The following is a 178,661-nucleotide window of genomic DNA, read 5'->3' as shown; positions in this document are numbered from 1 at the left end:
CCTAAACAGGCTGGCATACAGCCGCCTAAAACACAAAATTAAAGTAAAAATCTCTTGACTTTTAACACAGAATCTCTGTAGATTGGGGTGGAATTAGGTGTATATCAAATATGATCCGATGGGTCACGGTATGTGCTAATGATGAGCAAGAAAATTACCTGGGATTGCTAATTTTCTTGTTAGATGTATAAGACATATCAATATTGACAATTTCCCAATGGCCGCCGGGTTCAAAAGTAAGGTTAATGATTCCATTGACATCTTTCCCCACCTTCACGCCTTTTCCTGTTATCAATTTCCATTTTTTAAAAGGAAGTTTCAGTCCTGTTTTACCACCCTTTTCTGATACAACTTTTACTTTAACGACCTTACCTCCTACTTTTTCTGCACTTACCAGGAAAGCTCCTTCTGCACGCAGCTGATTAAAGCTGATATTTTGCCAGGATGCAGGTACAGCAGGCATGATCTCAATAAAGCCGGCATAGCTTTGCAACAGCATTTCCTGGAGGCCAGCAGCAAAAGCAAAATTACCTTCAAGAGTAAAGGGTCTGTAGGTACGTTTTGAATAACCAGATTTCGTCTGGTCACCGTTTATGTGGAAGCTATTGACTGAACAAAATGCTTTTGCAAATATTTCTAAAGCTTTGGCGGCCCCTTCTCCATCTTTAGCCCTGGCCTTTATATTCGATAGCCAAGAATACGAATAACCATTCCAGTTGTCGGGTCCCAGTTTATCTATTAAGCTAAGCGTATTTTTAATAATTGCTTGTGACTTTTCGCCGTCCTCCCACTTGATCAGACCTAATGGATGAATGGCCATGGCATGAGAAAAGTGACGGTGAGATTCAGCGTATGGATAGCCAGGAGCATACATCAATTCATTATTGCCCGATAAGGCGAAATCGTCGAATTGGGAAAGCATTTTATTCCAGTGAGCTGCATCACTTTTCAGATTCAACTCGTTGGCCAATTCAGCAGCAGCCTTAAAAACAAACTTCATTAATGCAAGGTCGTAATTGGTATTTTGAAGAAACCAGGCATCAATCCTATTATTATTGATTTCCGGACTGGAACTGATTGGAAGTTGCAGGAACCCTTTTTCGTTTTTGTAAGTAATACCTTCCAGGTGTGCAGCTACTTCCTTGAACCAAGGATAGGCGCGATCCTTTAAAAATGCTTTGTCTTTGCTGTATTTCCATTGAAGATAATAGTGATGAGCCAACCATGCAGAAACCGTTGGAGAAAGAGCATATTGGATCCACCCTCCCATTTCAGTTCCATCCATTGTGGTTACACCCGGAACAGCAATGCCATTACTACCAAAATAGAGTTTGGTATAGCGCTTATAATTTTTCTTGTTTTCATCCAGATGATCCAAGTAAGCAAGCGCCTCATCAAGGTGGTTTCCACTGTATGCCGGCCAGTAGCTCAATTGCGTGTTCAGGTCGTGGTGGTAATCTCCTTTCCATGGTGGTATTCTACCATTGTCTGCCGTCCATACACCCTGTAGTAAAATAGGCGGAGCTCCCCGGCGTGTAGACGCACCAAACTTGTATTGATCGCGGTACCATTGATTCTCTAAAAGGGTATCGGGCACATGTAAAGAAGACTTATTCCAAAAGTTCTTCCACCATGCTGCATGCGATTGATAATCAAATATAAACGATCTTAGCAAAGCATTCTTAACGATGCTGGACGAAGTGACATTTTCTTTTTTAATGGGAAACTGCGATGAAATACTCCAAACACCTTCTATTGTATTCTTATTTACCCGCTTCCAGCTCACACTGATGTTATAGGCAAAACCTCCCCAACCTTCCTGGTGGTAAGTGATGTTATTGCCATTCCGCTTAATAACTCCCTGCTTGTATCCAAGCCTTGACAGGTCGTTACTTTTAACAGAATCAGGATTCACAGTTTTATCCAGTTGGTACTTCGGTGCAATAAGTTCAGGCACAAAATCAGTTGTTACATTTTCAAACCTGAACCAGCCAAGGGGCTTTGTCGCGTGGACAAATGTTTTAAGGACAACACCGTTGCTCCATCTTACTTCAGACAAGGCTTTGTCCAAATAAAGATACACATAGTTAGCTTCGCCCCAATTACCAGTATTAAACTCCAAGGCTCCGCCAGGTATCTTGGTAGGTGCTGCTTCACGGTCGTATGGTGCATCGAAGTAATCCTGAACTATTTTATAGTCATTTTTCTTTACCTGTTCGTACACCCATTGATAGCTAAATTCCTTTCGGTGCAACCCCTTCATTGGTCGCTGATCCCATAGGTCGGAACGGTCAAGGGAAAAGCGCAGCTTATCGCCTTTTTGCCAAACCAACGCTCCCACCATGCCATTACCAAGCGGTATCGCTTCATCCCATGCACTTGCGAGCCTGGTAAAATGCAAATCGTGGCGAAGCTGTGGCTGCGCCCATGTTATGATGGAAAGAAAGAGATAGATTGAGGTAGTCAATATTTTCATGAACAGGCTGGCGTGTGATTAGATGATTAGATGCCTTACAGCAAACCTACTTAAAAATTCAAGTTACTCTTGCCTAAGTCCTTTGAAGTGGCCACTGCAATGCCGCGTTGATCCTTTTTATTAGTAGCACAATAAAAATGGTAAACGACGCCATTGTGTTTAATCACATAAGATTTATGCGCAAAGCGGTCGTCGTAGTTTTCTGATGAATTGATCAAGTCCTCCCCTTTCCAGTCTGTCCAATGAACCAAGTCGTAAGAACAGGCGAAACGGTTAAAGGCATCCTTACGGCCTTGCCAAAAAGCACCGAAGTAAAACATCACCCACACATCACCCATCTTCTGCACAACCGCATCACCAGTGATACCAACGGGATGGTGCATTACAGGCTCTTGCTCAAAGCGTTTCCAATTGATCATGTCATTGGATACAGCCATGCCAATTCTCTCAAACCATCTTGTTTTTACATTGTTAGCGGCAGAGTCACCATTAGCATTGTAGAACATGACAAATGGATAACCAGTTATTTTTTCTTTATCCCAAATAACAGAGCTCTTAAATATCTTCCTGTTTTCCCACCAGCGCACATCACTATCTTTTGATGTAAAAACGGGCCTGGATAAACGTTTCCATTCGTGAGGCCTGGAAGGGTTATTCTTCGTATATGCGATACTTATTGCCAGATCGCCTGCTTCATATCCCCTGGTACTGCCTCCAAAATAAGACATCCAATATTTGCCATTATATTTCTGCAACTGGTAACTTCCTCCCCAGTTATAATCCTGAAGTGCAATGTAACCAGCCTTCTGGTTGTTATCCCAATCGGAAGTATCAGAGAATGACATAGCACGTCCTAAAGTTTCCCAATGAAGCAAATCATTGCTTTTAGAAAGCCAGGTTTCATAACCCCGACCATTGAAAATCACGTAGGTCATATACCATTGGTCGCCTTTGCGAAAAACACTTGGACAGTCCACCTTTTTAGAATCATCTCCAGGAACTACTACCAAACCATATTTATAAGGAGTTTTCACTTCTTCATATACTTTTTGCATGATTTCCTGAGGAACCTCTCTTTGTTGCTGGGCATAAATACCGGAAGTAGATATTGTTACCAATAAGCAAGCGAACAACCAAGACAGGCATTGTTTTTTAAAAGGGACTAAATCTATATGGGACACGTTTTGAAGTTTTAAAGCAATATGGTGAATGACTGAGGTACATCTTCCTAAAAGCAAAACAGAAACAAAAAAACAACGGCTAAAATTAGACCCGTGGCCCAGCCTGCACAATGTCAGGTTTTACTTTAATGATGGAACATTTTACTATTCAAAGGCTTTTTTGTCTACCTAAAAGCCACAAAAATTAAATTGTTGACAAAACATTTATAATTGGAAATTATTTCTATTTTTAAGCCCATTTATTCTCCGAAATACCCCTTCCCAAAAGCAACACAGAAACAACCTCACAACAAAAAGCTTTTTAGTCACTTTCTATTGTTCAAGATTATCATGTTTATGAAAAAACAATTCAAGCTTGCTATTTTTCTATTAGGCAGCTGGGCATTCATCAATCCGGCAGCAGCCCAAACCAAGAGTTTAATGAACACTTCTGCAAGTCCATCAGCCGTTTTACATTCTGTTGACATGAATGATGTGGTTTGGACCAATGGCTTTTGGGCAGACAAATTTCGCCTTTGCAAGGACTCTATGATGCCAAATTTGCTGCGGACCTATATGGCCGCTGATGTTAGCCATGCCTTTAAGAACTTTGAAATAGCTGCTGGATTAGATACCGGCTCCCATTCAGGCCCCCCTTTCCATGATGGCGATTTTTACAAACTGTTTGAATCCATTGCCAGTATTTATGCCATTACAAAGGACAAGAAGCTGGACGAACTGATGGATAGAATCATTCCTGTCATTGCAAAGGCTCAACGCGAGGACGGATATATCCATACACCAGTAATCATTCAAGACAAGAATAATCCAGGTAAAGCCAAAGCTTTCCAGGACCAACTAAGTTTTGAGGCTTATAATTTAGGGCACCTCATGACGGCAGCCTGTGTACACTACAGGGCAACTGGCAAGACATCACTTTTGAATGTAGCCATTAAAGCCACTGAATATTTAAAAAACTTCTATAACCGCTCCACACCTGAGCTGGCCCGTAATGCCATTTGCCCATCGCACTACATGGGTATTATAGAGATGTACCGCACCACTAAAAAACCAGAATACCTTGAACTCGCAAAAAACCTCATCAATATAAGAGGTATGGTAGATAATGGTACGGATGATAACCAGGACCGCATTCCTTTCAGGCAACAAACAGAAGTTATGGGGCATGCTGTAAGAGCCAATTATTTATTTGCTGGTGTAGCAGATGTTTACGCCGAAACTGGTGATACCAGCTTAATGAACAGGCTGAACATCATGTGGGAAGATGTTGTTCACCGGAAGATGTACATTACCGGTGGTTGCGGCGCTTTATACGATGGCGTTTCGCCATATGGTACATCTTACAATCCGCCAATCGTTCAAAAGACCCACCAGGCATACGGAAGAGACTACCAACTCCCCAATGTAACTGCACATAATGAAACCTGTGCAAATATTGGTAACATGCTATGGAACTGGCGGATGTTGCAGGTAACCGGAGCTGCAAAATATGCAGACGTGCTGGAATTAGCATTATATAATAGTGTGCTTTCGGGAATCAGCCTTGACGGAAATAAGTTCTTTTATACCAACCCGTTGAGCGCGTTTGATGATTTTCCCTATACCCTGCGCTGGGCTGGTGGAAGGATACCTTATATAAAACTGTCTAACTGTTGTCCTCCAAACATAGTGCGTACGATAGCCGAAGTAAGCCATTATGCATATAGTGTATCTAATAAAGGTTTATGGCTGAACCTGTATGGCAGCAATGATCTTACCACCCACCTTCAAGACGGCTCCGAAATACGCCTGAAACAACAAACCAATTATCCCTGGGATGGCAACATAGCGGTGCAGTTTGAAAAAGCTCCTAAAAAGTCTTTCTCTGTATTCCTACGCATACCCGGTTGGTGCAACAATGCTTCAGTTAAAGTTAATGGCAAAGAGCAAAGTATTGCCCTGACGCCCGGCGAATATGCTGAAATCAATGGCAACTGGAAAGCAGGTGATAAAATTGAGCTTGTACTAGCTATGCCTGCTCAACTGATCGAATCCAATCCATTAGTAGAGGAATCCCGTAACCAGGTAGCTGTTAAAAGAGGGCCTATTGTTTATTGTATTGAATCGGTAGACATGCCGCAGGTTAAGATTGCTAATGTTTCGATACCATCGACAATAAAATTTCAGCCAAAGGAAATAACCATTGACAAAAGTGCGCTCTTTTGCCTGGAAGGTGAAGCCAAGCTTCTTAATGAGAAAGAATGGAAGAATGAATTATACAGGGAGGTATCGAATAGCGAACCGAAATCTGTGCGGGTAAGGCTGATCCCGTATTATGCCTGGGGTAACCGTGGACATTCAGAGATGTCGGTCTGGATGCCTATCTCGCGACAATAATTTTTCAAATTATCATGAAATAAAAAAGCCTCTTCAACTTTGAAACTAGTTAAGAGGCTTTTTTATACATATTATTAAAAATATTGGTTAATGAAACTTAAATCCAAGTTCATGTCCCAATTTATCCCTTTTGGTTTTCAGATAGTGTATATTGTGTGGGTTAGGATCTACCTGAAGCGGAACATTTTCAGTAATCTCCAAGCCATAACCGATCAACCCAACTCTTTTCTTGGGGTTATTAGAAATGAGGCGCAGCTTGTTCACTCCTAAATGACGCAAGATCTGGGCTCCTACACCATAATCGCGTTGATCCATCTGAAAGCCCAGATGCAAATTAGCCTCAACGGTATCCATACCTTCCTCCTGCAGACGGTATGCCTTTAATTTATTGAGCAAGCCAATACCCCTACCCTCCTGGTTCATATACAGAATTACACCTTTTCCGGCTTCATCCACCATTTTCATTGCGCCATGTAGTTGTTCCCCACAGTCACAACGAAGTGAGCCAAGGATATCCCCAGTAAAGCAAGAAGAATGCACACGAACTAATACAGGGTCTCCCGGCTTCCAATCACCTTTTATCAACGCCAGGTGTTCATTGCTTGTATTTTTCTCCTGGAATGCTATTAGTTTGAAGTGACCGAACCTTGTTGGCATATCCACTCTCACAATCTCTTCAATAAGAGAGTCCCGTTTCAGCCGGTATTCGATGAGGTCCTTGATTGTAATAATCTTGAAATCGAATTTTTTAGCCAATTCCATCAGCTCTGGTAATCGAGCCATGGTCCCGTCTTCGTTCAAAATCTCTACCATTGCACCAGCGGGCTCAAGACCTGCCAGGCGGGCCAGATCAATAGAAGCCTCTGTATGCCCGGCTCTACGCAGAACGCCACCTTTTTTGGCTCTCAATGGGAAAATATGGCCAGGGCGGCCAAGGTCTTCAGGACGGGTAGCAGGGTCAATAAGAGCCTGTACAGTTTTAGAACGGTCATGAGCAGAAATACCAGATGTACAACCATGTCCCAGTAAATCTACCGAAACTGTAAACGCGGTTTCGTGCAGCGCTGTGTTGTTATTTACCATCAATTCCAATCCTAAGGCATCGCATCTTTCTTCCAGTAAACCAACACAAATAAGGCCACGGCCGTGTTTACTCATAAAATTGATCACTTCGGGAGTAGCCTTACTTGCTGCTACAATAAAATCGCCTTCATTCTCACGATCTTCATCATCTACAACAATGACCAGTTTTCCCGCCTTTATATCTTCAATTGCACTTTCAATAGTATCGAGCATTTACAAATTTTTTGCAAAGGTAGGAAAGGTAGGGCTATCTAAAAGCTTTACCGTCATTCAACAAAACAATTATTGTATTAATTTATAATACAATAATCAGATATGCAAAACTTCAAACTCTTAGAGAAAATTGAATACATCTATAATTTCAGAGCAAAAGTCCCTTTACACAATCAATTTCATTCCAAATTTTTTACACATAAAAATAAATAATATTTAATACAACCGCCTCTTCTATTGCGGGAATGATTAACCAAGACAGGAAATACAATTATTACAACTGTTTGAATTTCAACAAAATACAATTAACATTAGTGCTGTCTAAATAAATATTATTGCAAAGTGCCACTACAAAAGACCTCTAACTTCCTTAAATACATCACAAATTGTTAACAATGTGTAAATAGAACAATCAATTAAGTTGTTTTCTTTGCAGGGAAATTCTGTACACATGAGAAAAATTATCTATCTACTAATCATTACCCTATTTAGCCATGCCCTAAATGCTCAGGTGACGACCGGTAGCATTAGTGGTTCTGTTAAGTCAGCTAAGGATGAACCTCTAGTTGGGGCAACAATTACAGTAAAGCATGAGCCAACTGGTTCTATCTTTACTACTACCAGTCGGTCAGGCGGCCGTTTTGATATTCAAAACATTCCTCCAGGTGGGCCTTACACAGTAACAACTTCATTTGTTGGATTTGAAAACTTCAAAAGGAGTGAAATTCAAGTTCCATTGGGAGAACGTTTCGACCTGCAGATCTCTATGGGAACATCTGCACAGCAATTGTCAGAAGTAACAGTTACTACTACCAGGAGTGGTAATACAGAAAAGACAGGCGCCACAACCAACATTTCCAGGAGGCAGATTCAAAACATGCCGAACATCAGCCGCAGTCTTACCAACATTACACGCGCGACACCGCAGGCAAACGGCAATAGTTTTGCAGGCATGAACAACAGGTTCAACAATATCACTATTGATGGTTCGTTGTTCAACAACAATTTTGGCCGTGGAGGTGATGGAATGGTACCAGGTGGCGCAACTTCAGCTATATCCATTGACGCCATTGATCAAATGCAAATCAACATTTCGCCTTATGATGTTAGACAATCGGGTTTTGTTGGTGGTGGTATCAATGCCGTAACCAGAAGGGGAACCAACAACTGGTATGGAACTGCCTATGGTTATTACAGAAACCAGGATTTTAATGGTGATAAAGTAAAAGGAATTGAAGTAGTTAATGCCAAACGTTCAACTAAAATTTATGGCGGAAGCGTTGGCGGCCCAATCATCAAAGACAAACTTTTCTTTTTTGTAAACGGAGAGTTTGAAAAAAGAACAAACCCCGGACAAACATGGTTGGCAAAAAGACCAGGCGAAAATGATAATAACCCTCAGGTCACTCCAGTATTGGCCAGTGATCTTGATAAATTACGTACTTACCTGATCAACACTTATAATTATGACCCCGGTGCCTATGAAGGTTATGATTTTGAAACTGACAATAAGAAATTCCTCGGTCGTTTGGACTGGAATATCACCAATAAGCATCGTTTAACTTTCCGCTATACTCAATCAGAAACCAATGATGATGACCAGGTAAATGCATCAAGTGTAACTGGTGTAACAGCCAACAGGATCAATAACAGCCGCCGTGGTGGTTCTACAGGTGGATTAGTTTACACAGGTACTAACTTTAAGAATAATACTGTAGTTAAGTCTGGTGTACTGGAATTCAATTCCAATTTCAATAGCCTATTTTCTAACCAGGTCATTGCCTCTTATACAGATAACCAGTTGCAAAGAATTCCAAACAGCAACATGCCATTTGTAGATATCATGAGGGATCCCAACAATGTTTATATTTCATTGGGTACAGATCTGTTTTCTTATAAAAACAGTATCAGTGACCAAGCCTGGAATATTGCAGATAACCTAACGATCAACCTTCAGAAGCATACTTTAACAGCTGGTGCCTCATTTGAATACCTGTCATTTGCCAATTCATTTTCCAGTGCAGGTGGTCCCAGCTACTATCGTTATAATACTTTACAAGATTTCCTTGATAACAAAGCTCCTGCGGTATTTGCCGTTACTTACGCTCCAAGTGATCGTACGACAATTGTGCCTGCAGAAGCAAAATTTGCGCAGTTGGGCGTATTTCTGCAGGATTTCTGGAATGTTTCTCCGAAGTTAAAAGTAACATATGGGTTAAGGGTTGACAAACCATTCTACCCATATGATGCCCCCAGAAACCAGGCATTAGAACCAGTTGTATTTAGAAATGAAGACTGGAGGCCGGAAGTTTTTGATGTAAGCCAATGGCCAAACGCAAAAATTTTGGCCTCTCCTAGAGTTGGCTTTACATACGACATCAAAGATAACAAATCGATTGTCGCAAGAGGTGGAAGCGGCATCTTCACTGGCCGGATACCATTTATTTGGCTGGTGAACCAAGTTGGTGATAATGGAGTTATCCGTGCTTTATACCAAGCAAATGCAACTGAGTTAAATAACATCAGGTACAACGCAGACAGGACCACATACATTCCTAATCCTGTACCAGCCGTTGGCACTACTATTCCAAGCGGATCATCCTTCAGTGCTGCTGATCAAAATTTTGAAATGCCACAAGTATGGAGAAGCAACCTTGCAGTAGATAAGAAGTTTGCTAAAGACTTTACATTTACTTTCGAGAGCATTTTCACCAAAATGTTGAATAACGTCTATTTCCGTAATGCCAACCTAGGCGCTCAAACCGGAACACTGGGGGGAGTTGCTGATAAAAGGCCAGTCTATGCAACCAAGTTGAATAGCAACATTAACCAAATGATTGCTATGGATAATGTTCAAAAAGGTTATAGTGCTTCATTTACAGCCATGGTTCAAAAAGCTTTCAGCAAAGGATGGGAAGGTAATGTAGCTTATACCTACACCATTGCTAAAGACGTGGCTATTGGCTCTTCTGATCAATCTGGTAGCGGTTGGTCAACCAATAACATTATCATGAATCCAAACAAACCTGAGTTAGGGTACTCCAACTATTCTATTCCTCATCGTGTTGTAGCCAACTTGTCGTACAGAATTGATTACTGGCAGGATAAAACTGCTACCACCATTGGTTTATTTTATTCAGGATCAGCACAAGAAAGGTATAGTTTCCGTTATGGTGCAGATATAAATGGTGATGGCGCAACTAATGACATTCTCTACATTCCTAAGAACGCTTCCGAAATACAGTTTGTAGAAGGTTTTAAAGTTGGTAATAATGTTTATACAACACAGCAGCAAAGTGATGCATTCTTTGCCTTCATAGATAATGATAAATATTTAAAAGAACACAAAGGTGAATATATGGATCGCTATGGCGCCAAATTACCCTGGTGGCACTCTTTGGATATGAGAGTTATGCAAGATTTCAATGTAAAGGCAGGCAATAAAAAACACAGTTTCCAAGTAAGTGCAGACGTCACCAACGTCCTGAATTTGTTGAACAATGATTGGGGTTACAGGTATTCTTATACTTTTGGAACCTTCCAGGATATGGGTATTTTAGGTGTACCAACTTCTGGCAGCACTTCGAACAACTCTGCGAAAGAAGCTTTCAATGCTGCTAATCCTAAGTTCACTTTTGATCCAAATGGTCCTAAGAAAGGTTACCAGCCAAACTACTCCACAAGCAGTACATGGGGTATTCAACTTGGCCTGAGATATATTTTTCAATAAATTATCTTTCCTTTTGATAAAAAAGCCAGTCTCTTTTGAGGCTGGCTTTTTTATTCTGCATGAAAAAATTAGAATAATTTTCCTGCAAGATGGGATCATTGTATTAGTTTATAATTGCTAATGTTGTATTTTAAAGTGTTTCTTTTTTCTTCATCCCAAAAACCATATTATGAAAAAGATAGGCATTTTGTTTGGCAGGGAACGTAGTTTTCCTATGGCCCTCATTGAAAGGATCAATGGCCGTGGAATCGAGAATGTATCAGCAGAGCCAGTGCGCATTGATAAAGTGGTTCAAGGAGAGAAAACCAGATATGCGGTAATTGTTGACCGAATTTCGCAAGATGTTCCATTTTACAGGTCCTATCTCAAAAATGCAGCCCTAACAGGTACAGCTGTTATCAACAATCCTTTTTGGTGGAGCGCTGATGAAAAGTTCTTCAATAACTGCCTGATGACAAGAATCGGCATTCCCGTACCGAAATCGGTGATTTTACCATCTTACGAGTTGCCATATGAAACCACTCATGACTCTTTCTCGAATCTTACATATCCATTGGACTGGCATAGCATATTTAATTACGTCGGTTTTCCTGCATATTTAAAACCAGTTGCTGGTGGTAATTGGCAGGACGTTCACCGGTTAAAAGATGCCGATGATTTTTACAGCAAGCATACCAAAACCGGTCAACTTGTGATGATGCTACAGGAAGCAATCGAGTACCAGGAATATTACCGCTGTTACTGTATCGGCAATAAATATGTACATATTATGCCATTTGAACCTCACAATAAACCTGGTGAACAATATTCAGTTGATTATACACCTAGCATAGAAAGAACCAAGCAAATAGAAGAAATCGTATTACAATTAAACACACATTTAGGATATGACTTCAATTCTGTTGAACTTGCTGTAAGAAATGGAGTTCCCTATGCTATAGATTTTTATAATCCGGCAGCAAATACCAGTTACGAAAGTATAGGTGAAGCCAATTTTGAATGGGTGGTAGAAAACCTGACCAATTATATTATTGAACGAGCCCTGTCGCACAAGGAAGGAGAAATGAACCTAACATGGGGCAAATTTATCCAGGAAAGTATGAGGAGCCTGGAGATGGAAAATCTTGTTTCCAGAACATGATGGCCTATGTATTCTATTCCTTGTACCTTGTGGCCTAATTATCAACTTTTTTTCCAGTAAATCGGTAATGCCTGCTATCAATTATAAGAACTTCACTTTGGGAGTCGAAGAAGAATACATGGTGCTTGACCCGGTAACAAGGGAACTTAAAAGTCATGAGCAAAAAATCGTTCAGGAAGGGGAAAAGATCTTTGCTGATAAAGTAAAAGCAGAAATGCACCAGGCTGTCGTTGAAGTTGGAACAGATGTTTGCAAAGATGCAGATGAAGTTTTTGATGATATATCGGTTCTACGAAAGACTATTTTGGAAGTTGCAGAAAGCCTTGGTTATAGTCTTGGTGCTTCAGGAACGCATCCTTTTAGCCAGTGGCAAAGGCAATTGATTACAGATCATGCCAGGTATAATGAAATTGTAAATGAAATGCAGGATGCTGCCCGGAGCAACCTGATTTTCGGCCTCCACGTACATATTGGTATGGAAAGCCGTGCCATGGCCAATCACATTGTCAATTCAACCCGGTATTTTTTGCCACATGTATTTGCTATCAGCACTAATTCTCCTTTTTGGGAAGGCAGAAAAACCGGATACAAATCTTACCGCACCAAAGTCTTTGATAAATTTCCCCGCACAGGCATACCGGAAAGCTTTGAAAGTATAGAAGCGTATGACAATTTTACAAAACTATTGATGAAGACCAATTGCATAGACAGTCCCAAAAAAATCTGGTGGGACTTGCGGGTGCATCCATCTTACAAGACGGTCGAATTCAGGATTTGTGATGTGCCGCTAACTGTAGATGAAAGCATAGCTATAGCGGCGTTGTTCCAAGCTATTTGTGCTAAAATCAGCAAGTTAAGGTCCCAAAATCTCAATTTCATACAATATTCACGTGCCCTAATCAATGAAAATAAATGGCGAGCAAGCCGATATGGCATAGACGGATGCCTCATTGACTTTGGAAAGGAAGAAGAAATAAACACCAGAAAATTAATTGAAGAACTTCTTGACTTTGTAGATGATGTCGTAGATCACCTTGGTTCCCGAGACAGGTTAAATGTTATTCATCAAATCCTTGCAAGAGGAACAGGAGCTGACCGTCAATTAAATGCATACCAGAAAGATGAAGATCTGATTAAAGTTGTAGATCATATCCGTTCAGAATTCTTGGCAGGAATAACCGAAAAAAAATTTTAAAAAAATAGCAGTTCTTCGTAGATTGTGTAGCGATTCCGCTAGATAGTACTCCCCTTTTACAGATTGGCACTGTTTTCGTTAAAGCAAAACCCAACGATTCCAATGGCACGCATATTTACTATTCGCTTCACATATGAAGATCACCCGCATCATGCAATGGTGTTTGTTAAAGAAACTCCCTTTTTCACAGAGTATCAGTTAAATATGCTTGAATTTGATTTGTTGAAATTATTACCCTCAGATAAAATCATTTCATCCACGCCCGATCATTTTACTTTCTCTAATTCGGTTGATTTTGAAAATTCAGACTTAATGAAAGAAATTATCAAAGCAATCAGTGAACATATTCATTCAGTCCACACATAATACATTTTCGGGAACCGAAAATTATCACTTATTGTTTTTATTACCTGATATTATATTAAACAAAAATTAATATAATATATTTACTATAAGACGGTTAAGTTTGCGTTTGATTTAATGCAATGATCCGGATCGCTATTTTAGACTTATACGAGGGCCATCTTAATGAAGGCATGCGATGCCTCAGACAGGTTGTGCGTCAATGGAGTGCTGCAAGCGGGACACACATTCAAGTTGATGAATTTGAAGTACGACAGAAGGTTGAATTACCCGATCTTTCCTATGATATTTACCTTTCAAGTGGCGGCCCTGGTAGTCCATTAGCCAGTGAAGGTTCAGAATGGGATAATGCATATATTAACTGGCTACAATCCGTAGAAGAATGGAACAAGGATGGAAATAGAAGCCAAAAAAAGTTTGTTTTTTTTATTTGCCATTCCTTTCAAATTGTCTGCCGTCATTACGGAGTTGCAGTAGTTACCAAACGTAAATCTTCAGCATTTGGTGTTTTTCCTACTCATCGAACTACTGCAGGTGAAAATGAAATTACATTTAAAGGGCTTAATGATCCTTTTTATGTGGTTGATAGCCGCAAATGGCAGGTTGTGCAGCCAAATCATGAAAAGTTAAAACGGAAGGGAGCTAAAATATTATGTATTGAAAAAGAGCGTCCACATGTGCCGTATGAAAGAGCCATCATGGGCATACGCTTTAATCCTTACATGATTGGCACACAGTTCCACCCAGAAGCAGATGCACAAGGTATGAGTCTTCATTTACAGAAGGAAGAAAAAAAACGGAACATTATAAAAGAATTTGGAGCAGAAAAATGGCATAGCATGGTGGAACAGCTTAATGATCCGGATAAAATCATGTGGACGTATTCTCATATCATACCTAACTTTTTAAGTAATGCTGCCGGAGTGAAGAATGATTTGAATGACGAATTGGGGGAAGACTCTGGTAGTTAGAAGCTATGATTTGATTACTGAACAAGGCCATGTAATTTATATTTATTCTTTAACAGTTATTAACATGGTTTAATGTTAGTAGTACATTTATGTCAATAGATTTGTGGCCTTAATACGGCAAGCAATCGTCAATTTGAGCCTTCTGTTTCAACAGAGGGCCTTTTTTTTGTTGGTTGGTATAAATTTTTATGGATAGTTATTTGTAAATTTTAGTATAAAAGATTCATGAAGCACCAGCTTTTTTCATGAAAAACAAAAACAAATGACATCTACAATTTCGCCAAGACGACGCTTGTTTACATCTTTACTTTTAACTATCGCTTTGAACTTCAGTTTATCCTGTTATGGGCAAACATCTTCCTCGCCAGATAGTATAACTATAGCCATTGCGCCTGAATATGATGAAGTAGGCAAAACACATCGCTTTTTCTTTGGAGAGAACTACCGAAAATTGTGGGCTACACCTGTAAAATTGCGGGTATTCAAGCTCCTGGAAGAGAAGGGCGGGCTGCAAATAGTTGAAAGAGGTGGGGGAATGCAAACTAAATCATTACGGTTAAAAGATTCATCCGGACGGGAATGGGTGTTACGTTCAGTTCAGAAAGACCCTGAAAAAGCTCTGCCAGTTAATTTGAGACCTACTGTTGCAAAGGATATACTTCAAGATCTCATTTCAACATCTCATCCATACGCAGCAATTACAGTTCCACCATTGGCAACTGCGCTAGAAGTTCCTCATACGAATCCTGAAATTATTTTCATGCCTGATGATCCTGCTCTTGGTGAATACAGGAAAGATTTTGCCAATACGGTGCTTTTATTTGAAGAAAGAGGACCTCTAGATATAGAAGACACTGATAATACTGAAAAGGTGTTGAAAAAAATGGAAGAGGACAATGATAATCGGATCGCTCAAAAACAGGTATTGCGTGCCCGTTTACTGGATATCATCGTAGGAGACTGGGATCGTCACGAAGATCAATGGCGATGGTTGAAGGTAAAAGACGATACAGGGACCATTTACCGACCCTATCCACGCGACCGGGATCAGGTATATTACATTTCAGAAGGAGTTTTCCCATCTATGGCTTCGAGAAAATGGATCCTGCCCAAATTTCAAGGATTCCAAAAAGATATACGAGACATCAACGGGTTTAACTTCAATGCCAGGTACTTTGACCGTACATTTTTAAACGGTCTGAGTCAGGCAGATTGGGAGGAAGAAATTGCCTTTGTTCAAAGCAGGTTAACTGATGAAGTTATTGCAAGTGCCATAAGGAAACTGCCAGATACTATTTATAAACTTTCAGGAAAAGAAATTATTGAAAAGTTAATTGCACGCAGGAACAACCTGAAAGAGGAAGGTTTAAAATACTTCCGTTTTATATCAAAGACTGTTGATATACCCACTTCAGATAAACGGGAATTATTCAAAGCTGATTATGGTTCTAAAGGAGATTTAACCCTTACCGTTCATAAGCAAAAGAAAGATGATAGTATTGGGCAAGTTATTTACCACCGTAGTTTTCAACCCAACATTACTGAAGAAGTAAGATTATACGGACGTGGTGGTGAGGATATCTTTATGGTAACAGGAGCGAAACATTCGAAAATCAAGCTGCGAATGATTGGAGGAGGTGACAGGGATAGTTTTCATTTAGAAAACAAAAAAGCGAAGTTGTATGTATATGACCGGAAAGATAAAGAAAATGTATTGCCAGCCCGTTCTACTGCACATCTTCGCCTTTCCAATGATAGCAGTGTCAATGAGTACAACCAGAAAAACTTCCGTTATAATAAGTTAGCGCCCAGAGCATATGTTGGGTATAACATTGATGATGGCGTAATACTAGGTGCTGGTCTCACATATGAAAAACATGGTTTCCGAAAGGAGCCATACGCGGTCATGCACAGGCTTCTTGTTGGACATGCATTGGCTACAAGTGCATTTTTTATTACCTATTCAGGAAATTGGAGACAAATTGCAGGTGGCAAGCTTGGTTTGAGCTTTGATGTAGATGCGCGGACACCCAATAATTCCAGCAACTTTTTTGGAGTCGGGAATGAAACTGTGTTTGATAAGGATGGAGGTAAATCAATATCTTATTACCGCACGCGGTATAATTTCACCAATACAACATTCAGGTTGAACAGACCGACAGGCAAACACCTGAATATCAGTGCGGGTTTGGCAGGACAATTTTACAAGAATTCAAGCAGCAAAAACGAAGGACGCTTCATCAATGTTTATGATTCAGAAAACCCGGAAGAAGATGTTTTTTCAGAAAAAGTTTTTGCTGGATTGGTTGGCGGTGTAGAACTGGATAGCCGAAACAATAAGTCGTGGCCAATAGGCGGTATTTATTGGAATACCACACTAACGGGAATGAGGCAGGTGAACAAACAACAAAATAAGTTTGGGCAGTTTGTCACAGATTTCAGCTTTTATTTTCCATTGGGAAAGGACAGCAATTTTGTTGTTGCTAACCGCATTGGTGCAGGAACAACCTTTGGCGAGCCTGCTTTTTTCCAGCAGTTGTATTTAGGTGGCAACCTTAATTTAAGAGGTTTCCGCAATTATCGTTTTGCAGGAGAATCGATGCTTTTTCATAATATTGAATTGCGGATGAAGCTATTTGATTTTACTTCTTACCTACTCCCGGGGACTTTTGGTCTCACGTTATTTAATGATGTTGGAAGAGTGTGGGTAGATGGAGAAGAATCGAAAAAATGGCATGATGGTTTTGGGGCGGGCATTTACATAATACCGGCAGCTTTGGTACTGATTCAGGGAACTGTAGGGATATCGACAGAAGGAGCATTACCGAATGTGTCAATCGGCTTCAGGTTTTAAAAATTAACTACGTTAGTTATACCGAATATTCAACAGTAATCAAATTACTGCCGGCAGGTAAGGTAATGTCTGTACCATTAAATGAAATACTATTTCCATCAACAGTTACAGCGCGAACTCCCTGGCCGAAACGGCAAGGAAAAATAAATGGGATACCTCCGGGAGCTTGAATGATCTGTATCTCAATTGTTCTGTTTTGTTTGTCATGAGTTAGTTGGTAAGCAAACTTTTCGCCAAATACTGTTGGTGCGTCTTTAACAGAGATCACTTCATCATTGTTTACCCAATCAGGCAAGATACCTGGGGCAATATAAATATGAGGATTGCTGTCTTCTGAAGATTCAAAAAACAAAATATCCCTTAATAGCAATATAAATTCCGCGCAGGCCCACCCATGAGGGATATCGCCCATGTACCAATTAGTATAGGGCTTTTCTTTAAAATCAGTAGCTATTGGATAACAATGTTGTTCGTTCCAGGCACCCATTGCTGCGAATACGATATCGCCTGGTCTACCAGATGTGCCACTTACTGGTGAAAAGCCTGCCTTTATCGTCCATTCTAAACACTGTTTCATTTTATAGATTTCTCCAATTAACAGAAAAGCATGTGCAAGTTGCAAGGTCAGATAGGGTCCATAGCAATTCCATGCACTGTCGTGCCTGAACCCTCCTTTTATAAAGTGACTCCAGATTGTATACAGTGTCATCCTTGCAGCGATATCAACTTCAGTCCCCAGTTTTACACCATCATATAAACGACATGGATGAAAATAGGCCGCCACACCGATAATAGTAGAATCCAGCCTGCCCACATCCGCAGGACCAGTCGGGATAAAAGTTTCCCAAAATCCCCTGCTATTTTGTTCCTGCAAAACCCACCTTATTGATTGAGCTGTAGCATTGGCAACGTCCTGAAATATTGCTCGGATCTCGGCAGCTTCAGGACGATTATATCTACCAGCTAACCTTAAAGCTTCCCACAAACCGGCAATGGCCCAAAAGTCATCCCAATAATGAGGCTTTTCTTTTTCACCTAAATGTTCTGCACTCCAACCAGCATTCAATAGCCCAAAAGCATCACGGTTGTCTCTAATCCAACGGCAGCCTTCAATCACGAAAGGAGTGAACAAACTTTCTCCAAAGTTTTCATCGCGGCCCAAGATCCTATCCAACCGTCCTATAGCCCAGAGTGCCTGACCATTACTATCCCATTCGCGATCATTCTTTTCATGCTCTCCTCCAAAAAAGCCATAAGCTCTTGCCGGTCCAATCCATTCGTCTTTATTGACATTAAATACTTCTGTGTAATGGTGACCGATTTGCCTAATAGAAAGTTGTTCATCACCACTCAACGCGCATGCAACTCCTTCAACCGAAGAATCTCTGATCCAAAAGGAATCGTAAATAGTTGGACCGGGATGAATTTCCCCATTATCAGATAAAATTAAAAGATTGGCACGGCAGACCCTGTAAAGATTCCATAATGATATTATGCTTCCAGGTAGTGAGGCCTGCAACCCACAGCCATCCAATTTATTTTTCCAATAAGCAAGGTTTTTGTTTTCCAAGGTTTCAGGATCTTCATTTTTCAACTCCAGAAAATCTGCATAACCCCTGTAATCATCAACTGGCAGTTTAATCTCCAATTCAAAAACAGAATTGTCCAATGGAAGTTCCCAAGCAAAAACACTACTGCATAAACCAGCTATTTCATCTGAAGCATTCGTTTCTCCATTCAAAGTTCCATTATGAGCTAATTGACTATAAGGATTATGGAACATGTAATGGTCCGGATCCGTTTCACCCTGATTGCCATATAACCCAAAAGTGTCGGGTTGCTTACTGAAAACAGGTCCCCAACTAGTATTCACACGAGAAAGCCAGGCTTCTTCCGGGATATATTTCATGTAAGACACGCCTTTATAGGGCTGAATACGCCCTGATTTGTATCGCCGTTGAAAGCAAGTAGGTCCATAAGGCGATACAGAAACACAAAGCATAAAGCGGTCATTATTTTGATCTGTCTGATCCACTTTTATCCTGGAAACTACTACAGAGTTCTGATCTACGCCTGCCGTTGTAGCCAATACCTTTTGGGAGACGCTGATTCCATTAACTGGAGTAAAATCGGTAATAATAATTGGGAGATAACTCTCTTCATAACGCTGTTTCAGGTGTTCGCCACCAGAAGTTTGGGGAAAATACAGCTCCCTTGTTCTTATATTAAAGAGAAAAAAGCTGACAGAATAGCGGTCATAAACAGGTTCAATTTCTCCAGCCTGCCCAATCAGGCTTTCCTGGTGGTGGTCTTTCACGCCTACCATACTCCAGTACCGATACAAGGCATTTGCTGCGAAAGCTTCTTCTTTACTACTGAAAAGTCCAGTATTGTAATCGTTGTGCCAATTTCTGAAGTATTGCTGTACCCACCAGGGAAGAGGAAAAGGCGTATTTTTTACACGCCACATAACTTCGTAAAAAGTTTGTTCAGGAGTGTAAGGCATCGTTGGTTAATGGTTTTAATGAATGTACAAAAAATCCAGACCCGTTTCAGACTAGGAGGTCATTAATTTTATACACAACAAAACATTATTTTCACAAAAAAAATCATCTCTATGGGACTGTTTAAGGGGGGTAACCCTGTTATATCTGAAAAAACATTTGAAAAAGTTTACCGGTACGAAGGCGATGCCATGACAGTACGTGGTACTGTACAAAAGTTCGGTTTGCTTTTGATCATGGTATTAGGAGCCGCTTCATTTACCTGGGGCTTGTTTTACAAAGGTGTTGATGTTATGCCCTGGATGTGGGGTTCTATGATTGGAGGCTTTGTATTAGCCCTTATTATTATTTTCAAAAAGGAATGGGCACCATACCTGGCATTAGGGTATGCATTGCTAGAAGGCTTATTCCTTGGTGCCATATCTGCATATTTTGACGCTGCACTTCCAGGCATTGTTATGCAGGCAGTAATGCTCACTTTTGGCACTGCAGGAGCCATGTACTTTTTGTATAACCTTGGTATTATCAAGGCCACCAATACTTTCAAAAAAGTAGTCATCGCAGCAACTGCAGGTATTGCATTGTTCTATGCTATATCCCTTATTCTGCGCTTATTCGGCATTCAAATGCCCCTTCTGCATGATAATGGAATGCTTGGAATAGGTATTAGCTTAGTGATTGTAATCGTAGCTGCCCTCAACCTGATCCTGGACTTTGACATGATGGAACAAGGGGCTGCACACGGTGCACCTAAATATTTTGAATGGTACAGCGCGTTTGGCCTGCTGGTTACCATTGTATGGTTGTACATGGAAATCCTGAGGTTGCTATCAAAGCTGTCATCAAGGAATTAAACATAAATACTTTTGTTTTCAAACAAATAGCCAGGTGCATTACCTGGCTATTTTTATTTCGTGTCGGCTAATTTTACTATCTTTTTCTGCTTCTTTTCGCTTTTTAATTCTCTTAATGCATCGGTCGCTATCCAGCGAGCACTTTTACTATCCCGGACCTTTAATCGTTCACAAACCTCTATAGCTCTATCCCTTAATAAAGAACTTCTTTTTCCTAATTGCCTTAATGCCCAATTTACCGCTTTTTTTACGAAGTTGCGTTCATCATCAGACTTTTCTTCTATACAGGAGAAGAAAGGTAAAAATTCCTGGTCGTTCAGTTTTTTTCGATGAACAGCCAAAACTGCAATTAAAACAAATCCAGCCCTCTTCACAAATTCTTCGTTCCGATCTACCCACTCTAAAGCCTTTTGGAAAGCAAAGGGAGTACGTTCGAACAAGTTGCTGCAGCATTGATCGCAAATATCCCAAGAGTTAAAGTCGAGCACCCATTGTTCCATTAAAGTTTCATCCACCTGCTTTGGATCGGCAATAAAAATTGCAAGCAACCTTGCTTCATGGAATTCGCTCTTCCATAACTCTAATGCCAGTGGATGATTTTTACCAATGCTTTTTGCCAATTGACGCAAAATAGGGATTTTTATACCGAAAGCTTTTTCTGTATTGATACCATAACGGCTCATGCCCTGGATGTTTACAAAATTGGAATGTTGCTGAAGGGTTTGCAAGATTTCCTGAACAGTCATTATTCAAAGCATTTAAGGAACAAATGTAAGTAGACCAATGGATCATGGTTATAAAACCGGTGCAAACTCTTCAGCCTTCCATTGCGCCATATTTTCATAGGTGTTCCATCTAAGATCAACCAACTGCTGGGCAACTTCCATCAGGTGTTTGGCTTCAGCAGGGTTATTCTTCTCCAGGTTCTTATAGCGCATTTCATTGAGCGCATAATCCTTCAGTTGAATGGTTGGACGAGGAGAATCCAGGATGAATGGATTGATACCCTTCTGGCGCAATTTAGGATTGAAGCGGAATAGCGGCCAGTAGGCACTGTTGACTGCTAACTTTTGTTGTTGCAATCCTTTGGCCATATCAATACCATGTGCAATACAATGGCTGTATGCTAATATGAGTGACGGACCTTCATAAGCTTCGGCCTGGCGCATAGCCAAAAGCGTTTGCTGGGGATTGCCACCCATAGCTACTTGCGCTACATATACATTCCCATAAGAGATCGCCTGCAAAGCCAGGTTCTTCTTCCCTACCCTTTTACCTGCAGTCGCAAATTTAGCAGTTGCTGCCATTGGAGTTGACTTAGAGGATTGACCACCTGTATTTGAATATACCTCAGTATCCATTACCAATACGTTTACATTACGGCCACTAGCCAGTACGTGGTCTAATCCAGAAGAACCAATGTCATAAGCCCAACCATCACCGCCCAACAACCATACACTGCGACGAACAAAATGATCGGCAACATATAACAAGTGTTTTGCAAAAGGGTCTGAAGATCGCTTCAAGGCTTCTTTCAGTCTTTGTACACGCATGCGTTGCAACATGATCTGGGACTCGGTTAATTGAGGAGCATTGAGGATGTCTTCAATTAACGAATTATCTATTTCTGAGCTTAGTCTCTTTAACAAGTCTTGCGCAATCCCTAATTGTTTATCTGCTGACACGCGCATGCCTAATCCAAATTCAGCATTGTCTTCGAATAGGGAGTTACTCCACGCAGGACCTTTACCATCTTTATTTTTCGTCCAAGGTGTGGTTGGCAAGTTACCTCCATAGATAGAAGAACAGCCAGTGGCATTAGCTACGATCAAACGATCGCCAAACAATTGCGTCAGGAGTTTTACATAAGGAGTTTCACCACAGCCTGCGCAGGCACCGGAAAACTCAAACAATGGTTCCAGGAACTGTGCACCACGAACTGAGGAAAAATCAACTTTTGAACGATCATTTACAGGTAGACTTTCAAAGAATTTGATGTTCTCTTTTTCTTTATCCAATATGGGAGCTTTGGCTTCCATATTAATTGCCTTGCGGGTATTATCAGCCAAGTTGAATGCAGGGCAGGCATCTACACAAAGCGTGCAACCAGTGCAGTCCTCTGCATAGATCTGCAAGGTGTAACGAGTTTCAGGAAAGCCCCTGGCACTAATATTAGCAGAAGGGAATCCTTCCGGGGCATCTTCCAAGCACTCCTGGTTGTAGAATTTAGCCCTGATCACACCGTGAGGACAAACAAAAGAGCAATTGCCACACTGGATACAGGTCACAGGATCCCAAACAGGAACGGTATCCGAAACATTACGCTTTTCCCATTGGGTAGTACCACTGGGGTAAGTTCCATCAATAGGCAACATACTCACCGGCAACTGGTCACCTTCACCCTTCATCATCACTGCTGTCACATTTTGAACAAAGTCTGGTGCCTGCTGAGGTACGATATCAGGAAAGCCTGATTGAGCAGTAACTGTTAAAGGAATTAAGACTTCATGTAAATGACTCAATGCTGCATCTACTGCTTTGAAATTCAGATCGATAACAGCTTTACCTTTCTTACTGTAGGTTTTTTCAATTGCCTGTTTGATCTGACTAATCGCTTCTTCTCTTGGCAGTACACCTGACAAGGCGAAGAAGCACGTCTGCATGATCGTATTGATTCGATTACCCATGCCAGCATTTTGAGCTACTTCATCAGCATCGATCACATACAGTTTTATTTTCTTATCAATCAACTGCTGTTGGATAGGTGCTGGTAAATGTCCCCAAACATCTGCACTGCTGTATGGACTGTTCAAAAGGAATACTGAACCTGGGTTTGCTTTCTGAAGAATATCAATCTTCTGTATAAAGTTGAACTGGTGGCAAGCGATGAAGTCGGCCTTCTCTACTAAATATGGAGCTTTGATCGGGTTCTTTCCAAAACGAAGGTGGGAGACTGTTTGCGAACCAGACTTTTTGGAGTCATAAACAAAATAGCCCTGAGCAAATAGATCTGTATTCTCACCAATAATCTTGATACTGTTTTTGTTTGCAGAAACGGTACCGTCTGCACCTAAGCCATAGAAGAGTGCAGCAGTCATTCCTTCATCTTCCAATTCAAAAGATGGATCGTAATCCAGACTGCTGTTACTTACATCGTCGTTGATACCAATGGTGAAATGGTTCTTTGAAACATCTTTCTTCAGTTCTTCAAAAATTCCTTTCACCATAGCAGGAGTAAACTCTTTAGACGACAAGCCATAGCGGCCACCTACTATTCTTGGCAAATGAGTCAATTGACCATCATTATAGGCTTCGGTGAATGCAGTGATAATATCTTTATATAAAGGCTCACCATCAGCACCAGGTTCTTTTGTGCGGTCAAGAACAGCTACTTTTTTTACTGAAGCAGGCAAAACATCAATTAAATGCTTAACAGAAAAAGGACGAAACAGGCGAACATTGATCACTCCGACCTTCTCTCCATCTTCCATCAGCTTTTTTATTGTTTCAGTTGCCGTTTCAGCACCTGATGCCATCATGATTATGATCCTTTCTGCATCAGGCTTACCATAGTATTCAAATAATTTGTAGAAACGTCCTGTAAGGCTTCCGAGTTTATCCATTTGCTGTTGCACAATCCCTGGTGTTTGTGCATAAAATGGATTTACGGTTTCCCTTGCCTGAAAGTAAACATCAGGATTTTGGGCAGTACCTCTTATGAAAGGATTGTCCGGATTCAGCGCACGTAAGCGGTGTGCAAAAAGTAAGTCATTATCGATCATGGAGCTGATCACTTCATCACTCATTAAGTTGATCTTACTTACTTCATGTGAGGTGCGGAAGCCATCAAAGAAATGGATAAATGGAATGCGGGATTGCATGGTAGCAGCCTGTGCAATCAATGCAAAGTCATGGGCTTCCTGAACATTGGCAGACGCCAGCATAGCGAAGCCTGTTGTACGAGCAGCCATCACATCACTATGATCGCCGAAGATGGAAAGCCCCTGTGCGGCCAAAGAACGTGCTGCCACATGGAAAACGGTTGCAGTTAATTCACCAGCAATTTTATACATGTTGGGCAGCATTAACATGAGCCCCTGGGAAGCTGTAAATGTAGTGGTTAAGGCTCCTGTTTGCAGAGCTCCGTGAACAGTACCAGCAGCACCTCCTTCACTTTGCATTTCAATGACGTCAGGAACATTACCCCATATATTTTTGATGCTTTTAGCAGACCATTCATCGCATAATTCGGCCATTGTGGAAGAAGGTGTAATGGGATAGATGGCGCATACTTCATTTGTACGATATGCTATATATGCTGCCGCTTCATTACCATCAATGGTTTTTATTAGTTTTTTCATGTTTTAATTCCCAATTACTTTTCACTGATTTTTTCTGATACCATTTCAATAGCATGAACCGGGCATTGCTCGTAGCAGACGGCACAACCGGTGCATTTATTATAATCATATTCATACCGGTTGCCGGGACCTAACTTAATCACGGCTTCTTCCGGGCATGATCCATAGCATCCATCACACTCGAAGCAATTGCCACAAGAGAGACAGCGTTGTGCCTCAAATAGGGCTTGCTCCGGTGATAACCCAGCCAATATTTCATCAAAGCTGGCAACCCGCTGTTCAGCAGCTAACATTTCCTGTTCGCGCTTTGGTGCTTCTGTTTTATACCATACATGAAGCTTTTCATATCCAACGAGCGGATGTTTCGGAGTTTTGATATAATCTGTTTGTTTCAGATAAGCATCAATGTAACGGGCAGCCTTTTTACCATGACCAGTTGCAATTGTTACCGTACGCTCGCTTGGGGTCATATCACCCCCAGCAAAGATTCCTTCGTGACCAGTCATCATATTGGGACCGACAATTACAGTACCGTCTTTCTTGAGTTCGACGCCAGGAATTTGAGATAGGAAGTTTGTGTCTGTATCCTGTCCAACAGCCAAAATGAGGGAGTCTGCTTCCAAGGTTTCATAGCGGCCGGAAGCTTTCAATTGGCCATTTTCCAATTCCATTATTTCTACCGTAAAGGTGGTATCATCAACAGCCTTAATGGTACGCAGCCAGTTGATCTTTACCCCTTCAGTCAAAGCTTCATCTGCCTCAAAGTCGTGTGCGGGCATGTTTTCACGATCGCGACGATAAATGATGAAAGCTTCGTCAGCACCTAGACGCTTAGCAGTACGGGCAGCGTCCATGGCTGTGTTGCCACCACCATAAACAGCTACCTTACGGCCTAACTTAGGCACATTACCTGTTTCTACATCACGTAAGAAGCTCACAGCGTCCAACATTTTAGCAGCAGCCTGTCCGGGGATGTCAATTTTTTTGGCGAGGCCTGCTCCAATGGCAACAAATACAACATCAAAGTTGCCTGCTTCTTTTTCCTTCAGGACATTATCTACTTTATAATTGAGTTTTATTTTAACACCTAAATCAAGGATACGCTGGATCTCGGCTTGTAATATATTACGTGGCAGACGGTAAGCAGGAATACCAAAGTGCATCATGCCACCGGCAACTGGTCCGGCTTCATATATTTCCACTTCATGGCCAGCTCGGGTGAGATGGTAGGCCGCAGATAATCCACTTGGGCCACCACCAATTACCAGCACCCTCTTACCAGATTTTGGAGTGGTACATTTAATTTTCCATCCTTCCTCCAATGCTTTATCACCAAGAAAACGCTCCACTGCATGGATACTAACCGGGCTATCCACAAAAGCACGGTTGCAGGCACTTTCACAAGGGTGATAGCACACTCTTCCATGAACACAGGGCATTGGATTCTCTTCTACCAACTTCTGCCAGGCCTCCTCATGTTTGCCTTCCTGAGCTAAAGCCAACCAAGACTGAATGTTTTCACCAGCGGGACAAGCATTGTTGCAGGGTGGTAAGAAATCCATGTAGACTGGCTTCTGCGTACGCAAAGGCCCTGTTCCTTTTGCATGGCCATGCAGATCGGTTGGCCTCGTCATGTCTTTGATCACCATGTATAATATTTATAGTAAATAGGATGTGAAGGGCCGAAATTAGAAGACATATGATGAGGATAACCTGACAATTATCGCTTCCAGGTTTGCTATTTATCAGTTTTTGTTTAAAGTTAGGACTGAAAGAAAGGAGGGAGAGAGAAAAGATTATGAATGATAGATGGTAGAGTGGATTTGGGATTTCGGAATTCGGAATTCGGAATTTTGTGATATTGAGATTTGGAGTTTGGGGATTGCCGAGAAATGGGAATTTACCATTTTCATGCTTTATCCTAGGCTTTGATAGGGCTTTGGTAGGGAGTAGGTATGGCTTAGGTATGCTTCAGCAACGAAGGATTCACGTAGTTTTAGTGCACTCAAAACAGGACATAAGCGGTCATTTAGGGTCGGATTGGAAAAGCTAATTGGAAGAAAGTAATAAGTTTTTTATTGCAGGGATTCCTCTCTCTTTTCCTTTTCCTTTAGTTCGAGGTAGCGCTGTTCGTTTTGCTCCCATTTATAGCGACTGGAAAATATGGTTAAAAAGATGGCGATACCTACAAGGGCAACCAGGATGGTTACCAGTATCGATGAATTGCTCCGGATGATCATATCGGCTTTTTTATACCAACCGGATAAAATGTTAACAAAAACAGCAGCCACCAGAAATACCCCAATAGGCAGACCAATGCTAAACTGGCGCAGAAATCTTTTGTTGTTCAGGCGGTTGGCCTCCCAATAAATCAAAAAGTCTTTTTCTTCTTTGGAGAGCATTTTAAAAAGTTTACTGGTTTAATCGTTCACAAGTTTAGCATTTGATAAAGATTCTCCGGTATAACTTGTGAAGTTATTAAAGCAAAAATTCCCGCTATAGGCGGGAACTTGAGGTACCGAGCAGATTCGAACTGCTGTAGGAGGTTTTGCAGACCTCTGCCTAGCCACTCGGCCACGGTACCAGGAGTATTAATGTTACTCGTTTTTTGAATCGGGTGCGAAAATAGGATATTTTTACCAAGTTAAAGTAGGTTTTTCATTTTTAATTTTCCTTTTGTCATGCAGCCAATTGCAGCATCAGAACTTATCATCAACGAACGTGGAGCAGTTTACCATCTTGATCTTCGCCCTGAGGAATTGGCAACTACCGTTATCACAGTCGGGGATCCTGGCAGGGTACCTCAAGTCAGTAAGTATTTTGATACCATAGAAGTCAAAAGGCAGCATAGAGAATTTGTTTCTCATACGGGCACTCTAGGTAAGAAGAGATTAACAGTTATTTCTTCTGGTATTGGTACAGATAATATAGATATAGTACTCAATGAAATAGATGCCTTAGTAAATATTGATTTTGAAACAAGGATCATCAAGGAAAATTTAACGACCCTGAATATATTACGAGTTGGCACTTCAGGGTCACTGCAGAGGGACATTCCTGTTGATTCTTTGGTTGCGGCCACTCACGGTCTTGGGTTAGATAACCTGTTGCATTATTACCGTTTAGAACATAATGAGGAAGAAAAGCAGTTACTGCAGTCTTTTTGTACTCAAACGCAAATCCAGGCACAAATGAGCCAGCCTTATATCAGCAGCGCTTCTCCCTCTTTACTTAAACATTTTGTTAAAGACTTTTTTCATGGCATCACCGTTACCTGCCCAGGGTTTTATGGTCCTCAAGGCCGAGTTCTTAGATTAGGTGTTAAAAACCCACAACTAATTAATAACCTTACTCAGTTTATCTTTGGCCAGCATCGTATTACGAATTTTGAGATGGAAACTTCGGGAATCTATGGATTAGGGCGGCTTTTAGGGCATCATTGCCTATCGCTCAACACTATTGTAGCCAATAGAGTGAGTAAAGAATTCACTAAGGATGGTAAGGCTTCGGTTGAAAATTTGGTCAAAAAAACGTTGGAAATATTAAGCAATTGTTAATCTATGCGCATTCAATTTTATAAATACCAGGGAACAGGAAATGATTTTGTGATCCTGGATAATAGAGGGCAACAGTATATTAATCTATCTGTAGAACAGATTAATCAAATATGTAACCGCCGTTTTGGTGTAGGTGCCGATGGTCTTATGCTACTGAATAATCACCCGGATTATGATTTCGAGATGAAATATTATAATGCGGATGGAAGAGAAAGCAGCATGTGTGGCAATGGCGGGCGTTGCTTGGTTAAGTTCGCCTATGATCTAGGGATTGTAAGGACGACATATAAATTCATTGCCATTGATGGAGCGCATGAAGCCACCGTTGATATCGATGGAACTGTATCGTTGAAGATGAATGATGTAAAGGAAATCAGGTATGTAGACGATCATTTTATATTAAACACAGGTTCACCGCATTTTGTGGAGCTTACAGAGGATGTTATGAAACTGGATGTTTATGAAAAAGGCCGAGAGGTGCGCTATAGTCCAGAATTCAAGGAACAAGGTATCAATGTTAACTTTGTCGAGCAATTGGAAGAGCCCGACCGGATCATTGTGCGCACATATGAGCGAGGTGTTGAAGACGAGACTTATTCCTGTGGAACGGGCGTTACAGCAGCAGCCCTAGTATGTCATCATAATGATAATGGATTCAACAGAGTGGAAATTCAGACACTTGGCGGAAATCTAAGCGTAGAATACGATAAAATCGGAGACAGTTACCAAAATATTTGGCTGCAAGGACCGGCATTGAGGGTTTTTTCCGGACAAATGGACTTTTAAGCAATCGATTCGTGGTATTATTAAGGTGTAATTTAAATTCCAAATTCAGTGATTCAGTACTTTATAAACATAGACCATAAAACGATTCAAACCGAAAAGCCGGAGAACGGAACATGGGTGAATGTGCTACCCCCCTTGAAACATGAAGAGTTTACTGAACTTTCGGAATTATTGGAAATTCCCATAGACTTTTTAACCGACTCTCTTGATATCGATGAACGGACGCGCTTTGAGGAAGAAGATAATGTGCGTTTGATCGTTATCAAAACACCTACTGTCAACAACTCTTTTAATGAAAGTGATGCTTATTATATTACTATACCCATCTGTATTATATTAACGCACAACCAGATTGTTACGGTAAACTCTTTTGAGAACCCGGCAATGAAGAAGTTTTTAAACACTTACCAGAACCGGCATCCAGACAAGAAAAACATGATGGTGCTGAAAGTGTTTGAAAAGGTGGTGCAGAATTTCATGGAGTATCTTAAAGAGATCAACCAGCGCAGAAATGTACTTGAGCAACAGTTGTATGACGCTAACAGGAATGAACAACTGCTTCAGTTGATGCGCATTCAAAAAAGCCTGGTGTATTTTGTTACGGCATTACGCTCGAATGAGTTATTGTTTATGAAACTGGAGCGGACAAACTTTCTCGGACTGAATGAAGATGAAAAGGAGTACCTAAACGATTTGATCGTAGATAATTCGCAGGCCCTAGAGATGGCAAACATTTATACAAACATCCTAAGCAGCACGCTGGATGCTTATGCCAGTATTATTGCTAACAACCAGAACCAGGTTTTGAAAAGGCTCGCAGTAATCACGATTGTACTTAGCTTTCCTGTATTGATCGCGTCTTTATTTGGAATGAATGTACCCAGTGGTTTTGAACATTCTCCTTATGCATTTTACCTTGTAGCATTCTTATCATTCACCATTTCAATTGTGATAGGCTGGTTTTTCCTTCGCAAGAAAATCTTTAGTTAATGAGTCAATTTAATATAAGAGTTTACGGCATTTTAATCAATGAAAAGGGACAACTTTTGGTTGCAGATGAGTATATCCGTGGAAAATATTATACCAAGTTCCCAGGTGGGGGGCTTGAATTTGGAGAAGGCACCAGAGACTGTCTCAGGCGTGAATTCATGGAAGAAATGAACCTAAAAGTGGAAGTGCTGGATCATATTTATACTACTGACTATTACCAGGAGTCCGCCTTCCGGCCGGGGCAACAGATCATTTCAATCTATTATTTTGTGAAGCCACTTGAACCCATCAATGTGCGTTTAAGTGATATTGAATTTGACTTTGATGAAGAACAGCTAACCCGTTATAATAAGTGCAATGAAATTGAAACTTTCCGGTTTATAGATTGGGACACAGTTAGTGAAGATAGAGTGACACTGCCGATTGATAAGATTGTGGTGAGGATGATTAAAAGTAATCACAAGCCAAGCCACACCCCCTGCCCCTAAAGGGGAGGGCAGCGCTGCAAAGCCGTAGCTATATATTATTCTATAAATAAGAAGCCCTCAACTGAATGAAAGTTGAGGGCTTCTTATTTGGTATATGTAGTAGATTATTTGGTGGATTGCATGGCAGCCAGTTTCATTTGTTTTGCGGTTTCGTGACCAAGATACTTTTCGATCCAGCCATGAATCAGGTAGATCACTGGGGTGAGGACAATAGCCACAATGAACTTGTATAAGTAATTTCCGATACAAATTGTCATCACCTGACCAAAGGACCAAGGCTGTATCCTAGCCGAAAGTCGTGGGGCGATATAAAAAGCAATAAATAACACCACAAAAGAGTCGATGAATTGTGATACCAGTGTAGAGCCTGTTGCCCTAAGCCAGATACCTTTCTCTCCAGTTGACTCTTTGATCTTATGAAATATGTAGACATCTAATAGCTGTCCCAGTAAAAAAGCAATCAAGGAGGCAATGATGATAGACTGGCTCTGCCCAAAAATTCCAGCAAATGCAAGATTGCTATCAGGAACACCTTTGTAGTAATTCTTTGCCCAGAAGTCTGCCGGGTATAATCCAATGGCACCAGAGAACATTAAAAAGGCGTAAACAATCAACACTATTGTAAAAAATGAGAGGAAACGCACACCTTTAGGGCCGTAATATTCATTGATAATGTCGGTCATTATAAATACCACAGGCCACAACAAAACACCGGCTGTTAGATTGAATGAAAAAGAATTGCCCAGGATATGAAAGTTAAAAGGATCTAATCCGAAAGTTTTCTCCAGAGAAAACAGTTTAGACCCCATGATTTCAGCCAAGAGCGCATTGGTAATAAAAAAACCTCCCAACACAATGAAAAGCCTGATAGACCTGTTTTTAATAATAGAATGAATCATTTAATACAATAATTATATAAAGAATTTGTATGATCAACATAATGAAGTTAGTAAGCACCAGCCACTTAGGCACCAGCGCAAATAAATTTCTTTTCATCAATAAAACAATAAAGTAAGTAATATTAATGATAGGGCTAAATAAGAAAACAGCCGGAAAGAAGCTTATAATAATCAAATTGTAGGCTATACTTTCTTCTTTAATAAATGATTTATATTGTAATGCAACTGCTAGCAGGAAAAATATATTAAAAATAAAAGCCACTCTTGAGAAAAACCGAAGCAACATTAGTTTGAAGTTTGTGGTATTAAGTTTTCTGTTGGCGTAAAATGTTGAACGAAATTAGGAGCGTAAAATTTATACTACAAATAAAATAGCCTTATTTTGCCCCGTTTATAAAAAACGGCATATGAATAAAAGCATCTTTCAAAAGCTGCTCCCTCATCTTATAGCAATTGTTACCTTTTTAGTTTTTGCCCTGATCTTTTGCCAACCTGCATTGGAAGGTAAGGTATTGCAACAGCATGATATTGTTGGGGCTAAGGGCATGTCGCAGGATGCCATCAACCATTATAATAAATATGGCAACCTCCCCCTGTGGAATACACATCTTTTCAGCGGGATGCCCAATTACCAGGTATTGATTAAAAGTCCTGATGTTTTAATCAGCTTTATCCATGTTCTAAGCCTGGGACTACCGGAACCGGCTAACTTTTTCTTTCTTGCCTGTGTTTGCTTTTACATACTTTGCTTAGCCTTCAGGGCAAACCCCTATGTGGGAATTTTTGGAGCGCTAGCATTTGCTTATGCGACCTATAACCCAGTTATTATCAGTGCCGGTCATAGCACCAAGATGGCAGCGCTTTGCTTCGCCCCTGCCCTATTAGCAGGACTAGTATGGCTGTATGAAAAAAAATACTGGATCGGTATTGCAGTGACGGCCCTGTTTGCTGCTGCGGAAGTTACCGCCAACCACCCCCAGATCAATTACTATCTACTCATTGCGGCTGGTTTTATGACGATCAGTTATTTGATCAGATGGATCAAAAATGGTGAATGGAAACACACTGCCATTGCACTCTCCCTAGCTGTATTAGGAGCAGTGCTTGGGGTGGCCGCAGCCGCGGTTACATTGTTCCCCACCTATGAGTATGCTAAATATACCATGCGTGGAGGAAAGAATATAGAGACCTCCCAAACCGGAGGAGTTGTAGAGAAAAAGACTACCGGACTTGACCAGGACTATGCCTTCATGTGGAGTATAGCAAAAAGTGAAGTAGTTACTCTGTTTATGCCGCATGCATTTGGCGGTAGCAGTTCTGAAACTTTTGATGAAGAATCCAAGTTGGTCAAAGAACTGGCTGATAAAAATATACCAGAAAATGCTGCTGTTCAACTGGCCAGTTCCTTACCCAAATACTGGGGTGGACTTGAAAGCACTTCAGGCCCAGCTTATATTGGTGCACTAAGCTTCCTGTTATTTGCCATTGGGTTAGCAATATTACGCTCGCATCACAGGTGGTGGATTTTGGCTGCTGTTGTTTTAGGCATCTTCATGGCGTGGGGCAAATACTTTTCCGGGTTCAACAGTATTTTATTCGATGTATTGCCAATGTACAGTAAGTTCAGGGCGCCGTCGATGGCATTGGTTATTCCACAATTACTCGTTCCATTAATGGCAGTGCTTTGTCTGCAGAAGTTGTTGTTTCAAATGGATGAGGAACAGCTTAAAAACAACTTTAAACCCATTTTGTATGCTGCAGGTGGACTAGTAGCATTGGCAGGATTTATTTACCTCGTCAACGATTATGGATCACCCATTGACGAGCAAATTATTGCAGCTTATAGTCAACAAGGAGGTGGAGATACTGGCCATATGATCGTAAGTTCATTGAAAGCTGCCAGGAAGTCAATGTTTGGAAGTGATATCATGCGACTAATCGGATTTGGTTTGCTACTTCTTGGGTTGTTGTATTTCCGGATGAAGAAAGTTTTGTCGCCAGTGGTTGTAGCCGTTGTATTGCTTGTGGCTAATACTATAGATTTATTCGCTATAGGCAAAAAATACCTGAGTGAAGATGTTTATGTTGATAAAGATGCTTATACGGATCTCAATTTTAAGTTGACTGCTGCAGACCAGGCTATCTTAAAAGATACCGATCCACACTTCCGTGTTTACAATCTTTCACCAGACCGATTCAGCGAGTCAAGAACCTCTTATTATCACCGTTCACTTGGTGGATACCACCCTGCCAAATTGAGGATTTACCAGGATCTAATAGAAACCCAGTTTTCCAAGAACTCGTTGAATATGCCAGTTTTGAATATGCTGGACACCCGTTACTTCCTGATCCCAGATCAACAGGGAAGTGGATCAATCAACATTCAGAAAAATGACAGTGCTATGGGTGCGGCGTGGTTTGTAAAAACATTACACCCGGTAAATGGTCCTGTAGAAGAAATCAAGGCATTGGACAATTTTGATCCAAAACATACAGCCTTCTTTGATAAAACTACCCAGAACATTACTGCTTCACAGGTAGCATTTGATTCTACCGCCACTATTCAATTGACTCATTATAATAATGATACTATTGAATATGTAACCAATGCGGCAACACCTCAGTTTGCTGTTTTCAGTGAGATTTACTATCCAGCAGGCTGGAATGCTTATATTGATGGTAAAAAAACAGATCATTACAAGGTTGACTATGTGTTGCGCGGTATGCCCATTCCTGCAGGCAAGCATACCATCACTTTCCGATTTGAACCCCAGGTTTATAAAACATCTTACAATTTAGTATTCTGGGGAATGATCATTGTATATATCCTGTTTTTCGGCGGCATTATTATGAGTATACGAAAGAAGGAACTGCAGGGGTATAGGAAGGAGGAGCTTTTGTAGTTTGGGGTTTGGAGTTTGATGTTGGGAGTTGGGGATCGCTGAATTGGGCGATAGTTTAACATTATTTCAATGGTTTTGCCTGACAGGCCAAGGGAAGCCTGTCAGGTTTGTTATTAAATTACAGTTTTGCGAATGAAGCTTTCAATCATTATCATCAATTACAAATCTGCTCATCATGTGCTGAACTGTATTGAAAGCGTATATAAAGAAACTGCCCGGCACACATTTGAGATCATTGTCGTAGATAACAATTCCGGGGACGATAGTGAAGAAAAAATCCGTTCTGCATTTCCAGGGATCATATGGCTACAAACCGGCTATAATGCAGGGTTTGCCAGGGCGAACAATGAGGGCATCAAAATAGCCAAGGGTGAAAACATTCTGCTGCTGAATGCAGACACCATTGTTCAGGGTGGCGCTCTAGATAAAACCATTGATCTCTTTGAACAAGATCAAGAAGCGGTGGCTTGTGGCGTTCAACTGCTCAATCCAGATGGTACTCACCAGATTTCAGGAGCGCATTTTATTAAAGGCAGTCTGAACTTTTTATTGCCCCTACCCTACCTTGGGCGTTTTATCCGATATATGGGTTATAGACTTGGGTCGAAGGTTCCCAGTGTTCAAACTGTTTCAGACAAAGTTGAAGTAGATTGGGTGGTAGGTGCCTTTTTGATGGTACGCAGAGATGTGTTGCCAAGTTCCGGTCTTTTGGATAGTGATTTTTTCATGTATGCCGAAGAAATTGAATGGTGCAGCAGGTTGCGCAAAAATGGCAAGCTTTACCTATATGAAGAACCCAAGGTGATTCACCTTGGAGGAGGTACCAGTGGTGATTATTATGAAACTGAAGAAAATGAAAACAGCAAAAACCTCTGGAATAAGAAGGGAAGACAAATACTGGTATCACAATTTGTCCGGGTCAGGAAGCAACATGGCATACTATGGTTTCTAATCATCTGGGCCATCTTTATTTTTGAAATTCCCATTTTTATTTTCGGGCTTCTTCTTGAAAAGATCCTGAAAGGTGGAAAGTCCAGGTTTTCATGGCAGAATGTTGGTGGCTATATTCAAAATATGGTCATACTGATGCGCTACTTTTTCAGAATTTTGCTTAACAAGCCGTTCTTTTATAAGGTTTATTAAACCATTTAACACCCCATGCAGCTTTCGATCATTATCATCAATTACAATACATTTCAGTTAACTTCCAATTGCATTCAATCAATCCAGGAAAAGGTGCAAGGTTTGAGTTATGAAATCATACTGGTTGACAATGCATCGAAAGAGTGTGACCCTCAGCTATTTTTAGAAAAGTTTCCCCACATTATTTTAGTTGTCAGCCATGAAAATACAGGTTTTACAGGAGGGAACAACCTTGGGTTACAACATGCAAAGGGGGATTATGTTCTTTTGTTGAATAGTGATACAGAACTGATCAATAATGCGCCCAAGATCTGTTACGATTATATGCTGCAACATCCGGAGGCAGGTATGACTACTGCTCAGCTACATTACCCGGATGGGCGTATTCAGTATAACTGCCGCAAGTTCAGAACGATTAGTTGGGAGGTTATGGAGGTGTTACCAGTTTACAAATTCCTGCCTAAGGAAAAGCAGGAAAAAACTATGCTGCATCACTATTTTGATCACCAGCACTTTATTAAATGTGACTGGGTATGGGGAACGTTTATGATGTTTCCTAAAAAGATACTCAAACAACTTCCAGGAGAAAAATTGGCTGATGATTTTTTCATGTATTGTGAAGACGTGCTTTGGTGCTGGGATTTTCAAAAACTCGGCTATGAAATTCACTTTATACCTGAAGCAAAAGTGATGCATGTACATAAAGGGAGTTCTTCGAAAGACAAGCTCATGGCCGTCAAAAAAATGGGCATAAAGAATCACGCAACTTTCATGAAGAAGTTCTACCCTGATTGGCGCTGGTATATGTTTGCTGCCATTTTTTATACTAAGCAGTATGCCGCACTTTGGCTGGGAAAGCTACTGAAGTAGTGAATGGGCAATAATTGATCTCATCAGTGATGCCAGTTGCTAAAGTCAATTTCCTTTATTTGATTTGCTGAGGACTTATATTTTGTTACGGCCCAGGAGATAACAGCATGACATTAAGGATTTTGAAATAATTCCATTTTTCAGCAGGCCTGCAGGAATTCTGTTTTGGAATTGAATGATGCGTTCAATAATCTGAGGCACTGGTCCATTATAGCCAAAAGCACATAATTGATCGACGTTTTTTACTGAAAAATTACGGATCAGCCTCCACCAGCCGTCAAACACAATCATATTCTTTAAATGCTTTGGGCCAGTTTTCTCCAATAAGAGTAAGCTTTCTTTCAAATGCACTTCCGGCACGCCAAATGTGTATTTTGTTACTTGCGCCTGGTTAATGCCTACATTGATTAAGGGCTCATCAATATAATATGGCCTTGTATTTTCCAAGTACCTGATATAAAAATCGATGTCCACTACGTACTTCATATTCCGATCGTACCAAGTGGTTTTATCGTTCTTATGCATGGTTACACTTGGGGGGCCTACTACATTATCTGAAATCAAAACCATAGGATTTTGCAATAGGGCCTTACTCCAGAAAGGTTTCAGCCTCATTTCCTGCATCCGGCCCGTTCCTTCATAAATATTCGTATAGGCGGAGAAGAAAAAAGTATGTCCAGGATGCTTTTTTGCAGCTTCGGCAAATTTTGCAAGGCTTTCAGGTGAAGAGAACCAGTCATCGTCATGAACCAGCTTTATCCACTCCCCTTTTGACTTGCGGATACCTTCATTCCAGTTTTCAGGAGTATTCAGATTTTGTGGATTTTTATAAAAATGAAGGGGAAAACTACCAGAATATTGGTTGCAAAGCTGTTTTACTTCATCATTTGGACTATCGTCTGTAACAATTACCTCAAAATCTCGATATGTTTGCACCGCTATTGATTGAAGCAGACGCTGCAGATAATCAGTACGCTTATAAGCAGGAATACAAATAGAAATAAAACAATCACTCATTAACGCAAATTTAAGATGGGTATCTACGAAAAAACCGGTATCAGAAAAATAGCAATATACAATGTTGAATTAATAACGTGGATAAGAACTTATGGGTTAAAAGATGGTTGGAGTTTATTTTCAGGTCTGTCAAAGGCAAAAGAACCTTTCTTCAAGATCAAAACTTCGTTTTTTAAAAATGATGTTTGGCTTCGTAACAATTATTCTGACCAGGCAATTTTCCGGCAAGTATTTTATGAGAAGCAATATGAATTAAAGCATATAGTACCGATTCAACCTAAGAAAATCATTGATGCCGGTGCCAATGTTGGTTTTGCCTCCTTGTATTTTTCTTACATTTTTCCTGATACAGAAATCGTTGCAGTAGAACCAGAGCCCAATAACTTTCACTTACTGGAAAAGAATACAACAGCATATAATAATATTATATGTAAACATGCAGCTATTTGGTATAAGGAAGAGAAGGTTAATATCTCTAATCCGGATTCATTAGCAGCAAGCTTCATGGTAGAAAAGACCAATGAGAATGCTATTCAAGGTATTACAATAGACAGTATCCTGGCAGAAAGAAACTGGGATCAAGTTGATATTGTCAAAATGGATATTGAAGGTGCAGAAAAGGAAGTTTTTTCTGGTAATAATTCATGGCTTCATAAAACCAAACTCTTAATTATTGAATTACATGACCGGTATAAGCCTGATTGTACCAAAACATTTTTTAAGGCTTTAGAAAACATAGACTACGAGGCTTACTTCCAACACGAAAACATCTTCATTCTTTTTAAAGAAAATCAATAATGAAACTTGCAGGTGTAGTTATTCTTTATAACCCGGATGAAGCATTAATTGAACGAGTTGATACCTATCGACACTATCTGGATAAACTAATCGTTGTTGACAACAGTGAGATATCAAACCAGGAAATTATTCGTCCTCTTTGGGAAAATAAGGATGTTCACTTCATACATAATGGTAAAAACGAAGGCATATCCAAACGTTTGAATGAAGCAGCAACCATTGCGATCAAAAATGGATTTGATTGGTTATTAACTATGGACCAGGACTCCTACTTTGAGAAGGGAGTATTTGATGCTTATCTGAATTGCATTTCGCAATATGAGAACATCGATAATGTTGCTATGTTTGGAATTGAATATGATGAAAGAAATGTTTCTCAATCCCCATGTGATTTTCAACAGGTAAACCATTTAATCACTTCGGGCAGCCTGGTCAATTTGAAAATTTTCAATGAATTAAAAGGGTTTGATGTAGCCCTATTTATAGATAATGTTGACCATGAATACTGCTTTCATGCGAAAGCAGTTGGCTATGAAATTGTAAAAGTCCAAGATATCTTTCTACAACACTCATTAGGAGTCGTATCACAACACAGGTCATTAAAAAACCTTTCTCTTACGCCTCGCACCCTTCATTCTCCAATTAGAATGTACTACACTGTTAGAAATTATTTTTATCTCAGTGAAAAATACTCAAAATTATTTCCGGAAGACATTAAGGAAATAAAGAAAAGTATTCTGAACAGGATTAAAAACAACTTGCTTTACAATGAAAAGCGGATGCAAGTATTAAAGAATATCATTAAGGGGTATGCCGACTATAAAAATGGCAGGATGGGGAAAATTTCCTGAATTTGACCTTATTACAGCTCAACATAAAACAGGCCTATGAAAAGGGCTGTTTTATGTTGAGCTTATGTTAATAGTTATTACTATTATATCAACAGGAGGTTACTAAGCTGATTTTTTCTAAAAACAACCGCATTCCTTTTCTTTTGTCTTGCGTTAATTGATAACTGATACTTTTTTTATAATAATACTCTAAATCAAAAAAAGCATATGGATTTTCTTTGATTACATCATCCAGGTGCTGAAAGCCTAAAGCGTTGGCTTCGTTAAATTCCACGATAAAACCTTCCGGCAATTTTTTATTTGCGATCCAGGCTGCAAAAACGAAGGGTAACCCGGTATGTTTGATCCAGGTTTCACCTAAATCATATATATATTTGGAAACATGGCGTTGCTGCAATGCCCTATCGCCTATTACCACACCGGCTGTAGTGCCTTTTATTTCGTGGCGGTACTCCTCTCCTTTTGCGTCGATCAAAACAACGTCCTTCTTCCAATATTCCCGCAGTAAGACTTTTGCCAGGTTTACAGATGTTCTTGATTGATAATCCAGGTAAACTGTTTTAACTTCTTCAATAGGCACTTCGCTAAAAATGCAAACTGAGGCAACAGGTCCTTCGCAACCAATACAAAAATCAGTAACAATATGAGCTTCAGTTAAATATGGAATTGCGGCTACAGGAATGAGGCCAATATCGATCTGCCCCTTTATTAACTGTTTTGCGATACTGGAAGGATAGTCTTCAATAAGGTCAATCCTATTTAAAACTTTATGGCGTTTAATGCCATATAACATAGGTTTTGTGTTCAGGTAACTAACAGCACCAACTCTTATCTTACGCAAATGATTTAATTTTGGCCGCAAAGATAAACCTGACCGCAATTTTATGGACTTAAATTCTCTTACAGCCATTTCAGCTATCGATGGAAGGTACCGCAGGCAAGTTCAGCACCTGGATGAATATTTTTCGGAATATGCCCTTATCAAATACCGGGTAATGATTGAAATTGAATACCTTTTCTTTCTATCACAGAAAAATTTTTTCAAGCTTTCACCCAAAGCTGTAAAGCATTTAAATGAACTGAAAGAGAATTTCAGTGTTGAACATGCAGCTCAAATTAAAGAAATTGAGGCCACTACCAATCATGATGTAAAGGCCGTTGAATATTTTATCAAGAAAGAATTGGAAAAGGCTGGCGAGGAAAGCGCAAAGGAGTGGGTACACTTTGGCCTTACATCACAGGATGTTAATAATACAGCTATCCCTTTACTGTGGAAGCATGCACTGGAGTTTGAACTTCTTCCCGCACTTTTGAATTTAAATACACAATTCAAGCTGTTGGCCACCCAATGGAAAAGTATTTCCATGTTGGCCCGAACACACGGTCAGCCAGCCAGCCCAACCAAGTTGGGTAAAGAAATCATGGTATTTGTTGAACGTATTCACAACCAGGTGGACCAATTAATTGCAATTCCTTTTTCGGCCAAATTCGGTGGAGCAACAGGTAATTTCAATGCTCACCATATCACCTTTCCTAAAACAGATTGGATTGGATTCGCTAATGAATTTGTTGATTCAGTGTTGGGACTACAACGTTCACAGTTTACCACGCAAATTGAACATTACGACAATTTAGCAGCCCATTTCGACGCCATTAAGCGGATCAACAATATCCTGATTGACTTTTGCCGGGACGTTTGGACGTACATTTCAATGGACTACTTTAAACAAAAAGTAAAAAAGGGGGAAGTTGGTTCATCTGCCATGCCGCATAAAGTAAACCCTATTGACTTTGAAAACGCTGAAGGGAACCTTGGCTTAGCGAATTCATTGCTTGAGCACCTGTCTGCTAAACTACCTGTCTCCCGTCTTCAGAGAGATTTAACAGACTCTACCGTATTACGCAATATTGGATTGCCGATTTCCCATACTATTCTTGCATTTAAATCTATCGAAAAGGGCATCAATAAACTAGTATTGAATGAAGAAAAGATCAACTTAGACCTTGAACATAATTGGGCTGTCGTTGCAGAAGCTATCCAAACTATATTAAGGCGTGAACAAATCCCTAACCCTTATGAAGCGCTTAAGGATCTGACGCGTGGGAAGTCTGAAATCAATCAAAAAGCAATTCACCACTTCATTGACACACTGGATATTAGCGATGCTGTAAAAAAAGAGCTGAAAGCTATTAGTCCCCATAATTATACAGGCATACATCCGGATTTTTAAGAATTTGTATTTGAACCCTTTAACTTCAATTAATTATTGAGTTAAAGGGTTTTTTTATAAAAAAGTAAAGGTTTCTTGCTATTTGTAACTTCAATAGCCTTGATAATCTATAGTTTTAAACTTAAAATCTGGAATTAATATTTTCGGCGCGTTATTTGCCTAAACAGGGCAAAGCCAAAAACAATGAAACAAATATTTATATGGATATGTATGTTGTGGCTATTGTTTTCGTGTGGAAAATCGAATGTTAATCTAAATTCTTTTAATGGAACATACGTTGGTTACTTCCATCGTGATTCTAAGGATACAGTTCAAGTTTCTTTACTTTTCCAGGAAAATCAATATAGCGGTTACAGAGAGAAAAAATTCTGTCCCCAATTAGGTAGAGGAACATTTGAACAAAATGAGCATAACATATTATTCGCAGGAACCTCAAATAGGACCTATCAAGATAAAACAGCCGGACCAATGTTAAACGGAGCATATTCTTACGAGATTAATGCAGATGGATCTGTTCGTATGTGGAAGAAGAATGGAAGCAATTGGGAGGAATTTATTCTGCGTAAGTCTAGTGACGAGAGTCTTGTGTACGGAATCATTACAAAAAAGTAGAGCATGTGAACTTATTACTTTCCAAACGAGTTATAATAAGAAATCAGCTTTCCCAAACTCTCGCCGGTTACCTTATTCATTCCTTCTTTATTCAAATAGGCATTCAGTTCACCTTGTCTATCACGCAGGATATCCGGGATATCTTTTAGCCTTTTAACAGGAATCAGTAAGTTTTTGTAACTGATAAAATATTTTTCACTGTTTTCTATATTCCTATTAGTTATTGCAGAATTATACTCTCTTGACTCCTCAATCTTTTTGATTATGTACATAAAAGCAGAAACATTACCACTTGTGAGCACCAGATACCAACCGTTATCCCCCTTTTGAACAGGATTTGGGAAGGCTGAATCATGAATGAAGTGATACTTTTTACCATTCAATGAATCATTAAAAATAACTTCCCTTATTTTAGACTCTGCTGTATACTCCACGCCATTATTCAAATATATAAACCTATGTTCCAGCAAATCGATTTTAGACATTACATTATTAAACTGTCTGCCGTCAAAAAGGATCACAGTTGCCGGGAGCCAATCACTAATAAAATAAGGAGTGCCTTTTTTGATATTTTCATATTTGACCGGTGCCTTTCCATGAATGGCATAAACCAGATCGGTGGAGTAATTACCTGTTATAACGTCGATGGATTGGGCATAAGTGATATGAGATAAAAAAGCAAATGCGGCAATAGGCAATAACTTTTTCATAGCCAAAATTGTACATATACAATTTAATTAATTTATTCCTATTACCGCATATAATTACTTATGAATCTCACTTGTGAAGTGGAATGTTATATCAGGATTATTGTTCCGCTCTGTATTCAAAAACCATTCACTTTGAGCCAGATATACCATATGCCCATCTTTGTCTTCTGCAATATTTGCCTGTTTAAAGCGGGCAAAGTCCTCCATTTTTTTTGAATCTTCTGAGGTCAGCCAGCAAGCTTTGTAAAAAGGCAAGGTATTAAACTGAACAGAAGCGCCATATTCATGCAATAAGCGGTACTGGATTACTTCGAATTGCAGTTCTCCTACACAGCCAATGATCTTTTTATTTCCACCAAACTGGGTAAACAATTGAGCGACACCTTCATCTGTCAACTGCAACAAGCCCTTTTCAAGCTGTTTTGTCTTCATTGGGTCCTTGTTTACCACTTCTTTAAAGATCTCCGGAGAGAACGATGGTATACCGGTGAAGAAGAAGTCCTCCCCTTCTGTAAGGGTATCGCCGATCTTAAAGTTGCCTGTATCAAACAATCCTACTACATCTCCAGGGTAAGCATCTTCAACCACGCTTTTTTCCCGGGCTAAGAAGGAATATGGGTTGGAGAAACGCACATCCTTATCGAGCCGGACGTGGTGAAAATATTTATTACGTTCGAATTTGCCAGAACAAACTCTAAGGAAAGCGATCCTGTCCCTATGTTTGGGATCCAGGTTGGCGTGGATTTTAAAGATAAATCCACTGAATTTGTCTTCGTGTACGTTCAAAAAGCGGGTAGATGTCTCACGGCTTCGCGGAGTAGGTGCAATCCGAATAAATGTATCCAGCATTTCCTTTACCCCGAAATTGTTGATCGCACTGCCAAAAAATACAGGTGCCACTTCGCCACTTAAATACATTTCTTTTTCCAAGGAACCGTAAACACCTTCAACGAGTTCAACATCCTCGCGAAGGATATCGGCATCCTTTTGGCCCAATTTTTCATCCAGAATGCCTGCTGACAAGTCGGAAACAGAGATTGTATCCTCATCTGTAGCCTTTGTATTAGGAGTAAACAGGCGAAGGCCTTTATTATGCAGGTCGTAAACTCCTTTAAAATCCTTTCCGCTGTTGATTGGCCAGGTCATTGGGTGCAGCGATATAGACAGTTCCTTTTCTATTTCTTCCAAAAGGTCGAAACGATTTTTACCATCGCGGTCCATTTTATTAATAAATACAATAACCGGTGTTTTGCGCATGCGACAAACCTGCATCAGGCGGCGCGTTTGCTCTTCCACCCCGTTTACGCTATCCACCACCAAGATAACGCTATCTACAGCGGTGAGCGTACGATAGGTATCTTCAGCAAAGTCCTTGTGACCAGGGGTATCGAGCAGGTTGATCAGTGAGCTTTCATATTCAAAACTCATTACTGAAGTGGCAACGGAAATTCCCCGTTGACGCTCGATCTCCATAAAGTCGGAGGTTGCGTGTTTTTTAATTTTATTACTTTTCACAGCGCCAGCCACCTGAATGGCCCCTCCAAACAGGAGAAATTTTTCTGTTAGTGTAGTTTTACCGGCATCCGGGTGAGAAATGATGGCAAACGTTCTGCGGCGCTGAATTTCGTTTTGATATTTCATAAATAGAGCTTTCCTGGGTATTCTCGGGTCAAATAAGCAGTTTTACCATAAAACGCTCCCTACCAGGCTTTACATTTTTGCGGTTGCAAAGGTAGGCTTCGTTGAGTTAAAGAAGATTGCAAAAACCGGCAAATCTTAAATCTGGCCACTATTAACAACTTCTAACCTTCACTTTTCCTGATAGTCACTAATTTTGCGCCGCATTATGATGGAAATTTATAAAGAGTTCTCTTTTGACTCAGCGCATTATCTTACCCAGGTACCTGATGGTCATAAATGCAAAAACATGCATGGCCACACCTACCGTTTACGTGTGTTTTTAAAGGGAAAACCTGACCCACAATTGGGTTGGATCATGGATTTCAAGGAATTGAAAGATATTGTTAATGCTGTCATCGACCAATTGGATCATAAGCTCATCAATGATATTCCCGGGCTGGAGAATCCCACAGCAGAAAATATAACAGTTTGGATCTGGAAACAAATTCAACCTATGCTGCCCCTTTTAAGCCGCATAGAGTTGTATGAAACTCCGACTACAGGTGTAATTTACCATGGAGAAGCGGTGGGATAACGAATTGTTCTCTTATAATATGTTATCTTGCTGCACATTATGATCTCCCGAAATGTCATAAAATATTTTCTTGACCAGAATCTGGATTTTCTGGATCATCGATGCTAAGTTGATTTTCTATATTATAATCCATGTGTCAATATTTGATTGACTGGTTTATAATTCATTACATCCTTTTCAACATACTGCGCTGGCTTTATGCGCGGTTTATTTATTACACTTAGCATTTATTTATAATGACCACGCAAACTTCTACTTCAGATAAGGCCACCTATTATATACAACTTGAAGAAAAACATGGCGCTCATAATTATCATCCCTTGCCAGTAGTGCTCACAAAAGGTGAAGGCGTATTTGTATGGGATGTTGAAGGCAAGCGCTATTTTGACTTTTTAAGTGGATATTCAGCTGTTAACCAAGGACACTGTCACCCCAAAATTGTAGCAGCCCTGATTGAACAGGCGCAACGACTTACCCTGACAAGCCGCGCTTTTTACAGTGATCTGCTGGGAGAATATGAAAAGTTTATTACTGAGTACTTCGGTTACGACAAAGTGTTACCCATGAATACTGGTGTAGAAGCTGTTGAAACCGCTATAAAGCTTTGTCGCCGCTGGGGTTATAGTCAAAAAGGTATTGCAGAAAACGAGGCTATCATTATTGTATGTGAGAACAACTTTCATGGAAGAACATCCACTGTAATCTCTTTCAGCACAGATCCATCATCTTACAGGAAGTTTGGTCCTTATATGCCGGGATTCAAAGTAATTCCTTACAATGATCTGCAAGCATTACAAGAAGCATTGCAGGATAAAAATGTAGCAGGTTTCCTATTTGAACCTATTCAAGGCGAAGCCGGTGTTGTTGTTCCTGATGAAGGATTTTTGAAGTCGGCAAGGCAACTTTGTGAAGCCGCGCATGTTTTATTTATAGCGGACGAAATTCAAACAGGTCTTTGCCGAACTGGCAGAATGCTGGCATGTGATCATGAGGATGTACGTCCAGATATACTGATATTGGGAAAGGCATTGAGCGGAGGAACATTACCAGTAAGTGCAGTTTTAGCCGACGATTCTATCATGTTAACCATTAAGCCTGGGGAACATGGCTCGACATATGGAGGAAATCCTTTGGCTTGTAAGGTTGCCATAGCGTCGCTCCGGGTGTTAAAAGAGGAAAGGCTGGACGAGCATTCGGCAACATTGGGTGCCTACTTTAGAGAAAAGATTCAACAATTGCAGTCACCTCTTATTAAGTTAGTCAGAGGTAAAGGATTGTTGAATGCAATTGTTGTAGAACATCCAGATAAACAGGCTGCCTGGAAATTATGTTTAATTTTAAAAGAGAACGGCTTACTGGCGAAACCTACACATGGAGACAAAATCAGGCTAGCTCCTCCTTTGGTCATCACTAAAGTACAAATAGATGAATGTGTGGAGATTATTGATAAAAGTTTGAAACAGTTGGTCTCTTAACGAGAGTAGGATTCCTCAGGCTCTTTTTTTTGTTTGGCAAGGGGTGTAAGAATCAGTGCAACCAGCATTACAATCGAAGCTACCAACAAAATGGTTAATGCAGGCTGGCGGACAGGACATTCTCCCCCTTCGCATTTTGCCAATAAAATGAAGTTGCGGAATGACCAAGCAAGGTTCAGGGTTGCGAAAAAGAGGTTTGCTCTTTTGGCCCAAATCCTTGGAATCAGCGTCAAAATAAGATAAACAGCAGTCAATAAAAAGTTGAAATAACCAGGTTTACCATAGTTTGTTCCAGAGGCATCGATACCGCTAATCGTGATGTTCCTGCTGTCTATGATTACCCAAGGAAAAAAACAGCTAACAATAACAACAACAGCTGCCAGAATACCAACCCATTTCATGAGGCGAAAATACGGAATTGATACCAGGATAATGGGATAATAAAAATAGGGCTAAAAGCCTGGCGTTTTAGATTTTCAAGCTTTTAGCCCTTACAATAAAATTCTATTTGTATTTATAGTTTGATACCAATCGTAAAGCTTAATACACGGTGTTTATTCTTATCATCAGCATTGCTATTTGATCCTGAAGCAATTTTTGCAAGGCCATATCCATAACCTAAGCCTAACACAATAGTTTTACCTTCAATGCCTGCAGTTCCATTCAGGCCATAATCAAAGCGCTTTAATTTTCCAAAACCAGCATCTTCTTCCTGATTGGTTGTTGTTGGATCGTCATTTGAAAAATCTATATCGGATTCACCTTTAAACGATGCACCTAGTGTTTTGCCTTCAATTTTATTTTTTCCTCCAATACCCATTGCAGCATATGGGCCAGCACCAATGTAGAAACTTGTAGCTTTTCCAATTGGCGCTTTCAGCGTTAAATTGACAGGAACTTCGATATAGTAAGGATTAAAGGTTTCCTTTACATAATTTATTGAAGAAGGACTACCACTTTCAGCCTGAGAGCCCTTGCCCGTAAAAATAATTCCTGGTTGTAATGAGATGGAAGAACTTAAAGGTACATCCCCTATAATACCGGCATTAAAACTGGTCAGCATATTCGCTTTATCTACGCTCCCACCATCAGTAGTAGAGATATTGGCCAAATTTAAACCTACACGTAATTGAGCAGTTGGTTCCAAGGCATCTTTCTTCTGGGCATACAAAGATGTGCTGATAGTTAAGGTTGCAGCAGCAACAAAAAGACTAGCTTTCATTTTCATAATTCACTTGTTTTAGTTCGTTTCGCTATAATTGACAAGTTTTTTGCCAAAACGTTTAATAACAACTCATTTTGATATCCCAAAACTTTATCAACATGCAAGACTTTATTACCTCCAAGATTTTGGAAAAAATAACTCCTTGTAGTCCAGCTCAAATCACTTTAACTTTTTTCAATAAGCGATAAAATAAAAACTTATTGACATTGAAACTTTCAAGAACTGTAATCCTAACTATTATAAAGACGATAAATCTGACAAAAGCGCAGAAAGATGTGCTTTAGAAGAGAAAAATAGTGGAATAGAAAAAGGAATGGATTCTAAAAATACTATAATTGCTAAATAGCAAAAACGTTTGTGAAGGAACAAACGTTTTTGCTTCTTTATAAAAAGTAAGAAGAAAATTATCTGGCATGATAGAAGATTATCAAACTCCAGAAATACTTTGGAGGTTTCGTAAGTTTCATTCACTAATCAGCCCTACGTCCACTGCCACGGGTTAAAGCGACCAATAGAAGAATAAAAACGGCGGCCCCAACTACCCAAACCCATGGAGCTGCATACCATGCTCCTCCTTTGTCAGTATTAATGTTGACATCAATTTCTTTTGGGGTTTCCTGGGCAAATGCAATGATGCTGAATAAGGCAATCATCACAGATAAATAAACCTTTTTCATAAAGTCATTTTAGATTATTATTTTAAAAAAAATGTGCCAAACAAATTTATATTCTTAAGTAAATAGTTAGCAAGGGCCCATCTAACAGTTCACATCATGCGTTAATTTCCAGATTCTTACTCTTCACTGGCATCACAAACCTTCTAAGCAACGGCAGAACATCTCTTTGATGCAGTAATTTATACTGAGCACTGGTATTTCCACTTCCTACTTTTATGGTAAAAGCTTTGTCTCTCAAAATCCGGAACATATCTTCATCAGTGGTATCATCTCCTATACAAAGAGTAAAATCAGGATTAAATCTCGCAACCATATTCAATGCGGTAGAACCTTTGTCTAATCCAATCATGCGCACTTCAATCACTTTGTTGCCATCTACAACCTGCAAAGGAGTATTTGTAATCAATTGCCGCAGGTTATTGAAAAGTTCCCGGGAACGAATAAAGCCAAGGTCAGGGCTTGTGTTCCTATAATGCCATGCAATGGTATTCTTTTTTTCTTCAATAAAAGAACCTGCACAGCGAGTTACAAACAATTGCAAAATGGGTCTTATTTCCTCTTTCCATTCTGGAGATGAAGTAGCCAATGTTTGCCAATCCTCATTTTTTATACGAAGGCATGCTCCATGTTCTGAAACCAGATTAATTGGAAGATGTCCTAACCATTTCTCCAAAGTTTCAGTATCACGTCCACTGATCACAACAATCTCATTATTTTCATCTTTTGATAATTGATCTAAAAGTTCAAGCACATCCTTGCTAGGCACTGCAAGGTTTGGTAATTTCTGGTATGGTATCAAAGTTCCATCGTAATCTAACAATATGCAACGTTTTGAAGCAGCGGAAAACTCATTCATCATCTTATCAATTGTAACGATATCCAGTACGTCAACCTTTAATTTGTCCTGTTCTCCTTTCACAAATGCCAGTTGATCCAAGAAGTCATTTATCCATTTCTTCACATCGTATTCTGCCAACCTTTTTTGCATATAAGAAAGACGATAACGTTGTTCGGTTAAAGGCATGGTCAATGCAGTATTAATTGACGTGGCTACTTCTTCAGAGTCAGTAGGATTAACCAGTATTGCCTCACTTAGTTCGGAGGCAGCCCCAGTCAGTTCACTTAAGATCAATACACCTTTATCGATACAACTCGCTACATATTCCTTTGCCACCAAGTTCATACCGTCACGCAAAGGAGTGATCAAAGCAACATCAGCAGTCTGGTACAAAGCACACAGCTCTTCAAATGAAAGGTGATTAAAACGATAGATCAGTGGTTGCCAGTCAAGAGATGAAAAACGCCCGTTGATTGTGCTTACTTGTTCTTCAATCTTTCTTTTACGATCTACGTAGGCAGGAATTACCTTTCGAGATGGAACCACATTAAAAATGAAAACTACTTTTCCTCTCCACTCAGGATATCTTTCTAAAAACTCCTCAAAACTTTTAAGACGATGGTCCAAACCTTTAGTATAGTCCAACCTGTCTACAGAGAAGATCAACTTTTTGTCATAGAATTTTTCCTCCAACCTTGTACAAATAGTCACAACAGCCTCATCTGTTATTGCATCCCTAAACTTCCTGTAATCTATACCTATTGGAAAAAGATCAGCTTTGATTATCCGATCATTATAATAAATCGAGTTGTATTGCGTTTCAACCCGCAATAACATTTTTACGGATTGAATAAAGTGCTGTACATAATCGTGTGTGTGAAAACCAATGAGATCTGCACCTAACAAGCCCAGCAATATGTATTGCCTCCATTCTGAAGGTAGCAGCCGAAAAAGTTCATAAGAAGGGAAAGGTATGTGTAAAAAGAAGCCAATAGCAGCGTCTGGTTGGTATTGCCTGAACAATTGCGGGAGGGCCATTAATTGATAATCATGAACCCAAATCACATCACCAGGCTGATAAATTTTATTTAAAGCATCAGCAAATGCCTGATTTACTAATTTATAAGCCTGAAAATATTCCTTTTTGTATTCTACTAATGACGGGAAATAGTGGAAAAGAGGCCACAGTATAGAGTTAGCAAACCCATTATAGTATGCATCATAAATTTCTTTGTCTACAAAAACGGGCTCAATACTAAAATCAGATTCCAAGGCATCCATGTCATTTAGTATTTTCCAATCCTCCTTGCTGGCATCCAGACTCCCCATCCATATCTGAGCTGTAAAATGATCGGACTGAGCCCGGGTCCGCTCCAAACAGCTTTTTATTGCAGAAACTAGCCCGCCTGAACTTTGACGGACGACTATGTCTTCGCCTGACCTATCTATGGTATATGGCAAACGGTTTGAAATTATAAGTAAACGGCCCATAGTATTGGATTTCTGTTTCACTAATTATTGAATTAAATCCAAAAATTAGACCAGCAGAGCTAAGTAGAGGATTATCTTTGCGGCATGGAAAACTTCTTAAAAGACCTATTTGTCAATCAATCATATGATGAAAATAGCTTTTTTCTAATCGCCGGACCTTGCGTGGTGGAAAGTGAAGAATTAGTTCTTGAGGTGGCAGAAAAAGTTTATGATTTGTGCAAAAAACACGGAATTCCGCTTGTATTTAAATCATCATACAAAAAAGCAAACCGGACAAGTGCTCATTCCTTTTCTGGTCTTGGGGATGAAATTGGCTTAGGAATTATTCAAAAAGCAGCAAAGAAATTTGGTCTACCAACAACTACGGACATTCATTCAGAAAGAGAAGCTGAACTGGCTGCCCAGTTTGTAGATATTTTGCAAATACCAGCTTTTTTGTGCCGCCAGACTGAATTGCTGGTTGCAGCCGGGAAGACTGGCCGAATTGTAAATGTAAAAAAAGGACAATTTGTTAGTGGGGAGGCCATGAAATTTGCTGTAGAAAAGATATATAACACAGGCAATAAAAAGGTAATGCTGACAGAAAGAGGTACCACATTTGGATACCAAGACCTGGTAGTTGATTACAGGAATATTCCATTAATGCAAGCAGCGGGTGTACCAGTTATCATGGATTGTACACATAGTTTGCAACAGCCCAATCAAACAAGCGGTGTTACAGGGGGAAATCCTCAATTAATTGGAACGATAGCCAAAGCTGCTATTGCAGCAGGTGCCGATGGATTATTCATTGAAACCCATCCGGATCCTTCTGTTGCGCTGAGTGACGGTGCTAATATGTTGCGTCTTGATTTATTAGAAAACCTATTAGTGCAATTGGTTAAAATCAGAAAAGCAATTACGGCCCAGGGGTAATATACAGATTTTACAGTTTCATAAATGAACAAAACAAAAGCATCACTATGCAGGTGATGCTTTTGTTTTGAATTTTGGAGTTAACGGATCCAGTTCAGAATCTAAGTTATATCGGTATGAAATTATTTGAGTAAATTTATAGTAGCTCTTTTTTTTACCTAAATCATTGCTATATGAACCTTCTTCAACGTATTCAAAGTGTTGAGCATTGGGGTGACGCGCATCATTCTAAGTGGCTGGATATATTACGTATAGCTTTAGGCGTTTTTTTATGCTACAAAGGAGTTGACTTTCTCTACCATATGAGTGAATTTATGAATCTAATGACTGCGAATGTGCCCTTTAGCGACTTAATGTTACTTATATTGGGACATTATATTGTTTTTGCGCATATCATTGGTGGTTTTCTGATGGTACTAGGTGTACTTACCCGATTTGCTTGTCTTATTCAAATTCCGATACTTTTGGGTGCGATCATATTTATCAATTCTTCCGGAGAATTGATAAGGCCATATTCAGAATTATTTATTTCAATATTGGTTTTGCTTCTGCTTATTTTCTTTTTGATCATTGGAAATGGCCCCTGGTCTGTCACTTTGAATGAAGATCAGGAAACGAGAAGATAATTTATAATATCAGAACTTTTTCAATGACTGTTGTTTTCCCAGTGGAAAACAGCATGTTAATTTTTACACTTTATCTTATTGCAAATGTTTCAGAAAAGCAATCAATAAAAATCAATTGCTTTTCTGATTACATTTGTTTATGCGCCGTTTACTCGAGGTCATTTCCAGCAGCTTTAAAATGGCTTTGCAGGAGCTTTGGAAAAATAAGCTCCGCACATTTCTTTCTCTTTTTGGTGTTACCATTGGCATCTTTTGCATCATTGGTGTTTTGGCGACAGTCAATAGTCTTGAGTATAATATTCGCAATGAGATCAAATCGCTTGGTACCAATACGATATATTTAGATAAATGGGAGTATTCTGGTGGGCCAGATTATCCCTGGTGGAAGTATGTTAACCGACCTGTACCCAAATACAGAGAAGTTGAAATGATCAAGGAGCGCACACCTACTGCAGAAAATGCAGCGTTTATCATCAACAGGATGGATAATGTGGAAGTTGATAATAGTCAATTGAGTAGTGTTATTCTTTATGGGATATCTGTTGAATTTCCACAAGTTCAGCCTGTTGAAATTGCATATGGCCGTTTTATGACCGATGCGGAATTTGACCAAGGCAGTAATGTTGTAGTCATAGGCAACCAGATTGCAGAAAAGCTTTTTGGCAATCCAGAAAGGGCAATTAATAAACATATTACCACAAGAGGAAAGCAAAACCGCATTATTGGCGTCATTAAAAAACAGGGCTCTCAAATGCTCGGCGGATGGCGGTTTGATCAATCTGTACTCATTACGTATAAGTATGCCAGGACTATCATGGATGAACTACACTCCGACCCATTGATTGTCATCAAGGGAAAAGATAACATTAACAGCAAGGTATTGAAGGATGAACTTGCTGGTTCAATGCGTGCAATCAGGAAGTTGAGTCCTACCCAAGAAGATAACTTCAGCCTGAACGACATCAACGACTTTAGCGATGCCATGAGCCAGGCATTTGTAAGCATCAATATCGGAGGCTGGGCTATTGCGGCCTTGTCTTTAATTGTGGGCATGTTTGGAGTGGCTAATATTATGTTTGTTACAGTAAAAGAACGTACAAGCCAAATTGGTCTGAAGAAAGCTATTGGTGCCAAAAAAAGTATCATTCTGACTGAATTTCTCCTTGAATCCGCATTTCTTTGTCTAATTGGCGGCATGGTTGGACTTTTGCTCGTGTTTATTATGACCAAGGTAGTCACACACACATTTGACTTCCCCATATTTATTTCAACTGCCAATATGGGACTTGCGGTTGGTATCTGTATTATGGTGGGTATACTGGCAGGCATTATACCAGCATCTCAAGCTGCTAAGATGGATCCGGTTGTAGCTATCCGAAGTTGAACAGAAATCCTCATTTTTGCACAGAGTTTTTGATTAAATAATTGGAATGGATATACAAAAAAAGTATGATCCAAGTACCTCTGACAGGGGAAAGGATATTATCATATTAGCTATAGAATCGTCGTGTGATGAAACATCTGCCTCCGTTTGTAAAGATGGAAAAATACTTTCCAACTTTATCGCCAACCAGAAAGTACATGAAAAATACGGAGGTGTTGTTCCAGAACTGGCCAGCCGAGCTCATATGCAGAATATTGTGCCGGTAGTGGATGTAGCCATACAGCAGGCACAAATCCAATTATCGCAAATTGATGCCATTGCATTCACCTATGCACCAGGGCTTATTGGATCACTGCTCGTTGGTAGCCAATTTGCCAAATCCATAGCTCTGGCACTTAATAAGCCATTAATTGCAGTGCACCACATGCAGGCCCATGTGTTGGCTAACATGATAGAAGAACGCAAACCAGATTTTCCATTCCTTTGCCTTACTGTTAGTGGAGGCCATACACAAATTGTGATTGTCAATAGTCCACATGATATGCATGTGATCGGCGAAACATTGGATGATGCAGCAGGAGAAGCATTTGATAAGTCTGCAAAACTTTTAGGGCTACCCTACCCAGGAGGCCCGCTAATTGATAAATATGCACAACAAGGTAATGGGAACCGCTTTTCCTTTCCAGAACCCCAGATTGAGGGTTTAAACTTTAGTTTTAGTGGACTAAAAACATCTATACTTTACTTTATTCAGGAAAACACTAAGAATAATCCTGAATTTATACAGGAAAACCTGGAAGATATTTGTGCCTCCATCCAACAGCGTATTATAAGTATTTTATTGAATAAGCTGAAAAAAGCAGCTGTGCAAACCGGTTGTAAACACTTGTGTATTGCAGGAGGCGTTTCTGCCAACAGTGGACTGCGGAAAGCCTTCCAGGAATTAGGAGAAAAGTATAATTGGCAAACGTATATACCGTCCTTTCAATATTGTACCGATAATGCAGGAATGATTGCTATTACTGGATATTATAAGTACCTGGCCGGCGAATTCTCGCCTTACAGTCAAAGTGCAAGCGCCAGGGCTGAATGGAAGTAAACATCGCGTATGCCCAATCCCTACTTTCGTTTTAAACAGTTTACCGTTCATCATGACAGAACAGCCATGAAGGTTACAACCGATGCATGCCTGTTTGGCGCATGGGTTTCAGAAAGGATCAGAAATGGACAATTCAATAAGCATCATGCATTAGAAATTGGTGCAGGAACAGGTTTGCTTTCTTTAATGGTAGCACAGCAAAATGAAATATCAATTGACGCTGTGGAAATTGATGCATCGGCAGCTGAACAGGCCTGTGAAAACATCAAGGAGTCACCGTGGAAAGAAAGGATATATATACACCATACTGATATATTACACTATAAGGATCATAAGCAATATGATTGCATTTTCAGCAATCCTCCATTTTATGAGCATGAAATCCAATCGTCCAATGACAAAAAAAACCTAGCCCATCATGGGGCAGGGTTAAAGCTCGAAGAGCTATTAAGAGTAATCTCCAATTTTCTCAGAAAGGATGGACTTTTCTTTCTATTACTTCCTTATAAGCGAATCGCAGAAATTGAACAGCTCCTTAAAAGACAGCAACTATTTCTCATCAATAAAATGGTGGTTCGCCAATCAGTCCACCATCAACCTTTTCGTCTCATGTTGATGGGAACGAATAAAAAAACAGACATTCCTGTAGATGAAAAGATCATATCTATCTGGGATGAGAACCGGCAGTATACAACAGATTTTATCAGTTTGCTGAAGGAATATTATCTGTATTTGTAGATTACTGTGAAGTCGGGAGTTTTAAAACTCCCGACTTCACAGTAATCATTAACTCTTAGGAAGGACGTAGCTTTTCACATCTTCCTTTGTAATTGTTTTATTGGAAAGAATGACCAACCGCTCTACTACGTTTCGCAATTCGCGGATATTACCTGTCCAATCGTATTCCTTTAATGAAGTCATCGCTTCATCTGCAATACTTTTTTTAGGAATACCATAATCGCTACAGATATCATCTAAAAAGCGATCAACGAGCGATGGTATATCATCTCTCCTTTCATTCAGAGAAGGAACATGAATCAATATTACACTTAGGCGATGATATAAGTCCAGACGGAAGTTCTTTTCTTCCACCTCCTTCATCAGGTTTTTATTTGTCGCGGCAATTACACGCACATCAACATTTATTTCTTTTTCGCCACCTACACGAGTAATTTTACCTTCCTGCAAGGCACGAAGTACTTTTGCCTGTGCACTATGGCTCATATCTCCTATTTCATCCAGAAAAAGGGTTCCGCCATTAGCCTGTTCAAATTTACCAATGCGTTGTTTAATAGCAGAAGTGAATGAGCCCTTCTCATGTCCAAATAATTCACTCTCAATCAGTTCGCTAGGAATGGCAGCGCAGTTGACTTCAACCAGCGGATTATCTGCCCGGTTGCTTTTTTCATGAATCCACCTAGCAACCAATTCCTTACCAACTCCATTTTCGCCAGTGATCAAGATACGAGCATCTGTTGGGGCGACTTTTTCAATTGTTTCTTTGATTTTTTTAATTGGTTCAGATTCTCCAATCATATCCTGAACCTTAGTAGCTCTACGACGCAATGATTTGGTTTCAGAAACCAGCGTATTTCGTTCCATTGCATTACGGATAGTGATCAGTAACCGGTTCAAATCCGGTGGTTTTTGAATAAAGTCATAAGCGCCCTTTTTAACAGCTTCTACTGCTGTTTCTATTGTACCATGCCCAGAAATCATAATAATTGGAACGTCCGGATTCTTATCTACTGCTTTTTGCAAAAACTCCAGACCGTCAATTTTGGGCATTTTGATATCACATAGAACCACATCAAAGGATTTCTCACTAAATTTTTTCAATCCTTCTTCTCCATCTGACGCTTCTTCAATCTTGTATCCTTCAAATGTAAGGATTTCAGTTAAAGTCTTTCTTATTGCTCTTTCGTCGTCAATAATTAATAAAGTAGCCATTCAAGGGTGATTTAAGGCGCAAATGTAATATCAAATTAAAAAGCACCTTGTGGAAAAAATTTTACACAGAAGTGGGATGGAACTCGTATTCTGTACTTATCCTTTTGTGTTGGGGGTGAGTGCTGGTCAATATAATTGACCGGCCTTCATTTTGAACAGTGATCATAAAATGCCAGCCATTGTCAGCATACCAATATATCTCTGTTTCATCATTATCATCAATGTGAAAAGATATATGCTCAGCATTCATTTCGCCATTTTCTTCCATTACGTCCAGCACTTCCTTTAAGCTACCTTTGACTGTACCTTTTAATAAATAATTATTTGCATGGTCATTACCCGGCTCTTCAATAAAAAGCTTAATAAAGCTGTAAGAAGTGTTATCAGGCATTTTCCTCAGATAAAAGCCGTCTGTCCTTAAACTAAAATGTGTATTCATATTTGTTACAATCAATGCTTGGAGCTAATATAAATAATTGGCAATTGAATATCTAGAATCTTCGAAAGGGTTTTAAATTATCGTGCCCGTCTTAGCATCAGAAACACGCATGATTGAATTTTATTTGTAATACATACATTACAATGTGATCATAAGCAGCAACCTTGTCTCTAATTAACTTACTGCCTCAAAACAGGAATGACGCTCCGGACTTTAGCCTGTTATTCCGGCTTGACCTGGACAATTCATTACAGTGGTCAGTTTGCCCGTAATCTTGCATTTGCCTTTACGGATCTGTTTGATAGTCTTTCTACAATTGTTGGGCTGGCAGAGGCCTCTAACCTATTAGATGAGAAAGGCGAACCCTTTAATATTAAACGATCTTTATTAACAGATGTAGTGTCAACAACCATTGCCGGGCTTGTTGGTTCAAGCCCTGTAACAGCATACATAGCATCTGCGGCATATAGGAATGCCACTGCTCCAGCTTTGGTGATCATTGATGCCTTTGCGAGTTTAGTACTGGTACTTGAATAAGCAACAAAGTATTATATTGCCCATTCACGATTATTGATATGCACGCCAATTGCATTAGTCAAATGGCGTGGTTTTATTATGAACATTGCATTAAGGCATTAATTAATTTAGATAACTATAATCGTTAGTAATATGCAAGGTCTTCCAATAACTGTCAGAAGGTCATTAGAACTCATTGGTATTTATTTTTTAGGAGTCATCATTTATGTAGGACAAGGAATTATCACACCATTGCTGACTGCCTTTTTTATAGCCATATTATTATTACCCTCCTATAGATTTTTCAGAAAGAGGAAACTCCCGGAAACTATTGCCATTTCTTTTTCGTTATTGATGCTAGTCATCATTCTGGGCTTGCTGATCTGGTTTTTCTCAGCACAATTCTCCCGACTTATAGAAGACTTCCCCCAGATCAAGCATAATGTAATGATGCACCTTAATTCATTGAGTGGATGGATCAATGAGAAAACTAACTTCTCAACTGAACGCCAGTTGGCATTGATCAACGAACAAAGCAATAAACTATTAAATTATGCCGGTGGGTTTTTAGGCGGTGCGGCAGCATCCCTGACCTCCATTTTTATATTCGTAGGGTTACTGCCGATTTATATTTTTCTACTGTTATTCTATAAAAATCTATTGTTGCGTTTTGTGTTCATGTGGTTTCCAGAAAACCATCACCATAAGGTTGAAGAAGTATTGCGTGAATCAGAAATTATCATCAAAAGTTATTTAATAGGACTACTGATACAGATTTCTTATATCACATTTCTTTTAGGCTTCAGCCTAATGATCATTGGCATTAAACATGCGTTGTTAATAGGAATCATCTTTGCCATCCTCAACCTGATACCTTATATAGGCGCACTTATAGGAAATATCATTGGCGTTCTGCTCACATTAAGTTCATCAGAGGACCTTTGGCCAGTATTTGCAGTTTTAATCACTATAGCTGTTGTTCAGTTTCTTGATAATAACATTTTAATGCCGAGGATCGTTGGTTCAAAAGTCAAGATCAATGCACTAGCCAGTATTGTGGGTGTTATTGTTGGTGGTGCATTAGCAGGCATCTCAGGAATGTTTCTTTCCCTGCCTTTAATTGCCGTGTTAAAGATTGTATTTGACAGGACGCATCATTTGCAGCAATGGGGTGTATTGTTTGGGGATGAAAAACCTAAATATAGTCCCATGTCGTTCCCTGTATTCAGAAAGAAAAGTAAAGGTGTGCAAAGGGAACTTGAAAAGGAAAACAAGATTGAACCTACTGAGAAAAAGTAAAAAGTTCTTTTATTCCTTATCAAATAAAACGGGTAACATAAAAATATAAGTTACCCGATAAGCATTTTAATAAAAAGATTTTCTGATGCTAGTTTTCATTCATTATTGTCGCCAGATGCTCAATTGTGGATAGATGGTTAAACTGCAAAAGGAGACTAAAGGAATACTAAACCCGCAATTAGTATACGCAAGCTTTCTTTTTTATTTTACTGGCTCCCAAAATCTGAATTGCTAATTCGCCTGAGATTTGTTCTACACCACATACTTTTCTAAGATACCATTTGTAGTCTTCGGTTTGATATAATTCAGTTAAGGAACCAGGTAAAAGGGTTATTTCCTGATGAAGAAATCTATGAGCCGCATCACCACTCACTAAAAATGTGTGTCTTACTTTCATGATACTAGATTTATAGATACAAAAATATACCAGCAGTCAAACTTACACTAGCGGATTTCTATGAAATAGATAATGTGATTGTATGAGTTTCGTCATATAAAGTAATAACATACATATAGGTACAAGAAGGCTTTCAGGGTATTTACTTAGTGTTAACAATCAAGGCGTTGTGCTTATTTAAAGAAATTCCAACTTATTGAATAGGCGGCAGCTACCATCTCAAAAAACTATTGTTAATCTTCGATAAGCGTATGCCTTTGCCTGACAGTTTAACACCAGACGGCATTTATTTTGATGTCATTTTATTAGAATTTGAACAATTTTGATAAAATGAAAATTCTAAAAAACTTTTTACAAACAACGCTGTTGCTAGTGATTGGAACAGCGACTTGTTTGCATATCGCATCTGCTCAGGAAACTGAGAAAGAAACAAAAATTAAAAACCTAATAGGCTCTGGGAATTATGTGTTTGAAGCTCAATCAGCCTTGCCATCACGTGGTCAGGTAAGGCAATTAACATATGGGTATGAAATAAGGGTTTCCAAAGACACATTGATCTCCTACCTGCCATATTTTGGCAGAGCCTATGTAGCACCAGTTGATCCTTCTGAAGGTGGCTATAATTTTACATCGACCGATTTTGAATACAATGTAAAAGAGGGAAAAAAAGGTGGCTGGGATGTTTCGATCCAGACAAAGGATCAAAGAGATAATAAAAAAATGGCACTCAAAATACAGGAAAGTGGATATGCCTCATTGCAGGTAACCAGTAATGACCGTCAGCCAATCTCCTATAATGGTATTATAACGGCTGTAAAGAAAAAATAGCGGATTATTTCTTTTAACTTTAGGCCTATACCTGACATTCTTCTCTTACTGTTGTGATAGTTGTTAGTATCGGACTTATAAAAAGCTGATAATAATTAAAGTTAAAAGACAGCAATGTCATAAAATAGAGTAGTGACAGCGTTTTAGTTTTACAGTATCAATAGAGATCAAAATACTCTAATAACTATTCTGCCACTTATAAATATATTTTATGAAACGATCAACAACTATAACTACTGTTCAGAGTAAAATGAATTTGTCTGAAGCCATTATGCAAAAGCTTGTAGACAGCCAGGCAGAAGAAATAGATTTCAACCCGTTTTTCACAGAATATAAAAAGGCCAGGTACAAGTCGACGGAGGGGATAACTGAAGGCATTATAGAAATGACATTCATCAGTGATAACTATAACAAACTCAACCGTATTTCTATACCTGTTGAAGGCTGCTTTTTATTTACGTGTGTAAAAAGTAGATTTGGTTTTATTAAGGCAATTTGGAGCACTTCTTTGAATTAATAAGCTCAACAAAGCTTAACGGAAAACCTATAAGGAGCTACAATCCTTATAGGTTTTTTCATTTCTGACGTTATCTTAGCATCATGTATACGATCCAGAGCAGTCAACTCAGTGTAAGCATAAAGACTAAAGGAGCCGAACTTACAAGCATTATGCATACAGGTAATGGTCTCGAATATATGTGGAATGCTGACCCGAAATACTGGGCTAAAACGTCTCCGGTATTATTTCCTATTGTTGGAACCCTAAAGAACAACACTTATTACTATAAGGGTAAAGCCTATCAACTATCACGACATGGTTTTGCCCGTGATATGGAATTTGAGGTCACTGATCATAATGAAGATTCTATAACATTTTCGATCAAGGATAATGAAGAGACGGCAAAGGTCTTTCCTTTCCAATTTGCCTTTGATATTACTTATAAGGTAGAAGATGAAGAACTTTCTGTTACATATTCTATTCAGAATAATGAGGTTTCTGAAGATATGTACTTTTCAGTTGGCGGCCATCCAGCCTTCAAATTACCTTTAGTAGAAGGCACTGCTTATGAAGATTACAGTCTTGTTTTTAATCAAAGGGAAACGGCTGGGCGCTGGCCAATTACCAAAGATGGATTAATTGAGCTCCACCCTAACCCATTATTGAATGACACTACTATTCTTCCTCTATCCAAAGAACTTTTTGCCAAAGATGCTGTGGTATTAAAACATGTCCAGTCCCATTCTGTGCGGCTACAGTCAGACAAGACCGAACATGGACTGGAATTCAGCTTCTCAGGTTTCCCTTTCCTTGGTTTATGGGCAGCGCCAGGTGCCGACTTTGTCTGCATTGAACCATGGTGTGGTATTGCCGATCGCATGGATACAGATCAACAATTGGAACATAAAGAAGGGATTATTTGCCTACCTGCACTTGGATCATTTGAGGTTACATGGAAAGTTATGTTCTTTTAGTGTATGAATTGAGGAATTATTGAATTTGCATCTTCAGTAAATCCCCCTCTTTCTGAATTGACTTTTTGACCACCATTTCTTCGATTAACTGGAGTAATTCATTGCGCATGTCTTCAGTGATCCTTGTCATACCAAACATGCGAGCAACAAAAGGAACAGCGGCTTCCGGGCTAATAGCCACAGCATCCTGAATGACTTTTTCAATAGCTAACCGGAGCTCTTCAGGTGCGATGTATTTCAACTTTCGAGAAGCAGCAGGTAAGTCAGATCGATCACGAAGTGTTGGCTGGAGCATGTCTGACAGCCAGAGAAACTCATCCTTCTGCACAATTCGGCCATTACCTATAGCAAACTTTGCGGCCAGCTTAATGTGCTCTTTGATGCGGGGACCAATTCTTGTTACACCGGCAGCTTCTACAATTCTTCGAGCGACTTCGTCAAAATGCACAGGGCTTTCTATCTCAACTACTTGTTCTACCCAATTAGCCAATCTTCCTACAGAATGGCGGTGTATTTCCTGTGTTGCAATCGAAGCAGGAAGTATGGCCAACTGATAAGCAGATAAAGAAGCAGATTCATCTGAAATACTTTCCCTGATGAGTGCTGTTTCTGCAACAACTTCGTCTTCATCTTCCTCATCCAATAAAGTTGCTTTCCATGCATTATCTATAGCCTCTACTACCCTTTTTAACTCACGATCTGGATTACGGAACCAGTCGGTGCTCCAGATCCGGTGCATTTTCCAGCCCATAGCTTCCAATACTTGCTGTCGCAGCCTGTCTCTATCGCGGGCTGAACGGGCAGAATGATAAGCGGCCCCATCACACTCGATACCTAAAATATAGCGACCCGGATTTTCCGGATCTACGATTGCCAGATCAATGTAAAATCCCTGAGAGCCAACCTGCTTGCGAACTATATATCCAAGAGCAGATAGTTGCTGTGCGACTACTTCCTCAAAGGGGCTATCTGCAGGATGACCTGTTTCTTGTGGAATGTTTAACTGGCCATGCTGAGCATAATGTAGAAAGCTTTTCAGAGCGATGACACCATAGCTTTTTGTACGGCTTGTATCCAGGTCAGCAGCAGTGAGATTAGTAAACACTTCGCAGCGAAGCTTGGCCCGAGTAATCAATACATTGAGCCTCTTTTCACCGCCTTCATTGTTCAAGGGACCGAACGACATACTGACATCTCCTTCTGCTGTGCGGCCATATCCTATTGAAATAAAGATCACATCCCGCTCATCACCCTGAACATTTTCAAGGTTCTTTACAAAAAAAGGCTCATGTGCATGACTGTTGAAAAAAGTTTCTATATCAGGATTGTTCTTTCTACTAATCTCCAGTGCATCTTGTATGGCCTCACGCTGAGCGGTACTAAAGGCTACTACGCCTAGACTCAGGCCAGGGTGCTTTCGAGCATGTTGCAATACTGCTTCAGCGACTATTTCAGCTTCTTTTGCATTGGTGCGGGTGTTGCCACGGTCGTAAACGGTATCTTTTAAATGATGGAAAAGCAGACCGGCATTGTGCTTCGATCCAGGACAAGGAAATACAACCAGTTTGTTTTCATAGAAATGATGATTGGACAGTTGGATCAGGGACTCGTGCCGGCTACGGTAGTGCCAACGCAACATACGTTGCGGGGCACCCTGAGCATCGCACATACCCAAGATGCTAGGCAGGTCGGCCGTAACGCTTTCTTCATCTTCCCAGTCGCTATTCATTGTATCGAAAAAGGAGGTTGGGGGTAATTGTTTTGTATCCCCCACAACAACCAGTTGCTTTCCTCTGAGCAAAGCACCCAGTGCTTCAACCGGACGAACCTGGCTGGCTTCATCAAAGATCACCAGGTCGAACTGCAAGGCACCGGGTGGCAGGAAATTGGCAATTGAAAGAGGGCTCATCATGAATACCGGCTTGATAGCTTGTATTGCCAGACCTGCCTCTGCCATCAATTTTCTAATGGGCAGGTGACGTGCTTTCTTATTGAACTCTGTACGAATTACCGTAACCTGGCCGCCGCCATCAGCTGAGGGCATTCCCTCCCAATGACGCAATGCTGCACGGGCACGGTTGTATTGGAAATTCAACGCATCAAGGCGTTTGAATTGTTTGATCACCTCTTCATGGGAAGTACGTTCAAAGATTCGAAGGGCTGCATTATTATTAATCACTGTCTGTAACAGGTATTCATACCAAGTTTTTTGTAAAGCAGCTTTTAAAAGATCTTTTGCTTCAGGCCAGCTCTCAGCAACGGTTGTCATGCTGAGCAGCTTTTCTTCAGTAGCAATATCAGCCAGGTTATTCCATGAAATGGCAAGATGTATGTCACTAATATTCCCTGCCCAGGATGAAAGCAACTGCATTTGGTATTCGAAAGGCTGGTGCAATAGGGTTTTACCCTGGAATCGGACCGATTCATTGAAAGCAGTTTTTGACACAACTTCACCTATAATCTTTCCATGAATACTTAGTACTTCGAGTAATACTTTATAGAAATCAGCAGCAATGGCTGGACTCTGGTGCAAGTCCAGATAATCCAGGATCTCTTTTGGAACGATGTTATCAGCCAATTGCTGATGGACAGAGACCAGATATATTGCAGCAGAATTTAACTCTTCCCATGCGGACCTTGCACCCTGCCAGCGAAGGCCAAATAAGTCAGACGCCAAAGACTCGTGATCTTTCAAGATGTTGGACAAACGTTTCGCTTCCAGAAGGTCGTCAACCCATTTCAATTTATCTTCTGTTTCCTGAGGTATAGGTTTTTTGCTAATGGCCTTAAGCCTTTTGATTGCGTTGTTATAAGAGCCAATCATGAACTTATACCATTTGCTGCCGTGGGCCACCAGTTCCTGCCTTATTTCCAACACATCCTGATCCCAGGCTTCCGGAAGGAAAATTTCTTCATATGCACGGTGCAATTCAGCCAGCCTCTTACCTGATTGCAGCACTTCCTGAATTTCGGCCTGTTTGTGTAACCAAGCCCCATGCCTGATATTCAAACCTCTTAGATCTGGTTTTATAGACAGCAATTGTGCACATGATGCCAGCTTCATGGACTCCTCCCGATTGACTGGTATTTTTACACCGATCGCTTCAGCAATTTCCTTTGATTCATCCCTCAGCACTTCTGCGGCTTCTTTTGCTGATCTCAATAATTCAGAAAGTATATCTTGTTCATGTGGCAGCATTACCCTTAAACCACATCCCCAAAACAATAATTGAGAAGGCACTCCTATACTCTTTAACCTTGCCTGGATTTTATCAGCAAGGACTTCGGCCCTTTGTATCTTAGCACTATCCAAGCCAGCAATATCAGGGAAAACAATGCGAGGTAACTGATGGTTGCTAATAGCTTTTGATAACTGCAGCAACAAACCAATCACCTTCTGGGCGGTCAAACCACTTTTACCAATTTCAGTATTGATTGCAAAACTATAATCATTTAATTCTTCTCTCAACTTGTGCAGTAAAGCAACTTCCTGCTGCAGATGGTACAAGGCAGGTCTACCTAGTTCCAATACTTTCCTCAACTCCTGATGCAGATCTTTTTTATTGGCTTTATGGCTATGCAGCTCCAGGCAGGCTTCACCCAGATTGGCATTGTCTAACCGACGCTTTACTACTTCCAAGGCAGCCATTTTTTCAGCGACGAAAAGCACCTTCTTGCCCTGCCCAATGGCATTTGCGATGAGGTTGGTGATGGTTTGGGATTTTCCTGTACCAGGAGGTCCCTGGATGACCATATTGCGTCCTTCATGCACAGCCAACATTGCCAACAATTGTGAACTATCGGCATCCACTACCTGAAAAAGCTGATCTGCGACAGTTTCCCTATCAATATGGGCATCTTCTGAGGCTGTTGGCGGAGCCTCGTTAAAGCCGTCATTGAAAAGACTTTTTAAAACATGATGGTGTAAAGGGCTATTTTCTTGCGGCCAATTTGTTACATCAAGATCATTATAGATTAAAAACTTTCCGAAGGAAAAAAAGCCTAGTGCAATTTCATTGCGTTCTACCTTCCAGCGAGGCAAATGATTGGTGGCGGATGCGACTTCATCAAAATAACTTTCCAATGAGAAGTCGTCCTCTTCGGGCATGTTGGGTATTGAAATGCCGAATTCGGCTTTCATCTTCGCTTGTAAGGACAGGTTCTCTCCTATTTCTTCCAATGTGTAGCGTAAACGAAAACGTTCGCGTGCGTTGGACCGGTCCAATGCAACGGGTACCAATACTAACGGAGCTCTACGTACTTCTGAACTATTCTCAGACTCGTACCAATGCAACATACCCAATGCGAGAAATAAGGTATTTACCCCTTGTTCTTCAATATTAGTACGGGCGGCATAATAGGTATTCAGTAATTTATGCTGGAGGACAGACTCTGATTCTGGAGTCTGGAGTTTTGTATCGTAGACTTCCTGGGAAGGAGTAGTAGCAGGTATTATCTCTAATTGCTTCTCTTTTTCGGGTCTAGGAGCAAAAGTCATGTTCTTGCCCTGCCCAATAAGCACATCGTATACCAAGGCGGACTTCTCGTTGACGATTAGCACGCCCCTGGTGGAAAGAGGCCTAAAATTCAATAAAGGGTTACGTAAGCCTAGATCGAGCAACTCCTTGCGGGAAGTTTCAAGCCTGGCGAGAATGGTATCCTGCATGCTATTGGACTTTTTACACTCTCGCAAGTTTAGGAAATAAATACGAATGATTCGAATGAAGAACGGGGTATTGAGATTTCGGATTTGGGATTTCGGATTTCGGGAGTTTGTTGGGTGTTGGAGGAAGGGTTCAAAACTTGGAAAGTGGGGATTGGTTTTGTACCTTTAGGCTCAGTTCCATTGCCTCCGTTCAGGGCTTTCAGGGCGTTCTGCCTGTAGGTTGTTTTCCCCTTATTTAGGAGCATTTGCTCAATTCAGATCGAAGCATAGTCGAAAGATGGTCGAAGGATGATCGAAGGATGGTCGAAGTAGCCTAGCCTTAAGTACGGCTGATGTATAGCTAAAGTACGGCTTAGGTATGCTTCAGCTAGGGAGTAAGGTCTCTATAAGTCGGGGTGGAAATGTAAAATGCATCATAGAAAACTGGGTATTTTGGTGATGGTATTGGAAACCTGAGCAGATTTAAAGATGTATTAGATTTTTGACAGTTAAAATACGTCGACTAATTTCGTAAGCGTAAATAAACTGCTTTATTCAATATCAGCCAAAACTGACCTTATGATTACTCTATCCTCTAAAAAATTCGGCCGGCAGGTACCTGCTATCTTTAGTTTTTCCTACCAGACAATTATTATTGCGCTCCTATTTATTGTTATTATATTTTCCAGTTGCTTTTCTCCGAGAAAAATGGATAAGTGGATCGATCAGCAATATAGAGATGTTCCGACTAAGGTAAAAAGCAATGATTACATCAGTGTAAAAATTGAAAAAACACCTTTTAAAGACAGGCTTTCTGAAACAAAGAAGGGCAAAACCAAGTTTATTCCTGCTTTATTTTACTATCAATGGGAGTTTTACTCTACGTCAACTTTAAATCCATATATACCTGTTTCTAATTTAAGTAATACGATATTGCCCTATGCTAATGTCAAGGGTCTGAAGAAAAAGCTAGATGGGCAAAAGCTGGAGCTTACTATAGAAAAAGTACCCTCCATTTTTTCTCTGAGAGACAAAGGCGCGATGATCTTTCTTGTTGTGGCATACACGGGTTGGGAGCATATTTATATTGAGCCCCAAACAGAGGAAATGGTTGTGTCTTACCGGCTGCTGAAAGATAATGTCGAAACTAAAAAAGGTGAAGTCACTGTTCCTAACCGTGACCAAGGCATCTCATTGAAGGCATTTCAATCAACCAAAAAACTTACCTGGAAATATTTGGAGCAGTATAACAATAACATAAAGGCAATGAGCAAAGAACTTGTTGACAAATTGCTTATAGAATTACAGCAAGAAGGAAATCTAGTAAAAGAATAGATGGTGTATATTTTGTTACCATCGCCGGGTTTTAAAACCTGGCGATGGTAATGGAAATTTAGGGTTTCTGCCATGTATTCTTCTCAAAGCTTTGGAAAAGAGCTTCGATCACTTTCATGTTATTAATGGCATCCTCCAGATCAGTTGGAACAGGAGTATTTTCCAATATTGCCTTTGAAAAAGCATCTCCTTGTAAGGTATACTGGTCTACCGGGTCAAACACAATTTCCTCGGTTCCCTCTTTTAAATGAAGCCATATACGAGTTGGTTTATCAGGCGGTGCATTTACAGGTATTTCGATTTCTATGCGGCCCTCAGTACCCAAAATGTTTACTCTTTGGTATGGCATCAATTGGGTAGAACAAGTAAATGTGGAAGTCCCGGTCGAGAAGTCAAGGATACCTGATGCAAGTCGGTCAGTTTGCGAGTTTGGATCATATTCTACAGTGCCCACTACCCTTTCAGGCTCTCTGTTAAACAGGAAGCGTGCAATCGAAATACAATAGCAGCCAATATCCATTATACCACCTCCGCCGGCGTCTTTCCGGTTGCGTATGTTATTCATGTCGACATTGTAATAAGAAAAGAAGGACTGAACTGTTTTAAGGGTTCCGATGCTACCATCATCTACCAGTTTTTTGACATGCTGCCATTGCGGATGAAAGCGATACATAAATGCTTCCATTATTTTAAGGTGAGGCATCTGTTGTGCAGCATCCAGGAGTTTAATGGCCTCTGCTGATGAAAGCCCAATGGGTTTTTCGCATAATACATGCTTGCCTGCCTCCAGAGCTTTCATTGCCCATTCCACATGCATATGGTTTGGCAGAGGAATATAGATCGCATTAATATCAGAATCACTTAATAACTCTTCATAGGTTCCATAAACCTTTGGGATACCCAAGGCTTTTGCGGCTGCCTGAGCCTGCTCGATATTTCTAGAAGCAATTGCAATGACATCGCAATATTTTCCTTTTTGCAAAGCCGGAATTACCTTTTCCCTGCCAATTTTTGCTGTGCTTAGTATGCCCCATCTGATTTTATTCATACTATAATATTTTTACTGACTGCAATGTTAATTGAGTATTGCTAAATTAAGTATAGATGGTATAAACAACCAATAGGTTTGATCATACCTTTCATCATAATTACCTATAATATAAATTAATAATAATAGTTTACATTTATATCAATTTTATTACCACCTCTACCCCATCCTAAGCCATTTAGAATTATCCCAATTCTGTTAGATCCTTACTCTTTGATTCATGGCAAATGCTCCAGGAATGGAGGGTTTCTATATGTAAATGTTTATGGATGCGGCCAAAAATATGGGCATCAAATGAAATAAATACTTGGTAATGGTTTTGAAAGATCAGATATGTCCTCTCGTACATGCCAAACGATTGAAAGAATTCGGCATCATTCAAGAAAGCTTACTCTATTATAATGATAGAGGCATTGTAATTAAAATACAGTCAGATTTTATAGCGTTGGAGCTCAAATCGGCAGATGCTGATTGGGTGATTGAGGAAGGTAACTATGTTTCAGCTTTTACAGTAGCAGAACTTGGTGCAGCTTTACCCAACTCTATAAACGGTATTCAACTAATCATGGAAAACAGTGAAGAAGTAAAGTATGTAAGTTATCCGCGCATTAAAACCACCTTTGGTAGATCAGAAGCACAAGCAAGAGCAAACATGCTTCTCTGGCTTATAGAAAATAAATATGTTTCTGCCAGAGAGGTAAATAAAATGATGACGGATACATAAATGGAACCAAGTACAATATGATATAAAAAGTTTTGTAATTTAATGTCATCATTCTCCCCCCTCTTTAAACGCCGCTGTGCTTTCTTGAAACCTGCCTCATTTATTTATTTGTCATCCTTAAAACTTTAGAAATGAAACCAGTATTTACAGCTTTGTTGCTTCTTTTTTGCTCTATTGCCTTTACACAAGACCAGAAAATGAAAAATGCTAAAGCGAAATCAGATAAAAAAGAGACGAAGGTTAAAGCTGAATATTCTTCAGAACAATTAGACATGCCTTATACGGCAGAGTATTCTTCCAAATTTATGCCTGGGAATCCAGCTCATGGCAAACTTATACTGGATATTTGGAAGGACTGGGATGACAATGTAACAGACCGGCACGCAGATATGTTTGCCGATACGGTATTCATGATGTTTCCAAACGGTCAGTCTGTGAAAGGGAGAGATTCTGCTATGTACCTGGCAAAGAAGTTCAGGGGCTCTCTTGCCAGCTCCAAGAGCACAATAGAAGCCTGGATGCCGACCAAGAGTATTGATAGGAACGAAGATTGGGTTTTGGTATGGGGACGAGAAGAAGATACAGATATGAATAGCAATAAAACCACGGTCTTGCTGCACGAAATTTGGCGAATTAATAAAGATGGTAAAATTGATTTCATGCGCCAGTATATGTCGAAGCCAACTGAATCAGCGAGCCAATAACCAGAAGTCTATAACAACCAAAAGCCCCGGAAATCCGGGGCTTTTGGTTGTTATCATTGCAATATCTTACCAACGATTTTTGTTGAAACCGCCGCCATTTCCGCGAAAACCACCTTTTTGAGGTCTGTCTTCTCTAGGCTTTGCTTCAACAACTTTGATCGTTCTTCCATCAACGGTACCTCCATCTAACTCAGCAATAGCTTTTTGAGCTGCTGCTTTGTCTGGCATTTCAACGAAACCAAATCCACGGCTCTTTCCAGTGAATTTGTCGTTAATTACTTTGGCAGAAGTTACTTCGCCATATTCGGAGAAAAATTGTTGTAAGTCTTCATCCTGAATGTTGAAGCTTAAATTAGAAACGTAAATGTTCATGCTTAGATTTTAATCAATTAAAAAATGCATCTGAGTCGAGGCAGGAAAGAAAAGGCAACTAATGAGTAGAAGATAACTTAACAGATTAATTATACGCTTTACTAAATGCGAGGCTCAAACTTGCTATGTAAATATAGTATTTCTTTTTAACGACAATGACTATGCGTAAAACAATATTTTGTTAAGTCACCATCCATTTCACGCTTATCCAATGTGTGCATATTGATGATAAAAAACCCCCAGTATTAAAAGGGGGTTCAAATAAATTCAAACAGATGGCTTCAACCCGAATACCATACTTGGCATACTTTCCAGACAGGATACCAGGTTTTTCCCGGAAAGATTAACAGGTTAAAAGGAAAAGGATTCCATCAAAAAACTTGCTTTACGAATTTAACAAAGATTATTTAAAAATAAAAGCTATTGTATCAAAAATGGGTTATCCGGATTAAACTTCTGATTTCGCTTAGTCTTGCGCCTGTTGAGCTGATTCTTGAGCCATGAAAAGATTCTCACTAACATAGGTCATGATTTTGGATTCAACAATTTGGTTGAGGGAAGCAAAAAAGTGACAAAAACCTGACCAGAAAAGAAAATGAATAAGATACATATAATAAGTATGATAAATTTAACAAATTATCTTCCTTTCAGGCATGGATATGAAAAAGCCCCACCTAAAAGTGGGGCTTTTTATCAATTTAACTTGTAAAGTTGCTGAATTAGTAATCCATGCCCATACCACCGCCTGGCATTGCAGGAGCAGAAGCAGTTTTAGGCTCTGGCTTGTCAGCTACTACACATTCAGTAGTTAACAACATACCAGCAATTGAAGCTGCATTTTCCAATGCGATACGGCTTACTTTAGTTGGGTCAATAACACCAGCACCAATCAGGTTTTCATATTGTTCAGTGCGTGCATTGAAACCATAATCGCCTTTGCCTTCTTTTACTTTGTTTACTACTACGCTACCTTCGATACCGCAGTTTTCAACAATCTGACGAAGTGGTTCTTCCAAAGCACGACGTACGATTTGTACACCTGTAGCTTCATCATTGTTCAAAGTTTGCAGGCTGCTTAATGCATCAACAGCACGAACGTAAGCAACACCACCACCAGGAACGATACCTTCTTCAACAGCTGCGCGGGTAGCATGCAATGCATCATCTACACGATCTTTCTTTTCTTTCATTTCTACTTCAGTAGCAGCACCAACATTCAATACAGCTACACCACCGCTCAATTTAGCAAGACGCTCCTGCAGTTTTTCGCGATCGTAGTCGGAAGTAGTATTTTCAATTTGAGATTTGATTTGGTTGATACGAGCCTGGATAGCATCTTTTTCGCCACGGCCACCAACTACAGTAGTGTTGTCTTTATCGATCACCACTCTTTCAGCTTTACCCAAATAAGTAAGGTCAGCATTTTCGAGTTTGTAACCTTGTTCTTCAGAAATCACGATACCTTTTGTAAGGATAGCGATGTCCTGGAGCATTTCTTTTCTGCGGTCTCCGAAGCCAGGAGCTTTAACAGCAGCAACTTTTAAAGTTCCGCGCAGTTTGTTTACAACCAGAGTAGCCAAAGCTTCCCCTTCCAGGTCTTCAGAGATAATCACTAAAGGAGCACCTTGTTGGGCAACTTTTTCAAGGATGTGGAGGATATCTTTCATGCTGCTGATCTTTTTGTCATAGATCAGGATGTAAGGATTATCCAGTTCTGCTTCCATTTTTTCGCTGTTGGTTACGAAATAAGGAGAAATATAACCACGGTCGAACTGCATACCTTCTACTACTTCGATACCGGTTTCGATACCTTTAGCTTCTTCGATAGTGATCACACCATCTTTAGAAACTTTTGCCATAGCTTCAGCGATCAGCTTACCAATTTCGTAGTCATTGTTAGCAGAAATGGTAGCTACCTGCTCAATTTTTTTGTTGTCATCACCAACTGACTGGGACTGTGCGCGCAGGTTTTCAACAACAACACGAACAGCTTTTTCAATACCACGTTTCAGGTCCATTGGATTGGCACCAGCGGCTACGTTCTTTAAACCTTCAGTGATAATTGACTGAGCCAAAACAGTTGCAGTAGTAGTACCATCACCAGCAACATCAGCTGTTTTAGAAGCTACTTCTTTTACCATTTGAGCGCCCATATTTTCAATGGCGTCTTCTAATTCAATTTCTTTTGCTACAGATACACCGTCTTTTGTAACAGAAGGAGCACCGAATTTTTTCTCGATTACAACATTGCGTCCTTTAGGGCCTAATGTAACTTTTACAGCATTTGCTAAAGCATCAACGCCCTTTTTCATTTTATTGCGGGCATCGGTATCAAAAAACAATTGTTTTGCCATATTAATTAATTTACGATTTACGATTTACGATTTTAGAATTACGATTTGATTCAATCCTAATGAAAGCTCATTCAACTCCGTTTGCGAAGTTTAATTTACACTATTGCCAGAATGTCACTTTCTCTCATGATCAGGAAATCTTCACCTTCGATGGAGATCTCAGTTCCAGCATACTTGCCATACAATACAATGTCGCCTTCCTTTACGGTAACAGGCTCATCTTTTTTACCAGGACCAGCGGCAATTACAGTACCACGCTGCGGTTTTTCTTTAGCTGTGTCAGGAATAATGATACCACCGGCAGTCTTTTCTTCTGCAGCAGCCGGTTTCACGATCACTCTGTCGTGCAGAGGGGTAACATTCAGTTTGTTAGCCATACGTATGTGATTTTAGTTTTTAAGTGAAATGATTATAATCACCCTTGAGCAGGGACGGCCAAAGGTAAACGATAATTATGCCAGCGCACCAGAAACGGAAAAAATTTCAGTTTTCAGCCATTAACAATGCTTTTAGAAAAAAAGAAAGCACAAAAGGAGAAAAAAAGTTCAGTGTTTGTGTCAAATTTTCAGTTCACCCACAATTGATTAAAAAATTCCCAAATATAGCAGACGCATGCCATTTTCTGGCAGTTGGTATGTATCAGTTTCCTTCCCAGGTGTCAGAGCAAACTAGAAACCTCAACCCAATAAACCCTAAACTTTACTATCTTCGCCGGCTTAAACAGTTCTATGATTAGCAGAAGAAATATAAGGGTGAAGGTGATGCAGGCACTATATACGATAGCCACCCTGGAACAGGAAGTTAAACCTGGAGAGCCGGCCAGACTACTGCAAAAGCATTTTGATCAATCTACGGAATTACTAGTCTACCTCATTCACTTTTTCACTGAAATCCCGGCATATGCAGAAACTGATGCATTTGTTCGTTCCTCAAAGCATCTTCCAAGTAATGAGGACCTCAATGTCAATACCAAAATTTCAGGCAATGAAATTATATGGCGTATCAAGGAGGATGTATCTTATGGAGCCCTCCTGGGAACGATAAAACCACAGCAAAAGCTAGACAAGGAATTGGTTCGAAAGTTTTATGTGCAGTTGTGTGAGACGCCTGAATATAAAAAGTACATTTCGACGCCAGAAAGAAATAACCAAGATGAAAAGGCCATATTAGATTTTATTTTAGAAGAATTATTGCTTCCAAGTGAATTGTTTGAAGCGCATATGGATGAACTTTTTATTAACTGGAATGATGATTCAGACATGGTTATTCAACTGCTGAAGAGCTATATACATAAGCCAGGATCATTAAATTTCCGCGAAATTGTATCACCAGACAAAATGCAGTTTGCCAAAAGTTTGCTGCAAACTGTTACAGAAAAGTCTGAACACCTTGAAGAATTGATTGTTCCTAAACTCAAAAACTGGGATGCCGAGCGGATCGCCATTCTCGATATGATCATCATGAAGATGGGTGTTGCAGAATTCCTTTATTTCGATACCATTCCTCCAAAAGTTAGTATTAATGAATACATAGACCTGGCGAAGGAATACAGCACACAACAAAGCGGACAGTTTGTAAATGGAATTCTCGATAATATCCATAAGGAACTGGTACAGCAAGGTAAGTTGCACAAAACTGATTTTAGAAAAGCATAAACAAGGATTCTATTACTTTTGCACGGCTAATAATATTTTTTTATATGCGACCACTTATCCTGGCATTTGCTGTTTCAGTTTTATTCGCCTGCAATCAAACTGATTCCAAAACCACCAATTCTGCTCCCTCGACAACTAATGCTATTGCAGACTCTGCTAATTTTACCGCTATTCAATGGCTAGATTCGATGAGCCAGAATATTGGTAAAGTGAAAAAAGGCCAGGTAGTAGAGATTACCTGGCGTTTTAAAAATATCGGTAAAAAGCCCCTGATTATACAGGAAGTTCGCCCTGGCTGCGGATGTACAGTTGCTGAAAAACCAGAAGAGCCAATAGCTCCAGGGGAAGAAAGTGTTATCAAAGGAAAGTTTGACAGCAATAATCAAAGTGAAGGCGAACATAATAAAATGATATCCGTTTTAGCCAACACGGTAAATAGTACTTATCACCAATTAAACTTCAGAGTAGAAGTAGTCCAATAAATTTTTATTCATTTAATCATTCACAACATGTATTTATTACAATCAGCACCAGGGGGTGGCGGATTCCAATTCATCTTTTTAGGTTTGATGATCGTTGTTTTCTGGCTGTTTTTTATCCGTCCTCAGGCGAAAAAAGCAAAGCAGCAAAAAACATTTATCGATAACCTTCAAAAAGGTGATAAAGTAGTAACTATAGCTGGGATCCATGGAAAGGTGAACAATCTAAACGAGGATGGCACCATTAATCTAGAAGTGAGCCCAGGTAGCTACATCAAGATCGAAAAAAGTGCGATTTCAATGGAGTGGACCAACCAGTTAAACAAGGGAACTACAGCACCAGTTGCAACTAAATAATGCTGTATTATAATTATATTTAAGGGAAGTGTACAAACAACACTTCCCTTTTTATTTCTATACAATTACAGTATTAGCTTACGGATTAAATACCGTACCTGACAAATTTAACTTTGATCATCAACAGATCTTCTTATGTTAAAAATTGGTCTAACCGGAGGAATTGGTTCCGGGAAAACTACAATTGCAAAAGTCTTTGAACTATTGAACGTACCTGTTTATTATGCAGATGCCGTCTCCAAAAGGTTGTATCACACCAATAAAGAATTAATGGAAAGCATGAAAAAACATTTTGGTGAGGATATTTATACAGGGGACCAGATCAATCGCCAAAAACTAGCGGCAATTGTTTTTAATGACGCTCAAAAGCTACAACTTCTCAATAAACTCGTACACCCACTAACCATAAAAGATGCCCAACAATGGATGGAACAACAAACAGCGCCCTATGTAATTAAGGAAGCTGCCCTACTATTTGAGAGTGGTTCAGTGGCTGGCCTGGATTATGTGATTGGCATCAGTACGCCCAAACACCTTCGTATCAAAAGAGTCATGGACCGAGACGGCGTAAGCCGGGAAGAAGTGTTGGCGCGGATGAATAAGCAGATAGACGAGGGAATAAAGATGCGTCTTTGTGATTTTATTATAGAGAATAATGAACAGAAACTGGTAATACCACAAATCTTAGAACTCCACAAAACACTTCTAAGTCTTACTAATAAATAATATAGCGAAATATTTTGGCCATAGCTTACATTTGGTGTTAGCTGAATAACCAACCTTAAACACATTCAGCAGAAAAAAACCTCCTTTTCAGGAGGTTTTTAATATTATAACCAAACCAAAGATTTAATTCTACTGATAATACCCTAACTATTTCAACTTTGCTAATGCGTCAGCTATGCGCGCCATAGCTTTTTCAATATTATTCATGTTATTGGCATAAGAAAAGCGAATGCACTCATTATTGCCGAATGCAGAACCTGTTACGGAAGATACATGAGCCGTATTCAAAAGGTACATACAAAGATCATCAGCATTATTGATCACGTCACCGTTTTCTGCTTTCTTACCAAAATAAGCATCTACTCTTGGAAACGCATAGAAAGCTCCATCAGGCATAGCCAATTCCAGGCCATCGATTTTACCTAACAATTCAACGATACGGTTTTTACGACGTTCGAACTCTTTTACCATTTCTATAGTAGCATCCAAGGGTGCAGTTAAGGCAACCACACCAGCTTTTTGAGCAACAGAGTTGGTACCGCTTGTAAATTGACCCTGGAGCTTCTCACAAGCCTTGGCAACATCTTTAGGTGCAGCGATATAACCAAGACGCCATCCTGTCATGGCAAAACCTTTACTCAAACCATTTACAACAATGGTTCTTTCTTTCATACCATCCAATTCGGCAATGCTGGTATGATCGCCTACATAGTTGATGTATTCATAAATTTCATCGGAAATGATATAGATATTGGGGTATTTCCGGAATACTTCGGCCAAACCTTCCAGCTCTTCTTTAGAATAGATGGAACCACTAGGGTTGCAAGGAGAAGAGAACATAAAAGCCTTAGTTTTTGGAGTAATGGCAGCCTCAAGTTCCTTTGGCGTAATTTTATACCCGCTTTTAAGGCTTGATTTGATTTCAACTACCTCACCCCTGGCAATTTGCACAAGAGCCGCATAGGTTACCCAGTAAGGAGTGGGAATGATCACCTCATCGCCTTCGTCAACAATACTCAAGATGACATTTGCAAGGCTTTGTTTTGCGCCTGTTGAAACTACGATATTTTCAATTGTATAGTCAAGATTATTATCTCTCTTCAACTTATGACAAACAGCTTCCCGAAGATCAGGATAGCCAGGAACCGGAGAATAATGGCTCCAATTGTCATCAATAGCCTTTTTTGCAGCTTCTTTAATATGTGCTGGCACATCAAAATCTGGTTCACCAACACTCAGATCAATTACATCATGTCCCTGAGCCCGCAATTCACGGCCCAATTTGGCCATTTTCAGGGTTTCGGGTTCGTTAAAACGTTTTAACAGCGATGAGATTTCCATTGAGGTAATTTTTGGGGGGCAAAATTAAGGAGTTTAGAATTATGATTTTTATCAGCAGGGACCAGATTCGTGGTCAAGTCAGCAGGATTTCATCTATAAATACTTTATTTAGATCTATAAATCCCGTTATGGAGGCTCATTTTACTCTCTAAAAGGGTTGTTATTTAAGAAAGGAATGTAATCTGAAAAAACTATATTTGCCCCTCTTAAAAAATACTGTGTATGCAATTGAAAGGCCTGGTCCGATTTTTCACTGTTCTATTAATCCTCTATTCTATCTACGAACTCTCATTCACATGGGTAGTACGTAGTCATGAAAACAAGATGGAAGCAAAGGCAAACCAATTTGTTTCCGCAAATTTCCCTAATGCTGACTCCACTACAAAAGAACTGGCATTCAAAGAGCGCCTGAAAAGATTGTTGGACAGCACTAAAGATGAAACTGTTCACTACGGAATCCAAGGGCCTATCTCTTATCAGCAGGCCAAAGAAAATGAATTAAACCTTGGTCTTGACCTCCAAGGGGGCATTAACGTAACGATGGAAGTTGAGTTGTCTGGTTTGCTTCGCTCTATGGCGAACAACTCAAAAGATCCTAACTTCCTGAAAGCTCTGGAAAATGCCAACCTGCGTAAAGCCAACAGCAATGCCGACTTTGTTACTCTTTTTGCTGAAGAATACAAAAAGATTGCTCCCAATAGCCGACTGGCTTCCTTGTTTGCCACTGCCGGACAGGATAAAATTAAAATCACTGATTCGGATAATAAAGTAATTAGCCAAATCCGCCAGGAAGCAAATGATGCATTTGATCGTACATTCCGCGTATTACGTACCCGGATTGACCAGTTTGGAGTTGCTCAGCCTAACATTAATCCAGATCGTGAACGTGGTATTATTACTGTAGAACTGCCTGGTATTCAAGATCAGGAGCGTGTTCGCAAGTATTTACAATCTTCAGCCAATCTTCAGTTTTGGGAAGTGTATAACATCAGTGAAATCGCTCCAAGCATTGGAAAAGCGGATGAAGCTTTCAATTCTTTAATGGGCGGAAAAAGTGTAAAAGCACCAGAAGCTGATACAACAACAGCAAAAACTGATACTACGACAAGTGCTGATACCAGCAAAAAAGATACTGCAGCCGGCCGTCTCTCTGAAGAACTAGGCCAAAAAACAGCTGCAGCTCCAAAAGTTAAAGAAGATACTGCCAGCAGAAAAACATTATGGCAATATATCAGCTTCATGGTAAATCCTCAAACCGGACAACCTGTTGATAATGGTCAAATCGGTCTTGTTGCTATCCGTGATACAGGAATTGTAAGAAGTTACCTTGAGAATCCTGCAGTAAGTTCCAACTTCCCTGCTGATTTAGTTTGGATGTATGGCATTCCTGAAACAAACAAAGAAAACAAAAAAGCAAACTTTGTCGCTTTATATGGTGTGAAAACTAAAGGCAGAGAAAAGGCGCCGCTGGAAGGTGAAGCTGTAGTTGAAGCCCGTTCAGACTTCAATCCTACTACTGGCCAGCCAGAAGTTAGCATGAAGATGAATCCTGCTGGTGCCCGCACATGGGCTGATCTTACCCGTGCTAATAAAGGTCGCTTCATTGCCATTGTTCTTGATAACATTGTTTATTCGGCGCCACGAGTAAATGATGTAATTGAGGGAGGAAACTCCAGCATCTCTGGTTCCTTTACCCCGGAAGAATCAACAGACCTTTCCAACATCCTGAAAGCTGGTAAACTGCCTGCTCCTGCTAAAATCGTTCAGGAACAAGTAGTTGGACCTACTTTGGGTAAAGATGCTATCCATGGCGGTATCATGTCCTTTGCGATCTCCTTCATCGTGATCTTCATCCTTATGCTGGTTTATTATAACACCAGCGGTTGGGTGGCTAACATTGCCCTGATCTTAAACCTGCTCTTTACGATTGGCGTATTAACAGGATTGGGAGCAACATTGACCGCACCTGGTATAGCTGGTCTGGTACTGACTATTGGTATGGCAGTGGATACGAACGTGTTGATTTACGAGCGTATTAAAGAAGAATTGACAAGAGGCAAGAATTATCAACAAGCTGTAAAAGATGGTTATCATCGTTCGCTGCCTCCAGTGCTTGATGGTCACATTACCACATTATTAACAGCCATTATCCTGTTTTCTTTTGGTTTAGGTCCGGTGAAAGGCTTTGCCACTACACAGATCATAGGTTTGTTATTATCACTTTTCTGCGGTATCCTGGTGAGCCGTTGGGTAACTGACATCTTTACGAGAAGAAACCATCACCTGACATATTTCACAGGCATTTCCCGCAGTATATTCCAACATGCCAATTTCAAGATCATTGAAAAAAGAAAGATTGCCTACATGATTTCACTCTTAGTGTTATTATTAGGTATTGGTGCTTTTATTCACGGATTTGATTATGGCGTTGAATTTAAAGGTGGTCGCAGCTACATCGTAAAGTTTGATCATACTGTAAATGTTGAGAAAGTTAGAAATGACCTTGAAAAAGCATTTGGTGAAAGTCCGGTAATTAAAACAATCGGAGGAAACAATCAACTGGATATCACTACAGCCTATCTGATTGATGATACCAAACCTGGTGTTGACTCTATAGTTGAAAATAAGCTTTTAGACGGCTTAAAAGGTAACCACCTACCAGCCAACCTTACTTACCAGCAATTTGATCAACAACACGTACTTGGTTCAACTAAAGTATTGCCAACTATTTCCGATGACTTGAAGAAGGGTGCTCAATGGGCTACGTTCTGGTCTGTGCTGATTATTGCGATTTATATCTTTATTCGCTTCCGCGACTGGAGATATTCACTTGGTACTATCGTTTCATTATTGCACGACGTACTGGTAACCTTGATCGTATTCTCATTCTTAAAAGATGTTGTGCCATTCCCTCTGGAGATTGACCAACACTTTATCGCTGCGGTATTAACAGTTATCGGTTTCTCTATGAACGATACCGTGGTAATCTTTGACAGAATTCGTGAATACAGCAAGCAAATGGTTGGAGCTACCAAAGAGACCATCATTAATAAAGCTATCAATGATACGCTAAGCCGTACCATTATGACATCACTGACAGTGTTCCTGACGCTCCTGATCCTGTTCCTGGTAGGTGGTGAGGTTACCCGTGGCTTTGCATTTGCCATGCTGATCGGTGTTGCCGTTGGTATTTACTCTTCAGTATTTGTAGCTGCTCCAGTATTGGTTGACTTAGGTGGGAAGAAAGTGTTGGGTGAAGACTTCATTTCTTCGCATAAAGAACCAGTAAAAACTAAGACAACAGCATAAGTATTATAGATAAGTATTTATTAAAAAGGCCTGTATTCGAATACAGGCCTTTTTGCTTTTTTATAGGATTATCTGTAGGCGTCTTAACGGTTGCTTTTATTTATTTTTGGATCGAACATGGTTATGAGCATATGAATCACTTACCACCATTAATCACGGATCTTGCATTGATACTGGGAGCAGCGGCTGCCATAACTTTACTTTTTAGAAAGTTGAAACAACCGCTTGTCCTTGGCTATATCATTGCAGGCATATTGGTAAGTCCGAATTTCACGCTTTTTCCAACTATCCTAGAAGTACATAATGTACAAGTATGGGCGGAAATAGGTGTTATTTTTCTTCTATTCAGTCTAGGTCTTGAATTCAGTTTTAAAAAGCTGGTACATGTTGGAGGGTCATCCTCTGTAGCTGCTACAGCGGAAGCTGTAGGTATGTCAGTAATAGGTTATGCAACAGGGCAATTGCTAGGCTGGTCATTTATGGACAGCATTTTCCTTGGAGCTTTACTTGCCATTTCGTCGACAACCATTATTATAAAGGCGATTGACGAACTGAATTTAAAGAAGAAAAAGTTCGCTACATTAGTCTTCGGCATCCTGATCGTTGAAGACATCATTGCAATTGCCATTCTTGTCCTGCTGTCCACATTCACTACTACAAAGCAGGTAGTCAGTATTGATACGTTTATATCCATACTCAAACTTGCTTTTTTTCTTATACTCTGGTTTATTACAGGCATCTTTTTTATTCCCTCTTTGTTAAAGAAGGCGAGCAACATATTGAATGATGAAATTCTTTTAATCGTATCCATTGCCATGTGCCTACTGATGGTTTTTTTAACAACACAAGCAGGGTTCTCTCCTGCTCTTGGCGCCTTTGTTATGGGTTCTCTGCTTGCAGAAACGACAAAGGCAGAAACCATAGAACATCTAGTAAGGCCTGTCAAAGATCTATTCGGGGCGATTTTTTTTGTTTCGGTTGGCATGCTGATTAACCTGGGAATGATGGCAGAATATATAGGGCCAATACTTCTCATTACAGGGGTTTGTATTTTAGGTAAAATACTTACTACAGGATTTGGAGCCTTTATCTCGGGCAACACGCTTAAGGTATCCATACAAACGGGCATGAGTCTTGCACAAATTGGAGAGTTTTCTTTTATTATTGCCGCTCTAGGTAATAGCTTAAAAGTCACTAGCGAATTCCTTTATCCCACAATTGTAGCCGTATCAGGAATCACAACTTTTACAACGCCTTATCTTATCAGGGCTAGCACACCTTTATTTAATTGGATCGAAAAAAATCTTCCTGAAAGGTTAAAGACTTCGTTGGCCAAGTATAGCTCTGAAGCAGTAACACTCACATCGGTGAGCGACTGGCAGAAAGTTATAAAGGAATTTTTGATTAACCTGATATTATTCTCGGTAATCATCATAGCCATTATTTATCTTTCTGCTTACTATGTATTGCCATGGGTGGGCATATATCTTGATGACAGTTTTGGACCTGTTGCAGCGTCGGCACTTACCTTATTGCTGATGGCACCTTTTTTATGGGGGCTAACAGTCAGAAACGAGCAAACAGACTCATTTGCAAGAATTTTTGCCCAACAAAAATATAAAGGCCCCATTTGGTTGATGCGAGGCATCAAGCTCAGTCTCGCCTTGTTTTTTATCATCTTTTTACTCAGCAGATTTTTTTCATTTGCCATAGCTTTATATGCGGCGGTATTGATGGCTACACTTTTTAGTATCCTCCGCAAAAAAATTCAGACACTTTACGATGCTTTGGAAAAAAGGTTTATAAGTAATCTGAATGACAAGGAGTTACAAGAAGAGTTAAAAGCAATGGAATTACAAGCAGGCAAAAGAAATGCAGCCCTAGCTCCCTGGGATGCACATCTTACAACATTTGATATTTTGCCAGAATCAGCAGTGATTGGTAAAACACTTGGAGAATTAAGATGGAGGGAACAGATCGGTATCAATATAGCTATGATCAAGCGTGGCAGACTGACCATTACCATACCCAAAAAAGATGATTGCATTTTTCCTGGAGATAAATTATATATCATATGTACAGATGTACAGGAAAAGAAAATGAATGCTATCCTTCGACCTGATAAGAAATTATTAGAAAGTCAAAAAGACATTCAAGTAGAGTTAGAAAAGTTCACAATCATGCATGACTCTCCTTTTGTCAATAAAACAATCAGCGAATCCGGGATTCGAAAAAATGCCACAGCCTTAGTGGTAGGGATAGAAAGAAATGGAAAACGCATTCTAAATCCTGAATCTACCACGGTTTTAGAAGTTGGCGACCTTGTATGGATTGTCGAAGAAAAGTCCTGAAATAAGTTGACTATTTACTTATACGGCAAAACTGGTTCCGCATCCACAAGTAGAAGAAGCATTTGGGTTTCTAAAGGTAAAGCCGCGACTATTTAATCCCCCCTGCCAGTCAATTTCCATTCCGAAAAGGTATAACTCATGTGCTTTTTCCATTATAAAGGTAAGCCCCTCAAACTCATATTGCTGGTCAGCATCCTTTTTTTGATCGAATCCCAACACATAAGAAAGCCCGGAACAACCGCCACCTTTTACGCCAATTCGTAAATAATTCGACTTATCAAAGCCTGGCTCACTCATCAAACGCATCAATTCCTGTAATGCACCTTCAGTAAATCTCACTGGTGATTGTGTTATTATTTCCATAAAACAAATTTATTAATAGCTGAACAAAACAATTGTCATGGAATTGCAGTTTCACAACTTCTTTATTTTTGCGGTCTGAAAAGTTTAAACGCCTAGGATACTTCAAACTTTTCTTCAAACACAAAATTTATGGAAGAAACCTCTATTTCACTTATTATTTCAGTTGTGGCTCTATTTATTGCTATCGTAAGTTACTTTCAATCTAAAAAACCAAAAAAAATCCAAGCTCCGAAAGAATTTTTCAATTCTATTCCGCTACAACTGCAGGCCTATGAGCGACTTGTTATGCTAACTGAAAGGATTGCTCTCCCTAACCTGATTAGCCGTGTGAGTCAACCTCAATACACTGCTAAAGAAATGCAAATGGTCTTGATAGATAACATTAAACAGGAGTTTGAGTACAACTCCTCACAACAGATTTATGTGAGCCGTGTTGCCTGGGAGGCTGTACGCAATCTCAAAGATCAGAATATGATCACGATCAATCAGATTGCCAATGTATTACCACCTGACGCCCGGGCCACAGATTTGAATAAACAATTGCTAGAAATCATTCTGAATCAAAAAGAAAAAGATATTCATGCAGTTGTTCTCGATACGTTGAACTATGAAGCGAAAGAAATCTTGAACAGGTAAATACGGCAATAACAACTCAACATTTCTTTATTAAGAATGAAAAAGCTTTACTTGTTGCTTTCCTTTATTATTATAAAGCAGATTGCAACTGCACAAGTACCCGACTTTATTAAAGATAGCTTAGACAAGTATATTCAACAGGGATTGAAAGACTGGGCTTTACCAGGATTATCCATTGTTATTGTAAAAGATGGCAAAACAGATATTTTAAAGGGTTATGGTGTTCGAAACATTCAAACCAGGGAGCCTGTTGACGAGCATACGCTGTTTATGATCGCCAGTAATACGAAGTTGTTTACAGGAACAGCATTATCTCTTTTAGAAACCAGAGGGAAGCTTTCTTTGAACGATCCGATCACTAAATATTTTCCTGACTATAGACTGTATGATTCCACAAGTACCAGACTAGTTACAATACGGGATTTGCTATCTCACCGGATTGGAACTAAAACCTTCCAAGGTGATATGACCTTTTGGAATACAAAACTGAACAGGCAGGAAATCATGCAACGCATGGGATTGCTGAAACCATCACAAGTATTCCGGCAGGATTATGGTTATTGCAATAGTTGCTACTTAACCGCAGGAGAGGTAATTCCAATAGTAACTGGCAAAAGCTGGGAAGATTTTATCAGAGATAGTATTGTATTGCCATTGCAAATGAAAAGTACTATGATACTTTCAACAGGAATTGGAGAACAGAAGAATGCAGCTACTCCTTATACAACAAGCTACACAGGAACTTTGCAGAAAGTACCCTACGACAATTGGAATAATCTCGCCCCTGCGGCATCTATTATCAGTAATGTAAGCGATCTTTCACACTGGCTATTGCTGCAGTTGGACAGCGGACGCTTCAAAGGGCGGCAGATCTTGCCTTTTCAAGTCTTACAAAAGACCAGGGATATCAATATAATAACCAGTAGCCGCAAATCCTCAATATTTCCAATACATTTCAGAGGCTATGGATTAGGGTTAACAGCATATGATTACAACGGCCGTGCTGTATATTCCCATACTGGTGGTGCAGCCGGAATGGTAAGCAATGTGTGTTTTGTACCTGAGGAAAGATTAGGGATTGCGATTTTAACCAATAACGACAACCAGGGATTCTTTGAAGCGCTACGTTACCAAATTCTCGACGCATATTTAGGAATGCCATATGTAAACCGCAGTTTGCAACAGCTGCCCGGCTTTAAAAAAGGAATGGAGGAACAGCTGAATAATATTGACGGCTGGAAAGCAAGAATAAAGAATAAAAAGCCGGAGCTACCATTAAACTCCTACACAGGTGTTTATAACAATGAATTATATGGAACCATCACTATTACCCAGACTGGGAATAAATTAAAAATCAGCTTCAATACACACCCTGATTTGCATGCGACATTAGTTTACATGGATAATGGAGAATGGCTTATGCAATATAATAATATTGAATATGGAATATTTTCAGTCCGATTTGAAATCAGTAATGGGAAAGTTCAGGCAGTAGTAACAAAGCAAAATGAATACGTAGAAACAGATGGCTACAGATTCACGAAAGGATAACATAATAATCACATACCCTGTTTTCTGTTATTATGCCTAGTTGGAAACAGAAAACAGGGTAGCTACATTTTTTCAATTTTCAAAACATTATCCCTTTTTCTGCTCTTTTGCCCAAGTATCTTTAAGGGTTACAGTCCTGTTGAATACCAACCGCGCATATGTATCTTTTGTATCCAAGGTGAAATAACCTTTCCTAAGAAACTGGTAGCGTTCGTTCATTTTTGCATTTTTCAATGCTGGTTCAGCATAAGCTGTAGTTACTGTTTGCAGAGAATTTTCATTTATATAATCTTTAAAATCTCCTTCTTCACTAGAAGGGTCCTCCACCTGGAATAAACGATCATATAGCCGCACCTCGGCAGTTATAGCGTTTTGCACTGCTACCCAATGCAGGGTGCCTTTGACATTAATTCCAGAAGTATCGCTTCCGCTTTTACTCTCAGGGATATAGGTGCAATGTAGTTCAGTGATATTACCAGCTTCGTCCTTGATAGCTTCATCGCATTTGATAATATATGCATGTTTCAAACGTACCATGCCGCCAGGGAAAAGACGGAAAAACTTCTTTGGCGGGTTTTCCATAAAATCCTCACGTTCTATGTACAATTCTTTTCCAAAAGGAATTTCACGGTTAGCGCTTGCCGGATCTTCGGGATTATCTTCACCAACCAGCATTTCAGCACCTTGTGTTTCGGGGTAATTTGTTATGACCACTTTTAATGGGTCGAACACAACCATACGCCGGAGGGCCACTTTATTTAAATGCTCGCGCACACAAAACTCCAGAAGGCCAACATCAATAAGATTTTCTCTTTTCGCTACACCAATGCGGTCGCAGAAATCCCGGATCGATTCAGGCGTATATCCCCTACGGCGTAGACCACTAATTGTAGGCATGCGAGGGTCATCCCAGCTTTCAACATATTTCTCCTGTACTAATTGCAGTAGTTTGCGTTTGCTCATTACTGTATAGGTGAGGTTCAAACGAGCAAATTCATATTGCCTGGAAGGAAATATTTCCAATTTATTTATAAACCACTCATACAGTTCACGATGGGGAATAAATTCCAGAGTACAAATTGAGTGTGTAACATTTTCAATGCTATCGCTTTGGCCATGAGCAAAGTCGTACATTGGGTAGATGCACCATTTATCAGCAGTACGGTGATGATGGGCATGCTTGATACGGTAGATAACTGGATCGCGCATGTGCATGTTTGGACTAGCCATATCAATTTTTGCACGAAGCACCCTAGAACCATCGGGATATTTTCCAGCTCTCATTTCTTCGAAAAGCTGAAGATTTTCTTCGATACTGCGGTTTCGAAAAGGACTATCTTTTCCTGGTTCAGTGGGCGTACCTTTCATAGCAGCAATCTCTTCAGCCGAAGAGTCGTCTACGTAAGCCAGTCCTTTGCGAATTAGCGTAAGGGCAAAGGCATACAATTGCTCAAAATAATCTGAAGCAAAAAGCTCGTTTTTCCATTCAAAGCCCAACCATTTTACATCTTCTTTGATACTTTCAACATATTCAGTTTCTTCAGTTACAGGGTTTGTATCATCGAACCGAAGGTTTGTGTAACCACCGTATTTTTTGCTTAAACCAAAGTTCAGGCAAATGCTTTTAGCATGACCTATATGTAAATAGCCATTCGGCTCCGGAGGAAAACGGGTTATAATGGAATTATATTTTCCACTCTTTAGATCCTCTTCAATGATCTCTTCTATAAAATTCAAACTTTTTTCTTCGCTCATGCAACTGTTTTAAGGTTGGCAAATATAAAATTTAGTTTATAGAGGTCAGTTGTGGTTTTTATTTTTTGAACAGTTATCAGTGTTTATGCTATAAAAACAACGCCCCAGTTGCATAATTCAGTAACTGGGGCATTGTCATTTCTTTTAATTATGACACTCGTTTAATTAACTATTGATGACTCCTTTGAATTCCGGGTAAGTTGAAGAGGACCCAATTTTTCTATTGGCCCTAAGGGCAGTATCGTTTTGCCATACACCTCGTTAATAACCTGAGCAGCACCAGTATAGACAGCGGCCAATCCACAAAAGATCCCATCAACTCCTGCAAAGTGCTTCAGGGTAATACTTTCGGTAGCATCACCAATAGCGAGCAAAAAGAAGAGTACTGTCAAGGAAGCAAAAACTACCTGCAAAGCCCGACTGATCCTTATTGTGCCTATAAAGAGTAAAGAAGTAAAAATGCCCCAAATTGCTAAGTAAGCCGCCATGGCAGAATTGGATGGAGCAGCCATCCAGCCTAATTTAGGCAATACGATCAGAGCGACTAAACTTAGCCAGAAAAAACCATAAGATGTGAAAGCCGTCAATCCGAAAGTATTTCCTTTTTTGGCTTCCAGAACACCTGCGCAAACCTGTGCGAGTCCACCATAAAAAATTCCCATGCCCAGAATCATTGCATTCATTTCGAATAAGCCTGTATTATGCAGGTTTAATAAAATAGTGGTCATACCAAATCCGAAGAGTCCAAGTGGTGCCGGGTTAGCAGTAGTATCCTTAACGGATAGAGCACTGTTGTGCGTCATTTACAAAGATTTTAATTCAATAAATTTTGTGTCAAGTCAAATACCGGTTTGCAAAATTGGAGTCTGGACTTTTTGGGCAAGCATAAAAAAGTCAGATAATAACATGAGATAAAACAGTTATTTATTAAAAGGACCAGAAGCGGAAACAAACATGTCTGATTTAAGATATCTTTTAATGATCCTGGCGACGGCTTAAAATTCCACCTGCGGCTTCACGGATGGTGTTAGCAAATACGAAGGCATTGCTATCTGTTTCAAAAACCAAGGTTTTAAGCTTACGAAGCTCAAGGCGGGATACAACAATGAAGATTATATCGCAATCTTTACCTAATTCAAAATTATTGGGCAAAAACCCTCTTTCCCCTTTATAAATAGTAATTGCCCTGCCCATTTCATTTAAAATGCGGTGTTTTATAGTTTCACTATGTCCCGACACAATTGTTACCCCCGTATGAGCCTCTATTCCCTCAATTACATAATCAATGGTGCGGGAAGCGGTAAAATAGGTAAGAATAGAGTAGAGAGAGGTTTCAATGCCAAAGCGGAATGCTGCAAACGTAAATATGATAACATTAATGGCTAAAATAAACTCTGCAATAGTAAAAGAAGTGCGCCTGGAGGCATATAGAGCCAATACTTCAGACCCATCCAAGGCGCTTCCTGACCTTAGTACTAAACCAGCTCCAAGGCCAATAAAAAAACCACCGAATATGGAAATGAGCAATTTATCGGAAGTAATGACAGGGTATTTGATCAAAAGCAAACAGGCACCCAACAATAAAACGGAAAAAAGTGTTTTGTATGCAAACCGGTGGCTAACTACAAAATATCCCAAACCAATCAAAGGTAAGTTCAGAAGAATGGTGGTCAATGCAAGGTCAAAATGATAAATTTCGTGCACCAGTAAAGCAACGCCTGTAATGCCGCCGTCAAAGAATAAATTAGGCACCAGAAATCCTTTTAATCCAAACCCGGCAATGATAGCACCCAGAATGATTGAAATATAATCACGAATTTCTCTTCTTTTCTTACTTTTTGGTTTTTGTTTCTTCTTACTACCTGCTTTGAGCAGATTCAGATTTTTGACCTTTCCCTCATTGCACTCTGTTTTTGCCTGCTCGGTAAAATATTGATGGGATTCGAGAAACCCAATTTGTTTAGCCTTCCACTCTTCCCGATTATTAATCAAGCCAGTTTCCCGTAATTCTTTATACAATCTTTCAGCAATCATGAAATACCGGTCTGTACCTAAATAAAATAAGTCAGCATCACACAGAAGAGCTGCCAGCTTATCTTTGGGCGTCTGAGGGAGTTTTGTAGCCATAATCAAAGAGCATATCTGCTCTATTTGTGGCTGTGTGAATTCATAATTGGGAAGGAATTTTCTAGCCAGTTCGCAGGATTGTTCCTCATGATTATCGTATGCTTCCAGGAAGCCAGAATCATGAAAAGCTGCTGCAGTATACAACAGGATTGCCTCTCCGTCGGCAAAGGTTTCATTCTTTGATAAATGCTGTACCGCCTGAACCACATCTTTAGTATGCTCAGCATTATGAAAAGCAAGGTTCTTTGGTAACTCAAGCTCCAATTTTCTAATTACAAAAGAATAGGCTTTTTCAAATTGCATGTCGAATACAATTAGGTGGCATTCTGAAGACAGATTGAATATAAATAATCTTGCTGTATTTATTAAATATTTGTTGAACAAGAAATCATTTCAACACTTCATACACTATGGAAGGATGGATTTTGTTTTTAAAGGTAAACTCGCCTATTTTTCTACATTCAAAAGATTCTTTTATTTTCTCATAAGAGGATGAACAGATTAATATTTGTCCTTCACCGGCAACTGATTGCAAGCGCTGCGCGGTATTTACGACATCGCCGATAACTGTATAATCCAAACGGCGAAGGGTTGCTGAACCGATATTACCACAAATCATTTCTCCGCTATTTACTCCAATGGAAACCTTTGGAGAAAAACCGTTCTGTATAGGTTCCTTTGGAACTTTTTCTAATTCTGAACGTACGGAAAGACATGCTTCAATGGCTCTGTCCAAATGGAAATCACCCCGAAAGACCGCCATTATTGCATCGCCAATGAATTTATCAATATGTCCACCTTGTGCAATAATCTCCTTTACCATTACATCAAAATACTTGTTTAATATCCTAATCACACCATCAGCAGGTTGATTTTCACTGATCGAAGTAAAACTACAAATGTCTATAAATGCCACTGTAGCTTCAATTGTTTCATTTGCAAGAAGAGCAGACTCAAACTCCAACCGGCTCATAAAATTTAGCACTGACTCATCTACATACATCCTTAAAATATGATTTTCACGAATGGCCTTCAGAGTTTCTTTTAATTCGCCGACATGCTGAATAGTTTTTTCTATTGTTAATTCCAGATCATTAAAATTCACAGGTTTACATACGAAGTCAAAAGCCCCCCTATTCATGGCCGTGCGTATATTTTCCATATCACCATAAGCAGATACCATAACGGTTTTCACCAAAGGATTAGATTCCCTTATTTTGTTCAGCAATGTTAATCCGTCTATTTCCGGCATATTGATATCACTAAGCACGACATCTACATCCGGATTTTGTTGCAATTTATTCAAGGCATCTCTCCCATTTAAGGAAAAGATAAATTCATATTTATTTTCCCGAATCTGGCGCCGGAACTTTTGCTTGATCAGCAACTCCAGATCGGGTTCATCATCGGCTACTAATATTTTGGCCATTCACTTTTATTTTTAATTTTTCTTTCAAAAGGCTAAAGTCAATCGGTTTAGTAATAAAGTCATCAGCCCCTAGATTCATCGCACTATTATAGCTTTCTGCATCAGCATACGCAGTAATCATTATCACTACAGGAGGGGGAGATTGGAACTTCTGTTTTATTAGTTTTAACAGTTCCAATCCACTCATGCCAGGCATATTGATATCAGAAAGTATCAGCACTGCTTCCTGGTCATGCTGGTCAAGATAATAAAGAGCTTCTTCTCCCGAAAAAGCAAAAGCGAATTCAACAATCCCTTCTTTAATTTCTTTACGGAAGCGCTGTTCAAACAACAGTTCCATATCCTTTTCATCATCTACAACCAATATTTTCATATAAGCAGATTTGATTAGTATTTAAAAATTAGCTAATTAACGCCAACAGGTAAATGAATAATAAATTCAGCAAACTCTCCTTCTCTTGTTTCAACAATAAGCTCCCCACTATGCTTTTTAGTAACAATATCATAGCTAAGAGAGAGCCCTAAACCAGTTCCTTCGCCAGTTGGTTTCGTTGTATAAAATGGTTGAAATATCTTGCCCATAACATTTTCTGGTACACCAACCCCGTTGTCTTTTACTCTTATTTCGACCTTATCAGTCAGTCTTTTTGTACACACAGATACTGTAGGCTCATAACCAATAATTTGGCGCTTTTTCTTTTCATTTACTGCATAAAATGCATTATTGAAGATATTCAACAGCACTCTGCCAATGTCCTGTTGAATGATATTTATCCTTCCGACTCCTGGATCAAAATTAGTTATGAGCGCAACATTAAAAGCTTTATCTTTTGCTCTTAGGCCATGATAACTCAATCGAAGATATTCATCGACCAGAGCATTAAGATCGGCAAGTTCCTTTTTTCCAGCTGATGCTCTTGAATGCTGCAGCATATTTTTTACAATTGCATCAGCCCTTTTTCCATGGTGATGAATTTTCAGGTTATTGGCTTTGATGTCTTCAATAACATTCATAACTTCTTTTGTTTTTCCAGAAAGTAATTCCTTCACCATTTCCAGGATCAATTCTTCATTTACTTCTGAAAAATTATTCACGAAGTTTAAAGGGTTTTGGATCTCGTGGGCAATTCCTGCCGTCAGTTCGCCTAATGAAGCCATTTTTTCCTTTTGGATGAGCTGAGACTGTGTTTGTTTCAATGCTGATAGAGCTTCCTGCAATTCTTCCTTTTGTTGGGTTAATTCCAGTGTCCGCTCCTGCACCAGCGCTTCCAGTTTAGCTTTCAGTTCAGCATCCATGCGAATACGAGCGGCTTCCTCTTCCTGATGTTGCCGATCCTTTAAAAGTGCCTTCTTTTGTTTATTGGATAAGATGAGCAGAGCGATCATCCAAGTAAAGGCTGCTGTATAAAAATAATCACTGTAGTCTTCAATAGTAAGGTAATAATCTGCCCAAATAACCTGAGAAAGACTCACCAGGAAAGATACCATCACCATCGGTAAAATGGCATAAAGGACTTGCCTAACATGTGCGAGATTAAAAATTCTAAAACTTGCTACGATGAATGCTAACAATATTATATCCCAAATTAAGATAATTAAATTCTCCCGTGGTAGGGTTATTGTGAGGATAAATAAAGCGGCAACCACGTATTGTGCCCAAAGCAGCTGTTTTTGCCACTTAGGATGGGGAGAAAAATCATTTAATGTTCTGCGCAGATACCTTAACAGGAAAAAAAGCAGAATCGGTTCAAAAGACATAAGGTGTACGTTTTAATTATTGCCGTATTCATTACAATATTTATTTACAGCAAATAAAGGAACTTACTTAAAAATCATTTCTCAAAGGCAACTGTACAATAAACTCAGCATATTCACTGTCTTTAGTTTCAACTTTAATTTCACCACCATGTATTTTAGTAATGATGTCATAACTTAAAGATAGCCCCAATCCTGTTCCTTCTCCTGTTGGCTTTGTAGTAAAGAGGCTTGTCTGTTTAGATCATCAATTTTTTCTTGCAAAGTTTTATGGTTAGAATCAGAGGACATAATGACTTTTGTAGACTCGGGTATTTATCAAACCATATAAAACTCCCATTGAATTCTGTCAGGATACTGAAATGCTACGTACATTTTTTTAAGGTAAAATATAACTTTCTAGGCTCCGAATTCAATTATAAGACTGCATATCTAAATCTAAGTGCAGTTAACCATTTATATCTTCTACTTTTTATTGCTCGAACACTTTTGCCAAGAACACCTTCATATCGTTCCAAGATGCGCTGTCCGCAGCCGGATTATAGGCAATAGGCATATTGAACTTTTTTCCTGTTTCAGTTGCAGCTGGATTTGTAAAAGCATGTGTTGCTCCCTGATACACTTTAAATGTATAATCTGCACCAATAGATTCCATGTTTTTGTTAAACGCATCTACATCCTTTTGCGGCACAAAACTATCTGCGCCACCATGGCAAACCAAAACTTTCGCTTTTAAAAGTTCCTTTTTAGCTGGGACTCCTTGCAATGCTCCATGAAAGCTCACAACGCCATCCAAATCTGCACCCAGTTTTGCTGCATTTAAGACAACCGCCCCCCCAAAGCAATAACCAATGGCTGCTACTTTGGAAGTATCAGATTGAGGGTAAGTTTTAATTCTAGCCAGCGCTGCATCTAAGCGAGTTTTAGCCAACTGTGGATCTTGAAAAAAGGGTCCGGCCAATTGCTGAGCTTCTTGGGGGTTATTGGCTAGTTTACCATCGCCATACATATCTACGGCCATAGCAAGATATCCCATTTCTGCCAATAGCTTAGCCCTCATACGGGGGTAATCGTTCAATCCCCACCATTCAGGAACTACTAAAACTATAGGACGCTTGCCTTCCTGATTTTCATTATAAGAGACATAACCTTTCATTTCAGTATTGCCCACTTTATAGTTTACTGAATCTTCTTTTATGGCGGCTTCCCTTTCAATAGATGTATCAGATTTGGCAGAAGTTTGGTGCCCGGCAGATTGTTGATTATTACAAGAAAGAACACTAATGCCTGCTGTAAAGACAAGGAGTATTTGAGAAAGCATCTTCATCGTGTTTCGTTTTAATGAATTATCCAGCTCACAAGAACCAACACACTTATAAAGTTCTATAAAAATGATGAATGTTCATAAGGCGATCAAAAAATCACAAAAGTTAGAATTGCTTTAAAAGCTCAATTTTTCCAATCAAATTATCAACTAATTTTAAATCAGGTCATAATCATTTATAATGCAATTCCTGAAGTACTATTTCGTTTTTATGTTGCTAGCATCCTTTTCAGCCTGCAACACAACGCATCAAAACAATATTTTTCCTTCCGAAGCATTTGATGCAAAAAGATTGGGAAAGCATATAGAGCAGTTAGCCTCAGACAGCTTTCTTGGACGTAAACCCTTTACAACAGGTGAAATCAGAACAATTACGTACCTGGAAGAGCAATATAAAAAAATCGGCCTAGAACCTGGAAATGCCAACAGTTACTTCCAAAAGGTGCCCATGATAAGTATCACTTCGGTAGCTTCTCCCCAAATAATTGTGCAGACAAAAAATGACCACTTTTTTTTGAATGGCCCTGATGATTATGTGATTTGGAGTGGAATTAACAAGCCAATGGTTTCTTTGGAACAAGACGAGGTAATCTTTGCCGGTTATGGTATAGTGGCGCCTGAATACAATTGGAATGATTATGCTGGTATTGATGTTAAAAATAAAGTAGTGCTGGTACTGGCTAATGAACCAGGATATGATGGCAGTGATTCTTCTCTTTTCAAAGGTCTCACTATGACCTACTATGCAAGATGGACTTACAAGTTGGAAGAGGCTGCCCGCCAAGGGGCCAAAGCCTGCCTGATGATACACTCGTTTAAAAGTACAGGACAAGCATTCAGTATCATTCAAAATGGGTGGAATGCCACACGCTTACGGTTAAATGAACAGTCAGGAAATGCGACTCAATGCCCTATTTCAGGATGGATATCGGAACAGGCTGCACAAAAGATTTTCGGAGCAGCAGAAGTTGATAGTTCAATTATTTATTCTGCCGGTAAGAGGGGGTTTCATCCTATGCAACTGAATGTAAAGGTTTCTGCAAATATTCGCGTGAAAACAGTATATAATCAATCGAATAATGTGATTAGCAAAATTTCTGGGTCAAAATGGCCTGATGAATACATTATTTACACAGCTCATTGGGATCATTTTGGCATTGGCAGGCCTGATGAGAAAGGAGACTCCATCTATAATGGAGCCCAAGACAATGCTTCCGGAGTTGCAGGTTTACTGGAAATTGCCGCGGCATTTAAAAGCATGTCGAAAAGGCCAAAACGCACCATTATTTTCTTGGCACTTACAGCAGAAGAACAAGGGTTATGGGGGTCAGATTATTATGTTCATCATCCTCTTTTTCCTATTCAAAAGACATTAGCCAATATTAATATTGATGGGTTAAACCCTTTTGAAAAAACAGTGGATATGACTATAGTTGGCCAGCCACAATCGGACCTGGAAGATCTTTTGAAAGATGCAGCAGCAAAAATGGGGAGAACAGTTGTTTATGATGGAGCGCCTGCCTCCGGATATTACTTTAGATCTGACCAATTCAATTTTGCCAGGGTCGGCATACCAGCTATTTATGCCGGTTCTGGTTCAAATGTAATAGGCAAAGGTGTAGAATATGGCAAAAAATGGAAAGAAGAATATGGCAAAAATCACTATCACCGTCCCTCAGACGAATACAATCCTGCAACATGGACCATGGAAGCTGCAATTGAAGATATTAAGCTTCTATTTATGCTTGGAAAACGGATTGCGTCACAAAAGACCTGGCCCAAATGGAGAAAAGACTCTGAATTTAATTCTGTGCGAGATACTATAAATTTAAAATATGAAAATAAGGCCCTATAATTTAATTAGAATGATTTAATGCCAACTCTCCCCTTTCCCACAGGATTTTTGTGCCAAACCCTTTAGTATTATCAGTCATTTTAATAGATTCAAGTAAAATTGTATATAATTCTCCTGATTTGGCCAATGCAAAAGGAAACTTTTTGTGATAATCAGCACTTGCATTCTGGCATAATGCATCCTCAGAAGGCAAAACGACCCCTGTATACTGAATACCTCTCAAAGCAAGGTAATTTAGTTTGCCTGGCAATATGGTCCCTGCAACATGCGGTCTTTGGGTGAGAAACTTTGAATGGTCGGAGGAAGGAGACGATTTAAAATATAACAAGCCCTCACTACTATTGAAAGCATAAAAACAATTGAAGGAATAAGGAAAACCCTTTTCATCCAGGCAACAAACAGTTGCAACTTTCTGTTCTTTAATAAAATCTAAAATTGATGCATTCATAAGTTTAATTTCATTTCAAAATCAATAGATAAGATATCGGTGATATTGCATTTTATATCAAACGCATTGTTGTTAACAGTTAACAATTATCTTTTCTTCCAACTGATTTAAGATTTTATCAGCTTCCTCCTTGTCGAAATCTACATGTTGCATTTTCTTTACCCCATAACCTGTAAGATCAATATGAACATCTGGTGTTAGATTGTGATTATCCAAACATGCTTTGCAACAAGCAAGAGGACATCCGTCTATGGCTATGATCTTTCTACCAGACAGAGCCGTTTTCACTAACTTCTTAACATTGCCCCCTACTCCAGCAATACATGACATCTCGGCCATCTTCCTTCTGTCCATTTGAACAGCCAGGTAATTCGCCATCTGTGCGGCGCTGGAACACCCCGAGCAAGAATAAACTATAGGCAAGGTTTCTGAAGCTACACAGTTCATAGCACATTTTTTAAAAACTGCAATTAAAGAAGTTATTCATTGTTTAAGGAAAAAAATGACATGATTTTCGTCAATATCCAGATTTCCTAGTAACTAAAGCAACCAAATTTTAAATTATTCAGTCTTTCGGAGAAATCACCACGATTTTATATTTTTAATCACATGAAGCACATACTTGTTACATTATTACTGTTGCCCTTTTTTGCCTTAGGACAAAATAATTGCACTATAAAAAAAACTAAAGACCAGTTTAGCCAAGAACCTAAACTTTCTACAGGATTTTTAGAATTGAACACAGGGTCCCTGTCTGTGGATGCGGATAGCCGTGAGATTGACTTTTTCTTTGTAATGAAGAATCTTAATGAATCAAAATGTTTTGATGATGCATCTTCAGTATCGGTTCAGTTTGATGAAAGTCGTTCAAAACTTAATTTTCGGAACACAGGGACCATGAACTGCGAAGGACTATTCCATTTTACTTTTAAAAATGCCGCAATTCCACCATCTGCTTTACAAAGATTAGCAACTAAAAAAGTAACATCTTTTACTTTAACCGGTAGTAGTGAAGTCAAAACCGTGATTACTCTTACTGAACAACAAAAGGATCAGTTGATGCAGATGGTTTCATGCCTGTTAACAGAAGCAAAAACGTTGAGAAGTAGTTAGTAGTTTTAAAACTAACTACTTAATGCTTTACTTATTAATTCTTTACCTCTATCATTGTATTTAAGACTTAGAGCGGCATTCCGGCCAGGTTCAGTCATTTTATTCCAGGTTTTTTGCAATATCCTGATCATTGTTTCATCATCATGTTTTTGCAGAAATTCATTATACTGAAATTGTAAAAATACCAGGCAAAGTGCGTTTTCCATTACCTGCACTTCATAATCCGTCCGCAACTGCTTTTTCAAGATAATGTGTTGTACAGCTTTAATAGAGTTTTCATCCATACCTGCCTGTAGCATGAACTCTCCGGCTTTTTCAGCATGAAGCTTTGCCAAATCAGTCCGCCATTTATGATATCCAATTTTATCGGCCGGATATGTTTCACGAGGCTTTTGCCAACGTCCTATATGCTGGCACCGGGACGCCAGTAGCAAGACATCGCTAGCTGCAGGTTCCAGTTTTTTTACCCAATGGTACAGCTGTAATGCATAAAAATACTCATATGGATATGTTACTCCATCCACAACAATTTTCCGTGGATCCTGCCTGTTGTAATCGTCAAACAATTCAATTGCTGCCTCAACTTTGTTCATAAACTTTAAAACTTTTTAGCATCCTGTTAATCACAAGCACTTTTAACTATTACCCAATATTGAACTCCAGTATCTCGCCAACTTTATACTTATAGAAAGTCTTCTCTACATGGATTAAATACATCTATCAATATTCCCGCTTCTTTACATACTACACCATGAACAAGGTTCGATTCGACAAAAAAGGTATCTCCTTTTTGCAACTGTTTTGTATTGCCATTAATTGTAACATCAAACTTCCCTTCAGCAACATAACTTGACTGAATATGGGGATGTTGGTGCAAGTCACCAACAGCGTCTTTTTCAAATTGAACTTTTACCATCATCACATTTGGATCATAATTCATAATTTTCCTTCGAACACCGGGTGCAACAGTTTTCCATTCCAATGCTTCTTCTTCTTGAAATGCTTTGTTCATTTTTTTAATTTTTGATTGCAAACATAGGGAATGTAATAAAGTTATAAAGTGATTAATAATTTAAAACAGAATATGAAATTGGCCATCTCCTAGCTTAACATAGAATAATTGAAACATCGTCTCACCTGGTTATCTCTAAAAAGCATAAATTGTAATAAATGAAACTAACAAGCACATCGATTCCTATAAGGAGAATATAGATATGGAATCTTTTGGACTTTTTTTTGTTACTAAATTTTAAAACTAAGGATCATGAGAAACAACTCATTTGAAATTTTGGTAGACAATGTTCCCTATCGTGTAAGGGTTGAACCTTTTGAATTCAACACAGAGACAAGGTTCAAGATTACGTACAATGGTAATCAGGAGCACATTTTTACATGGGATTCCAGAATTGGGGGACTGGCAGCAATTGACGATGATTCTTCTACTCTACCAGATAATCTTGAAAGAGCTATTGCAGAAAGACTACAAGCTGGAAAATATTAATTTTATGTTTAATTTAAATAAAAAAGCTCTCGGTATTGCAACCGAGAGCTTTTTTATTGGAAGTCGCTATTTACTAAATACTAATTAGTATTATCTGACCATAATTTTAGTCAGTTAAAGTTAAAATGTAAGTCTAAAAGATCCAAACACACCAAAGTTGGAACTGTTATAATTGCCATTAAGTGAATTTTCTTGCGGCAGTACTCGCCAAAGAAAGTCGACACGAAGTAGTTTGAAGATATTATCCACTCCGGTTCCTACTTCTAAATAAGTGGTGCCATTGAGAGAACGCATAGGATAATTGCCAACAAAGTTTAATAGCTTGTTTCCTGGTGATATATCTCCCCACAAACCTTTTGCTGTCCAGAATTGTCTAAATTTCAACTTCCTCGTGAGCGAGAAATAACGGAAAAGCCCATTACCGACGATATGTTCAATATTAAATCCTGCGTATCGATCTTGAACATACTCATACCAGTTCATCATATTAAATGCATACCGGTTATAATAATAAATCTCATTACCTGGTGCAACATCTAAAAACATGTAAGGTAATGTTCCATAGGTCTTGCCAGCAAATACGTTGAGATATAGACTTCCCAAAGGAGCAATTTTAACATTATCGCTAATGCTAGCAGAAATCTTATGAAAATCATAGCCGCTATTGAATAAACTAGCAATCCCCTTGGTGTATTTTACCTCTGCAATTGGCAGAGGACTACCTAAGCTGGATCTGTAAAATGTATTCTCTAAAAATTTTTCAAGGTATGCAAAACGTATGCGCACAGAAGTCTCAAAGGAAGTTAGAGGTTGGCCATGGTTCGAAGTAAAATAAAACTTTTCAGGTAAATTTTGCACAGGTTCATATTGTTTGATCCTGGATGACACAAGTACAGAAATGCCTGGATTCCACTCTTTAAAAAAGTCAAGGCGTTCCTCTTTAAGCTTAATAAATTTTACTGGTACGCCTTCTTTTCGGATAGCCAGTGCAAAAATATTATCTGCACTAATTGCATCATAATAGTTCTGCCCATAGTCGAAATCATTGAAATATGAGCCATATACATACATTCTGGGATGCCTGTTAAAAAGGTACATGGCATCAAATTCCCCCTTCCACTTTCGGTCTCCAAAGCCATAAGCTGTATAACCATGAAAGACCACCTTTTTGCTAAAATGTCTGTTGGTTGCCAAATCAAAACGCAAGCGAAGCAACTCCTGCGAATTAAAGCTTACCCAATTTTGCCACGGACCTATTTGGTAATTGCCAATATTGTAATAGCCTGTACCAATAAAATTGATCACATTAGTAAATCGCTTGAACTGAGGCATTGCTACCAAAGTATCAACCATTTTATAAATTGATTTTTCAGTACTGGTTAATGGTTCATGCCGAACGTCTACCCAAAAGCTATCAGCCTTATCCATTACACCTTTTGGCAAAAGGGTTTCTTCCTGTATCTTGTTTTTAGCCAGTTCATTGCCTACGGATATATCGTTAATAACAATATCCCGGTAAGTAGTTGTCTTTCTACCAATGTAAGAAAGTCCAAGCTTACCCATCAGGTTAAAATCAACTACAAATTTATCTTTGGATAAGAACCAAGTGCTATCATTAAGCAACCGATATTCCTGAATCAAACTCAAGCGTTCAACATAATTAATATTGGCTTCTTTCGTCAATCGCAAGTTCATTTTTTGAATAGCAAATGAAGTATCGTGCACCCAGCAATCTCCTTCAAATGTATTTTGGCCTTTGTGCTTCGGGATAAAGAAAAAATGAATTAGCCTTCTACCTGCAACATATTGAGTATCAGCCACTTTGTAATTATAATAAGCATCTCCATCATCACTAATGGGGCTTATAAACTTTTTATCAAATACCGGAATAAAGTTGTTGTAAAAGTTTACATTTTGATCCATGCCTCCCAGCAGTTTTGAAACACTTTCATTATTAACGCCAATAGTTTTTACTGCCTTAAAAACTTCTCTTCTCTTTAGAGGGGTTTTCTGATAATAATAATCCGATATAGCTTCTGTAAGGTAAACAGGCAAAAAAGTAGAGCCTTCTGAAGAATCAATATTATCTAAAACGAAGGCGAATGGCTTAATTAATTTTTTATTGTTGAGCTTTTCTTTATTTACATTTTTAAGGTCTAGCTCTAACTTGTTGTATAATTCGTAGGAAAAGTTATTAAATCTGTATCGATCATTCTTAGGCTTATTCTTTACAATTCGTTTCCACATCTGTAAGCCACGATTTACTTTCTTTGTAACAACAACTCCGATATTGATCTTACCGGGCTCCATCTTAATTAAAAGACTAATGGTGTCACTAGCTCCGGCAACAGGATTAATAAAGACTTCGTAATCCTGGTACCCAACAGAAGTTATCAATAAAGTATCTTTTGGCCAGTGTTGAAATAAAAACATGAAGGTACCGGAAGAATCTGCTAATTTGCCTGCGCCACTCTTTTTAAACTGAACAGAAGCGAAAGGTACTGACTCATTACTATGGCGGTCCATAACAATACCCTTAAGTACCTTTTGAGCCGATGAGGAAAGAAAACCAAAGCAAATAAATAAAGCCGATAGAAACAAAAGCCTCACTTTTATGAATATCCACCTAATCATGCCCCAAAAATAAAATAAATGTCAGTGTGCTAAAGAGGAGATGAGATAAGAGTTTTCTGCATTTTAACAGTGCAAAACTGTTTCATCGTTAAAAAATTAGCATCCACATATTAGGCGAATTCAATTATTATCTCATTTAGAAAGCGAGTTCCCTACCCGAATCTTAGCTTTCCTTATCTATTTTAGAATGTTCATTGCTGTTGGAAGTTTTATCTCTTGCAATATTTATAGGGTCTCCAAAAACGTAAAACATCTTCTTTCGTAAACCTTTTGCCCCTTTCAGATCCTTCCAAATATCTATATACTCGTGAAAATTAACATAAAATGGATTACTCTTATCTTCAAGTTGGTGTGTTAACCCATAAATAGCCTGCTCTTCTTCTTTTTGATAAGTTCCAAAGATTCGGTCCCAAATGATGAAAGTTGCACCATAATTTTTGTTGATATATTTTTCTTGGGAACCGTGGTGTACCCGGTGATTGGAGGGTGTTGCAAAAACGTATTCGACCAAGGGATGGAGCCTTGGAATATATTCTGTATGCACCCAAAACTGAAATAGTACAGCTACCTGGTTAACAACGAAAAAAATAACTGGATGAAAACCCATTAAAGATACAGGTAAAAAGAAAATAAGCTTTAGGTTTTGCACCCAACTTAACCGGAAAGATACAGTGAGATTGTAATGTTCCGCACTGTGATGCACAACGTGTGTAGCCCACCAAAATCTCTGTTGATGTGAAATGCGATGAGCCCAGTAACTGCAAAAATCAAAAATGATATAACATGGAATAAAAGTCCACCAGTTAAAATGCATCCGCCAGGGTAAGATGTTATACAACCAGATAATTAAATAAAAGATGCTTAATTTCAAAGTTGTATTGATAACAACATTACCAATGCCTACACAAACTGAGGCAAATGTTTCTCTCTTTTCATATAGATGCCTGTGTTGAAGACGAGAAATAAACCATTCAAGCAAAACGAAGAAAAACATGACAGGAGCAGCCCAAATAATAATATTAGGCGCTTTCTTTTCAATGTAATACATGTTATCAAAAGAAATTTCAGGCGCACCAAAAAGCGATGTTAGAAAATCAAATTCTATCATTTTTCTCCTAAACTTTATGAAATCCTTTAAAAAATACAGATCCTGCCATGTGAATACTAACATTTTCATCAAAATGGCAGCAATGAGTTGGTTATAAATATAATAAAAAAAGACCGGCTATATACCGGTCAGGGATTTATAGATTCATGCCATATATCAGGATATACATCACAGTTATAGTACTATTAAAATCCAATCTTATGACATGTAAATTTCATATATCATTCAGGTAGACGGCTTAGAATCTTCTTCACTTTCCCACCTTGAAGAAACTTTTTTATGAACATCTACGTTTTGCATAAACTCACCGGTTTCATCATCTGAATAAAACCCGTAAGCATCCACAAGCGTTCCTTTGCGTCCATCTGTGGTTTCAATAGCATATAGAATAGACATGTCGTCCGGATCTGAAATGCCTTCAAACCGGAAAAAATTTACAGCATTTACGTCTTTTGGCTTATAACGTTTATTGCTATCAGTCAGTGATTGCAAATGTTTTCTTTCCACCTTAAATTGATCGGTATATCCTTTTTCTTCCAGCCTTTTCATGCATTTTTCTAATTCAGACATGAAAGTTGGACTGTCGTTGGCCTCGTTGTATTTATCTGTACGACTTTCAAGTTTATTATTTGTATCCATAAAAAGATTTTTTGTTTGTATTTTTTAAAAGCTGCCCATTACAGCCGGTTAAACTCTTAAACTATATATAGCTAATTTGATGCCGGAGGAAAAATGGGTGTTTTGGGGTTAAATAAAGCCTTGAATTTTCAAATTGTTGACTTTTTTTCATTATCCTCAATTTCTAAAGTTCTGAGTCACCATTAAACCTCGAATACCTCCATCCAAGACACCAATACCTAAATACCCGAAACCCTTATGCAAGATATTGGCACGATGCCCTGGCGAATTCATTAAATTAGAATGAGCTAGCCGGATAGTTGGCGCTAAAGCGAGATTTTCGCCTGCATTGGTATAATTTACACCTCCTGACCTAAGCCTATCAGCTAATGTTTTGCTCTCTAATGTGAAATGAGAAAAATACCCTCTTGCAAACATATCTTTCGAGTGGGCCCTGGCCACTTTGGTAAGCTCAGGGTCAGGCTTTAAATCCGGGAGGCCAGCTTTCCTCCTTTCGTTATTAACCATTATTAACATTTGAGTTTCGAGGTCTTCTCTAACTGTTGGATTGTTGACAGTAAAGTTCAGCTTAACAGTTTCATTCGATTTTGGATGAACTGTAAGTCTATTGATCGATCTGCTAATGGCATCATTAAAAACCGGAGAAAGCTTTTCATCGATCCAGGAACTCTGTACAGCAAGCGTATTAGCGATTCGGCTTTGACGAGCCTCTTCAGTTATTAATTTCCAAAGAGGAAGTGCTAATAACAGGGTCGCAATTATAATAGCATTTAAAATCCCTTTAATAGAGCCTGGAACCAAACCCAAGAACTTATTGACTCCATGAGCATGGACATGATCCGGTGTTGCTCTTATAAACAAGTTTAAAATCAAGGAAATGATCATGCTTGCCACTATAATAACACCAATAAAAGCAACAGGTAAAGCCCATTCACCCAAGTTAAAATATGCACCTAACCAATCAGCAGTCTTTTCATAAAAAATAAATCCAACACCTATACTTCCCGTCCAAGTAGCCAACTCAATTGAAGAAACAATAAATCCTTTTCGCCATCCACCCCAAACAGAAAGCAAAAAAATAACAATTAAAAATAGATCAATCCAGTTCATTGAATCCTGTCCATTGGTAGTTGAAAGGTAGATGAATTATCAATTATCTCTAGTATTTTTCCCCTGCATTATTAAGCCTGTTTTTTGTTGACCGATCAGCTTTTTCGGTCTGTGCATCTCTCTCTGTCAACTCATCTTCCTGCTCTACTTCAAAGTCATCATCATAAGCATCTCTATCTTCTTTTGATTTTTGAACATTTCTAAATTCTCCTTCTTTTGGAGTTTTCCTTTTTTCCATTGGATTCGCTGGGCTGTTAGATTCAGCACTTTTTTCCGATGGATCCTGAGAAGTATTTTCTTTCTCTGGTTCTGACTGATGTCTTTTCATAATAACGGTTTTTGATCAATCATTAAAACATAATGCCAAAATAAAACAGGCTCTGCAGCTACATCAAAACAATTAACCATAAACACATAAGGGCATAGCATTTGTAAATAAAGGTTCAGAAAACGTAATCTTATGAAAAAAATATTATTAACAGCTCTGGTAGTTAGTAGCCTTGTGGCGTGCGAAAACATTGTAGGCGGTGTAAGAACAGAAAGAACTGATAGTGCAAAAGCGGAGATGTCACTTACGCCTGTTCAAAGAGATAATAGTATAACTGCAGCTAATGCCTATTCCGATATTTTTTTAGATAGTGTCCTTGTTGATGAATTTATAAAAAAACAGGCATTGAATGATACCATGGCGTTGCAATTACGCAATTTTTACAATGCAAGAAACTATCAATTTGCATGGTTAGCAAGTGATGGATTTACAGAACAAGGAAGAGGTTTCTGGAATTTATACGATTATCATTCAAAGGATTCAGCACTCAAGAAGTTTAATGACACATTATTTAACAAGAAGCTGGACACTTTGTTAGAAACCGATTCATTGTATATCTCTGCCAATGATTCCAACTTTGTTAAAACGGAGCTTGCCCTTACTCAACAATTTATTCAGTATATCAATGATAATAACGACTCTACATCTGAGCACCTGCAACAATTTATACCTGTTAGAAAGACTACAGTTCGTCAATTAGCTGATTCTATCCTGAATATTCAAGACAGTGGCCAATCTTTAACTCTTCATACTGATAGCATTCAGATATTCACTGCCAACCAGCAGTATTCATTACTGAAAGATGCTTTGAGGAAATATGATAGCATTGCCGATAAAGGTGGATGGCAACCCATTTTATCTACTGGCAATATATTAAAAAAAGGAGTATCTGCGCCAGCAGTAACAGCTCTAAAGAAACGGTTGCAATTAAGTGGCGATATGCCTGGTAAAGATACTTCACAGACTTTCAACGATTCGCTAGATTTAGCTATTAAAAATTTCCAACAAAGGCATGGACAGAAACCTGATGGTATCGTATCTGACTCACTGATTAGCATTATGAATGTTCCAGTTGAAGAGAGAATAAAACAGATTCTTGTTAACATGAATCGTATTCCCTGGATGCCAGTCCTGCAACAGGCAAGACTTATACAGGTTAACGTTCCTGATTACATGATGCATGTTTATGAAGATACAGAAGAAGTATTTAATTCGAAAGTAATCGTTGGTAAAGAGGGTACAAATACGATGATGTTCACAGGCAATATGAATCAAATTGTATTTAACCCCTATTGGAATATTCCAGCATCTATAGTACAAAATGAGATCATGCCAGCCATGAAGAAAGACCCCAATTACTTGAAGAAGAACAATATGGAGATTGTGCATCAAAATGACAGTTTACCTGTCATTCGCCAGTTGCCTGGCCCCCAAAATCCATTGGGCAAGGTAAAGTTTCTATTTCCTAACAGCTATGAGATATATTTCCACGACTCGCCTAACAAGTATCTTTTTGACCAAAGGAACCGAGCATTTAGCCACGGATGTATTCGGATAGCAGAGGCTCAAAAATTAGCTGAATACCTTTTAAAGAATAACCCAGAATGGACGGTTGATAAAATACAAGCAACTATGAAAAGTGGTAAAGAGCAGGCAGTTTCATTGAAAGACCAGGTACCAGTATCCATTACCTATTTAACAGCGTGGGTTGATCCAAATGGCCAGGTGAATTTTAGAAATGACATTTACGGTCATGATGCGAGAACAGCAAGCAAAATGTTTAATGGATAGTTAGAGATTTATTTCACTGGGGTATATTTTATTTAATGATGATAAAGTCATGGGGTGCAATATTTAATAACGCCCCATGACTATTATAATAAAAACACTACATCTTTAAAACCTGTTGCCAAATTTCGTTGTTGACAGGTATCCCATTCCGCTCATTTTCGATTCTAATTGCCAACGTTTTTTCTCCGGGATAATAAATCTTTCCATCACTAGATGCTGGCTGCGAACTTTTAGTATACTGAATTATTTCATTTATCAATAATTGATTAAGATGAGGAGCATTGATACATAAAAAGAATTGAGACAGGCCAATTTCGCTGCCTCCTGCGGTAATCTGCCCTACAGATTGACCGGCGCTTAAAGAAGCCACCAAAACATCAAGCATAAAAGACAATCCAGAGCCCTTCCAAAACCCAATGGGTAGACTACGCTGGGTAGCCCTTACCTGCTGCGGATTTGTCGTTAGCCTTCCCTCCTCATCATAACCGCCAGCAACCGGTAGCTCACGACCACTGAGTTCATACTCCTGCAATTTACCATAAGAAAATTGAGATAAGGCCATATCTAATACTAGATGCCCCTGAGGTCTGGGAATAGCAACAACCAAAGGATTATTGCCTAAACGAGGCTCGCGTCCACCCCAGGGAGGCATGTTTGCAATAGTGTTAGAGGTGCAAATACCCACACAGCCTGCGTCAGCAGCCTGCCAGCCGTATATCCCTCCCCTCATCCAGTGATTTGAATTTTTAACGGATACACAGCCTATACCTGACTCTTTGGCAATAGCAATGGCTCTATCAATTGCCAGTGTGGCTATATACATACCTGGCCCGAGCTGACCATCCCAATATTCAATTGACCCATTTTTACTTAAGATCTGAGGTTCTGTATTTAAGGCTATAGAACCTTTTTTTACAGCTTCAATAAAAACTGGAAAACGGTTCAGACCATGAGAATAAACACCATCCCTGCTGTTTTCAGCAAAAATGCGGGCAATGAATTCTGCTTTTTGTTTGCTGAAGCCGGTCTTGAGTAAAATATTATAGAATTGATCTCTTAAGATATTGAATGGGACTCTCATAAAAGGTTTCTATTTGGCTTTGGGTAAAATAGAGAGCAAGTTACTGTCAAAGTTCATTTATATGCAAAGCATTTTTGTGGCAAATACTACAAAAAAAGTTTGGTGATCAGAGAAGATATGCCGGCTTTTAAATATGGCGAAATATTATCTAAATTCATTAAATCTTATAAATATTGTTGATTATTAAGGTTTCTTTAAAGAATTAGAGCATAAGTTTTGCAAAGGGCACTATTTTAAACCGTATTTATGAACTTAGAAGTTGTTAAAAACATACATTTTTCAAAGCTGGTAAAGTCATCTGATAGACTTCGGGAATTTAATTTCAGGAAAGTTGGCGGGGCATCTGGTGGATATTTTCATGTCGATGTACCAGACGATCGAGGCAACCGCATTATCTTCCAAATGTACAAAAATGACGGGCAGTGGAGAATTGCAGATGAATATGTGCCAAATTGGATTGCTGCTTTGGAAGATCAGTTTAGTGAGGTGATTGAAGGAGAGATTGAATAAGAAATTAAAAATAATTATTTTAAAGTAATCCGGCTATTTGAAGCATTAGGCTTTTACATGAGTGAGTAAAAGTCTTTTTAAATATACAAGATCCTCTTTTTTCAGTATAAGCAACTGATTGAAACCTGCCTTTGATAGCCGATTAAAAACAATTAAAACATAGATTGTTGTAAGAGCATATCCAATGCTACTTGCAATGGCAGCTCCTTTTATGCCGAATTTAGGAATTAATGCAAAGTCTAAAATTAAAATAACAAGCAAGCACAAAATAGTACCCCAGAAATTTACTATTAACTTATTAATTCCGGCAAAATAACTTGCTAATATTGCTGGAATGCAAAAAGTTATTACACCTGGCAACAAAATTCGAAAAGGTATAATACAATTTGCATATTCAACACCAAATATCTGAACAATTAAATAAGGAGAAAATAAAAATAAAAATAATCCTGCAATAACATTGCAAGTATTCATAATCCTTATTAAACCAAAAATACTTTGTGCATTTTTACCTGTCTGTTTGCCTGCAACATTTGGAAATATAATTGCAGCAAATAAATTAGGTATGATCCAAAATAATTGAGCAAATCTTGTTGATACAGAATATAAACCTAATTGTGTTGATCCTTTATAATAATCAACCAACCAATAATCAGCTCTGTATGCAATAAATTGTAAGCAATTAGTTACAAAAGCAAGAAAGGAGTATGAAAAAAATAATTTAAATTCTGCTTTATTTAAAACTGCAAATAAAACAGGCTCTTTATAAATTATATGATACGTACATATCAGAGCAAATGCCTGAAAAAGATTACCCACAATATAAACGCCTAAAAAAATATAATGGTCCTCTACCTTCCAAATAGCCAAAATTATTAAACAGAATAGCATGACTAAATTTCCGGCTAAAACAATATTATTAGCTAACAAGTACTGTTGCTTCCCATACAACAAAGCATTATATTTTTCAATGGCAGAGATGCTTATAAAAAAACTAATACCTAACAAAAAGTCAGTTAAGCTCTTACCCTTAAAAAGCCAAAAAGAATCATCTAATTGAAAACATCCATATTCAAATATCGAAGTAAATAAAAGTTGAGTTAATAAAAGCAAGATAGTGACTGATACAACTTTAGTTCCACTAATATTCGTGGCAGCTAAGTTATAAGTAATTCCAGAACTAATACCAAATGAAGAAATCAGATTAAGTAGGGAAGCATTAGTAATCATTAATGTTAACAATCCAAAATCAGAAACGCCCACTATTCGTGTTAGAAATACTGTAGCCAAAAACATGACTATAGTATTTAAAATGCGATTTGCAGTATTTTGGATTAAAGCTTTTCCAAAAGCCACTCAAAAAATATTTATAATTAAAGAAAAGAAATATAGTCCAAATTATCAATTTGCAGATTTAATTAAACGAAAAATATAAGTAGGTATTTACTGTCTTTTATATTTAATATTACCCAATTCATTTTTTTCTTTCGTATTTTTAACCTGCATTAAATTAAGAGATAACTTTTCTTTTACTACGCTCATTCTGGAGGGCATGGCAAAGAACAAACCAACATTCTATTCTAACAATATTTATAGCCTCCCTCCTAGGAACCTAGTCAATTTCAAACCTATTTAAAATATACCCTAAATTAATTCTATATTTATTATTCTAAATTTAACAGTCAAATTAGTAGGTAGAACTTGCAGAATGTATAATATTTACAATGATAAAACTTATTTAAATAATAACCCCACCTGGCATGAGGAAGATGCTCCTTTAAAAACTGGTAAAATAATCGAATTATTAAATAGAAACAACATTCATTTTAATACAGTCTGTGACATTGGTTGTGGTAGCGGAGAAATATTAATTCAGCTTGCAAATAGATTAAATAATACTGTTAATATGTCTGGATTTGATATCTCAAAAGATGCTATTGCTATTGCAAGAAGAAAAGAAACAAACAGAATAAAGTTTGAACAAAGAGATGTTGCAGAAACTGTTGAAAATTATCACTTTGACTTGCTATTGGTAATTGATGTTATTGAACATATTGAGAACTACTTCAGGTTTTTAGATAAGGTTGCTTCATTAGGCAAGTATACTATATTTCATATTCCACTAGATATGTGTTTATGGTCATTATTTCAAGAGAAGATGCTAATTGAATCTAAAGAGAGAGTAGGTCATATTCACAATTTTACAGAAGCATTTATTGAAAGTATCTTAATGGATAAAGGGTTCAAGATAATCGATAAGCTATATACTGAACCATCATTTACAAATCAGACTTTTAAACAAAAATTGATTAATCAATTTAGAAAAGTTTTGTTCAAAATAAATAAGAAACTATGCACAAAAACTTTAGGCGGTTATTCGATTCTTTTACTAACGGAAAACCCTCATTGGTAAAATTTTAGGGTAGTTATCATGAATTCCCATTCTCTATCTTTAAACTATCAATGAGTTAGTTTACCTTTTCTATCTGCCAATAAATATCATTTAACTTCTTACTTATAATCTCGCAACTAAACATTTGCTTTGCATTTTCAGACATACTTCTACCATCAAAAGACAAATAATTATTGTATAGTTCTTTCATAGCAAAAACCAAATTATCAATATTCTGAGGTTCAATTAATATGCTATTAACTTCATTAACTAATTCGGGTATCCCACCAACCCTAGTTGCAATCACAGGTAAACCACAGCAAAGTCCTTCTCCTATCACACATGGAGAATTTTCAATGTTACTGTTTAAAATTAGACAATGCGATTGCTGCATCTCTTTAGCAACCTCATCATACAGCACCTCTCCTTTAAAATTGAGATTTCGACTGGGTATTCCTAGTTCTATCGCTTTTTTCTCATAAAAATAATTTTGATTTCCAATTAAAACTAATTGAACATTTGGATTTTTCTCATCTAGAAAGATTTTAAATGCCTGTAAAATACCATTTACATTTTTTAATTCAACCATGTTGGAAACATGCAAAAAAGTAAACCTCTTATATTTTTGACCAGAAAACTTAAAATAATTAGTATTTACAACATTTGGGACAAATATGAACTCCTTACTTGCTATAAGGTTGTTGATGCACTTACCAATAAAGGCGCTTACGGTTATTAGCCTCTCTGATTCATTTATGATATGAGCAAGAAGTTTTCTTACATATAATGGTTTTGTAAAAATATTGTCCTCAACTATGTCATTATAAATACCCCAATGTTCAGTAACCAAATATGGCACTCTATACTTTCTCTTCACCCAAAGAGCCAGCAACCCTGCTTTCCAAGGCACATGCACATGTACGCAATGTGGCAGACCATGCTTCTGTACATATTCATTAATCGCATTTTTGTAAATAGTAAAAAACCTGATTTGCTTTACCAGCTTTCCTAATATCCCACTACCCTTTTTGTAATAAATAATTTTTTCGGTTAACCCTCCTTGAGTATTTACTTCTTCGTCGGTACCTGAAATATCAATAGCATCCTGAAGATGTATTACATAAATATCATTGTCGATTGACGCAGCTTGGGCATGCCTTTGTATAAAGTCGCCATTGAATTTATCATACCTGTTTGGATACCAGCTAGCCAGCCATAATATGTTTTTTCTACTCATCAGAATACTCATTTATTTCGATGGAATGCAGAGTCATACCACCTAACCCGCTATAAACTTATCATTACATTCCGCAAATCACATTCAAATAATTTGTCTGATTATGAAAACGATGCTCGATTGTTTCTGTAATACGATAGCCTTCCGTTACTACAATATTGACCCATTTATGAAAAAGCGGAATAACAACAGGCTTGTTATTCCGCAGGGTATAAATTTTATTATCATTGATGATTACACGAATATTCGGAAAGTTCGTTAACACCTGGGTCTTTCGTGTAATACTAGATAATTTCTGGATTGAGTAGTTATTTTTTCAATGCTTTAATGATCTGTATAAACTCATTGGCATTTAATGAAGCTCCACCAACAAGTCCGCCGTCAACATCAGGAGAAGCAAACAACTCAACAGCATTATTGGCCTTTACACTTCCTCCATAAAGTATAGAAATAGAATCCGCTACTTCTTTACCATATTTATCGGCAATTGCTGAACGTAAGTACTGGTGCATTTCCTGAGCCTGCTCTGTAGTAGCAGTTTTACCTGTACCAATAGCCCAAATTGGCTCATATGCAATTACAATCTTTGTAATTTCTTCACTACTTAAATGGAACAGGGACTCCTCCAACTGCAGCTTTACAAATTCATTCTGTCCATTTTGCTCACGAACTGGCAATGGCTCACCACAACAGAAGATCGGCGTAATACCATATTGAAGGCAAAGATTTAACTTATCAGCCAGCATTTTATTTGATTCATTGAAATACTCGCGACGTTCGCTATGCCCTAAGACACAATATTGGATGCCGATAGATTGTAGCATTTCTACAGAAACTTCGCCTGTATAGGCTCCGCTTTTTTTATCATAACAATTCTGAGCGGCAACAAAATAATTATTCTTTCCTGCTATTTTTTCTTTCACCATCAATAAGTAAGGGAACGGTACAGCAAAGATCGCTTGCTGGTTTGAAGTCAATTCTATAGAAGCTCCCAATACATCATTTAAAAGTGTTTCGCCTTGCTGGATGGTCAGATTCATTTTCCAGTTAGCGGCTGCGATTTGTTTTCTCATATACTATTATATAAAATCAATAATGATCAAAGATATGTTTCAAGATAATTTTTTCATTTTCTGTGATCTGCTCATTTTTCAAAGACTTCCAACTATCTATATCTTCCAGTGCTTTTTCATACCGATATCTTTCAATGCCCTCACAGCCCCAGGAAAAACTGGAAATATATTTTGGCAGTAACCCTGCACCATATACATTGCAACTGACACCAACAACAGTTCCTGTGTTGATGGAAGTATTAATGGCTGTTCTTGAATAATCGCCCATAATCACACCGCACTTCAATCCTACATCCATAGCACCTCTAGGAGTCCATACAAAAACATCAGATGCATTATTCTTTAAATTGGAATTGGTTGTTCCTGCTCCAAGATTGCACCATTCGCCGATAACAGAATCACCCAAGTATCCATCATGAGCTTTGTTGGAATAGCCAAAGAAAACTGAGTTTTTAATCTCTCCCCCTACTACACACTTAGGACCTACAGTAGTGGCTCCATATATCTTAGTACCCATTTTCACTACAGCATCTTCACAAATAGCAATAGGCCCTCGGAGCATACATCCTTCCATCACTACTGCGTTTCTTCCAATATAAATTGGACCTTCACTTGCATTCAAATAGCAATGCTCAACCTGGGCGCCTTTTTCAATAAAAATGTTTTTGGGATGGGTAACTTTATTGGTTTCTGAAATAGGATGTGATTCCCTTTTTTTAGTCAATAGAGCATAGTCCTGTTCAATAGCCCACGCATTCATCTGGAAAATATTCCAGGGATACTTGATCTCCTTCATTTCTGTATCCAATTCAATCGTATTGGTAACCTTCAAATTATTGGGATCCAGCACCTCATTTTTCGAAATACAGTACACAACGGCTTTCTCAGGTACCGAAATGAACTCACCGGGCGACAGCTTCTTGACCAGCTTTGCCAGTTTGGGTGTAGGAAGAACATTGCCATGTACCAGATACAAGACATCGTCATTAATGGCTTCATCTACTACTATGGCCCTGTCCAGATCTTTGTAATCATCTTCAAACTTGTCGAATGAAGGCATCTTTAAGAACATTTCCCATTTCTCTCTTATCGTCAATATGCCAATGCGAATATCCTGTACCTGCCGGGTAAGGGTAAACGGAAACAGGTTTTCGGGCTGGCAGAATTCCTCGGTAAATACAATTTTTTCCATGGCATGAAGGTGTATGATGAACCGTGAAGGCCTCTATTCTGCAAGATTAATGAAAGTTACTGATCAATTGACTGATTATTAGGGTGAGTGATCCTAAACATGAAGTTTAGGAAAAAAAAATCCCGCTGGTTTAACCAGCGGGATAATATGATAAAGAAATATAACCTTATTTCTTTGCGTATTTCTTTTTGAACTTGTCAATACGTCCTGCAGTATCTACCAATACATTTTTACCGGTAAAGAAAGGGTGAGAAGTGCTGGAAATTTCCAGTTTCACCAATGGATACTCATTGCCATCTTCCCATTTAATCGTTTCTTTAGATGCAGCAGTTGAGCGGCTCAAAAAAGCAGTACCATTACTCATATCTTTAAACACCACATAACGGTAACTAGCAGGATGAATACCTTGTTTCATAATATCTTAATTTAATAACAGTGTGTTCTAAACTTATTTGGAGGCGCGAAAGTAGGATTTTTCATTATTCCTTCCAAATATATGGTTGTTAAATTTAGCTGCGCATATTTATATATTGCATAGGAAAATCAAGGTTAGATGACTTGCACAATTGTATAACTTCTTGAAGATCATCTATTTTCTTAGCGGTAACTCGGACTAGATCATCCATGATCTGGGCCTGAACCTTTAAACCTGAATCCTTAATTAGCTTTACTATCTTTTTTGCATCTTCTTGCTTTAGACCATTTCGCACAGGCACTTCCATTTTCACCACTTTTCCGCTTTGATAAGGCTCTTTACTGGTATCCAGGGCAGCCGGGTCGATTCCCTGCTTCATAGAACGGCTTATAAGCACGTCGATCAACTGGCGCATTTTCATGTCATCACCGGTCTCTATGTCAATCTTTGAATCCTTTTTGTTGAGGTTGATCTCCACTGGCGAGTCCTTAAAATCAAAGCGGTTTGTAATTTCCTTTTTAGTAACATTCACGGCATTGTCCATTGCCTGCATGTCTACTTTGCTAACAATATCAAAAGAAGGCATAGGTAATTTACGATTTGAGATTTACGAATTACGATTTGCACCTGCCATTGAAAGCAGTTTGCAGATTTACGAATTTTTGTTCAATGATGGGATAAAAATACAGCCTCTGCCCTCCTCTGTTTGGCTCATTATAAGAAATAGGAGTAAAAACAAATAGGCCCGGAAACACTTCCAGGCCTTTCTTCAATATTAAACTTCAAACAAAGCCTTCAATTATCCACCGTTTCCTACTCTCACACGATTCTGCTCGGCATCAGCGCCACCCGTCCTTCTTCTAGGTTGTTGCTCTTTTATGGGCTTGCCGAAACGGTAGGTGAATGATAAATTAGCTACACGGCTATCCCTACGGTTTTCAAAGTGAGCTTCAGTATTCTGCAATTTGATATCACCTCTTGGATACTGAGTATAAAAAATATCTCTTACATTCAATTTGACAGAACCTTTTCCTTTCAACACTTGTTTACTTATACCGGCAGAAAGCTGTCCCATTGGCTGTATCATGATCTGTCCTTCAACTCCCTTTGTACGGTAAAAACCACTTAGCTCAGCACTCCAACCCTGATTAAATTTGAATTGGTTGTTTACATTTAGTGTAAGGTTAGTTGCTTCTATATCGATCACCTCATTATTTCCATTGATTTTACCCCTAAATTTATTGTAATTGTAATTGGAGTAAATTATTGAAGTCCACCATTTAGCTGCCGGCACTTGCGCGCTAACTGATATACCTGCTGCATCACGCCGGCCAATATTACCCCTCTTAACAATAGTTGCATAGTCAGTTGATCCACTCAAATCTTGTCCTTGTTCAAAAGTTTCCGCCATCAGGTCTTTTGTTCTACTATAATTAAGGGTTGTAGTTAAAACGCTTTTGAAAGTATGCGTTAACTCTATATTATTAGTGAATTGCGGCTTGATGTATGGATTACCAGACTGGTAGGTGTAATTATCCAGGAAGAACAAAAACGGATTCAGATCCTGGTAAGCCGGGCGATCAATCCTCCGCCCAAAAGACAAACCAAATTGGTTATTCTTATTAGCAGCATAGCTCACAAACATAGTGGGGAATAAACGTCCGTAGTTGTTTTTGAATAATGAATCCTGCTTCTCCGGGTTGCCCAGTTGGTTTCCTTTGTAAGCAATATACTCATATCGTAAGCCGGCCTGAACACCAAACTTCTTGAACTGTTTGTTGAAATTGAGGTAGGCTGCGTTTATATTTTCATTGTACAAAAACCGGTTTGTTTTTTTGTAATCGGGCTCTTCTGAATGATCATAAACCGTAAAATAATTGGCTGAATTATCAGTTTCCACAAAGCTTGCTTTCAGACCGGCTTCTACCTTAGCTTCCTTTTTCAAAGGATGTACATAATCAACTTTTGCCGTATATATATCAATATTTACAGGCAGGTCACCACGTAAATCATCTGTACGTCTTTTGATCCAGGTTGGATTATAAGTGATGTTGCTGAAGGTTTGGTTGCTTGACGCTTTATAAGTAATATAATCAACATCCGAAGTCAACTCTCTCCCGGTTGAATCAAATTGATGACGAAAGTTCAGGTTCACAGAGCCATTTTTCCAGGTGCCTTTATTTTTACTTTCAGCATATACAATAGAATCTAACTGGCTGTCGGCATTTTGTAAAAAACTGGTATTCTTGCTGGCGAATCTATTAGGACTGATAAAACCTGTGGTCACAATACCCAAAGTAGTATTTTTGTTTAAGTAATAATCAGCACCCAATTTCACATTTGCATTTTTATTGCTGTTAAGCATTCGGGAAGTTTGCTCAAAAATAGCAGTCACTTGTCTGGAATCAGGGTCTGAAAATTTTCTATTAATCTCCAACGTGTTAAAGCCATTCCACTGACTGACACTGGCATTAGCAAATAGATTAACCTTTCCTGTGCGATAATTTATATTAATACTATTGTTGCTTTTCCAGTATTTCCCCTGCCCGTAATTGACGGTAAGATTTCCATTGAACCCTTTTTGTTTGTTTTTCTTTGACTTAATATTGATGATGCCTGAATTTCCCGACGCATCATACTTGGCTGAAGGATTGGTCATAATCTCAATTTGTTCAATAGCAGATGCCGGAAGACTTTTCAGATAATTGCTTAATTCAGTCGCACTCAAATAAGTGGGGCGACCATCTATCATCACCATCACCCCTTGTTTACCTTTCAGGCTGATATTTCCATCTTTGTCAACTGTAACCCCAGGTGATTTTTCCAGCACTTCCAGGGCAGTAGCACCAACATTGGTAACAGAAGCGTCAACATTTACAACCGTGCGATCAATCTTTTGTTCAATAAAAGGCTTTTTGGCAGTAACAGTTACGGCTGTAAGATCTTTGGGCTGAGCAATCAATTCAATAGCTTTTAAAGTAACTCCCGTTTGCTTTCCGTTTAAGTTTAAGATTTCGGAAAAACCTTTATTGTGCCCTACGGCAGACACTGAAACCAGGTACTTACCGGTAGATATATTGTCAAACTCGAAATGACCTGTTTTATCCGCTACAGAGAATTTCACAACAGACGAGTCAGTTGCCCTCAATAGAGAAATAGTTGCAGAAGTTATGGCTTTATGGCTACCATCAACCACGCTCCCACTGATTTTTCCAGCATTGGTTTGCGCATGAGCAAAAGAACTAATAAACGTTGCAATGGCTAAAAGGGAGAAAATTTTTCTCATTATAGTTGGCATTTAAGTACTAAGTATTAATGATTACAATCCAAAGGTAGGTACTATGCTTAGCAAGGTACATTGTTTTCTAGCGAACGGTAATTTTCAGGGATAACTGGTACGAGGGTCATGACTAAGATTATGACGCAGGAAATAGAAACAGGTTACAGATGCTCATTAATTAAAGCATAAGGCTTACATCATTCTTATACTTTATTCTATATATCAATAACTTATATAAACAATAGCTCGTAAACAATAAGCTCATTCATTTATTTTGTACAAAATTTTCCGGATGATAATAGCTTACCGAAGAGAAACGATTCTCCTTCCTATCGAAGCAATGCTTAAAGCAATGAAAAAAGCGCTTATGGGAGATGGCCTTCTATGGCTTGTTCATAGTATCTTGTGCCTTTATCATTGGATCTGCAAAAACTATAAACCAAAAAAATCTAAACCATAAATTCAATCATGTTTCCGCGAATCAACCCCACCACAACAACTGCATGGAATGCACTGGAGCAACATGCTGAACAAATGAAACAGGTTCATATGAAAAGCTTGTTTCAGCAGGAAAAGAACCGCTTCGACCAATATAAGTTTCAATTAGATGATATTCTTGTTGACCTGTCTAAGAATATTATCACTGAAGAAACAAAAAATCTTCTGATCCAACTGGCAGAAGAATGCAAACTGAGAGACGCAATCAGTGCAATGTTTGAAGGCGATTTTATTAATGAAACTGAAAACCGTTCGGTTTTGCATGTGGCTTTACGCAACTTCTCAGACCAACCGGTTTACTCAGCCGGCAAAGATGTCATGGAGGAAGTACGCCGCGTACAGGCTCAAATGAAAGCCTTTTGCAGTAAAATACATAGTGGAGAATGGAAAGGCTATACTGGGAAAAAGATCCGGTATATAGTTAATATAGGTATAGGAGGAAGTGATCTTGGCCCATTCATGGTAACGGAAGCTTTGAAACCTTTCCAGGTAAATGGTATTGAAACCTTCTTTGTTTCCAATGTAGATGCCACCCACATTGCAGAAACTTTAAAGAAAATAAACGCAGAAGAAACCCTCTTCCTGGTTGCTTCTAAAACCTTTACAACCCAGGAAACCATGACCAATGCTCATACCGCACGGGAGTGGTTCCTGCAAACTGCTAAAGATGAAGCTCATGTCGCAAAACATTTTGCAGCACTTTCAACCAATGAAAAAGAAGTGACCAAGTTCGGAATAGATAGGGCAAATATGTTTGAATTCTGGGACTGGGTTGGCGGCCGCTATTCATTATGGAGTGCGATTGGACTATCGATTGCCCTAACAATCGGCTACGATAATTTTGAACAATTACTTAGAGGAGCACATGCCGCTGACCAGCATTTTCTGAATGCTGACTTCAATGAAAACATCCCTGTATTACTTGCCCTAATTGGTATTTGGTATGTAAACTTTTTCGGAGCCCAAAGCGAAGCAATTTTGCCTTACGACCAATACCTGCACCGCTTTGCAGCTTACTTCCAGCAGGGAAATATGGAAAGTAATGGAAAAAGTGTAGACCGCAACGGAGAGGAAGTAACTTATGCTACTGGTCCAATTATCTGGGGTGAACCAGGTACAAACGGGCAACATGCCTTCTATCAATTGATTCACCAGGGCACATTGCTGATACCTTGCGATTTCATTGCCCCGGCACAGAGCCATAATCCAATTGGCGACCATCACCCAAAGCTCTTATCTAACTTCTTTGCTCAAACAGAAGCATTGATGAATGGCAAAACCGAAGAAGAAGTAGAGCAGGAGTTGTTGCAACAAGGAAAAAGTGTAGATGAAATAGCAAAACTAGCTCCTTTCAAAATTTTCCCAGGCAACAGGCCGACCAATTCTATTCTTGTTAAAAAGCTCACTCCCTTCTCCTTAGGCGAACTGATTGCATTTTACGAGCATAAGATCTTTGTTCAGGGCGTGATCTGGAATATTTTCAGTTTTGATCAATGGGGAGTAGAGCTAGGTAAGCAGTTGGCCAATAAGATTTTGCCCGAATTAAAAGGTGAAGAAACTGTAACCTCGCACGATTCCTCGACAAATGGGTTGATCAATATGTATAAAAAGATGAGGAAATAAAATAACACAGCTCGGAGCTATCCCAAATCCGCTACTCAAGCAACAAAAACCTGAAGTTAGAATTTATTCTAAACTAGATACAGATAAAGAAGAGGGTGTCTCAAAAGTAAGAGACACCCTCTTTTATTTTTTGATATTTTATTTCAGTTTTTCAGGTGGGTTTATGCACAATTGTACTGTATAAGTTCTTGGTGTTTTAGTGCTGTTCTGTATTGTTTTTGCTGCCAATCTGTATGGCCAGAGGAAAAACCTTAAAAGTAGTTTTCAAAACAAGTGACCAGCACCAGAGCGTGCTGTTGCCCCTTGATCTCAGCGAGATGATTGCATTGGATCATCCTGTTCGGGTGGTCAACGAGGTGCTGGATAAAGTGAATATCAGCGCTCTGTTGGCTCAATACAAGCCCGGAGGCACCAGTAGTTATCACCCCCGCATGCTGCTTAAAGTACTGGTATACGCCTACATCAATAACATTTACAGCAGTCGAAAGATTGAACAGGAATTAGCACAGAATATTCACTTCCTGTGGCTCAGCGCCCTCAATAAGCCCGATCACAACACCATCAGCCGCTTTAGAAGCAATCGCTTACAGCAAACTCTGAAGCCAATCTTTACCCAGGTAGTGGTGTTGCTCTGTGAAGAAGGCCTGCTGAGCATCAAGGAGCTTTATACCGATGGTACTAAGATCGAAGCTAATGCCAACCGCTACACCTTTGTCTGGGGTAATGCCATCAGGACCAGCAGGGAGCGCATCAAAACACAGCTCGATGAACTATGGCAGTATGCCCAATCCGTGGCTGCCAGCGAACTGGAGGATACCGACCCTTCCGGTTTTGATCCCATCGATGGGGAAAAGGTGGCTCAAACCATTGAGAAGATCAATGAAGCCCTCAAGGATAAACCCGTTCATAAAGACGTCCGCCAGAAGTTGGGCTATGCCCAAAAGCACTGGCCAGCGGCCCTGCAGAAATACGAGCAGCAGGAAAAGATCATAGGGGAAAAGCGCAACAGCTACTCCAAGACGGATCCCGATGCCACCTTTATGCGGCTGAAAGAAGATCACATGAAAAACGGTCAGCTCAAGCCTGCCTACAATGTTCAAATCAGCACCAACCATCAGTTCATTGCCTGCTATAGTATTCATCAAAATCCCAGCGATACCAATACCTTGATAGATCATGTGGGCATGCATATAAAAGAGTATAAGCAAAAGCCCTCCTCCCTTACCGCCGATGCAGGTTATGGCAGTGAAGAGAACTACCAGTGGCTGGAACAAAAGCGCATTACCGCCTATGTAAAACACCAGCTGTTTGATCGCAATCAAAGACAAGGGAATGCTAAGCATCAGTTTGACTATGAGGAGCAAAAGGATCAATACCTCTGCCCCGCAGGCAAGGTGATGAAAAAGGTGGACTCTTATACACAGCGCACCAAAAACGGATATGAACAAAACATTAGCGTATACCAGACAAGCAAATGTGCTGGCTGTCCTTTACAACAGCAGTGCAACCCAGGCCAGGAGCAGCGCAGCCTGCACATCAATCACAACAAGGAGCGCCTGGTGGCACAGGCAGAGCAGCGACTAAAAACAAAGCGGGGCATGCAAAAACGAAAACAGCGGTGCTGTGATACTGAACCCGTGTTTGCCAACATCAAACATAACCATGGCTTCAAGAGATTCCTGTTGCGCGGCATCAACAAAGTAAACGTTGAAATGGGCTTAGTAGCACTGGCACACAACCTAAGGAAGAAAATAGCCTAGAAAACTAGGCAAAAAGTACACTTATGTACTAAAAAGTTTCCAAACGCCACCGGAAACTTTCTATAAACAAAAAGCAAAACAAACTAGTATTGAAATCAAAAAGGCCGCCTCATACTTTTGAGACGGCCTCTTCTTTATTAAATCAATTACCCACAAACTGAAAAACCCTCCAGAAGATGAAGGGTTTGGTCTCATATATACTTTTACTTGTGTTTCTTACCACTTATCTACATCTTCAGATGTAGCTGCTTTTACAGGGGTCACTTCGCTGATTGAAGCAGGAGCTTCACTCACATTTCCAATTTCTTCAATATCATGTTCACCCTCAACATAATCGTCATGATTATAGGCGTCGAAATCGAAGTCAGGCATTAATTCTGTTTTAACGTAGTCAACAGCTTCAGTCAATGCTTTGATAAACTTGTTGAAATCTTCTTTGTACAGAAAAATCTTGTGCCTGTCATAACCATTATCATTGAAACGCTTGCGGCTTTCTGTAATGGTTAAATAATAATCGTTGCCACGTGTTGCCCTTACATCAAAAAAATAGGTTCTGCGCTTACCTGCACGAATCCGCTTGCTGTAAATGCTTTCCATTTTTTTGTCATTGTTTTCGTACGCCACAGTCGTTAAATTTTACAGTTAATAAAATGTTTTGGTAAAGTTGTTTGTTCCTCACAAATATAATATTGTTTTTCATACAGCCAAAAAGACGTACAATCAATCATTATGATTTTAATCAGTATATTTTTATTCTTCATTATTTTCCTGCATCTGGTGGGCATACATTTCGGTATAAATACCCTCTTTGGCTAAAAGTTCTGCATGTGTACCCTGTTCTGCAATGCGACCATTTTCCAGGACAATAATCTTATGAAAATTTATCAAGTTAAATATCCGGTGCGTGATAAACAGTGAAGTTTTATTGTGTAAATATTGATCTAATTGTGATAAAATAGCCTTTTCAGTCCGCGCATCTACGGCACTCAAAGCATCATCCAGTATCAATACAGGTGCTTCTTTCATTAAAGCGCGGGCTATGGAAACACGCTGTTTCTGCCCTCCACTTAGGGTTACCCCCCGCTCGCCTACTACAGTTTTATATTTTTCAGGAAATCCTGCGATGTCTCTATCCACCACAGCCAAGGCCGCAGCTTGCTCTACTTTAGTTTTATCTTCCTGCACAGCGCCGAAAGCAATATTGTTTTCTATTGTATCACTAAATAAGAAACCATCCTGAGGCACATAACTGATTTGTTGACGCAGTGATTGCAGCTCAATATCCTTAATATTAACGCCATTAAGTATAATTTCGCCTGAGGTAACGTCATACATGCGCAGCAGCAATTGAGCTAAGGTACTCTTCCCGCTACCCGTTCGCCCAATTATAGCGATCCGCTCTCCGGGCTTGATCTCAAGGTTGAAATTCTTAAGCGCATGGATATTCGTATGTGGGTAGATAAAATTAACGTCCCGAAATTCAATTGGGCCATGAAGCGCAACTTTCTTATTTGATTGATTATTCTGTATTGCTGGTTTAGTATCCAGGAACTCATTTAGCCTCTTTTGTGAAGCCGATGCTCTTTGGACCATACTGGCTGTCCAACCAATGGCACTTACCGGGAACGTTAAAAGGTTAATATAAATCACAAATTCTACAATAGTATCTATGCCAATATTGTGCTGTCCATTAATATAATAAAGCCCCCCGATCATGATGGTAAGCAGGGTACTCAAACCAATGAACAATGTCATAGACGGAAAGTACAAGGCCTCTACTTTTGCCAATTCAGTTGCTCTCCTTTTATAAGTTTCGCTGTTTTGTTCAAAAAACCGGAGTTGTGCAGTTTCTTGAGCAAACGATTTAATGACCCGGATTCCGGAATAAGATTGCTGCGCATTGGTTGTTAGAGAAGCTAGGGTAGCCTGTAGCTCTTCGCTTTTTCTATGAATTATGGTGTTGACCAAATAGATGGTAGCCGCTAATACAGGTAAGGGAGCTAAAACATACAAAGTCAGTTCCACATCCCTCCGGAACATAAAAAATAAGCTTAATGATATCAAAGAAATGAGATTGACCACATACATAATGGCAGGACCTGTAAACATCCTGACCCGGCTTACATCCTCCGCCATGCGGCTCATCAGATCACCAACTGAATGCGATTTGAAAAAAGAAGTATCAAGCTTCTGATAATGAGCAAACACTTCGTTTTTCTGATCATATTCAATATGACGGCTCATTACAATAATTGTTTGTCTCATAAGGAACATAAACAAGCCGCGCAACAAAGCAAGAATCAGAATAGTTATACCACTTAATGCAACCACACCGCTGACAGAATATTGCGATTGCTCAACTTTGGCAATGAAAGCTTGCACCAATATATCATAAGAAGGCCTGTTGCCACTTGGCTGATATCCTGGCAAATTCAGAGATCGCTGAACGTAATCAATAACAAATCCGGTAACCTGCGGAGCTAATACTCCAAAATAATTGGAAATGATAATAAACAAAATACCAATCCCAAGACGAAAACGGTATTTCCAGAAATATTTATTAACTGCTTTTAAATGCTTCAAGGCTCACACAATTTCTGCAAATGTAACTGAGGTTCTTGACTTTGTATTGCAACTAAGAACCAAAGACTTTAAATGACTATACCATTCTCCTGCACTCTTCAGCACATTGACGGCAAACCTTTGAACATTCCTGGCAGTGGTCATTTTCATGTTTTGCACATTCAACTGCACATGCTTCGCACATTTCAGCACAAATGCGGCATACTTCATCTGCTTTCGAGCTCCCTAAACTCAATAATTGTGCTGTTGCATTACAAATGACAGCGCATTCCATATCTAATTGAATGCAATGTGCCATCATTTGAATCTCATACTCCTGAGTACATGCAGATGCACAATAATTGCAAATAGACGCACATCTTAAACAAGCCTCAATACAACTTTGATTTTGATGATATCCGGTCATAATTAAAGCATTTGTGCTTATAAGTTACAAACTCTAGTCCAAACATAAAAGCCTATTTTCCTGATGGAATATTATATTAATGTCCTTGAATACAAGAAAAGATATTATTCAGAAATGTGTGGTTAATCCTTTTCACTTATACTACCTAGTTCATCTCATGCTCTCTTTTAACTTTGGAAAGCATTTTTACCACCTGCTCATCAAGAAAATATATTTACAGCCGCGATATTCACTCACCGCTTGCGTCCCCAATCCTATTCCCCTAAGTACATTCCCACCTTCGCCTTGGCATAATGTTTCGGGTATATTTCATTATATAATGCCAGTTTTATGATATTCACAAAAACACATCAGGACGAACAGCAGGCTGTTCAATTTATAAAAGAAAGAAGCATAGAGATTAATCAAATGGTAGACCTCGACGTACTTATTGAGAGCATAGGCAATAAGCGGATCGTAATGTTAGGAGAAGCCACCCACGGAACTCATGAATACTACACTTGGCGCAGTTACATCAGCATACAATTAATTGAACGAAAGGGGTTCAACTTCATAGCTGTTGAGGGCGATTGGCCAGATTGCTATAGAATTAACAGGTATATAAAAGGAAAAGCCGGTACAAGCGCCTTGGAAATCCTGAAAACCTTCGACCGATGGCCAACCTGGATGTGGGCAAACTGGGAAATAGCAGCATTGACAGAGTGGTTGAACAACTACAATAAATCATTGCAGTATAATCAAAGGATCGGCTTTTATGGGCTTGATGTATATAGTCTTTGGGACTCTCTTCATGCCGTCAGGGAATACCTTCAAAAAGTAGATCCTCAGGCACTTACAAAAGCCGAAGAAGCTTTCCTATGCTTCGAACCATACAAAAATGATGAAGGAACATCCTATGCTTATGCTTCAAAAATGGTCCCTGATTTATGCCAGGAAGAAGTTGTCGGGCTTCTTCAGGAGATCCGGCGAAAGCTTCCTCAATACGATTCAGATGAAGAAGTCGTATTTAGCACAGAGCAGAATGCCCTGATTGCTGTCAATGCCGAAAAATATTACCGTGCCATGATCAACGGTGGTCCTCAATCCTGGAATGTCCGTGATAGCCACATGGAAGAAACTTTAGAAAGGCTTCTGGACTTTCACGGGCCAGATTCAAAGGCAATTGTTTGGGAACACAATACTCATATTGGTGATTCGAGAGCAACCGACATGACCGATGAAGGTATGTACAATATTGGAGAACTGGCGCGCACCCGCTATCCGGAGAAGGATGTAGCACTTGTTGGCTTCGGAAGCTATGAAGGCACAGTTATAGCAGGGAGCAGTTGGGGTGCCCCTATGAAGAAAATGGATTTGCCAGAAGCAAGAGACGGCAGTTGGGAATACCTTTTACATCTGGCAGATGATTCGAATAAACTACTGTTCATGGAAGATTTCAGGGATACCCCTTTTTTCGATCAACGGATCGGTCACAGAGCTGTTGGGGTAGTTTACAGACCACATTATGAAAGTTATGGCAACTATGTACCTACTATCTTGCCTCAGCGATATGATGCGTTTATTTATATTGACAAATCATCAGCACTGCATCCACTTCACTTGGCACCACACAGCCATCAGATGCCCGACACTTATCCATTTGGATTGTAGTACACCCCTGCATTTCCAAATGGCATCAAACTAGGTAATAATGATAAGAATATCTTATATATGTTTTTTATCACCTGCATGCTACCATTTTTCATCAAGTTCATACAATAGCCAGTTAATTAATGTTAATCCTACATTTTCAAGGCGTCCTTTAAAATACTTTTTTCCGATTTGTGGCTACTTTTGGCGCTTAAACCTTAATCGCCAATACCTTAAGATGAAATATTTGTTATACCTACTGTTTTTTAGTCTTTCCGTAACGATGCTCTTAATATCCTGTTCATCAAAAAGAAAAAAAGAAGTTTCTGCAACTCAGGGGCAACGTGGGGGCATGAAGCCGCCTCCACCCAAAGTAGATGTTTTTATAGTGCAAACAGAAACTATTAGCGAAACGATCGAAGTGTCAGGAACTCTGGTAGCCGACGAAGCTACTGAAATCCATCCTGAAGTTTCAGGACGTATCATCGGCCTTTACATCCGGGAAGGTGCTTTTATTGGTAAAGGAGCAATATTAGCAAAACTGTATGATGGAGACTTGCAGGCTCAAAAACGTAAACTTGAAGTTCAATTAAAAATTGCTGAGCAAACCGAAAACCGCTATCAACAATTGGAAAAAATTGGAGGTATCAGCAAGCAGGATTATGACATAACTGCGCTCCAGGTAAGTAACTTACGGGCAGATCTGGATATCATAAACACATCAATTGCCAAAACCGTTATTCGGGCACCTTTCAGTGGTAAATTAGGTTTAAAGGAAGTGAGCGTGGGGGCATTTGTTACGCCCCTAAGCATTCTGACTATAATTCAAAAGACCAGCGATATTAAGATTGATTTCAATGTTCCTGAAAAATACATTAACCAAATTCGGCCAGGAACTTTTGTAAATTTCACTGTGGATGGCAGCGATCGCAATTACTCAGCATTAGTGATGGCCACTGAATCCGGCATAGCTCAGGCAACCCGTAGCCTTACCATTCGTGCTCGTGTGAAAGGAGATCAAACCGGTCTGGTTCCAGGTGGATTTGCCAAAGTAAAGTTGAACTTTGATCCCAATAGCAATGCTTTGATGATCCCTAGTCAGGCTATCGTTCCTCAGGCCAGAGGTAAAAAAACTGTTTTATTTAGTAATGGAACTGCAAAGTTTGTGGACGTAACAACTGGCGTACGCGATTCAAGTATGGTGCAAATCACAAGCGGATTGAATAAAGGAGACACAGTAGTTGTTACGGGGCTGCTCAGTGTAAAACCAGGAGCCCCTATCACCCTGGCTAAAGTAGTTAATCAATCATCAGCATCAATCCAATAAAATTGATTGCTGAAATATTTATAAAAAGACTATCTCATGAACATTTCAGAAATAAGTTTGCGGAGGCCGGTTTTGGCCATTGTGCTGAACATCATTATTGTGCTGTTCGGAGTAATTGGATTTAAGTTTCTGGGTGTACGCGATTATCCGGCCATTGATCCTCCCAATATCAATGTAAGAACCTCCTACCCGGGAGCTAACCCGGATATTATTGAATCGCAAATCACCGAACCACTCGAAAAAGCTATCAATGGCATCGCTGGTGTAAAGAATATTACATCCCTAAGTAGCTCGGGTTCCAGCAATATCAATGTTGAATTTGATTTAAGTGTTGACCTTGAAGCCGCTGCTAATGACGTCCGCGATAAGGTTTCTCAAGCCACTCGTTCCCTGCCCTCCGATTTGGATGCCCCGCCAGTAGTATCAAAGGCTGACGCCTCTTCTGATGCCATCATTTCAATGACGGTCCAAAGCAACACACGGAATCAGCTAGAAATAACAGAATGGGCCAATAACGTATTAGTGGAAAGATTGCAAACAATTCCAGGTGTAAGCTCTATACAGATTTGGGGAGAAAAGCGTTACGCCATGCGCATTTGGTTTAATCCTGAAAAATTAACAGCCTATAATCTAACGCCCAACGATGTACAAACAGCCTTGTTGCAACAAAACGTAGAGTTACCTTCCGGCAAAATTTCAGGTAATGCAACGGAATTAACGGTAAGGACTTTTGGCCGTCTGAATACTGAAGAAGAATTCAACAACATTATTGTCAAAAATGTCGCAGGTAGTGACGTCCGCATTAAAGACATCGGAGAAGCTGTATTAGGGCCAGAAAATGAAGAAACAGTCTTAAAAGAAAGTGGCATTCCGATGATTGCGCTTGCGATCGTGCCACAGCCTGGTTCGAATTATGTTTCCATCTCCAATGAATTTTACAAACGTTTCGAACAGATCAAGAAAGAAATGCCCGAGGACATCAAGCTCAACATTGCTCTCGATCAAACAAAATTCATTAAGAAATCCATTTTAGAAGTTGAAGAAACCTTGATCATTGCTTTTTTATTGGTGGTGCTGATCATTTACCTGTTCTTCAGGGACTGGTTGATTGCATTCCGACCATTGATAGATATACCGGTTTCACTGATAGGAGCATTTTTCATCATGTATGTTGCTGGTTTTACTATTAATGTACTTACTCTTCTGGCAATCGTTCTCGCAACAGGTCTGGTGGTGGACGATGGAATTGTGGTTACTGAGAATATTTATAAAAAGATGGAGCGCGGTATGAATAAATGGAAGGCCGCGAAGGAAGGCTCTAAAGAAATATATTTCGCCGTAATTTCTACTTCCATCACCTTGGCTGTAGTGTTCTTGCCAATTATTTTTCTGGAAGGTTTTGTGGGAAGATTATTTCGTGAATTTGGTATTGTGGTAGCAGGCGCAGTTCTGATTTCAGCCTTCGTTTCTCTTACCCTCACACCGGTTCTGAACGTAAAAATGACCCGTAAGGACGTACACAAACATTCTTGGTTCTATCATAAGACAGAACCGTTCTTTAGGGGTATGGAAAACGGGTATCAATCACTGCTGACCCGTTTTATGAAAGTACGCTGGGTAGCCTTCATAGTGATTGCAGTTTGTGCTAGTATCATTTATTTTATTGGAGGCAGTATTCAGTCAGAATTAGCCCCTATGGAAGACCGTAGCCAGTTCAGACTTCAAGTAACTGCACCAGAAGGCACTTCGTTTGATGCAATGGATAAATATATAGATCGCCTGAACAACTTAATGTTGGACTCTGTGCCCGAAAAACAGACTATTCTTTCTGTAACTTCTCCGGGCTTCAGTGGTTCTGGTTCAGCCAATTCGGGTTTTGTTCGATTAACTCTGGTTGATCCAAACGAAAGAGAGCGTTCTCAAAAAGATATTGTATCTATGGTAAACCGGAATCTACCAAAATATAACGAGGGTAGAGCTTTTGCCATTGAAGAGCAAACCATTGCTGTTAACCGCCGCGGTGGCTTGCCGGTACAGTTTGTTATCCAAAACAACGACTTTAATAAACTGGCACAAGTACTCCCACGCTTCCTGGAAGAAGCAGGTAATAATCCGACCTTTCAAAGTGTTGACGCTGACCTGAAATTTAATAAACCTGAATTAAGAGTAAACATTGACCGCTTGAAAGCAAGCGAATTAGGTGTTAGTGTTGAGGATGTATCTCAAACACTCCAACTAGCATTAAGTAACCGCCGACTGGGTTATTTTATCAAAGAGGGTAAACAGTACCAGGTAATTGGCCAGGTGGCACGTTCAGACCGAGACGATCCCATGGATCTGAAAAGCATGTATGTTAGAAATGCTGCTGGAAACATGATCAGCCTGGACAATCTGGTTTCATTTGAAGAAGCGACAACGCCTTCTACTATTTACCACTTTAACCGGTACAAATCTGCAACTGTTTCTGCAGGGCTGGCACCTGGTAAAACCATTGGGGATGGAATCAAAGCAATGCAGTCAATTGCAGATAAATTACTGGATGAGACTTTTGCAACATCACTATCTGGTAGCAGTCGGGATTATGCCGAAAGCTCAAGTAATATAGCCTTTGCATTTTTACTGGCACTGGTCTTTATCTTCCTGGTATTGGCAGCACAATTTGAAAGCTTCATCGACCCCCTGATTATTATGCTTACAGTGCCTCTTGCCATTGCAGGTGCATTGTTATCGCTTTGGGCGTTTGACCAAACCTTAAATATATTTTCTGAGATTGGTATGATCATGCTGATTGGCCTGGTAACGAAGAATGGTATTCTAATTGTTGAATTCGCCAATCAGAACCGTCTACATGGCATGAAGAAAGGCGAAGCTGTAATTTATGCTGCCAGCCAACGACTGCGTCCTATTTTAATGACAAGCCTTGCCATGGCACTTGGTGCATTACCCCTGGCTCTTTCACTAGGGGCTGCAGCAACTAGCCGTATTCCGTTAGGTATCGTGATTGTAGGAGGTATCGTGTTTTCTTTGATACTTACGCTCTTTGTAATACCTGCTATGTATTCCTACTTATCTTCCAAAAAGAAACGCAATGAACTGGAAGTAATGGAAGAAGCAGAACAGAAAGAAATGATCACCCAACATGAAAAACAGGTACACGCTCATGAACTCGAAAATTAAAAACTGCATACAACTGAATCCCTGGATAACAATTCCTAATCTCTTTGTTAGTATTGTAACATTCTTAGTATTATCCACTTCCGCAAAGGCACAACAACAGACACTGTCTATTGAAGATGCAATTGCCATTTCGCTGGCAAATAACTATGACATATTGTTGTCCAGGAATGATTCTTCTCTGGCAGCCTTGGATTATTCTTATTCAGTCTATGCTTTTGCGCCTCGTCTGAATGCAACTGGAGGAATGATCTATAATATTGTAGACAATAAAAGGGTACTCGCAAATGGTACTAAAAGAGATGGGAACAACATAAAGTCCAGCAACCTTACAGCATCTGTAAGCCTTAACTGGACACTGTTCGATGGCCTGAAAATGTTTGCAACACGGAAAAAGTTAGGAGAATTTATGGAACTGGGCGAGTTGCAGATCAAAAACCAGGTTGTTACATCTGTTGCCGAAGTAATGCGGACTTATTATGACATCGTCCGACAACAGCAACAATTAAAGGCCATTGAAGAACAGATGGATTTGATCAACGAGCGATTAAAACTGGCGCAATACAAACTCGATATTGGAACCGGCGCTAAACCAGATATGTTGCAGGCTCAAATTGACTTGAATGCCCAAAGGTCCGCCCACATGACACAACAAACCAATATTCTGAAACTAAAAGAACAGCTCAATCAGTTACTGGCAGTATCGGTGAACACCAACTATTCAGTTATTGATAGCATTCCTATTAATGCAACTCTTTCATTGGATGCTATTCAATCGGGCGTAACTTCTGTGAATCCACAGTTATTGATCACACAAAAGAATCTGGACATTGCACAGCTCACGTTAAAAGAAAAAAAAGCAGATCGCTTTCCTGTAATCTCATTTAACTCTGCTTACAACTTTAATCGCAATGATAATAAATCAGTAGTTGACCCCTATCAACCTTTATTTAACCAAAATAGAGGTTTTAACTACGGTTTAGCTGCGACTATTCCACTATTTAATGGCATGAATACGCGAAGATTGATTAAGTCCGCAGAATTAGACATAAAATATCAGGAATTATTATATAAAAGGGACCTTGCTCAAATTACCTCCAGCATTGCTAACGCATATAAGGACTATGACCTCCATAAGCGCACCTTGCAATTGGAAGAAGATAACATCAAGCTAGTCCGGGAAAATCTATTCATCGCGCGTGAACGTTACCGACTAGGTGTCTCTACTTTTCTGGAAATGCGGGAAGCCCAACGCAGCCTGGAGGATGCCAACAATAGGTTAATTGGAGCCAGATACAATACAAAAGTTGCTGAAATAGAACTAATGAGGTTAAGAGGCGATTTAGTGCAGTAATTGAATAAATTAAGCAAAAAAAAAATAAAAATTGAATGACAGCAACTTTCTTTGCAAACTACAATAAACTTTTACATTAGATGAACCAAACTCCTTCCGTCGGTATTATAATGGGTAGTGACAGCGATCTTCCAGTAATGAAAGCGGCAGCCGAAATATTGCAATTCTTTGGTGTTTCTTTTGAACTGACGGTTGTTTCTGCGCACCGTACACCCCAACGTATGATGCAGTATGCCGAAACTGCAAAAGAAAGAGGTTTGAAAATTATCATAGCTGGAGCTGGTGGCGCTGCACATTTGCCTGGTATGGTAGCAGCGATTACACCCTTGCCAGTTATTGGCGTACCCATTAAATCAAGCAATTCTATTGACGGATGGGATTCTATTCTCTCTATTTTGCAGATGCCCAATGGTGTACCTGTGGCAACGGTTGCTTTAAATGCTGCAAAAAATGCAGGCATACTTGCTGCTAAAATTTTAGGCGCATCAGACGAATCCCTTAGCAAAAAGATTACACTTTATATGGAGCAATTAAAAAAAGAGGTACATGAAAAGGTGGAGCATCTGCAGTCTGGTGGTTATCCTAACAACTTTGACGTTTAACCTGGCTTTTGTACAATTCTCCTTCCGCATCATCACTGGCTTTTTACAATATGCATTTATATGTGCTGGATGATGATGCGCCAGATCTACTGGTTCTGAATGGCGAATGAAGAAGTTCGGTTCTTCATTCGCCATTCGATTGATACGACATTACAGTAAACTGTTGTTCCAGGGTCAATGAAAAAGTATACAGTTCTTGTATCAATTCTTTACCATACACTGCATACCAATAAGTAATATTATCATGCCGTTCCTGTAAACCATTTTTAGGAAACAGATGGCTTCTGATAGCTGTAATTTGCCGCTCCTCAGACTCAAACTTTTTCTTTTCCGCACGTAGCATTTTCTTTTCAAGCTCCTTCAGCAGTTTCAACGATCTCGTTTTGATAGCAGCAACATGAGGAGCCAGGGTGGCATCAATAGCTTCAGCCTGCCTCTTTATTTCCTCATAAACTTCTTCAGCTTTCGACAAGCTTCCGTTGAGTGAAAGATTCAGTGTAGATGCTCTTAAAACCAACTTATTCAACAAATATTCTTCATGCTGAAAAATATCTTCCAGAGACAATGCAAGCTTTTCGATCTTGCGCTTCAATTTATCTTCTATTAACAGGAATGAATTACGAAGAATCAATACTGGAAAAGGAGTTTGATAATGATCAAATAAGGCTTTCAATTGAAGCCAGTAAGCGAGTTCACCACCTCCCCCGATAAAAATTATATTAGGCAAAATGGTTTCCTGGAATAATCCACGAAGAATGACATTCGGGCTAAAGCGCTCAGGGTGTTCGAGTAACTCTATTTGTATTTCTTCTAAAGTAAATGTAATTTCTGTATTGTGAACCTGGAAATTGTTGCCGTTTCTTATAATGCGTTCGCGGATATGATCCTTCAAATAAAAAAGGTTGATATCTCTTGGGTTTGCCTGAGCATTATATTGCTGTGATAAGTTTTCTGAGGTTGCTGATACTATGGCAGAAGGCTTTTGATTCAAAAGATCATCTTGAAATACGGGCAACATACATCGCTTTAAATCTGGATGATCAGGAATCAGTACAACCAAACCAAAATCAGCAAATAAGTGATGTACCAACTCAAATGTTGCCTGCTGGATAGTTTCACCCTTGCGGAATACCTTCCGGACGATCTCCATTATTTCACTCCCATGTGGATAGACACTCAGCTGACCTTCCAACTCATGAATGATCCTGATCAAAAGATCATCAACTTTCATCCTTCCAACTGCTCCTGTTTGTGTTGTCTGCCACTCATACTTCTTACCATCAACATTAAAATGATTCAGCTCTGCCAGGTCTGCATCTTCTGAGCCTATATAATAAACTGGAACAAAATGATATTCTGGGAATTGCTGTTGTAAATAATCAGCCAGCTTTATGGCATGAAGTATCTTATATATAAAATATAGAGGGCCCGTAAACAAATTTGGCTGATGTGCCGTACAAATAGTAAATGTATTTTCCGAAAGCAGGGCTTCTATATTCCCATTTACTTTTTCTGATGGAACTACTCCCCCATACTGACCTTGTAAAATCTTAACAAGCAAGGACCGATCAATAACTTGCGATTTCTTTAATTGAATAGCCTGCCTTATACCTTCTAATGTGGGCCTGAATGAATAAAATTGCTGCAGATTTGGGGCATCTTCTAAATAATCTATAATGATCTTAGAGAAAACTCCTGTTTGCTGATATGGTAACTGGTGAGCAGAAAAATGCATAGGAATGCGAAGTTAATTATTTGGGATTTGAAGTTTTAACATCGAAAACTTAAACTTATCCTCATGTATCGCAAATAAGTGAATTCAGGAAATACCAGATCATAGGTGCTTAGGTTTGGCAATTCCTGAATTCAATTTATCAATAATTATAAAAATACCTCGAACGGTTGATTTTCAGATCCTGCAGAATACCAGACTTAGGACTTATGGTAAAGTTAAAAGAGCGGTAAACACCTACTGGTGTTACACCGATAGACATTTGCCAGCAGTGCATTTCACGGTTGATGGACATAGTAAATGTTTGAAGCTTCTTCGTTATGACATCGAAGTAGCCATTCGTACTAAAGTTCCATTTAGGCGTTAAACTAAAACTGTTACTGAACGACAGGTTAGAGTTCAACTCGGTTTCAAAACCACTATAATCAGACTTAGGACGACGGTTAAAACCTAATGCAAATGAGAGACTGATTTGCCAGGGCACATTGAAATCTACAAACTCAGCTGGATTGCGGCGCATGTAATCCATTAATTGCTGCTGGTCAGCCACCAGGTTAGGATCTGTGATCCGATTCAGATCGGCAGCATCGGGCTGCTCTTGCTTAGTTTTACCTTCCTTTTCATCTTTGGTTTTACTTTGGAAACTGGTAGACATTGAAATACTTCCATAAGTTATCTGGCCAAGATTGAACCCTGGACCCTCCCAGGCAAACTGGTTAATGGGTCGGCCATATTGGTCTGTTTTATATGGAGAGTACAATGCGCTGGCTGTTAGGTTTATTTTTTCAAATAACGTGCTTCTTAAATAAAGGTTGAAATTTTGAAGCTTAAGTGAATCTGCCAAAAAGTTATAGCCGCTGTTGAATCCAAAGCCATCAATTAAACGGACTTTTTTAATGGCATTTTCACCAGTATCTTTTTTAGAGCGCCACTTCATTTCAAGATTGTTGTCAATACCAAACGAAATACCACCATATTGACCTTTACTGAAACCAGAACCCATCAGATTGCCCGCAAATTCAGAAAACTCCAGCTCACGCCCAGTACTATCCACGATCACTTTATAATAATGATGTTTGGATAGATCTGGCCGGTAGTTGATACTGAACGTTGGCCTCATAACATGTCGTAGCGCAGCAAGCCTTGAATTCCTGAATTGGAAGGTCCCAAATAAAGAAGTATTGAATCCTAAACCAAATGACATTTGTCTATCTGTAAATAGCCCTTTGCTATAACTTGTATCTAATTTTTTCGTAACATCATTCCATTTTAAATGTGATTGCTTTTGCAGCCATACTTCTTCATAGGATACTGAAGGGGAAATCAGTAATGGTCCCATTGGCGGTAATGAAAGAGTGATTGGAATCCGGTGCGATGCACCCCATTGCATGGTGTCAAGCAAATGATCAAAAGAAAATAATGAATCGTAAAATGAAATCTGGTTACGGAAGGAACCGCTATAGCCTATACCCAGTTTTTCATACCACTTTGGAGTACCCACTAATTCCTGACGTTGCAAAGGATAAAGGGTATTCACTGTAAAGCCAGCATCTGGTAATGTTAAATTAATTAGTCGGGTATTATTATTCTGGTTATGATTGGCACTCAGTGTAAGGTTGTAGGGTTTACCAGCCCAGTTTTTCGAGTATGCAATAGACGAACTCAACTGGTTCTGGAAATTTTTATATGGATTGTTGGCTACATACTGGTTGTATTTTGTAGAACCAGCGTTTACGTTGGCGGAAAATGATGTCCCTGGCCTTGCCCGCTGGTCAACGCTATGGCTCCAGTTAATCTGGAAGGTTTTAACCAGGTTATAATCAGGATCACCTTTAAAATTGAATTTCGTATGCTGCAAACTGAAATTCATTGATCCATTATATCGGTAACGCACCCGGTAAGTAGGGGTCAGTGTTGCACTCCAACCACCGTAAGAGTAAATATTTCCCCTTAGTGTTACATCAAAATTATCGTTCAATACTTTATAATAACCAACCCCTTCAAGCCCTACTCCAAAGTCTTCATTGGTAGTATACTGGGGAGGTAAAAATCCTGAATGTCGCCCACTGCTCAATGGAAAAAAACCAAAGGGCAGGTAAACGGGAACAGGAACACCCTCGAATTCAGGGTGAGTCGGACCTGAAACAGCTATTTTTTTATTTATGACCTTCAACTTGTTGGTCCTGAAAGCAAAGTGAGGCTCATCGAGGTTACAGGTTGTAAAACGCCCACGGCTAATAAAAACTGTTTTATCATCTATCTTTTTTATCTTCTCACCTTGGATGAACATTTCCTCCTGCTGTGTAAAGGTATTACGGGTAATCCCCCTTTGACTTTTGAAATTAAACGCAATAGTATCTGAATCAAATACATTAGTACCTTGTTCAAAATGGGCACGATTCAATACATCCCCTAAACTATCCCTGTCTGCAATGGCAGTCAGAATATGCGTCTCCTGGTCCAGTGCTACCACAGGAGCAGTAAGTGTTACATCTTTATAGGTGGTCTTTGTTTTACCATAAAGCAAAACCCGCTTTTCCGGCACCTGGATGACTGCACTATCTTCAGCTTCATAGTTTACAGGGGCCTCTAAAGTATCTTTTGATATTTTAAAGGAAAAAGTATCCACCCGTACATTACCAGGCGTTGTATCTCTATTAGGGACAGTATCCGTTTCTGAAATGATATTTCTGTTACTTGAAGAATCCCGAAATAGTGGTAAAGAAGGTTTTTTTTTACTGGAGTCTCGGTTCGGTTTGGGAATGGTATCCTGCCTTTTTGTTAAAAGGCTGTAAAATTCCCATCCACTTACTGGATGGGCTTCGCCTTTCCATGTTAATGCAGAGCAAAATGTAACAATAACAATACCCGAAAAGATTTTTTTTGATCTAAATTTGTGCATACCCGTCATAAGGCGTGGACAAATGTAACAGTTTACGCTTTTAACAATTTGTGAAGATTGCCTAAACTGGAAAAATAAATCTGTTATGCTAAAGAAAACATTGCTGATTCTTGGCTGCTTTTCTATCGTTACTGTACTTGCTTCTTTTACATTCGAAAAAAAGCAAAAAGCTATCAAAACCATTGTAATTGACGCCGGGCATGGCATTGAAAGTGATGGCGGGTATAACGGAGCTAAGGGTAGCTACTCCTATGAAGACGAGATCTGCTATGAGGTTTCGAAAAAATTAGTAAAAGAAATAGCTAAGGAATTTCCTGAGATACGTATCATAGAAACCCGGCCGGAAAGAACCATTGTCGATCTTCATGAACGAGCAAGAATTGCTAACCATAATAAAGGCGATCTTTTCATTTCCATTCACGTAAATGCAGCCCCTCCCATTACTCAAAGGGATTATCTGGGAACTAAGAAAGTGGTTAGTTATACAGGCAAGGGTAAAAAACGAAAGAAAGTAACCAGGGAAGTACCTCAATACCGCACTTATAAAATACCAAATCCGGCAAAAGGCACCGAAACATATATCTGGGGTTCTCATAAAAATGAGGATAAGGAAGTGGCCATGCGTGAAAACGCACCCATGTTCAATGAAGAAAACTATAAAGAAAAATACGGCGATATCGACCCCAACTCACCAGATTTTATAGCCCTGTCTCTTTTGAAAACCAAACAATTCTTTAAGCGCAGTGCTACGCTTTCCGGAATGGTAGAAGAACAATTTGCAAAAGTAGGTAGAACCAGCCGGGGACAACGCCAGCGTCAGGTAGGTATTTGGGTGTTGCAGGCAACGGCAATGCCGAGCATCTTAGTTGAAACTGGATATATTACGAACAAGGAAGAAGAAGATTACCTGAATAGCGAAAGTGGCCAGCAGGAAATTGCAGAGTGTGTTACCAATGCAGTAAAAAATTATATCACCTGGCTTGAAAAACAAGGAAATCAAAATTTAAATACAGGACAAGCTACAGTAAGCAATAATGATCAAGCAAATATGATGCAGTTCTTAAAGCAAATTGATGAGCACGAACACAGCAAATAAGCGGAATGACAAATGACTCCTCCCAATTCGTCGTTCGTCATTCAATTCACTCGTCATCCCCATCATATTGGTATAATTTTTTACCTGTTAAAGGCGGCCATTGAGCCGCTTTTTTATTGGGCAGAAATTTTATCGTTATTTTGGTCCCGGAAAAGGGATTTAAACGCTGTTAAACATAACTTCATGAAGATTAGTAACGAAGCAAAAGTTGGTATTCTAGCTGCATTTGCTATTTTAATACTTGTAATTGGTTTTAATTTTTTGAAAGGGAAGCAAATTTTTTCACGCAAGCCAACTATTTATGCGGTCTTTCCAAATATTGGTACTCTGGAAAAATCAAATTCAGTAACCATCAACGGACTGCCTGTAGGAACTGTTTATGACTTTAAACCAGCCGATAAAGAAGTTAATAATATTATTGTTGAAATCCAATTAACCCGGGATGTTTTGATACCGAACAACTCTGTAGCATTTATTGATGCTTCTCTGGTCGGATCAGCTCACATTGCGCTAGAAAAAGGAAATTCAAATATCTATCTTAAACCTGGTGATACAATTTCCACCCGTTTAGATGCCGGTTTATTAGGAAATCTAAGAACGCAGTTGACACCAACCCTGACAAGGGTAAATGAAACAGTAGATTCATTGAAATTTGTGCTGGGCAGTATTCACAGCATTTTTGACCCATCCACGAATGCAAACTTGCAATCAATGATTGCACATCTTACATTGTCTTCTGCCCATCTTTCTAAACTTTTAAATACGGAAACGGGGATGGTTGCTCAGGTGACCGGTAACCTCAATTCTGTTACAGGAAACTTGGCCCGCAATAATGAACAGATTTCAGCCTCCATTCGCAATATTGAAGTTGCGACTTCAAATCTCGCAAATGCACCGATTCCGCAAACGATAACATCTTTACAAAACACTATTGAAGAACTAAGAGGAACAGTGGCACGGTTGGATAAAAATCTGAATAACAATAACGGTACCTTGGGTAAGTTGATGAACGATCAGAAGCTCTATGAGCAAATGAACCAGGCCGTTTTAAGCCTTGAAATTCTTCTGGACGATATTCGTGTCCACCCCAAACGCTACGTTAATATTTCTGTATTCGGCGGCAAAAACAAATCCGAGCCGCTAACTTCGCCTTCAACAAAAGATACAGTTGTCGTAACTCTGGGCAAACAATGAAGATTCAAATAGTTTTCGTTTTTTTAGTGATTCTCGGCTTTCGTTATTCTTTATATGCACAAACACCCGTCGCTGACACCGCGAAAATTGTCCAAATCCTTGATGCACGAAGGCTGAGTTTCAAAAAGATTAACGACACCAGTTCTCTTCAGATATTAGCTGGAAACGTTAAGCTGCGGCAGGGAACAGCTTTATTTTATTGCGATAGCTGCATCATCAACAAACAGGCAAACGTTTTTGAAGCGTTTGGCAATGTCCACATCAACGACAACGATACTACCAATATTTATTCAAACTACCTGCGTTACTTCATCGACAAAAGGCAAGCTTACCTGAAAGGAAATGTAAAGCTCACCGATGGCCATGCCACTTTAACCACGCCTGAGCTTGATTACAATATGGTAAGCAATATCGGCACCTATACAAAAGGCGGTAAAGTTGTGAACGGGAAATCGGTTTTAACTAGTAAGGAAGGGGTTTACTATGCCGACCTCAGAGATGTATACTTTAAAAAGAATGTCGATCTTAAAGATCCGGCATATTCTTTAAAAGCAGACTCCTTATTATATAATACAGAGCTGCAAACGGCCCGTTTTATTTCAAATACTTACCTGCGCGACACCAGCGGCAGGGTGATCAGAACCACAGAAGGCTATTATGAATTAAGGAGTGGTAGGGCTCAGTTTACACAGCGGACAACAATAGTAGATCATGCTTTGACAGTTATCGGCGACCAGATTGCTAACGATGATTCTTCAGGAGTTATACAAATCCGGGGAAGAGGTGTAATGAGGGACACAGCCCAGGGTATTGCCATACTGGCTAATGAGATTTTCGTCAATAAAAAAACTGAGGCCTACTTAGCAACAGTTAAGCCCCTGATGATCGTAAAACAGGAAAAAGATTCTATTTACATCACAGCAGATACACTCTTCTCTGCACGACTAACTGATCTTAGAAAAGTAGCCGATACTTCTGTAAAACAAAATACGGACACATTAAAGAAGAGTTTTCAGGATTCACTAGTAAAAGCTAACACTTTAGATTCAGTGGCTATTAAAACAAGCTCGGATACATTGGTAAACAAAGATATTTCCGTCTCCTCTATGAAGACAAATTCTTTAACTAGCAATAATCACGACTCTTTGGCAAAAAAAGATGCTGCTATTAAAAAACAGTTCAGACTTTCCAACACCGAAACAAAAAAAGCGCCCTCTAAACCTGGTATGAATAAAAAACCAGGCGGAATAAAAAAGGAGGAAACGAATAAGTCTGACAGCACCAACCGTTACTTCGAGGCTTTCCGGAATGTACGGGTCTTTTCCGATTCAATTCAAACAATAAGTGACAGTTTATTTTATTCTTTCAAAGATTCCACATTCCAGTTATTCCAAAAACCCGTGGTATGGAGTAAAGGAAGCCAGATCACCGGAGATACGATCTATCTCTTTACAAAAAACAAAAAGGCTGATCGTATCAAAGTTTTTGAAAACAGCTTTTTGATCAATGAAATCCAACCCGGCTTCTATAACCAGGTAAAATCAAGCCGTTTGGATGCTTACTTTGCCGAAGGTGTCCTAGATTCAGCAAGAGCTAAAGGCTCTGCAGAATCCATCTATTTTTTACAAGATGAGGATAGCGCATACAGTGGTATCAACCAAACTTCGAGTGATATCATGGATGTCTTTTTCAAAGAGAACCAGCTTTCTAGAGTGGTATTCCGTAGGAGTGTGAAAGGAACTCTGTGGCCGATCAAACAAAAACAGCCTTCTGAAATGCGACTGCCAAACTTCCAGTGGCTGGAAGACCGCCGTCCGAAAACGAAATACGAATTATTTGAATAAAACTTAGTTTATCCTTGCAAGTTATTAATGGCAATTACACTGGGTTCTTATGTATTCCTAATCGTTTAATTCCCTATAACAATTTAACTTGCTCACTCAAAACCGTAGAGGATGAAATTAACTAAGTTGTTTAGGGCTTTTTTCCATAGTGAAAAAATTGGCGGTTTTATTTTGTTGGGATGTACGATACTGTCTTTGATCATTGCAAATTCTCCAATAAGCTCTACATACACTCAGTTCTGGCATCAATATGTCAACTTTTCATTCGATGGCATCGATCTTAATTATTCTATAGAACATTGGATTAATGATGGTTTAATGACCATCTTTTTCTTGTTGGTAGGCCTGGAAATTGAGCGTGAACTATATGTTGGTGAATTACATGAAATCAAAAATGCGCTGCTTCCTATTGCAGCAGCTGTTGGTGGCATGTTATTTCCTGCTGCCATCCACTTTTTGATCAATCAGGGTACAGAAACCCAATCAGGCTTTGGCATTCCTATGGCCACTGATATTGCTTTTGCTATAGGTATGTTGGCGATTCTGGGCAGCCGGATACCTCATGGGTTAAAAGTGTTTCTTACAGCTTTAGCAATTATTGATGACTTAGGTGCTATAATGACAATAGCGATCTTTTATAATACTGGCATTTCATGGTTATACCTTGGCATTGCATTAGGCATTTTTGGTTTATTGCTGGCGCTCAACCGGTTAAAAGTTTATAAATTGATATTTTACCTGGTCCCGGGTGTGATCATGTGGTATTGCATGATGAAATCCGGGGTTCACGCAACGATCAGTGGTGTTTTATTAGCGTTTGCTATTCCTTTTACCAAAGATGAAGATAGCAACCCTTCATACCGCATACAGCGGTTTCTGCACAAGCCCGTATCATTTTTCATACTTCCCATTTTTGCACTGGCTAATACAGGACTGATACTTCATGATGGTTGGGAACAAGAAATGCTTGGGAAAAATAATTTAGGCATCATACTAGGTTTAATGATTGGCAAACCACTAGGCATTATATTATTCAGCTGGCTAATGATACGTACGAAATGGAGCGCCCTCCCCTACCGGGTTACTTGGAAACATTTGCTTGGCGCAGGTATGCTTGCCGGCATAGGCTTTACAATGTCAATTTTTATATCAAACCTTGCATTTAAAGACATTGAATTAATACAGTTTTCAAAAATCGCAGTGCTTACTGGTTCTTTTTTTTCTTGCATACTGGGGTTGATCACGTTGTATTTTACTCCTCAGGGGGCTGAAAATAATAACTCATTATAAATACAATTTGTGTAGCCTTTTCCGTTATGATGCCAAATTGTTGGTCATGAAAAAAGAAGGCTTTATATTATTCACTTTGTTAATGATGGGCTTTTATGTTCAGGCACAGGATTACAAAACAGCTGTAGGCGTTCGGATAAGCAGCGCCGATGCAACCTTAAATAGTGGTATTTCTTTCAAGCACTTTTTTGGCAGTACCGCCCTGGAAGCATTGGTAACCTTTGGTGATCCATTTGCTATAGGAGCGCTTCTCGAAAAACATAAACCAACAGGGCCGGCAGGGTTAACCTGGTTCTATGGCGGCGGTGCTTATGTTGGTTTTGGTGATAATAGGTATTTTGGAGGTCAAGGCGTAATTGGACTTGACTACAAGTTCCAGGATGTACCTATCAATGCGTCTCTTGACTGGAAACCGGAGTTGAACTTTGTAAAGGAATTCAGTTTTGAACCAGCAGCAATAGGTCTGTCTATCAGGTTTACAATCAAATAAAAAAAGAAAATACGAGGCACAGAATCAATAATCTTGTCCTTCGTACCTCGTATTTTAAATTTATCCAAAGAACATATAACAGAGACCTATGGAAGTTAAAATTCCTATCAGGTCGGCTAGCAACATTGCACCTATTGAATAACGTGTATTTTTAATAGACACTGCTCCGAAGTAAACAGCCACAACATAAAAAGTGGTATCAGAAGACCCTTGCAGAATACAAGCAAGGCGGCCCGCAAATGAATCTGGACCAAAAGTTTTCATGGTGTCAATCATCATACCCCTGGCGCCACTTCCGCTTAATGGTTTGATCAACGCAGTAGGCAAACCATCAACGAATCTCGTATCTGCACCCAAAACAGCAAATAAACTCTTAGCCCCATTAATGATCACATCAAATGTCCCACTGGTGCGTAGTAAACTGATGGCAGCCAGCATACCTACTAAATATGGGATAATACGGACAGCAGTTTCAAAGCCGCCTTTGGCACCATCAATGAAAGCATCAAATACATTGATTCTTTTATACAATGCACCTAAAACGATAAGTATAAAAATCGTAAGGATCAATCCATTACTTAAAAGACTTGAAAAAGATTGCACTCCGTGAAGATCGAGGGAAGTCAGGTAAACTACCAATAAAGCAATAATTGCAGATAAGCCACCGACCCAGCCAAGCACCACAGGTTGCAATAAATTGATCTTTTGTTTGAGTGAAACAATGAACATAGCCGCCATAGTAGCAACAAAAGTGGCAATCATACAAGGCACAAAAATATCAGTCGGGTTGCCCGACTTCAATGCAGCCCTTGCGGCGATAATACTTACCGGGATCAAAGTTAAACCAGAGGCATGCAGGCATAGAAACATAATTTGTGCATTGGATGCGGTATCTTTTTTAGGATTGAGTTCCTGCAGACTCTCCATAGCTTTCAACCCGAATGGTGTGGCTGCATTATCAAGCCCCAAAAGGTTTGCAGAGAAGTTCATCATCATATGTCCCATTGCTGGATGCCCTTTTGGGATTTCAGGAAATAATTTAGAAAAGAACGGACCTATGATTTTGGATAGCAAGCGGATCCCCCCTGCCTTTTCTGCTATACTCATAAATCCCATGAAGAGCGCCATAATACCAATAAGTCCAATGCAGATATTGACTGCACTCTTACAGGTTTCAATAATTCCATCAGCCTTCTTGGTTAACCTGTATTGAATGGACCGGAAGGAATACACCTTGATAGCCGGATTCGCAGCTTTCAAATTTTTGACAACAGCAAGATCCTCATCACCGGCAATCACTACACTTGCCTGCTGCACCGAATCTTTTAATACATAACCATAGCTTGCTAATTGACTAACAAAGCTTTCTTTTGAAGCATAACCTGATTGCTCCGGTTGCCCGATCATCACATAAGAAACAGAATCATTGGGATCATCAGCTTTGCCAACTACCATCCGGCTGAAAATTTGTTCATCACCTGCAATAGACCTTATAACCGCTACAACAACTGCCACAATTATAAAAGCCGACCATATTCTGCTTAAAGCCATAAAATTTACGATTTATGAAGTACGAATTACATTTAATTTATATCCGGAGCATTCAAACGCTGAAGTTAAACGTTTCCTTAAAAAAATAACCTGCAATGAATACCTATCTTTGCGCGGCTCATATAAAAAGCAATTAACTACAAACTATAAACTATTTATGGCTTTACAAGCAGGTATCGTAGGGCTTCCTAATGTTGGTAAATCTACCCTCTTCAACGCGGTTAGTAACAGTGCCAAGGCACAGGCTAGCAACTATCGTTTTTGCACCATTGAACCCAATGTGGGTCTGGTTGATGTTCCGGATGAACGTCTGGCTAAACTAGCCGAATTGGTTCAGCCCAATCGTATTGTACCTACACAAATTGAAATTGTAGATATCGCAGGACTGGTAAGAGGTGCCAGTAAGGGTGAGGGCTTGGGCAACAAGTTCCTGGGCAATATCCGCGAAGTAGATGCCATTATCCACGTGATCCGCTGCTTTGAAGATGAGAACGTTTTGCGCGAAGAAGGCGCAATTAACCCTGTTAGTGACAAGGAAATCATCGACGCGGAGTTACAGTTGAAAGACCTGGAAAGCGTAGAAAAAAAGATCAGCCGGGTTGAAAAACAAGCCAAATTTGATGTTAAGGCTAAAGCCGAACTGGAAGTGTTGCTACGCTGTAAAGCCCACTTGGAGCAGGGTAAAAGCATACGTGAACTGGACTTGAACACGGCAGAGCGCCCTGCTATTGCCGATCTTTTCCTACTGACCGAAAAAGCGGTATTGTATGTTGCCAATGTAGATGAACCCTCCATGCACACCGGGAACAAGTATTCAGAAGCCTTGAAAGAAGCGGTTAAAGGTGAAAATGCGCAGGTAATTATCATGAACAACTCCATAGAGGCACAAATTTCAGAAATGGAGAATCCTGAAGACCAGCAAATGTTCATGGAAGAATATGGCATGAAAGAGCCGGCATTGAACCGCCTGATCCGCTCTGCCTATAAATTATTGAACCTCCAAACCTACTTCACTGCCGGCGTACAGGAAGTTCGCGCCTGGACCATCCACGAAGGCTGGAGGGCTCCACAGGCTGCCAGTGTGATCCATACCGACTTTGAAAAAGGATTTATCAAAGCTGAAGTAATCGCCTATAACGATTTCATCACCTACGGTTCAGAAGCTGCCTGCCGCGAAGCCGGTAGATTAAAGATTGAAGGAAGGGAATATATTGTAAAGGACGGTGATGTTATGCATTTCAGATTTAATGTTTAAACGAATATTCTGAAGGATTAATAAATATAAAATTAAAAAGGAAAAGCCTCAATCAAATGAGGCTTTTCCTTTTTAATTTTAATAATTTCCAAAGTTCCTTTGTCTTTCCAATTCTTGAAGCCGGCCTTTTTGTTTTCCCATTTTATACGCTACTATAACAGGTATGATCATAATGAAAATGAAAATGCATATAATAAGCAATATTTCATTCCAGCCTAAACTCATAAGATTAGTTTTTGGAAAGTTAGTTATTTATAACCTTAAAACAAAGCTCTTAACGAAGCCCTCCCCGTATGCACCGTTCTCGCCTCACCAGGCTTTCTCCCGTCATATTGAAAACTGAGTTCTATATTATTCAGCAGCCGCTTGGTATAATCAATTGTCCATAGGTAATTCTGCCCAGGCAGCAATCCATCCAGCATAATATAACTAACAGTTGTATTGGTTGGATAATCGTACCTGATCTGGTTGAAAGTCATACGCGTAGTAACAGAACTATTCTGCAACACATTATATTTGGTATCAAGGTTCAACGAATGTGACAACGACTCCTCGCCACCATATACAGAATGATTGTTTTTCTTTTCAAACTTATAACTACCCAAAATCCTGAACACAGATCCTTTTATAAATCCTAGCCGGGGCTCCGAACTGACAATATCAATCTCGTAATTTTTATTTTCAAATGAAGGCGTGTACAAAGCATTCAACCCATATCTGTTAGCCGCATCCAGTGTGAAACTCCTACCTATTTGCCAGCGCAACTTCAAGGTCCAATCGTTTACTTGTCGGCTTTCATAACCATATGTAAGTAATGCCTTTGCTGTAGTTAAAAAATTAGAAACGTCTAAACCCCATTTGGGTGAAAAGCGATTAAAAGAAAGCGTATTCAAAAAAGATGTGTTCTGTGTCAGTAAAGCGGTATCCTGGATGTCATATTTAAATGGATTAGCTTCAAGGTCTCCCTTTGCCACAGACTTTTTTGCTTTTTGCATGGAAGTCTGAAAATTCAGGCGGGAAATAAACTTCTTAAAGCCCTTTGCGGCCGGATCATTAACCCAAGCTTTAGGATTCAATGTAAAGTTATAATTCAGGGTAGTATAATTGGCTTTAATAAACTCATTGGTAGGGATCAGAATGCGTACAAACTTTGCCTGGTCACGGAACTGGGCCACTTCAAATTCGTTTAGCTCCTGCACACCATCTCCATCGTAATCATTCCAGGTATACTCACCCTGCCCCGCCGGAACTTCTATATAGGTGAAATCACGCTTCTGTTCCTGGCCTGTTCCCAGCTCATACAACACATTACCGGTAAGTAAACCCTTCCATTCATTGATCAGGTACTCTGCTCTGCCTAAAATAGTCCTGTCATCAGCCTCTTTAGACACTGCTTTATTATAAACCTGCAACTTGCGGTAAGTGGCATTGAATAAAAGCTGGTGCTTGTCTCTCTGCAGCAATTCTGCTTGCAGGTTGATGTTTAAGCTGCGGTCACCCTTTACAAACTGTTTGCCTAACGGATATTTATCTGTCCGGGTAAAAAAATTAAGCCCATATCTATTCTTTTTACTTTCATCTGTCTTTAAGTAAGCAGTATAGGTATCGAACGAAAAGCTCGTAAAAGATAAAGTATCGAATATCTTGTTTAGCACCTGGTTCTTTTCCAGGGCATAGCGGAAACCAAGTTTCAGGTTTGCCATTTCCTTTAATAGCTTACTGATATCGATTACTGGCTTGAAATAATACCCTTTGTCATTAATAGTATTAAAATTGGTGACAGTAGCACTGTTTTGAAAAGACCATTCTTTCCAACTGGAATTCTGACGTAGACTATTTTGCAAGCCACGGTAATGTTCACTTCGTTGGTAAGACATTAACTGGTACGAAAGCGACTGTCCGGCCTTGTTCTTCAAACCTGTAGAAAAACGGAAAATGTTTTCTGTAGCAGGCCGCAATACCAATGGCAATCCCCATTCCCTGGAAAATTCTACATAACGCAAACGTTCCAGCGGTCTGAACATTTGCTGCACATACTCATAATCAACAGTTGTTGTTAGATGCAATTCTTTTGACTTATTTAAAACCCCAATATTGGTGTATTGCATTTTTGCTGCAATACCCGCATCATCCCCGCCATCTTTAGATGAAATGGTATTCGCATCGTAGTTACTGACTGCAAATTCAGTTTTCAGCTTATTATGGGCGTTGATCTCATAGTCAGTTCCCACGCTGATCAGCTGCTGCTTTTTTGGCGTTACTACGATCATCACCGGTTCATAACTGCCTTGTTTTACGCCATTGATGGCCCCAACATATCGGAAAACTTTCCCATTAATACCACCAAAATCTGGTACATAACTCCCCCTGCCTGAGCCCACTTCGGAGAACGAAAGGGAATATTTTGCCACTGCCGGATCGGTAGAATACCGGTAAAAGGAATCTACAGATACCGTAGAATCGAATACTTTAGCGTATAAAACTTTGTCAGTCGAAAATGAATCTATTCCCACGCTTGGATAATAGGCGTTTTGTATGCTATCACCAATGTTGAAAAGAAATTGTTTCTGATCTGCATTTAATGACTGGTTGATCTGGGAGTTTTTCGCATCACTATTGCTATAAGCTCCAACCCTGAACTTCAACTTTTGATTGATATCAAATGCCTGGTTTACATACAAATTTGCATTCAGGTAATTACGGTCTGCATACTCAAATTCAATCTGGATGCGCGAATCTTTGGTGATCATCCGCTTGGGCATAAAGGTTACTTCCGCGGTATTATAGTTGATCACATAATCCTGGTCATCACCTCTTTGCAACAATTCTCCATCCAAAAACACCCTTTCTGTACCAGCAAGAACAATGAAGTAAAACTCATTATTGGCCCCGGAAAGCCGGTAAGGCCCCTGGTTACCTTCAAGACCCTGGAAAACATTGCGTGTAAACTTTCCTTTCGCAATCGAGCCACTTACCAAAGTGGAAGATTCCACCTGTTTGGAAACCTTATTGATAGTCTGAAAAGATATACCCTGTAGCCGTTTGTAAAAGTTCAGGAAATAAAGGTCACTTTGCCGGATATCAATATCACCAAGGTTTAATTGCCATCCTTTCTTTCTAAACTGCAAAAACACTTGGTCAAATTCATTTAACTGCTGCGTAGTGCCATCTGGTTGTAAGGGAATGTTATTGTCGGTAATCGCTGCGGCAATTTCAATACTATCACCAAGTAAGCCATTTAATTGTAAATTGAAATTGGAATTGACAACCGCATCCTGGTTATTCCCAAAAGATATACCCCGGCCAAAGCTGCCGTTGTATTGAATATTTCCAAAATTGAATATCCCTTTTTCCGGGCCTCCCTTCTCAGTACTTCCAAACACAAAAGCTGTGTTATTGATGATACTGTCAAAGTTGGCCCGCTGCACAATTGAATTGAGCCGGTAGGGAAATACCCGGTATGAAACAGTTATACTATCAACATCAGGTTTATGTTTCCAATAAATAACGGACTTGACAAAATCGAGCCGGTAACTGCTATCATTAATATTGACAACTGAAAAGGTTTGAGGAACAATGCTAAGCGCATCTAAAACAATGCTGTCCTTTGTAACTGCTACCTTTTTGATCCGCAGATTGGAAGATTTTGTTGGCTGAAAGGGCATTTGCGCCTTGCTGCTTTGCGCAAAGAGAATAAATAGAAGAACCGAAAATATGCAGCCCCAACACTTCAAAAGCAATAGTTTTTATCCCGTATAAGCGGCATTAGGTATGGATCAAAATGATTTTTCTATCAATTCCATATTTCATTTCACTCAAGTATACAAAATAAATTCATTTCCATCAAAAACACAGAAGCTGGCCATTTAGCCAGCTTCTATTTATCATAAAATAATCTTATTTATTTTATTTCTCTGTTGACAATCCCGCCCACAAATAATCCTTGTGCATGCGTGAAATATTAGTTACAGAGATTTCTTTTGGACAAACAGCCTCACAAGCACCAGTGAACGTGCAGCTTCCAAATCCTTCATTATCCATTTGAGCGATCATACTCAATACACGGTTCTTACGTTCAGGCTCCCCTTGTGGCAGTAATGCCAGGTGGGCCACTTTTGCCGAAACAAACAGGGATGCAGAAGCATTTTTGCAGGCAGCAACGCAGGCTCCGCAACCAATACAAGCTGCTGCGGCAAAGGATGCATCAGCCTTATCTTTCTCAATAGGAAGTGCATTACCATCTACCGCATTACCAGTATTTACTGATATATATCCACCTGCCTGGATAATACGATCAAAAGAAGTACGGTCGGTAACCAGGTCTTTAATAACTGGGAAACCATTGGCCCTCCAGGGTTCTACCACAATGGTATCACCATCTTTAAAGGCACGCATGTGCAACTGGCAGGTGGTTGTAGCATGCCATGGGCCATGCGGACGACCATTGATGTGCATGGAGCACGCACCGCAAATACCTTCACGGCAGTCATGGTCAAATGCAATCGGATCATTTCCTTCGCTGATCAGGCGCTCATTGAGCACATCGAACATTTCCAGGAAAGACATTTCGGAAGAGATGTCCTTTACATCAAAAGTTTCAAATCTTCCCTCGCTGTTTTTGTTTGGTTGACGCCACACTTTAAGTGTGAGATTCATATTATAATGCTCCATTAGTCTTAATGTGTTAATTTGGAAATTACTTATAACTCCTTTGAGTTGGCTTCACAACTTCGTAATTAAGGTCTTCTTTGTGCAACTGCCATTCGTGTTCGCCTTTCATTTCCCAGGCAGCAACGTACATAAACTTGTCGTCCTGGCGCAATGCTTCACCTTCTTCAGTTTGGTACTCTTCACGGAAGTGACCACCGCAGCTTTCTTCACGGTGCAAAGCATCTTTACACATTAATTCCCCTAATTCAATAAAATCAGCTACCCTGTTGGCTTTGTCAAGTTCAGGATTAAACTCATTGATACCACCTGGAATCTTCACATCGCTCCAAAACTCTTTCTTCAGTTGCTGTATTTCAACGATAGCTTCCTTCAATCCTTGAGCATTCCTGGCCATACCGCATTTATCCCACATGATCTTACCCAAACGCTTGTGTAAGCTTTCAACAGATTGATTTCCCTTGATACTCATTAGCTTCTCAATTCTTTCCCGCACAGATTTTTCAGCTTCTTCAAAAGCTGCGTGCGTGGTAGGAATTGACACTGTTCTGATATCATCAGCCAAATAGTTACCAATGGTATAAGGTATTACAAAGTATCCGTCAGCCAATCCTTGCATCAGGGCCGAAGCACCTAAACGGTTAGCTCCGTGATCAGAGAAATTACACTCTCCTAATGCATACAATCCAGGAATTGTAGTCATCAACTCGTAGTCTACCCACAAACCACCCATTGTATAGTGAACCGCAGGATAGATACGCATAGGTATTTCATATGGATTTTCACCTGTGATCTTTTCGTACATGTCAAACAGGTTACCATATTTTTCTTTCACAACCTCTTTACCCAAAAGAGTAATAGTGTCTGCATCAGCATTCGCTAGGTTACGTTTACTCGCTTCGATCTTGCCATAACGCTGAATAGCAGCAGCATAGTCAAGATAAACAGCCTGGCGTGAAGAACCTACACCATAGCCGGCATCACACCTTTCTTTTGCCGCGCGTGAGGCCACGTCACGGGGAACAAGGTTACCAAAGGCAGGATATCTTCTTTCCAGGTAATAATCCCTTTCTTCTTCAGGGATTTCACTTGGCCTCCTGGTGTCACCTTGCTTCTTAGGAACCCAAATGCGACCGTCATTCCGCAACGACTCGGACATCAACGTCAATTTTGACTGATGATCCCCTGATACAGGAATACAAGTGGGGTGAATTTGTGTAAAGCAAGGATTTCCAAACAGAGCTCCTTTTCTATGTGCCTTCCAGATAGCTGTTGTATTGCTACCCATAGCATTTGTTGACAGGTAGAAAACGTTTCCATAGCCACCACTGCACAATAATACAGCATGGCCAAAGTGACGCTCCAGTTCACCTGAAACCAAATCACGGGCAATGATACCACGTGCTTTTCCGTCAATCATTACGATTTCCAGCATTTCATGACGGGTATATTGTTTCACATTGCCTAATGCCACCTGGCGCTCTAATGCCTGGTACGCACCAATCAACAACTGCTGTCCGGTTTGGCCAGCTGCATAGAAGGTACGTTGCACTTGCGTTCCACCGAAAGAACGGTTGCTCAGTAAGCCACCATACTCGCGTGCAAAAGGAACACCCTGGGCTACGCATTGGTCAATAATGTTACCACTTACTTCTGACAAGCGGTGAACATTTGATTCGCGGGCGCGGTAGTCACCACCTTTTATTGTGTCATAAAAAAGACGGAATACAGAGTCACCGTCGTTTTGATAGTTTTTTGCGGCATTGATACCACCTTGTGCTGCAATAGAGTGCGCACGGCGTGGTGAATCCTGGAAACAGAATACTTTAACCTGGTAGCCAAGTTCGCCCAAAGCTGCTGCTGCTGAAGCACCTGCCAGTCCGGTTCCGATCACAATAATTTCAATCTTGCGCTTGTTAGCCGGGTTTACCAGCTTAACATGTCCCTTATAATCTTCCCATTTTTTTTCTAGAGGCCCTTCAGGAATTTTTCCATTAAGCATAACTTCTGATTATACTGATTTGAATGAATTGATTTTAACTTCTAACTTCTTGCCTCGCAATTAAAGAGGACTTACCCAATTTAAGAACATTGCAATAGGCATCAAAGCAAATAACACACACACTACAATAGTGAAACCATAGCCAAGGCTTTTCAGCATCGCCAGGTATTTTCTATTATGCACACCCATTGTGCGGAATGCACTGTGAAATCCATGGAACAAGTGATAGGCCAAAGCTAAAACGCCTAACAAGTAAAGAACGACAACTACCGGATTTTGAAAAGAGTTGTACATCTTAATGAACATGTCGTGCATCTCAACACCGTGATATTGCGCCTGGGGCAGGTTGTGCGTGATACGGGAAGGTATCCAGAAATCAGAAATGTGTAATACTAAAAACAGGAAAATCAGCGTACCTAGTATACCCATCGAACGGCTATACCATTTACTGCCTCTGTTACCCAGGTTTACCTGGTAACCTTGTTTTCTCTTTTGCCTGTTTTGAAGCTCTAAAGACCAGCCTTGAATTATGTGAAGGATAAAGCCGGCAAACAATACAATCTCTAAAAGGCGCATCACCATTGTTGAACCCATAAAATGTGACGCTTTGTTGAACATAGCTCCGTTGTCATTCGGATCAAAAATTGGAAGATCATAGAAAATACAGGCATTTAATCCGACGTGGATCACAAGAAATGTAATCAGGAACAAGCCGGTTAATCCCATCACTATTTTCTTTCCAATCGCAGACGTAAAAAAGAGAGACCATTTCATAAGTGGGAAAAGTAAAGGGTTGAAAAATTCGGGGCAAAGGTAAGTGTCCGTACTATAAAATGTTAATATTAATTAAATAATGTTTTGACTTTAAAGACCAATCCGTCTGCTAAATTCATTATCAAACTTCTTAAAAAGATGGAAAGGTTTGTATGTCCGCCAGTTTTCTAGTTCCACAAGCTCTATATAATAATTAATTTTAGCTTTCCTGAAATCATGCTGCGTAGATTCAGGCATATTGATACAAACAATCCATCCGGCTTCGTCAGTTACCTCTTCAAACCATTCCTGGTAATAGTCCTTATCTCCACTATGGAAGTTCAGCACATTCTCTGCTATGAGAATAAACTTGGTGATCCCCTCTCCTTCAAAGGCATCAATCACATCCCGCTTTAAGGTCATAATATCGTTCTCGATGGCATCGTTCCATTCGCCGATTAACTCCAAAATAGCATAATGCTCATCATAATCAGCCAGTAAAACTTTTAAATATAATGTCCTGCTGCCAAAATCATCCCATTGGGGATGGATATAATAATTATATACAGTTTTAGAAAATTCAAATTCAGAGTACTCCCTCTTATAAAAAGGCGACCGCTCATCTTCTTCGCTCACATATATGTGACGCCAGTTATAATATGGTTCTATATCGTGCATGAGTTTGATTTACAAATAAGCTAATGCGCTCACCCTTATCATTTATGGCTAATTGGTCTCGCAAGTTACAACACAAGTCACATTATACCACCAGCTCATTATCTCATCTGTAAGTGCACCTTTAAAAGCCCACCCCTTATCCTAATCACCTCATTTTCAAATTATTTTCCCTCCTCTACAGCCTTCTTAACACTTCCCCAATGCAACAATAACGCCTTTGCTTTTTCATAATCTTTTATAGACAATCTTTCCATTACTATTCTAACGCCCCTGTCAACTAACTTTTCATTTGTAAGCAGCATGTTGACCATTTGGTTATCTTCTACCCTTCCCAATTGGATCATTACTGTCGTGGAGATCATATTGAGTGTCAACTTCTGGGCAGTACCACTCTTCATCCGGGTACTACCGGTTATAAATTCTGGGCCTGTTTCAACAACAATAGGAAAATCTGCGGTTCGCTCCAGCGGAGAACCGGGGTTATTGGTAATGCACCCTGTAGTAATTTGATGTTTCCGGCATTGTTCAAGGGCAGAAACAACATATGGTGTTGTACCACTTGCCGCAATGCCTACAACCACATCTTTTTCATTGATATGATATTTCTGAAGATCCAGCCAGCCTTGATCTGTATCGTCTTCCGCATTTTCTATAGCCTGGGTGATGGCTTGGCTGCCACCTGCTATGATGGCGATTACTAAACCTTCTGGTACGCCAAAAGTAGGGGGGCATTCACTGGCATCTACAACAGCAAGCCGCCCACTGGTCCCTGCTCCTATATAAAAAAGCCTTCCTCCTGATAGCATTTTATCTGTAATTACAGTCACCAGTCGCTCAATCTGCGGAATGGCCTTTTCCACAGCGCCAGCAACCTTCTGATCCTCCTTGTTGATGTTGATCAGAATTTCATTGATCGGCATTCGTTCAATATGCCTGTAAGGGCTGGGATCTTCAGTTATTTTCCTAAAATCTACACTCGACTCCATTGTACAATTTAAATTCTACATTCTATTTTACAATTCGCTAATTCACCATTTCAAATGGCTCATCCTCTCTCCTTTTTCAAATTCCCAACATGGTATTTCACCAACCCCTCCATAGGGTTTTTCAATACTGTGCCCATTTCAAATTCATAGGAACTGCACAAATCCTGCAAAACATCTTTAAATCCGTAAGCAACACTGCCTACAAAGTTTAAAGGATACTTCCAAACTTCACGGTATCGAAGCAGGTGTTGGAAAAAAAAGTCATTCAGACCATCTTCCAAAATGTTTTCTACCATATAGTGCCCTCGGTTTTCAGCAAGGAATAAGGCAAACCCTGCTAAATAACGGTTGGGAAATGGCTTTTTATATACATTTTCAAGAATTTCAACATGATTGGTCACATATTGCGCATCAAACCTGGCACGCAAATCTTCATCAAAAGTGTCATACAGGTAATATTGCAACACTTTTTTACCAAGATATGCCCCACTTCCTTCATCTCCTAAAACATAACCCAATCCCGGACTGTTATTAACTATTTTCTTTCCATTATAATAACAGGAGTTCGAGCCGGTTCCAAGTATACAGGCAAGTCCCTTTTCTGTTCCACAACTGGCCCGGGCCGCCGCCATAAGATCAGTCTGAACCTCAACATCAGCTTCTGGGAAAACTTTCTGAAGTGCCGTTTTCATGCTCTTTGCATTAATAGGGCTGGCGCAACCTGTTCCATAAAAAAAAATCTCTTCAACCACAATGTTCTTTAATTTGGGAGCCAGCTCATTCCTGAGCACCTCCACAATTTCCTCGGTATTTAAAAAGTAGGGACTAAGACCCTGGGTCACAATATTCTTTTTACGACCTGGCTGAATCAAACACCATTCGGCTTTAGTTGATCCACTATCGGCTATGAGTGTCAATGGGTGCATAAGACTTAAAGTATTGTTGAAAAACAGGGAAGTTTTCACAAATATTTTTAAAACCTCCTATTTTGCAAGCTAAATATAAAATAGGACGAGTAAAAAATGAGAAATAAAAAATTGCAGGTGTGGTTGCCGTTGATTTTTTCCTTGATCATGATCTCAGGCATGTTCTTCGGCTTTAAACTCCACCAGCAAACAGGCAGTGCACGCGGCTTTTTTAAGAAAGACAAAAGAACATCCCTACAGGAAGCACTAGACCTGGTTCGAAACCGCTATGTAGACTCGGTTAGTCTTGATTCGTTACAGGATGGGGCCCTTCAGAACATGATGGAGCACCTCGATCCCCACTCAGTTTATATACCTGCTAACGACCTCAGTGAAGCCAATGAAGATATTGTTGGTAACTTCCAGGGTATAGGTGTCGAATTCAATATCTTTTCAGATACAGTTCACATCCTTTTTGTCATTCCTAATGGCCCCGGCGATAAGGCCAAACTGCAGATTGGCGATAGGATTTTAAAAGTGGACGATTCCTCCATTGTAAGCAAAACCTTGCCCAGCGCCGATATTAAACGCATGATCCGCGGTAAGGCTGGCTCAAAAGTAAAACTCACCATCCTGCGTAATAACAAACTGCAGGACGTTTTCGTTACTCGAGGAACGATTCCTATCCCTTCTATAGATGCAGCTTACATGATAGACGGAAGTACAGGATTTATCAAACTCAACAAATTCTCTGAAACTACTTACCAGGAGTTTATGGATGCTATGACCCAGCTAAAGGCTAAAAAAATGACCAGCCTGATACTGGACCTCCGTGGTAATGGTGGCGGTTTGATGAGCCAGGCTGTAAATATAGCCGATGAATTCCTGGATGATAATAAACTGATCGTTTTTACCAAGGGCACCAACTCCGAAAGACAGGAATACAGGGCAAAAAAAGAAGGTATTTTTGAGAAAGGTAAATTGGTTGTACTCGTTGATGAGCTTTCCGCCAGTGCCAGCGAAGTTTTATCAGGCGCTCTTCAGGACTGGGATAGGGCTACCATTGTAGGAAGAAGAACATTTGGAAAGGGCCTTGTACAGGAACAATATGTTTTAAGCGATGGCTCTGCAATCAGGCTTACTGTAGCACGTTATTACACTCCTTCTGGAAGAAGCATTCAGCGGCCTTACGAAAAAGGCAAGAAAGTGTATATGGAAGAGCTCTATCATCGTTATGAAGATGGAGAATTGATGTACGCCGATTCAATGCATTTTTCTAAAAAGGATTCTTTCAAAACAAATGGAGGAAAAGTTGTTTTCGGTGGTGGTGGTATTGTTCCGGATTATTTTGTTCCGGTTGATACCAGCTTATATACGCGTGGAGTAACCAGGCTTTACCTGGATGGCCGATTCAGCAACTTTGTTTACCAATACTATATCAAAAACATGAGTGAATGGCAGAAGTACCGTACTCCTGCTGAATTTGCAGTTAAATACCAGAATGTTAATGATGCTTGGGAGCAACTTGTAGCATATGCCGCAAAAGACAGTATTTATCTGAAGAAAATTCCTGAAGATGATAAAAAAGACATCCAAAACCGGATGAAAGCATATCTGGCCCGGTTCAAATGGCGAACGCAAGGATTTTACCAGGTCTTAGGAACCAATGACGATATGATCCTCAAAGCAAAAGAAGTCTTATCCAAATAATTATCAAACCCAAACAACAAATAAGCCCTGATATTCAATTATCAGGGCTTATTTGTAAATCCTTCCACTCGTCATTCAACTCACTCTCTCATAATCCTCTCTTCTTTCAAACTCAGTCCTCCGCCTCAAAGTTTCTTTTTTCTCTACCGCATAAGAAGCAATCAAGCCAAGCCCGCCGCCTATGGCGATCAATGAAAAGTAAATAGCTTCATTATCATAACCGCCCATGTTTTTATCAATAAAATAGGCCACTAATAAACCAATACCTGCACCTAAAAACAACAGCCCTGTCTTTAAGCTACGGTAAGGAGCCGGACTGTTTGCATATTGTTTGGGATTCATCCCTTTTTCTATCATGGCCATATTTTCCCTGGTTTTTAAATAAATAATGCCAAAAACCATAGCAAATGCGCCTAAGGGAACTAAAATTGGAACTAAAACACCTGCTGCGTCGCCCATTGTAATAAATTTTTATTGTTTTAAATGATTGTTTGCTTGTTTCAATATCTGACTATAGCTATTGGACCCAGGTTACAGATTTTGAAAACTTTTTTTAAAGAACTGGTTTTCAGAATATATGACTAAACCTCAAACAATCATGTTACAGCTAAGCTATCAAATTCCCCAAAACTCATCAACCCATTCCTCATTCCCTCCATTCCCTTTTCCCGTAAATTGCACCCTGTGCCTGTAACCTGTGCGCTCACTACCACGTCATAATAATTAGAATGTACACCACACCATCTGATACAGACATAATTCAGCAGGTATTAAAAGGCGGCCAGCAAGCCTATGCGACGTTGGTAGAGCGTTATCAAAACTATGTTTTTACTATTGTTTTAAGGTATGTAAAGAGTCGTGAGGATGCAGAGGAAGTAGCACAGGATGTATTTATTAAAGCCTATCGTTCACTGGCTGATTTTAAGGGAACCGCTAAGTTTAGCACCTGGCTTTATACTATTACAACCACTACCTGCATTACTTTTTTACGTAAGAAGAAATTGGAAGTACATTCTTTGGACAATGAAAAAGTATTTGTCGTTGCGGATAACATTGATGGCGGCATGAGCGCCAACCAGGTAGAGCAAAAGTCTAAAGTCAATATGGTCAATGAAGCCATTAAACTGCTTAGCCCTGAAGACGCACAGGTGATCACGCTTTTCTATAAAGGCGAACAAACATTGGAGGAAATTGCACAAACTTTGGGAAAGGAGGTGAATGCAGTTAAGGTGCAGTTGCATAGAGCGAGAACAAGACTGAAAGACAAAATGCAAAAGCATTTCAGTGCAGAAGTAAGAGATTTAAATTAATTAACCATTAGTGATCATAAGTTCAACTATTTAAAAGAGAACCAAATGAGTACCACAATAAATAATGAGTTTTCACATGATGAGGAAATGGAAGCCCGCATCTGGGCTTACATCGACGGATTGAGTGAAGAGAAAAGCTTCATTGAGCAACTAATTAGAGAAAATGCAGTGTGGCGAGCTAAATACAATGAGTTAGTAGAGTTGAACCAATTGCTGCATGCTACAGAGTTGGAACAGCCATCCATGCGTTTTACCAAAAATGTAATGGAGGAAATTAGCAAAATACAAATTGCCCCGGCAACTAAGGAGTACATTAATAAATACATCATCAGGGGCATTGCAGCCTTCTTCATCACAGTTATTGTTGGTTTTTTAATATACGGCTTTAGCCAGGTAAACTGGTCCGCAGGCAACGCCAGCAAGCACGCCGGTATTGACTTTACACAAGTCGATTATAGCCGGATGTTCAACAACACTTTTGTGAACCTATTTATGATGGCCAATATCATCCTGGGATTGATGTTGCTCGACAGATACCTGAGTAGTAAGAAAAAGCAATGGCAATAATTAACCTAACATCTTTAAAATAGCTTGATGACTCTCTGTATCATCAGGTTTGGTGTACAGCCCTTCTGTTTCCAGAGGGGCTTTATATTAAAACAGCCCCTATCAACTGAACTCATAAATTTGTCAATATCAAACGCTCAATTAATAAAAGCTTTTATCTATTATTAAACGGAATATCTCCCGACCATGCGCAAAATAATCTTAGGCGTCGCCGTTAGCCTCGACGGCTTTATAGAAGGTCCTAACGGCGAATACGACTGGTGCCTGACCGACCAGGACTATGGAATGCAGGAGTTTCTCCACCGCATTGACACCATATTTGCAGGACGAAAAACCTACGAAATGTCATTGGGCAAAGAAGATTTTGATCTCGGCTTTCCCAAAATGAAAGAATATATCTTTTCAAGAACTATAGATACAGTCCCTGAGGGCAAGACACTTGTCAGGGGTGATATTGAAAATGAAGTATTGAAAATAAAGAATAGTCCGGGCAAGGACATATGGTTATTTGGAGGGGCCTCATTAACCACTTCATTAATGAATCTTGGACTTGTTGATGTAGTTTGGCTTGCAGTGCATCCGATTATCTTAGGTAGTGGTAAGCCATTATTCAGCAATATTAAAGGAAGAATTCAACTTACCCTTACAGAAACAAAAACCTATTCCTCTGGCCTTGTCTCATTAATGTATAACGTAAACATGTTATAAGAAAATATTTGCCCTTCATTCAAATCATTCTTAGTATAAATAAAATAAAAGCCTCGGGAAAGAGGCTTTTATTTTATTTATACTACTCACAATGAATTACAAACCAAATACACCGCTATTCAGTTGCTGCAGCACCTGGGTTTTTTGGGCAGCAGGCACCAGGATCGAGATATTATGAGCACTACCACCATAAGAAACCATGCGCACATCACTACCATTCAGGCTGTTAAATACCTTTTGCAGGGTTTCAGCTGTTGCTGCAATTTCATTTCCTACAATGGAAACAATGGTTTGATTATTATCCACTTCAACTGTTCCCAATGCCTCTAACTCTTTCTTAATTAGAGTCAGGGCGCTGTCGTTATCAATTGTCAGGGAAACAGCAACTTCAGACGTGGTAATCATGTCGATAGAAGTACGATATTTCTCAAAGATTTCAAACACCTTACGTAAAAAGCCATAAGCCAGCAACATGCGGCTACTCTTGATTTTTACAGCAGTTATACCATCTTTTGCAGCCACAGCTTTTACTCCTTTTGAAGCAGCTTCAGATGTAATAGTAGTTCCTTTTGCATGCGGCTCCATGGTGTTCAACAACTTCACCGGGATTTTATATTGTTGCGCAGGCCATATTGAAGCTGGGTGCAGGATCTTCGCTCCAAAATAAGCCAATTCTGCAGCTTCATCGAAACTCAACTGCTCAATAGGAATAGTTTTATTCACTACCCTAGGATCATTGTTATGCATGCCACTGATATCTGTCCAAATCTCACAAACAGAAGCGTTAATTGCCGCAGCAATCAATGAAGCACTGTAATCGCTACCCCCACGCTTTAAATTGTCTACTTCGCCACGGGCATTGCGGCATATATAACCTTGCGTAATGAATAACTTATGATTACCATGCTGGGCTAATATTGAAGATAACTTATGGCTGATCACACTTACTTGTGGCTCGTCATTCTCATCAATGCTCATAAAGTTCAAAGCTGGTAATAAAACATGTGCAATGCCTTGCTCTTCCAGGTAAACACTGAATAATTTGGTAGAGATCAACTCACCTTGAGCCAGAATATCCTTATTTAACGCCTCACTATAAGATATCTTAAGGATGATGTTGAGAAATTCAAAATGCTCATTTAATATTGTCTCAGCCTTGTCAAGAGCATCTTCCGCAATAACTAATTCAGTAATGAACTGCTTGTATTTGGCTTCCAGTGCATCAATCTTTTGCTTGGCTGTTTCGCGGTCCCCCTTCGACAAAAGATTACCAATTTCCACTAATGCATTGGTTGTGCCGGAAACTGCACTTAAAACAACAATTTTAGACTCGTCATCAGTTGTGATGAGTTTTGCTACTTCATGCATGCGATGCGGCAAGCCTACACTGGTGCCGCCAAATTTCATTACTTTCATACCCCTGTCCCCTATAGGGGAATTCTTATTTAAGGTTAATAATTAAATGAGTGCAAAGAAAGAGAATTAAGACAGGAATTAAGCAAAGAGAGTCAGAAAATATTAAATATTGACTTTTTCTCCATATGTCCTCAACTTATATTAAAAAATTGAAAGAACGCCTAGTTTATCTGCCAGTCCTTTCAAATCATTGATCACAGCCGCATGCAACGGAATACCCAGTGTCATTCTTTCTGCTTCCATTTCCCTTTCCACATCCCCTGGTATCAACACAGGCTGATCAGGATTTACAGGCTTTGCACCCTTGAATCGCTTGATCCAGTTATCCATATGCTGTTTGAATTCATCAGCAGGACGGAATCCATCAATACGCATAGCTCCAAAGAAGTGACCGATACCTTCACCAGGCATGTTCTGAGGCATGGGCACATAAGCAGGAAATGGCGGCACCCATGGCCCATAATTGGCTCCACTTAAAACTGCTGAAAAAATATCTACTATAGAACCCAACGCATAGCCTTTATGACTGCTGCGCTCACGGTCACTACCCAAAGGCAAGAGTGCTCCTCCTTGTTTCAAAGCATGAGCATCTGTAACAGAATTTCCTTCTTTATCCTGAACCCAACCTGCAGGAGTAGGCATATTTTTACGCTGCAAAATCTCTAGCTTGCCATTTGCTGCAGTGGTGGTCGCCATATCAGCCACAAAAGGAGGCTCTTCGCCAGCCGGAACTACTACACATATGGGATTTGTACCCAACATACGTTCCATAGAAAACGTTGGTGCAACAAGAGCGCTTGCATTCGTCATAGAAATACCGATCATATCATGCTCTAAAGCCATCATGGCATGATAGGCAGCAATGCCATAGTGATTACTATTCTTCACACTCACCCAGCCTGTTCCAACATTCTTGGCTTTTTCAATGGCTACCTGCATAGCAAATGGAGCTACTACAAGCCCCAATCCGCGATCACCGTCTATAGTTGCTGTAGAAGGAGTTTCATATACAACTTTCACTTTAGGTTCCGGGTTAGCTCTACCCGCTTCAATAAGCCGGGCATACCCACTCAAACGCGCAATGCCATGAGAATCAATACCTCTCACATCTGCAGACAATAAAACTTTGGTAGCGAGGTCAATGTCCTGCTCAGGAAGCCCTAATTTCCTGAATATATCTTTTGTAAACTCTGAAAGTATTTGGTAAGGAAAGAATTGTTCTTGCATGGTGCAAAGTAAAGAAACAGAACAGTCTGAAAGGAAATTATCTGAACAGATCCTCCGTCAGATTCAATTCATATCCCCCTGTTTCATAATCACTACCAGGTGTTAGTATTCCGAATTAGTGATGAACATTTCAAAAAATCATGAACTGCGCTCCTCGAATGTAATCAGCCCTTCCCTTCTCTGTACCCGCCTTGAAATAAAAAGCCCCCGGATTCCGGGGGCTTGAAAGATGAAATAATTTATTTTAAAAAGGCAGATCATCCACAGCTTCTCCGATATCGCTAGGCACGCCTCCACCAGTATTTCGACCCGTTGCAGGCGCTTGGCTTTGTGCATAAGATCCAGGAACTGCAGGCGTTGCACCTTCTTTTCCACCCAATAATTGAACTTCTCTAACTCTTAATGAAAGAGAAGCACCACTTGTCCCATCCTGACGCGTAAAGCTTCTTACTTCAGGTGTGCCTTCAACAAATACTTGTTTTCCCCTGGTTAAGTAAGGTGAAAGGGACGTTCTGTCTGTCCAGTAGGCACAATCAACCCAGGTAGTTCTTTCCTGGCTATTGCCTTGACTGTCTTTGAATTTCTCAGTGTGGGCAATGGTAAAATTGATTACATTTTTACCGTTAACTGTGTTAACAACACAGTCCTTGCCTAAATTTCCAATAACTTGCATTTTGATCATAGTACTCAAATTAGGGATACAAGATACATCATTTATTTTGGTTCATGCAAGCGTTTCCCCCATCTATTTATCCACTTTTTATTAAATTCTAAAAGAAGACACAAGTATATTAATAATCAAACAGTTGTCCCTTTTACATGCATTGTATTTAGGTATTCAAATATCCTGTTGTCTGGTAAATTCAATCAGTAATTTTCTGCAATTAATTGTAGTATCAAACGAATTAAAATCGCTTCAAAATAGATGATTCCTTCTCGCAAACAGAATTCATCCTTGATCCCCCAATCACCCCTCTACTCCCTACCTTCAGTATAGCTGAAGCATACTTACTCCGTACCAACTCCCTACCTAAGCCGTACCATAGGCGTACTTTAGCTATACTTTAAGCGTACCAAAGTCTATGCTACCTCGACCATCCTTCGATCATCCTTCGACTATCCTTCGACCATCTTTCGACTATGCTTCGATCTGAATTGAGCAAATGCTCATAAATAAGGGGAAAACAACCTACAGGCAGAACGCCCTAAAAAGCCCTGAACGGAGGCAATGGAGTTGAGCCTAAAGGTACAAAACCAACCCCCACCTTCCAAGTTTTGCCCCCTCCCTTTATGCTCTTCCGTATTTTTTTGGCAATTAGGCGCCCAGTGAAATTACCTGTCAAAAACACAAAACTGTTGCGTATTTTTCCCAATTACACAAGATTATCAGCATTTTGCAGGAAAAACATACTGTTGGGCCAGTTTTTCCCCTAAATCATACTGCGCATTAATCTAATTCCCTATACAATTAGATTGAAATCTTGTATATAATATACTAAATGAGAACAAAATTCTTTTTAGCTGCAGTGGCTTAATAATTGTGATTTGATTGCAGTTATATAAATCATTTATGCCGAATACCTATCCCAACCTATTTGTACCACAAATTGAAGATCAATCCGTCCAATTATCTTCCATTTTGGATACCCTTCCTTCCATTGTATTTTATGTTGATAATGAATATCATATTAAATATTTAAATACCTCATTTGAAATCTGGTCTGGCTTTACAAAAGAACAGGCCAGAGGAAAACAATTGAAAGAAATACTGGATTATAAAACATTTGTGCGAATCAAGGACTTTATAGATAAGGCTTTAGCTGGAGTAGTAATTGATTTTGAAACAGAATTACTTTTCAAAAATGGCACAAAGCATCTAATGGAAGGCTCATTCAAACCTGACTTAGGTGATGCAGGTCAGGTCAAGGGGATTGTTGCATTCCTAAAAGAACGTTTACAAAAAATAGCAAATAACCTTGAATTCGATCAAAATCAGATCGCTACAAAAAAATCTGCTGATGAAAAACTATTATATGCTTTGAGGTCAAATGAAGAACGGTATTTTCAACTTGTTAATGGACTGCCTGCTGCATTATATACCTGCGATGCGGAAGGCCGAATCCTTATGTATAATGAGGCTGCAGCTGCCTTGTGGGGCCGCCGGCCAGAAATAGGCAAAGATCTTTGGTGCGGTTCCTGGAAGATTTTCGATTTACAAGGAAATCCGGTTCCTTTAGATAAATGTCCAATGGCATTTGCTTTAAAAGAAGGCAAGCCCATCAACCTGGCGGAAATAATTGTTGAAAGACCCGACGGTGTTAAATTAAATGTTTTGGCTAACCCAAAACCAATCCTGGACAGTTCGGGCAAAGTAGTAGAAGCTGTAAATATGCTGGTAGATGTTACTAGCCTGAAGTGGGCCGAACAGGCGCTTCGGGAAAGTGAAGAAAGATTCAATAAAATTGCAGACTCAGCCCCGGTTATGATCTGGATGTCAGGCACAGACATGGGATACAATTTCTTCAATAAAGGTTGGCTGGATTTTACAGGCCGCACACTCGCACAAGAAAAAGGGTTTAATTGGGTTAAAAATGTCCATCCTGATGATTTTGATCTTTGTATAGATACTTATACAGAAGCATTCGAAAATAAGGGGGAATTTAAGATGGAGTACCGCTTGAAGCGACACGATGGAGTTTACCGCTGGGTTATTGATTCCGGAAGACCTCGCTTTTCACCAGACGGGACCTTTATTGGCTTCATAGGCTCTTGTATTGATGTTAGTGATAATAAAATGATGGCCGAAGCATTAGAAAAGGAAGTGGAATTACGAACATTAGAGCTTAAACAAGTTAATCAACAATTACTTCGATATAATGAAGAACTGGAGCAATTTGCCTATGCGGCCAGTCACGATCTACAGGAGCCGTTAAGGAAGATCCAAACATTTGCAGGAATGCTGGTTGAAAGAAACTTTGATGAACTGAATGAAGCTGGCAAAAACTATTTATCAAAGATCCTTAAATCAACAGAACGAATGTCGGGTATTATCAATGACTTATTGTCCTATAGCCGGCAAAGTAGGCTTGATGAAATGTTTGAGGAGATTGACCTTAATTTAATTATTGAAAATGTACTTTCCGATTTAGAATTGATGATCCAGCAGAAAGGGGCACAGGTAATTTGTGATGTCTTACCGAATATCAAGGCCATTCCATCTCAGATGAGCAGGTTGTTCTATAACCTCATCAATAATTCACTAAAGTTTTCTAATCCGAATGTACCGCCAAAGATCACTATTTCAGCTAAACAGTTTGTACCAGATGAGAATGGGAGACTCCCTTCAACAATCGAATTTTTAGTCAGGGATAACGGTATTGGATTTGAACAGAAATATGCTGACCGGGTTTTCCAGCTTTTCCAAAGGCTGAATGATAAACATTCTTATGATGGAAATGGAATTGGCTTGGCATTATGCAAAAAGATTATTCAAAACCACTTTGGTGAAATTTATGCAGAAGCACAACCCAATGTGGGAGCAATATTTCATTTGAAATTCCCTTCCAATATTTTAGTTGAAGCGAAGACTCTGGCCGTATAGATATATCCCAGAAAAAGCACATAGATCAACTTTATACTCTTCGGAGCTTTATCTATTTGCTAAAATTCAATCCCTTTTCCTGCACCCCACCTTCTATTTGTATCTTTGCCCCCTTATTATGAGCAGAAAAGGTAAAGTTTTAGTGGCCATGAGTGGCGGTATTGATAGTACCGTTACAGCATTAATGCTTCATGAGCAAGGCTATGAAGTAGTAGGTATTACCATGAAAACATGGGATTATTCAGCCAGTGGCGGCGGAAAGAAAGAAACAGGTTGTTGTAACCTTGATTCTTTCAACGATGCACGCATGGCGGCTGTAGAACATGGCTTCCCCCATTATATCTTAGACATTAGGGACGAATTCGGCTCTTTCGTAGTAGAAAATTTTGTAGAAGAATACATGGCCGGACGTACTCCCAATCCCTGTGTTTTGTGCAATACCCATATTAAATGGCGCGCTTTATTAAAAAGAGCAGATGCATTGGGCTGCGATTTTATAGCTACAGGCCATTATGCCACTGTTCATCAACACGATAACGGTCGCTTTTTTATACGAAAAGGTACAGATGAACTAAAAGACCAGAGTTATGTGCTTTGGGGGCTTGAACAAGACCTGCTTAGCCGTACTTTACTTCCATTAGGTACATACCGCAAGACAGAAATCCGGCAAATGGCACATGACTTTGGATATCCGGAACTGGCTAAAAAAAGTGAGAGTTATGAAATATGCTTTGTTCCTGATAATGATTACAGAGGATTTTTGAAACGTAAGGTAGAGGGCCTGGAAGAAAAAGTGGCCGGAGGCAATTTCGTAGATAAGGCTGGTAAGATATTAGGTAAACACAAAGGCTATCCCTTTTATACCATTGGACAACGAAAAGGACTGGATATTGCCTTAGGTAAACCAGCTTTTGTTACACATATTGACCCTGAAACCAATACGGTTGTATTAGGTGATGAAGCAGACCTGGAAAAGGAAGACATGCGTGTTAGTAAAATTAACTGGATCAAATATGATGGTTTGGGAGAAGAAAGAGAAGCTATAACTAAAATTAGATATAAAGACAAAGGCAGCTCATCACTATTAATTCCGGAAGGTCGTGATGTAGTTGTGCGGTTTTACGAAAAAGCCAAAGGTATTGCTCCTGGACAAAGTGCGGTCTTCTATGAGGGTGATGATGTAATTGGTGGAGGCATTATCCAAAGGAAGTAAGGAAAATAATTAAACTATTCCCGATCATTATAATCTATGTTTAAGTGCCAGTAAGGAATTTCCTTACTGGCACTTATTTGTTTAATTGATTATTTTTATGCAACTATAACACTGCAAACTTTATGAAATTAATCCCTGCCTGCATTGCTCTTATTTTTTCTATTCTACTATTTAGCTGTACTGAAGAAAAAGAAATTTTTGATGACAGGGATGTTAATCCTGAAGTATTAAAAGCATATTTACCTTTAGAAATAGGGAAGTATATTACATATAGATTGGATTCTACTGTTTTTATTCAATTAGGTAGAGGTGAAGAAGTCCACTCCTACCAAGAGAAACATCTTATCCAGGGCATTGTAACAGATAATCTGGGGAGAACAAGCTATAGAGTGTACCGTTACATACGTGATTTGGCGGGTCAAAAAGGCTGGACACAGAATGGGACATACTATATTACTCCACTAAATGATAAAATAGAAGTTGTAGAAAGTAATCAAAGAATAATCAATTTAGCTGTTCCGATCAAGGAAGGGTATTCATGGAAAGGTAACAGCTACCTTCCATCAGATTTATATAGCTCAATCGACTTTTCTAGTATTAATAATTGGGACTTTACAATCAAAAAAACAGATGAAACCATTTCCTTAAACAGTGGAACTTATAATAATGTAATATCAGTTGAACGAATTAATGAAGAAAATGTCCCTGACACCATAGTGGTCACAAATAATAAAGCAATCATTCCTGCAAATGTGAGTGCAGCTCTGATAACCGGGTCCCCGACAGATACCGTAATTGTCACTGCAATTCCCCCATCAAATCCCTATTTAAATTTAACAGTCTATAATCGAACCAATAAACCTTTATCACTAAACAAAATAATTGTTCCAGCCAAGAAGACTAGAAGTTATGAATATGAAAATAATTCCTGGGTTTTTGGTAGCAGAGACTCACTAGGTAGAAGATTGGATACCGTATTATCAGATCTACCCAATGGTAGCAGAGGTTATGTTGTTGATAAATATGCAAAAAATCTTGGCCTGATTTATTCTGAATTTATTTTATGGACTAGTAATCCGAGCTATGTTGATTCAACTACCTATAAAGTTGGCATTAGCGTGAGACGAGAAATTTTAGAACATAATTAATTAAAAATGCACGTTCTGAAGTTTGGATTATTGCTGATATTTTTTTTATCAGCAAATTTGGCCAGCGGCCAAAAGTATCTCGTTCGATTTACTAATAAAGACAATTCGAGATTTACACTTTCCAATCCTTCAGCATTTCTTTCTCAGCGAGCCATAGACCGTCGCAAACGGTATGCAATTGCTCTTGATAGCACAGACTTACCAATATCTCCTGCATATATTGATAGCCTTCGATCAGTACAAGGGATAACAATTTTAAATGCATCCAAATGGCTGAACCAGGTATCTATTCAGATACCAAATATTTCTGCACTAAACAGGATCTCCTTATTTCCATTCGTAGCTTCCTCATCTTTAATAGCAAGTCGCTTATTACAAAACCATGATACAGGAATTGCTCTTTTAGGAAAAAAATCCTCTAAAAGAAACCGATTAAAACCATTAAAAGAGTCAAAAATCACTTACAATTATTTTGATTACGGAAGAGCATATAACCAAGTTCATATTCATAATGGTGAATTCCTTCATAATATCGGTCTACGCGGCCATGGAATGATCATAGGTATGTTGGATGCTGGTTTTCAGAATTATACTTTACTAAATGCATTTGACAGCATTAACGCAAATAACCAGGTATTAGGAACCTGGGACTTTGTAACAAATAATGCTACTGTTGAAGATGATCATGAACATGGAATGGAATGCCTTTCAATTATTGCAGGAAATATTCCCGGCTATTTTGTAGGAACTGCACCTAAAGCGAATTTTTATTTATATCGAACAGAGAATTCTATTACCGAATTCCCAATTGAAGAGCATGATTGGGTTTGTGGCGCTGAAAAAATTGATAGCGCAGGAGGAGATGTAATTTCTTCTTCATTAGGCTATTTCCAGTTCGACAATCCGCAGTTAAATCACACCTACGCTGATATGAATGGAAATATCACCATTGCAGCTCGTGGAGCTGATCTAGCTGCACGAAAAGGAATACTTGTAGTAAATGCAATTGGTAATGAAGGAAATGATCGTTGGAAATATCTTTCTACGCCGGCTGATGGAGACAGCGTTCTGGCTGTTGGTGCAGTGACAACAAATGAACAACCGGCTGTATTTTCAAGCTATGGTCCCTCCTCTGACGGGCAGATAAAGCCGGATGTGGTGGCAGTGGGGGCCGGCACATGGGTTCAATTGCCCAATAATACTTTAGGCACAGGAAATGGCACTTCATTCGCCTGCCCAATTATAGCAGGATTGGCAACATGCCTGTGGCAGGGATTCCAGGAGTATAACAACATGACTATTATTAATGCTTTACGTCAATCTGGAAGCATGGCCTCAAACCCGGATGATAGAATAGGCTATGGCGTTCCCGATGTTAAGAAAGCCGTAGCTATCCTGCTCAAACAATTTGCTACAGCCACCGCATCATTCAACAACTGCCGAACCACCATCAAATGGAAAAGTAAAGATGTATCAGCCATGAAATACGCGATAGAGCGTAAAACTTTAAACGATTCTACGTTTAAAATAATCGCTGAGTTTTCTGGCACAGGTACGGTCTTGTCTACTCGAAACTACGAATTGACAGATATACTAACTAGAATTGATTCTGGCCCGATCTTTTACCGTATCCACCAAATAATAGACACAACCTCCAGTTCATTATTAGCAGTTTACCTTGATACGGTTTCAGTGAACGTACAAACATCATGTGACGTCCTAAACCAAATCAATGTTTTTCCCAATCCTACACCAGGAAAGTTCACTGTTCAAACTGCATTTGATGAAGCAATAAGCAATTTAAAAATAGTAGTATTTAACGCTGCCGGACAAACTGTTTTTACACGCAAGGAAACCAAACCTGAAGGCTCCTTTAATTATATAATAGATGCCCCCCAGCTTGCCAACGGCAAATACTTTGTTAGTGTATATAAGGACAATGATTTATTGGAGACGAAGGAGTTAATTATTGCAAAGTGAACTAAGACATTAAAATCACACTGATTATAAATCTTTTAAATAAATTGACCAACAACCATGTTTTATCGAGTAACTTCGATAAAACTTCAGCATGAAAAAGAATGTATTTTTTTTCCTACTGTTGGTTAGTTACATGGCAGTAGCACAGGATACAACAGTCAAAAAACTTCAAGCTGAATCAGGCAGAGTCATACAAAAAGACCCTAAGGATACACTTCCGAAAATATGGAGAATAGGAGGTTTATATAACCTTAACCTGGCACAAGGTTCATTGCGCAATTGGGCTGCTGGTGGTGACGAGTTTAGCCTTACAATAACATCTATACTAAGCTTGTTTGCTTTTTATCAAAAGGACAGGCATAGTTGGGATAATACACTCGATTTCAATTTTGGTTTTTTACGCACGACAAGCCTCGGTAGCAGAAAGAATGATGACCGTTTTGATATTGTTTCCAAATATGGTTATGCGATTTCATCAAAATGGAATTTGTCTGGTCTATTTAATTTCCGTACTCAGTTTTTTAAGGGCTATACCTATTCTACTAATGTAAAAACTTTTGCTTCTGCATTTTTATCACCAGCTAACATTTTAATTAGTCCGGGGTTTGATTATAGACCTAACTCAGATTTATCAATATTTATATCGCCAGTTACTGCTCGCTGGGTAATTGTAAAAAATGATAGCATTTCAGCCAAAGGATTTTATGGCGTAGATCCAGGTGAACACAGTAAATTTGAACTAGGTGCATTTTTAACAGCGAACTATCTAAAAGATATAAACAAAGTTCTGACCTATAAAGGTCGGCTTGATATATTCTCTAATTACAGGCACAATCCTCAAAATGTTGACTTATTCTTTTCCAATATTTTTTCAGTAAAGCTAAGTAATGTGCTCTCTGCCAGTTGGAACTTAGACTTTATTTATGACGATGATACCAGACTATTTGGAGACAATGGAACGTCACCAGCCTTACAAGTTAAATCACTTGTTGGCGTTGGACTACTTGTGAAATTTGGACAAGGAAGAGAAAGGTAATTATTACTTTTATTTTGATCCTATTTAAGCCTGCTTAACAAATAAAGCAGCAAAAAGAGTGTCAGCTTTTTGTTGATAACCAGCAAAATAATGTTTACTTACAATCTGTAACGAACTCTTCTGTTGGATAAATTCTACAACACCTTCATTTTCTTCTTTGAAGACAGAACAAGTAATATATAAAAACAGTCCACCTTTCTTTAGATATTGACTTGCATTCAATACAATCTTTTTTTGTAAAGAAGCATAATGATTAATCTTATCCTCTGTAAAGAAATAGAGCTGTTCTGGTGTCCTACCCCATGTTCCGGATCCACTGCATGGAGCATCGCAAATAACAAGATCGTACAACTTATTATGAGTGAATTGTGGATTAGCGACATCCGCCACAAACCAATGGAAATTAGAAATACCAGCTTCCTTGAAACGTTTACGCAGGTTAAAAATAATGGACTCCCTTATGTCAGATACTGTAATCAGACTGTTAGGAAAAGTATCTTTTAGAAGAATGGACTTTCCCCCACTTGCTGCGCAGCAATCCCAAGCTTTTATACTTTTATTGGTATCTTTTATATATTCTACTAAAGGTACCAATACTTTTTGCGAATTGACATCCTGCACCACTACATCATTATTAATTTGCAAGTGGGCTTCTAGTTTAGTCGACGGTGAAACAGCCAAGCAATAATTAGAGATGATTGAGTAAGGAATTTCAGCCTTTTTTAATTTGTTTTGAACTAAAGAAACCTTGCCTGGTCTTATGCGGAGATATGTATCTGGTTGTTCTAGAAATGAAGAAGCGAAAGGTAAGTAATCAATTTCAGGTGAAAGATCTACTTGAAAAGGAAAGATATCTGCTACATCAAATGGTAGGTCCTGCTGAATGATTGTAAGTTTCTCTTTCTTAGCCATGGATACGGAATCATTCCATTGAGGTTTTACCAAAGCTAAAATGGGATTACTAACCTGATTACATAAATATAATGCTGCAAGTACTCTTTCTCCTATTTCTAAACTTACCAAAACCTTTCCTAAGCGGAAATAACAGTAACACAGATGTGTGATATTTTTTCGGTCTCTAGAGCCAAATTTTTTATGCGTATTAAAATACTTTTTAAGGAAAGAAGCTAAAGGTTCCTCTCCGTTATATTCCTTTATAATTTGAACTGCAGAATGAAGATAAGATTGCGCAAACATGTTGAAACAAAAAAGCGATTGTAAAACTACAATCGCTTTAGTCATTTATTCTATTTATTTTGATGATTAGAGCTGTAATAATGCTTTCATTGGATCTTTACCAACTAATAACATTTCAGGGTTCTCTAGCAACTCTTTTACACGCACTAAGAAACTTACGGATTCGCGGCCATCGATAATTCTGTGATCATAACTCAGTGCTAAATACATCATCGGACGTACCACAATTTCACCATTGACTACCATTGGACGTTCCTGAATTTTATGCATCCCCAAAATAGCCGACTGAGGAATATTAATGATAGGTGTTGACATCAATGATCCGAATACACCGCCATTGGTTATAGTAAATGTTCCACCCTGCATTTCCTCCATGCTCAGCTTATTATCTCTAGCCTTTCCTGCCAGTTCAACAACTTTCTTTTCTATTTCAGCCATGCTCATGCTTTCTGCATTACGGATTACTGGCACGACTAAACCTTTTGGAGCTGATACAGCAATAGAAATATCGCAGTAATCATGGGAGACTATTGAATCGCCATCAATATAAGCATTTACTGAAGGCCACTCCTGTAAAGCAATACAGCAAGCTTTGGTAAAAAAGCTCATAAAACCAAGGTTAACTCCATGAGTCTCCTTGAACTTGTCTTTGTTGGCAGCACGAATCGCCATGATTCGACTCATATCTACTTCATTAAAAGTAGTGAGCATAGCCGTTGTATTCTTTGCTTCTACTAAGCGACGAGAGACCGTACGGCGCAATGGACTCATTTTGTCGCGACGCTCTTCACGCCCATAAGGCTGCACTCCTGGCTTTAAACCTGGGTGGCTTAATGCCAGTAATACATCATCCTTCAGAATTTTACCATTGTAACCACTAGGCTGAATAGTTTTGGGATCTACTTTTTTATCTGCAATAATTGCCGATGCAACAGGCGTAGCTTTAATATCGCCTTGTAAAGCGGGCGCCGTTGGAGCTGGCGCGGGTTGGGCCTGAGCCTTTGCATCCTGTTTAGGAGCAGCTTCCGAAGCAGCTGGTTGTACCTGGGGCTGTTGATCTCCTATGGGCTTTGCTGCAGTTTCATCAATTTGTGCTACGACATCACCAATGTTCAGTGTATCACCTTCTTTTCCTACAACCTTCAAAATACCCGCCTGTTCTGCATTAACCTCGAAAGTTGCTTTTTCACTTTCAAGTTCAGCAATTACTTCATCTCTCTGCACATAGTCACCATCTTTCTTTAGCCATTTAACCAGAGTCACTTCATTGATAGACTCTCCTACTGTAGGAACTTTAATATCGATCATAAAAACTTATTTCTGATTTATTATTTATGTTTCCAGCATTAGTAATTCTATTCATTAGCTGCCATAGCATAAATCTAAAGATTTGCTTCTCACCTGCCATATTCAGCTTAAACAGCATTTATACTATACAGAAAAGGCTGTTTCTACTATCTCAGCTTGTTCCTGTGCATGTACTTTTGAATAACCAGTTGCAGTAGCAGCACTTGGCTGGCGACTGATAATTCCGTAATTAATGCCTTTTAAATGCATTTGCAAAAATGCAGCTGCGCCCATATTCAGGGGCTCTTCCTGAACCCAGAACCAAGTAGCATTGCTATATTTCTGATACAGGGCATCCAGTTGCTTATGAGGCAATGGGTATAGTTGCTCTATTCGAATAATCGCTACATCTGTATGATTTTCTTTTTGTTGCCTTTCTGCCAGGTCATAATAAACTTTACCACTACAGAACAAAACTTTCCTCACTTGCTCAGCATTCTGAACAAAAGTATCATCGATTACTTCCTTGAAGCCACCTTCAGTAAACTGACTGATATGAGAATAAGTATTGGTTAAACGCAGATTAGCTTTAGGTGAAAAGTTCACCATCGGCTTTCTGAATGGCCAAGTCAACTGACGGCGTAATGCATGAAAGAGGTTAGCTGCAGTAGTAATATTTGTCACTACTATATTCAACTCTGCACATAATTGCAGGAAACGTTCCAAACGAGCGCTAGAGTGCTCTGGTCCTTGACCTTCATAACCGTGAGGGAGCAGCATCACCAAGCCATTCATCCGTTGCCATTTTGTTTCAGCAGACGAAATAAATTGATCTATTATAATTTGAGCGCCATTAGCAAAGTCCCCGAACTGAGCTTCCCATAAAACCAGTGCATTGGGATTTGCCAAAGCATAACCATATTCAAATCCAAGAACTGCATATTCACTTAACAGAGAATTATAAATTCTAAACTGACCTTGCTGTTCTTGTATGTTATTTAGACGGTTATATTCTTTGTTATTAGTTTCATCATAAATCACAGCATGACGATGAGAAAATGTACCACGCTTAACGTCTTGTCCGCTCATACGTACATCCTTGCCATCTACAAGCAAACTTGCATATGCTAAAAGTTCACCCGTAGCCCAATCAACTTTCTGCTCTGTTTCGAATAACTTCACCTTATCCTGTAACAGCTTTTCCACTTTACGCAATGGTTTAAAACCTTCAGGCCATTGCATTAAATGATTAAATAATTTTCCAAATTGATCTTCACTAATAGCTGTTGCTGGCGATTGATCAAAGTCTTCAACTGTAGCTTTACGCAGACTTCGCCACCATAATTCTGGCTGCTGATAATTATAAGGTAAAGGATTTTGTTTTACTTCATCCAGACGTTCCTGTAAATCACTCCAGAACTTTTTCTCCATCTCCTTAGCAAGTTCCTGAGCTTCAGACTCTCCATTTTTAAGGAGGTATTGTACATAGGTTTCTCGAGGATTTGCATGCTTATCAATTAAAGCATATAGAGCAGGCTGCGTAAACTTTGGATCATCTCCTTCATTATGACCATGGCGACGATAACATACCATGTCAACAAAAATGTCGGAGTTGAATTCCTGGCGGTAGCGTGTTGCAATCTCGACACAGCGAATTACAGCTTCTGGATCATCACCATTCACGTGAAGAACAGGTGCTTGAACCATAGCTGCTACAGATGTACTATAATCAGCACTTCTCGCATCGTCAAAGTCTGTAGTAAAACCAATCTGATTATTGATAATGAAATGAATGGTGCCGCCAGTAAAATATCCCTTCAATCCACTCATCTGCAATATTTCATAGATTATTCCTTGCCCAGCAATAGAGGCATCACCATGTATAAGAATAGGCAATACAGAATCGAACTCAGAACCATATATTACATCGGCTTTTGCCCTGGAAAAGCCAAGAACAAGAGGATCGACAGCTTCAAGGTGTGAAGGATTGGGCATCAATTTAAGGTGAATCTGGTTACCATTGCTAGCTGTTACATCACTACTGTAACCCATATGATATTTCACATCACCGCTTCCCATTGTTTGATCTGGAATAGCAGTACCTTCAAACTCACTGAATATTTGTTCATACGTTTTACCCAGCGTATTGGCTAAAACATTAAGACGACCTCTATGTGCCATTCCTATAACAACTTCCTGCACATTATTTTCAGCAGCAGTATTTATAATTGCATCTAAAGCTGCAATCGTTGTTTCACCACCTTCTAAAGAAAAGCGCTTTTGACCAATATATTTAGTATGGAGGAACTTTTCAAAAATGACTCCTTGATTTAATTTATCCAGAACACGGCGCTTTGAACTTATTGACAATGGCTGTTGCATTGTCGTTTCAATTTCCTTTTCAAGCCATTCAAGACGATTTGGCTTAGTAATATACTGGTATTCTACTCCAATATGCTTAGAGTATATCTGCTGTAATCTATCTAAGATTTGCTGTAGCGTTGCTATTCCTAAACCTATAAACTGCCCAGCAGCAAAAGATTGTTGCAAATCACCTTCAGTTAGGCCAAAATATTTGAGCTCAAGATGAGCACCTCTATCCTTACGTTCTCTAATAGGATTTGTCTTTGCAATAAGATGACCTTTCTTTCTGTAAGCTTGAATCAGGTTATAAACAGCAAATTCTTTGTTTAATTGGCTAGAATCAACAGATGGTTCAGAAACTACAGTTTCACTTACTTTGCCATTTTGTGCATTAGAAATTGCGAAATCAAAACCTTCAAAAAATTTTCTATACTCTGGATCGATACTTTCCGGATTTTGAAGGAAATCATTATACAGATTTTCAATAAAAGCCGGATGCGAATGGGTGATGTAGGAAAAATCCTTCATTGAAAGGAGAGTTTACACATTAAAAATTGGGATGCAAATATCGTCTAAAATATTATAAACATGATTTTAATCAGCGGTTCATTTATTTTATTTTTAAAAAACCAACAAATAAAATAAAGATTAAGAAGAAAATCAGCCTAATCAAAAATATTTATCAACTTATTAGTCTATAATCGAAACAAATATTAGTCTTAAAAGCAAAAGCAAACACATAATTATAATCACAATGCATTTTAAACAAGTATTAAATCCTTTGCAATTTTTTATAAAAAATACACAAAGCAATTTAGTTATTTTAAAATAAAATGCATACTTTTGCCGACCAAATTCAAGAATACATGGCTAATCATAAGGCAACAAAGAAAGATGTGCGTCAGTCTGCAAAGCGCCGCGAACGTAACCGTTATTATGGTAAAACCACACGTAACGCAATTAGAGATTTAAAAGCGTTGACAGATAAAGCTGCTGCTAGCGATAAAATGCCTGAAGTTATTTCTATGATTGATAAACTTGCTAAGCGAGGTGTTATTCATAAAAATAAAGCAGGTAATTTGAAAAGCAAATTAACAAAGAGAGTAACCACTTTAGCGTAACTAGTTAAGTTTGATATACTTTATTAAGGCACCTTATAAGGTGCCTTTTTTATTTAATACATGACGGTAAAACTTTTCATGCGAGTTAAGTGTATCGTCTACTTATGATTCTTAATGAAACAATTACTAGAAGATTTAATCTATCTGTAATTTTAAACACTTCAGAATTAATACCATTTAATTTCCTTAGGTGTTGAGATCCAGGATATATTAATAGTTTATTAACTAGGGTATAAAAAACTTGTTGAGAGATCATTAAAGCGGATCATACTCCGGCAGGGTTGGGGAGCATTTGGGGAGGGGTATAAATACAAAGGCCTGTTCGCTGGGAACAGGCCTGTTGCAATAAGAATGGCGGCTACCTACTCTCCCGCATTTGGGTGCAGTACCATCGGCCATGGGGGGCTTAACTTCTCTGTTCGG

142 protein-coding genes, 1 tRNA gene and 1 pseudogene are annotated in these 178,661 nt (G+C 39.4%); 71 read left to right on the top strand and 73 right to left on the bottom strand.

Annotated features, from left to right (window positions below; all coding sequences use genetic code 11):
* Positions 1-154: 154 nt before the first annotated feature.
* Together OCK74_RS14725 and OCK74_RS14720 are read right to left on the bottom strand one after the other, a co-directional pair.
* On the bottom strand, positions 155-2,476 hold the full coding sequence (locus OCK74_RS14725; RefSeq protein WP_279297811.1) for a glycosyl hydrolase family 95 catalytic domain-containing protein: 2,322 nt from the start codon (positions 2,474-2,476) through the stop codon (positions 155-157).
* 50 nt (positions 2,477-2,526) lie between these two features.
* Complete coding sequence (locus OCK74_RS14720; protein WP_279297810.1) at positions 2,527-3,657, bottom strand: glycoside hydrolase family protein; 1,131 nt, start codon at positions 3,655-3,657, stop codon at positions 2,527-2,529.
* 336 nt (positions 3,658-3,993) lie between these two features.
* On the opposite strand from OCK74_RS14720, the gene OCK74_RS14715 reads away from it, so the two are divergent.
* Positions 3,994-6,033, top strand: a complete 2,040-nt coding sequence (locus tag OCK74_RS14715) for an aceric acid hydrolase (RefSeq protein ID WP_279297809.1) — start codon at positions 3,994-3,996, stop codon at positions 6,031-6,033.
* Between the two features lie 87 nt (positions 6,034-6,120).
* Here the strand turns inward: OCK74_RS14715 and OCK74_RS14710 are convergent, their stop codons facing one another.
* The gene (locus tag OCK74_RS14710; protein ID WP_279297808.1) at positions 6,121-7,329 is read right to left on the bottom strand and encodes a bifunctional 3,4-dihydroxy-2-butanone-4-phosphate synthase/GTP cyclohydrolase II; all 1,209 of its coding nucleotides are present in this window, start codon (positions 7,327-7,329) and stop codon (positions 6,121-6,123) included.
* 451 nt (positions 7,330-7,780) lie between these two features.
* Between OCK74_RS14710 and OCK74_RS14705 the strand changes: the two genes are divergently transcribed.
* The 6 genes from OCK74_RS14705 (at position 7,781) to OCK74_RS14680 (ending at position 17,583) form a co-directional block, all read left to right on the top strand.
* Positions 7,781-11,059, top strand: a complete 3,279-nt coding sequence (locus tag OCK74_RS14705; RefSeq protein ID WP_279297807.1) for a TonB-dependent receptor — start codon at positions 7,781-7,783, stop codon at positions 11,057-11,059.
* A gap of 169 nt (positions 11,060-11,228) precedes the next feature.
* Complete coding sequence (locus tag OCK74_RS14700; protein WP_279297806.1) at positions 11,229-12,200, top strand: ATP-grasp domain-containing protein; 972 nt, start codon at positions 11,229-11,231, stop codon at positions 12,198-12,200.
* Between the two features lie 67 nt (positions 12,201-12,267).
* Complete coding sequence (locus OCK74_RS14695; RefSeq protein ID WP_279297805.1) at positions 12,268-13,395, top strand: carboxylate-amine ligase; 1,128 nt, start codon at positions 12,268-12,270, stop codon at positions 13,393-13,395.
* A 102-nt stretch (positions 13,396-13,497) separates the two neighbouring features.
* Positions 13,498-13,761 carry a hypothetical protein gene (locus OCK74_RS14690; RefSeq protein ID WP_279297804.1) on the top strand — a complete coding sequence of 88 codons (264 nt, stop codon included), beginning with the start codon at positions 13,498-13,500 and terminating at the stop codon, positions 13,759-13,761.
* A gap of 119 nt (positions 13,762-13,880) precedes the next feature.
* Entirely contained in the window at positions 13,881-14,729 is an 849-nt protein-coding gene (locus OCK74_RS14685; protein ID WP_279297803.1) for a type 1 glutamine amidotransferase, read from the top strand.
* Between the two features lie 262 nt (positions 14,730-14,991).
* Entirely contained in the window at positions 14,992-17,583 is a 2,592-nt protein-coding gene (locus OCK74_RS14680; RefSeq protein WP_279297802.1) for a BamA/TamA family outer membrane protein, read from the top strand.
* A gap of 16 nt (positions 17,584-17,599) precedes the next feature.
* Here OCK74_RS14680 and OCK74_RS14675 read toward each other — a convergent pair whose 3' ends face one another.
* Positions 17,600-20,089, bottom strand: coding sequence for a hypothetical protein (locus tag OCK74_RS14675; RefSeq protein ID WP_279297801.1), 2,490 nt, complete (start codon positions 20,087-20,089; stop codon positions 17,600-17,602).
* Between the two features lie 111 nt (positions 20,090-20,200).
* Here OCK74_RS14675 and OCK74_RS14670 point away from each other — a divergent pair, with 111 nt between their 5' ends.
* Positions 20,201-20,941 carry a Bax inhibitor-1/YccA family protein gene (locus tag OCK74_RS14670; protein ID WP_279297800.1) on the top strand — a complete coding sequence of 247 codons (741 nt, stop codon included), beginning with the start codon at positions 20,201-20,203 and terminating at the stop codon, positions 20,939-20,941.
* A 53-nt stretch (positions 20,942-20,994) separates the two neighbouring features.
* Here the strand turns inward: OCK74_RS14670 and OCK74_RS14665 are convergent, their stop codons facing one another.
* The 5 genes from OCK74_RS14665 to OCK74_RS14645 form a co-directional block, all read right to left on the bottom strand.
* Positions 20,995-21,687 (bottom strand): DNA alkylation repair protein, encoded by a 693-nt coding sequence (locus OCK74_RS14665; RefSeq protein WP_279297799.1) that lies wholly within the window; start codon positions 21,685-21,687, stop codon positions 20,995-20,997.
* 48 nt (positions 21,688-21,735) lie between these two features.
* Positions 21,736-25,302: a pyruvate:ferredoxin (flavodoxin) oxidoreductase gene (gene nifJ, locus OCK74_RS14660; protein ID WP_279297798.1), complete on the bottom strand. Its 3,567-nt coding sequence runs from the start codon at positions 25,300-25,302 to the stop codon at positions 21,736-21,738.
* A gap of 14 nt (positions 25,303-25,316) precedes the next feature.
* Complete coding sequence (locus OCK74_RS14655) at positions 25,317-26,951, bottom strand: NAD(P)-binding protein (RefSeq protein ID WP_279297797.1); 1,635 nt, start codon at positions 26,949-26,951, stop codon at positions 25,317-25,319.
* A 426-nt stretch (positions 26,952-27,377) separates the two neighbouring features.
* Positions 27,378-27,704 (bottom strand): hypothetical protein, encoded by a 327-nt coding sequence (locus OCK74_RS14650; RefSeq protein WP_279297796.1) that lies wholly within the window; start codon positions 27,702-27,704, stop codon positions 27,378-27,380.
* A gap of 111 nt (positions 27,705-27,815) precedes the next feature.
* A tRNA-Cys gene (locus tag OCK74_RS14645) sits at positions 27,816-27,886 on the bottom strand.
* 97 nt (positions 27,887-27,983) lie between these two features.
* Between OCK74_RS14645 and OCK74_RS14640 the strand changes: the two genes are divergently transcribed.
* The 4 genes from OCK74_RS14640 to OCK74_RS14625 are packed head-to-tail and all read left to right on the top strand — an operon-like array spanning position 27,984 to position 31,123.
* Positions 27,984-28,859 (top strand): nucleoside phosphorylase, encoded by an 876-nt coding sequence (locus OCK74_RS14640; protein WP_279297795.1) that lies wholly within the window; start codon positions 27,984-27,986, stop codon positions 28,857-28,859.
* 3 nt (positions 28,860-28,862) lie between these two features.
* Positions 28,863-29,645, top strand: a complete 783-nt coding sequence (dapF, locus tag OCK74_RS14635; RefSeq protein ID WP_279297794.1) for a diaminopimelate epimerase — start codon at positions 28,863-28,865, stop codon at positions 29,643-29,645.
* 48 nt (positions 29,646-29,693) lie between these two features.
* A complete protein-coding gene (locus OCK74_RS14630) occupies positions 29,694-30,635 on the top strand; it encodes a magnesium transporter CorA family protein (protein WP_279297793.1) in 942 nt (313 codons plus the stop codon).
* Positions 30,635-31,123 carry an NUDIX hydrolase gene (locus tag OCK74_RS14625; protein WP_279297792.1) on the top strand — a complete coding sequence of 163 codons (489 nt, stop codon included), beginning with the start codon at positions 30,635-30,637 and terminating at the stop codon, positions 31,121-31,123. The genes OCK74_RS14630 and OCK74_RS14625 overlap by 1 nt, the downstream gene beginning before the upstream one ends.
* 104 nt (positions 31,124-31,227) lie before the next feature.
* Here OCK74_RS14625 and OCK74_RS14620 read toward each other — a convergent pair whose 3' ends face one another.
* Positions 31,228-32,022 (bottom strand): queuosine precursor transporter, encoded by a 795-nt coding sequence (locus tag OCK74_RS14620; protein ID WP_279297791.1) that lies wholly within the window; start codon positions 32,020-32,022, stop codon positions 31,228-31,230.
* A 407-nt stretch (positions 32,023-32,429) separates the two neighbouring features.
* Between OCK74_RS14620 and OCK74_RS14615 the strand changes: the two genes are divergently transcribed.
* From OCK74_RS14615 to OCK74_RS14605, 3 genes are all read left to right on the top strand, one after another.
* Positions 32,430-34,925, top strand: a complete 2,496-nt coding sequence (locus OCK74_RS14615; protein WP_279297790.1) for a YfhO family protein — start codon at positions 32,430-32,432, stop codon at positions 34,923-34,925.
* Between the two features lie 132 nt (positions 34,926-35,057).
* Positions 35,058-36,068 (top strand): glycosyltransferase family 2 protein, encoded by a 1,011-nt coding sequence (locus OCK74_RS14610; protein WP_279297789.1) that lies wholly within the window; start codon positions 35,058-35,060, stop codon positions 36,066-36,068.
* 15 nt (positions 36,069-36,083) lie between these two features.
* A complete protein-coding gene (locus tag OCK74_RS14605) occupies positions 36,084-36,938 on the top strand; it encodes a glycosyltransferase family 2 protein (RefSeq protein WP_279297788.1) in 855 nt (284 codons plus the stop codon).
* 75 nt (positions 36,939-37,013) lie between these two features.
* Here OCK74_RS14605 and OCK74_RS14600 read toward each other — a convergent pair whose 3' ends face one another.
* The gene (locus tag OCK74_RS14600; RefSeq protein ID WP_279297787.1) at positions 37,014-37,955 is read right to left on the bottom strand and encodes a glycosyltransferase family 2 protein; all 942 of its coding nucleotides are present in this window, start codon (positions 37,953-37,955) and stop codon (positions 37,014-37,016) included.
* A gap of 15 nt (positions 37,956-37,970) precedes the next feature.
* On the opposite strand from OCK74_RS14600, the gene OCK74_RS14595 reads away from it, so the two are divergent.
* Both OCK74_RS14595 and OCK74_RS14590 read left to right on the top strand, forming a co-directional pair.
* Complete coding sequence (locus OCK74_RS14595; RefSeq protein WP_279297786.1) at positions 37,971-38,753, top strand: FkbM family methyltransferase; 783 nt, start codon at positions 37,971-37,973, stop codon at positions 38,751-38,753.
* Positions 38,753-39,604, top strand: coding sequence for a glycosyltransferase (locus OCK74_RS14590; RefSeq protein WP_279297785.1), 852 nt, complete (start codon positions 38,753-38,755; stop codon positions 39,602-39,604). The genes OCK74_RS14595 and OCK74_RS14590 overlap by 1 nt, the downstream gene beginning before the upstream one ends.
* 88 nt (positions 39,605-39,692) lie before the next feature.
* Here the strand turns inward: OCK74_RS14590 and OCK74_RS14585 are convergent, their stop codons facing one another.
* Positions 39,693-40,445, bottom strand: a complete 753-nt coding sequence (locus OCK74_RS14585) for a menaquinone biosynthetic enzyme MqnA/MqnD family protein (RefSeq protein WP_279297784.1) — start codon at positions 40,443-40,445, stop codon at positions 39,693-39,695.
* Between the two features lie 43 nt (positions 40,446-40,488).
* Here OCK74_RS14585 and purB point away from each other — a divergent pair, with 43 nt between their 5' ends.
* Entirely contained in the window at positions 40,489-41,835 is a 1,347-nt protein-coding gene (gene purB, locus OCK74_RS14580) for an adenylosuccinate lyase (protein ID WP_279297783.1), read from the top strand.
* A gap of 183 nt (positions 41,836-42,018) precedes the next feature.
* Positions 42,019-42,447: a hypothetical protein gene (locus tag OCK74_RS14575; RefSeq protein WP_279297782.1), complete on the top strand. Its 429-nt coding sequence runs from the start codon at positions 42,019-42,021 to the stop codon at positions 42,445-42,447.
* A 14-nt stretch (positions 42,448-42,461) separates the two neighbouring features.
* Here the strand turns inward: OCK74_RS14575 and OCK74_RS14570 are convergent, their stop codons facing one another.
* Together OCK74_RS14570 and OCK74_RS14565 are read right to left on the bottom strand one after the other, a co-directional pair.
* Positions 42,462-43,157, bottom strand: a complete 696-nt coding sequence (locus tag OCK74_RS14570; RefSeq protein WP_279297781.1) for a hypothetical protein — start codon at positions 43,155-43,157, stop codon at positions 42,462-42,464.
* A gap of 54 nt (positions 43,158-43,211) precedes the next feature.
* On the bottom strand, positions 43,212-44,798 hold the full coding sequence (locus OCK74_RS14565) for a peptide chain release factor 3 (protein WP_279297780.1): 1,587 nt from the start codon (positions 44,796-44,798) through the stop codon (positions 43,212-43,214).
* Positions 44,799-45,003: 205 nt separating this feature from the next.
* On the opposite strand from OCK74_RS14565, the gene queD reads away from it, so the two are divergent.
* Both queD and rocD read left to right on the top strand, forming a co-directional pair.
* Positions 45,004-45,372 (top strand): 6-carboxytetrahydropterin synthase QueD, encoded by a 369-nt coding sequence (gene queD, locus OCK74_RS14560; protein WP_341483198.1) that lies wholly within the window; start codon positions 45,004-45,006, stop codon positions 45,370-45,372.
* A gap of 236 nt (positions 45,373-45,608) precedes the next feature.
* Complete coding sequence (rocD, locus tag OCK74_RS14555) at positions 45,609-46,847, top strand: ornithine--oxo-acid transaminase (RefSeq protein ID WP_279297779.1); 1,239 nt, start codon at positions 45,609-45,611, stop codon at positions 46,845-46,847.
* Here rocD and OCK74_RS14550 read toward each other — a convergent pair.
* From OCK74_RS14550 to OCK74_RS14535, 4 genes are all read right to left on the bottom strand, one after another.
* Entirely contained in the window at positions 46,844-47,248 is a 405-nt protein-coding gene (locus OCK74_RS14550; RefSeq protein ID WP_279297778.1) for a hypothetical protein, read from the bottom strand. The genes rocD and OCK74_RS14550 overlap by 4 nt on opposite strands.
* Before the next feature lie 113 nt (positions 47,249-47,361).
* A complete protein-coding gene (locus OCK74_RS14545; protein ID WP_279297777.1) occupies positions 47,362-48,075 on the bottom strand; it encodes a porin family protein in 714 nt (237 codons plus the stop codon).
* 467 nt (positions 48,076-48,542) lie between these two features.
* Positions 48,543-48,749 carry a hypothetical protein gene (locus OCK74_RS14540; RefSeq protein ID WP_279297776.1) on the bottom strand — a complete coding sequence of 69 codons (207 nt, stop codon included), beginning with the start codon at positions 48,747-48,749 and terminating at the stop codon, positions 48,543-48,545.
* A gap of 94 nt (positions 48,750-48,843) precedes the next feature.
* The gene (locus OCK74_RS14535) at positions 48,844-51,078 is read right to left on the bottom strand and encodes a bifunctional alpha,alpha-trehalose-phosphate synthase (UDP-forming)/trehalose-phosphatase (RefSeq protein WP_279297775.1); all 2,235 of its coding nucleotides are present in this window, start codon (positions 51,076-51,078) and stop codon (positions 48,844-48,846) included.
* An 84-nt stretch (positions 51,079-51,162) separates the two neighbouring features.
* Here OCK74_RS14535 and kdsA point away from each other — a divergent pair, with 84 nt between their 5' ends.
* The 5 genes from kdsA to OCK74_RS14510 all read left to right on the top strand — a co-directional run bounded on the left by kdsA (position 51,163) and on the right by OCK74_RS14510 (position 55,840).
* A complete protein-coding gene (gene kdsA / locus OCK74_RS14530; RefSeq protein ID WP_279297774.1) occupies positions 51,163-51,993 on the top strand; it encodes a 3-deoxy-8-phosphooctulonate synthase in 831 nt (276 codons plus the stop codon).
* A 173-nt stretch (positions 51,994-52,166) separates the two neighbouring features.
* Positions 52,167-52,619 (top strand): DoxX family protein, encoded by a 453-nt coding sequence (locus tag OCK74_RS14525; protein ID WP_279297773.1) that lies wholly within the window; start codon positions 52,167-52,169, stop codon positions 52,617-52,619.
* A gap of 139 nt (positions 52,620-52,758) precedes the next feature.
* A complete protein-coding gene (locus OCK74_RS14520) occupies positions 52,759-54,003 on the top strand; it encodes an ABC transporter permease (RefSeq protein WP_279297772.1) in 1,245 nt (414 codons plus the stop codon).
* A gap of 46 nt (positions 54,004-54,049) precedes the next feature.
* A complete protein-coding gene (gene tsaD, locus OCK74_RS14515) occupies positions 54,050-55,102 on the top strand; it encodes a tRNA (adenosine(37)-N6)-threonylcarbamoyltransferase complex transferase subunit TsaD (protein ID WP_279297771.1) in 1,053 nt (350 codons plus the stop codon).
* 9 nt (positions 55,103-55,111) lie between these two features.
* On the top strand, positions 55,112-55,840 hold the full coding sequence (locus OCK74_RS14510) for a tRNA1(Val) (adenine(37)-N6)-methyltransferase (protein ID WP_279297770.1): 729 nt from the start codon (positions 55,112-55,114) through the stop codon (positions 55,838-55,840).
* 48 nt (positions 55,841-55,888) lie between these two features.
* Here OCK74_RS14510 and OCK74_RS14505 read toward each other — a convergent pair whose 3' ends face one another.
* Positions 55,889-57,052: a sigma-54-dependent transcriptional regulator gene (locus OCK74_RS14505; RefSeq protein WP_279297769.1), complete on the bottom strand. Its 1,164-nt coding sequence runs from the start codon at positions 57,050-57,052 to the stop codon at positions 55,889-55,891.
* Positions 57,053-57,113: 61 nt separating this feature from the next.
* Positions 57,114-57,491: a hypothetical protein gene (locus OCK74_RS14500; RefSeq protein ID WP_279297768.1), complete on the bottom strand. Its 378-nt coding sequence runs from the start codon at positions 57,489-57,491 to the stop codon at positions 57,114-57,116.
* Positions 57,492-57,689: 198 nt separating this feature from the next.
* On the opposite strand from OCK74_RS14500, the gene OCK74_RS14495 reads away from it, so the two are divergent.
* Both OCK74_RS14495 and OCK74_RS14490 read left to right on the top strand, forming a co-directional pair.
* On the top strand, positions 57,690-58,028 hold the full coding sequence (locus OCK74_RS14495; RefSeq protein ID WP_279297767.1) for a solute carrier family 23 protein: 339 nt from the start codon (positions 57,690-57,692) through the stop codon (positions 58,026-58,028).
* A 132-nt stretch (positions 58,029-58,160) separates the two neighbouring features.
* Positions 58,161-59,306 carry an AI-2E family transporter gene (locus OCK74_RS14490; RefSeq protein WP_279297766.1) on the top strand — a complete coding sequence of 382 codons (1,146 nt, stop codon included), beginning with the start codon at positions 58,161-58,163 and terminating at the stop codon, positions 59,304-59,306.
* Positions 59,307-59,484: 178 nt separating this feature from the next.
* On the opposite strand, the gene OCK74_RS14485 is transcribed toward OCK74_RS14490, so the two are convergent.
* Complete coding sequence (locus tag OCK74_RS14485; RefSeq protein ID WP_279297765.1) at positions 59,485-59,703, bottom strand: hypothetical protein; 219 nt, start codon at positions 59,701-59,703, stop codon at positions 59,485-59,487.
* Between the two features lie 330 nt (positions 59,704-60,033).
* On the opposite strand from OCK74_RS14485, the gene OCK74_RS14480 reads away from it, so the two are divergent.
* From OCK74_RS14480 to OCK74_RS14470, 3 genes are all read left to right on the top strand, one after another.
* Positions 60,034-60,531, top strand: coding sequence for a DUF4251 domain-containing protein (locus OCK74_RS14480; RefSeq protein ID WP_279297764.1), 498 nt, complete (start codon positions 60,034-60,036; stop codon positions 60,529-60,531).
* A 211-nt stretch (positions 60,532-60,742) separates the two neighbouring features.
* Positions 60,743-61,048 carry a hypothetical protein gene (locus tag OCK74_RS14475; protein WP_279297763.1) on the top strand — a complete coding sequence of 102 codons (306 nt, stop codon included), beginning with the start codon at positions 60,743-60,745 and terminating at the stop codon, positions 61,046-61,048.
* 83 nt (positions 61,049-61,131) lie between these two features.
* A complete protein-coding gene (locus OCK74_RS14470) occupies positions 61,132-62,004 on the top strand; it encodes an aldose 1-epimerase family protein (RefSeq protein WP_279297762.1) in 873 nt (290 codons plus the stop codon).
* A gap of 16 nt (positions 62,005-62,020) precedes the next feature.
* Here the strand turns inward: OCK74_RS14470 and OCK74_RS14465 are convergent, their stop codons facing one another.
* Positions 62,021-66,670, bottom strand: a complete 4,650-nt coding sequence (locus OCK74_RS14465; RefSeq protein WP_279297761.1) for a DUF3320 domain-containing protein — start codon at positions 66,668-66,670, stop codon at positions 62,021-62,023.
* A gap of 558 nt (positions 66,671-67,228) precedes the next feature.
* Between OCK74_RS14465 and OCK74_RS14460 the strand changes: the two genes are divergently transcribed.
* Positions 67,229-67,984 carry a hypothetical protein gene (locus tag OCK74_RS14460; protein ID WP_279297760.1) on the top strand — a complete coding sequence of 252 codons (756 nt, stop codon included), beginning with the start codon at positions 67,229-67,231 and terminating at the stop codon, positions 67,982-67,984.
* Between the two features lie 58 nt (positions 67,985-68,042).
* Here the strand turns inward: OCK74_RS14460 and OCK74_RS14455 are convergent, their stop codons facing one another.
* Entirely contained in the window at positions 68,043-69,032 is a 990-nt protein-coding gene (locus OCK74_RS14455; protein WP_279297759.1) for a Gfo/Idh/MocA family protein, read from the bottom strand.
* 313 nt (positions 69,033-69,345) lie between these two features.
* On the opposite strand from OCK74_RS14455, the gene OCK74_RS14450 reads away from it, so the two are divergent.
* Positions 69,346-69,756 carry a hypothetical protein gene (locus OCK74_RS14450; protein WP_279297758.1) on the top strand — a complete coding sequence of 137 codons (411 nt, stop codon included), beginning with the start codon at positions 69,346-69,348 and terminating at the stop codon, positions 69,754-69,756.
* Between the two features lie 131 nt (positions 69,757-69,887).
* Complete coding sequence (locus OCK74_RS14445) at positions 69,888-70,460, top strand: nuclear transport factor 2-like protein (RefSeq protein ID WP_279297757.1); 573 nt, start codon at positions 69,888-69,890, stop codon at positions 70,458-70,460.
* 66 nt (positions 70,461-70,526) lie between these two features.
* On the opposite strand, the gene OCK74_RS14440 is transcribed toward OCK74_RS14445, so the two are convergent.
* The 3 genes from OCK74_RS14440 to OCK74_RS14430 form a co-directional block, all read right to left on the bottom strand.
* Positions 70,527-70,832, bottom strand: coding sequence for an RNA recognition motif domain-containing protein (locus OCK74_RS14440; protein WP_279297756.1), 306 nt, complete (start codon positions 70,830-70,832; stop codon positions 70,527-70,529).
* 719 nt (positions 70,833-71,551) lie between these two features.
* Entirely contained in the window at positions 71,552-73,186 is a 1,635-nt protein-coding gene (groL, locus tag OCK74_RS14435) for a chaperonin GroEL (RefSeq protein ID WP_279297755.1), read from the bottom strand.
* A gap of 95 nt (positions 73,187-73,281) precedes the next feature.
* Positions 73,282-73,563, bottom strand: a complete 282-nt coding sequence (locus OCK74_RS14430; protein WP_341483197.1) for a co-chaperone GroES — start codon at positions 73,561-73,563, stop codon at positions 73,282-73,284.
* Positions 73,564-73,914: 351 nt separating this feature from the next.
* Between OCK74_RS14430 and nusB the strand changes: the two genes are divergently transcribed.
* From nusB to coaE, 4 genes are all read left to right on the top strand, one after another.
* Positions 73,915-74,841 carry a transcription antitermination factor NusB gene (gene nusB / locus OCK74_RS14425; protein ID WP_279297754.1) on the top strand — a complete coding sequence of 309 codons (927 nt, stop codon included), beginning with the start codon at positions 73,915-73,917 and terminating at the stop codon, positions 74,839-74,841.
* Between the two features lie 44 nt (positions 74,842-74,885).
* Complete coding sequence (locus tag OCK74_RS14420) at positions 74,886-75,323, top strand: DUF1573 domain-containing protein (protein WP_279297753.1); 438 nt, start codon at positions 74,886-74,888, stop codon at positions 75,321-75,323.
* Between the two features lie 27 nt (positions 75,324-75,350).
* On the top strand, positions 75,351-75,677 hold the full coding sequence (yajC, locus tag OCK74_RS14415) for a preprotein translocase subunit YajC (protein ID WP_279297752.1): 327 nt from the start codon (positions 75,351-75,353) through the stop codon (positions 75,675-75,677).
* Positions 75,678-75,812: 135 nt separating this feature from the next.
* Positions 75,813-76,403 carry a dephospho-CoA kinase gene (gene coaE / locus OCK74_RS14410; RefSeq protein WP_279297751.1) on the top strand — a complete coding sequence of 197 codons (591 nt, stop codon included), beginning with the start codon at positions 75,813-75,815 and terminating at the stop codon, positions 76,401-76,403.
* Between the two features lie 147 nt (positions 76,404-76,550).
* On the opposite strand, the gene OCK74_RS14405 is transcribed toward coaE, so the two are convergent.
* A complete protein-coding gene (locus OCK74_RS14405) occupies positions 76,551-77,744 on the bottom strand; it encodes a pyridoxal phosphate-dependent aminotransferase (RefSeq protein WP_279297750.1) in 1,194 nt (397 codons plus the stop codon).
* Positions 77,745-77,966: 222 nt separating this feature from the next.
* Between OCK74_RS14405 and secDF the strand changes: the two genes are divergently transcribed.
* Complete coding sequence (secDF, locus tag OCK74_RS14400; RefSeq protein ID WP_279297749.1) at positions 77,967-81,053, top strand: protein translocase subunit SecDF; 3,087 nt, start codon at positions 77,967-77,969, stop codon at positions 81,051-81,053.
* 131 nt (positions 81,054-81,184) lie between these two features.
* Complete coding sequence (locus OCK74_RS14395) at positions 81,185-83,404, top strand: cation:proton antiporter domain-containing protein (RefSeq protein ID WP_279297748.1); 2,220 nt, start codon at positions 81,185-81,187, stop codon at positions 83,402-83,404.
* An 18-nt stretch (positions 83,405-83,422) separates the two neighbouring features.
* On the opposite strand, the gene OCK74_RS14390 is transcribed toward OCK74_RS14395, so the two are convergent.
* On the bottom strand, positions 83,423-83,767 hold the full coding sequence (locus OCK74_RS14390; protein WP_279297747.1) for a HesB/IscA family protein: 345 nt from the start codon (positions 83,765-83,767) through the stop codon (positions 83,423-83,425).
* Positions 83,768-83,896: 129 nt separating this feature from the next.
* Here OCK74_RS14390 and OCK74_RS14385 point away from each other — a divergent pair, with 129 nt between their 5' ends.
* On the top strand, positions 83,897-84,403 hold the full coding sequence (locus OCK74_RS14385) for a DUF7935 family protein (RefSeq protein WP_279297746.1): 507 nt from the start codon (positions 83,897-83,899) through the stop codon (positions 84,401-84,403).
* A 36-nt stretch (positions 84,404-84,439) separates the two neighbouring features.
* Entirely contained in the window at positions 84,440-85,954 is a 1,515-nt protein-coding gene (locus OCK74_RS14380; protein ID WP_279297745.1) for a serine hydrolase, read from the top strand.
* Positions 85,955-86,041: 87 nt separating this feature from the next.
* Here the strand turns inward: OCK74_RS14380 and OCK74_RS14375 are convergent, their stop codons facing one another.
* The 8 genes and pseudogenes from OCK74_RS14375 to OCK74_RS14340 form a co-directional block, all read right to left on the bottom strand.
* A complete protein-coding gene (locus OCK74_RS14375) occupies positions 86,042-87,709 on the bottom strand; it encodes a glutamine--tRNA ligase/YqeY domain fusion protein (protein ID WP_279297744.1) in 1,668 nt (555 codons plus the stop codon).
* Positions 87,710-87,870: 161 nt separating this feature from the next.
* A complete protein-coding gene (locus OCK74_RS14370; RefSeq protein ID WP_279297743.1) occupies positions 87,871-88,512 on the bottom strand; it encodes an acetate uptake transporter in 642 nt (213 codons plus the stop codon).
* A gap of 172 nt (positions 88,513-88,684) precedes the next feature.
* On the bottom strand, positions 88,685-90,139 hold the full coding sequence (locus OCK74_RS14365; RefSeq protein WP_279297742.1) for a YitT family protein: 1,455 nt from the start codon (positions 90,137-90,139) through the stop codon (positions 88,685-88,687).
* Between the two features lie 85 nt (positions 90,140-90,224).
* The gene (locus OCK74_RS14360) at positions 90,225-91,265 is read right to left on the bottom strand and encodes a response regulator (protein ID WP_279297741.1); all 1,041 of its coding nucleotides are present in this window, start codon (positions 91,263-91,265) and stop codon (positions 90,225-90,227) included.
* Positions 91,240-91,638 carry a response regulator gene (locus OCK74_RS14355; protein ID WP_279297740.1) on the bottom strand — a complete coding sequence of 133 codons (399 nt, stop codon included), beginning with the start codon at positions 91,636-91,638 and terminating at the stop codon, positions 91,240-91,242. Before OCK74_RS14355 ends, OCK74_RS14360 begins: the two co-directional genes overlap by 26 nt.
* Positions 91,639-91,670: 32 nt before the next feature.
* On the bottom strand, positions 91,671-92,912 hold the full coding sequence (locus OCK74_RS14350) for a sensor histidine kinase (protein WP_279297739.1): 1,242 nt from the start codon (positions 92,910-92,912) through the stop codon (positions 91,671-91,673).
* Positions 92,913-93,090: 178 nt separating this feature from the next.
* Positions 93,091-93,231 (bottom strand): annotated as a pseudogene (locus OCK74_RS14345) (ATP-binding protein); the annotation flags it as partial.
* Positions 93,232-93,492: 261 nt separating this feature from the next.
* Positions 93,493-94,347 carry a dienelactone hydrolase family protein gene (locus tag OCK74_RS14340; RefSeq protein ID WP_279297738.1) on the bottom strand — a complete coding sequence of 285 codons (855 nt, stop codon included), beginning with the start codon at positions 94,345-94,347 and terminating at the stop codon, positions 93,493-93,495.
* A gap of 178 nt (positions 94,348-94,525) precedes the next feature.
* Between OCK74_RS14340 and OCK74_RS14335 the strand changes: the two genes are divergently transcribed.
* The gene (locus OCK74_RS14335; protein WP_279297737.1) at positions 94,526-96,199 is read left to right on the top strand and encodes a M28 family metallopeptidase; all 1,674 of its coding nucleotides are present in this window, start codon (positions 94,526-94,528) and stop codon (positions 96,197-96,199) included.
* Between the two features lies 1 nt (position 96,200).
* Here OCK74_RS14335 and OCK74_RS14330 read toward each other — a convergent pair whose 3' ends face one another.
* Together OCK74_RS14330 and OCK74_RS14325 are read right to left on the bottom strand one after the other, a co-directional pair.
* Complete coding sequence (locus tag OCK74_RS14330; RefSeq protein WP_279297736.1) at positions 96,201-96,647, bottom strand: pyridoxamine 5'-phosphate oxidase family protein; 447 nt, start codon at positions 96,645-96,647, stop codon at positions 96,201-96,203.
* Positions 96,648-96,719: 72 nt separating this feature from the next.
* A complete protein-coding gene (locus OCK74_RS14325; protein WP_279297735.1) occupies positions 96,720-97,094 on the bottom strand; it encodes a putative zinc-binding protein in 375 nt (124 codons plus the stop codon).
* Between the two features lie 162 nt (positions 97,095-97,256).
* On the opposite strand from OCK74_RS14325, the gene OCK74_RS14320 reads away from it, so the two are divergent.
* On the top strand, positions 97,257-97,760 hold the full coding sequence (locus OCK74_RS14320) for a hypothetical protein (RefSeq protein WP_279297734.1): 504 nt from the start codon (positions 97,257-97,259) through the stop codon (positions 97,758-97,760).
* An 11-nt stretch (positions 97,761-97,771) separates the two neighbouring features.
* Here OCK74_RS14320 and OCK74_RS14315 read toward each other — a convergent pair whose 3' ends face one another.
* Entirely contained in the window at positions 97,772-98,353 is a 582-nt protein-coding gene (locus OCK74_RS14315; protein WP_279297733.1) for a DUF4202 domain-containing protein, read from the bottom strand.
* Positions 98,354-98,442: 89 nt separating this feature from the next.
* On the bottom strand, positions 98,443-98,772 hold the full coding sequence (locus tag OCK74_RS14310; protein WP_279297732.1) for a cupin domain-containing protein: 330 nt from the start codon (positions 98,770-98,772) through the stop codon (positions 98,443-98,445).
* Positions 98,773-99,024: 252 nt separating this feature from the next.
* On the opposite strand from OCK74_RS14310, the gene OCK74_RS14305 reads away from it, so the two are divergent.
* On the top strand, positions 99,025-99,261 hold the full coding sequence (locus tag OCK74_RS14305) for a hypothetical protein (RefSeq protein WP_279297731.1): 237 nt from the start codon (positions 99,025-99,027) through the stop codon (positions 99,259-99,261).
* A gap of 120 nt (positions 99,262-99,381) precedes the next feature.
* Here OCK74_RS14305 and OCK74_RS14300 read toward each other — a convergent pair whose 3' ends face one another.
* The 5 genes from OCK74_RS14300 to OCK74_RS14280 form a co-directional block, all read right to left on the bottom strand.
* Positions 99,382-101,787 carry a DUF5686 family protein gene (locus OCK74_RS14300; RefSeq protein WP_341483196.1) on the bottom strand — a complete coding sequence of 802 codons (2,406 nt, stop codon included), beginning with the start codon at positions 101,785-101,787 and terminating at the stop codon, positions 99,382-99,384.
* Between the two features lie 271 nt (positions 101,788-102,058).
* Positions 102,059-103,003: a sterol desaturase family protein gene (locus OCK74_RS14295; RefSeq protein WP_279297730.1), complete on the bottom strand. Its 945-nt coding sequence runs from the start codon at positions 103,001-103,003 to the stop codon at positions 102,059-102,061.
* 225 nt (positions 103,004-103,228) lie between these two features.
* Positions 103,229-103,642: a hypothetical protein gene (locus OCK74_RS14290; RefSeq protein WP_279297729.1), complete on the bottom strand. Its 414-nt coding sequence runs from the start codon at positions 103,640-103,642 to the stop codon at positions 103,229-103,231.
* Positions 103,643-103,798: 156 nt separating this feature from the next.
* On the bottom strand, positions 103,799-104,752 hold the full coding sequence (locus OCK74_RS14285; protein ID WP_279297728.1) for a CvpA family protein: 954 nt from the start codon (positions 104,750-104,752) through the stop codon (positions 103,799-103,801).
* A 49-nt stretch (positions 104,753-104,801) separates the two neighbouring features.
* A complete protein-coding gene (locus tag OCK74_RS14280; RefSeq protein ID WP_279297727.1) occupies positions 104,802-105,080 on the bottom strand; it encodes a hypothetical protein in 279 nt (92 codons plus the stop codon).
* Positions 105,081-105,212: 132 nt separating this feature from the next.
* Between OCK74_RS14280 and OCK74_RS14275 the strand changes: the two genes are divergently transcribed.
* Positions 105,213-106,871, top strand: a complete 1,659-nt coding sequence (locus OCK74_RS14275; protein WP_279297726.1) for a L,D-transpeptidase family protein — start codon at positions 105,213-105,215, stop codon at positions 106,869-106,871.
* A gap of 97 nt (positions 106,872-106,968) precedes the next feature.
* Here OCK74_RS14275 and yiaK read toward each other — a convergent pair whose 3' ends face one another.
* On the bottom strand, positions 106,969-107,952 hold the full coding sequence (yiaK, locus tag OCK74_RS14270) for a 3-dehydro-L-gulonate 2-dehydrogenase (protein WP_279297725.1): 984 nt from the start codon (positions 107,950-107,952) through the stop codon (positions 106,969-106,971).
* Positions 107,953-108,198: 246 nt separating this feature from the next.
* On the opposite strand from yiaK, the gene OCK74_RS14265 reads away from it, so the two are divergent.
* Positions 108,199-108,462, top strand: a complete 264-nt coding sequence (locus tag OCK74_RS14265; RefSeq protein WP_279297724.1) for a hypothetical protein — start codon at positions 108,199-108,201, stop codon at positions 108,460-108,462.
* 45 nt (positions 108,463-108,507) lie between these two features.
* Here OCK74_RS14265 and OCK74_RS14260 read toward each other — a convergent pair whose 3' ends face one another.
* Positions 108,508-109,818 carry an oligosaccharide flippase family protein gene (locus OCK74_RS14260; RefSeq protein WP_279297723.1) on the bottom strand — a complete coding sequence of 437 codons (1,311 nt, stop codon included), beginning with the start codon at positions 109,816-109,818 and terminating at the stop codon, positions 108,508-108,510.
* Positions 109,819-110,170: 352 nt separating this feature from the next.
* Here OCK74_RS14260 and OCK74_RS14255 point away from each other — a divergent pair, with 352 nt between their 5' ends.
* The gene (locus OCK74_RS14255; RefSeq protein WP_279297722.1) at positions 110,171-110,875 is read left to right on the top strand and encodes a class I SAM-dependent methyltransferase; all 705 of its coding nucleotides are present in this window, start codon (positions 110,171-110,173) and stop codon (positions 110,873-110,875) included.
* A gap of 55 nt (positions 110,876-110,930) precedes the next feature.
* Here the strand turns inward: OCK74_RS14255 and OCK74_RS14250 are convergent, their stop codons facing one another.
* The 6 genes from OCK74_RS14250 to OCK74_RS14225 form a co-directional block, all read right to left on the bottom strand.
* Positions 110,931-112,091: a glycosyltransferase gene (locus OCK74_RS14250; protein ID WP_279297721.1), complete on the bottom strand. Its 1,161-nt coding sequence runs from the start codon at positions 112,089-112,091 to the stop codon at positions 110,931-110,933.
* A gap of 308 nt (positions 112,092-112,399) precedes the next feature.
* Positions 112,400-113,164 (bottom strand): triose-phosphate isomerase, encoded by a 765-nt coding sequence (tpiA, locus tag OCK74_RS14245; RefSeq protein ID WP_279297720.1) that lies wholly within the window; start codon positions 113,162-113,164, stop codon positions 112,400-112,402.
* A gap of 16 nt (positions 113,165-113,180) precedes the next feature.
* Positions 113,181-114,356: a putative sugar nucleotidyl transferase gene (locus tag OCK74_RS14240; protein WP_279297719.1), complete on the bottom strand. Its 1,176-nt coding sequence runs from the start codon at positions 114,354-114,356 to the stop codon at positions 113,181-113,183.
* A 166-nt stretch (positions 114,357-114,522) separates the two neighbouring features.
* Positions 114,523-114,771, bottom strand: coding sequence for a type B 50S ribosomal protein L31 (locus tag OCK74_RS14235; RefSeq protein WP_279297718.1), 249 nt, complete (start codon positions 114,769-114,771; stop codon positions 114,523-114,525).
* A 94-nt stretch (positions 114,772-114,865) separates the two neighbouring features.
* Entirely contained in the window at positions 114,866-115,357 is a 492-nt protein-coding gene (locus tag OCK74_RS14230; protein WP_279297717.1) for a YajQ family cyclic di-GMP-binding protein, read from the bottom strand.
* A 213-nt stretch (positions 115,358-115,570) separates the two neighbouring features.
* Positions 115,571-118,057: an outer membrane beta-barrel protein gene (locus OCK74_RS14225; RefSeq protein WP_279297716.1), complete on the bottom strand. Its 2,487-nt coding sequence runs from the start codon at positions 118,055-118,057 to the stop codon at positions 115,571-115,573.
* Positions 118,058-118,519: 462 nt separating this feature from the next.
* On the opposite strand from OCK74_RS14225, the gene pgi reads away from it, so the two are divergent.
* On the top strand, positions 118,520-120,172 hold the full coding sequence (gene pgi, locus OCK74_RS14220; protein WP_279297715.1) for a glucose-6-phosphate isomerase: 1,653 nt from the start codon (positions 118,520-118,522) through the stop codon (positions 120,170-120,172).
* 233 nt (positions 120,173-120,405) lie between these two features.
* The gene (locus tag OCK74_RS14215; RefSeq protein WP_279297714.1) at positions 120,406-121,932 is read left to right on the top strand and encodes an IS1182 family transposase; all 1,527 of its coding nucleotides are present in this window, start codon (positions 120,406-120,408) and stop codon (positions 121,930-121,932) included.
* A 216-nt stretch (positions 121,933-122,148) separates the two neighbouring features.
* On the opposite strand, the gene OCK74_RS14210 is transcribed toward OCK74_RS14215, so the two are convergent.
* The 3 genes from OCK74_RS14210 to OCK74_RS28090 all read right to left on the bottom strand — a co-directional run bounded on the left by OCK74_RS14210 (position 122,149) and on the right by OCK74_RS28090 (position 124,921).
* Entirely contained in the window at positions 122,149-122,556 is a 408-nt protein-coding gene (locus tag OCK74_RS14210) for a DUF3276 family protein (protein WP_279297713.1), read from the bottom strand.
* A 126-nt stretch (positions 122,557-122,682) separates the two neighbouring features.
* Complete coding sequence (locus tag OCK74_RS14205) at positions 122,683-124,515, bottom strand: ABC transporter ATP-binding protein (protein ID WP_279297712.1); 1,833 nt, start codon at positions 124,513-124,515, stop codon at positions 122,683-122,685.
* Positions 124,516-124,591: 76 nt separating this feature from the next.
* Positions 124,592-124,921 (bottom strand): four-helix bundle copper-binding protein, encoded by a 330-nt coding sequence (locus OCK74_RS28090; protein WP_480287633.1) that lies wholly within the window; start codon positions 124,919-124,921, stop codon positions 124,592-124,594.
* A gap of 330 nt (positions 124,922-125,251) precedes the next feature.
* On the opposite strand from OCK74_RS28090, the gene OCK74_RS14195 reads away from it, so the two are divergent.
* The 5 genes from OCK74_RS14195 to purE all read left to right on the top strand — a co-directional run bounded on the left by OCK74_RS14195 (position 125,252) and on the right by purE (position 133,007).
* Positions 125,252-126,571 (top strand): erythromycin esterase family protein, encoded by a 1,320-nt coding sequence (locus tag OCK74_RS14195; RefSeq protein WP_279297711.1) that lies wholly within the window; start codon positions 125,252-125,254, stop codon positions 126,569-126,571.
* Between the two features lie 331 nt (positions 126,572-126,902).
* The gene (locus tag OCK74_RS14190) at positions 126,903-127,877 is read left to right on the top strand and encodes an efflux RND transporter periplasmic adaptor subunit (protein ID WP_279297710.1); all 975 of its coding nucleotides are present in this window, start codon (positions 126,903-126,905) and stop codon (positions 127,875-127,877) included.
* Between the two features lie 36 nt (positions 127,878-127,913).
* Positions 127,914-131,054, top strand: coding sequence for an efflux RND transporter permease subunit (locus OCK74_RS14185; protein WP_279297709.1), 3,141 nt, complete (start codon positions 127,914-127,916; stop codon positions 131,052-131,054).
* Positions 131,038-132,405 (top strand): TolC family protein, encoded by a 1,368-nt coding sequence (locus OCK74_RS14180; protein WP_279297708.1) that lies wholly within the window; start codon positions 131,038-131,040, stop codon positions 132,403-132,405. The genes OCK74_RS14185 and OCK74_RS14180 overlap by 17 nt, the downstream gene beginning before the upstream one ends.
* A gap of 80 nt (positions 132,406-132,485) precedes the next feature.
* A complete protein-coding gene (gene purE / locus OCK74_RS14175; RefSeq protein WP_279297707.1) occupies positions 132,486-133,007 on the top strand; it encodes a 5-(carboxyamino)imidazole ribonucleotide mutase in 522 nt (173 codons plus the stop codon).
* Between the two features lie 124 nt (positions 133,008-133,131).
* Here the strand turns inward: purE and bshC are convergent, their stop codons facing one another.
* Both bshC and OCK74_RS14165 read right to left on the bottom strand, forming a co-directional pair.
* Positions 133,132-134,742 carry a bacillithiol biosynthesis cysteine-adding enzyme BshC gene (gene bshC, locus OCK74_RS14170; protein ID WP_279297706.1) on the bottom strand — a complete coding sequence of 537 codons (1,611 nt, stop codon included), beginning with the start codon at positions 134,740-134,742 and terminating at the stop codon, positions 133,132-133,134.
* Positions 134,743-134,881: 139 nt separating this feature from the next.
* Positions 134,882-137,641, bottom strand: coding sequence for a putative LPS assembly protein LptD (locus OCK74_RS14165; protein WP_279297705.1), 2,760 nt, complete (start codon positions 137,639-137,641; stop codon positions 134,882-134,884).
* Positions 137,642-137,726: 85 nt separating this feature from the next.
* Between OCK74_RS14165 and OCK74_RS14160 the strand changes: the two genes are divergently transcribed.
* From OCK74_RS14160 to OCK74_RS14140, 5 genes are all read left to right on the top strand, one after another.
* Positions 137,727-138,737 (top strand): N-acetylmuramoyl-L-alanine amidase family protein, encoded by a 1,011-nt coding sequence (locus tag OCK74_RS14160; RefSeq protein WP_279297704.1) that lies wholly within the window; start codon positions 137,727-137,729, stop codon positions 138,735-138,737.
* A 183-nt stretch (positions 138,738-138,920) separates the two neighbouring features.
* Entirely contained in the window at positions 138,921-139,931 is a 1,011-nt protein-coding gene (locus OCK74_RS14155; RefSeq protein ID WP_279297703.1) for an MlaD family protein, read from the top strand.
* Positions 139,928-141,775: an OstA-like protein gene (locus OCK74_RS14150; RefSeq protein WP_279297702.1), complete on the top strand. Its 1,848-nt coding sequence runs from the start codon at positions 139,928-139,930 to the stop codon at positions 141,773-141,775. Before OCK74_RS14155 ends, OCK74_RS14150 begins: the two co-directional genes overlap by 4 nt.
* Positions 141,776-141,886: 111 nt before the next feature.
* Positions 141,887-143,065 (top strand): Na+/H+ antiporter NhaA, encoded by a 1,179-nt coding sequence (nhaA, locus tag OCK74_RS14145; RefSeq protein WP_279297701.1) that lies wholly within the window; start codon positions 141,887-141,889, stop codon positions 143,063-143,065.
* Positions 143,066-143,111: 46 nt separating this feature from the next.
* Positions 143,112-143,555, top strand: coding sequence for a hypothetical protein (locus tag OCK74_RS14140; protein ID WP_279297700.1), 444 nt, complete (start codon positions 143,112-143,114; stop codon positions 143,553-143,555).
* A 60-nt stretch (positions 143,556-143,615) separates the two neighbouring features.
* Here OCK74_RS14140 and OCK74_RS14135 read toward each other — a convergent pair whose 3' ends face one another.
* Positions 143,616-145,106 carry a nucleoside recognition domain-containing protein gene (locus OCK74_RS14135; protein WP_279297699.1) on the bottom strand — a complete coding sequence of 497 codons (1,491 nt, stop codon included), beginning with the start codon at positions 145,104-145,106 and terminating at the stop codon, positions 143,616-143,618.
* A gap of 157 nt (positions 145,107-145,263) precedes the next feature.
* On the opposite strand from OCK74_RS14135, the gene ychF reads away from it, so the two are divergent.
* A complete protein-coding gene (ychF, locus tag OCK74_RS14130) occupies positions 145,264-146,361 on the top strand; it encodes a redox-regulated ATPase YchF (protein WP_279297698.1) in 1,098 nt (365 codons plus the stop codon).
* A gap of 260 nt (positions 146,362-146,621) precedes the next feature.
* Here ychF and OCK74_RS14125 read toward each other — a convergent pair whose 3' ends face one another.
* From OCK74_RS14125 to OCK74_RS14095, 7 genes are all read right to left on the bottom strand, one after another.
* Positions 146,622-150,026, bottom strand: coding sequence for a hypothetical protein (locus tag OCK74_RS14125; RefSeq protein ID WP_279297697.1), 3,405 nt, complete (start codon positions 150,024-150,026; stop codon positions 146,622-146,624).
* A gap of 241 nt (positions 150,027-150,267) precedes the next feature.
* On the bottom strand, positions 150,268-151,017 hold the full coding sequence (locus OCK74_RS14120; protein WP_279297696.1) for a succinate dehydrogenase/fumarate reductase iron-sulfur subunit: 750 nt from the start codon (positions 151,015-151,017) through the stop codon (positions 150,268-150,270).
* Between the two features lie 40 nt (positions 151,018-151,057).
* Positions 151,058-153,031 (bottom strand): fumarate reductase/succinate dehydrogenase flavoprotein subunit, encoded by a 1,974-nt coding sequence (locus OCK74_RS14115; RefSeq protein ID WP_279297695.1) that lies wholly within the window; start codon positions 153,029-153,031, stop codon positions 151,058-151,060.
* Positions 153,032-153,091: 60 nt separating this feature from the next.
* Positions 153,092-153,805 (bottom strand): succinate dehydrogenase cytochrome b subunit, encoded by a 714-nt coding sequence (locus OCK74_RS14110; protein ID WP_279297694.1) that lies wholly within the window; start codon positions 153,803-153,805, stop codon positions 153,092-153,094.
* 90 nt (positions 153,806-153,895) lie between these two features.
* Positions 153,896-154,462: a hypothetical protein gene (locus OCK74_RS14105; RefSeq protein WP_279297693.1), complete on the bottom strand. Its 567-nt coding sequence runs from the start codon at positions 154,460-154,462 to the stop codon at positions 153,896-153,898.
* 161 nt (positions 154,463-154,623) lie between these two features.
* On the bottom strand, positions 154,624-155,448 hold the full coding sequence (locus OCK74_RS14100; protein WP_279297692.1) for an N-acetylmuramic acid 6-phosphate etherase: 825 nt from the start codon (positions 155,446-155,448) through the stop codon (positions 154,624-154,626).
* A gap of 59 nt (positions 155,449-155,507) precedes the next feature.
* Positions 155,508-156,413, bottom strand: a complete 906-nt coding sequence (locus tag OCK74_RS14095; protein WP_279297691.1) for an N-acetylglucosamine kinase — start codon at positions 156,411-156,413, stop codon at positions 155,508-155,510.
* A 57-nt stretch (positions 156,414-156,470) separates the two neighbouring features.
* Between OCK74_RS14095 and OCK74_RS14090 the strand changes: the two genes are divergently transcribed.
* Entirely contained in the window at positions 156,471-158,063 is a 1,593-nt protein-coding gene (locus tag OCK74_RS14090) for a S41 family peptidase (RefSeq protein ID WP_279297690.1), read from the top strand.
* Positions 158,064-158,138: 75 nt separating this feature from the next.
* On the opposite strand, the gene OCK74_RS14085 is transcribed toward OCK74_RS14090, so the two are convergent.
* Positions 158,139-158,522: a DUF6249 domain-containing protein gene (locus OCK74_RS14085; RefSeq protein ID WP_279297689.1), complete on the bottom strand. Its 384-nt coding sequence runs from the start codon at positions 158,520-158,522 to the stop codon at positions 158,139-158,141.
* A 269-nt stretch (positions 158,523-158,791) separates the two neighbouring features.
* On the opposite strand from OCK74_RS14085, the gene OCK74_RS14080 reads away from it, so the two are divergent.
* The 3 genes from OCK74_RS14080 (at position 158,792) to OCK74_RS14070 (ending at position 160,648) form a co-directional block, all read left to right on the top strand.
* On the top strand, positions 158,792-159,373 hold the full coding sequence (locus OCK74_RS14080) for an RNA polymerase sigma factor (protein ID WP_279297688.1): 582 nt from the start codon (positions 158,792-158,794) through the stop codon (positions 159,371-159,373).
* A gap of 45 nt (positions 159,374-159,418) precedes the next feature.
* The gene (locus tag OCK74_RS14075) at positions 159,419-159,940 is read left to right on the top strand and encodes an anti-sigma factor family protein (protein ID WP_279297687.1); all 522 of its coding nucleotides are present in this window, start codon (positions 159,419-159,421) and stop codon (positions 159,938-159,940) included.
* 186 nt (positions 159,941-160,126) lie between these two features.
* Entirely contained in the window at positions 160,127-160,648 is a 522-nt protein-coding gene (locus OCK74_RS14070) for a dihydrofolate reductase family protein (RefSeq protein WP_279297686.1), read from the top strand.
* 96 nt (positions 160,649-160,744) lie between these two features.
* Here OCK74_RS14070 and OCK74_RS14065 read toward each other — a convergent pair whose 3' ends face one another.
* From OCK74_RS14065 to OCK74_RS14055, 3 genes are all read right to left on the bottom strand, one after another.
* Complete coding sequence (locus tag OCK74_RS14065; protein WP_279297685.1) at positions 160,745-162,064, bottom strand: aspartate kinase; 1,320 nt, start codon at positions 162,062-162,064, stop codon at positions 160,745-160,747.
* A 141-nt stretch (positions 162,065-162,205) separates the two neighbouring features.
* Positions 162,206-163,291: an Ldh family oxidoreductase gene (locus tag OCK74_RS14060; RefSeq protein ID WP_279297684.1), complete on the bottom strand. Its 1,086-nt coding sequence runs from the start codon at positions 163,289-163,291 to the stop codon at positions 162,206-162,208.
* Positions 163,292-163,535: 244 nt separating this feature from the next.
* Positions 163,536-163,973, bottom strand: coding sequence for a single-stranded DNA-binding protein (locus tag OCK74_RS14055; protein WP_279297683.1), 438 nt, complete (start codon positions 163,971-163,973; stop codon positions 163,536-163,538).
* Positions 163,974-164,861: 888 nt separating this feature from the next.
* Here OCK74_RS14055 and OCK74_RS14050 point away from each other — a divergent pair.
* The 5 genes from OCK74_RS14050 (at position 164,862) to OCK74_RS14030 (ending at position 172,269) form a co-directional block, all read left to right on the top strand.
* The gene (locus OCK74_RS14050; RefSeq protein ID WP_279297682.1) at positions 164,862-166,892 is read left to right on the top strand and encodes a PAS domain-containing sensor histidine kinase; all 2,031 of its coding nucleotides are present in this window, start codon (positions 164,862-164,864) and stop codon (positions 166,890-166,892) included.
* 118 nt (positions 166,893-167,010) lie between these two features.
* Positions 167,011-168,105, top strand: coding sequence for a tRNA 2-thiouridine(34) synthase MnmA (mnmA, locus tag OCK74_RS14045; RefSeq protein ID WP_279297681.1), 1,095 nt, complete (start codon positions 167,011-167,013; stop codon positions 168,103-168,105).
* 122 nt (positions 168,106-168,227) lie between these two features.
* Entirely contained in the window at positions 168,228-169,253 is a 1,026-nt protein-coding gene (locus tag OCK74_RS14040; protein ID WP_279297680.1) for a hypothetical protein, read from the top strand.
* Between the two features lie 6 nt (positions 169,254-169,259).
* On the top strand, positions 169,260-171,233 hold the full coding sequence (locus OCK74_RS14035; RefSeq protein WP_279297679.1) for a S8 family serine peptidase: 1,974 nt from the start codon (positions 169,260-169,262) through the stop codon (positions 171,231-171,233).
* A 91-nt stretch (positions 171,234-171,324) separates the two neighbouring features.
* Entirely contained in the window at positions 171,325-172,269 is a 945-nt protein-coding gene (locus OCK74_RS14030; protein ID WP_279297678.1) for a DUF3078 domain-containing protein, read from the top strand.
* A 24-nt stretch (positions 172,270-172,293) separates the two neighbouring features.
* On the opposite strand, the gene OCK74_RS14025 is transcribed toward OCK74_RS14030, so the two are convergent.
* From OCK74_RS14025 to OCK74_RS14015, 3 genes are all read right to left on the bottom strand, one after another.
* The gene (locus tag OCK74_RS14025) at positions 172,294-173,511 is read right to left on the bottom strand and encodes an RsmB/NOP family class I SAM-dependent RNA methyltransferase (protein WP_279297677.1); all 1,218 of its coding nucleotides are present in this window, start codon (positions 173,509-173,511) and stop codon (positions 172,294-172,296) included.
* 21 nt (positions 173,512-173,532) lie between these two features.
* On the bottom strand, positions 173,533-174,774 hold the full coding sequence (gene odhB / locus OCK74_RS14020) for a 2-oxoglutarate dehydrogenase complex dihydrolipoyllysine-residue succinyltransferase (RefSeq protein ID WP_279297676.1): 1,242 nt from the start codon (positions 174,772-174,774) through the stop codon (positions 173,533-173,535).
* Between the two features lie 123 nt (positions 174,775-174,897).
* A complete protein-coding gene (locus OCK74_RS14015) occupies positions 174,898-177,645 on the bottom strand; it encodes a 2-oxoglutarate dehydrogenase E1 component (RefSeq protein WP_279297675.1) in 2,748 nt (915 codons plus the stop codon).
* A 338-nt stretch (positions 177,646-177,983) separates the two neighbouring features.
* On the opposite strand from OCK74_RS14015, the gene rpsT reads away from it, so the two are divergent.
* Positions 177,984-178,238: a 30S ribosomal protein S20 gene (gene rpsT / locus OCK74_RS14010; protein WP_279297674.1), complete on the top strand. Its 255-nt coding sequence runs from the start codon at positions 177,984-177,986 to the stop codon at positions 178,236-178,238.
* The last annotated feature ends 423 nt before the right edge of the window (positions 178,239-178,661 follow it).

The sequence above is a fragment of the Paraflavisolibacter caeni genome (assembly GCF_025628885.1).
Lineage (GTDB): Bacteria > Bacteroidota > Bacteroidia > Chitinophagales > Chitinophagaceae > Flavisolibacter > Flavisolibacter caeni.
This window is presented reverse-complemented; position numbering and strand designations above follow the sequence as displayed.

Coding starts and splice junctions, on each gene's coding strand:
- rpsT (WP_279297674.1), top strand. CDS start 177,984: ATGGCTAATCATAAGGCAACAAAGAAAGATGTGCGTCAGTCTGCAAAG.
- pgi (WP_279297715.1), top strand. CDS start 118,520: ATGTTTCCGCGAATCAACCCCACCACAACAACTGCATGGAATGCACTG.
- OCK74_RS14335 (WP_279297737.1), top strand. CDS start 94,526: ATGCAATTCCTGAAGTACTATTTCGTTTTTATGTTGCTAGCATCCTTT.
- OCK74_RS14315 (WP_279297733.1), bottom strand. CDS start 98,353: ATGAACAAAGTTGAGGCAGCAATTGAATTGTTTGACGATTACAACAGG.
- OCK74_RS14475 (WP_279297763.1), top strand. CDS start 60,743: ATGAAACGATCAACAACTATAACTACTGTTCAGAGTAAAATGAATTTG.
- OCK74_RS14265 (WP_279297724.1), top strand. CDS start 108,199: ATGAACTTAGAAGTTGTTAAAAACATACATTTTTCAAAGCTGGTAAAG.
- OCK74_RS14490 (WP_279297766.1), top strand. CDS start 58,161: ATGCAAGGTCTTCCAATAACTGTCAGAAGGTCATTAGAACTCATTGGT.
- OCK74_RS14225 (WP_279297716.1), bottom strand. CDS start 118,057: ATGAGAAAAATTTTCTCCCTTTTAGCCATTGCAACGTTTATTAGTTCT.
- coaE (WP_279297751.1), top strand. CDS start 75,813: ATGTTAAAAATTGGTCTAACCGGAGGAATTGGTTCCGGGAAAACTACA.
- OCK74_RS14715 (WP_279297809.1), top strand. CDS start 3,994: ATGAAAAAACAATTCAAGCTTGCTATTTTTCTATTAGGCAGCTGGGCA.
- OCK74_RS14150 (WP_279297702.1), top strand. CDS start 139,928: ATGAAGATTCAAATAGTTTTCGTTTTTTTAGTGATTCTCGGCTTTCGT.
- OCK74_RS14255 (WP_279297722.1), top strand. CDS start 110,171: ATGTATAATATTTACAATGATAAAACTTATTTAAATAATAACCCCACC.
- queD (WP_341483198.1), top strand. CDS start 45,004: ATGATGGAAATTTATAAAGAGTTCTCTTTTGACTCAGCGCATTATCTT.
- OCK74_RS14405 (WP_279297750.1), bottom strand. CDS start 77,744: ATGGAAATCTCATCGCTGTTAAAACGTTTTAACGAACCCGAAACCCTG.
- OCK74_RS14620 (WP_279297791.1), bottom strand. CDS start 32,022: ATGATTCATTCTATTATTAAAAACAGGTCTATCAGGCTTTTCATTGTG.
- OCK74_RS14600 (WP_279297787.1), bottom strand. CDS start 37,955: ATGAGTGATTGTTTTATTTCTATTTGTATTCCTGCTTATAAGCGTACT.
- OCK74_RS14250 (WP_279297721.1), bottom strand. CDS start 112,091: ATGAGTAGAAAAAACATATTATGGCTGGCTAGCTGGTATCCAAACAGG.
- OCK74_RS14615 (WP_279297790.1), top strand. CDS start 32,430: ATGAATAAAAGCATCTTTCAAAAGCTGCTCCCTCATCTTATAGCAATT.
- OCK74_RS14355 (WP_279297740.1), bottom strand. CDS start 91,638: ATGAAAATATTGGTTGTAGATGATGAAAAGGATATGGAACTGTTGTTT.
- OCK74_RS14040 (WP_279297680.1), top strand. CDS start 168,228: ATGAAATTAATCCCTGCCTGCATTGCTCTTATTTTTTCTATTCTACTA.
- OCK74_RS28090 (WP_480287633.1), bottom strand. CDS start 124,921: ATGACCGGATATCATCAAAATCAAAGTTGTATTGAGGCTTGTTTAAGA.
- OCK74_RS14310 (WP_279297732.1), bottom strand. CDS start 98,772: ATGAACAAAGCATTTCAAGAAGAAGAAGCATTGGAATGGAAAACTGTT.
- OCK74_RS14465 (WP_279297761.1), bottom strand. CDS start 66,670: ATGCAGGATACCATTCTCGCCAGGCTTGAAACTTCCCGCAAGGAGTTG.
- OCK74_RS14105 (WP_279297693.1), bottom strand. CDS start 154,462: ATGCACGATATAGAACCATATTATAACTGGCGTCACATATATGTGAGC.
- OCK74_RS14110 (WP_279297694.1), bottom strand. CDS start 153,805: ATGAAATGGTCTCTCTTTTTTACGTCTGCGATTGGAAAGAAAATAGTG.
- ychF (WP_279297698.1), top strand. CDS start 145,264: ATGGCTTTACAAGCAGGTATCGTAGGGCTTCCTAATGTTGGTAAATCT.
- OCK74_RS14385 (WP_279297746.1), top strand. CDS start 83,897: ATGGAAGAAACCTCTATTTCACTTATTATTTCAGTTGTGGCTCTATTT.
- OCK74_RS14025 (WP_279297677.1), bottom strand. CDS start 173,511: ATGACTAAAGCGATTGTAGTTTTACAATCGCTTTTTTGTTTCAACATG.
- OCK74_RS14100 (WP_279297692.1), bottom strand. CDS start 155,448: ATGGAGTCGAGTGTAGATTTTAGGAAAATAACTGAAGATCCCAGCCCT.
- OCK74_RS14520 (WP_279297772.1), top strand. CDS start 52,759: ATGCGCCGTTTACTCGAGGTCATTTCCAGCAGCTTTAAAATGGCTTTG.
- nusB (WP_279297754.1), top strand. CDS start 73,915: ATGATTAGCAGAAGAAATATAAGGGTGAAGGTGATGCAGGCACTATAT.
- nhaA (WP_279297701.1), top strand. CDS start 141,887: ATGAAATTAACTAAGTTGTTTAGGGCTTTTTTCCATAGTGAAAAAATT.
- OCK74_RS14725 (WP_279297811.1), bottom strand. CDS start 2,476: ATGAAAATATTGACTACCTCAATCTATCTCTTTCTTTCCATCATAACA.
- OCK74_RS14695 (WP_279297805.1), top strand. CDS start 12,268: ATGCCTGCTATCAATTATAAGAACTTCACTTTGGGAGTCGAAGAAGAA.
- OCK74_RS14550 (WP_279297778.1), bottom strand. CDS start 47,248: ATGAAATGGGTTGGTATTCTGGCAGCTGTTGTTGTTATTGTTAGCTGT.
- odhB (WP_279297676.1), bottom strand. CDS start 174,774: ATGATCGATATTAAAGTTCCTACAGTAGGAGAGTCTATCAATGAAGTG.
- OCK74_RS14710 (WP_279297808.1), bottom strand. CDS start 7,329: ATGCTCGATACTATTGAAAGTGCAATTGAAGATATAAAGGCGGGAAAA.
- OCK74_RS14275 (WP_279297726.1), top strand. CDS start 105,213: ATGAAAAAAATATTATTAACAGCTCTGGTAGTTAGTAGCCTTGTGGCG.
- OCK74_RS14430 (WP_341483197.1), bottom strand. CDS start 73,563: ATGGCTAACAAACTGAATGTTACCCCTCTGCACGACAGAGTGATCGTG.
- OCK74_RS14665 (WP_279297799.1), bottom strand. CDS start 21,687: ATGACTGTTCAGGAAATCTTGCAAACCCTTCAGCAACATTCCAATTTT.
- OCK74_RS14370 (WP_279297743.1), bottom strand. CDS start 88,512: ATGACGCACAACAGTGCTCTATCCGTTAAGGATACTACTGCTAACCCG.
- OCK74_RS14030 (WP_279297678.1), top strand. CDS start 171,325: ATGAAAAAGAATGTATTTTTTTTCCTACTGTTGGTTAGTTACATGGCA.
- OCK74_RS14235 (WP_279297718.1), bottom strand. CDS start 114,771: ATGAAACAAGGTATTCATCCTGCTAGTTACCGTTATGTGGTGTTTAAA.
- OCK74_RS14015 (WP_279297675.1), bottom strand. CDS start 177,645: ATGAAGGATTTTTCCTACATCACCCATTCGCATCCGGCTTTTATTGAA.
- OCK74_RS14445 (WP_279297757.1), top strand. CDS start 69,888: ATGAAACCAGTATTTACAGCTTTGTTGCTTCTTTTTTGCTCTATTGCC.
- nifJ (WP_279297798.1), bottom strand. CDS start 25,302: ATGAAAAAACTAATAAAAACCATTGATGGTAATGAAGCGGCAGCATAT.
- OCK74_RS14185 (WP_279297709.1), top strand. CDS start 127,914: ATGAACATTTCAGAAATAAGTTTGCGGAGGCCGGTTTTGGCCATTGTG.
- OCK74_RS14390 (WP_279297747.1), bottom strand. CDS start 83,767: ATGGAAATAATAACACAATCACCAGTGAGATTTACTGAAGGTGCATTA.
- OCK74_RS14295 (WP_279297730.1), bottom strand. CDS start 103,003: ATGATAGAATTTGATTTTCTAACATCGCTTTTTGGTGCGCCTGAAATT.
- OCK74_RS14280 (WP_279297727.1), bottom strand. CDS start 105,080: ATGAAAAGACATCAGTCAGAACCAGAGAAAGAAAATACTTCTCAGGAT.
- OCK74_RS14165 (WP_279297705.1), bottom strand. CDS start 137,641: ATGCACAAATTTAGATCAAAAAAAATCTTTTCGGGTATTGTTATTGTT.
- kdsA (WP_279297774.1), top strand. CDS start 51,163: ATGGAAAACTTCTTAAAAGACCTATTTGTCAATCAATCATATGATGAA.
- OCK74_RS14160 (WP_279297704.1), top strand. CDS start 137,727: ATGCTAAAGAAAACATTGCTGATTCTTGGCTGCTTTTCTATCGTTACT.
- yajC (WP_279297752.1), top strand. CDS start 75,351: ATGTATTTATTACAATCAGCACCAGGGGGTGGCGGATTCCAATTCATC.
- OCK74_RS14690 (WP_279297804.1), top strand. CDS start 13,498: ATGGCACGCATATTTACTATTCGCTTCACATATGAAGATCACCCGCAT.
- OCK74_RS14460 (WP_279297760.1), top strand. CDS start 67,229: ATGATTACTCTATCCTCTAAAAAATTCGGCCGGCAGGTACCTGCTATC.
- OCK74_RS14290 (WP_279297729.1), bottom strand. CDS start 103,642: ATGGATACAAATAATAAACTTGAAAGTCGTACAGATAAATACAACGAG.
- yiaK (WP_279297725.1), bottom strand. CDS start 107,952: ATGAGAGTCCCATTCAATATCTTAAGAGATCAATTCTATAATATTTTA.
- OCK74_RS14485 (WP_279297765.1), bottom strand. CDS start 59,703: ATGAAAGTAAGACACACATTTTTAGTGAGTGGTGATGCGGCTCATAGA.
- OCK74_RS14065 (WP_279297685.1), bottom strand. CDS start 162,064: ATGAAAGTAATGAAATTTGGCGGCACCAGTGTAGGCTTGCCGCATCGC.
- OCK74_RS14075 (WP_279297687.1), top strand. CDS start 159,419: ATGAGTACCACAATAAATAATGAGTTTTCACATGATGAGGAAATGGAA.
- OCK74_RS14375 (WP_279297744.1), bottom strand. CDS start 87,709: ATGAGCGAAGAAAAAAGTTTGAATTTTATAGAAGAGATCATTGAAGAG.
- OCK74_RS14625 (WP_279297792.1), top strand. CDS start 30,635: ATGAGTCAATTTAATATAAGAGTTTACGGCATTTTAATCAATGAAAAG.
- OCK74_RS14500 (WP_279297768.1), bottom strand. CDS start 57,491: ATGAATACACATTTTAGTTTAAGGACAGACGGCTTTTATCTGAGGAAA.
- OCK74_RS14360 (WP_279297741.1), bottom strand. CDS start 91,265: ATGGCCAAAATATTAGTAGCCGATGATGAACCCGATCTGGAGTTGCTG.
- OCK74_RS14470 (WP_279297762.1), top strand. CDS start 61,132: ATGTATACGATCCAGAGCAGTCAACTCAGTGTAAGCATAAAGACTAAA.
- dapF (WP_279297794.1), top strand. CDS start 28,863: ATGCGCATTCAATTTTATAAATACCAGGGAACAGGAAATGATTTTGTG.
- bshC (WP_279297706.1), bottom strand. CDS start 134,742: ATGCATTTTTCTGCTCACCAGTTACCATATCAGCAAACAGGAGTTTTC.
- OCK74_RS14685 (WP_279297803.1), top strand. CDS start 13,881: ATGATCCGGATCGCTATTTTAGACTTATACGAGGGCCATCTTAATGAA.
- OCK74_RS14380 (WP_279297745.1), top strand. CDS start 84,440: ATGAAAAAGCTTTACTTGTTGCTTTCCTTTATTATTATAAAGCAGATT.
- OCK74_RS14230 (WP_279297717.1), bottom strand. CDS start 115,357: ATGCCTTCTTTTGATATTGTTAGCAAAGTAGACATGCAGGCAATGGAC.
- OCK74_RS14330 (WP_279297736.1), bottom strand. CDS start 96,647: ATGAATGCATCAATTTTAGATTTTATTAAAGAACAGAAAGTTGCAACT.
- OCK74_RS14680 (WP_279297802.1), top strand. CDS start 14,992: ATGACATCTACAATTTCGCCAAGACGACGCTTGTTTACATCTTTACTT.
- OCK74_RS14605 (WP_279297788.1), top strand. CDS start 36,084: ATGCAGCTTTCGATCATTATCATCAATTACAATACATTTCAGTTAACT.
- OCK74_RS14590 (WP_279297785.1), top strand. CDS start 38,753: ATGAAACTTGCAGGTGTAGTTATTCTTTATAACCCGGATGAAGCATTA.
- OCK74_RS14285 (WP_279297728.1), bottom strand. CDS start 104,752: ATGAACTGGATTGATCTATTTTTAATTGTTATTTTTTTGCTTTCTGTT.
- OCK74_RS14180 (WP_279297708.1), top strand. CDS start 131,038: ATGAACTCGAAAATTAAAAACTGCATACAACTGAATCCCTGGATAACA.
- OCK74_RS14495 (WP_279297767.1), top strand. CDS start 57,690: ATGACGCTCCGGACTTTAGCCTGTTATTCCGGCTTGACCTGGACAATT.
- OCK74_RS14060 (WP_279297684.1), bottom strand. CDS start 163,291: ATGCAAGAACAATTCTTTCCTTACCAAATACTTTCAGAGTTTACAAAA.
- OCK74_RS14240 (WP_279297719.1), bottom strand. CDS start 114,356: ATGGAAAAAATTGTATTTACCGAGGAATTCTGCCAGCCCGAAAACCTG.
- OCK74_RS14115 (WP_279297695.1), bottom strand. CDS start 153,031: ATGCTTAATGGAAAAATTCCTGAAGGGCCTCTAGAAAAAAAATGGGAA.
- OCK74_RS14195 (WP_279297711.1), top strand. CDS start 125,252: ATGATATTCACAAAAACACATCAGGACGAACAGCAGGCTGTTCAATTT.
- OCK74_RS14510 (WP_279297770.1), top strand. CDS start 55,112: ATGCCCAATCCCTACTTTCGTTTTAAACAGTTTACCGTTCATCATGAC.
- OCK74_RS14525 (WP_279297773.1), top strand. CDS start 52,167: ATGAACCTTCTTCAACGTATTCAAAGTGTTGAGCATTGGGGTGACGCG.
- OCK74_RS14320 (WP_279297734.1), top strand. CDS start 97,257: ATGAAGCACATACTTGTTACATTATTACTGTTGCCCTTTTTTGCCTTA.
- OCK74_RS14340 (WP_279297738.1), bottom strand. CDS start 94,347: ATGAAGATGCTTTCTCAAATACTCCTTGTCTTTACAGCAGGCATTAGT.
- OCK74_RS14080 (WP_279297688.1), top strand. CDS start 158,792: ATGTACACCACACCATCTGATACAGACATAATTCAGCAGGTATTAAAA.
- OCK74_RS14705 (WP_279297807.1), top strand. CDS start 7,781: ATGAGAAAAATTATCTATCTACTAATCATTACCCTATTTAGCCATGCC.
- OCK74_RS14545 (WP_279297777.1), bottom strand. CDS start 48,075: ATGAAAATGAAAGCTAGTCTTTTTGTTGCTGCTGCAACCTTAACTATC.
- groL (WP_279297755.1), bottom strand. CDS start 73,186: ATGGCAAAACAATTGTTTTTTGATACCGATGCCCGCAATAAAATGAAA.
- OCK74_RS14570 (WP_279297781.1), bottom strand. CDS start 43,157: ATGAAAAAGTTATTGCCTATTGCCGCATTTGCTTTTTTATCTCATATC.
- secDF (WP_279297749.1), top strand. CDS start 77,967: ATGCAATTGAAAGGCCTGGTCCGATTTTTCACTGTTCTATTAATCCTC.
- OCK74_RS14540 (WP_279297776.1), bottom strand. CDS start 48,749: ATGAAAAAGGTTTATTTATCTGTGATGATTGCCTTATTCAGCATCATT.
- OCK74_RS14365 (WP_279297742.1), bottom strand. CDS start 90,139: ATGCAATTTGAAAAAGCCTATTCTTTTGTAATTAGAAAATTGGAGCTT.
- purB (WP_279297783.1), top strand. CDS start 40,489: ATGGACTTAAATTCTCTTACAGCCATTTCAGCTATCGATGGAAGGTAC.
- OCK74_RS14125 (WP_279297697.1), bottom strand. CDS start 150,026: ATGCCCTTTCAGCCAACAAAATCTTCCAATCTGCGGATCAAAAAGGTA.
- tsaD (WP_279297771.1), top strand. CDS start 54,050: ATGGATATACAAAAAAAGTATGATCCAAGTACCTCTGACAGGGGAAAG.
- OCK74_RS14055 (WP_279297683.1), bottom strand. CDS start 163,973: ATGATCAAAATGCAAGTTATTGGAAATTTAGGCAAGGACTGTGTTGTT.
- OCK74_RS14505 (WP_279297769.1), bottom strand. CDS start 57,052: ATGGCTACTTTATTAATTATTGACGACGAAAGAGCAATAAGAAAGACT.
- OCK74_RS14305 (WP_279297731.1), top strand. CDS start 99,025: ATGAGAAACAACTCATTTGAAATTTTGGTAGACAATGTTCCCTATCGT.
- OCK74_RS14565 (WP_279297780.1), bottom strand. CDS start 44,798: ATGAAATATCAAAACGAAATTCAGCGCCGCAGAACGTTTGCCATCATT.
- OCK74_RS14455 (WP_279297759.1), bottom strand. CDS start 69,032: ATGAATAAAATCAGATGGGGCATACTAAGCACAGCAAAAATTGGCAGG.
- OCK74_RS14140 (WP_279297700.1), top strand. CDS start 143,112: ATGAAAAAAGAAGGCTTTATATTATTCACTTTGTTAATGATGGGCTTT.
- OCK74_RS14440 (WP_279297756.1), bottom strand. CDS start 70,832: ATGAACATTTACGTTTCTAATTTAAGCTTCAACATTCAGGATGAAGAC.
- OCK74_RS14050 (WP_279297682.1), top strand. CDS start 164,862: ATGCCGAATACCTATCCCAACCTATTTGTACCACAAATTGAAGATCAA.
- OCK74_RS14420 (WP_279297753.1), top strand. CDS start 74,886: ATGCGACCACTTATCCTGGCATTTGCTGTTTCAGTTTTATTCGCCTGC.
- OCK74_RS14070 (WP_279297686.1), top strand. CDS start 160,127: ATGCGCAAAATAATCTTAGGCGTCGCCGTTAGCCTCGACGGCTTTATA.
- OCK74_RS14535 (WP_279297775.1), bottom strand. CDS start 51,078: ATGGGCCGTTTACTTATAATTTCAAACCGTTTGCCATATACCATAGAT.
- OCK74_RS14215 (WP_279297714.1), top strand. CDS start 120,406: ATGGCCAGAGGAAAAACCTTAAAAGTAGTTTTCAAAACAAGTGACCAG.
- OCK74_RS14655 (WP_279297797.1), bottom strand. CDS start 26,951: ATGGTGATCAAAGACATGACGAGGCCAACCGATCTGCATGGCCATGCA.
- OCK74_RS14155 (WP_279297703.1), top strand. CDS start 138,921: ATGAAGATTAGTAACGAAGCAAAAGTTGGTATTCTAGCTGCATTTGCT.
- OCK74_RS14190 (WP_279297710.1), top strand. CDS start 126,903: ATGAAGCCGCCTCCACCCAAAGTAGATGTTTTTATAGTGCAAACAGAA.
- OCK74_RS14610 (WP_279297789.1), top strand. CDS start 35,058: ATGAAGCTTTCAATCATTATCATCAATTACAAATCTGCTCATCATGTG.
- OCK74_RS14035 (WP_279297679.1), top strand. CDS start 169,260: ATGCACGTTCTGAAGTTTGGATTATTGCTGATATTTTTTTTATCAGCA.
- OCK74_RS14670 (WP_279297800.1), top strand. CDS start 20,201: ATGGGACTGTTTAAGGGGGGTAACCCTGTTATATCTGAAAAAACATTT.
- OCK74_RS14085 (WP_279297689.1), bottom strand. CDS start 158,522: ATGGGCGACGCAGCAGGTGTTTTAGTTCCAATTTTAGTTCCCTTAGGC.
- OCK74_RS14675 (WP_279297801.1), bottom strand. CDS start 20,089: ATGCCTTACACTCCTGAACAAACTTTTTACGAAGTTATGTGGCGTGTA.
- purE (WP_279297707.1), top strand. CDS start 132,486: ATGAACCAAACTCCTTCCGTCGGTATTATAATGGGTAGTGACAGCGAT.
- OCK74_RS14650 (WP_279297796.1), bottom strand. CDS start 27,704: ATGCTCTCCAAAGAAGAAAAAGACTTTTTGATTTATTGGGAGGCCAAC.
- rocD (WP_279297779.1), top strand. CDS start 45,609: ATGACCACGCAAACTTCTACTTCAGATAAGGCCACCTATTATATACAA.
- OCK74_RS14090 (WP_279297690.1), top strand. CDS start 156,471: ATGAGAAATAAAAAATTGCAGGTGTGGTTGCCGTTGATTTTTTCCTTG.
- OCK74_RS14575 (WP_279297782.1), top strand. CDS start 42,019: ATGAAACAAATATTTATATGGATATGTATGTTGTGGCTATTGTTTTCG.
- OCK74_RS14395 (WP_279297748.1), top strand. CDS start 81,185: ATGAATCACTTACCACCATTAATCACGGATCTTGCATTGATACTGGGA.
- OCK74_RS14300 (WP_341483196.1), bottom strand. CDS start 101,787: ATGGACCGCCATAGTAATGAGTCAGTACCTTTCGCTTCTGTTCAGTTT.
- OCK74_RS14480 (WP_279297764.1), top strand. CDS start 60,034: ATGAAAATTCTAAAAAACTTTTTACAAACAACGCTGTTGCTAGTGATT.
- mnmA (WP_279297681.1), top strand. CDS start 167,011: ATGAGCAGAAAAGGTAAAGTTTTAGTGGCCATGAGTGGCGGTATTGAT.
- OCK74_RS14120 (WP_279297696.1), bottom strand. CDS start 151,017: ATGAATCTCACACTTAAAGTGTGGCGTCAACCAAACAAAAACAGCGAG.
- OCK74_RS14135 (WP_279297699.1), bottom strand. CDS start 145,106: ATGGCTTTAAGCAGAATATGGTCGGCTTTTATAATTGTGGCAGTTGTT.
- OCK74_RS14700 (WP_279297806.1), top strand. CDS start 11,229: ATGAAAAAGATAGGCATTTTGTTTGGCAGGGAACGTAGTTTTCCTATG.
- tpiA (WP_279297720.1), bottom strand. CDS start 113,164: ATGAGAAAACAAATCGCAGCCGCTAACTGGAAAATGAATCTGACCATC.
- OCK74_RS14325 (WP_279297735.1), bottom strand. CDS start 97,094: ATGAACTGTGTAGCTTCAGAAACCTTGCCTATAGTTTATTCTTGCTCG.
- OCK74_RS14450 (WP_279297758.1), top strand. CDS start 69,346: ATGGTTTTGAAAGATCAGATATGTCCTCTCGTACATGCCAAACGATTG.
- OCK74_RS14595 (WP_279297786.1), top strand. CDS start 37,971: ATGGGTATCTACGAAAAAACCGGTATCAGAAAAATAGCAATATACAAT.
- OCK74_RS14640 (WP_279297795.1), top strand. CDS start 27,984: ATGCAGCCAATTGCAGCATCAGAACTTATCATCAACGAACGTGGAGCA.